This window comes from Acidimicrobiia bacterium, from assembly GCA_041393965.1.
Lineage (GTDB): Bacteria > Actinomycetota > Acidimicrobiia > Spongiisociales > UBA5794 > UBA5794.
Genome location: JAWKJB010000001.1, coordinates 1 through 227,816, shown reverse-complemented (window position 1 = coordinate 227,816; position 227,816 = coordinate 1). Strand labels below are relative to the sequence as shown.

General features: G+C 63.3%; 236 protein-coding genes, 5 tRNA genes and 2 pseudogenes (1 of these 243 running past the window's edge). 177 read left to right on the top strand and 66 right to left on the bottom strand.

Annotated elements, in window-relative coordinates; genetic code table 11:
* Positions 1–1,755 carry the 5' portion of an acyl-CoA dehydrogenase gene (locus R2823_01215; protein MEZ5174812.1) on the bottom strand. The gene continues 15 nt to the left of window position 1, outside the view, so 1,755 of the gene's 1,770 nt are visible here — the first part of the coding sequence; it begins with the start codon at positions 1,753–1,755; its stop codon lies beyond the left edge, outside the window.
* Between the two features lie 219 nt (positions 1,756–1,974).
* Between R2823_01215 and R2823_01210 the strand changes: the two genes are divergently transcribed.
* The gene (locus tag R2823_01210) at positions 1,975–2,385 is read left to right on the top strand and encodes a peptidylprolyl isomerase (protein MEZ5174811.1); all 411 of its coding nucleotides are present in this window, start codon (positions 1,975–1,977) and stop codon (positions 2,383–2,385) included.
* Positions 2,386–2,398: 13 nt separating this feature from the next.
* On the opposite strand, the gene R2823_01205 is transcribed toward R2823_01210, so the two are convergent.
* The 3 genes from R2823_01205 to R2823_01195 form a co-directional block, all read right to left on the bottom strand.
* Positions 2,399–4,192, bottom strand: coding sequence for an ABC transporter ATP-binding protein (locus tag R2823_01205; GenBank protein MEZ5174810.1), 1,794 nt, complete (start codon positions 4,190–4,192; stop codon positions 2,399–2,401).
* Positions 4,189–5,940: an ABC transporter ATP-binding protein gene (locus R2823_01200; protein MEZ5174809.1), complete on the bottom strand. Its 1,752-nt coding sequence runs from the start codon at positions 5,938–5,940 to the stop codon at positions 4,189–4,191. The genes R2823_01205 and R2823_01200 overlap by 4 nt, the downstream gene beginning before the upstream one ends.
* 230 nt (positions 5,941–6,170) lie before the next feature.
* On the bottom strand, positions 6,171–6,980 hold the full coding sequence (locus tag R2823_01195) for a type II CAAX endopeptidase family protein (protein MEZ5174808.1): 810 nt from the start codon (positions 6,978–6,980) through the stop codon (positions 6,171–6,173).
* A 139-nt stretch (positions 6,981–7,119) separates the two neighbouring features.
* Between R2823_01195 and R2823_01190 the strand changes: the two genes are divergently transcribed.
* Positions 7,120–7,698 (top strand): hypothetical protein, encoded by a 579-nt coding sequence (locus R2823_01190; GenBank protein MEZ5174807.1) that lies wholly within the window; start codon positions 7,120–7,122, stop codon positions 7,696–7,698.
* Here the strand turns inward: R2823_01190 and R2823_01185 are convergent.
* The 5 genes from R2823_01185 to R2823_01165 are packed head-to-tail and all read right to left on the bottom strand — an operon-like array spanning position 7,691 to position 12,133.
* On the bottom strand, positions 7,691–8,389 hold the full coding sequence (locus R2823_01185) for a hypothetical protein (GenBank protein MEZ5174806.1): 699 nt from the start codon (positions 8,387–8,389) through the stop codon (positions 7,691–7,693). The genes R2823_01190 and R2823_01185 overlap by 8 nt on opposite strands.
* A gap of 9 nt (positions 8,390–8,398) precedes the next feature.
* Complete coding sequence (locus R2823_01180) at positions 8,399–9,295, bottom strand: alpha/beta hydrolase (protein ID MEZ5174805.1); 897 nt, start codon at positions 9,293–9,295, stop codon at positions 8,399–8,401.
* Positions 9,288–10,967, bottom strand: coding sequence for an aminotransferase class V-fold PLP-dependent enzyme (locus tag R2823_01175; protein ID MEZ5174804.1), 1,680 nt, complete (start codon positions 10,965–10,967; stop codon positions 9,288–9,290). The genes R2823_01180 and R2823_01175 overlap by 8 nt, the downstream gene beginning before the upstream one ends.
* Before the next feature lie 49 nt (positions 10,968–11,016).
* The gene (locus tag R2823_01170; GenBank protein ID MEZ5174803.1) at positions 11,017–11,610 is read right to left on the bottom strand and encodes an MGMT family protein; all 594 of its coding nucleotides are present in this window, start codon (positions 11,608–11,610) and stop codon (positions 11,017–11,019) included.
* On the bottom strand, positions 11,600–12,133 hold the full coding sequence (locus R2823_01165) for an RNA polymerase sigma factor (protein ID MEZ5174802.1): 534 nt from the start codon (positions 12,131–12,133) through the stop codon (positions 11,600–11,602). The genes R2823_01170 and R2823_01165 overlap by 11 nt, the downstream gene beginning before the upstream one ends.
* Before the next feature lie 205 nt (positions 12,134–12,338).
* On the opposite strand from R2823_01165, the gene R2823_01160 reads away from it, so the two are divergent.
* The 3 genes from R2823_01160 to R2823_01150 are packed head-to-tail and all read left to right on the top strand — an operon-like array spanning position 12,339 to position 14,009.
* Positions 12,339–13,253 (top strand): EamA family transporter, encoded by a 915-nt coding sequence (locus R2823_01160; protein ID MEZ5174801.1) that lies wholly within the window; start codon positions 12,339–12,341, stop codon positions 13,251–13,253.
* 40 nt (positions 13,254–13,293) lie between these two features.
* Complete coding sequence (locus tag R2823_01155; protein ID MEZ5174800.1) at positions 13,294–13,455, top strand: hypothetical protein; 162 nt, start codon at positions 13,294–13,296, stop codon at positions 13,453–13,455.
* Positions 13,455–14,009: a hypothetical protein gene (locus R2823_01150; GenBank protein MEZ5174799.1), complete on the top strand. Its 555-nt coding sequence runs from the start codon at positions 13,455–13,457 to the stop codon at positions 14,007–14,009. Before R2823_01155 ends, R2823_01150 begins: the two co-directional genes overlap by 1 nt.
* Before the next feature lie 48 nt (positions 14,010–14,057).
* Here the strand turns inward: R2823_01150 and R2823_01145 are convergent, their stop codons facing one another.
* The 7 genes from R2823_01145 to R2823_01115 all read right to left on the bottom strand — a co-directional run bounded on the left by R2823_01145 (position 14,058) and on the right by R2823_01115 (position 23,587).
* A complete protein-coding gene (locus tag R2823_01145) occupies positions 14,058–15,752 on the bottom strand; it encodes a DUF389 domain-containing protein (protein MEZ5174798.1) in 1,695 nt (564 codons plus the stop codon).
* A 45-nt stretch (positions 15,753–15,797) separates the two neighbouring features.
* The gene (locus tag R2823_01140; protein ID MEZ5174797.1) at positions 15,798–16,046 is read right to left on the bottom strand and encodes a LapA family protein; all 249 of its coding nucleotides are present in this window, start codon (positions 16,044–16,046) and stop codon (positions 15,798–15,800) included.
* 52 nt (positions 16,047–16,098) lie between these two features.
* A complete protein-coding gene (locus R2823_01135) occupies positions 16,099–17,292 on the bottom strand; it encodes a peptidoglycan DD-metalloendopeptidase family protein (protein MEZ5174796.1) in 1,194 nt (397 codons plus the stop codon).
* A gap of 132 nt (positions 17,293–17,424) precedes the next feature.
* Positions 17,425–20,847 (bottom strand): vitamin B12-dependent ribonucleotide reductase, encoded by a 3,423-nt coding sequence (locus R2823_01130; GenBank protein MEZ5174795.1) that lies wholly within the window; start codon positions 20,845–20,847, stop codon positions 17,425–17,427.
* A 315-nt stretch (positions 20,848–21,162) separates the two neighbouring features.
* The gene (locus tag R2823_01125; protein ID MEZ5174794.1) at positions 21,163–22,563 is read right to left on the bottom strand and encodes an MFS transporter; all 1,401 of its coding nucleotides are present in this window, start codon (positions 22,561–22,563) and stop codon (positions 21,163–21,165) included.
* A gap of 164 nt (positions 22,564–22,727) precedes the next feature.
* Positions 22,728–23,024, bottom strand: coding sequence for a hypothetical protein (locus R2823_01120; protein ID MEZ5174793.1), 297 nt, complete (start codon positions 23,022–23,024; stop codon positions 22,728–22,730).
* Entirely contained in the window at positions 23,024–23,587 is a 564-nt protein-coding gene (locus R2823_01115) for a hypothetical protein (protein MEZ5174792.1), read from the bottom strand. The genes R2823_01120 and R2823_01115 overlap by 1 nt, the downstream gene beginning before the upstream one ends.
* An 85-nt stretch (positions 23,588–23,672) precedes the next feature.
* On the opposite strand from R2823_01115, the gene R2823_01110 reads away from it, so the two are divergent.
* From R2823_01110 to R2823_01100, 3 genes are all read left to right on the top strand, one after another.
* A complete protein-coding gene (locus R2823_01110; protein ID MEZ5174791.1) occupies positions 23,673–25,496 on the top strand; it encodes an AMP-binding protein in 1,824 nt (607 codons plus the stop codon).
* Positions 25,493–26,203 (top strand): type 1 glutamine amidotransferase, encoded by a 711-nt coding sequence (locus tag R2823_01105; GenBank protein MEZ5174790.1) that lies wholly within the window; start codon positions 25,493–25,495, stop codon positions 26,201–26,203. Before R2823_01110 ends, R2823_01105 begins: the two co-directional genes overlap by 4 nt.
* A 71-nt stretch (positions 26,204–26,274) precedes the next feature.
* Positions 26,275–27,171 carry a Clp1/GlmU family protein gene (locus R2823_01100; protein MEZ5174789.1) on the top strand — a complete coding sequence of 299 codons (897 nt, stop codon included), beginning with the start codon at positions 26,275–26,277 and terminating at the stop codon, positions 27,169–27,171.
* On the opposite strand, the gene R2823_01095 is transcribed toward R2823_01100, so the two are convergent.
* The 5 genes from R2823_01095 to R2823_01075 all read right to left on the bottom strand — a co-directional run bounded on the left by R2823_01095 (position 27,172) and on the right by R2823_01075 (position 31,758).
* Entirely contained in the window at positions 27,172–27,720 is a 549-nt protein-coding gene (locus R2823_01095) for a hypothetical protein (protein MEZ5174788.1), read from the bottom strand. It abuts the gene before it with no gap.
* A 394-nt stretch (positions 27,721–28,114) separates the two neighbouring features.
* A complete protein-coding gene (locus R2823_01090) occupies positions 28,115–29,362 on the bottom strand; it encodes a glycosyltransferase (GenBank protein MEZ5174787.1) in 1,248 nt (415 codons plus the stop codon).
* Positions 29,359–30,267, bottom strand: coding sequence for a GNAT family N-acetyltransferase (locus R2823_01085; GenBank protein ID MEZ5174786.1), 909 nt, complete (start codon positions 30,265–30,267; stop codon positions 29,359–29,361). Before R2823_01085 ends, R2823_01090 begins: the two co-directional genes overlap by 4 nt.
* A gap of 2 nt (positions 30,268–30,269) precedes the next feature.
* A complete protein-coding gene (locus tag R2823_01080; protein MEZ5174785.1) occupies positions 30,270–31,199 on the bottom strand; it encodes an asparaginase in 930 nt (309 codons plus the stop codon).
* A gap of 16 nt (positions 31,200–31,215) precedes the next feature.
* Positions 31,216–31,758 carry an aerial mycelium formation protein gene (locus R2823_01075; protein MEZ5174784.1) on the bottom strand — a complete coding sequence of 181 codons (543 nt, stop codon included), beginning with the start codon at positions 31,756–31,758 and terminating at the stop codon, positions 31,216–31,218.
* Positions 31,759–31,888: 130 nt separating this feature from the next.
* On the opposite strand from R2823_01075, the gene R2823_01070 reads away from it, so the two are divergent.
* Positions 31,889–33,532, top strand: a complete 1,644-nt coding sequence (locus tag R2823_01070; GenBank protein ID MEZ5174783.1) for an acyl-CoA dehydrogenase family protein — start codon at positions 31,889–31,891, stop codon at positions 33,530–33,532.
* A gap of 15 nt (positions 33,533–33,547) precedes the next feature.
* Here R2823_01070 and R2823_01065 read toward each other — a convergent pair whose 3' ends face one another.
* The 3 genes from R2823_01065 to ppk2 form a co-directional block, all read right to left on the bottom strand.
* The gene (locus R2823_01065) at positions 33,548–34,696 is read right to left on the bottom strand and encodes a peptidoglycan DD-metalloendopeptidase family protein (protein MEZ5174782.1); all 1,149 of its coding nucleotides are present in this window, start codon (positions 34,694–34,696) and stop codon (positions 33,548–33,550) included.
* A 136-nt stretch (positions 34,697–34,832) separates the two neighbouring features.
* Positions 34,833–35,822, bottom strand: coding sequence for a MoaD/ThiS family protein (locus R2823_01060; protein ID MEZ5174781.1), 990 nt, complete (start codon positions 35,820–35,822; stop codon positions 34,833–34,835).
* A gap of 161 nt (positions 35,823–35,983) precedes the next feature.
* Positions 35,984–36,787 carry a polyphosphate kinase 2 gene (gene ppk2 / locus R2823_01055; GenBank protein MEZ5174780.1) on the bottom strand — a complete coding sequence of 268 codons (804 nt, stop codon included), beginning with the start codon at positions 36,785–36,787 and terminating at the stop codon, positions 35,984–35,986.
* A 128-nt stretch (positions 36,788–36,915) separates the two neighbouring features.
* Here ppk2 and R2823_01050 point away from each other — a divergent pair, with 128 nt between their 5' ends.
* Both R2823_01050 and R2823_01045 read left to right on the top strand, forming a co-directional pair.
* A complete protein-coding gene (locus tag R2823_01050; GenBank protein MEZ5174779.1) occupies positions 36,916–37,764 on the top strand; it encodes an SAM-dependent chlorinase/fluorinase in 849 nt (282 codons plus the stop codon).
* 191 nt (positions 37,765–37,955) lie between these two features.
* Positions 37,956–38,213 carry a glutaredoxin family protein gene (locus R2823_01045; GenBank protein ID MEZ5174778.1) on the top strand — a complete coding sequence of 86 codons (258 nt, stop codon included), beginning with the start codon at positions 37,956–37,958 and terminating at the stop codon, positions 38,211–38,213.
* A gap of 44 nt (positions 38,214–38,257) precedes the next feature.
* Here the strand turns inward: R2823_01045 and R2823_01040 are convergent, their stop codons facing one another.
* The 3 genes from R2823_01040 to R2823_01030 all read right to left on the bottom strand — a co-directional run bounded on the left by R2823_01040 (position 38,258) and on the right by R2823_01030 (position 42,967).
* Positions 38,258–39,481, bottom strand: coding sequence for a geranylgeranyl reductase family protein (locus R2823_01040; protein MEZ5174777.1), 1,224 nt, complete (start codon positions 39,479–39,481; stop codon positions 38,258–38,260).
* Positions 39,482–39,561: 80 nt separating this feature from the next.
* Positions 39,562–41,058, bottom strand: coding sequence for a cytochrome c (locus R2823_01035; protein ID MEZ5174776.1), 1,497 nt, complete (start codon positions 41,056–41,058; stop codon positions 39,562–39,564).
* A 4-nt stretch (positions 41,059–41,062) separates the two neighbouring features.
* Positions 41,063–42,967, bottom strand: a complete 1,905-nt coding sequence (locus tag R2823_01030) for a cbb3-type cytochrome c oxidase subunit II (protein ID MEZ5174775.1) — start codon at positions 42,965–42,967, stop codon at positions 41,063–41,065.
* A gap of 205 nt (positions 42,968–43,172) precedes the next feature.
* Here R2823_01030 and R2823_01025 point away from each other — a divergent pair, with 205 nt between their 5' ends.
* The 7 genes from R2823_01025 (at position 43,173) to R2823_00995 (ending at position 48,922) form a co-directional block, all read left to right on the top strand.
* Positions 43,173–43,757, top strand: coding sequence for a hypothetical protein (locus R2823_01025; GenBank protein MEZ5174774.1), 585 nt, complete (start codon positions 43,173–43,175; stop codon positions 43,755–43,757).
* A complete protein-coding gene (locus R2823_01020) occupies positions 43,757–44,212 on the top strand; it encodes a 4Fe-4S dicluster domain-containing protein (protein ID MEZ5174773.1) in 456 nt (151 codons plus the stop codon). Before R2823_01025 ends, R2823_01020 begins: the two co-directional genes overlap by 1 nt.
* 145 nt (positions 44,213–44,357) lie before the next feature.
* On the top strand, positions 44,358–45,086 hold the full coding sequence (extP, locus tag R2823_01015; protein ID MEZ5174772.1) for a selenite/tellurite reduction operon b-type cytochrome ExtP: 729 nt from the start codon (positions 44,358–44,360) through the stop codon (positions 45,084–45,086).
* Positions 45,087–45,095: 9 nt separating this feature from the next.
* Positions 45,096–45,986: a menaquinol-cytochrome c reductase cytochrome b subunit gene (locus R2823_01010; protein ID MEZ5174771.1), complete on the top strand. Its 891-nt coding sequence runs from the start codon at positions 45,096–45,098 to the stop codon at positions 45,984–45,986.
* A complete protein-coding gene (locus tag R2823_01005) occupies positions 45,983–46,834 on the top strand; it encodes a Rieske 2Fe-2S domain-containing protein (protein ID MEZ5174770.1) in 852 nt (283 codons plus the stop codon). Before R2823_01010 ends, R2823_01005 begins: the two co-directional genes overlap by 4 nt.
* Positions 46,827–48,413, top strand: a complete 1,587-nt coding sequence (locus tag R2823_01000; protein MEZ5174769.1) for a c-type cytochrome — start codon at positions 46,827–46,829, stop codon at positions 48,411–48,413. Before R2823_01005 ends, R2823_01000 begins: the two co-directional genes overlap by 8 nt.
* Entirely contained in the window at positions 48,413–48,922 is a 510-nt protein-coding gene (locus tag R2823_00995) for a hypothetical protein (GenBank protein ID MEZ5174768.1), read from the top strand. Before R2823_01000 ends, R2823_00995 begins: the two co-directional genes overlap by 1 nt.
* Positions 48,923–48,939: 17 nt before the next feature.
* On the opposite strand, the gene R2823_00990 is transcribed toward R2823_00995, so the two are convergent.
* Positions 48,940–49,560, bottom strand: coding sequence for a redox-sensing transcriptional repressor Rex (locus R2823_00990; protein MEZ5174767.1), 621 nt, complete (start codon positions 49,558–49,560; stop codon positions 48,940–48,942).
* Positions 49,561–49,648: 88 nt separating this feature from the next.
* On the opposite strand from R2823_00990, the gene R2823_00985 reads away from it, so the two are divergent.
* The 15 genes and pseudogenes from R2823_00985 to R2823_00915 all read left to right on the top strand — a co-directional run bounded on the left by R2823_00985 (position 49,649) and on the right by R2823_00915 (position 65,571).
* Positions 49,649–50,071, top strand: a complete 423-nt coding sequence (locus R2823_00985) for an NADH-quinone oxidoreductase subunit A (GenBank protein MEZ5174766.1) — start codon at positions 49,649–49,651, stop codon at positions 50,069–50,071.
* Positions 50,071–50,532 (top strand): annotated as a pseudogene (locus R2823_00980) (NADH-quinone oxidoreductase subunit B family protein). Before R2823_00985 ends, R2823_00980 begins: the two are co-directional and overlap by 1 nt.
* Positions 50,533–50,555: 23 nt before the next feature.
* Positions 50,556–51,113, top strand: coding sequence for an NADH-quinone oxidoreductase subunit C (locus tag R2823_00975; protein ID MEZ5174765.1), 558 nt, complete (start codon positions 50,556–50,558; stop codon positions 51,111–51,113).
* A complete protein-coding gene (gene nuoD / locus R2823_00970; GenBank protein ID MEZ5174764.1) occupies positions 51,110–52,525 on the top strand; it encodes an NADH dehydrogenase (quinone) subunit D in 1,416 nt (471 codons plus the stop codon). The genes R2823_00975 and nuoD overlap by 4 nt, the downstream gene beginning before the upstream one ends.
* On the top strand, positions 52,522–53,166 hold the full coding sequence (locus tag R2823_00965; protein MEZ5174763.1) for an NAD(P)H-dependent oxidoreductase subunit E: 645 nt from the start codon (positions 52,522–52,524) through the stop codon (positions 53,164–53,166). Before nuoD ends, R2823_00965 begins: the two co-directional genes overlap by 4 nt.
* On the top strand, positions 53,163–54,455 hold the full coding sequence (nuoF, locus tag R2823_00960) for an NADH-quinone oxidoreductase subunit NuoF (protein ID MEZ5174762.1): 1,293 nt from the start codon (positions 53,163–53,165) through the stop codon (positions 54,453–54,455). Before R2823_00965 ends, nuoF begins: the two co-directional genes overlap by 4 nt.
* Positions 54,448–56,904: an NADH-quinone oxidoreductase subunit NuoG gene (nuoG, locus tag R2823_00955; protein ID MEZ5174761.1), complete on the top strand. Its 2,457-nt coding sequence runs from the start codon at positions 54,448–54,450 to the stop codon at positions 56,902–56,904. Before nuoF ends, nuoG begins: the two co-directional genes overlap by 8 nt.
* Positions 56,901–57,947 (top strand): NADH-quinone oxidoreductase subunit NuoH, encoded by a 1,047-nt coding sequence (nuoH, locus tag R2823_00950; GenBank protein MEZ5174760.1) that lies wholly within the window; start codon positions 56,901–56,903, stop codon positions 57,945–57,947. The genes nuoG and nuoH (R2823_00950) overlap by 4 nt, the downstream gene beginning before the upstream one ends.
* 10 nt (positions 57,948–57,957) lie before the next feature.
* Entirely contained in the window at positions 57,958–58,629 is a 672-nt protein-coding gene (gene nuoI / locus R2823_00945) for an NADH-quinone oxidoreductase subunit NuoI (GenBank protein ID MEZ5174759.1), read from the top strand.
* The gene (locus tag R2823_00940; GenBank protein MEZ5174758.1) at positions 58,622–59,152 is read left to right on the top strand and encodes an NADH-quinone oxidoreductase subunit J; all 531 of its coding nucleotides are present in this window, start codon (positions 58,622–58,624) and stop codon (positions 59,150–59,152) included. Before nuoI ends, R2823_00940 begins: the two co-directional genes overlap by 8 nt.
* A complete protein-coding gene (nuoK, locus tag R2823_00935; protein ID MEZ5174757.1) occupies positions 59,152–59,463 on the top strand; it encodes an NADH-quinone oxidoreductase subunit NuoK in 312 nt (103 codons plus the stop codon). Before R2823_00940 ends, nuoK (R2823_00935) begins: the two co-directional genes overlap by 1 nt.
* 4 nt (positions 59,464–59,467) lie before the next feature.
* Positions 59,468–61,339 (top strand): NADH-quinone oxidoreductase subunit L, encoded by a 1,872-nt coding sequence (nuoL, locus tag R2823_00930; protein ID MEZ5174756.1) that lies wholly within the window; start codon positions 59,468–59,470, stop codon positions 61,337–61,339.
* The gene (locus R2823_00925; GenBank protein MEZ5174755.1) at positions 61,339–62,880 is read left to right on the top strand and encodes an NADH-quinone oxidoreductase subunit M; all 1,542 of its coding nucleotides are present in this window, start codon (positions 61,339–61,341) and stop codon (positions 62,878–62,880) included. Before nuoL (R2823_00930) ends, R2823_00925 begins: the two co-directional genes overlap by 1 nt.
* Entirely contained in the window at positions 62,880–64,358 is a 1,479-nt protein-coding gene (locus R2823_00920; protein MEZ5174754.1) for an NADH-quinone oxidoreductase subunit N, read from the top strand. Before R2823_00925 ends, R2823_00920 begins: the two co-directional genes overlap by 1 nt.
* A 64-nt stretch (positions 64,359–64,422) precedes the next feature.
* Positions 64,423–65,571, top strand: a complete 1,149-nt coding sequence (locus tag R2823_00915; protein ID MEZ5174753.1) for a polymer-forming cytoskeletal protein — start codon at positions 64,423–64,425, stop codon at positions 65,569–65,571.
* 18 nt (positions 65,572–65,589) lie between these two features.
* Here R2823_00915 and R2823_00910 read toward each other — a convergent pair whose 3' ends face one another.
* The 4 genes from R2823_00910 to R2823_00895 form a co-directional block, all read right to left on the bottom strand.
* Positions 65,590–66,672, bottom strand: coding sequence for an ABC transporter ATP-binding protein (locus R2823_00910; protein ID MEZ5174752.1), 1,083 nt, complete (start codon positions 66,670–66,672; stop codon positions 65,590–65,592).
* Positions 66,669–68,321, bottom strand: coding sequence for an iron ABC transporter permease (locus tag R2823_00905; GenBank protein MEZ5174751.1), 1,653 nt, complete (start codon positions 68,319–68,321; stop codon positions 66,669–66,671). The genes R2823_00910 and R2823_00905 overlap by 4 nt, the downstream gene beginning before the upstream one ends.
* Positions 68,318–69,313: an extracellular solute-binding protein gene (locus tag R2823_00900; protein MEZ5174750.1), complete on the bottom strand. Its 996-nt coding sequence runs from the start codon at positions 69,311–69,313 to the stop codon at positions 68,318–68,320. Before R2823_00900 ends, R2823_00905 begins: the two co-directional genes overlap by 4 nt.
* 75 nt (positions 69,314–69,388) lie before the next feature.
* Positions 69,389–70,504, bottom strand: coding sequence for an alkaline phosphatase family protein (locus R2823_00895; GenBank protein MEZ5174749.1), 1,116 nt, complete (start codon positions 70,502–70,504; stop codon positions 69,389–69,391).
* Positions 70,505–70,544: 40 nt separating this feature from the next.
* Between R2823_00895 and R2823_00890 the strand changes: the two genes are divergently transcribed.
* The 20 genes and pseudogenes from R2823_00890 (at position 70,545) to R2823_00795 (ending at position 89,124) form a co-directional block, all read left to right on the top strand.
* The gene (locus R2823_00890; protein MEZ5174748.1) at positions 70,545–71,024 is read left to right on the top strand and encodes an NADH-quinone oxidoreductase subunit A; all 480 of its coding nucleotides are present in this window, start codon (positions 70,545–70,547) and stop codon (positions 71,022–71,024) included.
* A pseudogene (locus tag R2823_00885) lies at positions 71,015–71,485 on the top strand (NADH-quinone oxidoreductase subunit B family protein). The gene R2823_00890 and the pseudogene R2823_00885 overlap by 10 nt, the downstream one beginning before the upstream one ends.
* A 10-nt stretch (positions 71,486–71,495) precedes the next feature.
* Positions 71,496–72,149 (top strand): NADH-quinone oxidoreductase subunit C, encoded by a 654-nt coding sequence (locus tag R2823_00880; protein ID MEZ5174747.1) that lies wholly within the window; start codon positions 71,496–71,498, stop codon positions 72,147–72,149.
* Entirely contained in the window at positions 72,146–73,330 is a 1,185-nt protein-coding gene (locus R2823_00875; GenBank protein MEZ5174746.1) for an NADH-quinone oxidoreductase subunit D 1, read from the top strand. Before R2823_00880 ends, R2823_00875 begins: the two co-directional genes overlap by 4 nt.
* A complete protein-coding gene (gene nuoH, locus R2823_00870) occupies positions 73,327–74,337 on the top strand; it encodes an NADH-quinone oxidoreductase subunit NuoH (protein MEZ5174745.1) in 1,011 nt (336 codons plus the stop codon). The genes R2823_00875 and nuoH (R2823_00870) overlap by 4 nt, the downstream gene beginning before the upstream one ends.
* Positions 74,337–74,825, top strand: a complete 489-nt coding sequence (locus tag R2823_00865) for an NADH-quinone oxidoreductase subunit I (GenBank protein MEZ5174744.1) — start codon at positions 74,337–74,339, stop codon at positions 74,823–74,825. Before nuoH (R2823_00870) ends, R2823_00865 begins: the two co-directional genes overlap by 1 nt.
* Complete coding sequence (locus R2823_00860) at positions 74,822–75,358, top strand: NADH-quinone oxidoreductase subunit J (protein MEZ5174743.1); 537 nt, start codon at positions 74,822–74,824, stop codon at positions 75,356–75,358. The genes R2823_00865 and R2823_00860 overlap by 4 nt, the downstream gene beginning before the upstream one ends.
* Positions 75,355–75,660, top strand: a complete 306-nt coding sequence (gene nuoK, locus R2823_00855; protein MEZ5174742.1) for an NADH-quinone oxidoreductase subunit NuoK — start codon at positions 75,355–75,357, stop codon at positions 75,658–75,660. Before R2823_00860 ends, nuoK (R2823_00855) begins: the two co-directional genes overlap by 4 nt.
* Before the next feature lie 3 nt (positions 75,661–75,663).
* A complete protein-coding gene (gene nuoL / locus R2823_00850; GenBank protein ID MEZ5174741.1) occupies positions 75,664–77,757 on the top strand; it encodes an NADH-quinone oxidoreductase subunit L in 2,094 nt (697 codons plus the stop codon).
* A 13-nt stretch (positions 77,758–77,770) separates the two neighbouring features.
* The gene (locus tag R2823_00845) at positions 77,771–79,363 is read left to right on the top strand and encodes an NADH-quinone oxidoreductase subunit M (GenBank protein ID MEZ5174740.1); all 1,593 of its coding nucleotides are present in this window, start codon (positions 77,771–77,773) and stop codon (positions 79,361–79,363) included.
* A gap of 2 nt (positions 79,364–79,365) precedes the next feature.
* Positions 79,366–80,880, top strand: coding sequence for an NADH-quinone oxidoreductase subunit N (locus tag R2823_00840; GenBank protein MEZ5174739.1), 1,515 nt, complete (start codon positions 79,366–79,368; stop codon positions 80,878–80,880).
* 96 nt (positions 80,881–80,976) lie between these two features.
* Positions 80,977–81,849: a MoxR family ATPase gene (locus tag R2823_00835; GenBank protein MEZ5174738.1), complete on the top strand. Its 873-nt coding sequence runs from the start codon at positions 80,977–80,979 to the stop codon at positions 81,847–81,849.
* Positions 81,846–83,006 (top strand): VWA domain-containing protein, encoded by a 1,161-nt coding sequence (locus R2823_00830; GenBank protein MEZ5174737.1) that lies wholly within the window; start codon positions 81,846–81,848, stop codon positions 83,004–83,006. Before R2823_00835 ends, R2823_00830 begins: the two co-directional genes overlap by 4 nt.
* On the top strand, positions 83,003–83,311 hold the full coding sequence (locus R2823_00825; protein ID MEZ5174736.1) for an XdhC family protein: 309 nt from the start codon (positions 83,003–83,005) through the stop codon (positions 83,309–83,311). Before R2823_00830 ends, R2823_00825 begins: the two co-directional genes overlap by 4 nt.
* Positions 83,305–84,066, top strand: a complete 762-nt coding sequence (locus R2823_00820) for an XdhC family protein (GenBank protein MEZ5174735.1) — start codon at positions 83,305–83,307, stop codon at positions 84,064–84,066. Before R2823_00825 ends, R2823_00820 begins: the two co-directional genes overlap by 7 nt.
* Before the next feature lie 56 nt (positions 84,067–84,122).
* On the top strand, positions 84,123–84,689 hold the full coding sequence (locus tag R2823_00815; GenBank protein MEZ5174734.1) for an SRPBCC family protein: 567 nt from the start codon (positions 84,123–84,125) through the stop codon (positions 84,687–84,689).
* A gap of 97 nt (positions 84,690–84,786) precedes the next feature.
* Complete coding sequence (locus R2823_00810; GenBank protein ID MEZ5174733.1) at positions 84,787–85,287, top strand: (2Fe-2S)-binding protein; 501 nt, start codon at positions 84,787–84,789, stop codon at positions 85,285–85,287.
* Positions 85,284–87,659, top strand: coding sequence for a molybdopterin cofactor-binding domain-containing protein (locus R2823_00805; GenBank protein MEZ5174732.1), 2,376 nt, complete (start codon positions 85,284–85,286; stop codon positions 87,657–87,659). The genes R2823_00810 and R2823_00805 overlap by 4 nt, the downstream gene beginning before the upstream one ends.
* A 2-nt stretch (positions 87,660–87,661) precedes the next feature.
* Entirely contained in the window at positions 87,662–88,510 is an 849-nt protein-coding gene (locus R2823_00800; GenBank protein ID MEZ5174731.1) for a xanthine dehydrogenase family protein subunit M, read from the top strand.
* Entirely contained in the window at positions 88,507–89,124 is a 618-nt protein-coding gene (locus tag R2823_00795) for a nucleotidyltransferase family protein (GenBank protein MEZ5174730.1), read from the top strand. The genes R2823_00800 and R2823_00795 overlap by 4 nt, the downstream gene beginning before the upstream one ends.
* Positions 89,125–89,154: 30 nt before the next feature.
* On the opposite strand, the gene R2823_00790 is transcribed toward R2823_00795, so the two are convergent.
* Positions 89,155–89,631, bottom strand: coding sequence for a hypothetical protein (locus tag R2823_00790; protein MEZ5174729.1), 477 nt, complete (start codon positions 89,629–89,631; stop codon positions 89,155–89,157).
* Positions 89,632–89,654: 23 nt separating this feature from the next.
* Here R2823_00790 and R2823_00785 point away from each other — a divergent pair, with 23 nt between their 5' ends.
* The 4 genes from R2823_00785 (at position 89,655) to R2823_00770 (ending at position 91,985) form a co-directional block, all read left to right on the top strand.
* Positions 89,655–90,704 (top strand): SAM-dependent methyltransferase, encoded by a 1,050-nt coding sequence (locus R2823_00785; GenBank protein ID MEZ5174728.1) that lies wholly within the window; start codon positions 89,655–89,657, stop codon positions 90,702–90,704.
* Positions 90,705–90,787: 83 nt separating this feature from the next.
* The gene (locus tag R2823_00780) at positions 90,788–91,645 is read left to right on the top strand and encodes a zinc metalloprotease HtpX (GenBank protein MEZ5174727.1); all 858 of its coding nucleotides are present in this window, start codon (positions 90,788–90,790) and stop codon (positions 91,643–91,645) included.
* A gap of 102 nt (positions 91,646–91,747) precedes the next feature.
* Positions 91,748–91,829: transfer RNA gene (locus R2823_00775), tRNA-Tyr, on the top strand.
* An 81-nt stretch (positions 91,830–91,910) separates the two neighbouring features.
* A tRNA-Thr gene (locus R2823_00770) sits at positions 91,911–91,985 on the top strand.
* 201 nt (positions 91,986–92,186) lie between these two features.
* On the opposite strand, the gene R2823_00765 is transcribed toward R2823_00770, so the two are convergent.
* Entirely contained in the window at positions 92,187–92,768 is a 582-nt protein-coding gene (locus tag R2823_00765; protein ID MEZ5174726.1) for a YceI family protein, read from the bottom strand.
* A 95-nt stretch (positions 92,769–92,863) separates the two neighbouring features.
* Between R2823_00765 and R2823_00760 the strand changes: the two genes are divergently transcribed.
* From R2823_00760 to rpmG, 4 genes are all read left to right on the top strand, one after another.
* Complete coding sequence (locus tag R2823_00760; GenBank protein MEZ5174725.1) at positions 92,864–93,376, top strand: MarR family transcriptional regulator; 513 nt, start codon at positions 92,864–92,866, stop codon at positions 93,374–93,376.
* Positions 93,377–93,627: 251 nt separating this feature from the next.
* Positions 93,628–93,701 (top strand) — tRNA-Met (locus R2823_00755).
* Positions 93,702–93,740: 39 nt separating this feature from the next.
* Positions 93,741–94,931, top strand: a complete 1,191-nt coding sequence (tuf, locus tag R2823_00750) for an elongation factor Tu (GenBank protein ID MEZ5174724.1) — start codon at positions 93,741–93,743, stop codon at positions 94,929–94,931.
* Positions 94,932–94,996: 65 nt separating this feature from the next.
* A complete protein-coding gene (rpmG, locus tag R2823_00745; GenBank protein ID MEZ5174723.1) occupies positions 94,997–95,158 on the top strand; it encodes a 50S ribosomal protein L33 in 162 nt (53 codons plus the stop codon).
* Here the strand turns inward: rpmG and R2823_00740 are convergent.
* Positions 95,155–95,526 (bottom strand): hypothetical protein, encoded by a 372-nt coding sequence (locus R2823_00740; protein MEZ5174722.1) that lies wholly within the window; start codon positions 95,524–95,526, stop codon positions 95,155–95,157. The two genes, rpmG and R2823_00740, sit on opposite strands and share 4 nt — an antisense overlap.
* 176 nt (positions 95,527–95,702) lie before the next feature.
* Between R2823_00740 and R2823_00735 the strand changes: the two genes are divergently transcribed.
* The 16 genes from R2823_00735 to R2823_00660 all read left to right on the top strand — a co-directional run bounded on the left by R2823_00735 (position 95,703) and on the right by R2823_00660 (position 112,836).
* Positions 95,703–96,521: a MaoC/PaaZ C-terminal domain-containing protein gene (locus R2823_00735; protein MEZ5174721.1), complete on the top strand. Its 819-nt coding sequence runs from the start codon at positions 95,703–95,705 to the stop codon at positions 96,519–96,521.
* Between the two features lie 4 nt (positions 96,522–96,525).
* Positions 96,526–97,101 (top strand): RNA polymerase sigma factor, encoded by a 576-nt coding sequence (locus tag R2823_00730; GenBank protein ID MEZ5174720.1) that lies wholly within the window; start codon positions 96,526–96,528, stop codon positions 97,099–97,101.
* Entirely contained in the window at positions 97,098–97,436 is a 339-nt protein-coding gene (locus R2823_00725) for a hypothetical protein (protein ID MEZ5174719.1), read from the top strand. The genes R2823_00730 and R2823_00725 overlap by 4 nt, the downstream gene beginning before the upstream one ends.
* Positions 97,437–97,646: 210 nt before the next feature.
* Positions 97,647–98,471, top strand: coding sequence for a DUF559 domain-containing protein (locus tag R2823_00720; GenBank protein ID MEZ5174718.1), 825 nt, complete (start codon positions 97,647–97,649; stop codon positions 98,469–98,471).
* Positions 98,472–98,655: 184 nt separating this feature from the next.
* Positions 98,656–98,729: transfer RNA gene (locus R2823_00715), tRNA-Trp, on the top strand.
* A 24-nt stretch (positions 98,730–98,753) separates the two neighbouring features.
* On the top strand, positions 98,754–99,056 hold the full coding sequence (secE, locus tag R2823_00710) for a preprotein translocase subunit SecE (protein MEZ5174717.1): 303 nt from the start codon (positions 98,754–98,756) through the stop codon (positions 99,054–99,056).
* Positions 99,056–99,679 carry a transcription termination/antitermination protein NusG gene (gene nusG / locus R2823_00705; protein MEZ5174716.1) on the top strand — a complete coding sequence of 208 codons (624 nt, stop codon included), beginning with the start codon at positions 99,056–99,058 and terminating at the stop codon, positions 99,677–99,679. Before secE ends, nusG begins: the two co-directional genes overlap by 1 nt.
* A 16-nt stretch (positions 99,680–99,695) precedes the next feature.
* Positions 99,696–100,127 (top strand): 50S ribosomal protein L11, encoded by a 432-nt coding sequence (rplK, locus tag R2823_00700; GenBank protein MEZ5174715.1) that lies wholly within the window; start codon positions 99,696–99,698, stop codon positions 100,125–100,127.
* Between the two features lie 88 nt (positions 100,128–100,215).
* Positions 100,216–100,929, top strand: a complete 714-nt coding sequence (rplA, locus tag R2823_00695) for a 50S ribosomal protein L1 (GenBank protein MEZ5174714.1) — start codon at positions 100,216–100,218, stop codon at positions 100,927–100,929.
* Between the two features lie 756 nt (positions 100,930–101,685).
* Entirely contained in the window at positions 101,686–102,447 is a 762-nt protein-coding gene (gene rplJ / locus R2823_00690; GenBank protein MEZ5174713.1) for a 50S ribosomal protein L10, read from the top strand.
* Positions 102,448–102,452: 5 nt separating this feature from the next.
* Positions 102,453–102,836, top strand: coding sequence for a 50S ribosomal protein L7/L12 (gene rplL, locus R2823_00685; protein ID MEZ5174712.1), 384 nt, complete (start codon positions 102,453–102,455; stop codon positions 102,834–102,836).
* Between the two features lie 147 nt (positions 102,837–102,983).
* Positions 102,984–103,817, top strand: a complete 834-nt coding sequence (locus tag R2823_00680; protein ID MEZ5174711.1) for a class I SAM-dependent methyltransferase — start codon at positions 102,984–102,986, stop codon at positions 103,815–103,817.
* 226 nt (positions 103,818–104,043) lie between these two features.
* Positions 104,044–107,406 carry a DNA-directed RNA polymerase subunit beta gene (gene rpoB / locus R2823_00675; protein MEZ5174710.1) on the top strand — a complete coding sequence of 1,121 codons (3,363 nt, stop codon included), beginning with the start codon at positions 104,044–104,046 and terminating at the stop codon, positions 107,404–107,406.
* A gap of 53 nt (positions 107,407–107,459) precedes the next feature.
* Positions 107,460–111,386 carry a DNA-directed RNA polymerase subunit beta' gene (locus R2823_00670; GenBank protein ID MEZ5174709.1) on the top strand — a complete coding sequence of 1,309 codons (3,927 nt, stop codon included), beginning with the start codon at positions 107,460–107,462 and terminating at the stop codon, positions 111,384–111,386.
* Between the two features lie 254 nt (positions 111,387–111,640).
* Positions 111,641–112,063, top strand: a complete 423-nt coding sequence (locus tag R2823_00665) for a DoxX family protein (protein ID MEZ5174708.1) — start codon at positions 111,641–111,643, stop codon at positions 112,061–112,063.
* A gap of 47 nt (positions 112,064–112,110) precedes the next feature.
* Positions 112,111–112,836: a hypothetical protein gene (locus R2823_00660; protein ID MEZ5174707.1), complete on the top strand. Its 726-nt coding sequence runs from the start codon at positions 112,111–112,113 to the stop codon at positions 112,834–112,836.
* Between the two features lie 35 nt (positions 112,837–112,871).
* Here the strand turns inward: R2823_00660 and R2823_00655 are convergent, their stop codons facing one another.
* Positions 112,872–113,360 carry a hypothetical protein gene (locus tag R2823_00655; GenBank protein MEZ5174706.1) on the bottom strand — a complete coding sequence of 163 codons (489 nt, stop codon included), beginning with the start codon at positions 113,358–113,360 and terminating at the stop codon, positions 112,872–112,874.
* A 199-nt stretch (positions 113,361–113,559) separates the two neighbouring features.
* Between R2823_00655 and R2823_00650 the strand changes: the two genes are divergently transcribed.
* The 41 genes from R2823_00650 to truA all read left to right on the top strand — a co-directional run bounded on the left by R2823_00650 (position 113,560) and on the right by truA (position 139,124).
* Positions 113,560–114,798: a sensor histidine kinase gene (locus R2823_00650; protein ID MEZ5174705.1), complete on the top strand. Its 1,239-nt coding sequence runs from the start codon at positions 113,560–113,562 to the stop codon at positions 114,796–114,798.
* Positions 114,795–115,430, top strand: a complete 636-nt coding sequence (locus R2823_00645) for a response regulator transcription factor (protein MEZ5174704.1) — start codon at positions 114,795–114,797, stop codon at positions 115,428–115,430. Before R2823_00650 ends, R2823_00645 begins: the two co-directional genes overlap by 4 nt.
* Before the next feature lie 304 nt (positions 115,431–115,734).
* Positions 115,735–116,106 (top strand): 30S ribosomal protein S12, encoded by a 372-nt coding sequence (rpsL, locus tag R2823_00640; GenBank protein ID MEZ5174703.1) that lies wholly within the window; start codon positions 115,735–115,737, stop codon positions 116,104–116,106.
* A complete protein-coding gene (rpsG, locus tag R2823_00635) occupies positions 116,103–116,573 on the top strand; it encodes a 30S ribosomal protein S7 (GenBank protein MEZ5174702.1) in 471 nt (156 codons plus the stop codon). The genes rpsL and rpsG overlap by 4 nt, the downstream gene beginning before the upstream one ends.
* A 6-nt stretch (positions 116,574–116,579) precedes the next feature.
* The gene (fusA, locus tag R2823_00630) at positions 116,580–118,664 is read left to right on the top strand and encodes an elongation factor G (GenBank protein ID MEZ5174701.1); all 2,085 of its coding nucleotides are present in this window, start codon (positions 116,580–116,582) and stop codon (positions 118,662–118,664) included.
* Positions 118,665–118,674: 10 nt separating this feature from the next.
* Positions 118,675–119,865 (top strand): elongation factor Tu, encoded by a 1,191-nt coding sequence (tuf, locus tag R2823_00625; GenBank protein MEZ5174700.1) that lies wholly within the window; start codon positions 118,675–118,677, stop codon positions 119,863–119,865.
* A 68-nt stretch (positions 119,866–119,933) separates the two neighbouring features.
* Positions 119,934–120,245 (top strand): 30S ribosomal protein S10, encoded by a 312-nt coding sequence (gene rpsJ / locus R2823_00620; GenBank protein ID MEZ5174699.1) that lies wholly within the window; start codon positions 119,934–119,936, stop codon positions 120,243–120,245.
* Entirely contained in the window at positions 120,242–120,880 is a 639-nt protein-coding gene (gene rplC / locus R2823_00615) for a 50S ribosomal protein L3 (protein ID MEZ5174698.1), read from the top strand. The genes rpsJ and rplC overlap by 4 nt, the downstream gene beginning before the upstream one ends.
* Entirely contained in the window at positions 120,873–121,649 is a 777-nt protein-coding gene (gene rplD / locus R2823_00610; protein ID MEZ5174697.1) for a 50S ribosomal protein L4, read from the top strand. The genes rplC and rplD overlap by 8 nt, the downstream gene beginning before the upstream one ends.
* A complete protein-coding gene (gene rplW / locus R2823_00605; GenBank protein MEZ5174696.1) occupies positions 121,646–121,933 on the top strand; it encodes a 50S ribosomal protein L23 in 288 nt (95 codons plus the stop codon). Before rplD ends, rplW begins: the two co-directional genes overlap by 4 nt.
* A 2-nt stretch (positions 121,934–121,935) precedes the next feature.
* A complete protein-coding gene (gene rplB / locus R2823_00600; protein MEZ5174695.1) occupies positions 121,936–122,769 on the top strand; it encodes a 50S ribosomal protein L2 in 834 nt (277 codons plus the stop codon).
* Positions 122,770–122,772: 3 nt separating this feature from the next.
* Positions 122,773–123,051: a 30S ribosomal protein S19 gene (rpsS, locus tag R2823_00595; GenBank protein ID MEZ5174694.1), complete on the top strand. Its 279-nt coding sequence runs from the start codon at positions 122,773–122,775 to the stop codon at positions 123,049–123,051.
* Positions 123,048–123,395: a 50S ribosomal protein L22 gene (gene rplV, locus R2823_00590; protein ID MEZ5174693.1), complete on the top strand. Its 348-nt coding sequence runs from the start codon at positions 123,048–123,050 to the stop codon at positions 123,393–123,395. Before rpsS ends, rplV begins: the two co-directional genes overlap by 4 nt.
* On the top strand, positions 123,395–124,483 hold the full coding sequence (gene rpsC, locus R2823_00585; protein MEZ5174692.1) for a 30S ribosomal protein S3: 1,089 nt from the start codon (positions 123,395–123,397) through the stop codon (positions 124,481–124,483). Before rplV ends, rpsC begins: the two co-directional genes overlap by 1 nt.
* Positions 124,483–124,896, top strand: a complete 414-nt coding sequence (gene rplP, locus R2823_00580) for a 50S ribosomal protein L16 (protein ID MEZ5174691.1) — start codon at positions 124,483–124,485, stop codon at positions 124,894–124,896. The genes rpsC and rplP overlap by 1 nt, the downstream gene beginning before the upstream one ends.
* Complete coding sequence (rpmC, locus tag R2823_00575; GenBank protein MEZ5174690.1) at positions 124,893–125,111, top strand: 50S ribosomal protein L29; 219 nt, start codon at positions 124,893–124,895, stop codon at positions 125,109–125,111. Before rplP ends, rpmC begins: the two co-directional genes overlap by 4 nt.
* Entirely contained in the window at positions 125,112–125,366 is a 255-nt protein-coding gene (gene rpsQ / locus R2823_00570) for a 30S ribosomal protein S17 (GenBank protein ID MEZ5174689.1), read from the top strand.
* The gene (rplN, locus tag R2823_00565; protein ID MEZ5174688.1) at positions 125,363–125,731 is read left to right on the top strand and encodes a 50S ribosomal protein L14; all 369 of its coding nucleotides are present in this window, start codon (positions 125,363–125,365) and stop codon (positions 125,729–125,731) included. The genes rpsQ and rplN overlap by 4 nt, the downstream gene beginning before the upstream one ends.
* Positions 125,731–126,036, top strand: a complete 306-nt coding sequence (rplX, locus tag R2823_00560) for a 50S ribosomal protein L24 (GenBank protein ID MEZ5174687.1) — start codon at positions 125,731–125,733, stop codon at positions 126,034–126,036. Before rplN ends, rplX begins: the two co-directional genes overlap by 1 nt.
* Positions 126,036–126,593, top strand: a complete 558-nt coding sequence (rplE, locus tag R2823_00555; GenBank protein MEZ5174686.1) for a 50S ribosomal protein L5 — start codon at positions 126,036–126,038, stop codon at positions 126,591–126,593. The genes rplX and rplE overlap by 1 nt, the downstream gene beginning before the upstream one ends.
* Complete coding sequence (gene rpsN / locus R2823_00550) at positions 126,593–126,898, top strand: 30S ribosomal protein S14 (GenBank protein ID MEZ5174685.1); 306 nt, start codon at positions 126,593–126,595, stop codon at positions 126,896–126,898. The genes rplE and rpsN overlap by 1 nt, the downstream gene beginning before the upstream one ends.
* Positions 126,899–126,903: 5 nt before the next feature.
* A complete protein-coding gene (gene rpsH, locus R2823_00545; GenBank protein ID MEZ5174684.1) occupies positions 126,904–127,296 on the top strand; it encodes a 30S ribosomal protein S8 in 393 nt (130 codons plus the stop codon).
* Positions 127,297–127,299: 3 nt separating this feature from the next.
* Positions 127,300–127,842, top strand: a complete 543-nt coding sequence (gene rplF / locus R2823_00540) for a 50S ribosomal protein L6 (GenBank protein ID MEZ5174683.1) — start codon at positions 127,300–127,302, stop codon at positions 127,840–127,842.
* Positions 127,839–128,192 carry a 50S ribosomal protein L18 gene (gene rplR, locus R2823_00535; protein ID MEZ5174682.1) on the top strand — a complete coding sequence of 118 codons (354 nt, stop codon included), beginning with the start codon at positions 127,839–127,841 and terminating at the stop codon, positions 128,190–128,192. The genes rplF and rplR overlap by 4 nt, the downstream gene beginning before the upstream one ends.
* A gap of 9 nt (positions 128,193–128,201) precedes the next feature.
* Entirely contained in the window at positions 128,202–128,897 is a 696-nt protein-coding gene (gene rpsE, locus R2823_00530; protein MEZ5174681.1) for a 30S ribosomal protein S5, read from the top strand.
* Between the two features lie 2 nt (positions 128,898–128,899).
* A complete protein-coding gene (rpmD, locus tag R2823_00525; GenBank protein ID MEZ5174680.1) occupies positions 128,900–129,085 on the top strand; it encodes a 50S ribosomal protein L30 in 186 nt (61 codons plus the stop codon).
* Positions 129,082–129,522 carry a 50S ribosomal protein L15 gene (gene rplO / locus R2823_00520; GenBank protein ID MEZ5174679.1) on the top strand — a complete coding sequence of 147 codons (441 nt, stop codon included), beginning with the start codon at positions 129,082–129,084 and terminating at the stop codon, positions 129,520–129,522. The genes rpmD and rplO overlap by 4 nt, the downstream gene beginning before the upstream one ends.
* Before the next feature lie 30 nt (positions 129,523–129,552).
* On the top strand, positions 129,553–130,860 hold the full coding sequence (gene secY, locus R2823_00515; GenBank protein ID MEZ5174678.1) for a preprotein translocase subunit SecY: 1,308 nt from the start codon (positions 129,553–129,555) through the stop codon (positions 130,858–130,860).
* Complete coding sequence (locus tag R2823_00510) at positions 130,860–131,432, top strand: adenylate kinase (protein ID MEZ5174677.1); 573 nt, start codon at positions 130,860–130,862, stop codon at positions 131,430–131,432. Before secY ends, R2823_00510 begins: the two co-directional genes overlap by 1 nt.
* Positions 131,433–131,435: 3 nt before the next feature.
* The gene (gene map, locus R2823_00505; protein ID MEZ5174676.1) at positions 131,436–132,230 is read left to right on the top strand and encodes a type I methionyl aminopeptidase; all 795 of its coding nucleotides are present in this window, start codon (positions 131,436–131,438) and stop codon (positions 132,228–132,230) included.
* Between the two features lie 100 nt (positions 132,231–132,330).
* A complete protein-coding gene (locus R2823_00500) occupies positions 132,331–133,068 on the top strand; it encodes a hypothetical protein (protein ID MEZ5174675.1) in 738 nt (245 codons plus the stop codon).
* Positions 133,069–133,121: 53 nt separating this feature from the next.
* Positions 133,122–133,766 (top strand): hypothetical protein, encoded by a 645-nt coding sequence (locus R2823_00495; protein MEZ5174674.1) that lies wholly within the window; start codon positions 133,122–133,124, stop codon positions 133,764–133,766.
* Positions 133,767–133,991: 225 nt separating this feature from the next.
* Positions 133,992–134,498 carry a hypothetical protein gene (locus R2823_00490; GenBank protein ID MEZ5174673.1) on the top strand — a complete coding sequence of 169 codons (507 nt, stop codon included), beginning with the start codon at positions 133,992–133,994 and terminating at the stop codon, positions 134,496–134,498.
* A gap of 276 nt (positions 134,499–134,774) precedes the next feature.
* Positions 134,775–134,888, top strand: coding sequence for a 50S ribosomal protein L36 (gene rpmJ, locus R2823_00485; GenBank protein ID MEZ5174672.1), 114 nt, complete (start codon positions 134,775–134,777; stop codon positions 134,886–134,888).
* A gap of 6 nt (positions 134,889–134,894) precedes the next feature.
* The gene (rpsM, locus tag R2823_00480) at positions 134,895–135,272 is read left to right on the top strand and encodes a 30S ribosomal protein S13 (protein MEZ5174671.1); all 378 of its coding nucleotides are present in this window, start codon (positions 134,895–134,897) and stop codon (positions 135,270–135,272) included.
* Positions 135,272–135,733 carry a 30S ribosomal protein S11 gene (gene rpsK / locus R2823_00475; GenBank protein ID MEZ5174670.1) on the top strand — a complete coding sequence of 154 codons (462 nt, stop codon included), beginning with the start codon at positions 135,272–135,274 and terminating at the stop codon, positions 135,731–135,733. Before rpsM ends, rpsK begins: the two co-directional genes overlap by 1 nt.
* Positions 135,734–135,735: 2 nt before the next feature.
* A complete protein-coding gene (gene rpsD, locus R2823_00470) occupies positions 135,736–136,341 on the top strand; it encodes a 30S ribosomal protein S4 (GenBank protein MEZ5174669.1) in 606 nt (201 codons plus the stop codon).
* Positions 136,342–136,375: 34 nt separating this feature from the next.
* Positions 136,376–137,332, top strand: a complete 957-nt coding sequence (locus tag R2823_00465) for a DNA-directed RNA polymerase subunit alpha (protein MEZ5174668.1) — start codon at positions 136,376–136,378, stop codon at positions 137,330–137,332.
* Positions 137,332–137,682 carry a 50S ribosomal protein L17 gene (gene rplQ / locus R2823_00460; protein ID MEZ5174667.1) on the top strand — a complete coding sequence of 117 codons (351 nt, stop codon included), beginning with the start codon at positions 137,332–137,334 and terminating at the stop codon, positions 137,680–137,682. The genes R2823_00465 and rplQ overlap by 1 nt, the downstream gene beginning before the upstream one ends.
* 9 nt (positions 137,683–137,691) lie before the next feature.
* Entirely contained in the window at positions 137,692–138,306 is a 615-nt protein-coding gene (locus R2823_00455) for a YIP1 family protein (protein ID MEZ5174666.1), read from the top strand.
* 50 nt (positions 138,307–138,356) lie between these two features.
* Positions 138,357–139,124 (top strand): tRNA pseudouridine(38-40) synthase TruA, encoded by a 768-nt coding sequence (gene truA / locus R2823_00450; protein MEZ5174665.1) that lies wholly within the window; start codon positions 138,357–138,359, stop codon positions 139,122–139,124.
* Between the two features lie 57 nt (positions 139,125–139,181).
* Here truA and ilvA read toward each other — a convergent pair whose 3' ends face one another.
* Positions 139,182–140,375 (bottom strand): threonine ammonia-lyase, encoded by a 1,194-nt coding sequence (gene ilvA, locus R2823_00445; GenBank protein MEZ5174664.1) that lies wholly within the window; start codon positions 140,373–140,375, stop codon positions 139,182–139,184.
* A 107-nt stretch (positions 140,376–140,482) separates the two neighbouring features.
* On the opposite strand from ilvA, the gene rplM reads away from it, so the two are divergent.
* From rplM to groL, 16 genes are all read left to right on the top strand, one after another.
* The gene (gene rplM / locus R2823_00440) at positions 140,483–140,971 is read left to right on the top strand and encodes a 50S ribosomal protein L13 (GenBank protein ID MEZ5174663.1); all 489 of its coding nucleotides are present in this window, start codon (positions 140,483–140,485) and stop codon (positions 140,969–140,971) included.
* Positions 140,971–141,369 carry a 30S ribosomal protein S9 gene (gene rpsI / locus R2823_00435; GenBank protein MEZ5174662.1) on the top strand — a complete coding sequence of 133 codons (399 nt, stop codon included), beginning with the start codon at positions 140,971–140,973 and terminating at the stop codon, positions 141,367–141,369. The genes rplM and rpsI overlap by 1 nt, the downstream gene beginning before the upstream one ends.
* Positions 141,370–141,407: 38 nt before the next feature.
* A complete protein-coding gene (gene glmM / locus R2823_00430; protein ID MEZ5174661.1) occupies positions 141,408–142,730 on the top strand; it encodes a phosphoglucosamine mutase in 1,323 nt (440 codons plus the stop codon).
* A gap of 289 nt (positions 142,731–143,019) precedes the next feature.
* On the top strand, positions 143,020–144,843 hold the full coding sequence (glmS, locus tag R2823_00425) for a glutamine--fructose-6-phosphate transaminase (isomerizing) (protein ID MEZ5174660.1): 1,824 nt from the start codon (positions 143,020–143,022) through the stop codon (positions 144,841–144,843).
* A gap of 45 nt (positions 144,844–144,888) precedes the next feature.
* Positions 144,889–145,281 carry a holo-ACP synthase gene (gene acpS, locus R2823_00420; protein ID MEZ5174659.1) on the top strand — a complete coding sequence of 131 codons (393 nt, stop codon included), beginning with the start codon at positions 144,889–144,891 and terminating at the stop codon, positions 145,279–145,281.
* The gene (locus R2823_00415) at positions 145,278–146,699 is read left to right on the top strand and encodes an NAD(P)H-hydrate dehydratase (protein MEZ5174658.1); all 1,422 of its coding nucleotides are present in this window, start codon (positions 145,278–145,280) and stop codon (positions 146,697–146,699) included. Before acpS ends, R2823_00415 begins: the two co-directional genes overlap by 4 nt.
* A gap of 58 nt (positions 146,700–146,757) precedes the next feature.
* Entirely contained in the window at positions 146,758–147,879 is a 1,122-nt protein-coding gene (gene alr, locus R2823_00410) for an alanine racemase (protein MEZ5174657.1), read from the top strand.
* Positions 147,872–148,756: a P1 family peptidase gene (locus R2823_00405; GenBank protein MEZ5174656.1), complete on the top strand. Its 885-nt coding sequence runs from the start codon at positions 147,872–147,874 to the stop codon at positions 148,754–148,756. The genes alr and R2823_00405 overlap by 8 nt, the downstream gene beginning before the upstream one ends.
* Positions 148,753–149,430, top strand: a complete 678-nt coding sequence (locus R2823_00400; protein ID MEZ5174655.1) for a uracil-DNA glycosylase — start codon at positions 148,753–148,755, stop codon at positions 149,428–149,430. Before R2823_00405 ends, R2823_00400 begins: the two co-directional genes overlap by 4 nt.
* A gap of 5 nt (positions 149,431–149,435) precedes the next feature.
* Positions 149,436–149,882 (top strand): tRNA (adenosine(37)-N6)-threonylcarbamoyltransferase complex ATPase subunit type 1 TsaE, encoded by a 447-nt coding sequence (gene tsaE, locus R2823_00395; protein MEZ5174654.1) that lies wholly within the window; start codon positions 149,436–149,438, stop codon positions 149,880–149,882.
* Positions 149,879–150,589, top strand: coding sequence for a tRNA (adenosine(37)-N6)-threonylcarbamoyltransferase complex dimerization subunit type 1 TsaB (tsaB, locus tag R2823_00390; GenBank protein MEZ5174653.1), 711 nt, complete (start codon positions 149,879–149,881; stop codon positions 150,587–150,589). Before tsaE ends, tsaB begins: the two co-directional genes overlap by 4 nt.
* Positions 150,590–150,605: 16 nt before the next feature.
* Positions 150,606–151,085, top strand: coding sequence for a ribosomal protein S18-alanine N-acetyltransferase (gene rimI / locus R2823_00385; GenBank protein MEZ5174652.1), 480 nt, complete (start codon positions 150,606–150,608; stop codon positions 151,083–151,085).
* The gene (tsaD, locus tag R2823_00380; protein ID MEZ5174651.1) at positions 151,082–152,095 is read left to right on the top strand and encodes a tRNA (adenosine(37)-N6)-threonylcarbamoyltransferase complex transferase subunit TsaD; all 1,014 of its coding nucleotides are present in this window, start codon (positions 151,082–151,084) and stop codon (positions 152,093–152,095) included. The genes rimI and tsaD overlap by 4 nt, the downstream gene beginning before the upstream one ends.
* Positions 152,096–152,136: 41 nt before the next feature.
* On the top strand, positions 152,137–153,156 hold the full coding sequence (locus R2823_00375; protein MEZ5174650.1) for a M50 family metallopeptidase: 1,020 nt from the start codon (positions 152,137–152,139) through the stop codon (positions 153,154–153,156).
* Between the two features lie 111 nt (positions 153,157–153,267).
* Positions 153,268–153,555 (top strand): co-chaperone GroES, encoded by a 288-nt coding sequence (gene groES / locus R2823_00370; protein MEZ5174649.1) that lies wholly within the window; start codon positions 153,268–153,270, stop codon positions 153,553–153,555.
* Between the two features lie 9 nt (positions 153,556–153,564).
* A complete protein-coding gene (groL, locus tag R2823_00365; GenBank protein ID MEZ5174648.1) occupies positions 153,565–155,202 on the top strand; it encodes a chaperonin GroEL in 1,638 nt (545 codons plus the stop codon).
* Positions 155,203–155,296: 94 nt separating this feature from the next.
* On the opposite strand, the gene R2823_00360 is transcribed toward groL, so the two are convergent.
* On the bottom strand, positions 155,297–155,686 hold the full coding sequence (locus tag R2823_00360) for a DoxX family protein (protein ID MEZ5174647.1): 390 nt from the start codon (positions 155,684–155,686) through the stop codon (positions 155,297–155,299).
* A 93-nt stretch (positions 155,687–155,779) separates the two neighbouring features.
* Complete coding sequence (locus R2823_00355; GenBank protein MEZ5174646.1) at positions 155,780–156,379, bottom strand: GNAT family protein; 600 nt, start codon at positions 156,377–156,379, stop codon at positions 155,780–155,782.
* A 32-nt stretch (positions 156,380–156,411) separates the two neighbouring features.
* On the opposite strand from R2823_00355, the gene R2823_00350 reads away from it, so the two are divergent.
* Positions 156,412–156,960, top strand: coding sequence for a CoA pyrophosphatase (locus tag R2823_00350; protein ID MEZ5174645.1), 549 nt, complete (start codon positions 156,412–156,414; stop codon positions 156,958–156,960).
* Positions 156,961–158,361: a pyridoxal-dependent decarboxylase gene (locus R2823_00345; GenBank protein MEZ5174644.1), complete on the top strand. Its 1,401-nt coding sequence runs from the start codon at positions 156,961–156,963 to the stop codon at positions 158,359–158,361.
* A gap of 76 nt (positions 158,362–158,437) precedes the next feature.
* Here R2823_00345 and R2823_00340 read toward each other — a convergent pair whose 3' ends face one another.
* Positions 158,438–159,172: a hypothetical protein gene (locus R2823_00340; GenBank protein ID MEZ5174643.1), complete on the bottom strand. Its 735-nt coding sequence runs from the start codon at positions 159,170–159,172 to the stop codon at positions 158,438–158,440.
* Positions 159,173–159,262: 90 nt separating this feature from the next.
* Positions 159,263–160,834 (bottom strand): citramalate synthase, encoded by a 1,572-nt coding sequence (gene cimA, locus R2823_00335; GenBank protein ID MEZ5174642.1) that lies wholly within the window; start codon positions 160,832–160,834, stop codon positions 159,263–159,265.
* A 180-nt stretch (positions 160,835–161,014) separates the two neighbouring features.
* Between cimA and trpS the strand changes: the two genes are divergently transcribed.
* The 5 genes from trpS (at position 161,015) to pcrA (ending at position 169,696) form a co-directional block, all read left to right on the top strand.
* Positions 161,015–162,037, top strand: coding sequence for a tryptophan--tRNA ligase (trpS, locus tag R2823_00330; protein MEZ5174641.1), 1,023 nt, complete (start codon positions 161,015–161,017; stop codon positions 162,035–162,037).
* Positions 162,038–162,125: 88 nt separating this feature from the next.
* The gene (locus tag R2823_00325) at positions 162,126–163,283 is read left to right on the top strand and encodes a GuaB3 family IMP dehydrogenase-related protein (protein MEZ5174640.1); all 1,158 of its coding nucleotides are present in this window, start codon (positions 162,126–162,128) and stop codon (positions 163,281–163,283) included.
* A complete protein-coding gene (guaA, locus tag R2823_00320; protein MEZ5174639.1) occupies positions 163,283–164,842 on the top strand; it encodes a glutamine-hydrolyzing GMP synthase in 1,560 nt (519 codons plus the stop codon). Before R2823_00325 ends, guaA begins: the two co-directional genes overlap by 1 nt.
* A 119-nt stretch (positions 164,843–164,961) precedes the next feature.
* Positions 164,962–167,463 (top strand): response regulator, encoded by a 2,502-nt coding sequence (locus R2823_00315; protein ID MEZ5174638.1) that lies wholly within the window; start codon positions 164,962–164,964, stop codon positions 167,461–167,463.
* 49 nt (positions 167,464–167,512) lie between these two features.
* Positions 167,513–169,696, top strand: coding sequence for a DNA helicase PcrA (gene pcrA / locus R2823_00310; GenBank protein ID MEZ5174637.1), 2,184 nt, complete (start codon positions 167,513–167,515; stop codon positions 169,694–169,696).
* Between the two features lie 19 nt (positions 169,697–169,715).
* On the opposite strand, the gene R2823_00305 is transcribed toward pcrA, so the two are convergent.
* On the bottom strand, positions 169,716–170,474 hold the full coding sequence (locus R2823_00305; protein ID MEZ5174636.1) for an ABC transporter permease: 759 nt from the start codon (positions 170,472–170,474) through the stop codon (positions 169,716–169,718).
* 70 nt (positions 170,475–170,544) lie between these two features.
* Here R2823_00305 and R2823_00300 point away from each other — a divergent pair, with 70 nt between their 5' ends.
* The 9 genes from R2823_00300 (at position 170,545) to mdh (ending at position 179,169) form a co-directional block, all read left to right on the top strand.
* Complete coding sequence (locus tag R2823_00300) at positions 170,545–170,976, top strand: cobalamin B12-binding domain-containing protein (GenBank protein ID MEZ5174635.1); 432 nt, start codon at positions 170,545–170,547, stop codon at positions 170,974–170,976.
* Entirely contained in the window at positions 170,973–172,196 is a 1,224-nt protein-coding gene (gene sucC / locus R2823_00295; GenBank protein ID MEZ5174634.1) for an ADP-forming succinate--CoA ligase subunit beta, read from the top strand. Before R2823_00300 ends, sucC begins: the two co-directional genes overlap by 4 nt.
* Complete coding sequence (sucD, locus tag R2823_00290) at positions 172,193–173,116, top strand: succinate--CoA ligase subunit alpha (GenBank protein ID MEZ5174633.1); 924 nt, start codon at positions 172,193–172,195, stop codon at positions 173,114–173,116. Before sucC ends, sucD begins: the two co-directional genes overlap by 4 nt.
* 93 nt (positions 173,117–173,209) lie before the next feature.
* The gene (locus tag R2823_00285) at positions 173,210–173,935 is read left to right on the top strand and encodes a maleylpyruvate isomerase family mycothiol-dependent enzyme (protein MEZ5174632.1); all 726 of its coding nucleotides are present in this window, start codon (positions 173,210–173,212) and stop codon (positions 173,933–173,935) included.
* Between the two features lie 45 nt (positions 173,936–173,980).
* On the top strand, positions 173,981–174,616 hold the full coding sequence (gene purN, locus R2823_00280; GenBank protein MEZ5174631.1) for a phosphoribosylglycinamide formyltransferase: 636 nt from the start codon (positions 173,981–173,983) through the stop codon (positions 174,614–174,616).
* Positions 174,613–176,130 (top strand): bifunctional phosphoribosylaminoimidazolecarboxamide formyltransferase/IMP cyclohydrolase, encoded by a 1,518-nt coding sequence (gene purH, locus R2823_00275; GenBank protein ID MEZ5174630.1) that lies wholly within the window; start codon positions 174,613–174,615, stop codon positions 176,128–176,130. Before purN ends, purH begins: the two co-directional genes overlap by 4 nt.
* The gene (locus tag R2823_00270; GenBank protein MEZ5174629.1) at positions 176,127–177,014 is read left to right on the top strand and encodes a bifunctional 5,10-methylenetetrahydrofolate dehydrogenase/5,10-methenyltetrahydrofolate cyclohydrolase; all 888 of its coding nucleotides are present in this window, start codon (positions 176,127–176,129) and stop codon (positions 177,012–177,014) included. Before purH ends, R2823_00270 begins: the two co-directional genes overlap by 4 nt.
* Positions 177,007–178,209: an NADP-dependent isocitrate dehydrogenase gene (icd, locus tag R2823_00265; GenBank protein MEZ5174628.1), complete on the top strand. Its 1,203-nt coding sequence runs from the start codon at positions 177,007–177,009 to the stop codon at positions 178,207–178,209. The genes R2823_00270 and icd overlap by 8 nt, the downstream gene beginning before the upstream one ends.
* A 21-nt stretch (positions 178,210–178,230) precedes the next feature.
* Complete coding sequence (mdh, locus tag R2823_00260; GenBank protein ID MEZ5174627.1) at positions 178,231–179,169, top strand: malate dehydrogenase; 939 nt, start codon at positions 178,231–178,233, stop codon at positions 179,167–179,169.
* Between the two features lie 7 nt (positions 179,170–179,176).
* Here the strand turns inward: mdh and R2823_00255 are convergent, their stop codons facing one another.
* From R2823_00255 to R2823_00235, 5 genes are all read right to left on the bottom strand, one after another.
* Entirely contained in the window at positions 179,177–179,560 is a 384-nt protein-coding gene (locus tag R2823_00255; protein MEZ5174626.1) for an SCP2 sterol-binding domain-containing protein, read from the bottom strand.
* Positions 179,561–179,636: 76 nt separating this feature from the next.
* Positions 179,637–180,368: a DUF427 domain-containing protein gene (locus R2823_00250; GenBank protein MEZ5174625.1), complete on the bottom strand. Its 732-nt coding sequence runs from the start codon at positions 180,366–180,368 to the stop codon at positions 179,637–179,639.
* The gene (locus R2823_00245; protein MEZ5174624.1) at positions 180,365–181,126 is read right to left on the bottom strand and encodes a succinate dehydrogenase/fumarate reductase iron-sulfur subunit; all 762 of its coding nucleotides are present in this window, start codon (positions 181,124–181,126) and stop codon (positions 180,365–180,367) included. Before R2823_00245 ends, R2823_00250 begins: the two co-directional genes overlap by 4 nt.
* Positions 181,126–183,063: a fumarate reductase/succinate dehydrogenase flavoprotein subunit gene (locus R2823_00240; protein MEZ5174623.1), complete on the bottom strand. Its 1,938-nt coding sequence runs from the start codon at positions 183,061–183,063 to the stop codon at positions 181,126–181,128. The genes R2823_00245 and R2823_00240 overlap by 1 nt, the downstream gene beginning before the upstream one ends.
* Positions 183,064–183,068: 5 nt before the next feature.
* Positions 183,069–183,812 (bottom strand): succinate dehydrogenase cytochrome b subunit, encoded by a 744-nt coding sequence (locus R2823_00235; GenBank protein MEZ5174622.1) that lies wholly within the window; start codon positions 183,810–183,812, stop codon positions 183,069–183,071.
* 155 nt (positions 183,813–183,967) lie between these two features.
* Here R2823_00235 and R2823_00230 point away from each other — a divergent pair, with 155 nt between their 5' ends.
* The 6 genes from R2823_00230 to R2823_00205 all read left to right on the top strand — a co-directional run bounded on the left by R2823_00230 (position 183,968) and on the right by R2823_00205 (position 187,655).
* Positions 183,968–184,255: a WhiB family transcriptional regulator gene (locus tag R2823_00230; protein ID MEZ5174621.1), complete on the top strand. Its 288-nt coding sequence runs from the start codon at positions 183,968–183,970 to the stop codon at positions 184,253–184,255.
* Between the two features lie 55 nt (positions 184,256–184,310).
* The gene (locus R2823_00225) at positions 184,311–185,255 is read left to right on the top strand and encodes a hypothetical protein (GenBank protein ID MEZ5174620.1); all 945 of its coding nucleotides are present in this window, start codon (positions 184,311–184,313) and stop codon (positions 185,253–185,255) included.
* A 74-nt stretch (positions 185,256–185,329) separates the two neighbouring features.
* Positions 185,330–185,530 carry a twin-arginine translocase TatA/TatE family subunit gene (gene tatA / locus R2823_00220; GenBank protein ID MEZ5174619.1) on the top strand — a complete coding sequence of 67 codons (201 nt, stop codon included), beginning with the start codon at positions 185,330–185,332 and terminating at the stop codon, positions 185,528–185,530.
* A 60-nt stretch (positions 185,531–185,590) separates the two neighbouring features.
* Positions 185,591–186,097 carry a sigma-70 family RNA polymerase sigma factor gene (locus R2823_00215; protein ID MEZ5174618.1) on the top strand — a complete coding sequence of 169 codons (507 nt, stop codon included), beginning with the start codon at positions 185,591–185,593 and terminating at the stop codon, positions 186,095–186,097.
* Entirely contained in the window at positions 186,085–186,720 is a 636-nt protein-coding gene (locus R2823_00210) for a zf-HC2 domain-containing protein (protein ID MEZ5174617.1), read from the top strand. Before R2823_00215 ends, R2823_00210 begins: the two co-directional genes overlap by 13 nt.
* Positions 186,717–187,655 carry a hypothetical protein gene (locus R2823_00205; protein ID MEZ5174616.1) on the top strand — a complete coding sequence of 313 codons (939 nt, stop codon included), beginning with the start codon at positions 186,717–186,719 and terminating at the stop codon, positions 187,653–187,655. Before R2823_00210 ends, R2823_00205 begins: the two co-directional genes overlap by 4 nt.
* 2 nt (positions 187,656–187,657) lie before the next feature.
* Here R2823_00205 and R2823_00200 read toward each other — a convergent pair whose 3' ends face one another.
* From R2823_00200 to R2823_00180, 5 genes are read right to left on the bottom strand one after another with little or no spacing between them, the layout of a single operon-like run.
* Entirely contained in the window at positions 187,658–188,860 is a 1,203-nt protein-coding gene (locus R2823_00200) for an acyl-CoA dehydrogenase family protein (GenBank protein ID MEZ5174615.1), read from the bottom strand.
* Between the two features lie 41 nt (positions 188,861–188,901).
* Positions 188,902–189,570 carry a PhoU domain-containing protein gene (locus R2823_00195; GenBank protein ID MEZ5174614.1) on the bottom strand — a complete coding sequence of 223 codons (669 nt, stop codon included), beginning with the start codon at positions 189,568–189,570 and terminating at the stop codon, positions 188,902–188,904.
* A gap of 9 nt (positions 189,571–189,579) precedes the next feature.
* A complete protein-coding gene (locus R2823_00190) occupies positions 189,580–190,752 on the bottom strand; it encodes a Na/Pi symporter (GenBank protein MEZ5174613.1) in 1,173 nt (390 codons plus the stop codon).
* Positions 190,753–190,807: 55 nt separating this feature from the next.
* Complete coding sequence (locus R2823_00185) at positions 190,808–191,950, bottom strand: zinc-dependent metalloprotease (GenBank protein MEZ5174612.1); 1,143 nt, start codon at positions 191,948–191,950, stop codon at positions 190,808–190,810.
* A 10-nt stretch (positions 191,951–191,960) separates the two neighbouring features.
* Positions 191,961–193,331, bottom strand: coding sequence for a trypsin-like peptidase domain-containing protein (locus R2823_00180; protein ID MEZ5174611.1), 1,371 nt, complete (start codon positions 193,329–193,331; stop codon positions 191,961–191,963).
* Between the two features lie 11 nt (positions 193,332–193,342).
* Between R2823_00180 and R2823_00175 the strand changes: the two genes are divergently transcribed.
* Positions 193,343–193,801, top strand: a complete 459-nt coding sequence (locus R2823_00175; GenBank protein MEZ5174610.1) for a molybdenum cofactor biosynthesis protein MoaE — start codon at positions 193,343–193,345, stop codon at positions 193,799–193,801.
* 17 nt (positions 193,802–193,818) lie between these two features.
* On the opposite strand, the gene R2823_00170 is transcribed toward R2823_00175, so the two are convergent.
* The 5 genes from R2823_00170 to R2823_00150 all read right to left on the bottom strand — a co-directional run bounded on the left by R2823_00170 (position 193,819) and on the right by R2823_00150 (position 198,079).
* Entirely contained in the window at positions 193,819–194,427 is a 609-nt protein-coding gene (locus R2823_00170; GenBank protein ID MEZ5174609.1) for a HEAT repeat domain-containing protein, read from the bottom strand.
* Positions 194,428–194,431: 4 nt separating this feature from the next.
* A complete protein-coding gene (pcaF, locus tag R2823_00165; GenBank protein ID MEZ5174608.1) occupies positions 194,432–195,631 on the bottom strand; it encodes a 3-oxoadipyl-CoA thiolase in 1,200 nt (399 codons plus the stop codon).
* A gap of 39 nt (positions 195,632–195,670) precedes the next feature.
* Positions 195,671–196,558 carry a CBS domain-containing protein gene (locus tag R2823_00160; protein MEZ5174607.1) on the bottom strand — a complete coding sequence of 296 codons (888 nt, stop codon included), beginning with the start codon at positions 196,556–196,558 and terminating at the stop codon, positions 195,671–195,673.
* Positions 196,559–196,673: 115 nt separating this feature from the next.
* Positions 196,674–197,681 (bottom strand): DUF222 domain-containing protein, encoded by a 1,008-nt coding sequence (locus R2823_00155; GenBank protein ID MEZ5174606.1) that lies wholly within the window; start codon positions 197,679–197,681, stop codon positions 196,674–196,676.
* Entirely contained in the window at positions 197,636–198,079 is a 444-nt protein-coding gene (locus tag R2823_00150; protein ID MEZ5174605.1) for a hypothetical protein, read from the bottom strand. The genes R2823_00155 and R2823_00150 overlap by 46 nt, the downstream gene beginning before the upstream one ends.
* Before the next feature lie 168 nt (positions 198,080–198,247).
* Here R2823_00150 and R2823_00145 point away from each other — a divergent pair, with 168 nt between their 5' ends.
* The 14 genes from R2823_00145 to R2823_00080 all read left to right on the top strand — a co-directional run bounded on the left by R2823_00145 (position 198,248) and on the right by R2823_00080 (position 213,755).
* On the top strand, positions 198,248–198,793 hold the full coding sequence (locus R2823_00145; GenBank protein ID MEZ5174604.1) for a hypothetical protein: 546 nt from the start codon (positions 198,248–198,250) through the stop codon (positions 198,791–198,793).
* Between the two features lie 80 nt (positions 198,794–198,873).
* Positions 198,874–199,587: a hypothetical protein gene (locus R2823_00140; protein ID MEZ5174603.1), complete on the top strand. Its 714-nt coding sequence runs from the start codon at positions 198,874–198,876 to the stop codon at positions 199,585–199,587.
* Positions 199,588–199,822: 235 nt separating this feature from the next.
* On the top strand, positions 199,823–201,493 hold the full coding sequence (paaN, locus tag R2823_00135) for a phenylacetic acid degradation protein PaaN (GenBank protein ID MEZ5174602.1): 1,671 nt from the start codon (positions 199,823–199,825) through the stop codon (positions 201,491–201,493).
* Between the two features lie 83 nt (positions 201,494–201,576).
* Positions 201,577–203,448 (top strand): AMP-binding protein, encoded by a 1,872-nt coding sequence (locus R2823_00130; GenBank protein ID MEZ5174601.1) that lies wholly within the window; start codon positions 201,577–201,579, stop codon positions 203,446–203,448.
* A complete protein-coding gene (locus R2823_00125; GenBank protein MEZ5174600.1) occupies positions 203,448–204,425 on the top strand; it encodes a branched-chain amino acid ABC transporter permease in 978 nt (325 codons plus the stop codon). Before R2823_00130 ends, R2823_00125 begins: the two co-directional genes overlap by 1 nt.
* Positions 204,422–205,699 (top strand): branched-chain amino acid ABC transporter permease, encoded by a 1,278-nt coding sequence (locus tag R2823_00120; protein ID MEZ5174599.1) that lies wholly within the window; start codon positions 204,422–204,424, stop codon positions 205,697–205,699. The genes R2823_00125 and R2823_00120 overlap by 4 nt, the downstream gene beginning before the upstream one ends.
* Before the next feature lie 142 nt (positions 205,700–205,841).
* Positions 205,842–207,233, top strand: a complete 1,392-nt coding sequence (locus R2823_00115) for an ABC transporter substrate-binding protein (GenBank protein ID MEZ5174598.1) — start codon at positions 205,842–205,844, stop codon at positions 207,231–207,233.
* A gap of 92 nt (positions 207,234–207,325) precedes the next feature.
* Positions 207,326–208,117 (top strand): ABC transporter ATP-binding protein, encoded by a 792-nt coding sequence (locus R2823_00110; GenBank protein ID MEZ5174597.1) that lies wholly within the window; start codon positions 207,326–207,328, stop codon positions 208,115–208,117.
* Entirely contained in the window at positions 208,114–208,884 is a 771-nt protein-coding gene (locus R2823_00105; GenBank protein ID MEZ5174596.1) for an ABC transporter ATP-binding protein, read from the top strand. Before R2823_00110 ends, R2823_00105 begins: the two co-directional genes overlap by 4 nt.
* A gap of 66 nt (positions 208,885–208,950) precedes the next feature.
* Positions 208,951–209,484, top strand: a complete 534-nt coding sequence (locus tag R2823_00100) for an RNA polymerase sigma factor (GenBank protein MEZ5174595.1) — start codon at positions 208,951–208,953, stop codon at positions 209,482–209,484.
* Positions 209,481–210,317: a zf-HC2 domain-containing protein gene (locus R2823_00095; GenBank protein MEZ5174594.1), complete on the top strand. Its 837-nt coding sequence runs from the start codon at positions 209,481–209,483 to the stop codon at positions 210,315–210,317. The genes R2823_00100 and R2823_00095 overlap by 4 nt, the downstream gene beginning before the upstream one ends.
* Positions 210,314–211,015 carry a hypothetical protein gene (locus R2823_00090; protein MEZ5174593.1) on the top strand — a complete coding sequence of 234 codons (702 nt, stop codon included), beginning with the start codon at positions 210,314–210,316 and terminating at the stop codon, positions 211,013–211,015. The genes R2823_00095 and R2823_00090 overlap by 4 nt, the downstream gene beginning before the upstream one ends.
* Entirely contained in the window at positions 211,012–212,886 is a 1,875-nt protein-coding gene (locus tag R2823_00085; protein MEZ5174592.1) for a hypothetical protein, read from the top strand. Before R2823_00090 ends, R2823_00085 begins: the two co-directional genes overlap by 4 nt.
* Positions 212,887–212,903: 17 nt before the next feature.
* Positions 212,904–213,755, top strand: coding sequence for an ABC transporter ATP-binding protein (locus tag R2823_00080; GenBank protein ID MEZ5174591.1), 852 nt, complete (start codon positions 212,904–212,906; stop codon positions 213,753–213,755).
* Here R2823_00080 and R2823_00075 read toward each other — a convergent pair.
* The 4 genes from R2823_00075 to R2823_00060 form a co-directional block, all read right to left on the bottom strand.
* Entirely contained in the window at positions 213,752–214,147 is a 396-nt protein-coding gene (locus tag R2823_00075; GenBank protein MEZ5174590.1) for a hotdog fold thioesterase, read from the bottom strand. The genes R2823_00080 and R2823_00075 overlap by 4 nt on opposite strands.
* A gap of 68 nt (positions 214,148–214,215) precedes the next feature.
* Positions 214,216–214,950, bottom strand: coding sequence for a hypothetical protein (locus R2823_00070; GenBank protein MEZ5174589.1), 735 nt, complete (start codon positions 214,948–214,950; stop codon positions 214,216–214,218).
* Positions 214,947–215,396: a hypothetical protein gene (locus R2823_00065; GenBank protein ID MEZ5174588.1), complete on the bottom strand. Its 450-nt coding sequence runs from the start codon at positions 215,394–215,396 to the stop codon at positions 214,947–214,949. The genes R2823_00070 and R2823_00065 overlap by 4 nt, the downstream gene beginning before the upstream one ends.
* A 118-nt stretch (positions 215,397–215,514) precedes the next feature.
* Positions 215,515–216,114: a biotin transporter BioY gene (locus R2823_00060; protein ID MEZ5174587.1), complete on the bottom strand. Its 600-nt coding sequence runs from the start codon at positions 216,112–216,114 to the stop codon at positions 215,515–215,517.
* Between the two features lie 59 nt (positions 216,115–216,173).
* Here R2823_00060 and R2823_00055 point away from each other — a divergent pair, with 59 nt between their 5' ends.
* From R2823_00055 to R2823_00040, 4 genes are read left to right on the top strand one after another with little or no spacing between them, the layout of a single operon-like run.
* The gene (locus tag R2823_00055) at positions 216,174–216,728 is read left to right on the top strand and encodes a class E sortase (GenBank protein ID MEZ5174586.1); all 555 of its coding nucleotides are present in this window, start codon (positions 216,174–216,176) and stop codon (positions 216,726–216,728) included.
* Between the two features lie 36 nt (positions 216,729–216,764).
* Complete coding sequence (locus R2823_00050) at positions 216,765–217,856, top strand: PDZ domain-containing protein (protein ID MEZ5174585.1); 1,092 nt, start codon at positions 216,765–216,767, stop codon at positions 217,854–217,856.
* A gap of 42 nt (positions 217,857–217,898) precedes the next feature.
* A complete protein-coding gene (locus R2823_00045; protein ID MEZ5174584.1) occupies positions 217,899–219,605 on the top strand; it encodes a DivIVA domain-containing protein in 1,707 nt (568 codons plus the stop codon).
* 46 nt (positions 219,606–219,651) lie between these two features.
* Positions 219,652–222,573 carry a UPF0182 family protein gene (locus tag R2823_00040; GenBank protein MEZ5174583.1) on the top strand — a complete coding sequence of 974 codons (2,922 nt, stop codon included), beginning with the start codon at positions 219,652–219,654 and terminating at the stop codon, positions 222,571–222,573.
* On the opposite strand, the gene R2823_00035 is transcribed toward R2823_00040, so the two are convergent.
* Both R2823_00035 and R2823_00030 read right to left on the bottom strand, forming a co-directional pair.
* A complete protein-coding gene (locus tag R2823_00035) occupies positions 222,547–223,782 on the bottom strand; it encodes a sigma-70 family RNA polymerase sigma factor (GenBank protein MEZ5174582.1) in 1,236 nt (411 codons plus the stop codon). The genes R2823_00040 and R2823_00035 overlap by 27 nt on opposite strands.
* Positions 223,783–224,229, bottom strand: a complete 447-nt coding sequence (locus R2823_00030) for a YciI family protein (protein ID MEZ5174581.1) — start codon at positions 224,227–224,229, stop codon at positions 223,783–223,785. It lies immediately after the preceding gene.
* Between the two features lie 69 nt (positions 224,230–224,298).
* On the opposite strand from R2823_00030, the gene R2823_00025 reads away from it, so the two are divergent.
* Positions 224,299–224,709: a DUF4234 domain-containing protein gene (locus R2823_00025; GenBank protein ID MEZ5174580.1), complete on the top strand. Its 411-nt coding sequence runs from the start codon at positions 224,299–224,301 to the stop codon at positions 224,707–224,709.
* Between the two features lie 193 nt (positions 224,710–224,902).
* On the opposite strand, the gene R2823_00020 is transcribed toward R2823_00025, so the two are convergent.
* Complete coding sequence (locus R2823_00020) at positions 224,903–225,964, bottom strand: helix-turn-helix transcriptional regulator (GenBank protein MEZ5174579.1); 1,062 nt, start codon at positions 225,962–225,964, stop codon at positions 224,903–224,905.
* 121 nt (positions 225,965–226,085) lie between these two features.
* Between R2823_00020 and R2823_00015 the strand changes: the two genes are divergently transcribed.
* Positions 226,086–226,162 (top strand) — tRNA-Met (locus R2823_00015).
* Between the two features lie 158 nt (positions 226,163–226,320).
* On the opposite strand, the gene R2823_00010 is transcribed toward R2823_00015, so the two are convergent.
* Together R2823_00010 and R2823_00005 are read right to left on the bottom strand one after the other, a co-directional pair.
* On the bottom strand, positions 226,321–227,163 hold the full coding sequence (locus R2823_00010; protein MEZ5174578.1) for a hypothetical protein: 843 nt from the start codon (positions 227,161–227,163) through the stop codon (positions 226,321–226,323).
* The coding region (locus R2823_00005) for a hypothetical protein (GenBank protein ID MEZ5174577.1) at positions 227,160–227,816 on the bottom strand (657 nt) is incomplete at its 5' end. The genes R2823_00005 and R2823_00010, both read right to left, overlap by 4 nt.

Here is a 227,816-nt window from a genome sequence, read left to right as displayed (position 1 = left end):
GATGAGATCGTCGTCGATCGCAAACAGCAGGTCTTGCCCGGCGATGGCGGCCGCAGCAAGCGCATGGACCCTCCCCAACAGGTTCGTCGCATAGAAGCCCGCGGTCGACACCTTGGCAGCCATCCACGGATCTTCCGGCGCGTGTGGAGCTGCTGCGGCGGCTTCCTTGACGAGGTAGTAGCCGCCGCACAGCGTGCCGAACATCTCAAGATACGGGGTCGCGCCCGCGAGGCGATCGCCAGCGTCGTCGAGCCCGAGCATCGCGTCGGTTGTCTTACGCACCAGGGAGAGTGCATCAGCGAGGCGCTCGCGCATCTCGGCGAGCGATGGCAGGCTCGCAAGACGGTCATTGAGCGCCGCGATCTCGTCGAGGTAGCCGTGAACCACGGCACCGTTGTCGAGCGGCAGCTTGCGGGTGACCAGGTCGATCGCCTGGATGCCGTTCGTCCCCTCGTAGATCGGCGTGATGCGTGCGTCACGGTAGAACTGCGCAGCTCCGGACTCCTCGATGAAACCCATGCCGCCATGGACCTGGAGGCCGATCGAGGCGACCTCGACACCGCGGTCGGTGCACCATGCCTTCGCGATCGGTGTCAGGAGTGCGATGCGGTTCGCGGCGTCGGTCCGGTCTTGTTCCGACTCGGCATGCAACTTGCGATCTTCAGCTGCCGTTGCGTCGTACACGAGTGCCCGCATCGCTTCGGTGAGTGCCTTCATTGAAAGGAGCATCCGCCGCACATCGGCATGGGCGATGATCGGGCTCGGCTCCTGAGCACCCTCAATGGCTCCCTGCACACGATCCTTGGCGTACGCTGCTGCATGCTGATATGCCCTGTCGGCGATCGCGAGGCCTTCGAGCGCCACCTCAAGCCGGGCCTGGTTCATCATCGTGAACATATACCGCATACCTCGGTTCTCCTCACCGACGAGATAGCCGACCGCGTCGTTGAAGGAAAGGACACAGGTCGGTGAGGCATGGATGCCCAGCTTGTGCTCGATGGATACCGTTTCGACGGCATTGCGATCCCCGATGCTTCCGTCTGGATTCACGAGGAACTTGGGAACGATGAACATGGAGATGCCCCGTGTTCCCGCGGGGGCGTCGGGGGTCCTGGCGAGGACGAGGTGGACGATGTTGCCAGCGAGATCGTGGTCTCCCCATGTGATGAAGATCTTGGTGCCGTTGAGTCGCCATGTCCCGTCCCCGGCTGGCTCGGCTTTGGTGCGAAGCGCCCCGACATCGGATCCCGCCTCGGGCTCGGTGAGGACCATCGTTCCTGTCCAAGTGCAATCGATGAGGTTCTCGAGGTAGGTCGAACGCTGCGTGTCGGATCCGTGACGAGCGAGGAGTGAGATCGCGCTTCCTGTGAGCATCGGGGCAAGAGAGAACGCCGTGTTGGCCGCCGTCATCATCTCCGAAACGGCCGCACCCACGGCACGCGGGAAGCCGTGACCTCCGTATTCGACGGGCCCGGTGACCGCAGTCCAACCCGATTCGACGAGTTTGTCCCATACCGGCTTGAAAGCTCCGGGTGTCGTGACGGAACCGTTGTCGAATGTGGCTCCGGTCTCGTCCCCGATGCGGTTCGTCGGCGCGAACACCTCGCCGAAGAACCGTGCGGCCTCTTCCAGGAGGCTGTCGAGCATGTCAGGGTCGACATGGGAATAGGCGGGGAGGGCGGCAATGGAGTCGATGTCGACGATCGTGTCGAGCACGAACATCATGTCCCGTACGGGAGGGGAGTATTCGCTCATGGCCACATGATACCGCCGTGCCCCGATCGGCTACGAAGTGGCGGTTGCGCCGGAGTCCCCGGTTCTCATCACTTGTGCCACAGGTCAGTAGAGTCGCTCCTCCGGAAGGAGTCACCGATCGCCAGATACCCATTCGCATACCTCATCCCTGTTGCCCTCGTGGCGGCAGCATGTTCGGGTACGAGCTCGGGCGAGACCGATGCGTCAAGCCTCAGCGTCATGAACGGTGACACTGTGGAGGTTCACTATGTGCTGACGCTCACCGATGGGTCTTCAGTCGACTCCTCTCGCGAACGCAGTGTGCCGTTTTCGTTCACGGTCGGGTCCGGTGATGTGATACGCGGTTTCGACGCCGCCGTGATGGGACTCTCGGTCGGGGATGTGCGGACGGTCGAGATCCAGCCCGCCGATGCCTACGGGGAATGGGACGAGGATCGTGTGCTTGAGCTCCCCATCGCCGCGGGCCAGGAGGATGTCGCGGTCGGGGATGTGGTCTATCTGAACACCGGTCAACCGGTGACGGTTGTGGAGGTGAGCGACGAGACGGTCAAGGTCGACGCGAACCACGAACTCGCAGGCAAGACACTCGTCTTCGAGATCGAGGTGCTCGGTATCACGCGGCCCGGGTGATACCGGCGTGAGGTCAACGCCGTTCGTCACCCACCGCTGCTCCCTCCCAGATGGCCCGGAATGTCTCCGACGATTCCTTGAGCTCTGCGGCCGTTCCGGTGGCCGCCACACGCCCGTCTTCCATGACGAGCACCCGATCGGCTCGGCTCAGCGCCGCCTGGCGATGCGATACGACCAGCGTGGCGACTTCGGCTCGTGCGTCGAACAGCCGTTCCCACAGCTGCTGTTCCGTTTCGACATCGAGCGCGCTCGAGACATCGTCGAGAACGAGCAACTGCGGTTGCCTGATGAGCATCCTCGCGGTTGCCGCTCGTTGAAGCTGACCACCCGAGAGGCGAACGCCTCGCGGTCCGATCATCGTCTCGAGACCTTCCGGCATGAGGTCAATGTCGCGGGTGAGGGTGGCAATGAACACCGACTCGTCGACGACCTCATCGTCGATGGGATCACCGAGTACGAGGTTGTCACGAAGCGACATCGAGAACAGGCGGGGCACCTGGGGCGTGTAGGCAACCCGCGGCGGCGTCATGACCGCTGGCGGATCATCGAGGATCCGTCCGTTCCACGAAATCGTCCCCCCGGATGCGGGGAGAAGCCCGAGCAGGGTTCGGATCAGCGTCGTCTTTCCTGAACCGATCCGACCCGTTACAACGATGAACTCACCGGGGCCAACGGCGAGATCGACGCCCTCGATCCCGGCGCCACTGCCGTTGTAGTGATAGGTGAGACCCCGCACCTCAAGACCCTCGAAGGCCGGGGGAATCCCCTGACGGTCCGGGAGCGGAAGAGGCTGCCCGTCGAGATGGAGTTCGGTCGGCTCGAAGAGCCGCTGCCACGGCGCGCCACGCAGCGTGTCAGCCAAGCGGTCGAAGCTCACAGCGCCCTGCTTCGTCCTCGCGACGAACATGCCGGAGAAGTATGCCGCCTCCGTAACGAGTCCGAGCAGGAACACCAAGAGTGCGAAATCCCCGATGGAGATGCCCGCAGTTCCGCCACGCGCCAACCTCCCCGCCGCGAGAAGCAGGATCAGCCCGGTACCGATGTTCACCGTATTCCTGAACACGGCTTCGAGGACCGCAGTCAGCGTACGGTCCCGCACCATCATGGTCCTGCGCTCATCGTTGAGCAGCCGGAACCGTGCGAGCATGTTGGATTCGGCAGCCGCAACCTTCACGGCTTGTGTCGCCGCGAAGGTCTCACCGAGGAAGCCCGTGATCGCCTCAGTGGTCTCCCGGGCCCGGACTCGATAGCGCCGAACGATCGAACTGGTACGGTTTGAAACCACACCGACCGCGATCACCGGCACAAGGATCACCACGGTGATGACCGGATCGATCGTGAGAAGGATGAGGATCGAGAGTGCTGCTGCGATCCCCGACCCGACGATGTCGACGGAGAGATCGAACGGAAGGATGATGTGTTCCACATCATCACGGAACCGGCTCACGATCTCGCCTGGGGTGTCGTCAAGTGGTTCGGCGCCCGGCAGCTCGTAGATGCGTTCGAGCAGGTTCCGCCGGACGAGGGCCGAGCCCCGGAACAGCAACGATCCGTGATTGCGCATCCCGACGAGGATGAAGACCGAGCGCCCAACGGCGTAGCCGAGCGTCGCGAGGATGACGCCAGCGACCGTTCCGATCTCGATGTCGGGACCGAGCTCGTCGAAGAAGCGCGCCGTGATCAGCCCCACAAGGATGGGCATCGTCCAAATCGAGATCCACAGGAACTGCGCCCACGCGTACCTGAGCGGCTGCTGCCGGATGAGTGCCCACAGCGCCTTCCGATACGGTGGTGTGCGTCCGTTCACGCGAGGGCCTCCTCCATGCCGGTCGCGAGGAGTCGAGAGAACACCGAGTGCTCGTCGGCCATCAGGTGCTGGCGTTCCCCGGCCTCGATGACTTTCCCGTCGTCGAGGATCACGATGTCGTCGGCGCGGGTGATGGTCGACAACCGGTGCGCGATGATGATTGCCGTACGCCCCGTCAGCAGGTGATCCACTGCCCGTTCGAGGAGGGCCTCGGTGGCAGGATCGAGACGCGACGACGCCTCGTCGAGGACGACAAGGCCCGGATCCCGCAGGAAGACGCGGGTGAAGGCGAGAAGCTGCGCCTGGCCGGCCGAGAGGCCACCGCTTCCGCTTTCAAGCATCATGTCGAGACCGTTTGGCAACGATGCCAGCCACGGGTCGAGCTCGAGGCGTGTGAGGACCTCCATGAGCTCTTGATCGGAGACCGATCGGTCGAAGAAGGTCAGGTTGTCGCGTACCGATGCCCGGAACAGCTGCACATCCTGGGTCACCATCGCAACCCGCCTTCTGAGGATTGAAGGTTCGATGTCCCATGTCGGCTTCTGGTCGATTCGCACGACACCGTGTTGGGGTTCGTGCAGGCGAGTGACCAATCTCGCAACGGTCGACTTGCCCGAGCCGGTTCGTCCAAGGAGACCGACGACGCGCCCTTGCCGAATCGTGAAAGACACATCATCGAGCACGATCTCGTCCCCCGCCTCGTCGTCGTAGCGGAAGGTGACCGATTCGAAACGCACCTCGAGTGCTCCCGATGGCAAGCCGATCGACGCTCGCTGGACGAGCTTCGACCGGCGCGCGAAGAGGGCCTCGACGCGCGTGATGGAGGCTCCGGCCTTCTGGAGGTCGATGAGTTCCTCGCGGATCTGCTCGATGGGCTGGTGGGACATCTGGACATACTGGAATACCAGGTACACGGATCCGATGGTCAGTGTGCCGACACCCAACAGCCATGCGCCGAGCGCGTAGACGACCACGAGCGAGAAGAAGTAGAGCCCCATCGAGGTGATCCACATGATCGACCAGCCGGTCCAGCCGAGAACGACCTGGGGAAGCCATCGGCGTTGGATGGAATCAAACCGCCCGACCATGAACCCGGTTGCACCGTTTGCCTCGATGTCTTCGGTCCCGTCGACCTGCTCACCGACGAACCCGTACATCTCCGCGCTGGTTGCCCGAATGGCTCGCTGCCAAGGAACGGTGACGCCATGGAGCCGGATCATGCCGAGCATCGCAAGGACGGTGAACACGGTGATTGAGAGACCGACGATCCAGGACTCGACCCACAACAGCACAAGGATGCCACCGAGGAGTGCGGCATTGCCGACGACCTTGATCATCATCGACGAGAAGAAGTTCGAAAGGGCGGTGACATCCCCGTCGACTCGTTCGATGAGTTCTCCGGGACTCGATCCTTTGTGGAACCCCATGTCGAGATGCAGCAGGTGATCCATCAGGTCGCATCTCAGCTCGTTGGTTGCGGACCATCCGATCTGTTCGGCAAGGTAGGTCGCCCACACGATCAGGAGCTGGTGCACCACAGCGATCACCATGAACGCCACAGCGAGCGGAACGAGCGATCCGACGGCAGCGCCTGCGATCGCCTCGTCGATGAACCGCGCGATGAGCTGGGGGTTCACCAGCTGGAGCCCGATGGTGAGCAACAGCAGGATCCCAAGCGCGGCCGCGCGGCCGCGGTAGGGCCGCAGGTATCGGGCGAACAAGCGAAAGTAGGCGGTGATCGGGATCATGGGTTCCTCATGGATTCATCGAAGCGAGGCACGCGGCATGGAAGAGGTCCATGCGGGTGGGTGCAGATCGGTCGGCCGTTCAGCTGAAACGCGCGCGCCCGAAAGCTGGGGATGATGGAGTCGGCGAGATGAGCCTCGGCATCGATCCTCCTCGGGTCGCGTTGAGCAGTCCCTTCGGCACCGCGGCTTGGCAGGATCGCAAGTCGTGCTCGCGATGTCAAGCGCTTGTGCTACAGGGCATGGACGACGATCAGGGCGCCAAGCATGGCGACGGAGTTGGTGCCGATGTGGGCAAGGATCGACGCGAGGGTCGAGTTGGCGTACAGGCGCACGAACAGAAACCCGATCCCTGCGGCTGCCGTCCCGGCGATTGCGCCGGTGATGGCCACTGTCGATCCGATCCATCCGGTGAACAGTGCTCCGGCAGGATTGGAATCAATGGTGTCGAGGGTGGGCAGGATGTGCCAGAAGCCGAAGAGAACGGAAGTGATGATGCCCGCAACGAGCGGTGTGTGGCGACGAACCAGCATTCCGAACATGATGCCTCGGAAGAGGATTTCCTCGTATAGAGCGGTTGCGATCGGGATGCGCACCAGTGCCTGGAACAGGACATAGCCGACCGATGACTCAACGATCGTTTCGTCCATGAACAGCTCCCGGGTCGCAGGGATCGCGATCCCGACTGCGATCCCGATCGCGACGACTCCGATGATGAACCCGCCGGCGATCGCGCCGCGCCTGAGACGGTCCCGCCGCAGGCCGAGTGTTGTCCATGTGGTGCCAGCTCGACGCGAGATCACGAGTGCGATCCCGAGGATCCCTAGTTGGAACGGGATGTGCCACACGCGGTCGAGAATCTCGTTTGACACGATGTTGGCGTACAACGCAAGCCCATAGATGGCCGCGAGGTGGAAGATGTGCGCTCGGTGCGGCTCGGGGGGTTTGCGAAGCCACATCGACGGTCGCCACATCGCGTCCCAATCGGCGAGGGGCCACGACCATGCGAAGTGCTTCCCGGTCGCGGAGAGGTCCTTTGGCATGTTCGGGAGGGTACTTCGTGGGCGTCGCCGCTGGGCTTGACCCGACCGTAGCTGTCGGTCACTCGGCGGGACGGTCTCGACCAACCGAAGCACCTCGGTCCTTGCGGATTCGGTGCGTGCAGCGGGGTAGTCTGGCCGCATGTCGCTCCTGTATGCGTTCAAGCAGTCCGTGCTCGAGCTTGGCCGCGGGGAGGCCAAATCGAAGGCGAGGCCGCTGACGGTCGGCGACGAGACACTCGACCGTTCCGCCTCAGGGCTCGATCGGCGGGCAAGCGAACGCTCGGTGATGTTCTGGCTCCTCTCGGATCGAGCGATGTTTCTCGTCGTCGGATCCGATCCGGATGACTATGCGTTCAGGATCCCGTACGAGTCCATCGACGAGATGAGCCTCGACTACGACGACACGACGAGCTTCCTTCCGTGGTACATCCGGGTGTCGATCCTTCCCGAGGATTCGGGCACGATCACGTGCATCGAGGAGGGGACCATTCCGGGTCAGCCGCTCGCCGTTCCACCGCCGGTCGAGGTCACAGGCGAGGAGCGTCGTATGTTTGCTCGGGGCGAGATCGTCCCACTTGCGGGTTTCGTGGCGTGCCCGAAGCGGTTCCGGACGGCCTTGGCACGACGAATGGAATTGGCGGGACGCCCGCTGTCGATCACCGGAGACGAGCTGGCGGAACGCAGGTCACGCGCAACACGCCGCGACCGCGCTAGCTGATCGTTTCGTCGAGTTCGGCGGGGACAATATCGTCGCTGCCGCAGGCTCGGCACCGCAGGCCAAGCTCGGATGGCTCCGAACCCACGATGTGCCTCGTGCCCGTTAGGAGGTGCGTCCCGCAATCCCTGCAGAACTGCGCTGTACGGAAGTGGGTCGTCCCGCAGTTCGAGCATTCCTCCCAGTCGTCGGGGTTCGTACCCGCCGCTTGACTTGTCGACTCTTCGGGTTCGACCGGTCGCGGACGCCGGTCCGACCAGAAGTCGATTCCGATCTCGGCAGGTCCCACGCGCTCGGGCTGCTTGGGGGCGAAAGGAGGGTCTGGTGGCGTTGCGGGTGCAAGCGAACGCGCATGGCTGGTCTCGGCGTGAGCGACCCCCCATGCATCGAAGGAATACAGGGCAATGCCCTGGGTCTCTGCGACCGAGATCGCTCCGGGCGTGAACCCCGAAGCCGAGAAGATCGCGAGCTTCTTGTGCTCAACGGCGGTCCGCAAGATGGCAAGCACGGCGCGTTGGCCCGCTGGGGTCTGCGACCACCGGACCCGTGCAATCGTGTGCTCGGTCTCGAGCTGGACGGACCCATGCGCAGGCTCACTGATGTTGGTCGGGGGCTCCCCCTTGTGGTCGAACCACAAGAACGCGGCTTGGTAGGCCTCTTCGAGGCTGAGCTGATCCGTTGAAGCCTTCGCCATGGCCGCAGTCTATGTCCGGTCGTTCGGTCGCGCGAATGGAATCGAGTGATCCCAGTCCGCGAGGAGCGTCCGGAGGGCAGCGACGAAGGCAAGCGGCTGATCGAGCATCAGGTGGTGATGGGCCTCGGGGATCTCGATCACGGGGGAAACCCGCCCCATCAGGTCATACATGTATTCGGCGACATCGTGCGGGACGATCGTCGAATATGCACCCGTGAACAGGGCGATCCGGCACGCTGCCGTGCTGAGCTGGTCCCTCAGTGGCACAACATTCCCACGGAACAGCTTCGGGTCGAACTTCCATGTCCATCCCGCCGGGGTCTCGTGGAGCGAGTGCCGTGCAATGTGATCGACGATGAAGCGATTCTCACACGGCTGAGCCGGGATCAGACGGAAGTGCTCCAGCGCCTCGTCGAGCGTCTCGTACACGCCGGGCGAGCGGAAGGCGCGACCCGCGGCCGCCTCGTCTTCTTCGGGGGACGGTGCCCTGACCGGCGTGTCGACAATCACGGCGCCCGCCAGTGCGTCACCGTGTGCCGAGGCCACCTGGATCGTCACCATGCCTCCGAGGCTGTGACCAACCACCACGGGTGGCCCGGGGAACCCTGCATCGTCGGCGACGCCGAGGATCTCGGCAGCCCATGTCGGATGCCCGTAACGATCACGCCATCCGGAGTCGCCGTGTCCGGACAGGTCGAGAGCCACCGCATGCCAGTCGGTAGAGAAGAACGGGGCAATGAAGGACCACCACTCGGCATGGGCTGCACCACCGTGGACGAGGACGAGTCCCGGCTTGCCTTTCGTGCCCCACGACAGATAGCGGATACCGGCACCGTCAACAGGTACGGTGTGCGTCTCGGGGACGACGGCGACGGCATCGCGGAACCAGGAGGGTGTGTCAGCCACCGGTGCGCACCTCGTTCGGGAGGAGAAACCACCGAAGATCGTTGAACGATGCCGTTGCGTTCACATCGTCCTGAGCCGGCCCATCCCCCGGATTGAGTCCTTCGAGCAAGCTCCGGGCTTCGGCCAGATAGTCGCCGAGGCGTTCCTCGCCGATGATTTCGGGATCGATGTCGTATTCCATCCGACCGTTGGCATAGGAGACGCCGTCGAGCGACAAAGGCGTCTCTCCCTTGCCGTCCACATGTGTCCAGGTCGCCGAACCAGGATCGAACCGGTACCAGGGCAGAAGCTTCCACCCATGGGTCGCCACGAGGTTGACGGCGTCGATGATGAACTCGACGACTGTGTCGGAAAGGAAGTAGTTGAAGTTGACCCTGATCCAGCCCGGTTTGATCCCCTCACATCCGAGCGCGATCTCGTGGGAGAGATGACGGGACCGTTCGGTGTCGATGCCCAAGAGCGCGTGTCCGTATGGGCCCGCACAGGAGCAGCCACCCCGTGATTGGATCCCGAACAGGTCGTTGAGCAGCGAGACGACGAAGTTGTGGTGGAGATACTGCCCTTCGTGTCGCACGACGAACGAAACGATCGAGAGCCGATCAGCGGCAGCATTCCCGAGGATCTCGATGTTGGGGTTCTCCCTCCAGGCTGAGATCGCCCTTCCGATCAGGTCGTCTTCGATGGCGCGGATTCGCTCCGTGCCGACGGCTTCTTTGAGTTGGAAGACGAGCCCCGCGCGGATGGATTCGACGATCGCTGGGGTTCCACCCTCTTCGCGGTGTTCGATGTCGGTGAGGTACTCGTGCTCATTGGCGTTGACGAATCGAACGGTGCCCCCGCCCGGGAGGCCCGGCACGGCATTGGTGAACAGCGCCTTGCGTGCGATGAGCAACCCGGGGGTACCGGGCCCGCCGATCAGCTTGTGGGTGGAGATGAAGATGGCGTCCTTGTAGGCGTCAGGCTCGTCTTCCATGGTCATGTCGATCGACACATACGGCGCCGCGGCGGCGAAATCCCAAAACGAGAGTGCACCGTACCTGTGGAGCAACCGAGCAATGTTGGCGGTGTCAGAGATGATGCCGGTCACATTGGATGCTGCTGAGAACGATCCGATCCTGAGGGGGCGTTGCTGGTACCGGACGAGTTCGGCCTCGAGGTGCTCAAGATCGATGTGTCCGTCGCGATCCTCGCCGATCTTGACGACTTCGGCGACTGATTCGCGCCATGGGAGCTCGTTGGAATGATGTTCGAACGGCCCGATGAATACGACCGGCCGCTCGCGGTCGGGAATCTGATCCGAGAAGTGGTACCGAGCGTCGAGACGATCAGGGAGCGAGAGTCCGAGGACCCGGATCATCCGATCGATCGCTCCGGTACAACCGGAGCCAACGAAAAGAACCGCATGCTCATCGGTCGCGTGCACGCACCGCCTGATGATCTCGCGGGCATCCTCGCGGAATCGTGAGGTCTGGCGCCCCGTCCCCGACGATTCGGTATGGGTGTTCGCGTACAAGGGCAGCACCACTTCGGCGATGTAGCGTTCGATGAATGACAACGAACGCCCTGAGGCGGTGTAGTCCGCGTAGGTGACCCGGCGCGGTCCGAAAGGCCCGGGGACTGCATGGTCGGTTCCGATGACCGAGTCCCGGATCGTGTCGATGAGGTCTGTCACCGGGTCATCGTACCGGTGTCGGGCGTCGGGCCATCCAATGGCGGCAGGGTCAGTGCAGGAGTGCCCCTTCACGAATGAGCAGGTCGCGCTTGCGTTGCGCACCGAAGGCATAGCTCCCAACCGAGCCGTCGGCTCGCACGACCCGATGGCACGGTACGAGGAGCGGGATGGGGTTTCGAGCAAGTGCGGTCCCGACAGCTCGCGCCGCCGCTGGCTTGTCGATCCGCACGGCGATCCATTGGTACGGTTTCACCTCACCGGCCGGAATGGTCGAGCAGGCCGCAAGCACGCGCTGTTGGAAGGGCCGAACACCGGACAGGTCGATCGGGACATCGTTGGCATTGCCGGTGTCGAGTGCCTTGACGACCGCGTCGCCGAGGTCAGCTGGCAGAGCATCTCGCTCGAAGGCGGTCCGACGGTGCGACCTGCTGAAGTCCTCGAAGGACTTCGAAGCGAACACGGGCGACAGTGCCGTGACTCCACGGACGCTCCATGCGATCCACACGGGGCCGACGGGGCTGTCTGCGAGAGCTGCCTCATCGGCCGCACCGACGCCGACGACGGTCTCCGGAAAGAGCGCATCCGGGGGCACAGATCTCAGTGCTCGCAGCTCCTGTTCGAGGTCTCGTAGGTCATCGGGCAAGGTACACCTCCGTTTGCATCGTTGCGCGGAGCCGATCGAGGGCTCGCGAGATATCAGATTTGACGGTGCCGACCGGCCGTCCCGTGATCTCGGCAATCTCGGCGAGGGGCAGGTCGAGCACATAGCGCAAAACGATCGCCTCCCGTTGGCCCGAGTTGAGGGACGCGAGGCGCCGGTTCCATGCATCCGAGTCGAAGATCGCGGGCGATTGGTCGCCCGCGCCGTCGCTCTCGACGAGCTCGACCTCGATCATCTTTGCCCTTGCCCGATTCCGGCACAGGTTGAGGGCGATCGTCCACAGCCACGGCCGGAGTTGCAGGCTGCGGATCCGTCCTTCCTCATAGGACCGAAGCGCCCGGTACGCGCGAACGAAGGTGTCCTGGGCGACATCTTCTGCGTCTTCTGCTCGGTTGGTCAAGCGCCGTGCTCCCGAGTAGATGCCGCGTTGATGCTCCGCCACGAGCGCAGTGAAACCATTGTCGAAGTCATCGACGAGGGCACGCAGAATCAGGCGATCATCCATGGGCGGTGCGGCGCTCATACAAGGAAGAACCCGCGTCGGGTCCGAAAGGTTGCATCTGATGGGCCCGACCGGCTGTGTTCTCGCACGATGGTGATGTCACAGGCCGGCGAATACGGCAGGCTGCCGAGCGCATAGGGCGGCCGATGGTTACTCCTCGATCAGGGTATCGAGCCTACAACGGGGGCCCGCCGATAGCATCGCCGGAGTGTCAAGCTCGATCGGCGACTCACGCGGGTACAGGGGAGCGGTGCTCGCGCTCTCGGCTGCCGTCATGTTCGGCATCGCCGATGTCGTCGCGGGGGGTGTGTTCGACATGGTGTCTCCCGGTCGGGTCGCCCAGGTTCGTTCTGTGATTGCGGTAGTGGTACTTGCCCCGTTCGCGTGGCGTGCCGGCGTGCTGCGGCCGACCCGGGGGCTCTGGAAACTCGCGGTGCTCGGGGCGAACCTCGCCGCGGTGATGTTCGTGTTCTACCTTGCGATCGATCTTCTCGGCGTTGGTCCCGCCGCAACGATCCACTTCCTCGGGCCAACGCTTGTCCTTGTCTGGTTCGTTGTTGTTCGACGAACGAGGGTCCCGCCAATTGTCTGGTCGGCCGCGATCGTGTCGGTGCTCGGAGTCGGGTTCGTCACCGAAGCATGGTCTCTCGGGCCGTCTGACCTGCCGGGGGTGCTCGTGGGTCTGCTCGCCGCCTCGGCGTTCGCAAGCTATCTCCTTGTCGGTGAGTGGGTCTCCGGTCAGTTCGATCCACGGCATGTCAGTGTGTGGGGGTTCGCGTTCGCGTCGGTGTTGTGGGTGGTTGTTCTACCGGTGTGGGCATTTCCAACTGATCTTCCCGCGGCTGGTTGGCGTGATCTCCTCGTGATCGGGGTCGTCGGGACCGCGGTTCCGTTCCTGCTGGAATTCGGAGCGTTGCGAGTGCTCCGTTCGAGCATCGTTGGGGTGATAGCGACCGCGGAACCGGTCGTCGCCGCCGTGGGGGCTCAGATCATTCTCGGCCAGGACCTCACCACGATCCAGTGGATCGGCGTGATCCTCGTGGTCTTGGCCGTTGCGACGGTTCAGTTGGGGATCGCAAGGGGCTCGAGACGCGAGACCGCACGCCCACCCGGAGGGCCTTGAGGGGTGTTCTGAGCCATCGGATCTCTGGTACCTTCGGAGCGTGAAGCGCCCCACGACGATGATCGCCCCCGTCGGTGCACCGCATTGTGCCGCGTCGTTCGGTCTCCTGTCGGCACAGCGGAGAGCACCCGAGCAGCGCCTCGGGGCCGGAGGGTGCCGCACTGTCGGAGCGATGGAACGACTCTCGGGGGGCACCGCCTGATGGCTGTGGATCTCGCTTCCACCGTGACCTACCTCAAGGATCACGCCATGGAACATGGGTTCCATGTACACGATGAGCGGCATTTCGTCGAGACCTACACGCTGCGCCAGGCATGGGAGATCGATGTTCATCCCGCGCAGGCGTGTGCGGGGCCGCTCGATTTGCACATCTCCCTCGATGTCGAGCCTCGACTTCTCCTGAAATTCGAGGATTTGCTCGCCGAAGTTGAAGATGTTCCCGAAGACGCCGCGGGAGACTTCACGGTCATCTTCTACTTCAACTGGTCGCTGCCCCCGATGACCCGCCAACCAGACTTGATCATGCTCTCGGCCGAACTGGCAGGAATCGGCGGCATCGATCTTCCGATCGAGATCAACTCGGTGCAGTCCATGGGCGCTCTCGACGAGCGAACGGACAACCGCCTGTCGGTGATCGGCAAGGTGGAGCGGTCACTCGTCGATGTGATGTTCACACAGGACACGCTCTGTGATGTCCTCGACCGCGTGCACGATGTCAGCATGCACCTCGTCGAGAACATCGAGCAGTGGGAGTGAGGCGGCGAGGCCATCTCCGTCACCGGCGCATCGCCGGCCGCGCCCGACCTATGGTTCTGTGGGGTCCGACTCGGGCGTGAAGTCGATCTGTTCTTCGATCCAGCGCACGACGGCGCCCATCGAGCGCCCCACCCTGTCCGAGACGATTTCCGAGAGGCGGTCGGTTGGCGGGGGCACGACCCAGCCGATCAACTGAACGGTTACGACATCGCCGTTCACCTCGATTGCGTTGATGCGAAGCGGTGTTACCTCGTCACCGGGGAACTCCTCTGAGAGCCATTCGCTGACGGCCGCCGAAGCGTTCCTTGTGTCATTCGACGCCGTGAAGATCTTCCGCGCGGTGAGGGCAAGCGGGATCGAGATGAGGATGACGCCGAGCACGACAAGGGCGAAGCTTGTTCGAATACGATCGCGGCGGTAGTGGAGTCTGCTCCAAGAGCCGTAACCGACGATCAGGAACACAAGACCAGCCATCAGGATGATGGCGAACAGGTTGGTCAGGAACAGCAGGGATGCTCCAGCGGCCTGGTTGAGGTCCTCGGCGTGGAGGGTGATACCGATGACCGCTAGCGGCGGTACGAGGGCGATTGCCACGGCGACACCTGGCAACGCGTCCGAGGTCTCCGCTTTCGAGACGCCGTAGGCACCTGCGATACCTGCTGCGACGGCGATGGCGAGGTCGAGCAGGCTCGGTGCGGTTCGGGATACGACCTGGCTGTTCTCGACGACCTCTGCGAGGTTCGGGATGAGGGCACTGAGTGCCCACGCGAGCGCGACGGCACCGATGGCGCCACCGGCAACGACGGCACTTGAGTCCATGGCGGCACGGGAGCGCCCGTTGATCAACCCCGCCGAAACACCGAGGATCGGGGTCATCAACGGCGCGATGAGCATGGCGCCGATGACGACCGCGGTCGAGTCCACGGCGATACCGAATGTCGCGATGGTCGTCGCAAGCGCCATCAGGACGGCGAAGCGGGTGATGCGCTGCTTTGGGTCGATCCGACGAATGAACACGATGTCGTCGATGCGGTGGACATCCTCTTCCGGGAGGTCTCGACTCGACAAGATGTATGCGACGATGGCGTAGGTGTCCCCCGGGTCGATCGGAAGGTCGTCGGTCCGTCTCGACACGACATACCAGACACCCAGGACGGCGCGCACGATGAGGAGAAGGGCCCCTCCAATGACAGCGACCGGGACCGCGGCGGACGGAATCAACAGGACGAGGCCGCTCATTGCGATCAGAATGAGGCCCCGAACGAAAACCCACATGTTGGTGCCTCGCTGGTTGCGACGCCACAGACCCGACCAAGTGTCGATGACCCCGCGCAGCAGGATCACGGCTCCGAGAATGAGTCCGACGACTCGCCGCGTTTCATCTGGCCAGATCCAGATCGCTACGCCGGCACCGATGGCCACCGCGGGTTGGATGTATCGATCGAGCCGATCCCCATTGCGAACGCTGGAGACGGCCTCGATCGTCCCGAACAGGATCAGGAGGATCGCCACGATCTCCTCCAACCGCAAGGTGTTGTTGGGATCGAGGGCGATGGCGAAGACGATGACGACCCCGAGGAGCCCCGTGAAAAGGACCTTTCCGAGCCCTTTCGTGGTGTCGGACCGTGCGGCGGCGTCCGGTTCGGTTGGGGTCTCGGGAGTGGGTGGCGCTACGGGTTCGAGTTCACCGGTGATCTCCTCTGGGCCCGGCAGCGCATCGGCGGTGCGGTCGTTGTCTCCCACGGCCGCCATCCTATCGGCGGCCCGACCAGCCGCGCGGACGCGCTGCTACTTGTTGCGCTGGGAGCGGCGTCGGAGGGCAGGGATCGACCAGCCGAGGAGTGCTCCGAGGGCGCCGGAGATGAGGATCACCGCCCACATCGGCATCCGGGTGTCGAGCCACAGGAAGTTGACTTCGGTGGTGTGGTTGTTCGAGAAGATGAAGATGACGAGAACGAGGCCGATGATCCCAGAGATGATGAGGCCGATCGGCGGAGCAGTGCGCCCTGCGCCCTCCTGGTCTGGCCGATCGGTCACCTCATCCCCTCGTTCGCTAACCGGAGCCTAGACCAAACGAATCCCAGCTGTGTCAACACACCGCTCGGACGGTCGGGTAGGGATTCACCGCAGCTCCGCCACCGGGGTGGAGCTGGAAATGCAGATGGGGTGAGCCCGCATTCCCCGAGGATCCCATGTAGCCGATGACCTGGCCCTTGGTGACGCGCTGCCCGTCGACAAGTCCGTCGGGGTACCCCTGGAGGTGGGCGTAGTAGTAGCGGTACCCCGCGTCGTCGTAGAGGTACACGACGATACCCCCGAGGTTGACGACCTTCTTTTTGATGGATCCGTCCTGGACCGCGACGAGCGGATGGCCGTAGCCCGTCGACGAGTACATGTCGGTGCCCTTGTGTGTTCTGGTCCCGCCCGAGCGCGGATAGCCCCATGAGTTGATGAAGGTGGATCCTCCCTGGACGGGACAGACGAATCCCGGGATGGCATCGGGTGGGAGCCCTGCAGCGGCACCGTTGGCTGCGGTGTGGGCCGCGGCTGCCTGTTCGGCCTTGCGCTTGGCCTCGGCGATATCGAACTGGCGCTGTTCCTCACGGACTTCGTCGATCGCTTCGCGAACATCGGCGCTGGCGTCGGCATACGCGGCGTCGGCTTCGGCATACAAGACCTGGACCTCGCCAAGCTTCCTCTCGGCTTCGGCTTCGAGGACGAGCGCCTCCGCTTCCTGGTCGGAGAGGTTGATCTTGAGACGCTCGACCTCGCGGTTCACCGCGGCGAGCTGATCGAGGTCGGAAAGTCCCCGAACGGTTGCCTCGTCGAGGAGGATCTGCGAGATGAGAATGTCTTGGATCGACGCCAGCGAGAACGCCGTTTCGACTCCTCCGTTCCCACCATTGGTGTAGGTGTCGATGATGAGGGATTGCGCCCGGTTCTCGGCAGCCGCGGCCTCGGTTTCATGGAATCGGATCTGGCGTTCGAGTTTGTCGATGCGGACCGTGAGGTCTTCGCGCTGGGCGTTGATGTCGGTGAACTCGGCGATCGCGACATCGAGTGCATCCTTGGCGGTCTCCCAGCGTGCGAACGCCTCCGTCTTGCGCGCTTCGGCCCTGCGGAGCTCCGCCTCGGCCCGATCGACATCGGACTTGGTCTGAGCCGAAGCAGCGGCGGGGAGACCGAAGACGGCCATTGCGACGAGGACGGCGGCAACGAGCTTTCTTCGTAATGATTGCCCAGGAATGCTTTGCCTCCGCCCGAGTCCGGGTGCTTGGTGCATTCCCGAACCCTAGGCGCGGAATCCCTGTATGCGTGGACGATCCCGCCCCGCGAAGTCAACGGTATCCGATCGACTGTGCCTCACCGAGGCCGCGTCCGGGGTTGGGTACCCCGAGAACACCCCTGCCCGGCGTCAGCTACAGCCCTTCGAATCGCCGCAGTTGAGGCACCGGTAGCACGAGCCGTTCCGCACCGTGATGTGGCCACAGGTGTCGCACAACGGAGCGTCTCCCATCTTGTCGGCGAGCAGTGCCTGGACACCGGCTGTCTGGACGGCACCGGCCGCCATCGCCGCGGCATCGGCCGTCGTCGTCGCTGGCTGTCGAGCAAGCTGCGATCCGTTGGAGGTGCTGGGCACCTGATCGGAATCGGTGAACCGCGCTGCCCGCACCTGTGCATCGATGTCGGACTCCATGGCGGCATCGGTCAGGTCGAGCTGGAACCCGGCGTCGACCGCCATGCCCGAGGGCGGCTCCGGAAGCTCACCGGAGCGATCCGGTGGAACCTGCGCGAGTTCGTCGCGGTGGAGGTACTCGACACCCAACGCGCGGAAGACATAGTCGACGATCGAGTTGGCCATCTTGATGTTGGGGTGGCCCTCCACCATGCCCCGCGGCTCGAAGGTCTGGAAGGTGAAGGTGTCCACATACTCCTCGAGGGGCACGCCGTATTGGAGGCCCTTGCTGACGGCGATCGCGAAACAGCTGAGGATGCCCCGCAGCGTCGCGCCCTCCTTGGCGAGATCGACGAAAACCTCCCCGAGCGTGCCGTCCTCGTACTCGCCGGTCCGAAGGAACACTTTGTGGCCGCCCACTCTCGCCTCTTGCGTGAAACCCGATCTGCGGGCGGGGAGCAGGAACCTCGGGCGTGGCACCGAGTCATACGCCTGGGTGGGTGAAATGCCCGGTTGGAACAACCCAGCGAAGATGTCGACCTCACGGTCGATCGCGTCGGAGATCTCCGGTGGCTCGTCGTCACCGGTGCCCTCGTCCGAGGTTGCCGACAGCGGCTGGGAGGCCTTCGAACCGTCCCGGTACAGAGCCATCGCCTTGAGGCCGAGCTTCCACGACAGCTCGTACGACTCCTCGATGTCGTCGATGGTGGCTTCGTTCGGCATGTTGATGGTTTTGGAGATCGCACCGGTGATGAACGGTTGGGCCGCCGCCATCATCCGGATGTGGCCCTTGTGATGGATGAACCGCTCGCCATGTCTCCCGTTCCGGTTGGCGGTGTCGAAGATGACGAGATGCTCGTCCTTGAGCCCGGGCGCGCCCTCGATGGTCTGCCTCCCACAGACGATGTCGTTCGCCTCGCTGATCTCGTCTTGCGTGAAGCCGAGCGCCTTGAGCATGTTGAACCCGAGTCCGTTGTACTCGTCTGGCGTGAAACCGAGCCGGTGCATCGTGTCTTCACCGAGGGTCCATTGGTTGAAGGCGAACCCGAGCTCGAACACGCCGGGCAGGGTCTTTTCGATCTTCGCGATGTCGGTCTTGGAGAACCCGCGGGCGAGGAGCGTTCTCGTGTTGATGTGTGGAGAGGTCTCGAGGGTCATCGTGCCGACGACATAGTCGATGATGCTTGCGATCTCGGTGTCGGAGTACCCGAGCTTGGCGAGCGCCGGACGGATCGATTGGTTCGCGATCTTGAAGTAGCCCCCACCAGCGAGTTTCTTGAACTTGACCAACGCAAAGTCGGGTTCGACACCGGTCGTGTCGCAATCCATCAACAGGCCGATCGTGCCGGTTGGTGCGAGGACGGTCGTCTGCGCGTTCCGGTATCCGTGAACACGGCCCAGTTCGTACGCCGTGTCCCATGCGTCGTGGGCCATGTCGAGCATCGCCACAGGGCACAGCCGTTGGTCGATGCCGACCACGGTGTGGCTGATCCGGTCGTACTCGAACTGCTCGGCTCCATACGCGGCGCGTCGGTGGTTCTGGATCACCCTCGTCATCGCGGCGTCGTTCTCCTCGTACCGGGGGAAGGCACCAACGACGCTTGCCATTTCGGCCGACGCGGCATACGCGTAGCCGGTGAGGATTGCGGTCAGCGCACCCGCGATTGCCCTGCCCTGATCGGAGTCGTAGGCAATGCCCATCCGTATCAGGACGGAGCCGAGGTTGGCGTAGCCGAGGCCGAGGGTCCGATAGTCGTAGGAACCTCGTGCGATCTCTTTCGACGGGAAGTGGGCCATGGTGACGGAGATCTCGAGTACAACGGTCCACAGGCGGATTGCGTAGCGGTAGTCGTCGAGGCCGAACTCGCCCGACGCGTCGTCGTAGAACTTCCCGAGGTTCAACGACGCGAGGTTGCATGCGGTGTTGTCGAGGAACATGTACTCCGAGCAGGGATTCGACGCCCTGATCTCGCCGCCTGCGGGGGAGGTGTGCCACTCGTTGATGGTTGTGTGGAACTGAACCCCGGGGTCCGCCGATGCCCATGCGGCTTCTGCGATCTGACGCCACAGGTCCCTTGCTCTGACGGTACGCATTGTCTCGCCATCCGTGCGTCGGGTGAGGTGCCAGTCCCCGTCGTTGTTCACGGCCTCGAGGAAGTCGTTGGTCATCCGTATCGAGTTGTTCGAGTTCTGGCCCGACACGGTGGCGTATGCCTCGCCGTTGAAGTCCGCGGGATAGCCAGCAGCGATCAGTGCCTTGACCTTCTGCTCTTCGTTGGCCTTCCAAGCGACAAAGGTCTCGATATCCGGATGGTCGACATCGAGAATTACCATCTTCGCGGCGCGCCGCGTCGTTCCGCCGGACTTGATGGCGCCTGCCGCCCTGTCGCCGACCTTGAGGAACGACATCAGCCCGGACGACTTGCCACCACCCGAAAGCGGTTCGCCTTCGGCCCGCAGGCTTGAGAAGTTCGAGCCGGTGCCGGAACCGAACTTGAACAGCCGCGCCTCGCGCACCCACAGATCCATGATGCCACCGGGATTCACGAGATCATCTTCGACGGACTGGATGAAGCAGGCGTGCGGTGCGGGGCGGCTGTACGAATCCTTCGATGGTGTGATGGCATCGGTCTCGGGATCGACGAACCAGAAGCCCTGTTCGGGTCCCGTGATGCCGTAGCGATGATGCAGACCCGTGTTGAACCATTGGGGGGAGTTGGGCGCTGCCATCTGGTGCAGCAGCATGTATGCAAGTTCGTCCTCGAAGACCTGCGCGTCGTTGGGCGAGTCGAAATAGCCGTGTTCCTCACCCCACCAGCGCCAGGTGGCGGTGAGACGATCGACGACCTGGCGTGCCGACCGTTCGGGGCCGAGGACCGGATCACCGTTGTCGTCGAGAATGGCATTGCCGTCGTCGTCGACCTGGGGAACCCCCGCCTTACGGAAGTACTTCGACACCATGATGTCGGCGGCGACCTGCGACCATCCCGACGGAATCTCGGCACCCTTCATCTCGAACACAACCGATCCGTCGGGGTTGGTGATCCGGGAGTCTCGTTTGGACCATGTGACCGTGTCGTAGGGGCTGATGCCCTCGGTGGTGAAACGACGCTCGATCTTGAGGCCCTGTGCCATGGATTGTTGCTCCTCGACGGGGGTCACCCGAGGGGTGGCCCTTCTTCCTACTTTGTCCACAAACTTGTCCACACCCACAACATATGGTGTCCCGAAACCCGGGAGACCCCCAAGATGTTGGGTAGGGTTGCACGAGTGTAATTACAAAGTTGTTGGTCGTCAACTATGGTCCGCAGTGCGGGCGAAACGCCCACACGACGGGGGAAGTGTGGTAGTTGTACCGTCCCCGTCGACCCCATCGCAAGGTCATGCGCTTGGCAGTTTTCGCGTTTCGGTGATTGTTTCGCGAGAAGTCCCCTCCCGCATGGCGCGATGTCCCCCGCGGGGAGGAGAGGAGAACCCTCAGCCGCGCGCTCGGAGGGTTGCGCGCACCGCAGCGATGTCGTCTGGTGCGCTGTGGGCAGCCTTCCAATAGCACCACCCGGTCGGGAGGAAGAAGACCTGGAAGAGCGAAAGGCTGAGGGCGAGGTCGAGCGGAGGGGGGAGACTGCGTTGCAGTGTCTCGGCGGTCGCCGTCGTCAGGCCGGTGCCGATCCCGCGACCAACGCCGTTGACGAAGTTCCCGACACCGAACACGGTGCCGCGGTGCTCGGGCAGGTTCACATCTGAGATGAGGGCGAACCAGTTGGGGGAGTCGGCTGAGGTGAGCGCAAGGGCGACCAGGGCCGAAACGAAGGCGGCGGCGACCCACGGATTCGTGAACAGCTCGATGACCACCTCACCGATGGCTGTGCTCGTCGAAGCCCCGTCGGTGACATCGAGCCCGTTGAGCGGAATCCAGAAGAAGATGAGGAAGAACGGGACCGCTCCGAGGATCCCGATCGCCGAGACATAGGCTCGCCCGCCGAGGTTGCGACGCTGCCACCGGTCACCGATGTGGCCCGCGAGGATCGAGAACAACGCCCCTACGGTGAACATCGCCGCGAACAGCCCCCCGACGCGCTGGCCGGTTTCCGCGCTGTATCCCTGCGCGATGACCTTCTCCTGGTACAGCAGGGGCACCCAGATGAGTGACCCGTACGCGATCTGCGCCGTGAGGCCCTGGAGGACCAACCATCGGTTCGTCCTGATGCGGGCGACATCGCGAACCTGATCTGCCGAGATCGTGTGGTCGTAGGTCCCGCCCTGTGCGTGGAGGTGTTGGAGTTCCGGTTCACGGAAGCCGCGGGGTGGCTCGAACGAGAACAGGTACAGGGCGGCGAACACGAGGCCAGCGGCCGAGATCGCGAGGAACGGTGGCGTGTGGTCCCCTGCACCGGCCTGGCTCGCCAGCAGGCTGCCTGCGAGGGTTCCGATGCCCTGGGACAGGCCCCAGAAGGACATGGCGAGCCCGCGTCGCTTGGGGGCAACGAAGTCCGCGATCACCGAGAATCCCACCGACGCGATCGAGCCGAGTCCGATCCCAGCGACGGCCTGAAGACCGAACAGCGCGCCGAACGCCTCGGTAAGCCCTGAGCCTGCCATCGCCACGACCCAGATCAGGGTTCCCCACAAGAGGAGCCGCTTGCGCGTCCGAGAGTCCGCGAGGTATCCCCAACCGACCGCGGTGATCGCGGTGACGAAGATCTGTGTCGCCGTGAGCAACCCGATCGCTGCGGTCCCAACCCCGAATGTCTCCTCGAGTTCTGGCACCATCGACGGGATGAGGGCGATCGCTGCATTGTCGAGCGACGCCAGAACCACGAAGACCACGATCGTGTACCCGATGTGGAATCGCGAACCGCGCCAAACCGGTTCCGTCATCGCTCCCTGCTCACCGAACGCCCCGGTGGTTGGCGCTCCGCACCGGCGAATGACGGGCGCATCAGGACAACTCGTCGAGGCCGAAGAAGCCACGAGGTACGGTCGGCGGCGTCCTGAACGCGGCGTACCTCATGGGACGGGGCGCACGGCCAGCGTCGTGAGACCTATGAGCTCGGGGTGTCGTCGCCACCATCGGCGGGCGATGGCATCCCCGCTTCTGCGACCGGTTCGCGTTCCGCGCCCTGGTCGGCGGCGGTCATCGGCACCTCGTCACGGTCGGTGTCAGCTTTGCCGAACGGCGCCCATGCCGCCAACGCGATACCCAGTACGATGCCTGCGAGGGGCAGGATCCACATGAGCGGTGACGCGAGCTCGATCACTCCCCACAGCCACAGGGTTGGCCCGAGGAACAGACCGAACAGGAATCCGCATATCACACCGAGAACAGGTCTGCCCTTCATCACTTGCCCTTCTTCTTGATTCCGGCTGCGACCGTTCCGGCGCCGGCTGCAGCGGTGAGTCCGGTCGCTACGGCTGCCGCCGCTCCTGGACTGCCTTCGATCGTCGCGTTGAAGGCGACGGTGCACACCTGTCCGCGCTGGGTGTGTGTGGCAGTGACCTTGATCGGGCCCGTTCCTCGAGGGATCCAGCCCGGAACCTCGTAGGTGTAGGTCCCGGCCTTCTCGGTCAGCTTCGTCTCGCCGGGAGGATCGGGCCAGCTGACGATCGCGAAGCTCACACCCATGTCGAGTTCGAGGGACACCGATCCGGAGAATGCTTCCTCTTCGGGCGGTTCCGACAGGTGCGTTGAGCCCGTGTAGTCGACATCGCCCTCCGGCGGCACCTCGACAACCGTACTCAACGGTGTCGACTCGGTGACCGTGACCCCGTTCTCGAACGTGGCGCTTCCCGTGCACGGGCCCTGGATCACCTCGGCGCTCGCAGGGGCGGCAAGCACCCCCACCGTGAGCAACACGGTCCCCGCAAGAATGCCCATTGCCTGCCATCGTCTTCGTCCGTGCATCAGTTTCGCCTCCCGCGTTTCCCCCACACTACGCGATGGCGAACGCGACATGCGATCATTCCCCGCGGGAGTAGCCTCACTGTCGATGGGCAATCCCGCCGACGACGCACCGGTCTGCTGGCGACCGAACGCGGAGACCTCCCGACGCGCCCAACTCACCGGGCTCATGACCCAAGTCGGTGTCGACACCTTCGAGAATCTCCACCGATGGTCCGTCGAGGAGCCCGATGCCTTCTGGCAGGTTGCAATCGACGACCTCGATATCGAATTCGCCACATCTCCTGCGGCGATCCGCGGGTCGAGTGATGTGACGAACCCTGAGTGGTTTCCCGGCGCCGAGCTCAACATTGTCTCATCGTGCCTCGACCACGATGAGCGGGCCACGGCCGTCATCAGCGTCGAATCGGGCCGGATGCTGCGTGTGACGGTCGGGGAGCTGAGATCGCTCGTCGGCGAATTCGCCGCAGGGTTCTCCGCTGCGGGGTTCGAGCCGGGTGACCGCGTCGCCATAGCGATGCCGATGAACTTGCATGCGGTTGTTGCGTACCTCGGCATCGTTGCGGCGGGTGGCGTGGTCGTGTCGATCGCGGATTCCTTCGCCGCCGACGAGATCCGGATGCGGCTCGGCATCACCGATCCCGTCGCCATCGTGACCCAGGACGAGGCGCACCGTCTCGGGCGAACACTCCCCATGTACCGCAAGTGCGTCGACGCCGGTGGACCACCGGCGATCGTCGTGCCGACCGGGGCGTCGATCGACCTCCGGCCCGACGATTGCTTGTGGGACGACTTCGTCGTACGGAACGCGGCGTTCCAGTCGATCGCAATGGCTCCCGGCGCTCATACGAACATCTTGTTCTCGTCGGGGACCACCGGTGAGCCGAAGGCCATTCCGTGGACACACACCACTCCGATCAAGGCAGCCATGGACGGCCGGTACCACCACGACATCCACGCCGGGGATGTCGTCGCATGGCCAACGAACCTCGGTTGGATGATGGGTCCGTGGCTCATCTATGCCGCCCTCTTGAATCGAGCGGCGCTTGCGCTGTACGAGGATGCGCCGACCACGCGGGGGTTCGTCGAGTTCGTCGAGGCCGCAGGCGTCACAATGCTCGGCGTTGTTCCATCCATCGTCGCGTCGTGGCGTTCCAATGGCACCCTGGAACCGGGTGACTGGACCACGGTCCGGGTGTTGTCGTCGACGGGGGAAGCGTCGAGTCCGGACGATTACGCATGGCTCATGGCAACGGCCGGAGGCGTGCCCGTGATCGAGTACTGCGGAGGCACCGAGATCGGAGGTGGTTACCTCGCGGGCACCGTGTTGCACGACGCGGTCCCGTCACGGTTCACGACACCAGCACTCGGGTTGGATCTCGTGATCCTCGACGACGAAGGCCACCCGGCCGATGTCGGCGAGGTCTTCCTCGTTCCCCCGTCGATCGGCCTGTCGACCGAGCTGTTGAACCGGGACCATCGTCGCGAGTACTACGAACGAGTCCCAACGAGCGACCGGGTTCTGCGACGGCACGGGGATCAGATCCGCCGGTTCCCGGACGGGACGATGCAAGCCCTCGGGCGGGTCGATGACACGATGAACCTCGGCGGAATCAAAGTGTCGTCAGCAGAATTGGAGTCAGCCGTCGGTGATCTCCCCGGCGTCGAGGAGCTTGCCGCGATCGCAAGCCCACCACCGGGTGGCGGACCGGACCGCCTTGTCCTGTTCGTGGTGCCGGCGCAGGATGCCAGCATCGATCTCCCCCGACTCACCGCACAAATCCAAGGATCGATCCGCGCCCGACTCAATCCCCTGTTTCGCGTGCACGATGTCGTCCTCATCGAAGTGCTGCCCCGGACCGCGAGCCACAAAATCATGCGCCGTACGCTGCGGGAGGAATACACCAAATGAGAATCCTCGGACTCGTCAACGATCCGTTGGACCCGCCAGGGCGACTCGCTGATGTTGCCCGCGAGCACGGCCACGAGCTGATCCTCGTCGATCTTTGGGACGGGGCGGCGATCCCGGATCGGAACGCGTTCGACGCCGTTGTGGCCCTCGGCGGGGCGATGGGCGCCTACGAAACGGAGAAGTATCCGTATCTGGTCGATGAGAAGGAGTTTCTTGCCTCGGTCGTCCACGAGGGCGTCCCGACACTCGGAATCTGTCTCGGGAGTCAGATGCTCGCGGACGCCCTCGGGGGGAAGGCCTATCTCGCCGACCGGCCTGAGGTGAGCTTTGAACGGCTCATATTGCTCGTCGACGACGATCCGGTCGTCACCGCGCTCGGTTCGGGACGCGTCGCGCTCTTCCACCAGGACACATGGACCCTCCCTCCCGGGGCACGCCTCATGAGCGCAAACGAGTACAACCATGTGTTCCGATTCGGCTCTGCGCTCGGGGTGCAGCCTCATCCGGAGCTCACGATCGACGATCTGAACCTCTGGGTCGCCCAGCCGGTGACGACCGAGTTCATGGATCGGGCAGGAGCGGATCTTGAACTTGTTGCGACGATCACGGCCGCCGAATCTGAGATGGCTGCTGTGGCATCGAGGTTCTTCTCGGCATGGTTTGTCGAGGCTGAGGCACGGATAGCTGCGATGACATCCACAGCCTGACCAGCGACATCGCTGCGATGTCCAGCGAGACACCGGCCGTAGACTCGCCGCTGACGCCAGGAGGCCGGTTCGTGGACATCGCAGCCGAAACAACCGCACATGACGGGTTGCGCGTACGGATGCGGGAGCTCGTCGGTGTTGTCCTCGTGATCGGTGACGCAGACACCGGCAAGACAAGCCTTGCGAAGCTGATGATCCGCGAAGCGATCCAAGCTGGGCGGTCTGTCGCGTTCATCGACGCCGATGTCGCAGCCGCCACGGTGGGCCCCCCTGCCTGTGTCGGTCTCAAGTTCGTGTCGACCGTCGACGACCTCAGCGAGATGCATGTTCCGGACGCTCTGCGATTCGTCGGATCGATCGAACCGAACGGTGTCGTCCTCCCCGATGTGGTTGCGGTCGCTTCTCTTGTCGCGACCGCCCGCCAATCCGCGGAGCTCGTGATCGTCGATACATCCCGCGTGATCTCGGGCGTGGTCGGTCAAACACTCAAGTATCACCTCGCCGAAATCACCGAACCCAGTCTCGTCGTTGCCATCCAACGCGGCAGCGAACTCGATCCGGCCATCGGCATGCTGCGGCGCTTCTTGTCGGTGAGAATCGCTGAGGTGCCACCGCCTTCCGATGTCGTTCCCCTGTCGCCAACGGAACGGGTCCAGGCGCGAGCTTCAGCGTTCCACCGGGAATTGGGCGACGAGCCGCCGCGCTGGCGGGTGCAGACGACGGTGTTCGCACCGACGCTTCCCACAGGATTCGATGTCAGCAGACTCGATTCGATGCTGGTGGGGGTCCAGGACGAGCACGGGGCCTGCCTCGGTCTCGGTGTCCTCGAGCAGCGTGACGGGACCGTGCGCGTCGCGACGCGCCACGGTGATGCGATGCGGGGGCTGCGTCTCGGATCGATCCGAGTCGATCTCGGCACCTTCGCAACGACGAGGGTGCGCCTGCGTGAACTGATCTTCGGCGTCTGATCATCCGAGATCGGCGGGTTGAACCTGACGATCCGCGCTCATGACGGCGAAGCCGGCATCGAGGTCATGGACCGTGAAGATCCGTCGCCCCGGTTGAATTGCCCGTTTCACCTCGCCGACGGCAAGCCCCCGCGCGCGCCAGTTGAGGGCAACCGCATCGAGCGCTTCGGTCGTCGCGACCGCGATCCCGTACAGGGCGTCGTTGCGCACCGGCGCTTCGATGACCTCGAGCACTGGGCCTGCCCGGAAGAACGCCGCCGGTCGCTCCCGTACCTGCATCCTGAGCCGTGGCACGAGACCCGCCTCGGCAAGCGTTCCGATCGCAGATTCGAGCGACGGGACGAGGAGCACAACATGGTCGATGACCCACCGGTCGACGAAGACTCCCTCATGGTGTGGCCGAGCCGGCACGGCGAGGCGCGGTGGGGTCGGGTCCCAGGTCCATTTGGGGTCACCGGTTGTCAGCGTGATGCCGTTGAGGAGCGGTTCGGATGGCCATCCGAAGCCGTCCCACGGGATCGGAAGTTCGAGACCGGTGATCCGTGCCACCTCAGCAGCGTACCGTTTCGGAACGGAGCCTTGGCGTCGGTCGACGGGGCACCGATCACGGTCCGGAGGTTCAGGAAAGGCCCGACGAACCCCGACATCTTGCCCCGCACTTCCCCGAACGAGGTGTTGTTGCCTTGGCACATCGGGCCTTTCGCTTGGCAATGTACGAACAATCGAATCCCGAATCAACCCTCTCGCGACGCTGCCAAACGAAGCGAATTCCTCCCTGTTTCAGCCCAACTGCGGCTACCTCGTGCGTTGCACCTATTCAAATGGCGTGGTTCTCCACATATCCACCACTATCCACAGGTCGTTGTGCACAAGATCCTGTGTGAAAGTCTCCTGACGGAACTTTTCGCGTTGCCGCCGGATGATGCCGGGGCATCCGGAGTGATCAACCCAGTGGTTCATCGCCGCCGGTGATGCCGTCGTAGAGTTCGAGCAGCCGCTTGGCGGTTGCGTCCCATGAGAAGCGCTGGGAGAAGGCCACGGCACCCTCCGAGAGACGGCGCGCAAACTCGTTGTGCTCGAGGATGGCCCGCATGGCAGCGGCGAACGCATCAGGGTTCGGGCGATCCACGAGGAGCCCACTTTCGCACGATGCGACGATGTACTGGAGGCCACCGGCGTTGGCGGCGACGACTGGGGTGCCGCACGCCTGCGCCTCGGCTGCGACCAGCCCGAACGACTCGGAACGGGACGGGACGATGACGAGATTCGCCGCCCGGTAGTAGTCGGCGAGGACATCGTGGGGGACCGGAGCGACTCTGCTGATGCCGTCGAGGACTCCTTCCCTTGTTGCGATCTTTCGGCAGGCCGCGACCTCGGCAGCGCCATCGGGGCCACTTGCCCCACCGACGATGATCATGCGAGGCGTACCGATCGAGGGGTCGAGTGTTGCGCGGAGGCGAGCGTACGCGTCGACGGCGACCGCCGTTCCCTTGTGTGGCTGGATTCTCCCTGCGTACAGGACAATGGGTTCACGGCCGAGGTCGAGACGGTTGCGGGCCATCGATCGTGAGCTCGGCCGGAACACGGCATGGTCCACCCCCGGGGGGCTCACGCAGAGGCGTTCGGGGCTTGCCCCGTAATGCTCAAGCAGGTCCTCGAATTCGTACGGAGTCGAAGCAATGACACAGTCCGCGTTCGCGATGACCTCTTCCTCGGTCAACAGGCGGGTCACACTCGACGGCGACTCGCCCGGTCGTCGCACGCGGTCCTTGACCCTGCCGAGCGTGTGGAACGAATTGGCGAGCGGTATGCCGTACACATTCTTGACTCGCACGCCGGTGCGACCAGAAAGCCAGTAGTGGCTGTGGACGAGGTCGAACTTGGCGCCAGCGCCGTCGATCCAGTCGATGACGCCCGCGGCAAATGCGGGGACATGCGCCTTCATGTCGCCGAGCGTCATCGTGCCCACAGGGCCGGCATCGATGTGGACGACTCGATAGCGGTCTGTCACCTCGACGACGGTCGGGTTGATGACCGAGGTTCGGCGCGTGAAGGTGGTCACGCTGATGCCTCGCCCGGCCATCGTCCTCGCCAACTGGTCGAGGTACACATTCATGCCCCCCGAGTCGCCCGATCCGGGCTGGACGAGGGGTGACGAGTGCATGGCCACATAAGCAACATCGGTGATCACAGCAGCACACCCTCGACGGCATACAGGGGGCGACGACGCGCGCCATGCCGGTACTTGTAGGTCTCATCGCCCTTGAGGAAGTCGACGACCGCTGCCCCACGCTCGATCTGGTATTCGATCAGCGTCGTGAACAGCACGACACCGGGGGACGCCGACAACGCCTCACGGTCGAGCGCCGAGTTGTAGTAGAAGTAGCCGTCGTCAGTCTCCCAACCGAAGGCGCCCGCGCGAGGCCTTCCATCACATTCCAACAAGTGAATCGTGGCGTCGGCCTCCTTGAGGAGTGCCTTGAAGAAGGACACCATGCGGTTGGTCATGAAGCTGCCCTTGTCGCCGTCAGCGCTGCGGTGCATCGAGCAGAACGCCGGAAGCAGATCGGAGCGGCCCTCCACGATGGTCGCCTCGCCGAACGCTTCGTCGAATCGCCGCCGTTTGCGGCGCACCTCATGGCGTTCCTTCTTGCCGATGCTCGCGAGCCACTGATCGAACGAGTCCGGAAGGTCCAACACGGCCGTGGCCGCGTGCTCGCTGATGGTGTGGGTGGCACCGATGCGCTTGAGCGCCTCGGTGACCACCGATACGGCTTCAGCGGGAAGAGAATCAAAGCGGAAGGTTCGACCCGGGCGATCAGCCAAGAGCTCCGTGAACAGTTCGAGCGCCTCGTCTCCGACCGGTGCGTGATAGTCGGTGAGGTTCCCCTCACCGACGAAGGTGATGTGGCCTTCGGCGGCGGCGACGGCAACACCAGAGTCGCCGCTGGCCGCGAGATGGAGTTCGGCTTCGGCGCTGCTGCGATGCTCCCACGCCGCGCTGAGAAACCCCCGAAACGGAAACGGGCCCGTCAGCGGGGCCGCCGGTGTACCGGTGCGCGGAAACGAAGACCACGGGTCGTGCCAAGCCGGCATGGCTACTCTACCAACTCAAGGACGCCGACCGGTTTGCCAGCACCGAGAACCGGGGGCGCAAGAGGACGCGCGATGGCGTCGATCATGGCAGGTGTCAGCATGCCGAGCCGTTCGGCGACGCGGAGGGCGGCAGCAAGCGCGTTGGTGTCATCCCCGGATATTGATTTCGTAACGATCGCGACGCCGCCGCGTTCCATCGCGAGCAAGCCTTCAGCACCGCACTTGATGGTTCCTCCCCACATCGCCGCGACGCTGCCTTCGTCCATCGTGTTGTCCGAGACGAGCGAGCCGAAACGACCCATTGCCGATGCGATCGGTGCGGTTTCGGCGTCTGTCCCGAACCGGGAAAAAGCCGTTGCGAGACCGGTGATGGTCCCCCGTAGGGTCGGAGCCCCGCATCCGTCGACGCCGGTGGGTTCAGGATCGACCCCGGTGGCGTCGGCGACGACATCGACGATGAGCCGCTGAAGCGGGTGGTTCTCGGCGAGGTAGGTTCCGGTGTCCCAACCGGCGCGTGCGCAGGCCGCAAGCCATCCTGCATGCTTTCCCGAACAGGTGTGCAGAATGGGTCGCCGCTTCATATCCCCCGCTGCGATGCGCAACACATCGGCAGAACGCGCGCGGGGGCGCCCAGGTGTGCAACGCAGGCTCGATTCGGCCAGGCCCGCATCGTCGAGGATCCTCCTGACGATCGCGAGATGCACCGGATGACCGCCGTGGCTCGCACACGACACGGCGAGATGTTCTGCGGGAAGCTCGAGACCGGTTCTGCGCGCCGCCAATGCCTGAAAGGGCTTGATCGCTGATCGGTAGAAGATGGGCCGGTGGACATCCCCGGACGAGTACAGGACATCCCCTTCGCGGTTAATGGCAACGGCTTCGACTTCGTCAGATGATTCGGTGAGCCCTGACCGGACTCTTTCGAAACGCACGGTTAGCGGCTGACCACTAGTTCGCGGACAGCAGCTCGTCTGCGTCCGCGACCCCCTCGCGATAGCGGCGGGTCAGTTCCGCGGTGATCACATCGTGTGCGTCGTACACGGCGCGGCGCTGGTCGGATACCTCGCGTTCGGCCGCGCCGAGACCGTCGCGGATCTCCGTGAGTTCGCGATCATCGAGCGTCGGGAGTCGGGCGAGGAAGTCGTCGGCGAGGGCACGGTCGACTTCCCGGCGGCCCTCACCGGCAAACGGTGGCGTCGTGACGGTGAGCGCTCGATCGAGCGGGTTGGAAGTGTGCCCCGATGCCCCGTCGCGAAGGATGTCAGGGAGTGCCTCGATCAGTGAACGGGTCTCGGTGCCGGCACGCCGGCGGAGCTCGAAGTCGAGGAGATCCATTCGACCGTGCAGGATGCGCCGATAGTACGAGAACTCGGTGTCGAGGTCATCGAGCATTGCCCGACGCATCCTGATCTCGTCGAGCGGCACCCCGTCGAGCCCTTCGGTGAAGGTCGGATCCAGGACCTGGTCGATTCGTCTGCGATGCGGTTCCATTGCAACTCCTTGCAGCTCCCAAGTTAGCAACCATTGGTGGGCAGCCCGACCGGACCGTTCGGGCACAACGCCCGGTGCTGCCGCGGGGATGGCTCAATCCGACTCCGTCCGCACCGACTACGATCTGCGCATGAAGGGTCATGCCGTCGTGAATCAGCCGCCCCCGCTGATCGACTACAACCTCTTTCGAATCGATCCCATCCTTGAGGCCGCGGTCAAAGGCGAGGGAGCGGGTGCGTCGGTCGAGGCCCTCGATCGATTCGGAGCGAAGGTCGGGACGGCGGAGGTCATCGAGTGGGGAACCCTCGCGAACACCAACCCACCAGTCCTCCATACCCACGACCGGTACGGCAATCGCATCGACCAAGTCGAGTTCCACCCTGCATGGCATTCTCTCTTGGACCTCGCCGTGACGAACGGGCTCCACAGCCTGCCGTGGGAGGACGGTTCGGTCGATTTCGCCCACACGCAGCGGACGGCAATGATGTACCTGTCCTCACAGATCGAGGCAGGGCACTTCTGTCCCATCTCGATGACCACATCGGTCGTTCCGTCCCTTCGAGCCACGGACTCCGTCGCCGACACATGGCTTCCGAGGATCGCGACGCGTTCATACGATCCGCGGTTCCTTCCCTCCACCGACAAGCAGGGCATCCTGATGGGTATGGGCATGACCGAAAAGCAAGGAGGATCCGATGTTCGCTCCAACACCACCGAGGCGATTCCGGCGAAGACAGGCGGCCCAGGCGCCGAGTATCGCCTGACCGGGCATAAGTGGTTCACATCGGCACCGATGTGCGATGCCTTCTTGGTGCTCGCCCAAGCACCCGGGGGTCTGTCGTGCTTCCTCGTCCCCCGGTGGGCCCCTGACGGTTCGGTCAACGCGATCCGGTTGATGCGACTCAAGGACAAGGTCGGCAATCGATCAAACGCCTCGAGCGAGGTCGAATTCGAAGACACCTACGGGGAGCTTGTCGGCTACGAGGGGCGCGGCGTCGCCACGATCATCGAGATGGTCAACGGGACCAGGCTCGACTGCACCATGGCGGCCGCCGCGCTGATGCGTCAGAGCCTCACCCAGGCGGCGTGGCATGTGCGCTACCGGCATGCCTTCGGATCGGCGCTCATCGACAAGCCGCTGATGCAGAATGTGATTGCCGACCTTGAGGTCGAAACCGAGGTTGCCACGCTGATGATGACCAGGGTCGCCGGAGCCTTCGACCGTTCCGTGATGGACCCTCAGGAAGCTGCCTTCAAGCGCATTGCACTGCCGATCGCCAAGTATTGGGTGACGAAGCAGGCGACGCCTGTCGTGCGGGAAGCCATGGAATGCCTCGGCGGGAACGGGTATGTGGAGGAGTCCATGATGCCACGGCTGTTCCGGGAGTCTCCGCTCAATGCCATCTGGGAGGGATCCGGCAATGTCATTGCCCTCGATCTCCTGCGTGCGGCAACGCGGGAACCCGACTCCGTGAAGGCCTTCTTCGTCGAGCTCGAAACCTTCGACACAGCCGACGCAGATGTTCGCGCGGCTGTGGAGCGGGCCAAGGATGCCCTGTACAACGCCACCGATCCGGAGGCGGAGGCACGGATGATCGTCGAACACCTCGCAATGGCATGGGCGGGAGCCCTCATCGTCCGCCACGGCGACACTGACCTCCTCGATGCCTTCGCCTCGTCGCGGCTGCGTGGCCAACACGGGAGTCACTTCGGGACGCTGTCGCCTGACCTCGCTCTCGAATCGCTCGCGCAGAGGGCGGTACCGGAGTTCTGAGCCCCGCTGCAGCGCTCAGCAGACCGATCGCACGGTCGGATAGGGGTTCACCGCGACCCCGCCGGGTCGGATCTCGAAATGGAGGTGCGGTGATGTATACCGCGCGTTCCCCGAGTTCCCGAGGAATCCAACGACTGTGCCCTTGGACACCCGCTGTCCGGAAGAGATGTCGGTCGGGTGGCCCTCAAGATGTGTGTAGTAGTAGACCACGCCGTTGTCTGCATACAGGTGGGTCGACCGGCCACCGATCGAGTTCGACGAGAACTTGATCCTGCCGTCTGCGACCGCGAGGAGGGGAGTGTGTCGGGCGTTGAACATGTCGACCCCCTTGTGGGTGCGTCCACCCGATCGGCGGGCCCCCCAGGTGTCGGAGAACGATGCGCCTCCTTGGACCGGACAGATGAAGCCGGGCGTCGTCTCGGGCGGTGCTCCGCCTGCCTTCCCCGGACGGCTGGCCGCCGCTGCCGCCTGCTGGCGCTTCTTGCGGTCGTCCTCGATCTTCTTCTCCCTGATCTCGCGTTTGAGGTCGTCGATCGCTTCTCTCAGTGCTGCGTCGGCGCGGTCGAGAATCGCCTGCCGTTCCTCGTACAGATCGTTGATCTCGTCGACGAGCACGGCGGCTGCATCTTCGGCCACCTTGACCTCGGCGCGTTGGACTTCCATCTCGGCGGTGGACCTATCGACCTGGCGAGAGATCACATCGAGGTTGTTGAGCGTCTCGAGTTCGGTTTCCGCTGCACGGTCCATGAGCGCTTGGGAAGTCACCAGCTCCTGAATGCTCCCCGCTGAGAAGGCCGAACCGATCATGGTGACCTGACGGCCCCCCGTGTAAGCGTCGATGACGAGCTGACGAGCCGAGGTGGCGATACCCTCGGCTTCTCCCCGGTATCGCGTGACGGCTTCCTCCATCTTCCCGAGCCGGTACTGGAGGTCGAGGTGCTCGTGGTGGATCTTGTCGTACTCCCCAAGCGCCGCCTCGAGTCGCTCCGAGGCAGCGACATACTCCTTGTACGCAGCAGATTGGCGGGCCTCCGCCCGCGCCTTCGCCCGAGCTGCGGCATCGACATCGCCCTGGGTCTGTGCGGACGCGCCGATCGGAGCGATCGATATCAAAGCGATCGCCAGGAAGAGCGTGAGCATGCGCCGAACGCGAAAACGCGACATGAGACCACGAGGCTAGTGGCCTGTCACCCAATTGATGAAGGCGTCTCTCCCGCGACACGCGCTCCTCATTTGAGCGACCGACCACCACCGACCATCTCGCCTTTGGTGAACGGATCCGTCGGCGCGGGGAGCCCTCTCAGCCGAAGAACCAGATCGCCATCCAAAACAGCGGAGAGGCAAGGACCGCACCATCGAAGAGGGTGAGGGCGCCTGGCGCGTCCTCGGTGTGGACGATCGAGCCGGTTCGCAGGCTCGATCCGAGGGCCCGTCCGCCGATGACTCCCGCAGCCGCCGCAACGCCGCCGAGCAGACCCGCCGCGATGTCGAGTTCGTCGATGGCGAACCCCGCGATGAGGCCGCCGAGGAGGGCACCGAGGAGGGCACCGACATTCGGATCGACCGACTGGATCGTGTCGCCATATGCTCCAGCGAGGAACGAACCGACGAGCGCGAATGCGGTGACGAGCACGAACGCGAGGACGCCATACGACCCGATCAGCCTGATGAGCACAAGCCCCGCGGCGGCCGATGATGCGAGGATCGTCACGAGGGCGGTCGCAGCGGTCGTTCGGAAGTCGCGGTGGCGTTTGTCGAAGACCGGCCATGTGACGGCCACGATGAAAGCGAAGGCGGTTGCACCCGCGAAACCTTCGAACCCCCAGGCGTACGCGGCAGATCCGGCAGCGGTGGCACCGATCATCGGTGGATACACAACGAAGGCGTCGTTGGTCCGGGCCGCCGAATCGGACGCATCCCACACCCAAGCGAGGATGGCGCCAACAGCGACGAACACGAACCACTGCGGATCTGCCCAGGCGACGGCGAGCAGCGCCGCCATCAGGGCGATCGACAGAACCCCCGGGATGGCGACAACCGAAACGGCCGTGGTCGCACCGCCCGACACCGGCGGGATCAACGCGACCTCGTCGGCTTCCGCGATCGCCGCGGAGATCGAAGCCTGTTCACCGTTGACCCACACCCCGGCCGACTCGATACCCGATGCGAAGCGGCTGCCGAATCGATTGCATGCCTCGTCGAGCAGTTCGGCGACCGTCGAAGCCGGGATGTCGACGCTGTCGGTTCCGGCGGATTCACGCAGATTCGCAAAGAGGCGCAGTCTTGCCACGCCCCGGAGCGTAGCGCCGCACGGCACGGTGCGGGGTGCACACTCGGATCGGCCCGGTGAGCGACAGCCGAGGGTTGAGTCCGCAGCCCAGGGTTCAACCCTGGGCTGCCACCGGGCTTGAGCCGAGTGTGAGCCCGGAGAAGGGTCTTCGTGTCGAAGGATCAGTAGATCTCGGGGACGAAGGTCTGCTCTGTTATCGGCGGTCGGATGTAGCCGCCGTCTGGTTGACGCGGTGGGAGTTCCACGGCGCCGAGGATGCGATCCTCATACGGGATCAGCGAGAGCAGGTGGCTGATCACATTGAGCCTTGCACGCCGCTTGTCTTCGGAGTTGACCACATACCACGGTGCCTGCTTGATGTCGGTGTGTTCGAACATGGTGTCCTTCGCCTTCGAGAACTCCACCCATCGGGCCCTCGACTCGAGGTCCATTCCTGACAGCTTCCAACGCTTCGTCTTGTCGTCGATGCGTGCCCGGAACCGCCGTTCCTGTTCCTCGTCGCTCACCGAGAACCAGTACTTGATCAGGACGATCCCGCTTCGCACGAGCATCCGCTCGAATTCGGGACACGAACGAAGGAACTCCTTGTATTGCTGGGGCGTGCAGAACCCCATCACGGGTTCCACGAGGGCGCGGTTGTACCACGACCTGTCGAAGAGGACCATCTCGCCACCGGCGGGCAGGTAGGCAACATACCGCTGGAACCACCATTGGGACTTCTCGCGTTCGGTCGGCGTGCCGAGGGCTTCGACGCGACAGACCCGCGGGCTGAGCCGCTCGGTGATGCGCTTGATCGCACCACCCTTTCCCGCGGCATCCCGTCCTTCGAACACGACCACAACCCGGAGCTTCTCGTCCCTGATGTAGCTCTGGAGCTTGACGAGTTCGGTCTGGAGCCGTTCCAACTCGGACTCGTAGCGTTTCTTCTTCAGCTTCGGAGGCTTCGTCGACCGCTCAGGTTCCATCGACTCGAATATGCTGCTTCCGTTCCCCACCCTGTCCTCCAGTGCCGTGATCCACACTAACCGTCGACACGACGGTGTCCGGTCCCGCTGCCTGACCGAGCCATCCCCTCAGCGGTACGCTTGACGACATGGATCAGCCGATCTCGTTCCTCTCCGACTTCGGTCATCGCGACGAGTTCGTCGGCGTTGTTCACGGCGTCATCGCCCGCATTGCTCCGTCAACCAGGATCATCGACATCACGCACGGCATCGAACGGGGCGACATCCACGGCGGCGCGATGGCGTTGACCCGCGCCGTCCAGTACATGCCTGACGGCGTGTTCCTCGCGGTCGTCGATCCCGGCGTGGGGACCGAACGGCTCGCGATCGCGGCCAGGACACCGGTCGGCTACTTCGTTGGTCCGGACAACGGACTCCTCGCGCCAGCGGTTGCGATGGTGGGCGGCGCAGATCTCATCGTCTCGATCGAAGACGAGCGATATCGGTTGCCAAACGAGGGAGCGACCTTCCACGGCAGAGATGTCTTCGGCCCCGCGGCGGCCGTCCTCGCTTCTGGGCAGGCCGGGATCGAGGACCTCGGGCCCCGAGTCGATCCCGATGCAATCGTGCCCCTCTTGATTCCCCTCGCCGAATCCGCTGGCCGCGGCTCGATCAAGGGTGCCGTCCTGTGGGTCGACATCTACGGCAACGCTCAGTTCAACATCGGCCCCGCCGATCTGGAGGCGCTCGGGTTGTCCAAGGGGGACGATGTGCTCGTTTCCGTGTCGATGCGCGACTTTCGGATTACATGGGGTGAGTCGTACGCCTCGGTCGATGACGGAGAACCGGTGATCCACCTCGACTCGCACGGACAGATGGCCCTTGCCGTGCGCGGCGGAAGTGCGAGCGAGGACTTCGATCTCGCGGTCGGCGATCCGGTGGTCCTTGGCCGTCCGGACGGCGGGAACCGCATCAACCTCGAGGTGGTCCCGTCGTAGCGGTCGTCACGAGCACAGGAGGTCCCGCGGTTGATCCATCCCGTCGGAGTACCGCGGCGCTCAACAGGCTACGGTGAGAGACCGCCGGTCAGCAGCTTGACGATGAACGCCACGACGATGAAAGCCAGCAAGACAGCAACGGCGATCGAGGTGACCGGTCTCACGGCGGTGACGATAGTGATCGAACGAGAATGATCGGCATCCGGTTCCTCACCCGGAAGGCCTGTCCCCTGTGCGACGAGGCTCTCGCCGCGATCGGTCCCATCGCTGCGCGAGCCGGTGTCGAGATCGAATTGGTCGACATCGATCTCGACCTCGAGCTCCTCAATGTCTACAACGATCGGGTTCCGGTGATCGAACGCAGCGACGGCTCAGTCATTGCCGAAGGGATCGTTGATGTCGGGAGGGTCGAGGCGGCCATCGCCGACATGGTGGCAGCCGATGGGTGATCACGGTCTGATCGTTGATCATTGGTCGGCAACGAGCATCGGCATCATCGCCCGGTGTTGACGACGCGTTCGATCGCCCGGTAGATGTGTTCGGACATGTGTGCCTCGTCAGGGTCAAGCAGGTTGGCCATCACCTTGAGCGTCCATTCCATCAACGGTCGCGATCTGAGCCCCACCGTGGTGAGCGTTCTCATCACCGTCGGATTGCCGATGGCCCGCACAAAGACCCGTGCGACGCGGTGGTAGTCACCGTATTCCTCCTCGAGCTCCGACGCGTAGGCAACAAGCGAGCCCCCGGCCGCTGCCGATGCAATATGGCGGGCAGCCATCCGGCCCGTTTCGTACGCGTAGTCGATTCCCTCACCGTTGAAGGGATTGACGGCCCCTGCTGCGTCGCCAACGAGGACCCAATTGCGCCCCACCTTCGGACCGACCGACATGCTCATGGGCAGCTTCCCACCGATGGGCTTGGTGTGGTGGGTCGCCTCGTCCACCTTCCAATGCGGCGGCAACGCCTCGGCGTACGCCTCGAGGATGCGGCTCGTGTTGATGTCCTTCCATCCTTTGAAGGTGGACACGAGGCCGGCCCCGACATTGATCTCCCCGTCACCGAGCGGGAACACCCAGCCGTAGCCCGGCATGGATCGCCCCTTGCGGTCCCTGATGTCGAGCTGGCTCTCGATGAAGGCATCGTCGGAGTTGGGACTCTCGTAATAGGCGCGGACGGCCATTCCGTATGGATAGTCCTTCCGGCGGCTCGCCCCTGCTGCTCGTCCGAATCGGGAATTCGACCCATCGGCGACGACGACATAGTCGGGATGGACGACTCGCTTCGCGTCGTTGTTCACGAGCTCCACACCCGTGACGGTCCCGTGTTCGATGAGAGGCGTTGCCGTCGTGCCCTGTTCGATGAGCGCCCCCTGCTCGCGGGCTAGGGCGGCCACGGCCCCGTCGAGGTCTGCGCGACGCATCGTTGCGCCCCAATTGGGGAACACCGAATGCTCGGGCCACGCGAGTTCGATCTCGAGTGTTCCCGCATACGACCGAAGTCCGTCGATTCGGTGCAGGTCCAGCCCATCGAAGTCGAAGCCCATCGCGAGAAGCTGATGCACGGCGCGGGGCGTCAGCCCGTCGCCGCAGGCCTTCTCACGCGGGTACCGCTGCTTCTCGACCAGGTGGACATCGATACCGTCGCGGGCGAGCCAATAGGCGGCCGAGGCCCCGGCAGGACCCCCGCCAACGACGAGAACTATCGGTGATGAGGACACGCCGGGAGGCTACCCAGGTGTCAGATATCAGATGCCACATGCCAGATGTCTGTTATCTGTTATCTGGCATCTGAAATCTGTTATCCGACGGTCGTCGTGTCGGCGCCGCCCTCTCCACCGGTGAACCCGCAGTCCTCTTCGGCTGCGGTGAGGTCCTGGCCACCGAACTGCACGCGTTCGTACAGGACGACTTCGGCAATCTGGTCGGGGGTCAGGGTTGGGCCGAAGGCAGGCATCAGGCCGACGCCGCCGACGGGTTTGGAGGTTGCGCCGTAGGTCGGGTCGGGCCATCCGCTCGTGCCGAGCGTGACCCATTCGATCTGGGTCGAACACGAGCCCTCCGGGAACACCGTCAGGAGGTCGCCTCCGGTGAACGCAGGGCCTGCGCCACCGGACCCGTCTGCGGCGTGGCACGCCTGGCATTGGGCATACAACGCTGCGCCGTTCCCGAAGTAGTCGGTGGCTTCGGTTCCGTACGCGGATCCGTCGCAGTTCACCGCGGTCCCGGTCACCGGGTCGACAAGAAGCTGCGCGCCCGTCCCGCAATCGGGGCCGTTCGGGGACACAAGGATGTAGGCGACCGCCAGCAGCGGAATGATGACGAACGCCGCGGTGAGCCATCTCGGGTAGCCGCCCATCCTGGTGGGCACCTCAGGGGCTGCGTCGTCGGTGGCGGCTGCCTCGATGACCTCGACATCCTTCGTCTTGGTGACCCCGGGCTCCCCATCGCCCTGCGCCTCGGTCCTGTCCTCGGCGTCGATCGTCGTTTCATCGGCTTCGGCGGTCGTTGCAGCTGCATCTTCGGCAGGTGCTTCGACCACCTCGGTCGCTTCCGTTGCCGGAATCGCGCCTTCCACCTTGGCGGGATCCACACCTGCCCACTCCGCAAGAACCGCTGCGAGTGGTTCCCCGGTCTTTTTGGCGCGTGCTTCAGCGGAGCGCTTCGCAAGGGCCTCCGGCATACCCTTTGCGGCCGCAACCTTCTCAAGGATCTCGTCCATCCCGATCGTCGCGACCACGGTGGCCGCAACGGCAGGTGCGTCACTGCCCTCGTCGTCGGCTTCCTGGTTGTCGGCTTCCTCGTCGCCATGGGGAGTCTCCCCCGAGGGTTCCGGGGTTTCTGCGGGAACTCCGACGGCGACTGGCGAAGGTGATCCTGAGTCGGATTGCCGCAACTCGTCGAGGTCCACGGCCGCCCATCCGGCGAGGACCGATTCGAGCGAGGCGCCGGAGTGTTCGGCGCGTGCCTTGGCCGAACTCAAGATCAGTTTCGGAGGCATCCGCTTGGCTTCGGCAGCCAGCTTGACCAAATCATCCGTGGTGACATCGCCCTTCCCTGCATCAGCATTTGCAGCGGAAGCAGCATCGGTCGCAACTTCGGGGGTCGATTCGGTCTGGTCGCTGGCATCGTCGATCCCGTCATCGTCTGCAGCTTCGGGAAGCTCGACCCCTGCCCATTCGGCGAGCACCGCCTCGAGGGTCATGCCTTCCTTTTCGGCTCGTGCCTCGGCCGACCGGCGTACGAGGGAGGCCGGCATGCCCCTGATCTCGGCGACCTGGTTGAGCAGTTCCTCCATCGTCCTACCTCAGCGTCTCGATGTAGCTGATCAGCGCATTCATGTCTTCATCCGAAAGGTAGGAGTACGACGGCATCGTCGACCATGGCCGGGACACGCGTGGATCCGCGAGATGCGATCGCAGGAAACCGGCATTGAATTCGTCGGAGCTCGCGGTGTGCATCAGATCGGGACCGATTCTCGCAACGCCAAGCAGTGTTGGGCTCTCGTGCACATAGTCGCCTGCGATCGACACCGGTCCAAGACCGACATCGGTTCCAACCGGACGCACGGACTGGGTGTGGCACTCCGCGCATCCCTCGGAGATGTAGAGGTTGCGGCCGGCGAGCTCGACGGAACCGGCAGGGTAGTTCCGCGACTGGTCGCCGAGAATCGTGGAATCGGAGTTGTCGGGATCGACGGCAGGGAACATGCCGGTCATGAGCGCGGCCACGATCCATACCGCAGCGGCGCCCCATGCAAGGCGCTTGAACGATGGTGCCAGCACGGCGCCTTCGAACTCAAGGTCGTAGTCGAGGGCGCCGAATGCGGGCGGAAGGACCTCATCGGAAGCCTTGCGACCCCACACGACCGCGTAGAGCACCTGCGCGACCGTGAACAGGATGAGTGATCCGGCGGTGATCCACATGAAAGGTTCCACCGACACCGCGGTGATCTCCCACGCACTCCCGACATTCGCGAAAGACCCGCTCGCTGGCCCTGATGCCCATGAGAACCCTGCAACGACCCCACCGGCAAGAGTGCCGAAGACGACACCCGTGAGCCCGGCGACCGACCAGGAGAAATGCATCGGTGCACCGCTTCGGTTCCCTCCCCGCATGATCGAATGGGTTGCGAAGAGAGCGAAGGACCCAATCCCGAGGGTCACGAGGATCCTCCCTGCCTGCGTGGCGGAGGTCCAGTGGATGATCGCGCTCGTCGACCGGTAGGTGAGCAGGAAGTTCGTCACCGTGAACACCGCAAACGACACGAATGCGACGGTGGCGTACCGAAGAGAGGCCCGGTCGGCGATTCGCGAGACGGTCCCCTTGAGCATCAGGCCGAGATCGGTCGCGATGGCGAGAAGCGGTACAAACGACGCGATCGCGAAGCCGACACCGAGCGTCTCGTACCAGTCGGGGGCCCCGGAGAAGATGAGCTCGGTGGCACCCATCGAGCCCCAGACGATCGCCAACGACCAGAATCCGATGGCTCCAAGGGGTCTCGGCACGCTTGGATCGGTGCCGGTGAGGGTGGTCGCCGCGAAGTACATGAGTCCGACGCTTGCCGTGATGACGAACAATCCCGTGACGGTCGCGGACGCAAACGAGGTCTGGATGGCCCCGCCCATACCCGACATGGGAGGCACAAGGCTGACGGCTCCGGACAGAGCGAGCCACCACGCTGCCGCCGTCAGGTACCACCCGGTGGTTCCAAGCTTCGATCGTGCAGCCCCCGCGGTTGCCGACAGCGAGATGGCGGCAAGGACGAACCCGGCAACGGTGATACCGCGTGCCCACAGTGGGGCGTCGAAGCCAGCGATGCCAGATTGAAGACCGAAGATGATCCCGAAGCCGCCGGCAAGGGTGCCGACCACGATCAGGAGGAGCGAGGCCGTGGCAAGCGCTTTGCGGGCAACTTCGACACCGAACGATCGCGAAATGGCGAAGAACGATCCGCCGAGCAGGCCGGTGATGATCCAGCCGTCGAACAGCAACCACCGGCTCGCAGGTGCGAGGCGACCGATCGAGGTCTGGGCCCGTCCCGACAGCAGGTCGGGGAGCACACCTTGAACCGCCGCGACGCATGCAACGATCAGGCCCAGAACGAAGAACCCGGTGGCCGCTGCGAAGAACCTCGTGGCGATTGTGGAAGCGGCGGTTGTCGACCCCACCGGCTGGGGTTCGATCGTCGAGGTATCGGCGGTCACGCTTGGGGCTTCCTCCTGCGTACGGCGGCTCCCGGCCGTCTTCGGCCGTCGCAACTCTAGCCGTGGACCGGACCACACCTGTATTCCCGGAACGGGCCAGGATCCGGCGGGTTCACCAAGCGGAGAAGGGGTTGCGCGACGCCGGGGCGTGATGATGAGAGAACTCACAGGAGGCATACAATGAGGGGGTCACGAAGGAACACCGTTGAACGAACGCAAACGACTCGCCATCGGATACGCCGCGATCCTTGTCGGGATCATCATCACGATCGTGGCCTCCCTCGGTGTGCACATGTCAGAAGCCCCCGAGGTGGACGACTTCGGTCGTGAGCTGTATTCGTTCATGCCGAGGGGATGGGTTGTCGTCACCATGTTCCAACTCATCGCACTTGGGGGAGTCCTCATCGCGATGGGCGGCATCACCTACGGGTTCATCTACCGAAGGCCGATGACATGGGCAAGGGCGATGCTCGGCGGCCTGTTGTTCACGGCGCTCATGCTCATCCTGTTCGCTGTCATCCCCAACCAATTCCTCACGCTGACGCAATCCACCCTCGAATGGACGCCGCAGAAGAACTTCTTTACGATTCCGCCCATCCTTGTTCTCAACAACGATGTGTCCATCTCGTACGCCGCACTCAAGGACATGATCTCGGCTGGCTATGTGACGACGCTGACCATCGCCGTTCCCGTGATCATGTACCAGATGCAAGAGCGGGCGAAGCGCGCCGATGTGCCGAAACCGACCCCTGTTTCGGACTACGGTCGTCCGCTGAGGGGTGCCAGCTGATGGCGAAGGAAGCGTGGCTCGAGACACCCCCGATCAGGGACGACTACCAGCTTGCCCTCGTCGATACCGAGTACATGACCGCGGCGGTGAAGCCCAAGCAGTTCATCCACATCAACGAGTCCGAATGCATCCTGTGTGCTGGCTGCGTGGACATTTGCCCTTGGAAGTGCATCCACTTCCTCACGCCGGACATCGTCACCGAGACCTTTGGTGTGGACGATCCGAACGCCAAGGAAGAAAACGGCGCGTTGTTCATCATTGACGACACGGAATGTACCCGGTGCAAACTGTGCGTTGACCGGTGTCCCACCAATGTGATCACGATCGGCAAGTTCGGCGGCTCCCTTGCGGAGCAGTCCGAGGAGTTCGTGTCGGCTCCGTGGGAGTACGACACGGGTGATCGGGACACGAAGACCGGTGTCGCGTACGGCGTGCGGTGGGCTGGCCAGACCTGACCGTCCATCGAACCGGTACCGAACCGAGACGACCAACACAACACCAACAGCACCAACAGCGAATCAGACAGCGACGGATCGAAGAGGAGCACACCAAGTGGCAAACGGGAACGGGAAGGGCGGCCTCAAAGCCGCCGTGACGGGGATGGGCGACCATCTTCGCAATTCCCAGGTGTGGGAGTCGATCTTCCGTCCCGGTTCGCCCATGCGTTCGGACAACAGCGACACGCCACGCAACCGCGCCTATGTCGTGATGAACAATGTGCTGTATCACCTGCATCCCGTGAAGGTGAAGCGCCACGGTGTCAAGGTGTCCTATGTGCTCTGCCTCGGGGGACTGAGTTTCTTCTTGTTCATTGTGCTGACGATCACCGGCATCTTCTTGATGTTCTACTACCGGCCAACCTCGCCTGAGGCGTACTTCGATCTCCAGGCACTCGCCACCGATGTCGCGTTCGGGCAGCTGGTGCGCAACATGCACCGATGGGGTGCGCACCTGATGGTGCTCACGGTGTTCCTCCACATGACGAGGGTGTTCTATCACGGCGCCTACAAGCCACCGCGTGAGTTCAACTGGGTCGTTGGCATCATCCTGTTGTTGTTGACCCTGCTGCTGTCGTTCACCGGGTATCTGCTCCCATGGGATCAGCTCGCTTTGTGGGCTGTGACCGTCGGTTCGAACATGGCGGCATATGTGCCCGTGTTCGGGGCGCAAGTCTCGTTCACCCTGATCGGTGGCGTCCAGATCACCGCCGATACCCTGCTGCGGTGGTATGTCCTGCATGTCTTGTTCCTCCCGTTCATCATCACCATCTTCATGGCCGTCCACTTCTGGCGGGTCCGCAAGGATGGCGGCATCTCCGGACCCCTCTAAGGAGCACCTGTGGCAGAGCTACCAGAGCATCTTCTGAGGCGATCAGCCGAAGCACGGGCGAAGGCCGACGGTCGTCCCTTCGAGGTTGTTCTCGCAGAGATGAAGGGTGAACCGGCCCCCACCGGCGCCACCGCGCAGGCTGCTGCGCCGCAGGCCGCTGCAGCCGCTGCACCGGTCGCAGGTGGCCCGACTCGCGATCTCGACAGCGAGTCCGCCAAGTTCGGTGTTCCCAGACCCCTCCTTCAGCGTGCCATGTTTGCAAGGGCCAAAGCGGACGGAAGGCCCGTTCCGGCCATGGCAGGAGCCGTCGCCGCGGCCGCTCCCGCAACAGCCGCAGCAGCGCCAGCAGCTGGGGCCCCCGTCCGTCCCGCCGGCCCGCCACCCGGTGTCCGCACCCAGCGCCTCCTCACGGTCGTCAAGGCGGGTGCCATCCAGGGCACGACGCGAGAGCCTGCCGACAAGGTCAATGTGTGGCCACACCTTCTTGCGATCGAGTTCGTTGCGCTGCTCGCAATGCTCGCCCTCCTGACACTGATGTCGGCATTCATCGATGCGCCCCTGCTGGAGTTCGCCAACTTCAACTCACAGCCGAATCCGAGCAAGGCGCCGTGGTACTTCCTCGGCCTCCAGGAGCTCCTCGCCTACTTCGACCCCCAGGTCGCCGGTGTGATCATCCCGACCTTCGGCCTGGTCGGGCTCACCTTCATCCCGTACATCGACCGGAACCCGTCGGTGCGACCATCCGATCGCAAACTCGCGATCGCGATCTTCACGGTGTTCTTCATGGCATCCTCGATACTCACCATCTTCGGATCCTTCTTCAGGGGTCCGGGTTTCAACTTCACCTTCCCGTGGCGCGACGGCGTCTTCTTCGACGACCTCAAGACGATCCTCGAATGACAACGACGACTTTCATCCTCATCCTCATCGGCGCGGGGGTCGTTGCCCTCGCCGGCATCGTCGCGGTCGCGGTACGGCGCTCCGACGCTGAAGGGGCTGCCACCGCGGCAGAGCTCGATCGGAAGGCGATCCGAGCCGACAAGGAGCGGCGGGCGGCATTGGCGCGGGCCCGCGGCGGCGAACCGGAGGGTGACGGCGCTGTCGCGACGATGGTGGCCGCCCCGGCCGAGTTCGTGGACGACCCACCGAGGGAGGAGATCTCTGCAACGGACTACGGCATCACGAGACGCAAGTTCTTCAACAGGGCGCTCGGTGCTGTGTTCGGCTTGTTCATGTTGCAGTTCACCCTTGCAAGCCTCGCGTTCGTATGGCCAAAGCTGAAGGGTGGGTTCGGCACGCCGATCAACGCCGGGAAGGTGACGGACCTCAAGGCGGAGACCCTCGTCGCCGGCTCGATCGTCCCCAAGTTCATTCCCGCCGCCCAGGCGTGGATCGTCCCGTTCGACATGAGCAAGCTCCCGGGCTCGTCGTACGAATCGGTGCCGTTCGTCGTGGCAGGCGCCGAGTCCGACGGGGTCGGTCTCATGGCACTGTGGCAACGATGCGTGCACCTCGGGTGTCGTGTCCCGTCGTGTGAGTCATCACAGGGTTTCGAGTGCCCGTGCCACGGATCCAAGTACAACGGGCATGGCGAATATGCAGCAGGACCGGCACCGCGAAACCTCGACCGGTTCGGCGTCTCCGTCAACGACGCGGGCGAGCTGATCATCGAGACCGGCAACATCGTCCAGACCGCCCGGTCGAAGCACTACACGGTCGCCTACCCACAAGGACCGTTCTGTGTTTGATCTTGGCGCCATGGTTGGCCTCGTGATGGCGACCGCGAGCACGGAGCCCGTTTCGACCGGTGGCGTCGGAATGGGCGCCGTCGTGGTCACGATCGTGGTGGCGCTGCTCCTCGTATGGATGGGGTACCTCTTCGTCCACTCTCGGCAGAACCGGGCTTCGGCCAACGAAGCCGCCGCACCCAACCTGTCGCCGCATGTGTCGGACGATGAGCTCGAGAACGAGAAGCTGACCCATGTGCTTCGCGCCGCGCTGTTCCTCTCCGTTCTGCTCGCGATCACGATGCCCTGGTACGCCATCAACGAGCCGGATCGACAGGCGGCCGCAGCCGAGGCGATCGTCGAGGAAGATGTAGCCGCAGGAGCGCACTGGTACAGCGTCACCGGTTTCCAATGTGTCGACTGTCACGGGCCGAACGGCGGTGGTGGGGCCGTTGCTTTCACCGAGCCGCGCTCTGGTGTTCAAACGAGCTGGAAGGTGCCGTCACTCAACGATGTGTTCTACCGGTACACCGAGGACGAGGTGCGGCACTGGATCGTCTATGGCCGTGCCGGCACGCCGATGCCAGCAAACGGGCTCGACGGTGGCGGCGCCATGACCGTGCAGGAAGTCGACCAGGTGATCGCGTACCTCGAGACGATCCAGATCTCGCAACAGGAAGCGTTCGACCAGGCCCAAACCGCGACCGATCTTGCCCTCACCGCGATCAAAAGCGGTGCACAGGCAACCGGGGCCCTCATCGATGCACAGGAGGCAGAGATCGCCCTCGTGAACGACGCACCGAGGCAACTCGGGATTGTTGGTTCGTTCCCCGACGACATCAAGGACCTGTTCCAGGATCCCGAGACCTGCACCGAACAATCCGCGGCGATCGTCAACGCGCTGTGCTCCGATCCTGCGCCGGACGCCGATCGCGATGGCCTTGCGGATGCGGTCGAGGGTCCCCTTTCGGCCATGGCGACCGCAACCCTCCAGACCGTGGTCGGTGCATCAGGGGCCGAGCAGACGATCTATGCCTTCACCTTCGATCCGGCGAATCCGTTCACCAACGAGAACCCGAACGGATCCGAGCCGCTCCCCGATCTCGACGCGGCCGAAGAGCTGCTCTCGGCGATCGAAACCGAAGTACTCCTTCTCGATGTCACGGTCGAACGCCAAGAAGCGTTCCTTGCTGACCTCGACCGAGGCCTCGCGTTCCTCAACAACGCGGCCGCAATGAAGCTGTGGGAGGTCGACTACGAGGCGAAAGCGGCCGAGATGGGCGTGACGGTTGACGAAGCGATGACGGCGGCGGGCCTGTTCAATGCGTACTGTGCGAGATGCCACACCGGTGGCTACTCGGCGGGTTCCCCGTTCGAACAGGGTGCGGGCTCGGGGGCGTGGGGACCGTCGCTGCTCGCGGGTCGTGCCGTGATCCAGTTTCCCGACATGGCCGACCATGTCAAGTTCGTGATCGACGGTTCGACCGATTCGCAGCAGTACGGTGTCAACGGGCTCGGTTCCGGCCGCATGCCGGCGTTCGGGTTGGTGTTGTCCGAGTCCCAGATCGAGCTGATCGTCATGTATGAGAGGACGCTGTGATGGCGAGTCAGAATCAGACACCGAGCATTCGGTCCGACGAGTCGGGGCTCTCGTCACTCGAGCTGTTCGGCCTTGTTGCATTCATCCTGTCGCTCCTCGCGATGATCCCTTTCGTGCGGGAGTTCGCGATCTCGCTCATCGGCACCGTCTTCGGCCAAATGGACGAGGAGACCGGCCATGTCAACGACTTCTCGCTCGCGATGCGGGGCCTCGCGATCACGGTCGGGGCCGTGATCGTCTTCATCGGCTCGGGTTGGTTCGTGCTGTGGACCGATGTCGGGAAGCGGCTCGCGTTCCTGCTCACCGGAGCGGCGACCATGGGGTGGCTGACGATCAACGGCATCCTGTTCACCGTCTATGCACCGCGCGGGATTCGGCCCGCGAACCTCGAAGGCCTCAACGCGCTCCAGATGCGACTCCCGGCCATCGCGATGGCGCTCGGTTCGTTCGTCCTGTTCCTGATGTTCGCGATTGCTCTCACCCGCTACGAGGCAGACACCGAGAGCTGACCGGAACGGCCACCACCTCAGGGACGGTTGAGGTGGTACGCAAGGATGCCGAGCTCGGTTGACAGGTCAACGCGTCGCACCGCCACATCGTCGTGCGTCTTGAGTGTGGTCGGTGCGAGATTCAGGATCGACTTGATGCCGGCATCGATGAGCCGATCGGCAACCCCTTGGGCTGCCGCGGGCGGTGTCGCGATGATGCCGATCTTGATCTGCTTGTCTGCGACGATCGCTGCCAGCTCGTGGAGGGACTGAATCACGAGCCCATCGACCCGTTTGCCTATCTTGTCGTCGTCGATGTCGACGATGGCTTGGATCTCGAACCCCCAGTTTTCGAACCCCTTGTAGTTCGAGAGCGCGGTACCGAGATTGCCCGCGCCGATGATGATGACCGGGTGATCCCTCAGCATTCCGAGCGCCTTCCGGATCTGTGCCCGGAGTTCGTCGATGTCGTACCCGACACCGCGGGTGCCGTGGCTCCCGAGGTATGAGAGATCCTTGCGAACCTGGGCCGCGTTGACCCCCGCGACGGTCGCAAGACCCTCCGAGGAACAGGTCGAAACCGTCTCTGCCATGTCCGAGAGACATCGCAGATATCGGGGAAGCCGCGCCACCGTCGCGGACGGGATTCTGTCAGCCATGCGCGGAGGTTAGGCAGGTGTCTCTTCGACTCAGTATTCGCCCGCGATGATTTCGGGTCGACTCCGGGCCTCAGTATCCTCAGCCACCATGGAGCTCGCCGACTATCTCCCCATCGCGCTCATGACGGTTCTCGGTATCGGGTTCGCCGGCGTGTCGATGTTTGTCTCGTCGAGGCTTGCTCCGCGTAACCCAACACCCGAGAAGTTGGCACCGTACGAATGCGGCATTGTACCCCTCCAGGATCCGGTCGATCGGTTCCCGGTCAGGTTCTACCTCGTCGCGATGTTGTTCGTGATCTTCGATGTCGAGATCATCTTCCTGTTCGTGTGGGCCGTGCGCATGGAGCAGTTTGGCTGGGCTGGCATCGCGGCGGTCGTGTTGTTCATGCTGATGCTCATCGAAACCCTCGCGTATGTGTGGAAGCGCGGAGCGCTCGACTGGAACACGGCCCGCCGCGCTCGGTACCGTCGGGTTGTGGCGCCCGCCCCGAGCCTCGACGAGGCGGCCTGATGGCCGGCGTCTCGTCCGAACCCGGCTTCCTCCTCACCACGGTCGAAAAGGGTGTGAATTGGGCGCGAACGAACTCCATGTGGCCTGCCTCGTTCGGACTGGCCTGTTGCGCGATCGAGATGATGGGGACCGGAGCGGCGCACAACGACCTCGCGAGGTTCGGCATGGAGGTCTTCCGAGCCTCGCCGAGGCAAGCCGATCTGATGATCGTGGCGGGCCGTGTGAGCCAGAAGATGGCTCCCGTCTTGAGACAGGTGTACGACCAGATGGCCGAACCGAAGTGGGTCCTCTCGATGGGGGCATGCGCTTCGACGGGTGGCATGTTCAACAACTACGCACTCGTCCAGGGCGTTGACCAGGTGGTCCCCGTCGACATGTATGTGCCGGGATGTCCGCCGGGCCCCCAGTCGCTCATGCACGGCATCCTGTCCCTCCAACAGATGATCATGGACGGCGAGATCCGCAACTCAACGGGTGTGTTCTGATGGCAAGCGACGACGCCCTGACCGCGACCGAGACACCAACCCAACGCACGGGACTTTCGGACAACGAGCTCGTCGCGTCCGTGCTGGCTGCGCTCGACGACACCATCGGCATCACGGTTGTGGCGCAATCCTTCGCGTCGTCAGCATCGGTGTATCACCGGGTTTCGGTGCCGACCGACCGCTATGTCCCTTCCGTTGTGGCAGCAAAGGATCAGGGCTTCGACATGTTCATCGACCTGTACGCGGTGGACCACTTCACGGAAGCACCGCGGTACGAGGTCGGCGTGAATCTGCTGTCCATGGAAGCCAACCAGCGGATCATCATCTCGACCCGGGTCCCACACGATGACCCCACCGTGCCGACGATCACCGGCCTGTTCATCGGTGCGAACTTCTACGAACGCGAGGCCTTCGACCTCTTCGGGATCGACTTCCCCGGCCACCCCGACCTGACCCGCATCCTGCTCCCCGACGACTGGGAAGGTCATCCGCTCCGGAAGGACACCTCGGTCGGTGCCATCCCGGTCGAGTTCAAGGCCGGGAGCGTCGACCTGTGACCGATCGGACCGTGAACGACATGGCCGACGGGTCCGACACGACACAGGCGAAGCCGATGTCGGCTGCCGACCAACGGCGGGCCACCCACAGTGTGTGGGTCAGCGGAACCGAGGAGCGCTACCCGTTCGCCGCCGCTACCGACGAAGGGGCGCAGGAGATGCTGCCCGCAGCGGACGATCCCGGGGCACGCATGCAGGCCGGCATCGCTGTTGAGGACGACTATCTGTCGGAGCCGGAGACAGATGTTGCGGAGCGTCAGATCATCAACATGGGTCCGCAGCACCCATCGACCCACGGGGTGCTCCGCCTCCACCTCGAGCTCGAAGGCGAGACCGTTCGGCGGGTGAAACCGATCATCGGCTACCTCCACACCGGTATGGAGAAAACGGCAGAGACCCTCACCTACGCACAGGGTGCCACGAATGTCACCCGCATGGATTACCTGGCTCCCTTCCACAACGAGCTCGCGTACTCCCTCGCCGTCGAACAGCTGCTCGGGATCGATGTCCCACCGCGGGCGAGTGCCATCAGGGTGCTCATGACCGAGCTCAATCGGGTCTCGAGTCACCTGCTGTGGGCCGCCACCCAGGGCATGGACATCGGTGCGCTCTCGATGATGATCTATGGGTGGCGCGAACGCGAGGTCTGCCTCGATTTCTTCGAGAAGACCACAGGGCTTCGGATGAACCACAACTACATCCGGGTCGGTGGCGTCGCAGCCGACCTCCCTGACGGCTGGGAGGACGACATCTCGAGCCTGATCGGGATCGTTACAAGGGGCATCGGGGAATACCGCGAACTCCTCGATGAGAATCCGATCTTCCTCGACCGGACCCTCGGGGTCGGTGTCATCACGCCGGCCGAATGCAAGCAGTACGGCGTCACCGGCCCGATTGCCCGTGGCTCCGGGCTTGCGTGGGACCTCCGCAAAACGAACCCGTACTGCGGGATCGACGAGTACGAGTTCGATGTTCCGACCGGTCTCCATGGTGATGTCTACGACCGCTACATGGTCCGGATGGAAGAGATGATCCAGTCGCTGCGGATCGTGCAACAGGTCACCGAGACGATGCCAGGAGGCGACTACCGAAGTGAGGACCGGAAAGTCACCCCGCCGCCGAGGAAGCGAATCGACGAGTCGATGGAAGCGCTGATCCATCACTTCAAACTGTTCACGGAAGGCATCAGGGTTCCGAGTGGTGCTGCTTACCAGTCGGTCGAGGGGCCCCGTGGCGAGCTCGGGTGCTATCTCGTGTCGAAGGGCGGCGCTCGGCCGTGGCGCATGCACTGGCGTGCCCCGTCGTTCGCCGCGGTCCAGGCGCTTCCCGTGATGATGACCGACTCGCTGGTTGCCGATCTCGTCGCGTCGCTCGCGTCGGCTGATCCGGTCCTCGGAGATGTCGATCGATGACACCCCAGACGATCCGCACCATCATCGGCCACTGGTCCTCCGCCAACCGTGGTCGCGCGGAGGAGATCCTTGCGGGCTACCCCGAACGCCGTTCGGCGGTGATGCCGTTGCTGTACCTCGCGAGTCTCGAACACGATTACGCATCCGACGAGGCCATGAGGGAGGTTGCGGCCCTCGTCGGGATCACCCCGTCGCAGGTGCGGTCCGTGGCCTCGTTCTACACGATGTACAAGCGCGAGCCGGTGGGAACCTATCTCGTGTCGGTGTGCACATCGATCTCATGTCACCTCCTCGGGGGTGATGCGGTCCTGTCCTCGATCGCACAGGCAAGTGGAGTCGCACATGGGGAGACCTCCGATGACGGCGTGATCTCGGTCGAGCGCGTCGAATGCATCGGTGCTTGCGGTGGTGCACCTGCCATGCAGGTGAACTACGAGCTCGTCGAGGGCGTCACCCCGGACAAGGCCGCCGCCCTCGTAGCGTGGCTGCGCCAGACGACACCGTCGGTGGTTCTCGCCGACGAGATGCAGCAGCTCTTCGGTGGGCAGCGTTCCTTCGAGACAGGGCCCTCCGAGTCGACCGGCGCCATCGCGCCCGTCCCGGCATTCGGTCCGTACGGATCGACGGGAGAGGGCCGATGACGAAGATCCTGACAGCCCGCATGGAAGCCCACCCAACGGACAGCAACACGATCACCCGATACCTCGACACTGGCGGCTATGCGACGCTTCGCCGAGTTCTCGCTTCCTCAACACCCGAAGAGGTCATCGACCAGATCAAGACATCGAATATTCGTGGGCGCGGGGGTGCAGGCTTCCCCACAGGGATGAAATGGGGGTTCCTTGCGAACAGTGACCCGAAGTACCTCGTCGTCAACGGCGATGAGTCCGAACCGGGTACCTTCAAGGACCGCCAACTGCTGGAGCGTGACCCGCACCAACTCCTCGAGGGGATCGTCATCTCGTCGTTCGCGCTCGGCGTCAACCGCGCATTCGTGTACATCCGCGGCGAATACCCAAAACCGGCACGGCGTCTCCAACGGGCGATCGAGGAGGCGTACGAGGCCGGACTCCTCGGGGACAACATCGCTGGAAGCGACTTCTGTCTCGATGTGTCCATTCATCTCGGTGCGGGTGCCTACATCTGCGGGGAGGAAACGGCGTTGTTGAACAGCCTCGAGGGTCGTCGCGGTGAACCGAGGCTCAAGCCCCCCTTCCCGGCGGTGGAGGGTCTCTACCGCCGGCCGACGATCGTCAACAATGTCGAGTCGCTCTCCAATGTTCCTTGGATCATCGAACATGGGGGCGACGCCTACGCCGCGATCGGACCGGAGCGGTCGGCGGGAACCCGGCTGTTCTCCCTGTCCGGGCATGTGAACAGGCCCGGCAACTACGAGATCGTCATGGGGATCAGCTGGCGGGAGCTGATCTACGAGATCGGTGGCGGCATCAGGGACGGGAACGCGCTCAAGACCTGGATCCCCGGGGGTGCCTCGGCGCCATGGCTCGTTCCCGAACACCTCGATACGCTGATCACGATCGATGGAGTCCTCGAGTACGGAACCATGCTCGGTTCCGGGGCCGTGGTCGTCATGGACGAGACGACCGATGTCGTCGGGGCAGCCCACAGCATCGTGAGGTTCTTCGCCCACGAATCCTGTGGGCAGTGCACCCCGTGCCGGGAAGGCACCACATGGCTCCAGGACATCCTCGAGAGGATCATGGCGGGCCGTGGTCGCCAGAAGGACATCGAGCTCCTCCTCGATATCTCGGACAACATCTCACCCGGCCTCGCATGGCCGCCGGCCATGACCACGATCTGTCCGCTCGGACCATCGGCGACAGCTCCGATCACCTCGATCACGAAGTACTTCCTCGACGAGGTGAAGGGTCGCATCGCTGCGCAACCGCTGGAGGTCGTCGATGGCTGACCGCGCGGTTCCGGATCCCACGACCGTCACGATCACGATCAACGGTGTCGACCACATCGTCGACGCCGGACAGCGCTTGATCACGGCAGCCGAACGGGTCGGCAACTACATCCCCCGATTCTGTCACCACGAAAAGCTCGACCCGGTCGGCAAGTGCCGCATGTGTCTCGTGGAGGTGGAGGGACCCCGCGGGAAGCAGCTCGTGCCGTCATGCACGATGCTCGTCAGCGACGGCATGGTCGTCGACACGGAATCCGAAGTCGTCAAGAAAGCCCAAAACGGTGTGCTCGAGTTCCTCCTCATCAACCACCCCCTCGACTGTCCGGTGTGCGACAAGGGTGGCGAGTGCCCGCTCCAGGATCAGACGATGGCGTACGGGCCCGGCGAGAGTCGCTTCATCGAGGCGAAGCGGACCTTTGTCAAGCCGATCCCGATCTCTGATGTTGTTCTCCTCGACCGGGAACGGTGCGTCCTCTGTGACCGCTGCGTTCGTGTTGCAGACGACATCGCGGGAGATCCCCTCATCACTTTCAATGAGCGCGGGAATCAGGTGCAGATCCTCACCTTCCCCGATGAACCGTTCAAGTCCTATTTCTCCGGTAACACGGTGCAGGTATGCCCCGTTGGCGCCCTCACCTCGGTCGACTATCGGTTCAGGGCTCGGCCGTGGGATCTCGAGGTCGTGCCATCCGTATCGCTCAGGGACACGGTCCATTCGACGGTCGAGATCCACACAAGCCGGGGCAAGGTCGTGCGGGTGTACGGCGCCGACAACGACCATGTCAACGATGGTTGGCTCTCGGACAAGGATCGGTTCTCGTTCGGCTCGATGCATCACGAGGATCGGGTTCTTACCCCACTTCAGCGCACCGGCGACGGGCACACGCCCATCCCGTGGCCGCAGGCCATCGAGGCCGTCGCCACCAGGCTCGGTTCGGTGCTCGGTACCGAGGTCGGCGCCATCGGGGGAGCGAACGGGACCAACGAGGAGGCGTACCTGATCGGGAAATTCATGCGCTCAATCGTCGGTTCACCCCACCTCGATGCACAGGTCGGCGACGGATTCGAGCCACAGCTCGCGGCTGCGGTCACGCCGCGCGCCCGAATCGACGACCTCGATGCGGCCACGACGATCCTCGTGTGGGGGCCCGACCTCAAAGAGACTCATCCGGTTTTGTACCTGCGGGTCCGAAAGGCGGCGCGCAACGGTGCGAACCTCGTGGTCGCGAGCCCTGCCGGAACGGGGCTGGATGGCATCGCGACGCATGTCGTCAGGTACCGGGCCGGTTCCGGACAGGACGCGGTTCGCAAGCTCTCGGCCGGGGAAGGCGATCTCGCATCGGTGCGGGCAGAGCTCGACGCCGGAGGAGTTGTGACGCTCTTCGGGCGATCCTCGCTCTGTGAGGATCCTCGGCTTGCCGAGTCGGTTGCGGCCTTCGCACGAACGCTCGAGGGTCCCGGCCTCCTTCCGCTCCTCGGGAGGGCAAACACCTTCGGGGCCCTCGACATGGGGCTCGCACCAACACTGCTCCCCGGCCGGGTGTCGATCCGCGATGGCGAGCACGCCGCTGCCATGACGGACCAGTGGGGTCTCATGCCCGAAGGGCCGGGCCTCGACACGATGGGAATGCTGCGGGCGGTCGAGTCGGGTGATGTGAATGTCCTGCTGCTGTTCGGGTCCGACCCGGTGAGGGACTGCCCTGACCCCGACCTCGCACGGCGAGCTCTCGAGATGGCCGAGTTCGTCGTTGCATTCGACGCGTTCGTGACCGACTCGTCACGCCACGCAGACCTCATCCTCCCTGCGGCACTGTGGGGCGAGGTCGACGGCACCGTGACGAACCTCGAAGGCAGGGTTCAGGCCGTCAGGGCTGCGCTTCAACCGGATGGGCAGGCCCAGTCGGTCCTGTTTGCCCTCAAGGACATCGCCACGGCCATGGGTGCGGACCTCGCGGCGTACGATGTCGCATCGATCACGAAGGAGATCTCCGCCGTCGCGCCCGCCTACCGCGGCATCACCGCCGACCATCTCACCTTCGAGACCGACGGAACGGGCGTTGTGGTGCCGATGGAAGGAGCACCCCAACCGCTCGGCTACATCCCGACGGATGGTGCCGTGCCCGTTGTCACCGACCGATACACCCTCCACTTCGCTCCATCGTTGTACGACGACGGAGTGACGACGCGGCATTCGCCGTCGATCGCCGGTCTCGTCCCCGCCGTCGAGGCGCGCCTCCATCCATCGGACGCGTCGCTCCTCGCGGTGGCGAACGGTGCGACGGTCATGGTGGCTGGCGAGCGGGTGTTCCCGGTGCGAGTCGATCCGTCGGTAGCGAAGGGTTCCATCGTGTTGCCCTTCAACCAGGTGGCGACGAAGGGTCTTGCCGCGATGGCGGCTGTCTCCGTGAAGGCGATTCGTGACATCGACGGGAATGAGGGAATCGCATGAGCCCTCTCATCGAGGCTGTCGCCAAAGTCGTCGTTGCCTTCGTCTTCCTGTTGCTGACGGTGCTCGTCCTCGTCTGGGCAGAACGCAAATGGGTGAGCGACCTCCAGAACCGCATCGGGCCGAACCGGGCCGGGCCCTTCGGGGTGCTCCAGAGCCTCGCCGATGGGGTCAAGGCATTCTTCAAGGAATCAATCTCGCCGACCCGTGCCGAATACGGGATCTACATCGCGGCACCGATCGCGTCCCTCATCCCGGCACTGCTGATCTTCCTTGTCATCCCGATCGGTGCCCCCATCGAGATCGGCGGCACCACCTACACCCTCCAGGTGATGGACCTCAACATCGGGCTGCTGTATGTGCTCGCCCTGTCATCGGTCGCGGTGTACGCGGTGACGCTCGCGGGGTGGAGTTCCGGGTCGAAGTATCCACTCCTCGGTGCCGTGCGGGCATCAGCACAGATGATCTCATACGAGGCCGCGATGGGGCTTGCGCTCGTGCCGGTGGTGATGCTCGCCGGCTCGACCTCGATCGCCCAGATCGTCGCGGGGCAGCAGGGCACCTTCGGCGCGATCCTCCCTGCCTGGAATGTCGTCCTCGTCCCGTCATTCGTGATTTTTCTCATCGCAGGGTTTGCGGAGACGAATCGCGCGCCTTTCGACCTGGTCGAGGCCGAGTCCGAGATCGTCGGCGGTTACCACACCGAGTACTCGGGACTCCCGTTCGCCTTGTTCTTCCTTTCGGAATACATGAATGTGTTCAACATCTCCGCACTGACCGTGACCCTCTTCCTCGGTGGGTGGGGCGGGCCGGTGCCAGACGGTCTGCCGACGGTCATCCAGTGGGTTCTTCCTGTCGCCTACTTCCTTGTCAAGACATGGGCGCTGGTGTTCTTCTTCGTATGGGTGAGGGCAACCCTCCCACGCATGCGGTACGACCAGCTGATGTCGTTCGGCTGGAAGCGTCTCATTCCGGTCTCGCTCGCATGGATCATCCTGTGCGCGTTGGCGTTCGGCGTCAGGGATCTGGGGATGCCGTGGTCATGAGGAGGCATCGATGAGTTGGATCTCAGATTTGCTCGGGCCGTTCAAGGGGTTCGCGGTCACGCTCCGCCAGGCACGCAGGAAGCCCGTCACCCGCAAGTACCCGTCGGAGAAGCGCGTCAAGCCGACCCGTTTCCACGGAAGGCACGCACTGAACCGCTACCCCAACGGGATGGAGAAATGTATCGGCTGCGAGCTGTGCGCTGGCGTCTGCCCCGCCGACTGCATCTATGTCAGGGGTAGGGACAATCCGCCCGATGCGCCGGTCAGCCCGGGTGAGCGGTTCGGCTATGTCTACGAGATCAACATGTTGCGGTGCATCTTCTGCGCCATGTGTGTCGAGGCGTGCCCCACCGAAGCGATCACCATGACGCACCTCTTCGAGATGTCGGTCACGAACCGCGACGATGCCATCTACACCAAGGACGAGCTTCTGGTGCAACCGGACGGAACCCCGAACCATCCACAACCCGAGAGTCCTCTCATCGACCTGAACGAGCTTCGACTCGGCGATGGGTGGATGCGGGCCACTTCGCCGTCTGGCCGCGCCGAGTACCAAGGGGTCGTCGCGTGGACACCCTCGGCGAGGACCGGCGCCCTCCCTCCCGAAACCGGCCAGTCAAGACTGGAGAGAGCTTCCGGCACACCCGGCGACACCGATGACGGGGCGACCACCGATGGCTGAAGTCGTCGTCTTCGTCATCTTCGCCCTGGTCGCGCTCGCGGGTGCCACCACCATGGTGGCGGCCCGCCAGCCGGTCTACTCGGTGATCGGCCTTCTCGCGTCGATGTTCTCCCTCGCGGTGCTCTATGTGGTCCTCGACGCCCACTTCGTCGCCGCCGTCCAGGTGATCATCTATGCAGGAGCGGTCATGACCCTGTTCCTGTTCGTGATCATGCTCATCGGTGTCGACAAACCCGGGGCCTATGGCCCGCGGGTTCCCGCCCAGGGAGTCATCACTGCCGTGGTGTCCGTCGGGCTCTTCGCGGCGATCGTTCTCGCCGCGAGAAGTGCATGGGTCACCGGCTCCGCGCTGGTCGGCTCGTCAGACCTTTCAGGCACGATCGAGAACACCGCCGATGAGCTGTTCGGGACATGGACAATCGTGTTCCTCTCAACGGTGATGCTGCTCACGATCGCCGCCGTTGGCACGATCGCCCTTGCGTACTACGGGTCGGGCCCAGCGGACGAGGACGCGACGCTGTGATGGGTCTGGTCGTCACCACCTCGTGGTATCTCACGCTCGCCGCTGCTCTGTTCGCCATCGGCGCGGGGGGCGTCATCATCCGGCGCAACGCCCTCGTCATGTTCATGTCGATCGAGTTGATGCTCAACAGCGTGAACCTCACCTTTGTTGCCGTGTCGAAGGACCTCGGCCTCATCGAGGGCCAGGTCGCAGCCCTGTTCGTCATGGTGGTCGCTGCCGCCGAGGTCACCGTGGGGCTCGCGATCATCGTTGCCGTGTTCCGCAAACGGGCAAGTGCCAATGTCGATGAACTTGCCGAGATGAAGGGCTGAGGGAATGACCGATCTCATCTGGCTCGTCATCGCGATTCCCCTCGTGGGTGCGGTGGTCAACCTCCTCGCAGGCAGGCGAATCGGGGAGCCGGTCGCCGGATGGTTCGCCTTCGCGATGGTTGCCGTGCCGTTCGCAGTCGCGATCGGACCAACCGTCGGCTTCCTCACGGGCGATGCGCAGCCCGCCACCATCCACCTCTTTTCGTGGATTCCCGTCCTTGGCGTGGAAGCCGACCTGCTGTGGGATCCCCTGTCGTCGCTGCTCACCCTCATCGTGACGGGTGTCGGTGGGCTCATTCACCTGTACTCGATCTCGTACATGCACAACGATGAGCGCTTCCCCCGGTTCTTCTCCTACCTGAACTTGTTCATTGCATCCATGCTCGTGTTGGTTCTCGCCGCCAACTACGCCGTGATGTTCATCGGATGGGAACTGGTCGGCCTCTCGTCGTACCTGCTGATCTCGTTCTGGTTCACGAAACCAGCCGCTGCCGCCGCCGGCAAGAAAGCCTTTGTTGTCAACCGGATCGGCGACTGGGGATTCCTCGTCGCGATGATGCTCATCTTCGCCGCATTCGGCACCCTCGATTTCCACACGGTATTCACGGATGCGCCGGCTGTTCTCTCGGTGGGCATGGCAACGGCAATCACCCTGTGCCTGTTCATCGCAGCGGCGGGCAAGTCCGCTCAGATCCCGCTGTACATCTGGCTCCCCGATGCCATGGAGGGCCCGACACCCGTCTCGGCCCTGATCCACGCTGCGACGATGGTCACGGCTGGTGTCTTCATGATGGCGAGATCGGCGGTCCTGTTCGAAATGGCTCCGGTGACGGGCGCCGTGGTTGCCACGGTCGGTGTTCTCACCGCGCTCCTCGCGGCGGTGATTGCCGTCGCACAGAAGGACATCAAACGAGTCCTCGCGTATTCGACCATCAGTCAGCTCGGCTACATGGTCCTCGGCATCGGCGTTGGCGTCTACACCGCAGGCATCTTCCACCTGACAACCCATGCCTTCTTCAAAGCATTGCTCTTCCTCGGCGCCGGTTCCGTCATCCACGCAATGGCCGGCGAGCAGGACATGAACAAGATGGGCGGGCTCCGATCCAGGATGCCGATCACCTTCGTCACGATGGGTGCGGCGTGGCTCGCCATCACCGGTGTCTTCCCGCTGTCGGGGTTCTGGTCGAAGGACGAGATCCTCGCAGGTGTGTTTGCGCGAGGTGGCGCCTGGTACACCTTGTGGTTCATCGGTGTTGTCGGTGCCGCGCTCACCGCGTTCTACATGACGAGGCTCTTCGTGATGACCTTCATGGGCGAGGAGCGCTGGGACGACGGTGTCCACCCACACGAGAGCCCGTCGTTGATGACGATCCCGCTTGTCGTCCTTGGGGTGTTCACGGTGCTCTTCGGACTGGTCAACACACCGATCCGCTATGCCTTCGAGCACTTTCTCGAACCCTCCTTCCACGGTGTTGCCCATCCCGAACCGCTCGACACGACGCTGCTGTGGACGCTTGCGATCCTCACGCTTGTGGTCGCGCTCGCCGGTATCGCCGTTGCGTGGCGTCGCTACCGGGCAGCGTCGCTTCCGGCGGAAGATGGAGGATTCTGGCGGCATGCACTCGCCGGGTTCGGTGTCGATGACTTCTTCGGAAGGGTCATCGTGGCTCCGGGCAAGCAGGCATCCGAGCTTGCGGCCGAAGCCGATGCGTCGGTCATCGACGGGGCCGCGCACGGCATCGCGTCCGGGGTACGGATGATCGGTGACGCCCTCAAGCCGGTCCAAGGCGGCAAGGTCCGGGCCTATGCCGGGGTCCTCACCGCCGCTGCCGTGGTACTCATCGTCGTGATGGTGCTCGCAGGGGGAGGTCTGTGATGGATGTGCTCTCGATGCTCATCGCACTGCCCTTCTTCGGCGCCGTCGTCGTCGCGCTGATTCCGAAGCAGCGCCAGGAGGTCGTCCTCCCCGTTGCGTTCGGCGTCTCGCTCGCCCCTCTCGCCGTGGCCCTCTATCTCGTCGCCACCTACTCGATCTCGGAGGCAGGCTTCCAGTTCTCGGAATCGATCGTCCTTTCGGAACGGTTCGGCATCTCGTGGCTGGTCGCCATTGACGGGATCTCCGTGTTCATGGTGCTGCTGACGGCCATTCTGTTTCCGCTTTCCATCCTCGCGTCGCGTTCGATCACCGACCGCGTCAAGACCTACATGGCGCTCATGTTGATCCTCGAAGGCGCCGTTTTTGGCGTGTTTCTCGCGCTCGACCTCCTCGTGTTCTTCGCCTTCTTCGAGATCGTCCTCATCCCGATGTATCTCCTGATCGCGCTGTGGGGATCCGAGCGGCGGGCGTATGCGGCCTTGAAGTTCGTCGTCTTCACCGCGGTGGGTTCAGCGTTTCTTCTCGCCGGAATCATCGTGCTCGGCGTGCTCGGCGGCGACGCGATCGGCGCCTCGTCTTCCTTCGATTGGCGGGTGCTGCTCTCGCTGGACCTTCCCCGCAACACGCAGCTCTGGCTGTTCGTGGGGTTCGGACTTGCCTTCGCGATCAAGGTCCCGATGTTCCCGTTCCATACCTGGCTTCCGGATGCGCACACGGAGGCACCAACGGCAGGCTCGGTGATCCTCGCGGGCGTCCTGCTCAAGCTCGGCACCTACGGGTTGCTCCGATTCAACCTGACCCTCTTCCCAGATGCGGTCGTCGATCTCGCTCCTGTCATCGGCGTGCTCGGTGTCGTCGGAATCATCTACGGCGCTGCCGCGGCGATCGTCCAACCGGATTTCAAGAGGCTCGTTGCGTACTCATCGGTCAGCCATATGGGGTTCATCGTGCTCGGGCTCTTCGCGTTGACGAGTCAGTCGCTCCAGGGCTCGGTCTTTTTGATGATCAGCCACGGTCTCACGACCGGCGCGTTGTTCCTGTTGATCGGGATGATCTACGACCGAACGCACACTCGCGCCATCGCCGACTACGGCGGACTTGCCAAGGTGATGCCGATCTACGCGGGCATCTTCCTGTTCTCGGTGTTCGCGTCGGCCGGCCTCCCTGGGCTTTCGGGATTCATTGGGGAGTTCACGATCCTCATCGGCTCATATCTCACCCTTCCGGTGCTCGCGATCGCGGCCGGTGTCGGCGTGATTCTTGCCGCGGTCTACCTCCTGTGGATGTACGAACGGGTCTTCACCGGACCCGTCAGCAGCAATGTCCAAGCGCTGAAGGATCTCAACTTCCGCGAGGTCGCGATCATGGTGCCCCTCATCATCCTGATCATCGTGCTGGGGGTATTCCCGAAACCGGTGATGGACCGCATCCAGCCGTCCATCGAGCCGATCCTCGACCGGATCGAGTTCACAACCGACTTCGAGGTACCTGTCCATGGACGCATCGATGACATCGGTTTCCATGAAGGAGGTGGGGGCTGATGGAGCACGCATCCTTGCTTGCGGTCTCCTTCGAAGTCGTTCTCCTCGCAGGGGCGCTCGCGGTCCTTCTCGTCGCGGTGGTTGCGAACCGGGCACCTGCGGTATGGGGGCCCGTTGCCGGATTCGCGTTCCTGCTATCGGCGATCGCTGGCCTTTGGCAGTGGTTCGAGGTTGACTCCGGTAACGGCGGCCTGTTCTTCTCAAGCCAGCATCTCGACATCCTCCGATCCCCGATGGTCGTCCTCGACGGGTTCTCGGCCCTTGCAGCGATCGTGCTCGGCCTTGTCGGCTTTGTCGGGTTCCTCGGATCGTGGGATTTGCAGGCTCGTCTCGGGAAACGCGCCGCAGAGTTCTCAGTCCTGATGCTCCTCGGCGTTGCCGGACTCCACATGATGACCGCGACCCCGAACCTCGTCGTTGTTTTCATCGGGCTCGAGACGGCGTCGATCTCGTTCTATGTCCTCGCCGGGTTCACACGGAGCGTCCGCGGATCCGACGAGGCCGCCCTCAAGTACTTTCTCCTCGGATCGCTCGCCTCTGCACTCTTCCTCTACGGCGTGGCGCTCACCTTCGCAGCCACCGGATCGTTGACGATCTACGGTCAGAACAGCATCCGGAACTTCTTCTCGACCGAGATCGTCAGCAGTCCCGGAATCCTGCTCGCCGGTCTCGCGTTGATGCTCGTCGGGCTCCTGTTCAAAGTATCGGCAGCACCATTCCATCAGTGGGCACCCGATGTGTATGAAGGGGCGCCTGCGGGAGCCGTTGGGCTGATGGCGGCTGGAGTGAAGGTCGCGGGGTTGGCGGCGCTTGCCCGCATCTTCATCGGCGGCATGATCAGCCAGATTGACACCTGGGCCCCGCTTATTGCGGTCGTTGCAGGCATCTCGATGGTCGTCGGAACGGTGATGGCGCTGGTCCAAGATGACCTCAAGAGGATGCTCGCCTACTCCGGTGTTGCCCACGCGGGCTACCTGCTCACGACCCTCGTCGCGGGGCCCTTCGGTCTCGAAGCGATGTGGTTCTACCTCGCGACCTACTCGTTCATGATCGTCGGGGCGTTCGTCGTGGTGTCGGTTGTGGTCGGTCCCGGGGCCGGGTCGGCACCGATCGCTGCCTTGCGAGGACTCGCGAGGCGCAACACGGAGACCGCTTGGTTGATGACCGTGATGATGCTCGGGATGTCGGGGATGCCGTTTTTCGCTGGCTTCGTTGGGAAGGTCCTCGCGTTCACGGCGGCCAACGACGCTGGTTATCTGTGGCTCGTGATCATCGGAACCCTGACGACGGTGATCGGGCTGGTCTTCTACCTCAGGGTCGTGGCGGTCATGTTCACCGACAGCGACGAAGGGGCCCTCTCATTCGAGGTTTCGATGAATTCGCGGTTCGCGCTGATTCTTGCTTCGGCCGTCACCTTCGTGTTCGGTGTTGTACCGTGGCCCTTGCTCGATGTCGTCAGAAAAGCCATCCCGTTCTAGGAGCAGCATCGTACGGGGAGCTCCGTACCTGGGACTTGCCATCGCGGCCATCGTTGCCGCCGCGATGCCGATCCTTGGCGCACTCGTCACCACGAACATCTTCGTCGTCGCCGAAGACGACCCGGTCACCGAGGATGTCTATGTGACCTCGGTGCGAGGAATCGTCGATGGGGTGATCGATGGGGACCTCACGATCTTCACCGGGAATCTCACGATCAATGGAGAAGTCACCGGCAATGTCCAAGTGTTCTCCACCGGAACCGTGCGCATCTCTGACAACGCAAGAATCGGGGGGTCGTTGCGTGGTGCTGCGCTGAACATCACGATCAGCGGGCAGGTGGCATCCGATGTGTTCGCGTCAGGAGCCTCGGTGGTCATCGAGGAAGCCGGAGTCGTCGACCGCGATGTCATGGCATTCGGCGGTGTCGTGCGGGTCGAGGGATCCGTCGGGAGGGACCTGCGAGGACGGATGGTGCGCACAGTCGTTGATGGGACCGTTGCCGGCGATATCGATGTCGCGACCCAACGCTTCGAAGTCACCGACAACGCCGTCGTCGAAGGCGACATCTTGTACCGGTCGCCCGTCGGGGCATCCATCGGTGAAGCAGCCGCCGTGACGGGAACCATCACACGGCTGCCGTCCCAGAGCAACTTCATCTATGGCGTGATCATCACCGTGGCCAACATCGTCAGCTTCCTCGGATTCGTGCTCGCGGGGCTGATCGCTCTCGTCTTGCTGCGAAGCTCAGGAAGCCGGGCTACGGGAGCCGTCGTCACCCAACCCGTTCGGAGTTTCCTGTACGGCACAATCGCCGCCGTTGCGCTTCCGATCGCGATCGTCGTGTCGGCTGCCACGCTCGTCGGTCTCCCGGTTGCCCTGCTGCTGGTACTCGCCGCGGTCGCCGCGTTCATCGTTGGGCCGGTGCCGGCGGTCACCGCCCTCGGCAACCGCGTCCTGATCCGCAGGGGAGGCCTGCTCGGTGGTTTCCTCGTCGGGGCGGTCTTGTGGCGACTCGGGATCTGGCTCATTCCCGTATTTGGCGGGGTGCTGTACCTCATCGGGCTCGTGTTGGGCATCGGCGGATGGATCACCGGCTTCGTCGAAACGCGTAGGGGAGCCGAGCTGCCCCTTCGCCTGCTCCCCGCGACTATGACTGTCGACGACGGCATCCCCGACGACTGGGAGCCGCCCCTTGCCGGTCCGGCGTCTTGACCGTTGACCGTTGACGGTTCACCGCTGGCGGTGCGCGTCTCCGTCAGTCGTGTGCCCTTCTCGGCTCGCGGAGTCCTGGCTTGTGACCTCCGGATACACGGCAGCATCAAGTACCTCAAGGGTGACGGTGTCACCCGCATGGATGGCTTGGAGGGAGGACACGAGTGCTTCGATGGGTTCGTCGCCACCTATGTCGATCTCCACCCGCTGGTCATGGCCGTAGAACTCGGTATCTACCACCGCGAACCCGCCGGTGTCGGTTCGGACCGGCCGGAGCCATTCGGGTCGAATCATCACCGTCACCGCCGAACCGTCGGGCAGGTCGTATGGGATGGAACCGATCGAGGTCGCGATAGCGCCATCGGTCACCGTGCCGCGCATGATCACGGCGTCGCCGAGGAAACCCGCGACCCATCGACTGACCGGTTTGCGGTAGACCTCATCAGGCTTACCAATCTGGATGATTGCGCCGGAGCGCATCACGCCGACGATGTCCGCAATGGCGAGAGCCTCGGCCTGATCGTGCGTCACGAGGATGGCCGTCACTCCCGCAGACTTGATGATCTTCTTGATCTCTCTGCGCATGCGTTCGCGTTGGGGCGCATCGAGGTTGGAGAACGGTTCATCAAGCAGGACGACATCGGGGGCCGGTGCAAGCGCCCTCGCGAGGGCCACGCGCTGCTGCTCGCCTCCTGACAGCTCATGCGGATATCGAGGTCCGTAGCCCGCAAGGCCCACCAAATCGAGCACCTCACCGACGCGTTCGACGCGATCAGAACCCTGCACGCCGTAGCCGACATTCTCGGCGACCGAGATGTGAGGAAACAGCGCATATTCCTGGAACACCATGCCGACTCTTCGCTTCTCCGGTGGGATGTTCACCGAGGGGCCCAGTACCTCGATGTCCCTGATGCGCACCGTCCCAGCATCGGCATCCTGAAACCCCGCGATGACCCGCAGCGCCGTGGTCTTGCCGCAACCCGACGGGCCCACGAGCGTGACAAGTGCGCCGGGCTCCACATCGAGCGAGAAGCCGTCGAGCGCCCGCGTACTCCCGAAGGTCACCGTGACACCCGAGACCGAGATGAGTGCGTCGATCATCGCCTGGCAACCTCGCCAGCGTTGATCTCCCTGGGTCTGATCGATAGGTAGTAGACCGGGAGGATGGACATAGCGATGAGGATAAGTGCAGCCGTCGCTGCCCTGGTGTAGAGGAGTTCATCCGCTGCTGCCCACACCCTGACCGCGAGGGTTGAGAAGCCCGGGGGACTCAACAGCAGCGTGACCGGCAGTTCCTTGAGGGTTGTCACAAACACCAATGCACCGCCCGCGAGGAGGCCCTTGGCCATGAGTGGGACCGTGATGCGCATCAGCGTGGCGAAGGGCCCGTGCCCTAGCGACCTGGATGCGTCCTCCACCGCGGGGTCGATTTGGAGAAGTGAGGCTTTCGCGGCGCTTGTCGACTGGGCGATGAACATGCCCGCGTAGACCGCAACAAGCACAAACATGGTTTGGTAGATGGGCCGCAACCAGGTGATCGTAAAAGCGACCACGGCGATGGCGATCGTGATGTGCGGCAGTGAAAAGGTGACGAATACCGATCGTTCAAGGAGAATCGTGCGTCGTGAGGTGTACCGCACGGCGAGTACCACGATCGGAATCGTGAAGATCATCGCAACGACCGCGGCCAAGGTGCCGCCGGTCATTGATCCAGCCACAGCGTTCCACGGAATCGAGACATCGGTTCGGTTGGCGATCCCACGCACCACCCAAGTCGTGAGCACGCCGACCGGCACGATGGTACCGATGAACACGACGGTGCCCATGGCGCCTTCCGCAGCGAAACGACCGATGCCGCGCAGGTGGTGGCGCGTGGGAGGGCGGACCGGTGTGGATGCGTAGATCGTCCCCTTGCCCGCTGTGCGGCGCTCGGCCCAGATGATGACACCGGCGATGAGGATGAGCACGATCGACAGGACGATTGCCGGTGTGCGGTCGATACGCCCCGAGTATTGGGCATAGATGACTCTGGTGAAGGCATCAAATCGCATCAGCGACACGGCCCCGAAATCCGAAAGCGTGTAGAGCGCGACCAGAAGCGACCCGGCGCCCACGGCCGGCCGCAGCTGGGGGAGGGTCACGGTTCGAAACACCCGCCACGGTGACGCCCCGAGTCCGCGTGCTGCCTCTTCGAGGGCGGGGTCGAGCCGCACGATCGCCGCCGCGGTGATCAGGTACACATACGGGTAGGTGGCCAGCGTCAGGGCAAGCCAGGCACCGGGCAGGCCATTCAGGAGCGGAACCTCGACACCGACGAGCTGAGCGGCGAGGCCGCGGGGTCCCGATGATGAAATGAGGACCATCGCAAGGACATAGCTCGGGATCACCAGCGGGAGGGCGAATGCCACCCCAAGAACCCGCCGGAGACGAATGTCGGTGCGGGCCAGGAGCCAAGCGCCACCAACGCCCATGACGGACGCCGCGACGGTCACGAGCGCGGTGAGGACGAAGGATCGCCAGATGAGTTCCACCGTGCGAAACGACAACAGCGTGGTCCATGCCGAATCTGTCGCGTCGAAGACACGGAGGAACAGCGCAACGATCGCGAGGCTGATCGGCACCACGATGGCAATCGCACCAACCCACAGCCACCACGGCGGACGGCGCCCGGGGCTGGTGTCCCGACGCCGACCACGAATCCACGGTTCAGCGCCCGGATCGATATCGATCACGGTGCGCCCTGTCGTCACAGCAGCCCGGCCTCGGCCACCAGGTCGGTGGCGGTATCGAGCACTCCTGCAAGATCGGAGAGGTTGAGTTCCGGGGTTGGGATGCGGTCGATCGGCGGCAGTACCGCATTGGCCGGAATGCCGGGCACCAGCGGATACTCGAATGTCTCATCGGCAAAGTACCGCTGTGAAGACTCGTTGAGGAGCCATGCGACGAACCGACGAGCCGCATCCTTGTGGGTCGAGCTTGCGAGAATCCCGGCTCCGGCTGGCATCACGAGAGAACCGGCCGTGGGTTCTTCGAAGAAGTAGTTCACGCCGATCTCGTCGGGATTCTCGGCAAGGGCCCGCAACAGGTAGTAGTGGTTCACGAGCCCGGCCTGGATCTCGCCTGCGTTGACCGCTGCGACGATCGACGAGTTGTTCGGATAGGCAGGCGCGTCGTTCGCCGCCATGCCCTCGAGCCATGTGAGCGTCGCATCCCGGCCATCCACGAGGATTTTGGTCGCCACAAAGGCCAGGAACGAGCCGTTCGTCGGCGCGATTGCGACGCGTCCTGCCCAGCCGGGGTTAGCGAACGGGTCCTCGGTGGCCGGGAGATCCGCGTCGTTCAGCACCGTCGAGTCGTAGACGACAACTCTGGCCCTACCCGAGGTCCCCACCCACTGGCCGGCGTCGTCTGAGAACCGGTCAGGAACCCGACCGAGCAGGTCGTCGTCAAGGGTGTCGAACAATCCGGCCTCGGCGATGGTTCCAAGCGATGCCGGATCCTGGGCGAAGAACACATCAGCGGGTGATGCATCTCCTTCCTCAAGGATCGTGGCGGCAAGATCGGCGGAGCCCGCGTACTTCACCGTCACCTGGATACCCGTGGCATCAACGAAGGCATCAATAACGGGTTGGACCAGGTCCTCACTCCGCCCCGAATACAGCGTAAGGCTCGCATCGTCCGACGATGAACAAGCAGTCGCAAACAGCGCGGCAACCACCGCGCCGAGCAGGATCCGTTTCATGACTCTTCCCCATCCTTTGTTGAAGCTTATCAATTCACAAAGGTGAGGTTATAACCACTATGAGCATAGGGCAAATCAAGGGATCGCTTCCCGATGCTCGCGAAGCAACAGCGGGATCTCGATCTCGCACGGATGACATCCGCCGTGATAGCCGACGAGCCGACGGTTCGACGAGGGCATGAACACCGCAATCCCGTCCGGAAGGAACAACAAACCGTCGGGCGCCCTCTCCGCGAAGCGTGGATGCTCGGGACCGGGACCCCACCAGGCGGATTCGACCGCAAGTGGAACCCACCGTCCGTCGTAACGAGATGCAAGCACAGCGCCATCGCCGTGCACCATGATCACCCGCCCATCTTCGGACACGAAGCCAGTCCCGAGGTCGTCAGGGTCGATCATATGACGGGCTGCCTCGTCGATGTCGACATGTCCGTGGTCGGCGGTCCCGATGAGGCACACCTCGGGGTCCAGCCCCGACGCGAGCGCCGCCCACACCATGTTCGCCCGTTCCATCGCCTCGCCGTACAGGTCGGATGCTTGCCCGGCGACATGGGCGGCGAAGTCGACATCCGGGATGTACAGAAACACGACGCGCCCATCGGTCACCGCGAGGTCCATCGTTGCGGCAACCGCTTCGTCAGCGTTCCAGTACCCCTCGAATCTCGCTCCGCGATAGAGGGCGCGGGTCAGCGGGGTCGACGCGAAGTTGCCAGGCTGTACGACGATCGGCTCCACTCCCGCCGCACGGAGACGCTCCCAGAGGTTCGGGGAGGGAAGGAGACCCGCATGGTCGAGGCCGTCGATCGGTTCGCCGAACGGTGTGGTCATGTGGATCGTGTTGACAACCGAGCCGACCTCGGGCATCCACATCTTGTACGCGATGAGGCCGTGCTGGGAGGGTGGAAGACCCGTCGCGAGCGTTGCGAGGCTGACGGTCGTTGTTGCCGGAAAGGGGGCGTCGATGACTCCGGCGACCGAGGCAGCGAGATCCGTTGCACCGGGATGCCCGAGCTGGTGGCACCCGAGACCGTCGAAAAGCACGAGGACATGCGTTCGACCCGTGGGAATCCGCGCTGCGAGGTCCGGATCGAGCCGTGGGGCGATCGAGACGCCGGTGCACCGGTGCTCGATCTCGGCAACGAGGTTCACCAGTCCGCGGCCGTCGTAGCTCGGGATCGGGGGAACCTGCACGCCCGCGAAACTACCAGCCGCGGGACGCGACGGGTCTGTCGTGATTCGCGCAATTACGAATGCCGTCGCGGAGAGGCATAGAATCGCCACCCGTAAACGGGAAACCGAGCCTGTCTGCTGCGAAGGGTTGTACGGGGTGCTCAATCAGTACTACGGCGACTACATCACCGTCACGCTGTTTGTAGCGATCGGGGCGATCTTGGTCGGGGCAGCCGTCGGGGTCTCCAAGCTCATCGCTCCGCGACGGCCCGGCGGCTTCAAGGACATCGCATACGAGTCCGGCATCGAACCTGTCGGTGGGGGCTGGAATCAGAGCCACATCCGCTACTACATCTATGCCCTGTTGTTCCTGATCTTCGATGTCGAGGTCGTTTTCATCTTCCCGTGGGCGATTCAGCTCGATGTGTTCCAGGCGGCGGGCCGCGCCGTGTTCGCCATCGTGGAGATGTTCGCCTTCATCGCGATCCTTCTCATGGGACTCGTCTACGCGATCCGCAAGGGTGTTCTCAAATGGGAGTGATCGACCGGTTCAACATGCCGAAACCGGTGTCATGGCTGCTCAACTGGTCGCGCAGGTACTCGCTGTGGTACTTCCAGTTCGGCCTCGCCTGCTGCGCAATCGAGGTCATGGCTGCGTCGAGTCCCCGGTATGACTTCATGCGTTTCGGCATCGTTCCACTCCCGGCGTCGCCGCGGCAGTCGGACCTGATGGTGGTCGCGGGCACCGTCACGGACAAGATGGCCCCGGCGATCCGTCGCCTGTACGACCAGATGCCAGAGCCGAAGTATGTGATCTCGATGGGTTCGTGTGCCAACACCGGTGGGCCGTACTGGGACTCGTATTCGGTCACCAAAGGTGTCGACCAGGTGATGCCCGTCGATGTGTATGTCCCTGGCTGCCCACCACGGCCGGAAGCCCTGCTTGAGGGCATTGTGCTGCTCCAGGAACGCATCACGAAGGAGGACTTGCAACACAAGTGGAGTGGGGTCGATGAGCGACACGCCTGAGACCCCTGACGCTCCTGAGGAGCAGACCGACGGGCCCGAGACGGCGGGCACCGAGACCGATTCTCTCGAAGACTACGCGGCCGGCCTCGTCGACACACTCGGTGCCGTAGGGGCCACCGTTGAGTTCGGCACGGTTCGCATCCAGGTCGATCCCGGACGGTGGGTGGACACCATCAACGAAGCCCGCAAGGAGCTCGAGTTGTTCAGCTGGCTGTCTGCGATCGACTGGTCGAAGGAGGTCGAGGTCGGCGACAAGGTCGACGATGTCGATGCGCTCGAGGAACGCTTCGATGTGCTGTGCAGGCTGTCGTCCGTCACGAACGCCGACGGCGCGATCTTCGTTGCCTCGATCTCGAAGGAGTCCCCACGGATTGCCTCGCTCGCGCCGACCATCGCCGGAGCCGAATGGCACGAGCGCGAGACACACGAGATGTTCGGCATCGACTTCGACGGCAACACGAACCTGATTCCTCTGTACCTGCCGGATGATTTCATCGGGAACCCTCTCCTGAAGTCATACCCGCTGCTTTCGCGCGAGGTCAAGCCGTGGCCGGGCGATGTCGATGTCGAGCCGATGCCAGAGGTGCCCGAGGTGCCCGAGGACGCCCCCGCGAGCACCGATGGAGACGACGCATGACGAGTCGTGAGATGATCCATCGGTCCGAAGCAGCGGTCTCCGTTGAACTCAAGACCCCGGATATGACCCTCAACATCGGACCGCAGCATCCCTCGACCCATGGTGTGCTCCGCCTCGTCGCCGACATCGCCGGTGAACGGGTCCGCAGCGTCGAACCGGTGATCGGCTACATGCACCGTGGCTATGAGAAGCTGGCAGAGGTCCGCACCTACGCCCAGATCACGACGCTCGTCAATCGCATCGACTGGGTGTCCGGTTTCGCCAACGAGGTGCCGTTCATCGTTGGCGTGGAGCGGCTCATGGGCGTCGAGGCACCGCCGCGGGCGCAGTACATCCGCATGATCCTCACGGAGCTCGCGAGGATCGCGTCGCACCTCGTGTTCATGTCCTCGTATCCCCTCGAGCTCGGGGCCACCACACCGCTCATGTACGCCCTTCGTGAACGCGAGTACATCCTCGAGCTGATCGAGGAGGTCACCGGTGGGCGTTTCCATCCCAACTTCAACCGGGTGGGTGGGGTCAAGCCCGTCTATGGAGGCGGATCGAAGACGAAGAAGTGGGCGATGGACCTCCCGTCGGGCTTCCTTGAGCGCACCCGCGACGCCATGGACCGAATGGACCAGATCTGCAAGGAGATCGACCAGCTCGTCGTCGGGAACGAACTCATCAAGATGCGCACCGTCGATGTGGGGGTGATCCCCGTCGACAAGGCCCTTGAGTACGGGCTGACGGGCCCCAACCTTCGCGCCTCCGGCGTCGCATACGACCTGCGGAAGGTGGAGAACTACCTTCCCTACGACGAGGTGGACTTCGACATCGCAGTTCGCGACGGCGGTGACTGCTTCGATCGGTATGTGGTTCGTCTCGACGAGATCAGGCAATCGTCACGGATCATCCGTCAGGCGGTCGATCAGATCCCATCGGGTCCGCTCCAGGCGAAAGTGCCTCGGGTCCTGAAGGCTCCGAGGGGCCAGGTCTATTCGCGGGCGGAGAACCCGAAGGGGGAGTTCGGGTACCTCATCGTGTCCGAAGGGGGAAGGCTGCCCTATCGGGTCAAGATCCGGTCGTCGAGCTTCTCGAACCTCTCGATCCTGCCGTGGCTGCTCAAGGACCAGCTCGTTCCCGATCTCGTGGCGATCATGGGCTCGCTCGATTTCGTCCTCGGGGATGTCGACCGATGAACTTCTGGCTCGAGCTCATCATCAAGCTGGTTGCGATCCTCGGATTCGTCCTCACCGGTGCCCTCGTGGTGATCTACGCCGAGCTCAAGGCCGGTTCACACATGCAGTCGAGGATCGGCCCGTACTACGCCGGTGGAAGGTGGGGATGGGCACAGCCCCTTGCCGACGGTCTCAAGTTCCTCCAGAAGGAGGACCTCGCTCCCGCGGCGGCGGACCGTACCGTGTACGGCTATGCGCCCTATGTGGTGATGATGTCGACCATCGCGGTGTTCGTCGTGATCCCGTTCGGTCCCGACCTTGTCGGCCGGAATCTCGACCTCGGGGCCTACTACCTGCTGGCGATCTCGTCGCTTTCGGTGCTCGGGATCCTGATGGCGGGCTGGTCGTCGGCAAACAAGTACTCGCTCATCGGAGGACTCCGCGCAGCCGCTCAGCTGATCGCGTACGAATTGCCGCTCGTGCTGGCGGTCGCAGCCGTTGTCGTCCAGGCGGGAACCATGTCGCTCAACGGCATCGTCGAAGCGCAGGCTCAGACCTGGTTCACCATCGGGGGAATCGACATCTCGGCGCCATTCCTCATCAAGGGTCAGATCATCGGCTTTGTGATCTTCATGGTTGCATCCGTTGCCGAGCTGTCGCGGATCCCGTTCGACATGCCGATCGCCGAATCGGAACTGACGATGGGGTACCTCACGGAGTATTCCGGCATCCGGTTCACCATGTTCTTCCTCGGCGAATACGCCTCCATGATCGGTCTTTCGGCCATCGCGGCGACGCTGTACCTCGGTGGCTACTCGGTTCCCGGGATCTCGGGGAACATCGAGAACCTACTTGGCCCGGGCGTCATGATCGCCAAGATCGCCATCTTGGTATTCATCATCCTGTGGATACGGTGGACATGGCCCCGGCTACGCGAGGATCAACTCCAGACCATCGCCTGGCACTGGCTGATCCCGCTCGGCCTCGTGAACATTGCCATCGTCGCGATCCTCAAGGTGGCGTTCTGATGTCAAAGGCCGCCTCGACCAAGAAGATCTGGTTTCCGTTCCCCGGCCTGTTCGAAGGCATGTGGCTCACCCTCAAGACCATGCTGAAGCGGGCCCCGGTGACCATGTATCCACAGGAGAAGGAGGTCCCGGTCCCTCGTGCCCGCGGCGTCATTGCGCTCGATGTCGAAGCATGCACCGTATGCATGTTGTGCGCAAGGGAATGCCCGGACTGGTGCATCTACATCGAAGGGCACAAAGAGGAACAGCCGCCAGCGAAACCCGGCGGACGCCCGAGGGCGCGGGCCACCCTCGATCGCTTCGACATCGACTACTCGCTGTGCATGTACTGCGGTATCTGCGTCGAGGTTTGCCCATTTGACGCCCTGTTCTGGAGCCCTGAGTACGAGTATGCCGAAGAGGAGGTCCAGAGCCTCCTCCACAACAAGGACAAGCTGACCTACTGGCTGGGAACCGTTCCCGATCAGCCGAGTCTGGAGTCCTCATGACCGTGTCGTTGTCCGACTTCTTCAAGGAGTCGGCGAATTGGGCCTTCCTCGCGATTGCGATCCCCACACTGCTTGCCGGTTGGAGGACCGTGACTTCGAACAACATCGTGCGAGCGGTTCTCTATCTGGTGGTATCGCTCGGCGGGACGGCTGCATTGTTCTTCATGGTCGGCGCCGAGTTCGTCGGCTGGACCGTTGTTCTCGTATACATCGGAGCTGTGATCATCCTGTTCCTGATCGGGATCATGATCACGCGCGCGCCGCTCGGAACCGAGGCGGAGTTGAGCCATCCCGCGAGCGTAAAGGCACCCGCCGCGCTGCTCTCGACGGTGATGTTCGGCGTCGTGACATGGGCGATGATCGACGCCTTCGGCAACGATGCGATCGCCCCCTTCGACAAGACCTCGACCAACGACCTGTCGCTCCTCATCTTCGACCGGTTCGTCGTTCCGTTCGAAGTCCTGTCCTTCGTACTCCTCGCGGCGCTGATCGGCGGTATCGCCGTGGCTCGAAAAGACGAGCCGGTCCGATGACGATCATCCAGTTCCTCGTCGTCGCCGCTGCCCTGTTCTCTTTGGGCCTCTACGGTGTGATCACCCGCCGGAACGCGGTGCTCGTTCTCGCCTCCGTCGAGCTGATGCTTGCCGCGGTCAACATGAACCTCGTGGCCTTCGATGTCTTTCTCGCAGACACCTTGCATGCAGGGCAGGTGTTCTCCCTGTTCATCATCGCGCTCGCAGCCGCAGAGGTGGGAATCGGCATCGCGATCGTGCTCATGATCTTCCGGAACCGCCAGAGCGCGGATGTCGACGAGCTGAATCTGATGAAGGGATAGCGGATGATTCGACTCGCAACCTTCGCTCAGCAGATCGTCCTTGCGACCGAGGAGGTCACCCACACGGCCGAAGGCGGCCACACTGTCGATCCGGGAATCACAAGCGGTGTCCTTGTGGAATGGGCATGGCTGATCGTCGTCGTACCGCTCATCGCGGCGTTCGTGATCGCCTTCTTCGGCCGCAAGTCACCGCTCAAGGGGTGGGGTATCGCGTTCGGATCTGTCGCCTTCGTCGGCGTCTACGGAACCGTCCTGTTCATCGTCAACGCCACCGAGGGAATCGTGTACCAAGGAACCATCGAGGTCGCGCAGCTCGGTTCGTATGTCATCGAGTGGGGATGGATGGTCGACGGCTTGTCGATCATGATGTACTTCCTCGTCGGCGTGGTCGGCGCCCTCGTGTTCATGTACGCGAAGGGGTACATGCACGGTGACATCCGTTACACCTGGTTCTTCGTGTCGTTCTGTCTGTTCGCAGGAGGCATGCTCGTCCTCGTTTCGGCACCGAACCTCCTCCAGCTGATCGTTGGTTGGGAACTCGTCGGCGTCGCCTCCTACCTCCTGATCGGCCACTATTGGGAGGACTTCGCGAATGTCGATGCGGCCAACAAGGCCTTCATGGTCAACAAGGTGGCGGACGCGGCGCTGTTTCTCGGAGCCATCATCATGGCCGTGTCGGTCGGATCGTTCAGCTTCGAGCATGTCATCGATGTTGTCGTCCACGGCACCGAGGGCGCGTTGAGCCAATACGCCTTCTGGGCAGGCCTTCTGATCTTCATCGGGGCGATGGGCAAGTCGGCCCAGTTCCCGTTGCATGTGTGGCTTCCCGACGCCATGGCCGGTCCGACGCCGGTCTCGGCGCTCATGCATGCTGCAACGATGGTCACCGCCGGCGTGTACCTGCTCGGAAGGCTGTTCCCGTTCTACCTCGATGTGAGCGGGCTGTTCGCCGGCGATGTGCGCAACATCATCATCGTCATCGGCGGCTTGACGCTGTTCCTCACGGGTCTCATTGCCGTCGTCCAGGACGATATCAAAAAGGTGCTCGCGTACTCGACGGTTTCCCAGCTCGGGTACATGGTCGCCGCGATGGGCGCGGGGGCGTACACAGCTGGCCTCTTCCACCTGTTCACCCACGCCTTCTTCAAGGCACTGCTGTTCCTCGGGGCTGGCTCGGTGATCCACGCCGTGCACTCGAACAACATGTCCGACATGGGCGGCCTTCGCAAGAAGATGCCGGTCACCTTCTGGACCTTCATCATCGGGACCCTTGCGTTGGTCGGCGTGTTTCCCTTCGCAGGGTTCTTCTCCAAGGATGAGATCCTCGCATCCATGAAGTACGCAGGCGGCCACGGCCAGGGCATCGCGACCTTCATCTTCGTTCTCGGGATCGCAGGGGCGCTCGTCACCGCCTTCTACATGACGAGAGCGGTGGCATTGACCTTCTTCGGGACATACAAGGGTGAGGCACATCCGCACGAATCGCCGAGGTCCATGGCCTATCCGCTGATCGGGCTTGCTTTCTTCGCAGTCACTGCCGGGTGGGTCAACATCCCCGGCGTGTACACCGGATTCACGGACTGGCTGGCAACGCGCCTCCCGGCTGCCGACTATGACCTGCATCACGCCGAGTCATTCGACTGGCCCGTCATCCTTGCGTCGAGTGCCGCGATTCTGATCGCCCTCGCGCTCGGTTGGTGGATCTACGGAAGCGACGCCCGCACGCAGGTTGCGCGGGACCGGCTCCGCATTCCGCTCCTGTGGCCGCTGCTCGAGAACAAGTACTACATCGACGACCTGTACATGTCCGGCGTGGTGCGCCCAACGATGGGGCCTCTTGCCAACCTCATTCTGTGGGTGGACACGCACATCGTCGACGGTGTGGTCAACGGTGCCGGTATGGGCTCCCTTGGCCTTGCAAGAGGGGTCCAGACCATCGACATGAATGTGGTCGATGGTGTGTACAACGCGACCGGCGCCGGTACCGGAGCAACCGGAACAGTGCTTCGCAAATCATTCACGGGCCGCGTGCAGCAGTACGCGGCGTTCAGCTTTGTCGGCGTGATCGTGATCGCCGTCCTGTTCATCATTTTCTAGGAGGAGCGACGAGATGGATTGGTTCGAAAACGGTTGGGGTCTGAGCCTCATCGTGTTCCTGCCCGTCGTCGGCGCGGCAGCCACATTGGCGATACCGAAGGCACAGGAGTCCCTCATCAAGTGGACTGCCCTGCTCTTCTCATTGGCCACCCTTGTGCTCACCGTGCTACTGGCGGTGAGGTTCGACTACGGGGCATCTGACACCTATCAGTTCGGTACCGCGATCGACACGCCATGGATCGAGGCGATCAACGCCCACTTCCACATCGCCGTCGACGGTATCTCGCTGCCGCTGGTCGTCTTGAGCTCGGTCATCACGGTACTCGTGATCATCTACTCCTGGAACCACTGGCCGGAGCCGCACAACCCGAAGCTCCTCCTCGCGTTTGTGCTCATCCTCGCGACCGGCATGACCGGGACCTTCGTTGCCCTCGACCTCGTCCTGTTCTTCCTGTTCTTCGAGATCGTGCTGCTCCCGATGTATTTCATGATCGGGGTGTGGGGCGATCGCGAGATTCGCCGAGTGCCCGTCTTCGGATGGAAGTTGGAGATGCGGCTGTATGCATCGTTGAAGTTCTTCGTCTTCACCCTCTTCGGTTCGGCATTCATGCTCCTCGGGATCCTTGCGCTCTACTTCCGGTCGGCTGACACCCTCACCTACCGGAGCTTCTCGATCGTCGAACTCACCGAGATCGGAAGCATGGGGGCCTTCACGGGGACCTTTGCGTTCCTTGTGTTCCTCGGTCTGTTCCTCGGTTTCGCCGTCAAGGTTCCGATGTGGCCCGTGCACACCTGGCTGCCCGATGCCCATACGGCAGCACCGACCATCGGATCGGTGATCCTTGCCGCCATCCTCCTGAAGCTCGGTACCTACGGCTTCGTCCGCATCGCGTTGCCGATCCTTCCCAACGAAGCAGAGAACTGGGCATGGTTCATCGGACTCCTCGCCGTGATCGGCATCATCTACGGTTCTCTCGCGTGTCTCGCGCAGACCGATGTGAAACGCCTGATCGCCTATTCATCGGTTGGGCACATGGGGTTCGTGATGCTCGGTATCGCGACCCTCACCGATGTGGGAATCAACGCGGCAATCATCGGGATGGTCGCCCATGGGCTCATCACTGGGCTGTTGTTCTTCATCGCCGGCTCGATGGCCCACCGATACCACACAAGGGACATGGGGCGCCTCGGGGGTCAGATGGTGCTCATGCCGAAGATGGGCGTCTTGTTCGGGTTCGCGGCCATGGCGTCGCTTGGGCTCCCCGCCCTCGCCGGTTTCTGGGGCGAGTTCATGGCGCTGATGGCGTCGTTCGATCCGCTCGCGTCCCTCGACGCCGATTCCCTCTTCCGGGGATTCATGGTCATTGGCGCGATCGGGACCGTGCTCACGGCTGGCTACATGCTGTACATGCTGCGCAATGTCAACTTCGGTGAGCCGAGTGATGAGTGGCTCGGCAAGGAGTTCGGAGATGTCGACTCCTCCGAATGGCTCGCGTGGGCACCCCTTGTGATCGGAACGATCGCCATCGGCATCTTCCCCAAGATCGTGTTCGGCGCAACCAACGACGCGGTGATCGCTCTTGTCGAGAGGGCATTCGGAGGCTGACCGTGAACCCGATCGACTACCACGCGCTTGCACCCGAGCTGATCCTTGCCGTCACGGTGCTTGCGACGCTTGGCGTCGATCTGATCACGCGTCGGAAGTCCCTTGCCGCGATCACGGCCATGGTTGGCATGTTCGCTGCGCTGGTTCCCGTCTTGACTCTCGCGTTCTGTGAGAACCTTGAGTTTTGCACGGCGACAGGATCGGAGAGATCACTGTTCGGGGGATCGTTCGTTGTCGATGGGTACGCCCTTGTCCTCCAGGGCATCTTCATCTTCGCCGGGTTCGTCGTGCTGCTCCTGTCGGTCGGGTTTCTCGAGACCGATCGCTACTACGAGGGTGAGTACTACTTCTTGATTGTCTCTGCGGTCCTCGGTGCGGCTGCCATGGCCGCGTCGCGGGACTTCATCTCGATGATCGTCGCCCTTGAGATCGTCTCGGGTTCCGGGTTCCTGCTCGCCGGATGGCGCAAAGGCGACCCGAAGTCGAACGAGGCATCTCTCAAGTTTTTCATCATCGGGGTTCTCGCGCTCGCACTGATGCTCTTCGGCGTGTCGCTGCTGTATGGGGTGACCGGATCGCAGCAGTTCTCCGAGATCGCGGCAGCCGCCGATGGCGTCAAGGATTTGGCACTCTTCAACCTCGGTGTGATCTTCGTGTTGCTGGGTTTCGGTTTCAAGGTGTCAGCGGTTCCGTTCCACTTCTGGACGCCGGATGTCTACGAGGGTTCTCCGACGCCGGTGACGGCGTGGCTGTCGGTCGGGTCGAAAGGAGCGGGGTTCGTCGGTCTGCTCTCGGTCTGCTACCTCGCGCTTCCCTCCGTTGCGGATTTGTGGGGTCCGGTCCTGTGGGTGGTTGCGGCCCTCTCGATGACCATCGGGAATGTCGTCGCGATCAAACAGACCAATGTGATTCGGCTGCTCGGGTTCTCATCGATCGCTCAGGCGGGGTTCATGCTCGCTCCCTTCGGCGCCGCAGCGGCGGCCGGCGCCGATCTCGGACAGGCCTTCTCGGCAACCGTGACCTACCTCGCCATCTATGCCGTCATGAACCTCGGTGCGTTCGCCGTTGTGATCATCATCGGTTCAAGGGTCGGTTCGTACGAGCTCGACGAGTGGGGCGGCCTCAACCGGTACGCGCCGGGGCTCGCGTTGACGCTCGCCGTGATGTTCATGTCACTTGCTGGCATCCCTCCGCTTGCGGGGTGGTATGCGAAGTTCGCGATGTTCTCTGCCACGATCGGTGTCGGAGCCTGGTGGGGCTATTCGATCGCCATCGTTGCCGCCCTCAACTCGGTCGTTGCGCTGGTCTACTACCTCAAAGTTGTCAAGGGACCGTTCTTCGACCCGGTGTCAGACGCCGTGGACAGGGCGGGACACGAGCGTGCCGAGACGCCCGCCCCGATCGGTTTCGCCCTCGGCCTCACGACGATTGGTGTGTTCGTCCTCGGCGTGTTCCCTGGTCTTGCGGCCAACCTCGGCAACTTCTCGTCGGAGCTGTTGGAAGCCATCGGCCTGTAGGGGATGCGCCAACCCTGGGTTGAACCCGGGGCTGCCACCCGGATAGAGCCGAGTACCAGCCCAATGTTCGACCCAGATCGTCGGTAAGGTCGGTCCATGGCGTACCCCGATTCCGTCGAAGCGCTCGAAGCGGCTCTCCTGTCAAGGGCGTACATCCCTGACCGGGGGCTCACGGTCGCCACGCACCTTGCGATCCAGATGGGCCGCCCGCTCTTCGTCGAAGGTGAGCCGGGGGTCGGCAAGACGGAGATCGCCAAGGTGCTCGCATCGATCACCGGCGCCAAGCTGATCAGGCTCCAGTGCTACGAGGGACTCGATGCTTCGCATGCCATCTATGAGTGGGACTACGCCAAGCAGATGCTCGCGATCCGGATGCTCGAGGCCCGAGGTGATGACATCGAACCGACCGACATCATGAGCGACGAGTACCTTGTTGCGCGGCCGTTGCTCCAGGCGATCAGGCATTCCGCCGAGGGTGACCCGACAGTGCTCCTGATCGACGAGCTCGATCGTGCGGACGAAGAGTTCGAGGCGTACCTGCTTGAGATCCTCTCGGAGTTCCAGATCACCATCCCCGAGATCGGAACGATCAGGGCCGAGACACCCCCGATCGTGGTCATCACCTCGAACCGAACACGCGAGATCCATGACGCCGTCAAACGCCGCTGCGTCTACCACTGGATTGACTATCCGAGCGTCGAGCGCGAAATCGAGATCCTTCACGCGAGGGCTCCCGATCTTCCCGATGCGCTCGCCAAGGAACTGGCCGAAGCGATGGCCAAGCTCCGCGACCTCGATCTGTTCAAGCCTCCCGGCGTTGCCGAGACGATCGACTGGGCCAATGCGCTCTCTATTCTCGATGTCGACCGACTGAGTCCGGAGGCGGTGGACTCGACGCTCGGCGTGGTCGTGAAATACGAAGAGGACCTCGTCACGGTCCGAACCGCGGGCACCGAGCTGCTGGCATGACCGCCGGAGAGGTTGCAGCGGCGAACCTGGCCGCCTTCACGCGTGCCCTCCGCGAAGGCGGCTTCGCGGTGACGCCGACAACGACACGCGACCTCGTGGAGGCTGCCCGCATCATCGGGCTGCACTCGGGCGGGGATGTTCGAGCCGCATTCGCATCCCTCGTTGTGACCCGCAACGCCCAACAGGAACGCTTCAACGAGATCTTCGACCAGTTCTTCTCCGGTGGGATCGTGTACCTCCTCGAGGATGTGGTTGCGAGGGTCGGCTCGAAGCGTACGCAGACACGCTCACCGAGCCTCTCGATCACCGGCGATCCCACTGCCAGCGACACAGCGCAACTCGCCGAGATACCTGCGATCGTCGGGGGATCCCATACCGACCGCCTCGCCGATGTGGACTTCGCCGACCTCAGCGATGACGAAGCAGCTGCCGTCGCCAAGGTGCTGGAGGCAATGGTGTGGAGTCCTTCGAGCTACCGATCGCGGCGGTTCATGCCGACCCGTTCAGGAACCGTTCCCGACATGCGCCGGACCCTCCGCGAGGTCACGGGCCCGAGATCGGACATGATGCCCTTGTCGTTCATGCAGCGACGACCACGACAGCGCCGCCTTGTGGTGATCGCCGACATCTCAGGCTCCATGGAGCGATACTCCGAGATGCTGTTGTACTTCGTCCATGGTGCGCACCACCGGTTCGCTTCCGTTGAGTCGTTCGTGTTTGCGACGCGGCTGACCCGGATCACCCGCCAACTCCGACGACGAGACCCACGCGATGCCCTTGCTGACATATCCCATGTGGTGGACGACTGGTCCGGGGGAACCCGGATCGGCGAGGCCATCGGCGCATACAACCGGCATTGGGCCAAACGGATCGGTGGGCGCGGCCCAATCGTGCTCATCATCTCCGATGGTTGGGACACGGGGGACCCGGATCTTCTCTCGATCGAGATGCGGCGTCTCGCCCGGTCGGCGCATCGCGTCATCTGGCTCAACCCGCTCGCCGGCCACCACGGATTCACACCGGAGGCGAGGGGAATGACGGCCGCGTTCCCGTTCGTCGACGATTTGTTGGCAGGCGGCACCGCTCGTAACCTGATCGAGCTGGTGAACCTGTTGCAGTCCGACCGGACCAAGCGAAGGAGTGTCGAAGCCTCATGAAGGAGATCCTCGAAGTCAGAGACCGATGGCTCGGCGAGGGCAAGGAGGTCGCTGTCGCGACGGTGGTGTCGGTCAAGGGCTCCGCACCGAGAGGTGTCGGCGCCAAGATGCTGATCTCATCCGAAGGCGAGATGGAGGGATCGGTCAGCGGTGGGTGCGTCGAGAACGATGTACGCGAACACGCAGCCGGAGTGCTCGAATCCCACACGCCCCGGCTGGTGACCTACGGAATCGCAGACGACGACGCGTTCGAGGTCGGCCTCACCTGTGGGGGCACGATCGAGGTGTTCATCGCACCATGGTGAATGAGTCCGTCGAGGCCGTTGTAACGCTGAAGAATGCCGAGCGCCTCGGCGCCATACTCTCCGTGATCGAAGGCCCCGGCCTCGGCGACACCGTGGTTGTCGACCGCGAGCGTGGCGCCATGACCGGTGCGCTCCCGGCCTGGTGCAGCGACGCTGTGCTTGCCGATGCCAGCCAGCTCATGGACCGGGAGGAGAGCAGGGCTCTCGTGTACGGCGATCGGCGTATCTTCATCGATGTCGTGGCGCCTTCGCCGGTCATGCTGATCTTTGGCGCCGGGCATATCGCTCAGCCCCTGTCGCTGTTCGCTCGCGAACTTGGATTCCGGGTGATCGTCGCCGATGCGAGGGCAGCGTGGGCAACCCCGGAACGCTTCCCCCATGTCGACGATCTGATCGTTGCCTGGCCGGGCGAGGTCTTCGACAAGGTGGCGCCGGATCGGAGAACCTATGTGGTTCTCCTGAGCCACGACGCTCGATTCGAGATCCCCGTCTTTGATGCTGTGCATGGCATGCCGATCCGCTACCTGGGTGCCATGGGTTCGCGGCGCACGCACGGGCTTCGGCTCGAGCGACTCAAAGAGGCGGGTTGGACCGACGATGAGCTCGCCTCGATCCACGGGCCGATCGGTCTCGACTTGAAGGCCCAGACCCCGGCCGAGACCGCGATCTCCATTCTCGGGGAAATCATCCGGGTCCGTTACGGAGGCTCCGGAACCGCCGAACCGCTGCGAGGTACCGATGCTCCAATCCACTGATCCCCTACACATCCCAAATCTGGCATCCGGCATCTGGCATCTGAGATCTGAGAATCATGAAGATCACTGAGAGCTTCACGGTCCAACGCACCCTCGACCAGGTCTGGCCCATGTTCATGGATGTGCCGGCACTTGCACAGTGCCTCCCGGGGGCGGAGCTGACCTCGACGAACGACGATGGTTCCTACGGCGGGAAGGTGTCGGTCAAGCTCGGGCCGATCGCGGCGTCGTTCGAGGGGACCGCGACGGTTGAGTTCGACGAGGCGGCACACACCGCGAAGATCAGAGGCCGCGGGGTTGATCGATCGGGGGGGAGTCAGGGACAGGTCGTTGTCGATGTGACACTCGCCGAATCTGGTGTCGACAACACCGATGTGACGATCGACGCCAAGGTGACGCTCGCAGGCCCGATCGCACAGTTCGGGAGAACGGGTCTGGTCGGGGAGGTGTCGCGTCGACTCATCGACGAATTCTCCCAGTGTGTCCACGCGAAGCTCGACGCGTCGAGCGAGGAAGAGGCGTCGGCGGTGGCGGCTGGGGAGGTGCGGGGTATCTCGCTGTTCTTCGCCAGCTGGTGGGCCGCGTTCAAGTCGTGGCTGAAACGAATCGTGTCGAGGTCGTAGCTCGCGTGCAGCGTGGATTCGATTCGCGTAGTGTGATGGTGGAGCGGAGCATCGATCTCCGCGTGTGAGGGTCCTCGAACAAGCGGAGGTTCAGATCGTGGAAGTCAGCATCACCGTCAATGGGGCCCGGCACACTTCCGATGTCGAACCACGGCTCCTTCTCGTGCATTACCTGCGCGAGAAGCTGGGGCTGACGGGAACCCATGTCGGGTGCGACATCGGCTACTGCGGAGCGTGCACGGTCATTGTCGACGGCGACCCTGTGAAGTCGTGTTCGATGCTCACGGTCCAAGCCGACGGCTGTGAGGTCACGACGATTGAAGGTGTGGCGAGCGGCGACGACCTGCACCCTGTCCAGGAAGGATTCTGGGAGTGTCATGGCCTTCAATGCGGCTTCTGCACGCCCGGGATGATCATGAGTTCGGTTGCTCTCCTCGAATCCAACACCGATCCCACCGAGGCCGAGATCCGTGGCGCAATCGCAGGCAACCTGTGCCGGTGTACCGGCTACCACAACATCGTGCGATCGGTCGAATACGCAGGGGCGAAGATTCGTGGCGAGGATCCCAAAGGTGCGTCTTCGGAGGTGGCATCGTGAGTACGACCAGTGTCATGGGTGGGATCGTCCGCCGCAAGGAAGACCCGTCCCTCATCAAGGGGAAGGGCGTCTATGTCGACGATGTCAAGCGTGCAGGCGAGCTCGCTGTTGCCTTCGTGCGGAGTCCGTTCGCGGCCGCGACCATCAACAGCATCGATGTCGCCGCGGCCAAGAGCGCTCCGGGGGTCCGCGCCGTGTACACGGCCGACGATGTGCGCCATCTCGGACCGAACCCGGCCCAGGTCGCCGTCGGTACCCTCCGGCCCCTCCTCGCCGACGGCGTGGTGAAACATGTTGGCGAAGCCGTTGCGATGGTCGTCGCAGACGACCGCTATTTGGCACGGGACGCTGCCGACCTCGTGTTCGTCGACTATGAGCCAGGTGAGGCCGTCGTCGACCTGAAGGATGCATTCAACGACACCGTCAAGGTGCACGGTGACGCATCGAACACCCTCCTGACTTGGCACGGCCACGGATGGTGGGAGGGGGTCATCGAACTGCCGGATCCTTCGCCGGGGATCCAAGAGGCGAAGCAACGGGACGACACCGTCACCGTCAGCCTCGAGATGGTCAACCAACGACTCATCCCCACCGCGATCGAGCCCAGAGCGGTGCTCGCCGATTGGAACAGCGGTTACGGGTCGGTCGAGCTGTGGTCGTCGTCCCAGATCCCTCATGCCGTCGCCGGGGCCATCGGAACCACATTCGGCATTCCGTCGAACAAGGTTCGTGTCGTGGCCCCCGAAGTCGGTGGCGGTTTCGGGCTCAAGTTGAATGTGTACCCCGACGAGATCCTCGTCTGCTACGCATCCAAACAGCTCGGTCGGCCGGTGCGTTGGACCGAAACGCGCAGAGAGGCGGCCTTCTCGTCGATCCAGGGCCGCGGTTGGGTCGGGACGGCGACGATCACCGGTACAAGAGACGGGAAGATCCTCGGGTATGAGCTCGAGGCGATCTGCGACATGGGTGCGTACTCACACAACTTCACGGTGGCGATCCCGTTGCTCGGTCTGTTCGTTGCACCGGGCCAATACAACATCCCGACCGCCTATGCGCTTCACTGTGTCGTGACCAACACCCCGACCACCGACGCGTACCGGGGTGCGGGTCGGCCAGAGGCCGCGTATTACCTCGAGCGCATCATCGACCACTATGCCCGCGAGATCGGCATGGATCCTTCCGATGTGCGTAAGGCGAACTACTGGAAGCCTGAGGATTTTCCCGTCCAGACCGCGATCGGGCTCACCATGGACAGCGGCGACTACGCAACGAACCTCGACGCCCTCCTCGATCGGGTCGGCTATGAGGATCTGAAGGCAAAGCGGGATGCAGCTCGTGCCGACGGGAGGCTTCTTGGTCTCGGACTCAGCTCCTATGTCGAGGTCTGTGGCTTCGGGCCCTCGGCCCTTGCAGGGCTCGGGTTTTCATGGGCGGCCTACGGGCTACCGACCGCCTTCAGCGGATCGGGTGTCGTGCGTATCCAGCCCGATGGCACCTGCACGGTGACGATCGGGACCGGCCCGAGCGGTCAGGGACACGAAACGACATGGGCACAGATCGTTTCCGACGGACTCGGTATCGCGATGGACAACATCGAGGTGCAGCACGGCGATTCGCTCGATTCACCGATGGGTGTCGGGACTTTCGGGTCGCGGTCGATCGCCGTTGACGGAACAGCAACATACGAGGCGACGGCGCGGGTCAAGGAGAAGGCGGCGGCGATCGCCGGACACCTCCTCGAAGCGGCGTCGGAGGACATCCGGTTTGCTGACGGTGGCGCCCATGTGGCCGGATCCCCTGATAAGTCGGTGACCTGGGGACAGATCGCCGAGTCTGCATACCAGCCCCACACGCTTCCCGAAGGTGTTGAGGGCGGACTTGAGTCGTCCGTTGTGTTCAGCCCCCCGAACGCTACCTGGCCGTTCGGATCGCATCTCGCACTCGTTGAGGTCGACCCTGAAACCGGTGATGTCGACATCCTCGAGTACTGGGCGACCGACGACTGTGGGAATGTGATCAACCCGATGATCGTCGACGGTCAGGTCCACGGGGGTATCGCGCAGGGGATCGCGCAGGCACTGTTCGAGGAGGCCATCTACGACGACATGGGCAACCTGCTCACTGGCTCCCTCGGGAGCTATGCCCTGCCCGCAGCCTCGGATCTTCCGATGTTCTCTCTCGATCGAACGGTGACGCCGACGGATGTCAATCCGCTCGGTGTCAAAGGCATCGGGGAAGCCGGAACGATCGGTGCCGCCCAGACGATTGTGAACGCCGTCGTCGATGCTGTCGCCCATCTGGGGGTACGGCACATCGACATGCCGCTGCGACCCAAACGGGTGTGGCAGGCGATTCAGGACGCGAAGGAGTAGCGATGTTCCCACCAAGCTTTGACTACATGGCTCCGGCGTCCCTCGATGAGGCTGTTGCTGCACTGTCCGGAGCGGAGAACGCCAAGGTTCTCAGCGGCGGTATGAGCCTCATCCCGATGCTGAAGCTACGCATCGTCCGCCCCACAACGGTCATCGACATCTCGCGGATCCCCGGACTCGACCAGATCACCGATGAGGGTGATCACCTGTCAATCGGTGCGATGGTTCGACACGCCCAGACCGCTTCGAGCGAACTGGTCCAGCAACACGCCACCGCCCTCGCAGAGGCTGCTGGGTCGACAGCTGACCCGCAGGTGCGCAACCGCGGAACCACATGCGGCTCGCTCGCGCATGCCGATGTATCTGCGGACCAGCCAGCCGGAGCCCTTGCGCTCGATGCGACCATGCACGCAGCATCGGTGCGCGGAACCCGCGAGATCGCGGCCGCCGACTTCTTCGTCGACACGCTGACTTCCGCGTTGGAGCCTGACGAGATCCTTACCAAGATCACGATCCCGAAGGGTGGGTCGTCGGCGTATCGAAAGCTCGGCCGGCATGGGGGCAACACCGACTACCCGATTGCCGCTGCGGCGGCGTGGGTGCAGCGGAGCAACGGGACGGTGACCTCGGCCCGTGTCGCGGTGACAGGGGTGTCATCGAAGCCGTACCTCGCAACGGGCTGCTCCGATGTCCTTGCAGGTTCGGACGGGTCCGAAGATGCGATCGCTGCGGCGGCGTCCCACGCCACCGATGGGGTGCATGTCCTCGAGGATCTGTTCGCGTCGGTGGACTACCGCACGCATCTCGCCGGTGTGTATGTGCGGCGTGCGATCGAAGGTGCCCTCACATAGCCGAAGCCGACGCCGGACGATCGGCAACGGTCCGGTTCGCCGCGATCGTACTGGCTGCTGGCGAGTCGTCGCGTATGGGTGCGCCGAAGATGACCCTGCCGTTTCGTGGATCGACGATGGTCGAAGCCGTCGTCGCGGCAGCGTCCGCCTCGGGCGCCGAGCCGGTTGTGGTGGTGACCGGCTTCCACGGTGAGGAGGTGGCTTCAGCGGTGCGAGACCGCGCCGTCCTTGTCGACAACCCGGATCCAACGGCCGGGAATGCCTCATCGTTGCGGGTAGGCCTCGCGGTGCTCGACGATGTTGATGCCGCTGCGGTACTCCTGGGAGACATGCCCGGCGTCGATCCTGAAGTCGTCCGACTCCTCGCGACCCGGGTGATCGCCTCGGGAGCAACCGCGGGGATCGTTCACTACACCGACGGACCGGGACATCCGATTGTTCTCTCGTCGGCCTCGTTTCTCACGGCTGCGACGCTCGAGGGTCCACGCGCACTGTGGAGATTCATTGCCAGACTTGACGAGCGTGAGGTGCTTGAGCTCGGGGTGAACTCGGCAAGTCCGGTCGATGTGAACACCACGGCCGACTACCACACCCTGCTGGAGCGCGATCGGTGATTCGCGGTGCGCGGTGAGCTGCCGGGCCGTCTACGGATTCAGTCGGTCGCGGATGTCGGCGATCGCCGCGAGGGAGATCTCATGGTCAACGAGCGGGTAACGGTCCGAGACGAGCACTTCGGCCCCTGAGGGCAGGCGGGTGAGGTGACGGGCGCCTTTGATCATCTCGCCTACGAGCGGGCTACCGATCTCCCGCCATGGGGCGAGGTGGATGTGAAGATGATCGATGCCGTTTCCGAACACATAGACATACACGAGCTCCCCACCCGTTGCTTCCTTGATGGCCTTCGATGCCGCTGCGATGGTCGGCCCGAGCGTGGTTGCTTCGTCACCGTCGAGTTCCGTGATATCGGCGATGTGACGGCGCGGTTCGAGGTAGGAGAATCCGGCAACCTCCGTGTACTCGGCGGTGGTCAGCCGCCAAAGGGAGTCCGACCACACCTCGGTTCGCATCAGTGCTTCGTCCATTGCCGAACCGGCACAGAGGGCGCAATCGTCGGCTGTCATGGTGCGAACCTACACTTTCTTGGATGCTTTCGCAGATTCTCGAACACATCGAGGCCTCCGGGCCGATGCCCTTCGATGTGTTCATGGAGATGTGTCTCTACGACGAGAACCACGGCTTCTTCGCAGCAGGCCGAGGCGGGCCCGGTGCCACCGCGGACTTCGTGACGGCGCCCGAGATCAGTCCGCTGTTCGGTACCTTGGTTGGGGAGTGGGCGAAGGCCCGAATCCGAGACGATTGGATCGTCGTCGAGATCGGGGGCGGGACAGGTGCCCTCCTCGGCCCGATGCTCGGGGTCGTCGGCGGGATCGATACCTATGTCATCGAGCGGTCGAGGCCGGCGCGGGAAGGCATCATTGCTTCGATACCCGGTACGAAGGCCGTCCGGTCGATTGGGGAGATCGCTGCGAAGGGGGCGGTCGTCGTGATGAACGAGGTCCTCGACAACATTCCGGCTGCGATCGTTCGCCGGACGCCAGAGGGATGGATCGAGGTGGCCGTTGGTGCCGACGACGGGTCGCTCTGTCTCGTCGATCTTTCCGTTCGGCCGGAGGTCGCAAGTTGGGCCTCCGAACATATCGGCAGTGTTCCCGTGGGCACCGTTGCTTCGGTACAGCTTCGGGCATCCGACCTGGTCGCTCAAGTGTTCGAGGCGTTCGATGAGGTGGCGCTTGTCGTGTTCGACTACGGCGGCGTCGCTGATGAGCTCGCAGCCAGGCCCCCCGGAGAGGTTGTTCGTACCTATCGCCGCCAACGCACCGGTTTCGACTACCTGCGTCACCCCGGAGAGACCGACATCACGGTCGATGTCAACACCGATGCCGTGGCCTCGGTCGCTACCACGGCGGGAGCAGATGTCGAGTCGCAGCTCCAGAGCGACTTCCTCCGGTCACTCGGCGCGCAAGAGACCCTCGACCGTCTGAAACAGCAGGAGATTGCCTGCGCCAAGGCGGGTGATGTGATGGGTCAGCTGAAGGCTCGATCCGACGGACTCGCCCTCCGCGCGCTACTCGACCCAGCAGGTTTCGGGGGGTTCGCGGTCGTGACGGCCGAACGGATTTCCCGCGTGGATTGAGCTACGGACGGAATCCACCGTGGTTCGGTGCGAAGGTTCGAACCGACGGCGAGATATCAGGCACCGGTTGATACGCTGATTGCATGAACAACCTCAAGACGACGGCGCTCCTTGCGTTCCTCGGGGCGCTGTTCATCGGTGTCGGTTACCTGATCGGTGGCACCTCGGGCGGGATCATCGCCCTCGGTTTTGCGGTCGTCTTCAACTTTGCGATGTACTTCTTCTCCGACAAGATCGCACTCAAGTCGGCTCGTGCAACGCCGGTCGAGGCCCACGAGCTCCCCGATGTGTATCAGATCGTGTCATCCCTCGCGCAGCGCGAGAGGATGCCGATGCCGGACATCTACCTCATCGACTCGCCCCAACCGAACGCTTTCGCCACGGGGCGCAGCCCGCGGCACGCTGCCGTTGCCGTTACGACCGGCATCCTCGACATCTTGGATCATCGTGAACTCGAGGGAGTTCTCGGGCACGAGCTCGCGCATGTCAAGAACCGTGACATTCTCATCTCGACCATCGCAGCAACCATCGCCGCCGCGCTCACGCTCCTTGCAAGGATGGCGTTTTGGGGTGGCATGGGTCGGCGTCGGGACAACGGTGCGACCGCGATCGTCGGACTCGTTGCGATGATCCTCGCCCCGATCGCTGCTGCCCTGATCCAGATGGCGATCAGCCGTTCGCGGGAGTTCGAGGCGGACCACGACGGAGCCGAGTCGACCGGCTCGCCCCTTGCACTTGCGAGTGCGCTCGAAAAGATCAGTATGGGAACGGCCCGTCATCCGATGCAGGTCAACCCTGCCGTGTCCCAGCTGTTCATCGCCGATCCGCTCAAGGCATTCGGCTCGCGCGGTCCCGGCCGGATGTCGAAGATGTTCTCGACGCACCCTCCCATCGAGGAGCGCATCGCGCGCCTCCACCGCATGGCGTCGGGTATCCGCTGAGGTCCAGGAGTCGCCGTGAGCCAGGGGTGCGGACGCGGTTCGGGATCTGCCCAGATAACCGAAGAAGCGACACACAGTTCGAGGCAGTATCCTCGCCCCTGCGCTGGGATGCCCGAGCGGCCAAAGGGAGCAGACTGTAAATCTGCCGGCGAAGCCTTCGGAGGTTCAAATCCTCCTCCCAGCACGTAGGAAGTTCACCGTTCACCGTTTACAGTTCACAGTCGATCTGACTGTTAGCTGTGAACGGTAGACCGTGAACTCTCCGGCCTCCTTAGCTCAGTGGCAGAGCACCTCCATGGTAAGGAGGGGGTCCCGGGTTCAAATCCCGGAGGAGGCTCCATTGCTACTTCACGCGGTGCGTCTCGACTCGATGATCACCATGTACGAGCTGCAAGACGCGGTTCCGAGTGGCGCCCGATCTGGGTACTCATTGTGGGGTGGGTTGGTCGGAGCTGTGGGGATGGGTCGGGACCTCGCCGATGCATCGGGCAAGCGCGACGCAACGGGCGGGGTGACCCACCCCTTGCTACATCTCCGTTTGCTAGCTGCGTGACCGAGCAGCTTGCATCTCGATCTCGATGTTGATCTTCTTCGAGACGAGCACGCCGCCGGTTTCGAGGGCAACGTTCCAGCTCAGATCCCAGTCCTCTCGGTTGATTGTGGTGGTCGCCGAGAAGGCAGCCTTCTGGTTTCCCCACGGGTCGGTGGCAACACCGGCGAAGTCAAAGTCAAGGGTCACGGGCCTTGTGACACCCTTGATGGTGAGATCGCCTTCAAGGATCCAAGATGACCCGGCGGCACGCACTGCCGTTGATACGAACTTCATCTCGGGATGATTCTCGACATCGAAGAAGTCGGCGGACTTGAGATGAGCATCACGCTCATCGTCTCCGGTCGTGATCGACGCGGTGTCGATCGTGACCTCGACCACGGAATCGGTTGGGTCCTCTGCTACATCGACCGTGCCCGCAATGGAACCGAAACCGCCGCGGACTCTCGTGACCATCAAGTGGCGGGCCACGAATTCCGCTGAGGTATGGGAGCCATCGATATCCCACTTACCGACGGCAGGGACCGTGGCGCCATCGACCGTGCGGGTGGGATTCTGGGTTGTTGTTGACATTGCATCCTCCTGTAGTTGCTATCAGCAATGATTGCTATGTGCAACTATATCCTAGATGATTGCATTATGCAACCATATTCTCTAGGGTCATGAACATGACGACGGTGAAGATGAAGTCCACGCCCGCATCGGACGCGTGGAGAAGCGTGATGACAGCCTTCACGCGGGTGAACACCGTCCTTTCCCGCGAGATGAGCGATGAAATGGGCATATCCCTCGAGTGGTACTCCATCCTTCTGATTCTCGCCCAGTCCGATGAGGCGTCGATGCGGCCAAGCGATCTCGCAGATCAGATCGGGTTGAGCCGTAGCGCGACCACTCGGTTCATCGATCGACTCGAGTCCGATGGCCTCGTCGAACGTCGCTCTTGCGCCTCCGACCGCCGGGGAACCTTCGTTGCGCTCACACCCAGGGGCGCAGAAGTGTTCACAGAAGCAGGTCGTGTCCACCTCCGAGGGATTGAGGAACACGTCGGGTCACACCTCACCGGTGAGGAACTTGCCCGACTTGAGGTGCTACTCGGAAAACTCGCACGCCGGGTTGGCGGCAATGCGCTCTCGGCCCTCGTTCCAGCCCGCTCGACAGGCTCGAATCTCGGAGAAGGCTGACATCCCGCGCTTGATTCCCGTGTCGCCACCTCGCGATCCTTCGACGCAGTCCGACATCTGACATCTGACATCTGGCATCTGACATCTGGCATCTGGCATCTGACATCTGGCGTCTGGCATCTGGCATCTGACATCTGGCATCTGGCATCTGAAGTCTGACATCTGACTGGCATATACTCCCGTTCTGTCCCGGTGATGTCCGGGATGTGTCGGGCGGGTGCCTGACGATTCATCGCGAGAGCGGCGAATATGGCGGCGTAGCTCAGCTGGTGAGAGCGCGCGACTCATAATCGCGAGGTCGGCAGTTCAAGTCTGCCCGCCGCTACGCACACGACAGTACGGACCGGTTCGGGAGGACCTGACGATGGCGAAGCAGAAGTTTGAGCGGTCGAAGCCGCATGTGAATGTTGGGACGATGGGTCATATTGATCATGGGAAGACGACGTTGACGGCTGCGATTACGAAGGTGTTGGCTGAGTCTGGGTCTGGGTCGTCTGTGTTTACGGCGTTTGAGGATATTGATAAGGCGCCTGAGGAGCGTGAGCGGGGGATCACGATTGCGATTGCTCATGTGGAGTATGAGACGGAGAATCGGCATTATGCGCATGTGGATATGCCGGGGCATGCGGATTATGTCAAGAACATGATTACGGGTGCTGCGCAGGTGGATGGGGCGATTTTGGTGGTGTCTGCTGCTGATGGTCCGATGCCTCAGACGCGTGAGCATGTGTTGTTGGCTCGTCAGGTTGGGGTGCCTGCGTTGGTGGTGTTTATGAACAAGGTTGATCAGGTTGATGACGATGAGTTGTTGGATCTGGTGGAGCTTGAGGTTCGTGAGTTGTTGTCTGAGTATGAGTTTCCTGGTGATGAGGTGCCGGTGGTGCGGGGTTCTGCGTTGAAGGCGTTGGAGGGGGATGCGTCTGCTGCTGAGGCGATTGTTGAGTTGATGGCTGCGGTGGATTCGTATATTGAAGAGCCGGTTCGTGATACGGATAAGCCGTTTGCGATGCCGGTTGAGGATGTGTTTTCGATTACGGGTCGTGGCACGGTGGTGACGGGCCGGATTGAGTCTGGGACGCTCAAGGTGGGGGATCAGGTTGAGATTGTTGGGTTGCGTGATTCGCAGACCACGACGGTGACGGGGATTGAGATGTTCCGTAAGTTGTTAGATGAGGGTCGTGCTGGTGACAATGTGGGGTTGTTGTTGCGGGGTATTGGCAAAGATGATGTTGAGCGTGGTCAGGTGGTGGCGGCTCCTGGTTCGATTACGCCCCATACGGTGTTTGAGGCCAATGTGTATGTGTTGACCAAAGATGAGGGTGGGCGTCACAATCCGTTCTTTGATGGGTATCGGCCCCAGTTCTATTTCCGTACAACGGATGTGACGGGTGCGGTTGCGTTGCCGTCTGGGACTGAGATGGTGATGCCTGGTGATAACACTGAGATGACGGTCACATTGGGGAAACCGATCGCGATGGATGAAGGGTTACGGTTCGCGATTCGTGAAGGTGGCCGCACGGTTGGTGCAGGCCGAGTCACCAAAATCATTGAGTAGACAGTCAACAGTTCACAGTCAACAGTCAACAGTGAACCGTGAACATTCGAACGAAGTGAGAACCAATGGCCAGTGATAAGCGACCGCCGATCACGCTCGCCTGCGAGTCGTGTAAACGGCGCAACTATGTCACCACGAAGAACAAGACCAACACGAGGGACCGCCTCGAGTTGAAGAAGTTCTGCAAGTGGTGTCGTGAGCAAACTCCTCACAGAGAAACGCGTTAGCTCTCGCCGTTGATCGCGCTCACCAGGTTTCTCGGGTTCAACATTCCGTAGTCGAACACGAACTCGGATCCATCCTTCATCGTGACCACGGCCTGCTTCATGAGGCGCTTCTTCGTTATCCGGGCTCCTGCGATGTCCGATCGCGGGAGGGTGAACCCAAAGTCGGTTTCGGTGTCGTGGAAATAGGAGGCGTGGCCTCCGCTGGCCGCGAATGCCCCCAAGGTCGTACCGATTCCCTTGATGATCTCCGCGTTGCTTGAGTCGTACAGGCACTTGAAGATGAGGTCGGTCTCGGTGAGGGCGAGTTTCCCGGTGAAACGACCCCCGTCGTTCGGCAGGAAGTTGATCGTCCAAGTATTCGCCGCCATCGGTTCTCCTTGATCGATGTCTCACCCTACCAGCGGACACCTATCGGAGACCGTCCACTCCTTCGTGTCCTCGGTGACCAAACCCGCACGGGCCGAGAGCCAGGAATGGCGGCTGCCCACGAGGGCGCCGCAGCGGGCCTCACCGTGAACGGTCTGGAATCGCTACCGTGGCGGCGATGACGGACAACCCCACGCCAGCTGATCTCGTCGGTCACACGATCGGACCGGTCCAGGTCGCGGTGACCGCCGACGGGGTGGCTGCGTATGTGACCGCAACTTCTGGCGACCCGGCCGCGTGGGTCGACGAAGCCCCACCCGGATACGCCTCGGTGTTGCTGTTCGCCGTTGCGGACGGATTCCTCTACGACCCCCGGATCATCGCCTACACGGCAACGCTCATGCATGTCGACCAGTCGTTCGAGTACTCCACACCGATCCGGGCCGGAACGGACCAGGTCGTCACGGGAACCATCAGCAAGGTTCGCGAGCGCGGCGGTTCGTTCTTTGTGACCTTTGAGGCAACGGCCGAGTCGCGCGGCGAGGTAACGGTGCGATCCGTTTCGACCTTCCTCTTGTCCAATCGTGCAGCTGAGCGGCCACCCGACGAGCACACCGAGCCCGGTGTGTGGGAAGTGGCTCGCAACGAGCGGTCCGGGGAGGCGCTGCTGCGGTCGGCGAGCCGGAGCGATCTCGTCCGGTACGCAGCGGCGACGAGGGACTTCAATCCTCTTCACTGGGACCATGCGTCGGCAGTGTCGGCCGGGATGCCGGGCGTTGTTGTGCACGGGCTCCTGATGTTGGGCTGGATGGTCCAAGCGGCACTCACATACGGACGGATTCGGAGTGTGAAGGTCCGGTTCAAAAGCGCCCTGTTCCCAGCCGAGCAGGCGATGGTGCAGGCAACGGCCGATGGTGATACGGTGCGTTTGTTCTTGGATCGAGACGGGGAAACCCTGGTAACTGGAACGGCAACGGTGATGGCGGAAGAGGCGTAACGGGATGTATCGGGAACGGGTCGAACCCCTCGAACCGTACGATCTGGTCGATCGCGCTCGGCAGGGCGACCGGGATGCCTTTGGCGAGCTCGTGCGGCGCCACCAACACGAGGTGTACACATTGGCCGTGCGGCTGGTTCGAGACCGAGACCTCGCCGAGGATGTCGCGCAGGACGCCTTCGTGCGCGCATGGCGAGCGATACCAGGTTTCCGTGGCGATGCCAAGTTCACAACTTGGCTGCATCGCATCACCGTGAACACGGCATGGACCCACCGGACACGACGGAACCGGGTGCGGCTCGATCCGATCGATGAGCTGAACCGTGAGCCGGAATCGACGGTCATCGATCCGGCGCGGGCAGGTGTATCGGCAGCGATGGCACCACACATCGAACAGGCCCTCCTCGGACTCTCAGACGGTGTGCGCGCCGTGGTCGTGCTCAAGGATGTGTACGAGTGGACCCATGCCGAAATCGCGGCGCATCTCGACATTTCCGTCACCGCCGCGAAGGTCCGCCTGCACCGCGGCCGGAAGGATCTGCGAGCGGCCCTGCGTGGCTCGGTAGGAGCGGTGACATGAGCGTGCTGTGTTCCGCGGTGCACATGGCGATCGACACGATGGGGCCTTCTGCAGTGACCGGACCGCTCGCGTCCCACGCCGGTCGGTGTGGGGATTGCTCTGCGGAGATCGCCTCGGTCGTGGTCATTGGTCACGGGTTGGCCGGACTGCCACGAGATGCTCACCGGGCGCCGGAACGGCTGACGGATGCCGTGATGGACTCCCTCGGTCCCGTCGCTGTCCCGGATCTCGAAAGCCGCCTTTCGCTGCGGGTTCCGGTCGCCGCCGCCGTTGTTGCCACAGCCGCTGCGGGAACCGCAGTCATCATCCACCTCCGCAGAATCCGCGCAGCCTGATCCTTCTGCTGGCAACCCAGGGTTGTACCCCGGGCTCCTACACGGATATCGCCGAGTGGGAGCCCTCGGTTGGTCGAATGTGATGACGGGGGTCTGGACTTGGCATCTCCAATGACGGACGATGCCGAGGTGAGTGCCGACCGCCGCTTGAATCATCTCGCCTTTTCCCAAGGCGGGATTGTGACTCACGCTCAGGCGGCATCGAATGGCATGTCAGACGACCGCATCGCCGCCCGGATCGAGTCCGGCTCGTGGGATCGACTCGGTCGTGGAGTCTATCGCCTGTTGCCCGCCCGTGACGGTACCGATCTTGCCCGAGGAGCCGTTGCCGCCCTGAGGGGCGCGGTGGTGTCTCACATGACAGCCGCGGGATTACACGGAATCGGCGTCGCCAGTTCTCGAGCAGTGGTCACCGTGCACCCACGGACGACGCATATCTTTCCCGGGGTTCGGGTTGTCAGATCATCGGACTTGTTGTCTGAGCACTCAACCGTGATCGACGGGCTACCGGTCACGAAAGTCGCCCGTACCCTGGTCGACTTGGCCGCAGATCTGCAGCTGACGCAGCTGGAGCGCTTGGTAGATGACGCCATCGCCAGTGGGAAGACCACTGCCGCGGAACTCGCGGGAATGCACCGCCAAATCGGTCGACGAGGCAAGCCGGGAACGTCGCGCATGCGGCAGGTACTTGGTGGCGTATACACGGTAGACATCCCGCCCTCCGTCCTCGAAGCTCGGTTCCGTCGACTCGTCGACGGGGCACGAATCGATGATTACGAGGTTGAGTACCCTATACCCTGGTCACCAATGGAGCGGTTCGACTTCGCATTTCCGAGCCGTAAGTTGGCGATCGAGCTTGACGGATTCCAGTGGCACCGAAGCAAAAAGACGTTCGAGAACGACCGCCGGCGAGATCGTGACGCGGTGGTCAACGGTTGGAAGGTTATGAGGTTCACCTGGTCAGACATTTCCAATTCTCCCTCTTCGGTTGTCGAGACCGTTCGCACGGCGCTCCGACAGATCCCACCAGGCTGAACCCGGGGTTTCCACCCGGCTATACCCGACTGCCAGCCCGGGGTACGACCCGGGGCTGGAATTCGGTACGCCGGGTCGAGACCCAGGCACACGACTGTGACATCGTGCCGTCGTCAGGTTCTTGTGCGGTTTACACTTCGGAGTGGCAGCACATATACTTCCCCGCCGCGCCCCACGAGGCCGGAGGGGTGTAGCTCCAATTGGCAGAGCGCTGGTCTCCAAAACCAGATGTTGTGGGTTCGAGTCCCGCCACCCCTGCAAACAGGACATCGAGGAGTACGAGTGAATCGTGAAATGAGACGCCTTCAGGCGAAGGAGGAGGAGCGCGCGAAGAAGCGTCGCTCCGAAGGTCCGCGCCAGAAGAAGTCGAAGCAAGGCGAGAAGCTCAGCCTGATCCAGCGAACCACGAAGTACTTCCGCGAGGTCAGGCAGGAACTGAAGAAGGTGGCCTGGCCGTCTCGTGAGGAGCTCACGACCTACTCCGTCGTGGTGTTCGGCGTGACGACGATTCTGACATTGGTCGTCTTCGGCCTTGACTGGGGTTTCAATCGGGCGGTCATCAAAGTACTGGATGCGATCATCTGATGGCGGTTGAAGAAGTCCAAATTGACGAAGAAGTCGATGTCGAGGGTGCCGACGAGGCCGTCGAAAGGCCGCTGAGCCCCTACGACCTCCCGGGTGCCTGGTATGTGATCCATTCCTACTCGGGTTACGAGAACAAGGTCAAGGTGAACCTCGAAACCCGGGTCAAGTCGATGCACCTCGAGGACAAGGTGTTCGATGTCGTGATCCCGATGGAGGATGTCGTCGAATACAAGGCAGGCAAGAAAGTCACCGTGGAACGCAAGAAGTTCCCCGGCTATGTCCTCGTCCGCATGTACATGGATGACGATTCCTGGTACGCCGTTCGCAATACGCCGAATGTCACCGGGTTCGTTTCCGGCGCCAAGCCGACACCCCTGTCGCGCAAGGAAGTCGAACACATCCTTGGCGTCGCGAAGGAAGAGGGCGCAAAGAAGGCGAAGCCCACCTTCAAGCCGGCCTGGGAAGTCGGAGAGACCGTACGCGTGGTCGAGGGCCCATTCGCGGACTTCAACGGGGTCATCGAGGACATCAATGTCGACCAGTCCAAGGTCAGGGTCCTCGTCGACATCTTCGGGCGGGAAACCCCCGTCGAGCTGAACTTCGACCAGATCATCAAATACTGAGACAAGGAACTGATTCATGGGCCGCAAGAAACTGATGACGGTGCTCAAGCTCCAGATCCCGGCAGGCCAGGCAAGCCCGGCGCCACCGGTGGGTCCTGCGCTTGGCCAGCACGGCGTCAACATCATGGACTTCGTTCAGGCATACAACGCCGAAACTGCCTCCCAATCGGGCACCATCATTCCGGTCGAGATCTCCATCTACGAGGATCGCTCGTTCACCTTCATCACCAAGACGCCACCAGCAGCCGTGCTCCTGCGTCAGGCGGCGCGGGTCGAGAAGGGATCGGCGATCCCTCACAAGGAGAAGGTCGGATCGGTCACCAAGGCACAGGTGCGGGAGATCGCCGAGACGAAGATGCCTGATCTGAATGCGAACGACATCGACAACGCGATGCGCATCGTGGAGGGGACCGCCCGGTCGATGGGACTCACCGTGGTGGATGCCTAGCCGGAGGCGATGGCTGATCCACCGAGGAGCAATGTACACGACAGTGGGAGGGCCGCACGGCCCGTGACACCACGAAAGGAACAACACCATGCGTGTTTCAAGGAAGGCTGCCGAAGCGCAGCGGAGCTACGATCATGAGGCGGTGTACGCACCCGAGGACGCCCTCGGCCTCGTCAAGAGCCTTGCGTATGCGAAGTTCGACGAGTCGATCGATGTGGTGTTCCAGCTCGGCATCGATGCTCGACAGGCAGACCAGATCGTCCGCGGTACCGTGTCGCTTCCTCACGGCTCGGGCAAGGATGTTCGCGTTGCCGTCTTCGCCAATGAGCAAGCCAAAGAGGCAGAGGCAGCGGGAGCTGATCTCGTCGGCGGCGAGGATCTCGCCGAGCAGATCTCGAGCGGAGCGGTGGCCCTCGACTGGGATGTGACCGTTGCGGCCCCCGACATGATGCCCGTTGTCGGAAAGCTCGGTCAGGTCCTCGGCCCCCGCGGCCTGATGCCAAACCCGAAATCCGGAACCGTGACGACCGATGTCGCCAAGACCGTCGCCGAATTCAAAGCCGGACGCGTCGAATACCGAAACGACCGGTACGGCAATGTCCACATCCCGATCGGCAGGGTCTCGTTCGAGATCGACAAACTGGTCGACAACTTCCTCACCGTGGCCGACGAGATCAAGCGTGCCCGCCCAGCATCGTCCAAGGGCGTGTTCATGCGCAAGATCTCGCTCAGCTCGTCGATGGGTCCCGGCATCAAGGTCGACACAACGGCCGTCAACGATCTGCTCAAGACACGACGATAACCGTCACCGGGCCCTGAATCTCAGCGGGAAACAACACCATCCGCATCGGTCGAACCGTTCCGAGGGCCAGCATGGTCATGGTGCATTCGCGTCACGCGGCGAAACGGGTTGACATTCGTCGCTCGGACGGCGACCATGGGGTCACAGCGGGGATCGCTGGAGGAAGGACAACGAGAGACGATCCACCACCGTCTCGATCAGGTGGTACCGATACCGCAGCCCCATGCGACCGGACCCTACCCCGGTCGGTTGCGGACGAACGAGTAGATGGCATCCTGGCCCGCCGTCTGCACGATCCTCAACACACACCACCACTTCCTCCGGCGATCTCCCTCTCCAAGCGACGCATTTGCATCAGGTGGGAAGCGTCGACCGCAACCCGCGCACATCTGGATCAGACAACAGACAACAGACATCAGACATCTGGCATCTGGCATCTGGCATCTGGCATCAGACAACAGACAACAGACAACAGACATCTGGCATCTGGTATCTGGCATCTGGCATCTGGTATCTGACCTCTGGCATCTGACATCTGGTAGGTATCTGACATCTGGTAGGTATCTGGTATCTGGTAGTACACTGGCCGAAACCTCATACCGACCCGAGACCGTTGGCGCCCTAAGGGCGTAACCGTGGCGACACAGCCAGCGCAGGCCGATCCTCAGCGAGAGTCCTGTAACCGTGTGTCAGGACTCTGTTTCATTGTCGGGCCGGGATGGGGAACACGGAAGCCCGACTGAGGAGGACGACTCGATGCCGCGACCAGAGAAGGTTCAGGCAGTCGCCGACATCAAAGCGCGTATCGAAGGATCACAAGCTGTGTTCCTCGCCGAGTACGCGGGCCTTTCGGTCAAGGATCAGCAAACCCTACGGCGTGAGCTGCGTGCAAGTGGAGCCGAGTTCAGGGTCGTGAAGATGACCCTCGCCCGGCTCGCTGTAGCCGACTTGGACATTGAGGCCTTCGACGAGTTGCTGGTCGGCCCGACCGGACTCGCCTTCAGCGACGGGGATGCGGTGACGGCAGCCAAGGCGCTCAAGGACTTCGCCAAGGCCCACGATGTCTTCGTGATCAAGGGGGGTTTGCTCGGGAACGAGTTCGTGACGCCCGAGACGATCTCCACGCTCGCGGACATCGAGCCTCGCGATGTGCTCCTCGCGAAGCTTGCCGGCGCCATGAAGGCACCGATGGCGAACCTCGCCGGGCTTCTCGCTGCACTTCCACGAAACGCGGCATCGGTGTTCCAGCAGCTTCTCGCCCGGAAGGAGCAGGAAGCACCTGCGGTCGATGACGAGCCAGTTGGTCCGGCCGAGGATGAAACCCCGGTCGAGACATCGTCAAGTGGCGACGAGGTCGCCGAGGACCGAAGCGACGAGGTGCCCGAGATCGACGACACACAGACCGATGGCGACACCGAAGACGAAGAAGCCGAGACCGAAGTATCCATAGATGATGAGGCCGATGATGAAGCCGACACCGACGACGCTGCGCCATCTGCCGATGGCGAGGAGGAATAACCAACATGGCAAAGACCAAGACCGACGAGTTGCTCAGCACCTTCGAGGAGATGACAGTTCTCGAGCTGTCGGAGTTCCTCAAGGCGTTTGAGGAGAGGTTTGAGGTGACCGCCGCGGCCCCTGTGGCAGCCGCGGCCGTCGTGGCAGGCGGCGAAGAGGTTGCCGCCGAGGATGAGAAGGACGACTTCGATGTCGTCCTCACCAGCGCAGGCGACAAGAAGATCCAGGTGATCAAAGAGGTTCGGGGTCTCACCAGCCTCGGCCTCAAGGAGGCCAAGGCCCTTGTCGACGAGGCTCCCTCGAAGATCCTCGAGGGTGTGGACAAGGAAGCTGCCGACAAGGCGAAGGAAGCCCTCGAAGCCGCGGGTGCGACGATCGAGCTTCAGTAGCTGTCGACCTGACCGGGACGAACCAGCGCGCGAGAGGGGAGCGGCTCCGGCCGTTCCCCTTTCGCCGCGTCGGGGGGGATCCCGGATCGCAGCTGGCAACCGTGTCACCCCTGAAGCAGGGACGGGTCGGTCGGGTATTGTCCGGTGATGGACAAGCCGCCGTTCGATGCCGACATCCTGAGGTACTACTCGGAGTCGTTTGATGAGGACCAGCGGATTCGATCGGGAATCGGCGAGCTTGAGTTGATCCGCACGAGGGAGATCGTCAAACGGTACCTACCGGCCGAACCCTCGCGGGTTCTTGATGTCGGTGGAGCGTCGGGGGTGCATGCCGCATGGTTGCTCGATTGCGGCCACAGTGTTGATGTTATCGATCCGGTCCCGAGACATGTGCGCCAGGCGAACGACCGACTCTCGAGCCGCCGAGGGTTCAGCGGTCGGGTCGGAGACGGGCGTGCGCTCGAAGCGGAGGACTCTTCGTACGATGTGGTCTTGCTCCTTGGTCCGCTCTATCACCTTCCCGAACCTGACGACCGAGATCGGGTGTGGAGCGAAGCGGCTCGTGTCTGTCGAGCCGGAGGCGTTGTTGTTGCCTCGATCATCAGCCGGTTTGCCTCTCTCTTCAGTGGTCTCGCCGAGGACGCCATCTGGGACCCAGCGTTTCGCACGATGATGGAGCGGGACCTCGCCGACGGACAGCACCGTCCACCCGAGGGATCCGAGTACTTCACGACCGCCTACTTCCATCGACCCGATGAGGCCCGAACCGAGGCCCGCGCGGCAGGATTGGTGGTCGACGCTGTGCTAGGTGTCGAAGGCATCGCAGCATGGATTCCGCGCCTTCTTCGATCGTGGGACGACCCCGAGCGACGCCAAATCATCATCAACGCCGCTCGCGCAATCGAATCAGAACCGACCCTCCTCGGGCTCGGACCGCACATCCTCGTGGTCGCTCACAAGCCCGCCTCGATGGCTGACTGACAACGGTCAATCGTGAGATGTGAACCGTGGTGGACTCTTTCCTCCTTGACCGTCGGCGTCGCGTCGGGTATCCTGCAATTCACAGTTGAAGACGATTTCACGACTCTCCGATCGAAGAGCCGGCATAGCTGCGTGCTATGCCGATTTTGTGCTATCCTCTGCGATTCGCCCATAACACCGTTCCCAGCTTCGTCGCTGTCACGCCCTAGATGGAGGAGGACCCGCGTTGGCCCGTGCGCGTTCCACAAGGCTCTCGTTTGCAAAGATCCCCGAAGTCCAGGAGGTTCCCGATCTTCTCGGTATCCAGCGAGAGTCGTTCCAGGCCTTCCTCGACTCCGGGCTCAAGCAGATGTTCGAGGAAGTCTCCCCCATCGAGGACTTCACCGGCAACCTCGCCCTCGAACTGTCCGATCACCGATTCGATGAACCTCCCCTGACGATCGAAGAAGCCAAGGACCGCGACGCGAACTTTTCGCGACCCCTCTTCGTCACCGCCCGCTTCCTCAACAAGGAAACCGGGGAGATCAAGGAACAGCAGGTGTTCCTCGGTGACTTCCCGATGATGACCGACAACGGAACCTTCATCATCAACGGCACGGAGCGCGTCGTCGTCTCCCAACTCGTGCGCAGTCCCGGCGTCTATTTCGATCGTTCGACCGACAAGACCTCCGGACGCAACCTGTATGCCTCGAAGGTCATTCCGGGGCGTGGTGCCTGGCTCGAATTCGACATCGACAAGAAGGACACCATTGGTGTGCGCGTCGATCGCAAGCGTCGCCAGTTCGTCAGCACCTTCCTGCGCGCCCTGTCGATTGCCGAGACCGACGAAGAGATCATCGCGCTGCTCGGAGACTCAGAGTTGGTTCGCAACACGATCGAGAAGGACCCGACTTCGACTCGTGACGAGGCACTGCTCGACCTCTACCGCAAACTGCGGCCGGGTGAGCTCACCACGGTCGATTCGGCACGGTCGCTGATCAAGACCCTGTTCAGAACACCGAAACGATATGACTTGACCAGGGTCGGGCGTTACAAGCTGAACCAGAAACTCACCGGCGAGATCGGCACCGACATCCTCGAGAACTACTCATCCGAGGAACAGGGTCTGCTGACCGACAAGGACATGGTCAACACGATCAAGTACCTGATGGCCCTCCACCGCGGGGAAGACGGGTACCGAGTCGATGACATCGACAACTTCCAGAACCGCAGGATCCGCACCGTCGGTGAGCTGATCCAGAACCAGATCCGCGTCGGCCTCACCCGGCTCGAGCGCGTCGTGCGCGAACGCATGACGACCCAGGATCCAGAGTCGATCACCCCACAGACGCTCATCAACATCAGGCCCGTTGTTGCCTCCATCAAGGAGTTCTTCGGCACATCGCAGCTGAGCCAGTTCATGGATCAGCCGAATCCCCTTGCATCGATCACCCACCGGCGGCGCCTCTCTGCGCTTGGCCCCGGCGGGTTGAGCCGGGAGCGAGCGGGATTCGAGGTCCGCGATGTGCATCCTTCCCACTACGGGCGGATGTGTCCCATCGAGACGCCGGAAGGCCCGAATATCGGCCTCATCGGGTCCCTTGCCTCCTACGCCCGGGTCAACCGGTTCGGATTCATCGAGACACCGTACCGGCGCGTGATCGACGGGAAGGTCACCGACCAGGTTGACTACCTCACCGCTGCACTCGAAGAGGGCCATGTCATCGCCCAGGCCAATGCACCGTTGAATCCCGATGGGACCTTCGCGAACGATCGGGTCCTCGTACGCAAGACCGGCGGCGATGTCGACAATGTTCCGGGCGACCAGGTCGACTACATGGATGTCTCACCGAAACAGGTAGTTTCGATCGCAACGGCGCTGATCCCCTTCCTCGAGCACGACGACGCGAACCGGGCTCTCATGGGTTCGAACATGCAGCGTCAGGCCGTGCCACTCATCCGATCGGATGCTCCCCTTGTCGGGACAGGCATGGAGGAACGAGCCGCCAAGGACTCGGGCGAGGTGATCGTGACACCGGTCGATGGTGAGGTTGTCACCGTGACGGGTGACGAGATCGTCGTCAAGGAAGCCGGGACCAACACGAAGCACACCTTCACCCTCGAGAAGTTCGAGCGCTCGAATCAGGGAACCTGCATCAATCAGAAGCCGATCGTGTCCGAAGGCGACAAGGTCAAGGCGGGTGATCCCCTCGCAGACGGTGCCTCGACGGACGGTGGTGAACTCGCACTCGGACACAACCTGATGGTCGCGTTCATGCCGTGGGAGGGCCACAACTTCGAGGACGCCATCGTGATCTCCGAGCGACTCGTCAAAGAGGACATCTTGTCGTCGATCCACATCGAAGAGCACGAGATCGAAGCTCGCGACACCAAACTCGGTGCCGAGGAGATCACCCGCGACATCCCCAATGTTGCCGAGGAGGTCCTCATGGACCTTGACGACAGGGGCATCATCAGGATCGGCGCCGAGGTCGGACCGGGTGACTACCTCGTCGGAAAGGTCACGCCGAAAGGTGAGACGGAGCTCACTCCCGAGGAGCGGCTGCTGCGGGCGATCTTCGGCGAGAAGGCGCGCGAGGTCAGGGATGTCTCGCTCAAGGTCCCCCACGGAGAGTCCGGCAAGGCGATCGCCGTCAAGGAGTTCAGCCGTGAGGACGGCTACGACCTTCCGCCGGGGATGAACGAGCTCGTGCGGGTCTATGTGGCGAACCAACGAAAGATCTCCGCGGGTGACAAGCTCGCCGGTCGGCACGGAAACAAGGGTGTGATCGCCAAGATCCTCCCCGAGGAGGACATGCCGTTCTTCGAGGACGGGACCCCCGTCGACATCATCCTGTCACCGCTCGGAGTGCCGTCGCGGATGAACCTCGGTCAGGTCCTCGAGACACACCTCGGGTGGGCCGCCGCGACCGGGTGGGATTCATTCGACGATCTCGAAAGTCCCGCCGCAGCCGGTGCGGAGCCGTGGACGAGAGTCGCGACGCCCGTGTTCGACGGCGCACACGAGGACGAGGTTCTCAAGGTCATCGCCAACTCGAAGCCCAACCGTGACGGTGTCCGGTTGATCGACGCCGACGGCAAGGGGAAGCTCTTCGACGGGCGGACGGGCCTTCCGTACGACTCGCCGATCACCGTCGGGTACATGTACATCCTCAAGCTGGTCCACCTCGTTGACCACAAGATCCACGCGAGGTCGACGGGCCCCTACTCGATGATCACGCAACAGCCGCTCGGCGGGAAGGCGCAGTTCGGCGGGCAGCGGTTCGGCGAGATGGAGGTCTGGGCCCTTGAGGCCTACGGCGCCGCCTATGCGCTCCAGGAGCTGCTGACGATCAAGTCTGACGATGTCCGAGGGCGGGTCAAGGTCTATGAGGCGATCGTTCAGGGAGAGAACATCCCGGAGCCAGGGATCCCGGAGTCATTCAAGGTGCTCGTCAAGGAGATGCAGTCGCTGTGCCTCAATGTGGAGATGCTCTCCGCAGGCGAAGAGGTGGAACTCAAGGATCTCGAAGAGGATGTGTTCCGTACCGCCCAGTCGCTCGGCATCGACATTTCTCGACCGGAGCGACCCGACCTCGAGACCGTGTAGAGCCACGCGTTTGTTCCAATCCAAGATGTGAGATGTGAAGGCGGGAGCGCAAAGTGACACAGCTGTTTGATGAACTGAGAATCGGCCTCGCGTCGTCGGACCAGATTCGGTCATGGTCCTTCGGTGAGGTCAAGAAGCCCGAAACGATCAACTACCGGACGCTCAAGCCGGAAAAAGACGGGCTGTTCGACGAACGCATCTTCGGGCCCACGAGGGATTGGGAGTGCTACTGCGGCAAGTACAAGCGCGTCCGGTTCCGCGGGGTCGTGTGCGAGCGCTGCGGTGTCGAAGTGACACGGGCCAAGGTGCGGCGCGAACGGATGGGACACATCGAGTTGGCGGCCCCGGTCACCCACATCTGGTTCTTCAAGGGTGTCCCGAGTCGGCTCGGCTACCTCCTCGACATGTCGCCGAAAGACCTCGAGAAGGTCATCTACTTCGCTGCGTATCTCGTCACCCATGTCGACGACGACAAGCGCACCAAGGACCTGCCGGACCTCGAAGAAGCCGCCCGCCATGAACGGGTGCTCATCACCGAGGAGTTCGAGGAGTGGCGTGACGCTCGCTTGGAGCGCCTCGAAGGTGAACTCGCGCAGATGGAGGACGCCGGAGCAAAGGCAAACGAGATCAGTGCTCGTAAGAAGGAAGTGGAGCGGGAGATCAAGGACCGCGACGATCGGGCGCGCGTCGAAGTCGAGCTGCTCGACGATGCGTTCGACACCTTCAAGACGATGGCGCCGCGCGACCTGATCGATTCCGAACAGCTCTGGCGCGAGATCATCGACCGGTATGGTGACTACTACACGGGTGGGATGGGAGCCGAGTATGTCGGGGATCTCATCGCGCGGATGGATCTCCACGAAGAGGTCGCGAAGCTCCGCGAGGACCTCGATGCCAATTCCCAACAACGGCGCCAGCGGGCGATGAAGCGACTGAAGGTCCTCCAGCCGTTCGCAGACGGGAAGAACGATCCCGAAGGCATGATTCTCCACGCAATCCCTGTCATACCTCCGGACCTGCGCCCGATGGTGCAACTCGACGGCGGCCGGTTCGCGACATCGGACATGAACGACCTGTATCGACGGGTCATCAACCGCAACAACCGTCTCAAGCGACTTATGGATCTCGGTGCACCCGAGATCATCGTCAACAACGAGAAGCGGATGCTGCAAGAAGCCGTCGATGCCCTCTTCGACAACGGGCGTCGTGGTCGTGCTGTGACCGGGCCCGGTTCTCGCCCGCTCAAGTCGCTGTCCGACATGCTGAAGGGCAAACAGGGTCGGTTCCGCCAGAACCTGCTCGGGAAGCGAGTCGACTACTCGGGACGCTCAGTCATCGTCGTTGGGCCTGACCTTCGTCTCCACCAGTGTGGCCTTCCCAAGATCATGGCTCTCGAGTTGTTCAAGCCGTTCGTGATGAAGCGGCTTGTCGACCTCGACATCGCGCAGAACATCAAGGCGGCGAAGCGCATGGTTGAACGGCGGCGATACCAGGTCTGGGATGTCCTTGCTGATGTGATCCAAGAGCATCCGGTGCTGCTGAACCGCGCGCCGACGCTGCATCGACTCGGGATTCAGGCATTCGAGCCGGTCATCATCGAGGGAAAGGCCATCCAGCTCCATCCGCTCGTATGTGAAGCGTTCAATGCTGACTTCGACGGCGACCAGATGGCGGTCCATCTGCCCCTGTCGTCCGAAGCACAGGCTGAAGCCAGGATCCTGATGCTGTCGGCGAACAATGTGCTCCGTCCAGCCGACGGTCGACCGATCGTCACACCGTCACAGGACATGATCATCGGCATGTACTACCTGTCGGCGGTCGACGAGGACGCTACGGGCGCAGGCCGTGCGTTCGCTTCGGTCGACGAAGCGTTGATGGCCTATGAACTCGGAGATCTGTCACTGCATGCACCGATCAAGGTGCGGGTGGGATGGCTCGCAGGGGATGCTGAACTCCACGCCGAGCTCAAGCCCCTCCTCAAGCATCTCATCGATGATGAGCCCGTCGACGGGAACGCAATCGTCGAAACCACGCTTGGGCGCGCCCTCGTCAACGGGGCGTTCCCGAAGGGTTTCCCGTACCTCAACGCGGTCCTGCGCAAGGGGGACATCAGGACGATCGTCGAAGAGGTCATCCACACCTACGACAAGCCCGATGTGGCGAACACGCTCGACAACATCAAGGAACTCGGCTTCCACTACGCGACGCGGGCCGGATTGACGATCGGACTCCAAGATGTCAAGACGCCCCCGGAGAAGAAGGAGATCCTCGAAGAGTTCGAGGCTCGCGCGGCAAAGGTCGAGGGCCAGTTCCAAAAGGGCATCATCACCAACGATGAGCGACACTCGGCCCTGATCGAGATCTGGACCGAGGCGACGGACAAGGTCAAAGACGCCATGCAGGAGACGCTGCAGGCTGATCCGTTCAACCCGATGGACATGATGGTCAACTCGGGTGCACGGGGCAACATCATGCAGCTGCGTCAGATCGCAGGTATGCGAGGTCTCGTCGCCAATCCGAAGGGTGAGATCATCCCCCAGCCGATCAAGGCGAACTTCCGTGAGGGCCTCACCGTGCTCGAGTACTTCATTTCGACCCACGGAGCTCGCAAGGGACTCGCTGATACGGCGCTGCGCACCGCGGACTCCGGCTATCTGACCCGTCGTCTGGTCGATGTCAGCCAAGAGATCATCATCCACGACGAGGAGACCGACGATCCCGGTCTTGTGGTCACGGTCAAGGAGCCAGATGGCGCAGGCGGTGTGCGCGATGTGCGTCATCTGCGGGATCGGATCTTCGGAAGGGTTCTGGCTGAGGATGTCAAGGTCGCGCGCAAGCTCGCCGAACTCCCGGATGGGCGAAAGCTCCGGAAGGGCTTCATTCTCGATCGTGAAGCGGTCAACGGCCTTTCGGCGTTGAAGGATGTCACTACGATTCGGGTCCGCTCGCCGCTCACCGACGAGAGCCGACACGGGATCTCACAACTCTCATACGGCATCGACCTTGCGACTGGCTCCCTCGTTGAGCCAGCAACGGCGGTCGGGATCATGGCTGCGCAGTCGATCGGGGAGCCCGGGACGCAGTTGACGATGAGGACCTTCCACACCGGTGGTATCGCCGGCGAGGACATCACGCACGGTCTTCCCCGTGTCACGGAACTCTTCGAGGCCCGCACGCCGAAGGGCGTCGCGATTCTCTCTGAGATGGGGGGCGCCGTCCGCATCGACGAGGATCCCGAATCGGGGGACCGCTCGGTCGTGGTCGTGGACGGGGACGACGAGGTGTCGTATCCGCTTCCGGTACGAGCCAGACTTCGGGTTGCCCAGGGCGATGTCATCGAGCCGGGAACCCAGCTCACCGAAGGGCCGCTTGACCCGAAGGAGGTCCTCGAGATCCAGGGCGTGCGTGCGTGTCAGCGGTACCTCGTCGAGCAGGTGCAAGAGGTGTATCGCTCGCAAGGTGTTGACATCCACGACAAGCACATCGAGCTGATCGTGCGCCAGATGCTCCGTCGGGTACGGATCGTGAACCCGGGTGAAGGCCCGTGGTTGCCAGCCGAGCTCGTCGATGCCCAGGAGTTCCGCGACACGAATCGGGAGCTCGTCAAGGACGGACAGCAGCCAGCCGAGGGACGACCCGAGCTGATGGGTATCACGAAGGCATCCCTTGCGACCGATTCGTGGCTGTCGGCAGCTTCGTTCCAAGAGACGACGCGGGTTCTGACCGAGGCTTCGCTGAACGCCAAGTCGGACCGCATGCGCGGCCTCAAGGAGAATGTCATCATCGGGAAGCTGATTCCGGCAGGGACGGGTTCGTCGATCTATCAGGAGATCGAACCGATGATTCCCGGCGCTGCGGTTCCGCTCGCCGGTGACCTTCTCGGGGATTTCGACGGCACGGGGTCGAGCGACACGCTGCCAACGGATGCCGCGGAGTGGCTCGCCTCGATCGGAGGCGACACCGACTCATCCGACGACTGACCCGAACCGCATCGTCTCGCGAGAGTCCGGCGTCGGTCGTTGATGCCGTCGTCGTGAGGTCAGATGTCGGTTCACCGGGGCGGGTTGGAAGATGTGGTGATCTTGCTTCTCGGGTGGAACCTGCCTCGACGAGAGCGTCGCTCTGAGCCAGAGGTTCTCTGTCGGAACCCGGTTGTCCGATCTGACCCACGGTGCTGATCGCCGGCCGCCTCGATCGCTGGCGTGTATTGTTCGGTTCGGACAAGGAGGTACCCATGGAATGGCTGATTCTGGTGGGCCGAATCCTGTTCGGCTTGATCTTCGTCAGCTCCGCGATCGCTGGTCATCTCCTCCAACACAAGAACACCGCCGAATATGCACAGATGCGTGGTGTTGCAAGCGCATCGACGATGGTGTACCTGTCAGGGATCTGGATCCTTGCCGGTGGCCTTTCGGTCATTCTCGGTGTCTGGACGGATCTCGGTGCGCTTCTGATCGCACTGTGGTGTCTCACCGCGGCCTTCATGGTCCACCATTTCTGGACGGATGAAGGGATGGTCGCCCAGATCGAGATGACCAGCTTCATGAAGAACCTGTCGATCGCCGGTGCAGGGATCATGCTGTTCGTTCTCTTCGCCTGGATTGGCGACGCGATCGGACTCCAACTGATCGGACCGCTGTTCGACATCAACCTGTAGGAAGCTGCGGCGAGTCAGGTGCAGCGGGTGCCTGATATCTTGCGGTGATGCTTCGGTTCCGTCTGTTCGGCATCCCCATCGAGATCCACATCTCCTTCCTCATCATCGCGGTGCTCGGGCCGAGGAGTTCCGTTGCTGCGGTGAGCCTGTGGGTTGGTGCCGTGTTCATCGCAATCCTGCTCCACGAACTCGGCCACGGCCTCACGGCCAAGGCATTCGGGGCCCGCAAGGTGAGCATCACCCTGTACGGCCTTGGTGGGTTGACATCGTTCACCGAGGGCGAACAACCCATGAGCCATGGCAGATCGTTCACGATCTCGGCCATGGGGTCAGGTGTCGGGATCGTCGCGGGTCTCGCCATCATCGGCCTCGGAAGGCTTGGCATGTTCGACCGGTGGCCGGACGCGTCCATCGACTTCCTCGGCTATTTCGTGTTCGCGGCACTTGTTTGGGGCATCCTGAACTGGATCCCGATCATGCCGCTCGACGGCGGACACATGGTCCTCCATCTGATCGCGGTCTTCGACGAGCGACGGGCGCCGCTCATCGCGCAGATCGTTACCTGGACCGCGGTGGCGATCGCGGTGCCCGTGGCGATCGTGAACGGTTTCGTGTTCGCCGCGATCATCGTGGTGGTCTTCGCCTTCATGGGCTTGGGCGACTTCCTTCGAACGAACCACGAACCAAGGGCCCGGGACACGGCGGGGGGAGAGCCGCCTGGAGTGTCGCCTCCTCAAGAGCCACCGAAGGATCCCCCGACCTTCCCTATCTGAGAAGTCGGGGGATCCTCGGCGGCTACTGCCAGGGATCAGGTCTTGCTTGCCTCGGTCTCGACATGCCAGACCATTGTGATGTCGTCGTCGGTGACCTCAACGGTGGTCAGGGTCGAATCGGGATCCTTGCGTCCTTCCCGCTCGAGGCTCCTCGCAAGGCTCTCATTCCAGATCGCAACCATCCAACGCGGGACCTCGTTGCCGTTGTAGGTCGCGTCCGAGATATCGACCGCCAGATGTCCGTCCTCGACTCCGAGATCGGCCCGGAACTCGATCGTGGCGATCTCGCCTGTGAACTCGTCGGGTCCGGTCCCGGAAACCGTCACATAGCCGTCGAAGAACTCGACTTCGAGCTGCTCGACAGCCGGATCATCGACCATCGCGTCGAGCGCCGCCTGGAAACGCGCTTCTTCGATGTGCGATGTCACCGTCAGGGACCCATCCGGATTCGCTTCGACATCGATGCTGCACGCCGAAGCGATGACCGCGAGTCCTACCAGTGCCGCAACAAGTGCTTTCTTCATGATCCACCTCCATGTGTGGCGTCGTGTATGACTATTCGATCACCCCCTCGTCAACTCGAACAGTCACCGCTGTCACAAACCGGCTGTGACATCTGTCATGTCCGACATGACGGCAAACACTGTGGAACCGCGGCACACGACGGCACAATGCCCCCATGATGCTCACCCGAGTCACGCCAGCCACCCTCACAAACACCACATGACGACCACGATCGAACCGGGACTCCTGAATCTCTTCCGGTGGTATGTGGGCATTCGGCTCGGCTTCCTCGCAGTGGTCGTGATCGGCGTCAACTCAGATGATCCTCCTTCGCCCCCACAGTTCCCCGGCGTGGGGGTCGCCCTGTTCGGTGTCTTGCTCGTGTTCCTCTTGGTTCCCTGGTTCGCCAAAGCCACCGGCCGTTGGTTCCTTCCCATTGCGATCACGCTCGCCACCGTCGCGCCCCTCGGCGATGCGGCGCGAACGATCAGCGGGCGGCTTGCCGCGGGATCCTCACCGAACGATGCTCTCGCCGACTACTGGGTTCTCTTCTTCTTGCTGTTCGTCCCGTTCATCCTGATCGCATGGCAATACCGATACCGATGGGTGGTCGTGTTCGCGATCGCGGCATCCCTCGCTCAGCTGATGATGATCGCAAGCGTGTTCACGGCATACGAAGAACGACTGGTGGCATACAACCTCGACCTCGAGATCGTCGCCATCGTCGTCATCGGTCAAGGGTTCCTGTTCGCCTTCGTCGGGTTCTTCGTCACGAAACTGATGGCTCGACAGCGAGAAGCCACCGAAGAACTTCGGCTGCTCACCGCCACGACTGAACGCCTCGCCACCGAACGCGAACGCACGAGGCTTGCTCGCGAGATGCACGACACGCTCGCCCACACGCTGACCGGAACGGTTGTCCAGCTCGAGGCGGCCGAAGCACTGTGGGACACCGACGAGACGCGAGCCCGAGAGCATCTCGAGCGCGCCCTCGCGGACACGCGAAGCGGACTCGCCGAGGCTCGCAGGGCAATCGAGAACCTCCGTGCGTCACCAGTCGAGAACCTCGGACTCGGTGGCGCACTCGAGTGGCTTGCGCAGGACACAACCGCGAGATCGGGCATCACCACCACAGCATCCGTGACCGTTCGAGACACCTCCGTATCGCCAACGACCGAGCACACCGTCTATCGCATCGTTGAGGAAGCCGTTGCCAACGCGGTTCGCCACGCCGCGGCATCCCACATCGCGATCAGCGCCCACATCGGTGACGAGATCGCGGTGACCGTCACCGACGACGGGAGCGGCTTCGACCCGGGAGCCGTCCCCGCCGAGGGACACCACGGCCTCGTTGGCATGCTCGAGCGCGCGTCCCTTGCCGGGGGCGAACTCACGATCGACCGATCCGACAGCGGCGGTACGGCCGTGCGCTTCGTCGTAGCGAGCGGCGGACGATGATCAACATCTTGATCTGCGACGACCAGGAAGTCGTGCGGGAGGGTCTGCGCAGCATGCTCGACATCGTCCCGGACTTCGCGGTCGTCTCCGTCACGGCGAACGGCGCCGAAGCGGTCGCGCGGGTCACGAACGGAGACATCGACCTCGTGCTTATGGATCTCCACATGCCCATCATGAACGGTGTCCAGGCGATTCGCGAGATCCTCCGATTCGCACCCGAAACCCGCATCCTCGTCCTGACGACCTACGCGGATGAGAGTTGGGTCCTCGACGCTATCCGGGCCGGTGCTGCAGGCTATCTGCTCAAGGACACCCCGAGGCAGCGTCTCATCGACGCCATCCGGGGAACCATCGATGGTGAAACCCACCTTGATCCCGCCGTTGCAGGCGGGCTTCTCGTCCGTGTCGCCAACGGGTCGGACGACGCCACACAGGTCGCCTCGAACCTCACGGATCGCGAGCGTGAAGTCCTCGTCCTCATCGGCAAGGGCTTGTCGAACGCCGAGATCGCCGAGCGGCTCTTCCTGTCGGAAGGAACCGTCCGCAACTATGTCAGCATGGTGCTCGGCAAGCTCGGCGTCCACGACCGCACCCAGGCAGCCGTCCTCGCCGTCAAGCACGGTTTGGCCTAGGTGGTCCTCACCCAACTGATGAAGGCGTCTCACCGGCGACACGCGCTCCCCATGTGCGGGCGACGGACCACGAGCGAGACCCTGCTCACAGTGCGGTTTGCTCCGGCACGGCGTATACTGCGATCCAGGTTTTCCCGACCGAACCCGCCGGTACCCGGAGGCGCCCCGCGGCGCTGTTGTGCCGGAAGCGGTTCACACATGGGATCGGCTCTGCCGCCTCCGGCGACGGTGCCGATTTTCGTTCGTCAGAACTCCGATACCCGGGTTTTCGGGTCGGGGTGTGTCAACAAGAGAGACAAAGAGCGTGCCAACTGTGCAGCAACTGGTCCGACAGGGCCGGAAGCCGAAGACGAAGAAGATGCGAACCGTCGGCCTCGCCGGTTCACCTCAACGGCGCGGCGTGTGCACCCGCGTCTACACCGTGACCCCGAAGAAGCCGAACTCGGCCCTGCGGAAAGTCGCCCGTGTTCGCCTTTCGTCAGGGATGGAAGTCACCGCGTACATTCCTGGTGAAGGACACAACCTCCAGGAACACTCCATCGTCTTGGTCCGCGGCGGTCGTGTAAAGGACCTCCCCGGCGTGAGATACAAGGTCATTCGCGGGGCCCTCGACGCGGCAGGCGTCGACGGTCGCAAACAGGCGCGGTCCCGCTACGGCGCAAAGAAGGGCTCCTGATGCGTAGGGCACCCGCAGAGGTTCGCAAACTCGAACCGGATCCGATTTACCAGTCGGTTCTCGTCACCCAGATCATCAACAAGGTGCTGCTGAAGGGCAAGAAGGGTGCGGCACGCCGCATCGTCTACACGGCCATGGACACCGTCGAAAAGCGGACCGGATCCGATCCTCTGCCTGTCCTCAAGCGCGCAATCGACAACATCCGGCCCCAGATGGAGGTCAGGACGAGGCGGGTAGGAGGATCGTCCTACCAGGTTCCGGTCGAGGTTCGCGCCCGTCGTGCACAGACACTCTCCGTTCGCTGGCTCGTTGAGTTCGCTCGCAAGAGGCGGGAGAACGCGATGTCCGATCGGCTTGCCAATGAAATCCTCGATGCCGCCAATCGCACCGGTTTGGCCGTGAAGCGGCGCGAGGACATCCACAAGATGGCCGAGTCCAACAAGGCCTTTGCCCACTATCGCTGGTAACGAATCATGTCACGCACCATCCCACTCGAGACCATTCGCAACATCGGAATCATGGCCCACATCGACGCGGGCAAGACGACGACAACCGAGCGGATCCTCTTCTACACGGGACGCACCCACAAGATCGGGGAAGTACACGAGGGTGCGGCCGTCATGGACTGGATGGAGCAGGAACAAGAGCGCGGGATCACGATCACCTCGGCGGCGACAACCACCTCGTGGGCGGGCCACACCATCAACATCATCGACACGCCCGGCCATGTCGACTTCACCGTTGAAGTCGAGCGGTCACTTCGCGTGCTTGACGGTGCGGTTGCCGTCTTTGACGCCGTCTCCGGTGTCGAACCGCAGTCCGAGACCGTCTGGCGGCAAGCGGACAAGTACCGCGTCCCCCGGATCTGTTTCATCAACAAGATGGATCGTGTCGGTGCGGACTTCTTCGCTGCGACCCAATCGATCATCGACCGGCTTGGCGGCAACCCGGTCCCGATCCAGATCCCCATCGGCGCCGAGGCAGACTTCTTCGGAGTCATCGATCTCATCGAGATGCGAGCCATTGTCTGGGAGGACGAGCAGGGAACCGGTTTCAGCGTGGTTGACATCCCCGAGGAGCTCGTTGCCAAGGCGGAGGAATGGCGCACCAAGATGCTCGATGTCGTTGCCGCGGAGGATGAGAACCTCCTCGAGAAGTACCTCTCGGATGACGACCTGACCCCTGACGAGATCCGGTCGGTGGTTCGGATGGGGACCATCAACCGGGACTTCGTTCCGGTGATGCTCGGTACCGCGTTCAAGAACAAGGGAATCCAGCCATTGCTCGATGCCGTTGTTGCCTACCTTCCGTCACCGGCGGATCTGCCCCCGATGCGTGGGTTCAGCCCCGGCAACGAAGAGGACACCCGTGAGCGGAAGGCCCTCGACTCGGAACCCTTCTCGGCGCTTGCCTTCAAGATCATGTCGGATCCCTATGTCGGCAAGCTCACCTATCTCCGTGTGTACTCGGGGACGGCGGACAAGGGGGACGCGGTGCTCAACACCACGACGGGCAAGAAGGAGCGCTTCGGTCGCCTGTTGCGGATGCATGCAGCGAAGCAAGAGGACATCGACGAGGTCATGACCGGCGACATCGTCGCTGCGGTAGGGCTCAAGAACACCAAGACCGGCGACACCCTGTCGGCGACGAGCGACCCGATCCAGCTCGAGTCGATGTCGTTCCCGGATCCCGTCATCTCGGTCGCGATCGAACCGAAGACGAAGTCGGACCAGGACAAGCTCGGCACGGGTCTCGCGCGCCTCGCCGAGGAGGACCCGACCTTCAATGTCCACACCGACGAGGAAACCGGCCAGACCATCATCGAAGGCATGGGGGAGCTCCATCTCGAAGTGATCGTCGATCGCCTGTTCCGCGAGTTCAAGGTCGAGGCGAATGTCGGGCGTCCCCAGGTCGCCTACCGCGAGACCATCAAACGGCCGGTCAACAAGATCGATGCCAAGTTCAAGCGTCAGACCGGTGGCTCGGGTATGTACGGCCATGTCGTCATCGACCTTGAACCGCTCGAGCCGGGCGCAGGATTCGAGTTCGAGGATGCCGTCAAGGGCGGTAATGTGCCCCGCGAGTTCATCCCCGCCGTCGAAAAGGGCATGCGCGAAGCACTCCAGGGCGGGATCCTTGCCGGCTACCCCCTCGTGGATGTGCGGGCGAGGCTCATCGACGGATCGAGCCACAGCGTCGACTCCAACGAGATGGCGTTCAAGATCGCCGGATCGATGGCGATCCAGGATGCGGCGAAGGCTGCCGGCGTGAAGCTGCTCGAACCGATCATGTCGCTCGAAGTAGTGACGCCGGAGGACTACATGGGCGATGTCATCGGCGACATCTCCGCCCGCAGGGGAAAGGTCGAATCCATGGAGACCCGAGGCCCGTCACGGGTTGTCAATGCGCTCGTTCCGCTCGCCGAGATGTTCGGCTATGTGGGCGACCTGAGATCCCGCACGCAGGGCCGCGCGAATTACACGATGCAGTTCCACTCATATCAAGAAGTACCGACCCAAGCCGCACAAGAAATCGTGGCCAAAGTCAGAGGCGAATAGGAGAACCGACATGGCGAAGCAAAAGTTTGAGCGGTCGAAGCCGCATGTGAATGTTGGGACGATGGGTCATATTGATCATGGGAAGACGACGTTGACGGCTGCGATTACGAAGGTGTTGGCTGAGTCTGGGTCTGGGTCGTCTGTGTTTACGGCGTTTGAGGATATTGATAAGGCGCCTGAGGAGCGTGAGCGGGGGATCACGATTGCGATTGCTCATGTGGAGTATGAGACGGAGAATCGGCATTATGCGCATGTGGATATGCCGGGGCATGCGGATTATGTCAAGAACATGATTACGGGTGCTGCGCAGGTGGATGGGGCGATTTTGGTGGTGTCTGCTGCTGATGGTCCGATGCCTCAGACGCGTGAGCATGTGTTGTTGGCTCGTCAGGTTGGGGTGCCTGCGTTGGTGGTGTTTATGAACAAGGTTGATCAGGTTGATGACGATGAGTTGTTGGATCTGGTGGAGCTTGAGGTTCGTGAGTTGTTGTCTGAGTATGAGTTTCCTGGTGATGAGGTGCCGGTGGTGCGGGGTTCTGCGTTGAAGGCGTTGGAGGGGGATGCGTCTGCTGCTGAGGCGATTGTTGAGTTGATGGCTGCGGTGGATTCGTATATTGAAGAGCCGGTTCGTGATACGGATAAGCCGTTTGCGATGCCGGTTGAGGATGTGTTTTCGATTACGGGTCGTGGCACGGTGGTGACGGGCCGGATTGAGTCTGGGACGCTCAAGGTGGGGGATCAGGTTGAGATTGTTGGGTTGCGTGATTCGCAGACCACGACGGTGACGGGGATTGAGATGTTCCGTAAGTTGTTAGATGAGGGTCGTGCTGGTGACAATGTGGGGTTGTTGTTGCGTGGTATTGGCAAAGATGATGTTGAGCGTGGTCAGGTGGTGGCGGCTCCTGGTTCGATTACGCCCCATACGGTGTTTGAGGCCAATGTGTATGTGTTGACCAAAGATGAGGGTGGGCGTCACAATCCGTTCTTTGATGGGTATCGGCCCCAGTTTTATTTCCGTACAACGGATGTGACGGGTGCGGTTGCGTTGCCGTCTGGGACTGAGATGGTGATGCCTGGTGATAACACTGAGATGACGGTCACATTGGGGAAACCGATCGCGATGGATGAAGGGTTACGGTTCGCGATTCGTGAAGGTGGCCGCACGGTTGGTGCAGGCCGAGTCACCAAAATTATTGAGTAGACAGTCAACAGTTCACAGTCAACAGTCAACAGTGAACCGTGAACATTCGAACGAAGTGAGAACAAACAATGGCAGATGAGCATCGGATCCGTATCCGACTCAAGGCATACGACCACTCGGTCGTGGACGAGTCAGCGAAAAAGATCGCGGAGACGGTGACGCGCACCCAGGCGAAGATCAAGGGGCCGGTTCCACTCCCGACGCGTATCCATCGCTACACGGTGATCCGCGGGCCGCATGTCGACAAGACATCGAGGGAGCACTTCGAGATGCGGATCCACAAGCGCCTCATCGACATCCTCGAGCCGACCCCCAAGACGGTCGATTCGCTGATGCGTCTCGACCTGCCCGCCGGTGTGGAAGTCGAGATCAAGACATGAACGCGATCATCGGTGAGAAGCTGGGCATGACCCAGATCTTCGACGAGGAGAACCGCGCCGTTCCGGTCACCGCCATCAAGGCAGGGCCGGTCGTGGTGACCCAGATCAAGCGCGTCGACACCGATGGTTATGCCGCGATCCAGATCGCATTCAAGGAATTGGCGGTAGGGAAGACGAGTCGTGCCTCATCGGGCCACTTCGCCAAAGCTGGCGTTCCGCCACACCGTCACCTGGTTGAAGTTCGCGTCGATGCGGTCGAAGGCTACGAAGTCGGCCAGAAGATCACGATCGCCGATGTTCTCGAGGCAGGGCAGAAGGCTGATGTGACTGGCATCTCGAAGGGCAAGGGCTTCGCCGGCGTGATGAAGCGCCACAACTTCAAGGGTCAGGGAGCCGGCCACGGAACACACAAAGTCCACAGGGCACCCGGTTCGATCGGTGCGTGTGCAACTCCGGCGCGAGTCTTCAAGGGCAAGCGCCTTCCCGGACGCATGGGCGGCGATCAGGTCACCACGATGAACCTCGAAGTCATGCAGGTCGATCCCGAACGAAACCTCGTCCTGCTGAAGGGCTCGGTGCCGGGTCCAAAGGGTTCCATCATCGTGCTCCGAGAGGCGGTGAAGGCTCATGGCTGACAGATTCACCGCCGAGCTGTACGCCGCCGACGGCACCGAGAAGGGAACCGTCGACCTCAATCCGGATGTATTCGGGCTTGAGCCCAACACGGCCGTGATGCACCAAGTCGTGACCGCGCAGCTCGCTGCGCGGCGGGCAGGTACGCACTCCACCAAGACGCGGGCCGAGGTCCGCGGCGGTGGACGCAAGCCGTGGCGTCAGAAAGGGCTCGGTCGTGCTCGGCATGGATCCATCCGGTCCCCACAATGGGCGGGTGGCGGAGTTGCCCACGGCCCGAAGCCGCGCGACTACCGGCAACGAACACCGAAGAAGATGCGCCGCCTCGCCCTTCGAAGCGCGCTGTCGGTGCGTGCCGCAGCCGGACAAATCAAGGTTGTGGAGGACTTTGCAGCCTGGGACGAGCCGAAGACGAAGAAGGCGGTCGCCCTACTCGACGCAATGGGGGTTACGGGCAAGGTGCTCCTCATCGCCGAGGACCACGAACGGACCGCGATCAAGTCCTTCCGGAACCTCGATCAGGTCATCGCCCACAACCTCGGCCAAGCGAACACCTACGATGTGCTGTGGGCGGACACGATCGTGATGAGCCGCGGAACCCTGGAACTCGGGCAGGGCGCTCCTCGCGGCACCGAAGCCCACGCCGCGAATGCGGAAGACATCAGATCTCGGATTCCAGATTCCAGCCCGGAAGCGTATGAGTCCGTTTCCGAGGCGAAAGGTCATGACCCGTCGACCGTGAACAGCACCTTCGAAGGGGGTGCCGCATGAAGAACCCTCGCGATATCATCTTCGAGCCGGTCGTTTCGGAGAAGTCGTACGACCTCGTCTCCGACGCCAACAGCTACACATTCGTTGTCGATCGTCGCTCCAACAAGACCGAGATCAAGCAAGCAATCCAGAAGATCTTCGATGTCACGGTCGTGTCCGTGAACACGATGAATCGCCAAGGCAAGCGCAAACGAACGGGGTGGACCGTTGGCCAGCGCAAGCACACCAAGCGTGCCATCGTGACGCTCGCCGTTGGCGACTCGATCGATGTCTTCGAGGTGTAACGATGGGTGTCAAGAAACTCAAACCAACATCGCCGGGTCGCCGGTTCCAGACCGTGTCGGACTTCGACACGATCACGAAGAGCAAACCGGAAAAGTCGTTGCTCGCCCCCAAGAAGCGGTCATCGGGCCGGAACTCGTATGGCAGGATCACCTCGCGCCATCGAGGCGGGGCCCACAAGCGTCGCTACCGAATTGTGGACTTCCGTAGGAACAAGGACGGCGTTCCGGCAAAGGTTGCAGGGATCGAATACGACCCGAACCGGAACGCGCGGATCGCCTTGCTCCACTATGTCGACGGTGAGAAGCGGTACATCCTCGCGCCGGTCGGTATCAAGGTCGGTGACATGCTCGAGTCGGGTTCGGGCGCCGAGATCCGCCCAGGGAACGCGCTGCCGCTTCGCAACATCCCAACCGGTACGGTAGTCCACGGCGTCGAGATGCGTCCAGGTGGTGGAGCGAAGTTGGGCCGTTCTGCAGGGACGGCCATTCAGCTGATGTCCAAGGAGAGCGATGTGGCGCTGCTGCGTCTGCCATCGGGCGAGATGCGCCAGGTGCACCTCGACTGTCGAGCGACGATCGGGCAGGTCGGCAACACCGAAGCTGAACTCGTCAAGATCGGCAAAGCTGGTCGGAATCGTTGGAAGGGCAAGCGTCCCCAGACCCGCGGTGTCGCGATGAACCCCGTCGATCATCCGCTTGGCGGTGGCGAGGGACGCAGCTCCGGCGGCAGGCATCCGGTGAGCCCGTGGGGGAAACCGGAGCGCAAGACCCGCAAGAAGAACAAGGCAAGCGACAAGTACATCGTGCGTCGTCGCTCCCAGAAGGGGAAGAGGTAGGTCATGGCGAGAAGCCTGAAGAAGGGCCCGTTCGTCGACGAGCACCTCCTTGTGAAGATCGAGAAGGCCAACGCAAGCAAGGACAAGCGTGTGATCCGAACCTGGAGCAGGCGCTCGACGATCATCCCGGAAATGGTCGGTCACACGATCGCCGTGCACGACGGGCGTAAGCATGTTCCCGTGTACATCTCCGAGTCGATGGTCGGCCACAAGCTCGGGGAGTTCGCTCCGACCCGAACCTTCCGCGGCCACACCGTCGACAGATCGGTGACCCGACGATGAACGCACGCGCACAGGCCAAGTACATCCGGCAGTCGCCGTCGAAGGTGCGGCGCGTGCTCGACCTTGTCCGGGGTCTTCCGGTCCAGGAGGCCGACGCGGTCTTGCAGTTCACCAACCGCAAGGCGGCCGGGACCATCAAGAAGGTACTCGACTCGGCTGTCGCAAACGCCGAGCACAATTTCGCTCTCGACTCCCACGAGCTCTTCGTCGCAGAGGCATATGCCGATGAGGGGCCGACCTTGAAGCGATGGCGTCCCCGGGCACGCGGCCGCGCAACGCAGATCAAGAAGCGGACGAGCCATATCACCATCGTTGTTTCAGATCGTCACGAGGAGGACGCCTGATGGGACAAAAGACCCACCCGTACGGCCTTCGTCTCGGCATCGTCACCGACTGGAAGGCGCGCTGGTACAGCGACAAGGATTACGCCGCGCAGATCGCCGAGGATCACCGGATTCGCTCGTTCCTCAACACCGAACTCCAACGCGGTGCAATCTCGCGCATCGACATCGAGCGGATCGGGGACAAGAAGGTGCAGGTGGATGTCCACACCGGCCGGCCCGGCGTCGTGATCGGCCGTGGTGGTTCCGAGGCGGACCGCATGCGTGCAGGACTCGAGGATCTCTCGGGACGCACCGTCAAGTTCAATGTCATCGAAGTTCACAATCCCGAGCTCGATGCGACGCTGCTGGCTCGCAGTGTTGCCGATCAGCTTGAGGGACGGGTGTCGTTCCGAAGGGCGATGAAGCGAACCGTGTCGACCGCGCTCAAGGCGGGAGCCGAAGGCGTCCGGGTTCAAGCGTCCGGCCGTCTTGGCGGCGCCGACATGGGTCGGCGCGAGTGGTACCTCGAAGGGCGCGTCCCGTTGCACACGCTGCGGGCCGACATCGACTTCGGGCAGGCAACCGCCTCGACGACCGTCGGTGCGATCGGTGTGAAGGTGTGGGTGTACAAGGGCGATGTGATGAAACGCCAACGCACCCTCGGGAGGTCCGCAACCGGAGCTCCGGATGACGGTCGACGCAAGTCGATCAAGTCGCGAGCCGAACAGGCCGCTGGGGGCGGGCGTGAGAAACGGATCATCGAAGCCGGCGGTGGAAAGCGGGTTGTCGAGGCCGGAGGCGGCAAGAGCGGTCGCCGCCTCATCGAGGCCGGAGGCGGCAAGAAGCTGACCGCCGCGGACGCTGAAGCCGAGCTGGAAGAAGCAAGAGAGGCTGAGAGCAGTTCACCGTTAACGGAGAGCAGTTCACCGCCAACTGTGAACCGTGAACCGTCAACTGAAGACAGTTCACAGTTGACTGTTGACAGTTCACAGTTAACTGTTGACAGTGAACCGAAAACTGAAAACAGTGAACCGAAAACTGAAAACCGTGAACCGTCAACTGAAGCTGGCGAGCAAAGCGAGCCAGCTGAGCAAAGCGAGCCGTCCTGATGTTGATGCCGAAGCGAACCAAGTACCGCAAGGTCCAGAAGGGACGAATGCAGGGCAAGGCCAAGGGGGGAACCCGCGTGTCGTTCGGCGACTACGGACTCCAGGCCCAAGAGCGTGGCTGGATCACCTCCCGCCAGATCGAAGCTGCTCGTATCGCGATGACCCGCAAGATCAAGCGCGGAGGGAAGGTATGGATCACCATCTTCCCCGACAAGCCCATCACCGAGAAGCCCGCAGAGACACGCATGGGTTCCGGCAAGGGCAACCCCGAGTACTGGGTTGCGGTCGTGAAACCGGGCCGCGTGATGTTCGAGATGTCGGGTGTGGACGAAGAGCTTGCGCGAGAGGCGATGAGGCTCGCCGCACACAAGCTCCCGGTGAAGGCGAAGTTTGTCAGGCGGGAGGATCTATGAAGGCTCTCGAACTGCGCAAGCTGAACTACCAGGAGCTGAACACGAAACTCGACGAGGCGAAAGAGGAGCTGTTCAACCTCCGCTTCCAGCTCGTGACGAATCAGCTCGACAACACCGCTCGCCTCAGCGAGGTCAAGCGTGAGGTTGCGCGCATCGCGACCGTGATGCGTGAACAGGAGATCGCCGAGTGGCGAGCCCAACAGGAGGAAGCGTAGATGGAACGCGCACACCGCAAGGTTCGCGTCGGAATCGTCGTTTCCGACGCGAGGGACAAGACTGTCACCGTCGAGGTACGGGATGCCAAGCGGCACGCCCGCTACGGCAAGACCGTGCCTGTCCGCAAGAAGTACCACGCACATGACGAGGCCAATGACGCCCACATCGGGGACACCGTGCGCATCGTTGAGACACGCCCCCTGTCGAAGTCGAAGCGGTGGCGGGTCGCTGAGATCGTGGAGCGGGCACGATGATCCAACAAGAGACCCGACTCAAGGTTGCCGACAACTCGGGAGCCCGAGAGGTGCTGTGCATCCGCGTGCTCGGAGGGTCCGGTCGACGCTATGCCTCGGTCGGTGATGTCATCGTCGCAACGGTCAAGGATGCGAACCCCGGTGGTGGCGTCCGCAAGGGCGAAGTCGTCAAGGCCGTGGTGGTCCGTACCGCCAAAGAGAACCGTCGCGACGACGGTTCCTACATCCGTTTCGACGAGAACGCCTGTGTGATCATCAACGATCAGCAGCAGCCTCGCGGAACCCGCATCTTCGGCCCCGTTGCCCGCGAGCTTCGCGACAAGAAGTTTATGCGGATCGTCTCGCTCGCCCCGGAGGTGCTGTGATGAAACTCCGAAGCGGTGACACGGTGATGGTGATCGCGGGCAAGGACGCGGGAACCGAGTCGAAGATCGCAAAGGTATTCCCCAAGCAAAACCGCATCATCGTCGAGGGTGTCGCGACAGCGAAGCGCCATCAGCGTGCGACAGGAGAGCTCAACACCGGAGGCATCATCGACAAGGACATGCCGATCGATGCGTCGAATGTGATGATCGTATGCCCCGAGTGTGGGCCGACGAAGATCGGTGCCCGCATCGACGACAGTGGAGAGAAGTTCCGTGTGTGCCGCAAGTGTGGGGGTGATCTCTGATGGCGCCGCGGCTCAAGGAGCAGTACGAATCGACCATCAAAGGGCAGCTCAAGGAGCAGCTCGCGGTCGACAATGTGATGCAGGTACCTCGGCTTTCCAAGATCGTCGTCAACATGGGGGCAGGCGACGCCGCTGCCGACGCGAAGCTCATCGATGGCGTTGTGGACGATCTGCGTGTCATCACCGGCCAGCAACCGAGGGTGAACCGGGCCCGCAAGTCGGTCTCGAACTTCAAGGTGCGGGAGGGCCAGGCGATCGGCGCCCATGTCACCCTTCGCGGTGATCGTATGTGGGAGTTTCTCGATAGGCTTGTGGCTCTCGCGATCCCACGGATCCGCGACTTCCGTGGTTTGAGCCCGAAGGGCTTCGACGGGAGGGGGAACTACAGCTTCGGGGTGACCGAGCAGCTGATCTTCCCCGAGATCGACTACGACAAAGTTCAAAAGGTCCGCGGCATGGACATCACCCTGGTGACCACCGCGGAGACCGACGCAGCCGGACGGGCGCTCCTTGATGCGTTCGGGTTCCCGTTCCGCAGACAGCAGGTAGGTGCCTGATGGCGAAGACATCCAAGATCGCGAAGAACCGCAAGCGTGCCGAGACGATCGACCGGTATGCAAAGCGCCGCGCTGAGCTGATCAAGATTGCCAAGGACCCCGACGCGTCCTACGAGGAGAAGCGGGAGGCCTACGCCCAGATCGCGAAGATGCCGCGTGATGCCAGCGCGACGAGGTACCGGAACCGGTGCGCTGTCTCGGGTCGACCGCGGGGCTACTTCCGCAAGTTCGGCCTTTCACGCATTGCGCTGCGCAACATGGCTCACCGTGGCGAGCTCCCCGGCATCCGAAAGGCGTCGTGGTAGCGATGGTGACCGACCCCATCTCCGACATGCTGACGAGGATTCGCAACGCGAACACGGCGTTGCACCCGTCGACCGTGATGCCGTCGTCCAAGATCAAAGAAGAGATCGCCCGAATCCTCTCCGAGGAGGGCTTCATCGATTCGTGGAGCACCCGGGAGGCAACGGTCGGGCAGGAGCTCGTCGTCACCCTCCGTTACGACCGCGACCGCCGACGCGTCCTCAAGGGCATTCAGCGTGTTTCACGGCCAGGGCATCGGGTCTACCGGGGGGCAAGCGACATTGACCGTGTGCGTGGTGGGATCGGGGTGTCCATCGTGTCGACCTCCACGGGCGTCATGACCGACCGGGAGGCCCGCCAGCGCAATGTCGGTGGCGAGATCCTCTGCAAGGTGTGGTGACCCATGAGTCGTGTCGGCAAGAACCCCATCAACCTGCCAGAAGGAGTTGCGGTCGCCGTGACTGACGGTGGCGTTGAGGTGAAGGGTCCGAAGGGATCCCTCACCCAGTCGATCAGCGGCACATTGACCGTCGAAGTCGACGACGGCGTGGTGTCGGTCGATCGCACAAACGACGAGCGAACCACGCGTGCGCTTCACGGATTGACTCGGGCGCTGTTGAACAACATGGTCATTGGTGTCTCAGATGGCTACTCCAAGGAACTCACCGCTGTGGGTGTCGGTTACCGGGCAGCGCTCAAGGGTACCCAGCTCGAACTCCAGGTCGGGTTCTCCCATCCGGTGGTTATCGATGCGCCAGACGGCATTGTCTTCGAGGTACCGGAGCCGACGCGAATCGTCGTGAACGGAATCGACAAGCAGCTCGTCGGGCAGGTCGCTGCGGACATCCGAGCCGTCAGACCTCCAGAACCGTACAAGGGCAAGGGCATCCGATACGCCAACGAGAGCGTTCGACGCAAGGCAGGGAAGGCGGGTGTCACCGGATGAGAGGCACACGCACAGGAGCTCGACGGCGGCGCCATTTCCGGGTCCGCAAGTCGGTGCACGGAACACACGACCGTCCAAGGCTTGCCGTGTTTCGGTCCAATAAGCACATCTACGCACAGCTCATCGACGACGATGCAGCTCACACGCTTGCTGCCGCATCGACCCGTGAATCGGCGGTCACCGCAGCGAGTCTCACCGTTGATGCCGCTGCCGAGGTGGGTACGCTCATCGGGGCCCGCGCCAAGGACAGCGGCATCACCAAGGTGGTGTTCGATCGTGGTGGCTACAAGTACCACGGTCGGATACGGGCACTTGCCGATGCAGCACGCGAAGCCGGACTCGAGTTTTAGGAACGATCGATGACATCAGACAAACCAGCGCGCGTCCCCAGGACGAAGAGCGGAGCACCACGGCCTTCCGGTGGGCGCCCCGCGGGTCGACCAGCCAAGGCCAAGCAGGAAGGCCGCGACCAGGACACCAAGAAGCGCGGTCGTCGGGACGATCGGCGTCCACGCGAACGCGAGCAATCCGACCTCGACGAGCGCGTGATCGCCATCAACCGTGTTGCCAAGGTCGTCAAGGGCGGCCGCCGATTCTCGTTCACGGCCCTCGTCGCCGTCGGCAACGGCAAGGGCAGGGTTGGGATCGGATACGGCAAGGCCAAGGAAGTCCCCGCTGCGATCCAAAAGGCGTTCGAGCTCGCCCGCAAGGAGATGTTCGATGTCCCGATGGCGGGTACGACGATCATTCACGAGATCGTCGGGGTCCAGGGTGCAAGCCGGGTTCTGCTCAAGCCGGCGGCACCCGGTACCGGGGTCATTGCCGGCGGTGCGGTCCGTCAGATCATCGAGGCTGCCGGGATCGAGAACATTCTCGGGAAATCGCTCGGATCGCCGACACACATCAATGTGGCGCGAGCAACCGTCGACGCGCTGAAGCGTCAGCAGCGGCCGGACAAGGTTGCAAAGGCGCGCGGCAAACGGGCTGAGGAGATCTTCCCGCCAGCGCTACTCGCTGCGTACAACTCGTCCGAGTTGATGCGGACACAGGTGTAGCGATGGCGAAGACTCTGCGGATCACGCTGCGACGGAGCCTCATCGGCGAGAAGCCGAAGACGCGGGCGACCGTCGAGAGCCTCGGCCTGCGCAAGATCAACGCGACCGTGGAGCGACCGGACAACGAGTCGGTCCGCGGGATGGTGCATGCCGCAAAGCACCTGCTCGACATCGAGGAGATCGGATGAAGCTGCATCACCTACGCCCAGCCGAAGGCTCGAAGAAACGGAAGATCCGTGTTGGACGCGGTGAGTCCGGCCGTCGCGGCAAGACAGCCGGTCGCGGCACGAAGGGCCTCAAGGCGCGAGGCAGCGTCCGGCAGGGTTTCGAGGGTGGGCAGACGCCACTCCAGCGGAGAATCCCGAAATTCAAGGGGTTCAAGAACCCGAACCGCGAGGAGTTCACGGTCATCAATGTGGAGCGGCTTGCCGGTTTCGACGCCGGTTCGGTCGTGACCCCCCAAGACATGCGCGATGCGGGACTCGTCAAGCAACGAGGCAAGATCAAGGTCCTCGGCCAGGGTGACCTCGATGTGTCGCTCACGGTCAAGGCGCACGCCTTTTCCGCAGGCGCGTCCGACAAGATCCAGTCGGCTGGCGGGTCGATCGAAGTCATCGACTCGTGACCGTCCCACGCTGAGAACCACGGAACGGCCATGCTCACCGCCTTCAGAAACGCCTTCAGGATCCGGGACCTCCGGAACAAGATCCTCTTCACCCTGTTCATCTTTGCGATCTACCGGCTCGGTGCCCAGATCCCGGTCCCTGGCGTCGATCTCGATGCGGTACGCAGCTTCGCAGACCAGGCAGAGCAATCCGGTTTCGTTGGTCTGTTGAACCTGTTCTCGGGTGGGGCGCTGACGCAGCTGTCCATCTTCGCGCTCGGCATCATGCCGTACATCACCGCGTCGATCATCATGCAGCTCCTCGCCGTGGTGATCCCGCGCCTGCAAGCACTCCAGGAAGAGGGAGAGTCGGGGAGGAAGGTCATCACCCAATGGACCCGATACCTGACCGTCATTCTCGCGCTGTTGCAGTCAACCGGCTTTGCGTACCTGTTCCACTCGGGCCAGTTCACCAACGGCGTCGACCTTATCCCGAACTTCACACCGCGCAATGTGATCATCGTCGTGATCACCATGACCGCCGGTACCGCCCTGCTCATGTGGATGGGTGAGCTGATCACCCAACGCGGCATCGGCAACGGGATGTCACTGCTCATCTTCGTGTCCATCATCAGCCAGATCCCGAGCCAGCTCGCGATCCTGAACACCAATTCGCAGACCTACCAGTTCGTGACGATCGCCGCGATGATGGTCGCTCTCACCATCGGCATCATCTTCATCGAGCAAGGCCAGCGCCGAATACCCGTGCAGTTCTCGCGCCGGGTGCGGGGCCGGAAGGTGATGGGTGGCCAGTCGACCTACATCCCGCTCAAGGTCAACATGGCAGGTGTCATCCCCGTCATCTTCGCGACCTCGATCATGTACTTCCCTGCGCTCATCGCATCGGCTCTTCCCTCGGCCGGGTGGGGGGCTGCGGTCCGTGACTGGATCAACGACAACATGCTCTCCTCGAGCGGCGGCGGGTTCTCACCGTCCCTGTGGTACATCGGTGTGCTCGCGCTTCTCGTGGTGTTCTTCACCTACTTCTATACGGCGATCCAGTTCGATCCGGAGCGCCAGGCAGACATGATTCAGCGCCAAGGCGGCTTTATCCCGGGCATCAGGCCTGGGCGGGCAACGGTCAACTACCTGTCGCATGTCCTGAGCCGGATCACCCTTCCGGGCGCCATGTATCTCGCGGTGGTCACGGTGCTCCCGTCGCTCTTCGGCTGGTACTGGAATGTGCCGGTCGGCCTTTCGGGTGTGTCGATCATCATCGTGGCTGGCGTTGCTCTCGAAACCACCAAGCAGATCGAGAGCCAGCTCACGATGCGCAACTACGAAGGGTTCCTGTCCTAGTGGCCGACAAGCGCGTCGGGCGAAGGATTCTGTTTCTCGGACCACCGGGGGCAGGCAAGGGCACCCAGGCAGACATGCTCGCAAGGACACTCGGCGTCCCCCACATCTCAACCGGGGCCATGCTCAGGGACGCGATTGCGGCAGGCTCCGATCTCGGGAAACAGGTCGAGGCCGTGGTGGCGTCCGGTGCCCTCGTCTCGGATGATCTCGTTCTCGCGCTCGTCGAGGAGCGGCTGGGTCGCGACGACGCGGCATGCGGCTACCTCCTCGACGGCTATCCACGCAACCTGACACAGGCGAACGCTCTTGCTGGGTCGATCGGCAAGGGAGCCATCGAGGTGGCCCTGCTCCTCGAGGTCGATACGGAGGAGCTGGTCGCAAGGCTCGTCAAGCGTGCAGCGGACGAGGGGCGGGCGGATGACACGGAGGAAGTGATTCGTCACCGGCTCGAGGTCTACGAGTCCGAGACGCTTCCGCTCATCGAGCATTACGGCGAGGCCGTGATTCGTGTCAATGGGCTCGGCGCGATCGACGAGATCTTCGCCCGCATCGCCCTCGCTCTCGCTCGGTAGGCCATGAACGGCACACGACTGATCACACGCAAGTCGGACGCCGATTTCGACAAGATGCTGGTGGCGGGCCGATGCGTTGCGGCCATCCACGCCGCGACGCGCGACGCAATAGCCCCTGGCGTCACAACGCGGGAACTCGACATGATCGCACGCGAGGTGCTTCGCGCCTGGGATTGCCAGCCGTCGTTCCTCGGCTACGGAGGGCCCGCCAACCCGTTTCCCGGTGTGATCTGCACCTCGCCGAACGAAGTGATCGTGCACGGCATCCCGGGGGACCGGACGCTGCGCGAGGGTGATGTCATCTCGATCGACGCCGGAGCCATCCACGAGGGATGGCATGGGGATGCCGCATATACGGTGGCGGTTGGCGAGGTGAGCGACGAGGTACGGAACCTGTTGGAGGTCACCGAAGAGGCGCTTTGGGCTGGACTCCGCCAAGCGGTCCATGGGAATCGGCTCGGCGACATCGGCGCCGCCGTCGAGGGCGTTGCGCGACCACACGGTCTCGGCGTTGTGCGCGACTATGTCGGCCATGGCATCGGAAGGCAGATGCATGAGGCCCCGTCGGTTCCGAACTACGGGCAGCAGGGGAAGGGACTCCGACTCAAGACCGGCATGGCCTTGGCACTTGAGCCGATGTTCAACCTCGGCACTGATGCATCGGTCGTTCTCGACGACGAATGGACGGTCGTGACCGCAGACGGTCGCTGGTCGGCCCATTTCGAGCACACCGTCCTGCTCACCGAGAAGGGTTCCATCGTCTCGACCCTCCCGGATCCGGCACCGGTGGCCGACTGAGGAAGTCCGCCGAGACGCGAACGGTTCGGGTGGAGCCTCAAGGAAACCGCCGCACCGGCCGACATCGTCTACTGTTGGGACACGCACCGCTGGAGGGAACATGCGGAAGTACCTGTTGTTTGTCTTGGCGCTCGCTTTGGTCGGCGCCGCATGCTCCGATGACGAAGTCGCAGACACGACGGTGCCTGTGACGCTCACCTCCACATCGTCGACTTCGACCACGACGATGGCGGCCACGACCACCACTGCGGCCACGACCACAACGACGACCACCGTGGCTACGACCACAACCGTGTCGGCAACGACGACCACCGTGGCAGGTGCGGTTGTTCGACTCACCGACGAAGGGATCTACGCCGGGGACCAGTGGATCTACTTCGGGTACGACGACGACGACACCGTGACCCACATCAATGGCGTGCTCGGTCCTCCAACGAAGGACACCGGCTGGATCGATGCATGGGGCGACTACGGCGTATGTCATCCACCGAAGATGCGTGCGGTCGAATGGGGTTCGCTCGTGACCCTGTACACCAATGGCGACACGGACTTCTGGACGGGCGGTGTCGAGCACTTCTACAGCTACTACTACACGGATGTCGCGAACCCACCGGATCTTCGGACACCCGAGAACATCGGGATCGGGTCGACGCTCGCGAATCTCAAGGCGGCGTATGATCCGACGAAGATCGTCATCGACGAGGCGTTCTTCGATCCCGGTACCGGGTTCTGGTCATACGACCTCACCGACTGGACGGGACTGTGGGGATACGCGACGGGGCAGGCCGACGCCGACACCATCACCTCGATCAACGGGGGACGAGGGTGTGGGGAGTAGGAAACGGTTCCTGACCGCTATCGTGTGAAAGCTCATCATCAGGAGGGATCCCCATGCGGAAGCTGATCATCATCGCCGTGCTTGCCGTGGTCGTCGCGGCGTGCAGCTCGGACGGATCCGACGCAACCACCACGACCACCACGGGCGGCGGAGGCTCAGGAACGACCACCACGGCTCCCGCGCCGGGCTCCACCGCTCCTGCTTCCACCACAACGACCAGCAAGCCGCCAGCAGCGCCTGCAGGGCTCGCCGAGTGCGTCATCGGGACATGGGAGCTCGACAGCCAGCACTTCTTCGACCAGATCGCAGCGGAAATGGACGAGGAGGACGGCGAGTTCACCTACCTCGGAGGCGCCTACCAGATCACGGCACAGCCCGACGGCACCTTCATCGACAAGCGGATCGACTGGCAGTTCGGGGTGTCCACTGACTTCGGCGACATGGAGCTGACCATCAACCACACCCAAATGGGGACATACACGGTCGATGACGGCACGATGTCAACGACCATCCCGGGGGGCCAGGGACCACCGGATGTCGCGCTCACGCTTGACGGTGAGCCGTTCGAGATCCCGGGCGGAATCACCCCGTTCGAATCACCGGATGCGTCGTTCGACACCGCGACACCCGATTGCGGTGACGACACGATGACCGTCAGCTTCGACGGCTACACATCCATCTGGACCCGCGTCGGGTAGGCCACAGCACCGGCCGCACGCGCGTACCCAGGGTTCCCGTTCAACGAAAAGGTCAACTCTGGCCCATAGAACGATGCAGCCACGACAGCGTCGTGCGCATCGAAGGCGGTTGCCGGAGCCGTTGCCAAGACGGTGACCGCATCAGGTGCACCGTTGTGCTTGAATTCTCATCATCAGGCCGGTGGGCCGGTTGGGTCACGGTAGGGATCTCGTGAGAGGGGAACCATGAAACGAGCAAGCTATTTGGTGGTGGTACTTGCCATCATCGGATTCGGGTGTTCTTCGGCGAACGACACGATTGCCGAACAGATTGCCGAGAACGTGGACGGCGTCAACAATGTCGACATTGACTCGGACTCGGGCCAGATCAGTGTCGAGACGGACGAAGGTTCCGTCACGATCGGAGGCGGCAGTGTCCCTGACGACCTGTTCGTCCCCCTTCCCGATGGCTACGATGTCCAAGCGGTTGTCGAGACCGATTCTGGCAGCAGCGTCAGTGTCGCGTACGATCAGGGTCGGTACGACGAGCTCGTCACCTACTTCCAGAATTGGACGAGCGCTGACTCGGCCGAGTGGGAACACGGCTCGATCAGCATGGATCAGGGAGGCTCGAACTTCCGGTCCGACAGCTGGTACACGAGCGATCGGGGCATCAATCTCTCCGATTGCATGACGGCAGCCGCGACCGATGGAAAGCCGAACGCTGCCTGCGTCCTCGTCACCACCGACTAGCCTCGCGAACAGCCTCGTTTGCGCCGTGCGGCGTGGCGATACGATTCGTCGCGGTCTACACTTGCGCCAACAGCTCGCATGAGCTGTGATTTGTTGTGAACAAGCGACGTCGTTGAGATCGGCGACCGTCGAGCCTCCACACCCCTCCCACGGGTTGCGCTCGGCCGTCGCTGGAGTAGATGTCAGTCACAGGGAACCGCTTGTCGGGTCCCGTGTGGGTGGCGCCCGCTCAGCTTCAAAGGGCGATGTCCGGAACCGAGACCACACAGGACCAACATGAAAGTCAGAGCGTCGGCGAAGAAGATGTGCGACAACTGTCGCGTCATCCGCAGACACGGGCGCGTGTGGGTCATCTGTCAGAACCCGCGGCACAAGCAGCGTCAGGGGTAAGCAGGCATGGCACGAATCGGCGGAGTCGATCTTCCAAGGGATAAGCGCATCGAGGTCGGGCTCACCTATGTCTACGGCATCGGGATCTCGAGCTCACGCACAACGCTCGGAGCGCTCGACATCGACATGGACACCAAGGTCAGGGACCTCTCGGATGCCGAAGTACTCAAGATCAGACAGTTCATCGAAGCGAACTACAAGATCGAGGGTGACCTCCGACGCGAGGTTGCCCAAAACATCAAGCGCAAGATCGAGATCGGCTGCTATCAGGGGCTGCGTCATCGTCGTGGGCTCCCGGTTCGCGGCCAGCGAACCCACACCAACGCCAGAACCCGCAAGGGCAAGCGCGTCGCCATCGCAGGGAAGAAGAAGGTGACGAAGTAATGACGACGGAATCACCAGAGCAGGCCGCGCCGGTGACGCCGGCGTCACCACCACCGGACGAGGAGGCAGCCGAGGCGGCCGTTCCCCAGCAGCGCCGCCGTCGGGGGAAGCGGACGATCACGCATGGTCAGGTGCACATCAAGGCCAGCTTCAACAACACGATCTTGACCATCACCGACCAGGACGGCAAGGTCGCCGCCTGGACCTCGGGTGGTTCGGTGGGCTTCAAGGGTTCACGCAAGTCGACACCGTACGCGGCACAGGTCGCCGCCGAGCAGGCGGCTCGCAAGGCTGGCGAGATGGGCGTCCGGAAGCTCGATGTCATCGTCAGAGGCTCGGGTTCCGGTCGTGAGACAGCCATCCGCACCCTTCAGAACATGGGAATCGAGATCACCGGAATCAAGGATGTGACGCCGGTTCCCCACAACGGCTGCCGCCCCAAGAAGCGGAAGGGTCGCTGACGATGGCTCGCTATACCGGCCCTCGCACCAAGGTCAGCCGTAGAGCACGCCAACTGCTCGACGAGAACAAGGCAAAATACTACGACCGTCGCCCGTACCCGCCAGGCCAGCATGGCCGTGGGCGCATCCGTGAGTCCCAGTACCAGATCCAGCTTCGAGAGAAGCAGAAGCTCAAGTTCATGTACGGCGTGCTCGAGAAGCAGTTCCGCAGGTACTACCGCAACGCAGCAAGCAAGAGCGGCATCACTGGCACGAACCTGCTGGCGATCCTCGAGACCCGCCTCGACAATGTCGTGTACCGCGCCGGATTCGCGAGCACGAGGCCCCAGGCTCGCCAGCTCGTGAACCACGGTCACTTCCTCGTCAATGGCCGAAAGGTCGACATCCCCTCCTATGAGGTCCGTGCAGGCGATGTGGTCACGGTCAAGGAACGCTCACGCGAGGTGCTCCCGATCCAGCACGCCATCGACACGGTTGGTCGAACGGTCCCCGAGTGGCTGGCAGCGGACGGCAAGGGTCGGACAATCACCGTTGATGCGATACCAAGCCGGGAACAGATCGACACCGACATCAAGGAACAACTCATCGTCGAGCTCTACTCCAAGTAGCGCACCACGGCGAGCAGCGAACACAGGAGCGATCGTGCTGATCACCCAACGCCCCACAATCGAAGAAGAGCCCGTCAACGAGGAACGATCGAAGTTCGTCGTCGGACCACTCGAGCCCGGCTTCGGGTACACGCTCGGGAACACGATGCGTCGCACCCTCCTTGCCAGGATCCCGGGCGCGGCCATCACCTCAGTTCGGATCGACGGCGTCCAGCACGAGTTCTCAACCGTTGAAGGCGTTGTCGAAGATGTGGTCGACTTCATTCTGAACCTCAAGCAGGTCGTGCTGCGCATCGAAACGGACGAGCCCGTCACGCTGTACCTCTCCGCGAAGGGCAAGGGGGAGGTCACCGCCGGGGACATCAACGCCCCAGCGGGTGTCGAGGTCATCAACAGCGACCTGCACCTCGCCGAGCTCTCATCGAGTGGCAAGCTCGAGGTCGAGATGACCGCAGAGCGTGGCGTCGGGTACCGATCCGCAGATCGCAACAAGAAGAGCGAGGCCATCGGTGTGATCCCGATCGATTCGATCTTCTCGCCGGTGCGCAAGGTCGCCTACCGGGTTGAGAACACCCAGGTGGGGCAGCGCACCGACTTCGACAAGCTGATCCTCGACATCGAGACCGATAGCTCAATCACCCCAGCCGAGGCCATCTCGTCGGCGGGAGGAACCCTCAAGAACCTCTTCGAGCTCTTCGCCGAGATGGAAGAGTACGACGCGCTCATCCCCGACGAGCTCACACCGTCGGAGGTGTCGGGTCACGAACACCTCGATCTTCCAATCGAGGCACTTGATCTCTCCGAGCGGCCCCGCAACTGCCTCCGACGCGCCCAGATCCAGACCGTCGGCGAGTTGATCGAGAAGACGGAAGAGGATCTGCTCAACATCACGAACTTCGGCATGAAGAGCCTCGAAGAGGTCGTCGCAAAGCTCGACGAGCTCGGTTTCGGACTCAAGAACTACGCCGATGCGGACACGAGCGTCGTCTGATGCCTCGGCCGAAAAAGGGGCCTCGTCTCGGGGCCAGTCCGTCGCACCAACGCAAGATCCTTGCGAACCTCACGGTGTCGCTGATCGAGCATGAAGAGGTCACGACCACCCATGCCAAGGCAAGGGCGCTTCGCCCCTACGCAGAGAAGGTGATCACGAGGGCGGGACGGGGAGATCTTCATGCCCGCCGAACGATCCTCAAGCGGATCGAGAACAACGACGCGGTCACGAAGCTCTTCGATGATGTGGCTCCTCGGTATGTGGACCGGCCCGGTGGCTATCTCAGGATCACCAAGCTCGGCCCCAGAAGGGGTGACGGTGCCGAAATGGCGAAGGTGGAGCTGATCTGAGCAACACCCGTGACGCCACGCGTCACGGCGATGCCGGGTCACAGCCACCGCGGCGGTACCCTCCCGTCGACCGCACACCAAGGGACGACACTCGTGGGCGTCGTGTTTCACCGCCTCTTCCAAACGATCAAGCTCGAACGCGATGCGTTTGTGTGGATGGATTTCAACGATCGAGCGACCGGCGACGCCGCCATTCTCGTCGGAATCACCCAGGTCCTCCTCGTCATCGGGACCGGAACGAGCCTCGGCCGTCTTGTCGCGCACCCGTTCGACATCGTCTCCCTCCTCATCTCGGCAGCGATCTTCTGGCTCCTGTACGCGGCCGCGACCTACGCGATCGTGAGGTTCCTCCTCGACGGCCACGGTTCGTTCCCGCTCTATCTTCGGATCGCTGGCTTCGCCTATCCCACCCTGCTGCTGCTCGTCTTTTCCAACCTGCTGTTCAGCTACGACCAGTTCATCCTGATCCTCGTGGTGGGCGCCGCTTGGTTCGTTCTGATCATGGCGAGAGGTGTGTCGTACGCGTCCGACTTCCCCACATCGAAGGCCCTTGTCGCGTCAGTCGGGGGATACATCGCTGTCCTCATCGTGCAACAGGTCGCCGTGGGCCTGAGGGTCTTCTAGTGGCCGAACGCTCAACGAGAACCTTCACCGAATGGGGTACTGAGCTGTAGATGCCGACCTACCGGATGGATCTGGCCTACGACGGATCATCATTCCACGGCTATGCCGCGCAACCGAACCTCCGAACAGTGCAAGGGGAACTCGAGACGGCGCTCGCACCCCACACCGCTGGCGCTGCGACCCAGGTCGCCGGGAGAACCGACAAGGGGGTGCATGCAACCGCGCAGGTCGTTTCGTTCGTATCGCGCGACATCAACACGGCGTATGTCGTCGAATCCCTCAACAGGCAGCTCGCACCCGAGATCGCCGTCCACCGCCTTATCCAAGTGGACAACGGTTTCGATGCTCGCCGAAGCGCAACCGGCCGTGCGTACCGCTACCGGATCCTCAACTCCCCGATCCATGACCCGTTGCTCGCCAGAACAACATGGCATGTGAAGGAGCCGCTTGATGTTCAGCTCATGAACAAAGCCGCGAGGTACTTCGTCGGTGAACACGACTTCGCTGCTTTCTGTCGCCGCTACAGGGATCGATCCATGGTGCGAAGGCTCGACTGGGCAGTGTGGAGGCGCACCAACGACCTTATCGATCTTTCGATCGGTGCGGCCGCCTTCTGCCACCAGATGGTCCGATCCATCGCAGCGCTTTGTGTTGCGGTGGGCCACGGTTCGATCGACCCGTCGACGATGCCCGAGATCCTCGAATCCGGCGATCGCAGTCTCACCCCCGGCGTGGCCCCTGCGCATGGGTTGACCCTCGTCGCCGTGTCGTATCACCCCGACCCGCTCCCACGCCCGTCCTGGGCGACCTGGGCCTAGTCCAGCCCCATGTGAGCAACCGACCACGATCGGATGTCGGGCAGGGTCTCCAAGGGCCTACTCGATCATGTCGTCGTCGAGTGCTGACAGGATTGCTTCGAAGTGTTCCTTGGAGCGCGTCTCGATCGACAGCTTGATCCTCACGGTCCCGAACGCAAGCCCGGTCCCTTCACGGTGGTGCTCGACGGAAAGGACATTGCCACCGAGATCCCCGACCTTCGTGAGCACCCCGGCGAGGTGTCCGGGACGATCGGGCACGGTGATCGCAAACGAGGCGTACCTCCCCCGGGTCTCCAGTCCGTGCCGGATCACCGAATCGAGAAGGAGCAGGTCGATGTTGCCGCCGGAGAGCACGATCACGGTCCTGCCGGTACCCGTGACGACACCGTTGAGGACGGCTGCGACCCCTGCCGCACCCGACGGCTCCACGAGGTATTTCGCTCGTTCGAGGAGCAGGGCGACGGACTCAGTGATCTGGTGGTCGGGCACGGTGACGAGGTCATCCACATGTTCTTCGATGATCTCGAAACAGGTTTGCGACGGGCGTGACACGGCAATGCCGTCAGCGATCGTCGGCTCTGCCTGGATCGGCACCGCGGCTCCGGTGGTCCGCGCCTCGAGGTAGGTCGGAACGGCCTTGGCATGCACCCCGACGATCCGCACATCGGGACGCCTGGTCTTGACGGCGAGCGCGACCCCCGAGATCAGGCCGCCACCACCGACCGGGAGCACCACTGTTTCGACATCGGGGACCTGTTGGAGAATCTCGAGACCGAGGGTTCCCTGGCCAGCGATGATGTGTGGATCGTCATAGGGATGGATCAACACCGCGCCGTGCTCTCGTGCGAATGCAACACCGAGGTCCGTCGCCTCCGCGAGGTCGGAACCGCCCAGTTCGACCGTCGCGCCGTAGGCAACCGTCGCAGCGACCTTCGGAATGGCGGCGCTCTCGGGCATGAAGACGGTCGCCGCGATCCCGAGTTCGCGGGCAGCAAGGGCTACCCCTTGGGCGTGATTCCCCGCGGACGCTGCGACCACACCGGCCCGCTTACGGCGTTCGGGAAGCAGCGAGATGGCGTTCATGGCCCCCCGGATCTTGAATGATCCGGTTCGCTGCAGGTTTTCGGCCTTCAGGAGGACCTCACATCCGGTGAGTCGGGAGAAGGAAACCGAAGGAAGTGTTGGGGTTTCCAACACCACCGACCGGATCCGTGCATCCGCGGCTTGGACATCGTCGAGTGTGACCGGCATCCCGAACACAGTAGACGGAATCGATGGCGCCATGATCCCGCCGACGGTTGCCGTTTGTGCTGTATGAGCGGTACCATCCGGGCGTCCCCGCGCGGGACGGCTCCCTGATGCCAGTTCGAGGACTGCTGTTCGTGAAAGCCAAGCTGCACAAGACCTATTCGCCAACACAGAGCGACCTCGCGCGCTCGTGGTATGTCGTCGATGCGACCGGCGTTCCCCTCGGCCGTCTCGCTTCCGAGGTCGCCCAGATCCTCCGCGGCAAGCACAAACCGACCTATGCGCCACATCTCGACGGCGGTGACCATGTGATCATCGTGAACGCCGCGAAGGTCCACGCCTCGGGGAACAAGGAGACCGAGAAGGTCTATTACCGGCACTCGGGCTACCCGGGTGGGTTACGGGCAGAGACCTTCTCCCAGGTCCGCCGTGACCACCCCGAGCGTCTCGTCGAGTCCGCCGTTCGTGGCATGCTGCCGAAGAACCGACTTGGTCGGCAGATGTTCCGCAAGCTCAAGGTCTATCCGGGCCCTGAGCACCCCCACGCGGCCCAGCAGCCGGAACCGATGACCCTCACCCACCGAAAGGCTGACTCCTGATGGCCAACCCGAAGCCACTCACCCAAACGACCGGTCGCCGCAAGAGCTCCGTGGCACGGGTACGCCTCTACGACGGAACCGGCGAGTACCACATCAACGGCCGCACCCTTGACGACTACTTCAGCGATCCCGCTCTCCGTCGCCGTGTCCACGAGGCGTTCAAGGTCACCGACCTCGAAGGTCGGTACGATGTCCACGCGAGCCTCCACGGCGGTGGCTTCACCGGGCAGAGCGATGCGCTGCGGCTCGGAATCGCGCGAAGCCTCATCGTGATCGACCCCGACCTCCGCCCACCCCTCAAGCGTGAGGGCATGCTGAGGCGTGACGCCCGACGCGTGGAGCGGAAGAAGTACGGCTTGCGCAAAGCTCGCCGAGCGCCGCAGTTCACCAAGCGGTAGATTGCCCTCGGGTCCGGCACCCGGAGGAGTCGGTCTGGATGGATCATGCAACCCAACGCCTGTTCGGAACCGACGGTGTTCGAGGCGTCGCCAACACGGAGCTGACGGCTGACCTCGCGCTCGATCTGGCGAGGGCAGCGGGGGCGATGATCGATGGTCCGGTTGTGATCGGACGGGACACCCGACGATCGGGAGCGATGCTCGCCTCGAGCGTGGCCTCCGGGTTCAACTCGGTCGGTATCGACACCGTCGACCTCGGGATCATCCCGGTCGGTGGCGTTTCACGGCTCACCCGCGACATCGGAGCCTCGCTCGGTGTCATGGTTTCTGCGTCACACAATCCAGCGGCCGACAACGGCATCAAGTTCTTCGGGAGAGACGGCGCCAAGCTGTCGGATGCCGATGAGGCGACGATCGAAGCGAACTTCTTCGCCGGTGTCCCGACAACCCGCCCACTCGGAGCATCGGTCGGTCTCCAGACGAGGATCGACGACGCCGTCGAACGGTACATCGATCGTATCGCTCGAACCGCCCAGTACTCCATGAAGGGCCTCGAATTCGTGCTCGACTGCGCCAATGGTGCCGCATTCGCCGCGGCCCCTGCCCTCGTCGACCGGGTCGGTGCCACAGCGACGGTCATTGCTGATGTCCCTGACGGCATGAACATCAACGACGGAGTCGGCGCGACCCATCCCGAAGCCGTCGCTTCGATCGCGCGTGGCAAGGTGGCGTTCGCGTTCGACGGAGACGCCGACCGGCTCATCGCCGTTGACGAGGATGGTGAGGTCTGTGACGGCGATGTCATCATGGCGATCTTCGCCAAGTGGCAGCACGACCGGGGCAAGCTCACACGCAACAAAGTTGTTGCGACGGTGATGTCCAACCTTGGCTTCCACAAAGCCATGGAGCGCCTCGGCATCGAGGTGGTCGTCACCCCGGTTGGGGACCGCCATGTCGTTGAGGAGATGCGCAGAACGAAGGCGATCGTCGGGGGAGAACAGTCCGGTCACATTCTTCTTGAGGATCGGTCGACCGGTGACGGGCTCCGTACGGCGCTCCGACTCATGGAGGTCCTCGCGGCAACCGGCAAGCCGCTCACCGAGTTGCGCACGGTGATGACCGTTCTTCCGCAGGTGTTGGTGAATGTCCCTGTGGATTCCAAGGACGGCTTCGAAGGAGATGCCGAGGTGCGGAATGCGATCCGCGAAGCCAAGCGCGCCCTCGGGCCGCGGGGAAGGATCGTCGTGAGGCCGTCAGGTACCGAGCCGTTGATCCGCGTCATGGTCGAGGCTCCCACGGCGGGGGAGGCGCAGACCGTCGCCGATTCCGTCGCCGACTCGGTGCGGTCCAACTTCGCATGACGATGCGATTAGGCGTGGCGCAATTCGCCTTCTGCCCTATGCTCGCGGCGACAACCTGACGCGGGGATACCCAACCATTCAGCGCCAGCCCTCGGTGAGAACCCGAGGCGACGAGGTAGAGGGAGTATCGAAGTGTTCGGCGGATGCCCTCTCGGCCCTTCACGGTCGTGACGGTTCGGATCAAAAACGGTGGGTGACCGCCGTGACAGAACCCGAATCGAAGTGAGCGGACCACCACCGTGGTCCCGACGCCGTATCTCCCGTCACCGACGAAAGGAGATCGCGCGCGATGTGCGGGATCATGGGATATGTCGGTCAGCGACAGGCTGCTCCGATACTCGTTGACGGTCTCAGGCGTCTCGAGTACCGCGGATACGACTCGGCGGGTATTGCTGTCACGAACGGCGCCATCGCCGTGCGCAAGGCGCAGGGCAAGATCGTCAACCTCGAGGCGCTTCTCGACTCGGCGCCGCTGTCGGGATCGATCGGTATCGGGCACACTCGATGGGCGACGCACGGTGTCCCGACCGATGCCAACGCGCACCCCCACACCGATCCGTCTGGGGAGTTCGTTGTGGTCCACAACGGAATCATCGAGAACTTCCAGACGCTCAAGAACGATCTCGTTGCCACCGGTGCCCGATTCGAGAGCGACACCGACTCGGAAGTGCTCGCCCATCTCGTGGCGAGGGCGTACGACGGCGACCTTGCCGAGGCCGTCCGCAGGGCCGTCGCTCTCGCGGAAGGGGCATACGCGATGGTTGCCATGTCAAGGCGCGAGCCGAGGAAGATCGTCGCGGTCCGGAAGATCAGTCCGCTCGTCGTCGGGCTCGGGGACGGCGAGACCTTTCTGGCATCCGACATTCCCGCAGTGCTGCACCACACGAGGGATTTCCTGATCGTCGAAGATGACGAGCTTGTGGTCGTGACCGAACACGGTGCAACCGTCGAGACAATCGACGGTGAGCGGATCGATCGTGAAGTGATCCACATCGATTGGGACGCCGAGCAGGCCGAAAAGGGCGGCTTTGAGCATTTCATGTTGAAGGAGATCCACGAGCAGCCCGCCGTGATCACCGAGACCCTCGCAGGGCGCCTTGCTCAGGACGGTTCGGTGTGGCTTGAGGATGTCGGCTTCGACGATGAGTTCGCGGCGTCGATCGACCGCGTGTGGATCACGGCATGCGGGACGGCGTTCCATGCCGGTCTCATTGGCCAGGAGGTCTTCAGGAGGGTCCTTCGGCTGCCTGCCAATGTGGAGTACGCCCATGAGCTCCGATATGCGGACCCGATCATCGGACCGAACGAGCTGACCGTTGCGATCTCGCAATCGGGGGAGACGGCCGACACGCTCGCCGCGGCACGACTCGCGGTCGATTCGGGTTCTCGCCTGTTGTCGATCACCAATGTCGTCGGTTCAACGCTGTCGCGCTATGCCGACGACATCCTGTACACCCGTGCGGGGCCGGAGATCTCGGTTGCGTCCACCAAGGCGTATCTCGCCATGCTGATCGCGCAGTACCTCCTCGCGCTCAGGCTCGGTGCGGCACGGGGAACGGTCGATCGCCAGCTCGCCGAACGGGTCGCGCACGGCCTGCATCTGCTCCCCGGAGTCATCGAGGAGGTGCTCGCACGGGAGGACCAGGCGGTGACGGCTGCTGAGTCCATGGTGGAAGCCGACGATGTCTACTTCATCGGAAGAGGTCTCGACTACGCCGTGGCGATGGAGGGGTCGCTCAAGCTCAAGGAGATCTCGTATCTCCATTCCGAGGCGATGCCAGCTGGGGAGCTCAAACACGGGACCCTCGCGCTCATCACCGAAGGAGTTCCGGTCGTGGTCATCCTGACGCAGCGATCGGTCTACAACAAGGTGATCTCCGCGGTGCAAGAGGTGAAGGCCCGCGGGGGTCGCATCATCGCCGTGGCGTACGACACCGACACGGAGATCGCATCACATGCCGATGCGGTCCTGCGGATCCCCGAGATGGAGGACCTGCTGGCCCCCGTTGCAGCGGTGGTACCTCTCCAGCTGCTCGCATACCATGTCGCGAGGATGCGTGGGCACGACATCGATCAGCCCCGCAACCTCGCCAAAAGCGTCACGGTGGAGTGACCAAACCCTGGGTACGCGGGAACCGTCGGTCGCTACGATCGCGGCATGGAGATCGTTGGCCTCGGTGTGGATTTGGCGGAGGTGTCGCGCGTACGGCGGTTGCTTGCTCGCGATGCCGACCGGTTCCGGCGCCGGTGCTTCACCGATGGGGAATGGCAGTACGCCCACCGCTTCCGCGATCCATCCGAGCGTCTCGCCGCGAGGTTCGCTGGCAAGGAGGCGGTGATGAAGTCGATGTTCACCGGATGGCGGAGGATTCCGTGGACGGATGTCGAGATCACCGGTGGCGGACCTCCCCGCGTGGAGGTGCATGGCAAGGCGGCCCTTCGTGCGGACATGCTCGGCGTGCGAGACTTCAAGATCACGATCACCCACACCGCTGGGACCGCACTCGTGTTCGTCGTCGCCGTGGGTGACCACAGGGAAACGCAACCATGAGACCGGTCCTGTCGGTCGCCGAGATGCGGAGCGTCGACGCTGCGGCCTCCCTCGATGTCGACCGTCTCATGGATCGGGCAGGGTTCGCCGTGGCTTTCGCCGCCCACGATCTCGGTGCGGGCTACGGGGCTCGGGTGGATGTGTTGTGCGGCAAGGGGAACAACGGAGGAGACGGCTATGTGGCTGCGACCCATCTCGCACGACGCGGCGCGGCGGTCACTGTTCACGCATTCGGCGAACCGGCTGAAGGGACACCGGTCCATCGGGCACGCGAGCGCGCACTCCGATCAGGCGTTGCCGTCGGCTCACAGGCGACACCACCGCGAACCGATGTCGTCATCGACGCCGTTGTCGGCACGGGATTCCAGGGTGACCTTCAGCCTGAGCTCGCCCCATGGGCCGGCTTCGACGCACCGGTCGTTGCCGTTGACATCCCATCCGGTCTCGATGGCGACTCCGGCAGCGCGTCCGGCGTCGTGTTCTCCGCCGATATCACCGTCACATTCCACTCCCTCAAGCCTGGGCATCTCCTCGGCAGGGGACCGGACCTGTGCGGTGAGGTGCGGGTGGTCGACATCGGCCTGTCAGGAGGCAAACCCACGATGGTCCACATGGAGGATCACGATGTCGTCGTCCCCTACCGGCCCCGGACCGCCCACAAATGGTCCGCTGGCGCGGTCGCGACCATGGGAGGGATGCCCGGTCTCACGGGCGCTGCCCTGCTCACGGCGCGCAGTGCCCTCGCCGCAGGCGCAGGAGTGTCGAATCTCATCGCGACGCCCGCCACGGCAACGACCTATGCAACCCAGGCTCCCGACATTCCGATATTGGTCATCGACGAGGTCACGACTCCCTCGGATGCAGCGACTCTCCTTGAACGCCTTGGACGATTCGACGCTCTCGTCGTTGGTCCGGGGCTCGAGCCCGCATCCCGTTCTTTCGTCGAGGCACTCGTCGCCACATTCGATGGGCCGCTCATCCTTGATGCAGGTGCACTCAACGCGTTGGAGGACCCAGAACCGATTCGTCAACGGGACGGTGCCACGATCCTCACGCCCCACGCCGGCGAGTTCCAGCGGCTCGCCGGCGAGCCGCCGAGTGTCGAATCCGTCCGCCGACTTGCCGACACCACCGGGGCGATCGTCGTAGCGAAGGGCAGTCCGACGCTCGTGGCACACGGCCGCGTGATCGTCGACGATGCTGGCGGACCGGAACTCGCAACCATCGGATCGGGGGATGTGCTCGCGGGCATGATCGCAGCGTTCGCAGCCACCTCGCGAAACCTCGAGTCCGCCGTGGTGTCAGCCGTTCACCTCCATGGTGTGGCGGGATCGATCGCGCGGGACCTCGGGACCGTGACCGCAACGGAGCTGCTCGCTGCCGTTGGGCCGACGGTAGGGGCCTTCACAACGGCGTGACGCAGTCGTTCCATGTCGGCCGTTGGACTACCGTTGTCATTCCCGGTTCCGGAGATGTATGCGTCCGTCGTGGATCGAGATCGATCTCGATGCGATCGAGCACAACGCTCGTGAGATCGCATCGCGCATAGCCCCCGCCTCGCTGTGTGCGGTCATCAAGGCAGACGCATACGGTCACGGTGATGTCCCCGTCGCTGAAGCTGTGACACGGGGAGGTGCCCGGATGCTCGCCGTCGCGCTTGTCGAAGAGGGCGTCCGGCTCCGTGAGGCCGACATCGATCAGCCGATCCTCGTGCTCTCGGAGCCGCTGATGGCAGACACTGCCGAGATCGTCACGCACGGGCTCACGCCCACGGCGTACCGGATGGAGTTCGTGGAACGCCTCGCATCGGAAGCCGATGCGCTCGGAATCACCCCGTACCCACTCCATGTGAAGCTCGACACGGGCATGCACAGGGTCGGTGCTCGGAAGGCTGAAGCCATTGCACTTGCGCGGGCGGTGCATGCAGATCACCGACTCGAGCTCACCGGTGTTTTCACGCATTTCGCGGTTTCGGACGAAGACCCCGACTTCACCATCACCCAAAACGCGGCACTCACCGATTTTGTTGCGGTGTTGGCAGACGAAGGCATCGAGCCGAAACTCGTCCATGCCGCAAACACCGCTGCCGCGCTCGACTTCCCTGAGACCCACCACGACATGTGCCGTGTCGGTCTCGGCCTGTACGGCATGCGACCAACGCCGGGGTCGGGGCGAGGTGTTGATCTCCGCCCCGCCATGCGGGTCGTCAGCCATGTCGCGTATCTCCTCGATCTCGACGCCGGCGAGCGGCCTTCGTATGGAAGGATCAGGGCGCTCCCGGAGGCGGGTCGGGTCGCTACGGTCCCGATCGGCTACGCGGATGGCGTACCGAGACAACTCTCGGCGCCGGGATCTGTGCTCATCGGCGGCAACCGGTACCGGCACGCCGGGAATGTCACGATGGACATGATCATCGTCGATGTCGGAAGCGACCCGATCGAGCGGGGAGACGAGGTCGTTCTCCTCGGCGCCCAGGGAGGCGACGCAATCCTAGCCGAGGAGTGGGCCGACCTCCTCGGCGTTATCAACTACGAAGTGATCTGCTCTTTCGGACCGAGGCTCCCGAGACGGTACCTCGGTGGGACCCACCGTGGATAACCGCACGATCACGGCCATACCCGGTGTTCGGGTCGGCCACCACACGATGACCGAGGCGTCGACGGGGGTCACCGTGGTGACCTTTCCCACACCGAATGTCGGGGTCGTCGATGTGCGAGGAGGCGGTCCCGGAACGCGGGAGATCGGTGTGCTGGGTGACGCCACCAAGCCGATTCCGATCGACGCGATCGTGCTCTCGGGCGGTTCGGCCTTCGGGTTGGCGGCAGCAGACGGCGTCGTCGAGGATCTCGCAGCTCTCGGACGCGGCGTCCCGACCCCAGCCGGCCCGGTTCCGATCGTGCCCTCGGCGATCATCTTCGACCTCATGATCGGCGATCCCACCGTCCGTCCCGGCGCGCCCGAGGGCGCTGCAGCGTTTCGTGCCCGAACCGACGCACCGGTTGCAATGGGCTCCGTCGGCGCCGGTACCGGCGCGACGATCAACAAGTGGGATGGCACTGACGGCATCGTCAAAGGCGGTGTCGGCTCGTTCGCCATCGGCGTCGACCGATGCGCCGTCGGTGCCCTCGCCGTCGTCAACGCCGTTGGTGGGCTGGTCGACGGAGCACTCTACGATCGAGGCAACCCTGAAGCGGGCCTTGCACCGCGCCTGTCGTTCGGCGCCGCGCAGAACACCACACTTGTCGTCGTGGCGACGGATGCGGGGATCATCGATCGCAACGAGTTGCGGCGTGTCGCCATCCGAGCTCACGACGCCCTCGGTGCGACAATCGTCCCGGCTCACACTCGCTACGACGGCGACACGGTGTTCGTCGTATCGGCTGGCCTCGACCGAGGGGTGGATGTCGACGCGGTCGCCGAGGCAGCGTTTCGGTGCGTCGCCGAATCGATCCGACTTGCGGTGGAGCACGCATGACGCTCGACTACTCCCACATCGCCACCCTCGACGAGCTCTCCTCGATCGCGGCAAACTGCACGGATTGCCCGCTGTCCGCAACAAGAACCAATGTCGTGTTTGCTGCCGGCCGTGGCGATGCCGATGTGATGGTCGTGGGTGAGGGACCGGGCCAGCAGGAGGACGAACAGGGGGAACCGTTCGTCGGGCGTTCAGGTCAGCTCCTCACCGACCTGCTCGCCGAGGCCGACATCGCACGCGACGATGTCTACATCGCCAATGTCGTCAAATGCAGACCTCCACACAACCGGGACCCGAAACCCGAGGAGATCGATGCCTGCAAACCGTATCTGCGTCGCCAGATCGAGCTGGTCGATCCGAAGGTCGTCATCACCCTCGGAAACTTCTCCTCGAAGCTCCTGATGCCGACGACGGTGGGCATCACGCAGCTGCGCGGGAGCTTCTATCCATGGTGGGGCAGGTATCTCGTCCCGACCTTCCATCCCGCCGCCGCTCTGCGCGGAGGACGGTCGGTCACCGACAACATCCGCTCCGACATCGCGATCGTGCGGGCACTCCTCGACGGTAAGCTCGGGAACCAACCGGACCGCGACCGTTCACACGAGCCGGACCGCCCCCGTTCCCGAGATCGTTCCCGAGATGAGCAGCTCGGGCTGTTCGGAGCCACACCCTGATGCCCATGTCCGTCATCACCTCACGCCCGGACGAGACGATGGCCCTCGGTCGCAAGCTCGCCCCGCTCCTCACGGCAGGCGATGTTGTGGTTCTATCGGGCCGGTTGGGATGTGGCAAGACACTGTTCGTTGCAGGGATTGCCGAGGGTCTCGGGATCACGAAACCGGTCACGAGCCCGACTTTTCTGATCGCACGGACCTACGACGAGGGTTTCCTTCCGATGATCCATGTCGATGTGTACCGGCTTGGTTCGATCAGCGAATTCGAGGATCTCGCCCTCGTCGATCGCGGCTATCGAGGCGTGATCGTGATCGAGTGGGGAGAGGCTGTTGCTGAGGTCCTTCCGTCGAGCAGACTCACGGTTGCGTTCGAAATGGAAGGCGACCAGCGGACGATCTCGTTCGTTCCTGCGGGGACCTGGTGTGATCGTGATCTGGGAGTTCTGGCATGAGGATCCTTGCGATTGAATCCGCGACCCCTGCATCGTCGGTAGCGATCGGCGAGGGTGCCGATCTTCGCGGTCAGGCGGTCAATGTCGATTCGAGGGGCCATGTCGGGTTCCTGCTGCCTGCGATCGATTTCTGCCTTTCGCAGGCGGGGTGGACCCCTTCCGACATCGACCTCGTTGCAGTCGATGTCGGTCCCGGGCCGTATACGGGGCTCAGGGCCGGGGTTGCGACAGCACAGGCGTTCGCGGCGGCGGTCGGGGCGCAGATGGCTCCGGTGTCGTCACTGACGGCGATCTCGCTTCGTGCTGCGACCGGACATCGGCGCATCTGGCCCGTCGTCGACATGCGCCGCGGCCAGGTTGCGGTGGCACCGTACCGGCCGCTGCCAGGCGGTGTGGCTCCCGACGGGGAGCCCGAGGTGGTGGATCCAGAGGACTTCAAGGCGATCCTCGAGTCCGAAGCGGGGGATTCGCTCGTCGTCGGCGACTGGCAAGTGCTTCCCGACCAGACATGGACCGGACTTCATCGGGTCAGGAGAGGTCGACCACGGTACCCGTCAGCAGAGACCCTCCTTGAGATCGCTGACCTGTACCAGCAGCGCGACAACCTGCGGTCTGCCGCCGACATCCGACCCGTGTACATGCGCGAACCCGATGTCGAGATCAACTGGCAGGCCTTTCGGTCCGAGGGTGCGTGGCCCGATGCCTGAGTTCACGATCCGTACGATGAGCAGAGCGGACATTCCGGCCGTCGCGAGTCTCGAAGCCGAGATCTACCCGACGCCGTGGGCGCCACGCGTCTTTTTCGACGAACTCGCGCTCGACAACCGCAGCTATGTCGTCGTCGAGGGACCGCCGGGTATCGTCGGATACGGGGGCTTGTTGATCGTCGAGGAGGACGCCCATGTCACCACGGTTGCCGTCGCGCCCGAGCACCGCGGATCCCGCCTCGGTGTGCGCTTGATGCTTGCGCTCGTCGACGAGGCACTGGGGCGCGGGGCTCGACACCTGACGCTTGAGGTCAGGGTCTCGAATCGGTCGGCCCAGGGCCTGTATGAGCGCTTCGGGTTCAATCCCGTCGGGCGCCGGAAGAACTACTACGCCGACGAAGATGCCCTTGTCATGTGGGCGACGGACATCGACACGCCCGAATATGGTGACCTGATCGGGGACCTTCGCGCCGAGCTGGGTGGAGGCTCAGCATGAGCGGCCCTCTCGTGTTGGGGATCGAGACGAGCTGTGACGAGACGGGGGTAGCCGTACTCGAAGGTCGTTCCATCCGCAGCAGCGTGCTCGCGAGCCAGGTCGATGAGCACGCGCGTTTCGGCGGTGTCGTGCCCGAAGTCGCCGCTCGGGCACATGTGGAGGCGATCCGGCCCCTCGTCCATCAGGCGCTGACCCGTGCCGGTGTCCACCCCGAGCAGCTCGACGCCGTGTCCGCCACGAGGGGTCCCGGCCTTGTCGGGGCTCTGTCGGTCGGATACGCGTACGGCAAGTCCCTCGCCTACTCCCTCGGTGTGCCCTTGTTCGGTATCGATCACATGGAGGGCCATCTGTTCGCCCCGAGACTGTCGTTCGAGGGCTACCAGCCACCCGCGGTCGTGCTGCTCGCGAGCGGCGGGCACAGCCAGATCGTCCATGTCAGGGCATGGGGTGACTACGAGATCATGGGGGGCACCATCGATGACGCGGCGGGCGAGGCGTTTGACAAGCTTGCACGGTTCATTGGGCTCGGCTTCCCCGGCGGCCCCGCAATCGATGTCGATTCCAGCGACGGTGATCCCGACGCGATCGACTTCCCACGGGCACTCAGCGACCGCCCGTTCGACTTTTCCTTCTCGGGTCTCAAGACCGCCGTGATCACCTATCTCGAGAAGGCGAAAGATCGGGGTGAGTTACCCCCGCGTCCCGATGTGTCGGCGTCGATCCAAGAGGCGATCGTCGATGTGCTCGTCGACAAGACCTTCAATGCCGTTGAGGCAGCCGGTGTCGAGACGATCGGGGCAGGCGGTGGCGTCCTCGCAAACCGGAGACTGCGCGAAAAACTCGCCGCTGAAGCCGATCGCCGTGGTGTTGGACTGTTCGTGCCCGACGCTCACCTGTGTACCGACAACGGCGCGATGATCGCGTGCATCGGGGTGGATCGGATCGCGGACGGAGCCGAGCCCGACTCGTTCGACCTCGATGTCGACCCCGGGCTCGGGCTCGGCACATGAACGGAGGGGTCCTCCTTGGGAGTGTGAGGGGGATCCGCATCGTGGCGGACCCATCGGCCTCGGTCTTCGCCCTGTTGTTCGGTTCTGCGGTCCTTATGGACCTGATCGGACGCGACCTGACTCCTTCGAATGAACGGGCCCTCGTGCTTGCCGTCCTCGCTGCCGTCCTGATGGTCGTTTCGGTGCTGGTCCACGAACTTGCCCATGCCTTCATGGCCTTCAGGAACGGCCTTCGCGTGCTGCGCATCAGGCTGATGATGTACGGCGGATACTCGGTGATCGAAGGGATACCACTCCCCATGACCGAGTTCCGAATCGCCGCGGCCGGCCCTCTCACATCGATCGGCCTCGGGTTCCTTTTCTGGCTCATTCATTTCATCGAACCGTCCGGAGGCATCGGTGCGGTCGCCCGCGCGCTCGCGCTCGGCAACCTCGCCATCGGGGTCTTCAACCTGTTTCCCGGCTTTCCCCTCGACGGAGGCCGGGTCCTACGCGGGCTCCTGTCGGCACGCGGTGTCGACGCCGTTGTGGCGACGAGAACAGTCGCCCAGATCGGGCGATACACCGGCTGGGGAGTTGTGGCCGTGGGCCTGATCTTGATCGTCCTTCGTGAACCCTTCGGCCTGTTCTGGGTCATCGCGGGCTGGTTCCTCGCCGCCACGGCGTGGCAGGCGGGTCGACGCGAGGAGATGGCCGCCGCCTACGCAGGGCAAACGGCGGGTTCGGTGATGCGCCCCGTTGCGGCCGCGGTACCCGGATCGATGAAGATATCGACGATGGTTGAGGAGTTCGGAATGGGCGCCGCAATGCGATCTGAACCCGTCGAGATCGATGGGCGCGTCGTTGGCATCATCGGATTCGAGGAGATCGATGCTGCCTCGCCGGCCCAGTGGGTCTCGACATCGGTCGCGCGGCTGATGACGAAGATCGGCCCGGACGATGTCGTCGCCAAGGACGAGCCGCTCCAAACCATCGTCTTGCACCGAATCGGTCAGAGGCGCCGACTCATTGTCACCGACGGCGGCACGGTGGTCGGCATCATCGACTCGCTCGGAACCTGAGCTGACGGGGCGCAGATTCACGGCAAGCTCGGTTAGCAGTCAGATCCGGAGACTGCTATTCTTGGCACTCGTAAGCACCGACTGCTAACTCGAGGCGAAGGAGAGAGTCGGATGAAACTGGCACCTTTGGGCGACCGCATCGTGGTCAAGCCCCAGGACGAAGCAGAGGTCACCACATCGGGTGGTCTCGTCATCCCTGACACGGCAAAGGAGAAGCCCCAACTGGGTGAAGTTCTCGCCGTTGGACCGGGGGAATTCAAGGACGGAGAACGCGTTCCCGTCGATGTGAAGGTTGGCGATGTCGTCTTCTACTCGAAGTATGGCGGCACCGAAGTCAAGCACGACGGCCAGGACCTGCTGATCCTGTCAAGCCGCGATGTGCTCGCGATTCTGGGCTAGGAGGTCACGATGGCAGCCAAAGAGATCCATTTCAACGATGAGGCCCGCAGGGGTCTCCAAAAGGGAGTCGACACGCTCGCGGACACCGTCAGGGTGACCCTCGGCCCCAAGGGCCGTAATGTTGTACTCGAGAAGAAGTGGGGTTCTCCCACGATCACAAACGATGGTGTCACCATCGCAAAGGAGATCGAACTCGAGGACCCGTTCGAGAACATGGGCGCGCAGCTCGCGAAGGAAGTCGCGAACAAGACCAACGATGTGGCGGGTGACGGAACCACAACGGCAACGGTGCTCGCCCAGACGATGGTGACGGACGGCTTGCGCCTCGTCGCGGCCGGAGCGAATCCGATGGAGATGCGCCGCGGCATCGAAGAGGCCGTGAACGCGGTGGTCGAATCGATCGCGAACCTGTCCACGAAGGTGAGCTCGGACGATCGTGACGACATCGCGTATGTCGCTGCGAACTCGGCCGCCGATGACACGATCGGTGAGAACATCGCGGATGCCATGCGGAAGGTCGGCAACGAAGGTGTCATCACCGTCGAGGACAGCCAGACCTTCGGCGTCGATCTTGAGTTCACCGAGGGGATGCAGTTCGACAAGGGCTACATCTCGCCGTACTTCATCACGGACGCAGATCGCCAAGAGGCGGTGCTCGAGGATCCATACATCCTCGTCGCGAACCAGAAGGTCGGCTCGGTGCAGGACCTTGTCCCCGTTCTTGAGAAGGTGATGCAGACCGGCAAGCCGGTCCTCCTGATCGCTGAAGATGTCGAAGGGGAGGCGCTCGCCACCCTCGTCGTCAACAAGATCCGCGGCACCTTCAACTCGGTCGCCGTCAAGGCCCCTGGGTTCGGGGAGCGTCGCAAGGCGCAGCTCCAGGACATCGCCATCCTCACGGGTGCAACGGTCATCTCCGAAGAGGTCGGGCTCAAGCTCGACGGCACCACGCTCGACATGCTGGGGACGGCCCGCAAGGTCGTCGTCACCAAGGACAACACGACCATTGTGGAAGGTGCAGGCTCAAGCACCGATGTGGCGGCTCGTGTCAAGCAGATCCGTCAGGAGATCGAGAACTCGGACTCCGACTGGGATCGGGAGAAGCTCGCCGAGCGTCTCGCGAAGCTCAGCGGCGGTGTTGCTGTCATCAAGGTCGGTGCCGCAACCGAGGTCGAGCTCAAGGAGAAGAAGCATCGCATCGAGGACGCCATTCAGGCGACGCGTGCCGCTGTCGAAGAGGGCATCGTCCCCGGTGGCGGTGTTGCGCTGCTCCGCAGCCAGGCGGCCGTGGACAAGCTGCGCGGCAAGTCCGACGACTGGAAGGCGGGCCGTCAGATCGTGCGGCGTGCACTCGAATCGCCGATCCGCCAGATCGCGGTCAACGCGGGCTACGAGGGCGGCGTTGTCGTGAACAAGGTGCAAAACGAGTACTCCGGCAATGTGGGCTTCAACGCCCAGACCGGCGAGTACGAGGATCTCCTCAAGTCCGGCATCATCGATCCGGCGAAGGTGACCCGTTCGACCCTCCAGAACGCCGCATCGATTGCGGCGCTGGTGATCACGACCGAGGCGCTCGTCGCAGAGAAGAAGGAGGATGCCCCTCCGATGCCGGGCGGCCATGACCACGGCGGAGGGATGGACTTCTAGTCCCTCCGACCGAGAAGTGACAAGGGAGGCCCGAAAGGGCCTCCCTTGTTTTCGTTCGTGGCCGTCCCCAGCTGGTCACCCTCCGCTCTTGCCCTCAGCTCTTGGCGGTGATCGGGGCGACTCTCGTGCGACCGTAGACGATGATGCCAAGCAGGACGGCGATGAGCACATTCTGGGCGATCGAGGTTGGTTCGGAGCGGGTTGCGTGCCACACCATTGCGCCAACCATGACGGTGATGAGGCCGAGCGCCGCGTACACGGTCAACTCGGGTCGGATGCGGGTCACGCTCGGGAGGATCAACCCGAGACCCCCGAGGATTTCGACGACGCCGACGATCGCGTGCATCGTGTCGCTGAGCTCGTACATCCATTCCATCGGTCCTGGCAGCCCGTCCGGCACCACAAAGTGGATGATGCCGACGAAGACGAAGTAGATGCCGAGTCCGATCTGGAGCACCCACAGTGCCGTGTTCTTCCAACTCATGAATCATCTCCCTTGGAGTCCACGAGATGGAATGTAGCGGATGCAAGGGGACCCACGATGCGCCGGAATTCGCCGGTGTGCCACCGAGGAGAGCTAGAGGTAGGTCTCTTCGGCTCCGCGTGCGGAGGGTCGGTGTGCCCATTCGTTGTGGAGCAGGGACCAGCTGGAGTGATCCACCCATGTGGGGCCGATCTTGACCTCGTCACGCAGGATGCCCTCGTAGGTGAACCCGAGCTTGGCCGCCATTCGCTCCGATGCGGCGTTGCCAACGGCGATGCGAAGGACCAGTTTGTGCATGCCGAGTTCCTCGAACCCGACGCCGAGTGCCACCGCGGCCGCCTCGGTACCGTACCCGCGGCCGGTCTCACCGGACCGGATCCAATAACCGATCTCGCCGGTGCGGTTCTGATGCGAGGTCGGCCAGATCGAGACATTGCCGAGGTGTCGATCCAGGTCCGGCATCGCCCTGATCGCGAAGTCGAATGCCCGCCCCTCTGCCCACGAGGCGACCGATTCCCTGATGAAACGCTGGGCGAAGCCCCGGTCATAACCGTGGATCCACGGGAGCCATGGCTGGAGCTCGGTGCGTGATGCCTCCACGGCTTCGTGGAAGGAACTTGCGTCCCGCCTGCGGAACGGCCGAAGCATGAGGCGCTTCGTGTATCGGGGGTTGCTGTCGACCTTGTTCGCCATCGCGGAAAGCCTATCGGGATATGCTCCGCTCAATGGATAAGTGGTCGTCGTTTCGGAACCTGAACGCGGTTGTCGATCCACCCGGATCGGAGGCGGCAGTGCTCGTTGCGCTATATGCCGATGCCAACGACGACATCCGCATCGTTCTGACGAAGCGTCCAGACGACATGCCGACCCATCCCGGGGATGTCGTGTTTCCCGGCGGACATCGAGAAGGTGGTGAGGAACCGATCTCGACGGCCACGAGAGAGGCGTGGGAGGAGATCGGTCTACCACCGGAGAACATTATCGAGGTATTCGGCGGACTCGACCCGGTCACGACGAGGGATCGTGACAAGCCGATCGTCCCGGTCGTGGTGCGGATCGAGCGTCCCACCGACTTCGTTGTTGATCCCAAAGAGGTCGATGTCGTCATCGAACCGACGATTGCCGAGCTCCTCGACGAGGACTCGTGGACGATCAGGCCGTGGTTCGGCTACCCGCTGTGGTTCTACGAATTCGACGAGGGCATCCTTTGGGGCGCGACCGCCTTCATGGTGAGAAACCTCCTCGAAGTGGTGCGCTCGAACGGGGAGGGCTGAATGGGGCCCGACCACATGACCTGGGAGGAGTTCCGCCGTCACGGGCACGAAGCGATTGATTGGGTTGCCGACTATCTCGAGACGGTCGGTGAACGCCCCGTGTTCTCGACGGTCGAACCCGGGGCCGTGGCCCGATCGATTCCCGACACGCCACCTCGGGAGGGCGAACCGTTCGAGGCGCTCCTCGCAGATCTCGACGACATCGTGGTTCCTGGCATCACACACTGGCAGTCACCGAACTGGTTCGCCTACTTCCCGGCGAACACTTCGCCACCGTCGGTTCTCGCTGAGGTGGTGACATCGGGCCTTGGCGTGCAGGGCATGTTGTGGTCCACTTCCCCTGCGGCGACCGAGATCGAATCGAAGGTGCTCGACTGGCTCATCGACATGATGGGCCTCCCCGATGCGTGGCGGTCGGATGGGCCCGGTGGGGGAGTGATCCAGATGAGTGCATCGGATTCGACCCACACGGCACTTGTCGTTGCCCGACACCGCAACCGGGAACGCGCCAGCGCGCAGAACATGGTTGTGTATGCATCGACGCAGGCGCACTCGTCGGTGGTCAAGGGATGCACGGTTGCCGGGATCGGTCATGCTCGCGGTGTTGCCGTCGATGAGCATTGGGCCGTTCGGTCCGATGCCCTCAGCGCAGCGATCGACGAGGACCTCGAAGCCGGGCTGCTTCCCATCGCTGTCGTTTCCTCGGTCGGGACGACCGCAACGACGGCGGTCGATCCGATCGCCCGCATCGCAGCGATCGCACAGGCCAACGCACTGTGGCACCATGTCGATGCCGCCTATGCGGGGACGGCGATGGTGTGCGACGAGTTCCGGCACCACATCGCAGGAGTCGACAAGGTGGACAGCTACACCTTCAATCCGCACAAGTGGATGATGGTGAACTTCGACTGCAATGTGCTGTGGGTCGCCGATCGGGCCCCGTTGATCGACACACTTTCGATCCTGCCTCCCTACCTCCGCAATGCCGCGACGGAATCAGGCGCGGTGATCGACTATCGGGACTGGCATGTGCCCCTTGGACGCCGTTTCCGGGCACTGAAGCTGTGGTGGGTGCTTCGCAGCTATGGGGTGGAGGGAATCCAACAGTTGGTAAGGAACCATGTCGCTTTGGCAGACGCGCTTGCCGCGAGGATCGTTGGAGACGACCGTTTCGACCTGTTCGCACCGCACCCGTTCGGCCTCGTGTGCTTCACCCATCGGGACGGGAACGCGGCGACTTCCGATCTCGCAGCCGCGCTCAACGCCTCGGGCAGGGTGGCGGTGACGCCATCTGAGCTCGACGGTACCACCTTCATCCGAGTCTCGGTCGGCCAGACATGGACCGCTCATGAGCACATCGATGCGCTGTGGGATCTCATCGACGAGCTGGCGAACCCGTAGCGCTCCCAAAGAGTTCGATCGAACAACAGGAAAGGGGCCCGGGAAGGGCCCCTCTCCTGGTCGCGGACCTGGTCTGCTAGACGGTTGCGTCCTGCGGAACCCAGGCCTCGGGGACGGTCGCCGGGACGACATCGTCCTTGCCGCGGGCGACCCAGATCATGCCGAGCCCGATGAACCCGAAGGTCAAACCGAGTCCGAACAGCAGGGCGGTCACGCCGAGGCCGAGCTGGAGCGTGGATGCCGTGACGGTCCCAACGCCGAGCTCACCGTAGAGCGCATGTGCGGTTCCTGACCATGCTTGGCTGCGAGCCGGTCCCTCGAGCGGGTGGCTGCGATCGAAGTCGGTCCAGTAGCCGCCGAGACCCGCCGCAACGCGTTCTGGGGTCCCAACTTCGTGGATGACAACCTCATAGCTGCCAGCCGGGAAGGTTTCGCCGTTGTATTCGACGGTCTCGTCGAGCACCACTGTCTGGGTGCCATGCAAGGTGTGATAGCCGATTGTGGCCATCTGGTACATGTACTCGGTCGCGGTGTTGACGAGCGGGTCGTTCGGGTCGAAGTCCGCCTCGCGAACCGGGTAGTTCCAGTCCTCGACGAGGACCTTCATGATCGCTTCGGCGCCCTCGGTGGAACCCCGATCGATGAGTTGGCCATCGTCGTTGTATGACAGCGTCACATTCTGCGCTTCGCTGAACGCCTGGAGCGAGTCGTATCCCGCTTGCACCTGCATGTAGGCGTAACCGCCCCCAAACAGGAACAGGACTCCGATGACCGCAACGATGATCCCGAGTGTGCGGAGTCGAGTGAGCATTTCCGTTCCCTTCTCTCGTGGAATCAGTTGTGAACTAATTCACAATCGCTTGTGATTCCTTTCACAAACTACCACAGGAAGGGTGTTGGTTCAAGTCCTTTCGCGATGTCGAAGCAAGCCGACGATGAGCCCGTCCGATACGGCGGTCCATGATGCGTCGATGATGTTCTGGTGCACCCCGACGCTGCCCCATGTGGATTCCGCATCGGTGTGCTCGGTGAGAACCCGGACCCTTGCGCTCGTGCCGTCGGAGCTGTCGAGGTCCCGAACCCGATAATCCGTGAGCTTGATCTCATCGACATGCGGGTATCGCTCAACGAGCCCGGCGCGCAGGGCTCGGTCGAGTGCTGACACGGGCCCATCCCCTTCGCGGGTCGATACGATCCGCTCACCGTCCACCACGAGCTTGACGGTTGCCTCCGCGACGACCTCGCCGTCTCGATGCTCGACGAAGACGCGGTACGACTCGAGCGTGTAGAAGTCCTGATCCCATCCGGCCGCTTCGCGGGCGACGAGCTCGAACGAGCCGTCTGCGGCCTCGTAGGTGTACCCGAAGTGTTCGCGCTCCTTGATGCGGTCGATGACCCGTTGCGCCGTTGCGCCGTCGAGGTCGAGCCCGCTCTCGCGCGCCTTTGCGACGACGGTGGACCGACCGGCAAGCTCCGACACGACCATCCGCGTGGCGTTCCCGACGCGGGTCGGGGAGAGGTGCTCGTATGCGTCCGGCCTTCGTGCCATCGCCGATGTGTGAAGTCCTGCCTTGTGGGTGAACGCCGACGCGCCGACATACGGCAGGTGGGGATCGAGCGTGAGGTTGATGACATCGGCAATGTGGTGGGAGACGCCCGTGAGCCTCTCGAGGCGATCGGAAGGGACCGTTTCGTAGCCCATCTTGAGGCTCAGGTTTGGGATGACTGAGCACAGGTCGGCATTGCCGGTGCGTTCCCCGTAGCCGTTGATGCAGCCCTGGACCTGGCGCACACCGGTCGCAACGGCGGTAAGCGAGTTGCCGACGGCGAGGCCGGAGTCGTTGTGGAAATGGCAGCCAAAGGTACCGTCCGGGATGGCGTCGGTGACCTGACCGATGATCCGGCCGACCTCGTCGCTGAGGAATCCGCCGTTCGTGTCGCACATGACAAGCCGCGTCGCCCCGGCGTCGTGGGCTGCTCTGAGGACCGCGACGGCGAATCCGGGATTTGCCCGATAGCCATCGAAGAAGTGCTCCGCGTCGAAGAACACATCACGGCCATGCGACCGGCAGAATGCGACCGTGTCCGCAACCATCGCGATGGCTTCGTCGAGGCTCGTGCGGAGCGCGTGCTCGACATGGTAGTCCCATGCCTTTCCGACGAGGCACACCGCTGATGTATCAGCGGCAAGGAGGTTGGCGACCTGTTCGTCGTCTTGCACCGCGACGCCAGCGTGCCGGGTCGATCCGAAAGCCACCAGGGTGGCATGGCTCATCGTGAGCTCGGTCTTCGCCCGCTCGAAGAACTCGTCTTCCTTTGGGTTCGCTCCGGGCCACCCCCCTTCCACATAGGCGACACCGAGGTCGTCGAGAAGCGCGCAGATCCGGAGCTTGTCAGTCGGGGTCAGCGAGATGCCCTCCTGCTGGATTCCGTCTCGCAGGGTCGTGTCGTAGATCTCAACGGATCGGGTCATGGTGTTCTCCAACGAAAGAACCCCCCGGGATCGGAGGGCTCGTCAGCGCACACGCCGTCGACGCGTGCGCCTACATAATGATTGTCGTGGTCGCTTGCCTGGTCATGAGGACGCGAGTATGGACGGTTTCGGTCGCAAGGTCAATACGGCGGCTGCCACGGTGCGTCTATCCTCGACATCTTGCGAAGGCAGGGCAAGGAGCACCTCGTGAACGATGGGTCGAAACAGCGGATCTTTTCGGGTGTTCAGCCGACCGGAGAGCCACACCTCGGCAACTACCTTGGAGCGTTTCGGCATTGGGCCCGACTCCAGGACCATTACGACGCGGTGTATTGCATCGTCGATCTCCACGCCATGACCGTCGACTACGACCCGGCCGAGCTCGAACGGGCACGGGTGGACATGGCACGGGTCCTGCTCGCGCTCGGCATCGACCCCGATCGTTCGCTGCTTTACACCCAGAGCCAGGTCGGCGCGCATGCCGAGTTGGCGTGGATCCTCGGCACGCTGATGCCGATGGGTGTCCTCAACCGTATGACCCAGTACAAGGACAAGACGGCAGCAGGTCACGCCTCAAATCTCGGCCTGTACTCGTATCCGGTGCTGATGGCCGCAGACATCCTGCTGTACCGAGCCAACCTCGTCCCCGTCGGGGACGATCAGCGACAGCACCTCGAGACCACGCGGGATCTTGCTCAGCGCTTCAACAACCGATTCGGGGAGCTCTTTCCGATCCCGGACCCGTACATCCCTGACACCTCGGCGCGGGTGATGTCCCTCACGGACCCAACGGCGAAGATGTCCAAGTCGGATAGCCAGCCGAAGGCATCGATCTCGGTCCTCGACGATCCATCCGTGATCGCCAAACGCATCAAGGGGGCCGTCACCGACAGCGACCCCGAGGTGCGCTACGACACCGAAGACAAGCCCGGCATCTCGAACCTGCTCGAAATCATGGCTGCATGCACCGACCGGACGATCGACGATCTCGTCGACGAATACGGCGCAGGCGGCTACGGGCGCTTCAAGGAGGCCGTCGCCGGCGCCGTCGTCGCCGAACTGGCACCAATCAAGGCCGCGTACAACGCCCTCACGGTCGCAGATGTCCGCGAAGTGCTCCACACCTCGGGCGAACGGGCCCGCGAACTCGCCGTTCCGTACCAGCGCGAAGTCCGCGCCGCCGTCGGGCTCAGGGAGTACTGAGAGACATCTCGGGGCGCCGAAGCGTCAACTGGCAACCGACGGAGAACGGGTAGCCTGCGGGTGCTGGCACCAACCGGAGGTTGTTTCCGTGGAAGTCGAGATCGGTATTGCAAAGTCGGGCCGCCGCGCCTGGGGATTCGACGACATCGCGATCGTTCCATCCCGACGGACCCGTGACCCTGAAGATGTCGACCTGTCATGGGAGCTCGACGCGTTCACCTTCCGGCTTCCGATGATGGCGTCGGGCATGGACTCGGCAGTGACGCCTGCGACTGCTATCGAGATCGGAAGGCTCGGCGGTCTTGGCTGCCTGAACCTCGAAGGCCTCTGGGCCCGCTACGAGGACCCGATCCCCGTCTATGACGAGATCGCCGAACTCTCGAAGGAGAAGGCGACCCGGCGGATGCAGGAGCTGTACGCGGAACCGGTCAAACCCGAACTGATCACCCAGCGTGTCGCCGAGGTCAAAGCTGCCGGAGTCACGACCTGCGGGAGCCTTACGCCACAGAATGTCGCACGCTACATCGACCACGCCAAGCGTGGTGGCCTCGATGTGCTCGTCATCCAGGGAACCGTTGTGTCCGCGGAGCATGTGAGCTCGCGAAGCGAGCCACTCGACCTGTTCGCCTTCATCCGAGAGGTCGACATGCCGGTCATCGTCGGTGGCTGTGCATCGTACTCGGGCGCACTCCACCTGATGCGAACGGGAGCGATCGGTGTGCTCGTCGGCGTCGGTCCCGGTGCTGCCTGTACGACAAGGGGCGTCCTCGGGATCGGCGTCCCTCAAGCCACGGCGATTGCCGATGCCGCAGGCGCCCGTACCTCGTACCTCGAAGAAACCGGCCGATATGTGCATGTGATCGCTGACGGGGGCATGCGAACCGGGGGCGATGTGGCCAAAGCGATCGCCTGCGGCGCCGACGCCGTCATGCTCGGTTCCCCGATCGCTGCCAGTGCCGAGTCGCCGTCGGGCGGATACCACTGGGGCATGGCCACTTTCCATCCCACCCTCCCAAGGGGATCACGGGTCGAGACGGGGATTCTCGGCACCCTCGAGGAGATCCTCGTTGGTCCCGCCCACGACAACGACGGTCGCCGAAATCTCTTTGGCGGCCTTCGCGGTTCGATGGCCACGACCGGCTATGCGTCGGTCAAGGAGTTCCAGAGGGCCGAGGTGATGGTCGCTCCGGCTCTCCAGACGGAGGGGAAGGCGCTCCAACGCTCCCAGGGTGTGGGGATGGGTTGATGGCGGCCACCGGCCATGCGTCGACCGGTGACTTCGACCGCGTCCTCGTCGTCGACTTCGGTGCCCAATACGCACAGCTGATCGCTCGCAGGGTGCGCGAGGCACAGGTCTTTTCCGAGATCGTTCCGAGGGAGATCACGGCGACCGAGGTCAGGGAGATGGCGCCGGTCGGGATCATCTTGTCCGGTGGGCCGGCATCGGTACATGCCGAGGACGCCTACGGCATCGATACGGACATCTTCAACCTCGGGATCCCTGTGCTTGGCATCTGCTACGGCCATCAGCTCATGGCAGCGTCCCTCGGCGGAACCGTTGCGTCGACGGGCACTTCCGAGTTCGGCCCTGCGACGCTCACCGTCGTCGATCACGGGGAGCTCTTCGAAGGGCTCCCGGGACGACAGACCGTCTGGATGAGCCACAACGATGCCGTTACGGTCGCGCCGGACGGTTTTGGGACCACGGCATCCACACCGGGCGCTGCCGTCGCGGCGATGGAGGACCGGGACCGGCTCCTGTACGGCGTGCAGTTCCACCCAGAGGTCGTCCACAGTGAGCATGGGCAGCCGATTCTTGAGCGCTTCCTCTCCGAGGCATGCAGGGCACGCCGGACCTGGACGAACGCAAGCATCATCGACCAGAGTGTTGAGGCCATCCGCGCCGCCGTCGGTGACGGGATCGCGATCTGCGGACTCTCCGGTGGTGTGGATTCATCGGTGGCGGCAGCCCTCGTCCAGCGGGCGATCGGTGATCAGCTTGTGTGCGTGTTCGTCGATCACGGCCTCATGCGCAAGGACGAAGGTGCCCAGGTCGAGTCGACCTTCCGTGACCACTTCCAGATGAACCTCATCCATGTCAAGGCGCAGGACCGGTTCTTCGATGCGCTTGCAGGGGTGACGGACCCTGAGGAGAAGCGCAAGATCATCGGGGAGACCTTCATTCGGGTCTTCGAGGAGGTCGCGGCCGGGATCGAGGGCGCCGACCACCTCGTTCAAGGGACGCTGTATCCCGATGTCATCGAATCGGGCACGAAGGACGCTGCCAAGATCAAGAGCCACCACAATGTGGGTGGCCTTCCCGACGAGATGCACTTCGACCTGATCGAGCCACTGCGAGACCTTTTCAAGGACGAGGTGCGCAGCGTCGGAGAGGAGCTCGGCCTTCCCGACGAAATCGTGTGGCGCCAACCGTTCCCGGGGCCGGGGCTCGCGGTCCGGATCATCGGTGACATCACACCCGAGCGGGTCGAGATCCTCAAGGCCGCTGATGCCATTGTGGTCGACGAGATCAGGTCTGCGGGCCTCTATCGGGAGATCTGGCAGTCCTTCGGCGTCCTGCCAGCCATCAGGAGCGTCGGTGTTCAAGGTGACGGCCGCACCTATGCCTACCCGCTGATCGTGAGGGCGGTCACCTCCGATGACGCCATGACCGCTGATTGGGCGAGGCTCCCGTACGACCTCCTCGCCCGCATCTCGTCGCGGGTGATCAACGAGGTTCCCGGTATCAACCGGGTTGCGTACGACATCTCGAGCAAACCGCCGTCGACGATCGAATGGGAGTGAGGGCGGCCGTTCCTGACGGTCGATCACCGCTGGACTTCACGCTTCCGTTTCCATAAAGCCCGGCGTGTAGCCATCCGATAGAGCACAGGTAGAACCGATGCGGCAACGCAGGGACTTTCATGGCTGTGCAGAACGACCCCGATCTCGACACGCTGTTCCGTGAGGAGCTGACCGAACGATCAGCCTCCCTCGCGGACGGCGCCGCGGCGATCATCGCCGGGACCGTCGATCATGATCTCGCTGCCACGATGGTGAGGGAAGGGCACACCATCAAGGGAACCGGAAGGGTCATGGGTCACGAAGCCATCGCACGCGGTGGTGAGGTCTGCGAGGTGGTGTGGCGATGGATCCAGCACGATGAGCTGCAGCCAACCGCCATGCTCGGAAGGGCACTGTCATACCTCGGGGACGCGCTGCCCGCTGCACTCGACGGACCGAGCGATGAGATCTCAGGAGCGATCGACGCGATCCGAACCCTCGTCGCGGATCCGGCCCGTCTCGCTGAGCTGCCTGAGCCCGTCGACGATGTCCGAGTCGAGCTGCGCCCTGCCCCCGCATCGGCTCCCGAGCCGACGCTCAAGGCGGTTGAGCCTCCCGACGAGCTTCCGCACGATGTGGGACCGGCCGTCGAGGCGATCGCGCCCGATCCCGTCCCGGAGCCCGTCCCACAGCCTGACCCGGAGCCTGACCCGGAGCCTGTTCGCGAAACCCGCGTGGTGACCCAGGAACCCACGACACGGGCGCCATCGGATGAGATCGTCATTGACACCTACGCGGTGCCGACCGGCCCGCTCGTGTTCGAGCCCGGTCCTGACGGGCGCCTCGACGCGTCGACCATCACCCTTGACCTCATCAAGTCTGCCTTCGAAGGCGGATCGGGCCCCTCGGCGGCTCCGACGCATCGCCCACAGCCCGATGCGTCGGCCGCCGGGGTCGGTCCCGGCAGCGAGTTCATCGACATCTCCATCGGTGAGATCGAAGGCTCGGTCCTCGACGCCGAGTACGGTCCGGCGTTCGGCCTCGGTGGCCTTGCTGGCGTGGTCGAGACATGGGCGGCAGAGGAATCCGTTCCGGTCAACGCGGGTCGCCTCTTCCGCCTGATCAACGATGTCGCGGCGCTCCGGATGGACATGCAGTCGTTGTCAACCTTCGCCGGTCAGGTCCTTCGCTCAGCCGAGGCACGATCCATCCCTTCTGCGGAGGCAGCCCTCGAATCGATCGAGACGGTTCGGCGTGAAGCGGTTGAGTTGCAGGAGCGAGCCCTCGGCCTTACGGCAGTGTCACTGAGTGCGCTGACCTCGACGCTTCCGCAACTGATGAAGTACATCTCGAAGAAGTGTGACAAGGTCGTCGACCTCGTCGTCGAAGGAGACGAGGCCGTCGTCGACCGCCAGATGATTGATCGCATCGGAGAGGTCATCCGCCAGCTTGTGATCAACGCCGTGGTCCACGGCATCGAGACACCCGCCGATCGTGTCAAGGCAGGCAAGGCAGAAACGGGCAAGGTCTCGGTGCGGATCGCGACCGACGAGCAGCATGTGACGATCGAAGTCGCAGACGACGGTGGTGGGATCGACTGGACCGCCGTTCGCGAAACGGCACTCGGACGGGGAATCCTCAAAGGCGACCCGTCGAACGAGGACCTTCGCACGGCGCTGTTCTCGGAGAACTTCTCAACCAATCCGCGGTCCTCGGAGTTCACCGCCGACGGCGACGGCCTCTCGAGGATCTCCCAGATCGTGGAGGAGGTGTATGGCTCGCTGACGATGTCGACATCGCCAGAGGGTGTCGTCTTCACGATCACGATGCCCGCCCACCGAGCGTTGCAGCGTGCATTGCTCTTCCACGCAGGGGAACGCTCGTGGGGACTCCCGGAGTCGACGATCCTCGCCCAGTTCGAGGTCGGCGAAGTCGACATCGAAGTATCCGAGCGAGGATCGATGATCAGATACGACAAGGAATCGATCCCATACGCATCGTTCGCGACCGCAGCTGGCCTCGAGATCGAGGGGATGCCTGCCTCGATCCTCGTGATCCAGAGCCCGGTCGGGCCTATGGCGCTGTCCGTCGACAGCATCCAAGGCGTGTACGAAGTGGCGACGAAGGACCTCGGACCATTGCTGTCGGGGGCCACGGTCGTAACCGGTGTCGCCCTTCTGGGCGGAGATGACACCGTGCTCCTCGTCGACGCGGGGCGTCTCGCGTCGAATCTGCGAAACGATGACACTCCTCGCGGTCCGGTGAGTACCGTGCTCGTCGTCGACGACAGTCAGGGTGTGCGTCAGGTCGTGTCAGGTGTCCTCGCCTCCCACGGGTTTGCGACTCTGTCGGCGGGGAGCGTCGCCGAAGCCCTCGGCGTCCTCGCCGAAAGCCGGGTCGATGGCCTCGTCGTTGACTTCTCGATGCCGCGAGCCGACGGTGTAGCGCTGATCCACCTCGTCCGGCAGCGGTACGGCGAGATCCCGATCATCATGCTGTCGGGTGTTGCCTCCGATGAGGACCGCGACCGTGCCGAGCGTGCGGGGGCCAACGCGTTCTTCGACAAGTCGGACTTCGCGCGCGGCGCGCTCGTCGAGACCCTCAGTGAGCTGATCCGGGAAAAGGCAGACGCCGGGGCATAGGCGGGAGCACCCCAGCAGGCAAAGGCTGGCTCTCTCGTACACTCGGCGGGTGACCGAATCTCCGCTGTTTGCCGATCTGAACCCGACCCAGCGCGAGGCTGTGGCAGCCACGGAGGGCCCCGTCCTCGTGATCGCGGGGGCAGGGTCCGGCAAGACGAGGGTGTTGACGGTTCGGATCGCTCATCTCATCCGCGATCTCGGCGTTTCCCCGTACGACATCCTCGCGATCACCTTCACGAACAAGGCCGCTGGCGAGATGAAGGAGCGGGTTGCTGACCTCGTTGGAGCCATCGCGCGCAACATGTGGGTGTCGACCTTCCACTCGGCGTGTGTACGCATCCTGCGCCAGGACATCCACCGGTTCGGTTACCGATCGTCGTTCTCGATCTACGACGAGGCAGACTCGGTTCGGCTGATCACGATGTGCATCAAGGATCTCGATCTCGACAGCAAGCGGTTCCCTCCGCGCCAGATCAAGGCGGCGATCTCGAAGGCCAAGAACGAGCTCATCGACCACGAGACCTTCGCACGGGAAAACGCCGGCTACTTCCACGAGAAGGTTGCTGACATCTACCGCCTCTACCAGCAGCGCCTGGTCGAGGCTTCCGCAGTCGACTTCGACGACATCCTCAAGCTGACGGTCGAGTTGCTCCAGGCCTTTCCCGATGCCCTCGAACGGTGGCAGACCAAGTTCCGTTACATCCTCGTGGATGAGTACCAGGACACGAATCACGCCCAGTATGTCTTGGTGAAGATGCTTGCCGCGAAGCACCGGAATGTGTGCGTGGTTGGGGACTCGGACCAGTCCATCTACGCCTTCCGCGGGGCCGACATGCGCAACATCATGGCTTTCGAGAAGGACTACCCCGACGCCCGCCTCGTCGTCCTCGAACAGAACTATCGCTCGACGCAGACCATCCTCGACGCGGCGAATGCCGTGATTGTCAACAACACGACCCGCCAACCGAAGAAGCTGTGGACCGACACCGGCGCCGGTGACCCGATCGTCGTGTTCGAGGCACAGGACGAACACGAAGAGGCCGCCTTCGTCGCTGAGGAGATTGCCCGTCTCGGGGATCTCGGTGTGGGGCTGAGCGACATTGCCGTGTTCTACCGGACGAATGCTCAGTCTCGCGTCATCGAGGAGCTGTTCGTCCGCTTCGGTGTCCACTATCAGGTGATCGGTGGTCTCAAGTACTACGACCGCAAGGAGGTCAAGGATGCCCTTGCGTACCTCAGGGCCGTGGTCAACCCCGACGATGAGGTCGCCCTCAAGCGGATTGTCAATGTTCCGAAGCGCAGTATCGGTGACACTTCGATTGCGCATCTCGACCGGTTCGCGCAGCGCGAGGGCATTTCGTTCATGGATGCACTCCGACGGGTTTCCGACAACGAGCAGCTCACCGACCGTGCCGTGCGTTCGATCCGGGGCTTCGTGTCGCTGATGGACGGGTTGGCGGAACGGGCGGTGCTCGGGCCGAGCGCGGCGGTGGAAGCGGTGCTGACCGACACCGGATACCTCGATTCGATCAGGGAGGAACGAACGATCGAGGCGATGGGGCGCGAGGAGAACCTCAAGGAGCTGCTCACCGCCGCAGCCGAATTCGAGGAAGCCGGACCCGCGTCGGTCGGTCCCGGCGACTGGGCGGCACTCGACGGTACCGGGAAGCTTGAGATGTTCCTCGAGGCGATCAGCCTCGTCGCGGACGCCGATGCCGAAATCGACTCGTCAACGGTCACGCTCATGACGCTGCACAACGCGAAGGGTCTCGAGTTCCCAACCGTCTTCCTGACCGGCCTCGAGGACGGGGTGTTCCCGCACATGCGGTCCCTCGGTGATCCGCGCGAGCTCGAGGAGGAACGCCGGCTCTGCTATGTCGGGATCACGAGGGCCGAACGGCGGCTCTATCTCACCCGCGCGTGGAGCAGGCATGTGTGGGGGGCGAACAACTTCAACGGTCCCAGCCGTTTCCTCGCCGAGATCCCTGAACATCTGACCCGTTCCGCGAAGCGGACCCGGCGGTCATCGACGATGGAGTCGCGGAAACCGACCGCGACGGTGACCGATGCCGATATCGAGGCAGGCGACCGGGTGCGTCACTCCCACTGGGGGGAAGGGATCGTTCGGGACATCGTTGGCGCAGGGGACAGGGCAGAAGCCGTCGTCGTCTTCGATGGGCCCGGCATGAAGCGGCTCCTTCTCGCATGGGCACCCCTCGAAAAGGTCGGCTGAGGTTGTTCGAGGTCGCGTGTCACGCAACGAGCCGCTGATCGGGGGTGAAGAACGCTCGTGCCGTCATCACGGCGATCACCGCGCACGATACGGCGACCGTACCAAGGACGAGCAGCATGACGACGAGCTGGATCACGACGGCGTCGATCGGGTCCACCCCTGCGATCAGGAGCCCAGCCATTGCACCGGGGAGCGCGACGAGCCCAACTGCCTTCGTTCGTTCGATGTGAGGAAGCAGGGCAACCCGGGCTGCCTCGCGGACAACGAACCGGGCCGCCTGTCGTGCGTCGAGCCCGAGTGCGAGGAGCCCCTCGACCCGCGCTGCGTCGTCGACGAGCCGGACTCGAACCTGGTCCGCGGCAACGACCGTTCCGGTCAGAGCGTTCCCGATCGTGATCCCGGCAACGACGATGACCTGGATCGGCTCGAACGGCAAGACATTGAAGCCGAACACCACAATCAGGGACAGCGCAGTCGCCGAACCGATCGCGATGACACCGGCGCCGAACACCGACCACGAACCGGCCCGCCGCGCCGTGACCCCTCCCGCGATCGCCACCATCGCGACAACCCATATGCCAGCGAGCACGGCCTCCCAGCGAGTACCGAGGATGAACACGAGCAGGTAGCCGACGACACCGAGCTGGACAGCAGCTCGAATCGACGCCCAGACGATCGACCGTTCGATCCCGAGGCGCAACACGAGCGAGATCACCACCGCGACCGCGATCAGGGTGAGCGACGCTCCAAGGACAAGGACCGAATCGAGACCGTCCATGGGTCGATGCTAGAGCCGGGCGACTGGCACGGCAGAAGGTGGGCCATGCAGGGCAACTACCATCGAGCAGATGCCGATCAGGATCCTCATCGCGAAGCCGGGGCTCGACGGTCATGATCGCGGTGCGAAGGTCGTTGCCCGCGCGCTGCGTGACGCCGGATACGAGGTGATCTACACAGGGCTGCACCAGACTCCTGCCACGATCGCCACGATTGCGGTCCAGGAGGATGTCGACGGTGTCGGCCTCTCCGCGCTGTCGGGAGCGCACACAACCCTGTTCCCGAGCGTCGTTACCGAATTGGAGCGCCGCGGTGCCGCCGATGTGATCGTGTTCGGTGGCGGCATCATCCCCGATGCCGACATCCCAGGGCTCGAAGCTGCGGGCATCGCGAAGATCTTCGGGCCGGGAACATCGCTCGACACGATCCAATCTTGGGTGAGGGCGACCTTTCCCGACGACTCGACGCGACCGGACACCGACACCATCGAGGAGAATCCGTGAAGATCCATGAGTATCAGGCAAAGGAGTTGATGCGCGGAGCGGGCATCCCGGTTCCTGAGGGCATCATGGTGACCGACCCCGACGAAGCGGGGCGCGCAGCAGCCTCGCTTGTCTCACAGACCGGGAATCCGGTGGTTGTCGTCAAGTCCCAGATTCATGCGGGCGGCAGGGGGAAGGGACGGTTCAAGGAACACCCGGAGCTCGGTGGGGTCACAGTCGTGCTCGACGGTATCGACGGGAGCACCGACGACACCACGGCACGGGTCGAAGAGCTCGCGTCGCAGATGCTCGGATCGACCCTCGTCACGGTCCAGACCGGGCCGGAGGGCAAGACCGTCAACCGCCTCTACATCGAGCAGGGTGTCGACATCGCGTCGGAGCTGTACTTGTCGGTGCTCCTCGACCGGTCGACGAGCCGGCTGATCGTGATGGCCTCAACGGAGGGGGGAACCGAGATCGAGGTGGTGGCCGCACAAACCCCCGACAAGATCCTCAGAGAGGAGATCGATCCGGCATTCGGGCTGCTCGATTTCCAGGCGGCGCACATCGCTGCAGGCCTTGGCCTCACGGGGCAGGCGGCGAGCAACGGCGCGTCGTTCCTCAAGACGCTGACAAGGCTTGCCGTCGACCTCGACACGGACCTCGTGGAGATCAACCCGCTCGTGGTCACCGGTGACGGCACCGTCATGGCCCTCGACGGCAAGATGTCGTTCGAGCCGAATGCGTTGTATCGCCATCCGGACATCGTCGACCTTCGCGACCCGACCGAGGAGGATTCCGCAGAGGCGCGTGCGAAGGAGTTCGGTCTCAGCTTCATCAAGCTTGACGGATCCATCGGCTGCATGGTCAACGGTGCCGGCCTCGCGATGGCAACGATGGACATCATCAAGTTCGTTGGTGGGGAACCTGCCAACTTCCTCGATGTCGGCGGAGGCGCCGACAAGGACCAGATAGCTGCTGCCTTCAAGATCATCACCGCCGACCCCAATGTGAAGGGGATCTTCGTCAACATTTTCGGAGGCATCATGCGGTGTGACACCATCGCGGAAGGAGTCGTCGCCGCTGTCGAGGAGGTCGGACTCGAAGTGCCGCTCGTGGTCAGGCTGGAAGGGACGAATGTCGATCTCGGGAAGCGCATCATCGACGATTCGGGACTCAATGTGGTCAGCGCCGAAGACATGAAGGACGGGGCGGTCAAGATCGTGGAGCTTGCGAAATGAGTGTGCTCGTCGACATCGAAACGAAGGTGCTTGTCCAGGGCCTCGGCAAGACGGGACGATTCCATACCGATAAGGCCATCGCTTACGGGACCAACATGGTCGGCGCGGTGCATCCTTCGCGTGCGAACCAAAGTGAGCGTTTCACCGGGGAAACGGACCACTCCGGTGTGCAGGGCAGGCCGGACGCCTACGATGTCGAGCTTCCGATCTTCGGTTCGGTGCGAGATGCCGTCGCCGACACGGGAGCGAACGCGACGGTTGTGTATGTTCCGCCACCGTTCGCGGCGGACGCGATCATGGAGGCGGCAGCGGCGGGAATCCCACTCATCATCTGTGTGACAGAGGGGATCCCGGTGATGGACATGGTGATGGCGAAGCGCTACCTCGAGGACAAGGATGTACGCCTCGTCGGACCGAACTGCCCCGGTGTCATCACCCCGCAGGAGTGCAAGATCGGCATCATGCCCGGCTACATCCACACGCCGGGCAGGATCGGCGTCGTTTCGAGGTCGGGGACGCTCACCTACGAGGCGGTCCATCAGCTGACGCTCAACGGGCTCGGCCAGACGACGGCGATCGGGATCGGTGGGGATCCGGTGAACGGGACGAACTTCGTCGATTGCCTCGAGCTGTTCAACGAGGACCCTGCCACCGAGGGCGTGATCATGATCGGTGAGATCGGCGGCACCGCAGAGGAGGAAGCAGCGGCGTGGATCAGCGTCAACATGACCAAGCCGGTCGCCGGTTTCATCGCGGGAACATCGGCCCCTCCGGGCAAACGCATGGGCCATGCCGGTGCCATCATCTCGGGAGGCAAGGGAACGGCGGAAGCCAAGATCGAAGCCCTCAACGCCGCAGGCGTCACCGTGGCCGCCACCCCGACCGACATGGGCGCCGCGATGCTCAGGGCGATGGGGTAGCCGCGTACCCAGGGTTCGCGTTCAACGAAAAGGTCAACTACAGCCCACAGAACGGTCCCTACGCAAGAGGGGCACGGGGTGAAAGGGGCTTGCGTGCACACGGAGCAGTATCGAGTTGGCCAGCAGCGGGTCGCGAGCTTGGTCGTCGGCAAGGATCCTGACCGGATCGTTCCGGCCTGTCCCGCGTGGACGGCGAGCGATGTCGTGCGGCACCTCGCGGGCGTGACGGCAGATGTGGCGGCTCTCAGGTTTGAATGCTTCGGGTCCGACGGCTGGACCGAGACGCATGTCGCGTCGCGGCGACACCTGACGGTCGATGAGGTCATCGCCGAATGGGAAGCATCGATCGACGACGCCGTAGCAGTTCTCGACAGCATCGAGACCCTCGATCTCCCCGAGCGCATCCCTTCTGTGGTCGGGTTGATCTCGCCGAGCGTCCTGCCCGCGATGGCTCTGAGCGACCTGGTTCATCACGAGTTCGACATCCGCAACGCCTACGGCGACACCACGGGACGAGACATCGTTGAGGTTCATGCCAACGCGGCAGGCCACGCTCGAACGCTCCGTCGAGTCTTCCCCCTGTACGGCCTGCCAACGCTTCGCATCGAGTCGACCGATGGCGGCGACACATGGGATATCGGGCGTGACGAGCCGGTGGCAACGGTACGCGCCACCTCGTTCGAGCTGATGCGAGGAATCGGTGGTCGCCGCACCCGAGCCGAGATGCTCGCGTGGCCCTGGACGGGGGACGGTGAGAAGTTCGTCGATGCCATGGTGCTTCCCCACCTTGGGATGCCGAGTACGAGCCTCGGTGAATAGTCCGGGAGAACCGCACCACACGCCCGCGACCTACACTGCAGCGCGATGCCACCCAAGCTCCCCATCGCGGTCCTGATCTCAGGGAGTGGGACGAATCTCCAGGCGCTCATCGATGCACGGACCGATCCGGGGTTCCCATGCGACATCGTGGCCGTCGTCTCCGATCGACCCGATATTCCCGGCCTCGCGAGGGCGACGAGGGCAGGGATTCCAACCACGGTGATCGACTGGGCCGATCATCAGGACCGGGCAAGCTTCACCGATGCGATCATCGAGGTATCCGAACGCGCGGGTGCAGCGGCACTCGTGCTTGCGGGGTTCATGCGGATCCTCGCTCCGCAAGCGATCGCCCGGTTCCCGAACTCGATTCTCAACACCCACCCCTCGTTGCTCCCACGGTTCCCTGGTACCCGCGCCATCGAAGAAGCCCTCGAAGCAGGTGTCACCGAATCCGGAGTGACCGTGCACTTCGTCGACGAATTGGTCGATCATGGCCCGATCATCGCCCAGCGCAGTGTCCCGGTGCACGATGAAGACACGGTCGAAACCCTCAGGCAACGAATCCAGGGCGTTGAGCACAGGCTCTACCCGGAGGTCGTAGCCGCTTTCGGCCGCGGGGAGATCACCGTCGATGGGTTGGAGGTGGTGTGGTCGACGAACGAACCGGTTGGGCCCCGATGAGCAGGATCGGGATCAAACGAGCACTCATTTCGGTGTCGGACAAGACCGATCTCGTCCCGTTCGCGGCCGGACTCGTGGAGCACGGCGTCGAGATCGTGTCGTCGGGAGGGACCGCGAGCCACCTCGAGGAGGCGGGTGTGCGCGTCACCCGTGTGCGAGATGTCACGAATGCCGAAGAGATGCTCGGTGGGCGGGTCAAGACCCTTCATCCGAGCATCCACGGCGGCATCCTCGCCGACCTCGGACTTCCCGACCACCGATCGGATCTCGATGCGTTCGACATTGCGCCGTTCGAGCTCGTGGTGGTCAATCTCTATCCTTTCGAAGCGACGGTCGCAACGGGCGCCGACTACGCGACGGTGATCGAGAACATCGACATTGGTGGGCCGACCCTCATCCGTGCCGCGGCGAAGAACCACGCGTGGGTCGCCGTGGTCGTATCGCCCGACCAGTACGGCGAGATGACCGACGCGGTCGCCGCTGGCGGGACAACCGCAGCGCTCAGGGCCGATCTCGCTCGGGCGGCGTTCTACCACACGGCGCGTTACGACGCAGCGATCGTCAACTGGTTCGAGCGTGAGGATCAAGAGCGGATCGTGCTGCCTCTCCAGCGGCACCAGGCCCTCCGCTACGGGGAGAATCCCCAGCAGGAAGCGGCGCTCTATGCGCTCGAAGGGTCGCCGGGGTGGTGGACGAAAGCCGACCAACTCCAGGGGAAGGGCATGTCGTTCAACAACTTCGCGGACGCCGATGCCGCGTGGCGACTCGTCAACGACCTTCCCGCGAACTCCGTCGCCATCCTCAAACATATGAATGCCTGCGGTGCTGCGACCGCAGGCACCGTCGAAGCGGCCTTCACCAAGGCGTGGGAGTGTGATCCGGTGTCTGCGTTCGGCGGCGTCATCGCGACCAATGCCGGACTCGATGCTGCAACCGCAGAGGCGATCACCGCCTATTTCGTGGAGATCATCATCGCGCCGTCGATCACCCCAGACGCTCGGCAGGTCCTCGCAAGCAAGACCAACCTGCGGGTGCTCACCGCATCTTCGCCGTCGAACACTGATCTGGACCTCCGATCGATCGATGGTGGCTTCCTGATCCAGCAGCGCGATGTCCTTGCATCGAGGCCAGACGCGTGGGAGTCGAAGGCCCGTGAGCCAACGGCAGGCGAGCTCGAAGATCTTGCCTTTGCGTGGACGGTGTGTGCCCACACGAAATCGAATGCGATCGTCCTCGTCAAGGACGGAGCGACGGTCGGCGTTGGTGCAGGAGACCAGTCCCGTGTCGGTGCTGCTGAGCGAGCGCTCGCTCGCGCGGGGGACCGGGCCAAGGGTGCGGTGTGTGCCTCCGATGCGTTCTTCCCGTTCCGCGACGGTCCCGATCTGTTGGCGAGAGCGGGGATCACGGCGATCGTAGAACCAGGCGGTTCGATCCGTGACGCAGAGGTGGTGGAGTCCGCTGTCGAGCACGATGTAGCGTTGTTGTTCACCGGGGAAAGGCACTTCAGGCATTGAGCGCGCGCATTCTCTCCGGCAAGGTGGTCGCCGACAAGGTCAAGGCGCGGGTGCGTGCAGATGTGGCTGCTCTTCGCGACCGTGGGATCGAGGTCGGGCTTGCGACGGTGCTGGTTGGCGACGATCCGGCATCGCACACCTATGTGCGGTACAAGCACAAGGACGCAGCATCGGTCGGAATGACCTCGGTCGACATCGAGCTTCCCGCAGACGCGACACAGGAGCTGGTGTTCGCCGAAATCGATCACCTCAACGAACGCCCCGATGTCAGCGGCATGATCGTCCAGCTGCCCCTTCCGGACCACCTCGATGGTGAGGCGGCCGTCGAACGGGTCCTGCCTTCCAAAGACGCTGACGGCCTTCACCCGTTCAACCTCGGCCGCCTTCTGCTCGACCGACCGGGACCACTCCCCGCCACGCCTTCTGGCGTAATGACCATGCTCGACCACTACGGGATCGATGTCGCCGGGATGACCGCAGTGGTGGTTGGACGGTCCTTCCTCGTCGGTCGACCGATGGCGCTCATGCTCGGTGCCAAGGGGGTCGATGCCACGGTGATCCAGGCCCATTCACGGACACCTGATCTCGCCGCGGTGTGCCGGTCTGCCGACCTGTTGATCACCGCGGTCGGGCGTCCCGGCATGTTCGACGCCAGCTTCATCAAGCCAGGGGCGGTCGTCATCGATGTCGGTACGACCAGAACCGATGATGGACTCGTCGGCGATCTAGCATTCGACGAGGTGGTGGAGATCGCGGGGGCAATCACACCGGTACCCGGCGGTGTCGGCCCCATGACGCGGGCATCGCTCCTCACCAACACGGTTGCCCTCGCCGGTACGAGTGCACGAACGAAGGCCCACGACATGGAGAGGACCGATGGCTGAAGCCATAACGAAGAACGAAACGGGGCTGAAGGTCCCGGACCGGCCGATCATCCCCTTCATCGAGGGCGACGGAATCGGGCCCGACATCTGGGCAGCGGCGCAGCATGTATTCGACGCTGCCGTCGCCAAGGCGTATGCCGGGTCGCGTGAAATCGCTTGGACCGAGGTCCTTGCCGGCGAGAAGGCGTTCAACGAGACCAACGAGTGGCTGCCGGAGGCCACCGTCGACTCTTTCCGGGAACACCTCGTCGGCATCAAGGGTCCGCTGACGACACCCGTCGGGGGTGGCATCAGGAGCCTCAATGTGGCGCTTCGGCAAATCCTCGACCTCTATGTCTGTTTGCGTCCGGTGCGCTGGTACCGCGGTGTCCCCTCGCCGGTCAAACATCCGGAAGATGTCGACATGGTGATCTTCCGTGAGAACACCGAGGATGTCTACGCAGGAAAGGAACTCGAGGCAGGAACCGATGGGGCCGCGAAGCTGCTGTCGTTCCTCGACGAAGAGTTCGGATGGGACATCCGCAAGGACTCTGGTCTCGGCCTCAAGCCGATTTCCGAGACGGGAAGCAAGCGGCTCGTCGCAGCCGCGATCCGGTATGCGCTTGATCAGGATCGCGACTCGGTGACGCTCGTCCACAAGGGCAACATCATGAAGTTCACCGAGGGGGCATTTCGCGAATGGGGCTACGAGGTTGTGCGCGACCAGTTCAGCGATGTCGCTGTCGCGTGGGAGGACTGCGACGGGAAACCGGGCAACCGACTGCTCGTCAAAGATGTCATCGCGGATGCGTTCCTCCAGCAGATCCTCACACGGCCCGCCGAATACGATGTGATCGCCACGATGAACCTCAACGGGGACTACATGTCCGACGCGCTCGCTGCCCAGGTCGGTGGTATCGGGATCGCTCCTGGCGGAAACATCAACTACTACTCCGGCATCGCCATCTTCGAAGCGACGCACGGCACGGCACCCAAGTACACGGGGATGGACAAGGTCAACCCCGGATCGGTGATCCTGTCAGGCGAGATGATGTTCCGCTATCTCGGATGGAACGAGGCGGCGGACCTCATCGTGAAGGGCATGGAGGGGGCCATCAGCGACAAGATCGTCACCTACGACTTCGCGAGGCTCATGGACGGTGCCACGGAGGTCAGGACGAGCGAGTTCGGCAATGCAGTCGTTGAGAGAATGTAGGACGGACGACCGAAGGGAGTCATTGTGAGCAAGGTCACGGTTGTTGGGGCAGGCAAGTACGGATCAACCACGGTTCAACGGATCGCCGAGTGGGACATCGTCGACGAGGTCGTCATGACCGACATCGTCGAGGGGTTGCCCCAGGGACTTGCCCTCGACATGAACCAGTCGCGACCGGTGCTCGGCTATCGCACGAGGGTCGTCGGGACCAACGATTACTCCGACACCGCGAACTCCGATGTCGTGGTCATCACCGCGGGCCTCCCGCGCAAGCCCGGCATGTCCCGCATGGACCTCCTCGAGGTCAACGCCAAGATCGTCAAGTCGGTCACGGAGGAGATCGTCCGGTATTCGCCCGACGCCGTGATCATCGTTGTGACGAACCCCCTCGATCAGATGACCACACTCACCGCCGAGGTGTCAGGGTTCCCGAAGAACCGGGTCCTCGGACAGGCCGGAATGCTCGACAGCGCCCGTTTCGCCCACTTCATCAGCGAAGCATCCGGTGCCGACATTCTCGATGTGACCGCGGTGACCCTGGGTTCGCACGGCGAGACGATGGTTCCGGTCCCGTCCATGTGCTCGATCGGCGACACCCCGCTCACGGAGGCACTCGACACCGAGACGGTTGCCGACCTCGTCGAACGAACCCGCAACGGAGGCGCCGAGATCGTCGCCTTCCTCAAGACCGGTTCGGCGTATTACGCACCGTCGGCGGCCGCGGCCTCGATGGTCAGGGCGGTCATCGAGGATCAGGGTGCCGAGATGCCGGTCTGCGCGTGGATGGAGGGCCAGTACGGGATCTCCGATGTGTATCTCGGGGTGCTGGCACGACTCGGGCGGAACGGCGTCGAGGAGGTCGTCGAGGCCGAACTGTCAGCGAGCGAGCAAGCCGGACTCGAGCAGGCGGCTGTTGCCGTTGCGGAAAAGGTCGCTGATCTCGCAGAGATCGACCTGTAGCAATCGTTCAGTACTCGACATCGAGGCCGGAGAGGACCCGTGCGTACTCGCCGATCACATTCTGATGCATCATGATCTTGGCCATGTTGCCCCCGACCTTGATCTTGCCGGTCATGAACGCCATCTGGACATTCAGCTCGCCTTTCGAGATCGCTTTCGATGTCTCGTAGTCGCTCGCGACCGTCACATCGGCGGCGTCGTTCGTGCCCTTCGCCGTGTCGACAACGCCGTCCTTGATGGACAGGTAGTACGACACATCGCCGTCGGGAGCTCCCGAGACATCGAACTGGGCGACGAGGTCCACACCCACGATCGCATCCCGGAAGTTGGTATCAGCGGTGAGTGCCTGCTTCGCGGCGGTGAAATGCTCGTCGGAGAGGAAGGTGACCACAGGTGTTCCTTTCGGTGCGTGTCTGATCTCGCAGGGTACCGTGGCCGCTCGGCGAGATGGCCCCAACCGGATTCGGTCAACCGAACTGCGTCGTTGGGCGCTCCGCGCGGACTGCGTCGATGGTGATGTCCACCTTCTCGTTGTAGAAGGCGACGAACCCTGCGATCTCCTGGGCTTCTCGCAGCGGCGTGTCGTAGCCCCATGCGAGGTCCTCGTGGCTCGTGTCGTTGACCTCGATCGTCCAGTATCTGGCGTGACCCTTGTACGGGCAGCTCGTGACGGTGTCGCTGGCCCGCAGGTACTCGAAACGGACATCGGTCTTCGGGAGGTAGTACCGGGCGGGGAGGCCCGTCTCGAACAGGATCCTTGGATGGTCGGATTCGGCGACGACGACACCATCCACCTCGACCGAGATGTGGCGAGAACTTTGGAGGATGTCGAGGCGCGTGTACGGATCGCGGGCGTGGACGATGACCTCTTCGTCTTCTTCGAACCAGGCATCCATTGCCTTCCACACCAACGACACAGAGCCGGTCAGCTCGTCGGTCTTGGCGTCGTTCCAGACCCGGGCGGCGCGTGGCACGACATGGTCGCCGACGGCGATGTCGAACAGGTTGGCGGTGCCGCGGCTGGCTGACTGTTTCGTTTCCCCCGAATCCGTCATGAGGTCCATGCGAACATCGCTCTGCGGGAAGTAGTAGGTCGGGAAGTACGGGATCTCCCAGACCATCAGCACATCCGTCGAATCGGCGATCGTGACGCCGCGGATCTGGGTTCGGATGCGCTTCTGTGTGGGCTCGATCTTCACGATTGGCTTGTCTTGGCCATGTTCTTGAACTGCGCCTTCACATAGTCGCGGTTCATCCATGCGATGAAGTCGATCGAGATGTTCTTCGGGCACGCCGCCTCGCATTCGCCGTGGTTCGTGCACGACCCGAAATACTCCTCCATCGTCTCGACCATCGCAACGGCCCGCGTCCAGCGTTCCGGCTGACCCTGGGGAAGTAGGTTGAGGTGTTGCATCTTGGCCGCCGTGAACAGGTTCGCTGCACTGTTGGGGCACGCAGCGACACACGCGGCGCAGCCGATGCATGCCGCGGCGTCCATTGCGGTCTCTGCCGCTTCCTTGGTGACGGGAATGATGTTCGCGTCCGGTGCTGCCCCCGTGTTGATCGAGATGTACCCGCCCGCCTCGATGATGCGGTCGAACGGTGAGCGGTCCACGATCAGGTCCTTGACGACGGGAAGTGACGCGGCACGCCACGGTTCGATGGTGATGGAGGCACCGTCCCGGAACTTCCGCATGTGGAGCTGGCAGGTCGCTGTACCCGTCTGCGGGCCGTGCGGTTCACCATCGATCATCACGCCGCACATGCCGCAGATACCTTCGCGGCAGTCATGGTCGAAGGCGATCGGTTCGTCACCTCGGTCGTTGAGGTGCTCGTTGACCTGGTCGAGCATCTCGAGGAACGAGGCGTCGGGGCTCACATCGTTTGCCTCGTACACCTTGAATTCGCCTGGCTCGTCCTTGGCTGCCTGACGCCACACGCGCAAAGTGAGATCCATTACTTGTAGCTCCTCTGCGTCAGTGGCACATACTCGAATTCGAGCGGCTCGGCATGGCGAACAGGGTCGGAGTCGGGACCCTTCCATTCCCATGAGGAGACGAACGCGTAGTTCTCGTCGTCGCGCTGTGCCTCCCCGTCCGGCGTCTGATGCTCGACTCGGAAGTGGCCCCCACAGGACTCCTCACGGTCGAGGGCATCGCGACACATCAGTTCCGCCAACTCGAGGAAATCCGCGACCCGCCCCGCACGCTCGAGGGATTGGTTCAGGTTGTCGGATGTTCCGAGCACGCGGAGATCGGACCAGAACTCGTCCCGAATGGCTCTGATCTCACCGATCGCTTTCTCAAGTCCTTCCCGTGAGCGGGCGAGCCCGCAGTGTTCGATCATGACCTTCCCGAGTTCCCTGTGGAAGTGGTCAACGGATCGCGTGCCACCGATGGCGAGGAAACGCTCGCTGCGTTCGCTAACAGCTCGTTCGGCTTCGATGAAGACTTCGTCGTCGGTGGCGACCGGGTCGGTGTTGAGGTAGTCGGACAGGTACTGCCCGATCGTGTAGGGGAGAACGAAGTAGCCGTCGGCGAGTCCCTGCATCAGAGCAGATGCGCCGAGCCGGTTTGCACCGTGGTCTGAGAAGTTCGCTTCGCCGATCGCGTACAACCCGGGTACCGTCGTCATGAGGTTGTAGTCGACCCACAAGCCGCCCATCGTGTAGTGCGGTGCCGGGTAGATGCGCATCGGGACCTCATACGGGTCCTCGTCGGTGATGCGCTCGTACATCTCGAACAGGTTCCCGTAGCGTTCCTCGATCCGGTGCTTCCCGAGCCGTTCGATTGCCGATCGGAAATCGAGATAGACCCCGTTGCGTAGCGGACCGACACCTCGGTTGGCGTCGATCATCCGCATTGCCGCCCTCGACGCCACATCGCGGGGTACGAGGTTCCCGAAGGCGGGATACTGACGCTCGAGGTAGTAGTCGCGTTCGTCCGGTGGGATGTCATTCGGGGCGCGGTCATCGTCGGGGTTCAGCGGTACCCAGATGCGCCCGTCATTTCTGAGGGATTCGGACATGAGGGTGAGCTTCGACTGGAATTCGTCCGATGCCGGGATGCAGGTCGGGTGGATCTGCGTGTAGCACGGATTCGCGAAGTAGGCCCCCTTTCGGTGTGCCCGCCACACCGCGGTGGCGTTGCACGCCATGGCGTTCGTCGACAGGAAGAAGACATTCGAGTATCCACCGGTTGCGAGCACGACTGCGTGTGCGCTGTGCGACGAGATCTCACCTGAGACGAGATCGCGGACGACGACCCCGGCGGCGTGTCCGTCCTTCGTGACGACTTCGAGCATCTCTGTGCGCGTGTGCAACTCGACGGTTCCTGCCTTGACCTGTCTCGAGAGCGCCTGATAGGCCCCGAGAAGGAGCTGCTGACCGGTCTGCCCCCTCGCGTAGAAGGTTCTCGACACCTGCGCCCCGCCGAAGGAGCGGTTGTCGAGAAGCCCGCCGTATTCGCGGGCGAACGGAACGCCCTGGGCCGTCGCCTGGTCGATGATCTCGTTCGAGACCTGGGCGAGCCGGTACACATTCGACTCCCGTGCCCGGTAGTCGCCGCCTTTGACGGTGTCGTAGAAGAGGCGGTAGATGGAGTCACCGTCGTTCGGATAGTTCTTCGCGGCGTTGATGCCGCCCTGGGCGGCGATCGAGTGGGCACGGCGAGCGGAGTCGTGGTAGGTGAACGCCTGCACGCGGTAGCCGAGCTCACCGAAAGTTGCCGCAGCAGAAGCGCCCGCGAGGCCGGTACCGATCACGATGATCTTGTATTTGCGCTTGTTGGCAGGGTTGACGAGCTTGGTTGCAAACCGGTGGGTGTCCCAGCGGTCCTCGATCGGTCCTGACGGTTCTCCTGATGAGAGCATGGTGGGATCGTTGTCCATGTTCATCCTTCCTACGAGACCCAGCCGGCAAGGATGGCGACCGGCATCGAGAGATTGCCGACGAGGATTACGGCGGCGAACACCCATGCGAAGGCGCGGCGGAACGAGTCGTATCGCGGATTCACCGTCCCGAGACTCTGGAAGAGGCTCCACGCGCCGTGGTAGATGTGGAAGGCGAGCGCGATGTTGGCAACCATGTAGAGGACTGCGACGGGCCAACGCGACAGGCTCGCGACCATGTTGTTGTAGACATCACCATGGTGGAAATCGGGGTTCGCGATGCCGAAGGTGAGATCTGCGAGGTGGTACAGGACGAAGAGCGCGATGATGACACCGCCGAATCGCATCGTGCGGGACGCGTAGTTGGATGCGGCCCACTGCCTCGAGGCGCGGTATCTCGTGGCTCCGGTCGCCTCGCGGTTGCGCTTGGTCAGCACAACGGCGGCCCAGATGTGGAGGACGAACACGGCTGCGAGCCCGATCCTGAGAAGTGTCAGGAGGAAGCCCTGGGGGAGGAGATGCCCTCCGAGGTGCCACAACGCCTCGGAGTACAGATCGATGTAGTACTCACCGGCCTCGTTGGTTCCGGTGAAGATCTTGAGGTTCCCGAACAGGTGCGCCGCGACATATCCGAGAAGGCCGATACCGGTGATGGCCATGATCCACTTGAGACCGATGGACGATGAGAAGAACCCTCCGAGCCAATGCTGCCACCGTGTGCGTTCCTTGACGGGAGGTCGTTTCGTGGTGGTCACTACCGGGTGTCCCTGTCGATCGGCGTTGCTGTTCCCAGAATATCGCGATGGTGGAAGCTCACCGCAGTCCCGGGTGCGCAGTTGACAACAAGACGCTTCGTTGGTTGAATCGAACCAAATCACATTATTGTAATTACATCGATGTAGGGAGCAGAGTGTTCGGAGATCTCATCGAGGCGTTGCAGTCCGAGGGCCTCGACATGTCTTGGCAGGATTTCGCGAACTGTCGCGGGGCCGATCCGGACCTGTTCTTCCCCGAGCGGGGAGCCTCCACCCGAACCGCAAAAGGCATCTGCCGCGAGTGCTCGGTGATGGCAGAGTGTCTCGAGTTCGCGATCGTGTCGTCCGAGAAGTTCGGGATCTGGGGGGCGATGTCGGAGCGCGAACGGCGCAAGATTCGGCGGGAACGCCAGATCGCGGCTCGTCGTCGCGAGGCGAGCTGAAGGCACGGGTGCCCCGACGGGTACAATCGGGCCAGATTCATCAAAGGAGCTGTCCTTGGGCATCTTGATCTTCGTCATCGTCGTCTTCGTGCTCATCGCCCTCGTTGGCATTGCCGTCCAGGCATACCGGTCGTCGGGGACCGCAAGGGATGCCCGCGACTCCCGTGAGCCGCCCGAGTCCGATCCGACGGTCGGTCAGCTCGCCATCGGTCCGCACCTCGCCGCCTTCCATGTGCGAGGGGAGACGGCTTCAACCGTCTTCGATGTCCCACTCGGCGACTCCGAGGCGGGCGAACATCTGATCGAGCTCTTGTCCCACGCGGCGGTGGAGCATGTCCGCGCCAAGTCGGCGGCCGGTCTCCCACTCGACGGCGTGCATCGAATCGAGGTGTCGGCGATGCGTGGCGACGAGCCTGAGGTGATCGCGACGGTCGAGCTTCCGGAACCGGGGAAGCTCCCGAACCTCACCGTTCGGGCAGCGTCAACGCGTGACCTGATCGCAGCCCTCAACGAGGTCGTTGCCGATACTTCGGTCACGAGCCAGCCAACGCCGCGCGGCTCGCTCGAATCCGTTGCTGAGCTTGTGCGATTGACCGGCCCCTCCGAGGCGCTTCTTCGTACGGCCGGTGTGGATCCGTCATCGATGTCGCTCGACGAGCTCACGGTTGGTTTGTTGCGCGCCGGTGGCTACGCCGTGACCGACTTGAAGCGACCGATGATCTCGGCGCCGACCGCAACGGTGTATCACGCCACCAAGCCGGGGGAGCGGCTTGCGGTGGTGGTCTTTCCGCACGACGACAGCGAGTATCCCGAGGTTCACGACCGGGTTTTCAGCGAAGTTGCGGCGATCGCGGGACAGTCCGATGTCCACCGGGCATTGCTTGTGTCTGACAAGTTCAGCCCGTATTCGATGTACGAGCGTGAGCGGCGCGACAAGCGGCTCGTGTTCGTCACCCGCGAGCGCCTCCAGGGATTCGTCGACTCCTTCGGGCTCGGCTGACGGGCGACCTACCGGCGTTCCCAAGGGCGGGACTTGCCGGCGTCGTGGCTACACTCGTGGTGAAAGGAGCCAGCATGTTCGGTTTCATCAAGAACATCGGGGGCCCGGAGCTCATCGTGATCCTCGTCGTGGTGCTGCTGCTCTTCGGTGCTGCCAAGCTCCCGCAGCTCGCGCGATCGATCGGCGCCTCCGCCAAGGAGTTCCGCAAGGGCCTTGAGGAAGGCGTCGACGAATCGGCAGAAGACCAAGAGAACCAAGAGGACTCCTCGGTCTGATACGCGCATCGCGCGGAACTCTGCTGCCCTGTTCGGCGTTGTGTCTGTGAGATGGGGACCATGGCTGACAACTTGTTGACGTGGGAAGATGTTGCACATCGGTACGGTCGCAAGATCTACACATTTGCGTATCGACTCACCGGCAATCCGGACGATGCTGCCGACCTCGTGCAAGAGGTGCTGCTTCGAGTCCGGAAGGGCCTCGCGTCCTACACCCCCGGTTCTTTCGACGGTTGGCTGTGGCGCATCACCCGCAACGCCTTCCTCGACGGTGTCCGCAAGAAGAAGCGTCGGCCGACCCAACCCCTCCCGGAGGGTGACTTCTCAGCACTCGGCGCAAGCCCGTCGCCCGATGAGGTGCTCGCGTCGGTTCGACTGTCCGACGATGTCCAGAGTGCTCTCCTCAAACTGCCGTTCGAGTTTCGTGAAGCTGTGGTGCTGTGCGATGTGGTCGGATTGACCTACGACGAGATCGCAGAGGCAACCGATGTCCCCGTCGGTACGGTTCGTTCACGGATCCATCGGGGCCGCTCAACACTGAGGGGGTTGCTGACATGGCCGGTGTGAGCCCGATGGAGCGACACCCGATCGATGATCATCTCTCGCTGCTGCTGTCCTGCTACCTCGACGGGGAACTGTCCCCCGGTGAACTCGACGAGGTTGTTGCTGCCCTCGAATCCGACCTCGACGCCATTGCGGAGTTTCGCGCGCTCCAGGCCGCCCGCCGCACGGTGCGCACGATGCCGGCCCTCAATGTTCCCCTCGAACTGCTTCCCGGCAGCCATCTCGGCGAGCAACTCTCGGCGTACCTCGACGGGGAGCTCGTGACGACCGAGATGCCAGCGGTGGTGGCCCACCTCGACGGTTGCACCGACTGCCGAAGGGAGCTCGCTGACCTCGATCGCTCGCGCACTGCGGTTCGCGCCCTCCCGGGCGTGGAGCCGCCAGCGTTCCTCGCCATCGACCCCCAGAATCCGGATGCGCGGGCGGGGCGACACAAGCGGCGATGGCTGCGCGCCGCCGTCGCGGTAGCGGCCGGAGTGGCCGCGGTATCACTCGCCTTCGCCGTGACCCCACTCGGGGACGGCACCGACCCGGGCAGGGTCTCAATCGTCGATCTCGAGTCCCGCCATTCCGCGAGGGCATCAACGGGATTCGTTTCGACGGGCCTTCAGATCGGAACCCCGTGACCGCGCTGCGCCGCATCGCGATCGTGGGAGGCACCGCACTCGTCGTGGTCGGCCTCGTGGCTGCGGCGGCCGTCGCAGACGAGCTCGGCGATTACCTCGAACGCGTCCAGGACTCGACCTACACGGCGAACCGGTTGACCGTGTCGGTGTGGGGTGACGAGACCCAGGTGTCGTCGGCGTTCGTGGAACACGCACCGGGTTCTGAGATGGTGCGGGTCGATTCGAGTTGGACGATGGCAGGCAACGGCAGGTCCGTGGTTGTGGACGACGAGCCGGAGGGTGTCGCTTTCGTCACCCACGCCGATCCGATCACAACGGATCGCTACACCATCGGTTCGGTGGCCGAGGCGCAGCACATGCGACGGGACTGCACGGTTGTTCAGGTCCTTGAGGACGGCGTCGTGCGGGCCAACTTCCTCATCGATTCGCGCACGGGGGCTCCTCTCATCACCGAGACCTACACGGATGGCGGGGAGGTGTTCCGGCGTTCGAGCCTCCAGAACTTCCGTGCATACCGCACCTACGCAGCGCCGATGGACCCCAACGATGTCGAGTACGAGGTCGTGATGCCGGGCGATTCGGAGCTGCTGCCTGCAACGGTCGCCGGCTATGTCCTCGTTGAGGCCTTTCCTGCCCCGGGGGGCGCAGAGCAAGGCTTCTACAGCGACGGTCTGTTCACCTTCTCCCTGTTCGTGCTCGGGCACGAAACCGAGGTCTCGGGTTTCGAGAACGCCTCCGTGTTCTCCACCGCCACCGGCAGGTACGACCTTGCCGCGACGGCATCTGATGTGAGGGTGCACTGGACCGACCAGCGCCATGATTTCGTGATCGTGGGAGATCTCCCGCCCGATCATCTCGCTGAGGTCCTCGCCGAGCTGCCGCTACCTCGCGATCGTTCCGTGCTTGCCCGCTTGTGGAGCAAGCTCTTCGGCTGAGGTCAGTCTCTGCCGATCTCCCTCCGGGACACGACCATCTTGTGCACTTCATCCGGCCCGTCCGCAAGCCGAAGGGTGCGCATGTTCGCCCACATGGCAGCGAGCGGCGTGTCGTCGGTGACACCCTTCCCGCCGAACACCTGGATCGCCTTGTCGATGACCCACAGGGCCGTGTTCGGCGCAACGACCTTGATGGCGGAAACATCGGTCCTCGCGGCCCGGTTGCCGTGCGTGTCGATGAGCCAGGCTGCTCGCATGACAAGGAGGCGAGCCTGATCGATCCGCAGGCGGGATTCGGCCACCCAGTCCCTGACCACGCCCTGGTCGATGATTCGCATCCCGAAGGCTTCGCGGGACTTACCCCGTTCGATCATCATCTCGAGCGCCCGTTCTGCCTGACCGATCGCACGCATGCAGTGATGGATCCGACCGGGACCGAGCCGTGCCTGTGCGATCATGTATCCCTGTCCCGGGCCCGCGATGAGGTTCGACGCCGGCACCCGAACCTGGTCGTAGTCGACCTCGGCGTGGCCCCCACGGTGGCGATAGCCGTAGACGGGGACATCGCGCACGACGCGAACGCCATCTGCATCGGAGGGGACGAGGATCATGGAGTAGCGCTGCTTGGGTGGCGCGTCGGGCTCGGTGATCCCCATGAAGATGGTCACCTTCGAGTCGCGGGATGCCGCCCCCGATGAGAACCACTTGCGGCCGTTGACGATGTAGTCGTTGCCATCGGGCGTCACGGTGGCTTCCAAGTTGCGTGGATCCGAGGACGCAACGGCCGGCTCGGTCATCCCGAAGTTGGACCGAATCTCGCCTGCGAGCAGCGGCACCAGCCAGCGTTCCTTCTGTTCGGGAGTTCCGAACAGGTGCAGCACCTCCATGTTGCCGGTGTCGGGTGCCGCACAGTTGGTCGCCTCGGGGGCGAGTTCGATGGACCGTCCCATGATCTCGGCGAGGGGCGCATATTCGGTGTTGGTGAGCCCGGCACCGTATTCGTCGTCGGGAAGGAACAGGTTCCACAGGCCGCGGCTGCGGGCTTCGGCCTTGAGTGCAGCCATTTCGGGCGGCGCCTCGGTCGGGTCATCGCCCCAGGCCCGTCGCTCATGGATGGCTGCCTCCGCCGGGTAGATGTGTTCTTCCATGAACGCCGTGAGGCGTTGCTGATAGTCGAGCGATCGGTCTGAGTGTGAGAAGTCCATGGGGCGACTCTACTCACCGCTCGGTTCGGTTGATCATCCGCTCAGATGCGGTCCTCGGGGGCCTCGTCGTACGAGTCGAGACGGTCGAGGGGCTGCACAAGTGAAGTGAGCACATTCATGACATGGGCGGTTGTTCGTTTCAGGAAGCGGAAGTAGAGCGCCCTTGCGACTGCGTGCGATGCGGGGCCGTCAGAGTTGTAGGCCTCCTTCACGCGGGCGTCGTATTCGCTGAGGAAGCCATCGGCCTTCCCGATGAGGTGTTGGGCCTGTTCGGTGTCCTTATGCGCGAACACTTCGGCAGCGTCGAGAATGAGCTGCGCCACCGCGTCGCGGTAGTGCTCGAGTTCGTCGCGATCTTCTACCACATCGAAGTTCGCCCCGTACTTGACGAGATCGTAGATGTTCTTGGCATAGTCCCCGACGCGCTCCGCGTCCTTCACGATCGACGCGTATTGGAGCACGACCGGCAGGTTCGCATTGTTGACGGCCGCGTGCACCATCAGGTGCCTCCGGACCTCACGCTGCGCTTCGTTGATCTCGTGGTCGGTTCGCCGGACCTCGCGTTTCGTGGCCTTGGATTTGCCGCCACCGAACAGGGCGTTGCAGGCGGTGACGAACACATCGTGGCCGTCCTCGAGCATCCCGACGAGTGTGTCTTGGATGAAGTCGAGTCCCGACTGTTTGTGTCCTTTGAAGAATTCCAGAACCATATAGGCCCCCTATCTCAGTACCAAAATACCCACGACGGGTATGACAAGGAAGGCAATGATCGTGTAGACGACCGCTATCCATTTGCGTTTGACGGCGACATTGGCGAGGCGTTCAGCGAGGATGACCGGTAGGTGGCGGAGCCGTCGAATCGGGTACAGCATCACGATACCGAACACATTGAACAGGAGGTGTACGAGGGCGATGGACATGGCGTCGACCGAATCGGCGGCAAGAGCCGCAAGCAGCGCGGTGATGGTGGTCCCGACATTTGCCCCGAGCGTGATCGGGTAGGCGTTCCGAACGAGCAGCATCCCCGAAGCAACCAGCGGGACGATGATCGAGGTGGTGATGCTTGAGGACTGGACCGCGACGGTCACGAGGACGCCGACGGCCATACCGACCAGCCCTGACTTCTCAAGGGCGGCATTGACCGACCGCTCGATCCGGTTTGCGATGAGCGTGCGCATGTTCTTGGTGATGTAGGTGAGGGTCACGAAGATGATGATGATGCCGATGACGATGACGGCCACGGCAAGGCTGGTTCCTGAATCGAAGATCGGCTTGAGCGCCTCGGCGATGCGGGTCGCGCCCCACTTGACGATTCCTTTGATGGGTGAGTCGAAGGTCGCGTCGGCTCCACCGGGAAGCAGTTCGGCGAGCCATGTCGCCGTCGATGCGAGGAATCCGGTGAGGAGCTCGAGGGGAAGCAGGACGGCGACCGCGATGACATTGAAGAAGTCGTGCATCGTGGCAGCGGTGAACGCCCGTCGGAACTCCTCGGTGCGCCTTGCATGAGCGAGAGCCACGATCGTGGCGGTGACGGTCGTTCCGATGTTGGCGCCCATGATCATCGGAACTGCGGTGTCGATCGGGAGCTGGCCGGCACCGACGAGGGCGACGATCGTTGCGGTCGTCACGGATGATGATTGAACGAGCACGGTGGCGAGGATGCCGACGAACAGGGCCGCGAACGGGTTCGTGATGCCCTCGAAGAGGTTCCCCGCGGAGTCCTCCCCGAGTCCCTTGATGCCGGTTTCGAGGAGCTTGACCCCGACGAGGAAGAGGTACAGCAGTCCGACGACGAGGGCAGCGCGGAGCCATGGCGGGATCCCTCGTGCGGGAGGAGCGACGATCGGTGATTCGGTGCGGTCGATCGGCTCGGGTGGGTTGGCGTCGGTCATCGCGCGTCAGTGATCGATCTGTTCGATGAGGATTCGACGCGATGATAGGGGTGTGTCAGTCCTCGCCGAGGGCTGTCTCGTCGAGGAGGACTCGTGCGTTCCACCCGATTGGGTCGGTGAACTCGTCGAGGGTGGGTAGGTTGGCTGGTTCATCCCAGACGCGGTCGAGGGCGTCTGCTCCCCAGCGTGCCGTGACCTGATCACAGAAGATCGAGGCGTCTTTGGCGCGCCACCGTTCGATGGCGAGGCCCGCGAAGTCCTGGAGGAACTGTTCAGCCTTGTTCGGTTCGGTGCGGCGACGGTTGAAGGCCTCCTCGATCCGTTCGATGCCCGGGAGCAGCTCGGCTCCTGCGAGCCGGACCACACGGTCTGCGTACCCTTCGATGAACGCTGTGAATGCTTGGATGTCGGCGAGCCGGGCGGGATCCGATGTGGCCTTGAGGAGCCCGGTTGCGTCCTCGTCGGCTTCGAACATCCGCTGCATTTCGGCGGGATCGTTCATCGCGGTGAGTTTGCCCATGAGGTCCGAAAGGTCGAATTCGACGGTGTCGTAGAATGCTTCGACGAGTGTGACGAAGCGGCCCCGGATCCACTCGACGGCCATGATCCGGTGGAAAGCGACCTCGTGGAGGGCGCCCCAGAGTCGCACCTGGCGGTGGTCGACCCCATGGTCGATGGCGAAGTCGTCGAGGTTCGGGACGATGACATATGGGCGATCGTGGTCCATTGCCGGGATGCCGGTATCGAACTGACCGAGGGCACGGTGCGCCATGAACCCGACCATCGTCCCGGCTTGCACCCCGAGCAGTGCGGGCCCGAGCGGGGCGAGCATCGCACTCATGGAACCCATCGGTCCGAGCCCTGGGATCCCCTCGACGCCACCGAGGTCGCCGATGGCACTGAGCTTGTCACTGAGCGGCTCGACGAGGACCCTGAACGACTGCTGGTTCTCGGCTGCCCAGGTTGCACGGTCGGCGGGGTTCAGCTCGCCCGTGGCAGGCGAGGGGAGTGCCGTGACGGACGAGATCCGGACCTCCGCCACATGGGCGAGTTCCTGGTATTCCTCAGCGACGGATGGGTCGATCGGCTGGATGGGTCCAGCGAGGCTCTTGGTCACCTCGCGTGCAAGGTTCCAGTTCACGGGCCCTGACGACTGGAGCAGCTTGAAGAGCTGTTCAAAGATGCCCTCGTCGTCCACGCTGGACCTCCTAGCCCCTGAATTCGGGCGGTCGTGTACCCATCACGACATCGAACGTGAGCGTATCATCGCCACGCTTGACCGTGAAGGCCGCGGTTTCTCCGACCCGGTAGAGGCGCACCGCGCTGATCAGTTGCGGTTGGGAGTTGATGGTCTCGTCGTCGATCTGGATGATGATGTCGCCGACCATCATTCCGGCGTCCCCCGCCGCGGAATCCTCGCCTTCGATCGACTCGATGATCGCTCCGTCCGGGATCACCGCCCCGTCGTCTGCGATATCGAAGTAGGTCTGGATCTGGACACCGATGAACGGGTGGACGACATCGCCGGTCTCGATGATTTCGGAGGTGATTCGGTCGACGATGTCGACGGGGATGGCGTAGCCGATCCCTTCGGGCCCAGCGGTCGAGACGCCGATGGCGCTTGTGATACCGATGAGCTTGCCCTCAGCGTCGACGAGCGCTCCGCCCGATGACCCGCTGTTGATCGCGGCGTCGGTCTGGATCATGCCGAAGAGCGTTGTCTCGTCTGCGAAGTCGACCCTGCGGTCGAACGCGGAAATGATCCCGACGGTGATCGAGGATCCACCTTGCTGGCCGAGCGGGTTGCCGACCGCGACGGCGGGATCGCCGATCGCGAGTCCGTCGAGGGTTCCGTATTCGATCGGTTCGAGGCCCGTCGCGTCGATCTTGAGGACGGCGAGGTCCGTCAGTTCGTCGCTCCCGACGAGGGTCGCGTCGTAGGTTCGGCCATCTTCGAAGGTGACGGTGTACGAGTCCCCGCCGCTGATGACATGGTGGTTGGTGATCAGGTAGCCGTCGGACGATCGGACGACACCCGATCCGGATCCGGTCGGGATGCGTTCGTCAGGGGCAAGGTCGCTCCCGGCCTCCGAGAAGACATTGACGGTCACGACCGAGGGCAGCACCTTCTGGGCGACCGCGGTCGGGTTGACCGCCGATCCGATCTCGTTGGTGATCTCGGTGATCGGTCGGTTGACGACGCTTGTCGGTGTTGTGGTCGCGGCGGGGGCAGCGGGTTCGTTGTCGAACATCCCGGTGGTTGCGAACACACCGACGGTGAGGACCGATCCGAGGATCGCGGCCGCGAAGGCGCCGAGGATGAGCGGAACGGATGATCGGCGTGGGGGTGCTGGCTGGATACGGGCCGACACCGGTGTGATCGGTACCGTCGGCGGCGCTGGGGGAGGTGGTGGCGGCAGGGGACCACCTAAGGTCTCGGTCGTTGCGGGTTCTGCCGGTCGGGCGAAGGTGTCGGTGTCATCCATACCTTGTTGAACGCTCGGAGCGTCGTCGCCGTTCCGTTCCGGGATGAGAGGATCGTGAGATTCGGCGTCGACCCCGGGGGTATCGTTGTCCATGTGATGAGTGTATGAATCGGTCCGGTCTAGCTTCCCACGAGGCCATCCTCGTCGATGTGACTCCTGACCCGATCGACGCGGCGAGCATCCTCGAGTTTGTCACTGACCCTGCATCGGGGGCAACGGTCCTTTTCGCTGGCACGGTGCGTGACCATTCCCATGGCAGGGAGGGCGTGACCCACCTTCAGTACGAGGCGTACGACGAGGTGGTGGTGGACAAGATGCGCGAGATCGTCGAGTTGGCGGTCCACCGCTGGCCCGTCATCCGGATCGCCGCGGTCCACCGAACGGGCTCCCTCACCGTTGGGGAGCCTGCCGTGATGGTGGCGGTGTCGACCGCGCACCGCGCCGACGCGTTTCCGGCCGGTCAGTTCGTCATCGACGAACTCAAACGGAGCGTGCCGATCTGGAAGAAAGAGCACTGGCCGGGTGGCGCCGAATGGGTCCGTGAGGACATCGAGCATTCCTGATCACGGGTCATCGCGGGTCAGGGTTGCGTCTCGCGGGGCATCGCTGAGATCTGCCTCCCGACGACCATTTCGGCGGCTTCGCGGACCGATGGGTTGCGGTCGAGCGCTGCACGCCTCAGGGCGGGTTCGATGCGCGGGTCGTCGAAGACCGTGACGGCTGCGATCGCCCTCCGGCGCACCTGTGGCGGTGCTTCCTTGATGAGGCCGAGGAGCGTCTCGAGACCCGAGGGGTCGCCGATCGCGCCGATGGCTGCGGTTGCCGCCTCCCGCACCAGGCGGTCGTCGTCTGCGGTCGCGGCAGTTTGGAGCCATGGCAGCGTCGTGCGGTCTCCGAGCTGACCGTATGCCGTAGCGACAGCTTCTCGAACCGACGCCTCGGTGTCGCGCCCAAGGTCGGCGAGGATGGGGATCGCCGTGTGATCACCGTGTCCGAGTTGATCGGCTGTGGCTGTTCTGACCGGCGGATCGGGGTCCTTGGCGAGCGCGTGGAGTGTGTCGAGGTGGGTGGACACATCCGACGGCGCCAACGACGAAACAGCCATGCGCCGAAGGGTGGCGTTGTCGTGTCTGAGAAACGCCGCAGGGTTGTCGGTCAGGGCGGTGAGGTCGTCCCGACTCGGTTCCAATCGGCTAGGGCCGTTCGATCAGCATCGAGATGCCTTGCCCGACGCCTATACACATTGTTGCGAGGGCGTAGCGTCCGTTGCGTCGCTGGAGTTCCCGTGCGGCAGTGGTGACGAGGCGGGCGCCGGTCATGCCGAGCGGGTGGCCGAGTGCGATTGCCCCACCGTTCGGGTTGACATGTTCGGCGTCGTCGGGGATCCCGAGTTGTCGTAGACATGCGAGGCCTTGGGCTGCGAACGCTTCGTTCAGTTCGATGTTGGTGATGTCGGCGAGCGCGATGCCGGTACGGTCGAGGAGCTTGTTGGTGGCGGGGACCGGCCCGATGCCCATGATTCGGGGTGGGACGCCTGCGGTCGCCATTGACATGATGCGTGCCAGCGGGGTCAGCCCGTATTCATCGACGATGGGTTCGGATGCGATCACCGCCGCGGCCGCGCCGTCGTTGATGCCGGAGGCGTTTCCCGCGGTGACGGTTCCGCCCTCGAAGATGGGTCGGAGCGCTGCGAGCTTGTCGAGGGTGGTTCCGGGCCTCGGGTGTTCGTCGGTGTCGACGGTGATGGGGTCTCCGCGGCGCTGCTTGACCGACACGGCGGTGATTTCTTCTGCGAGGATGCCGTCCTTGATGGCGATCTCGGCCCGTGCCTGGCTGCGGTAGGCGAATGCATCCTGATCGGCACGGCTGATGTCGAATTCCTTGGCGACATTCTCGGCCGTTCCGGGCATTTCGTCCACGCCGAACCGCTCGCGCATCCTCGGGTTGACGAATCGCCACCCGATGGTGGTGTCGTGGATGTCGTTCGCCCTGTCGAAGGCCGTTGTCGCCTTGGCGAGGACCTTCGGTGCGCGGCTCATGGATTCGACGCCTCCAGCGATGAGGAGGTCGGCCTCGTTGGTCTTGATGGCGCGTGCTGCGAGACCGATGGCTTCCATGCCTGAACCGCACAGCCGGTTGATCGTTGCTCCGGGGACGGTGACGGGCATTCCTGCGAGGAGGGCGGCCATCCGGGCGACATTGCGGTTGTCCTCACCCGCCTGGTTTGCTGCACCGAAGTAGATGTCGTCGTAGCGGTCCGGAGGGATCTCGACGCGTTCGACCACATCGCGGATCACCTGCGAGGCGAGGTCGTCGGGCCGGACGGCCGACAAGGCGCCCCCGAATCGTCCAATCGGGGTTCGGATGGTGTCGATGATGAATGCTTCGGGCATGTGTGTCTCCCGAATCAGCCTACCGGGCTGTGGTGGCGTTCACGGCAGGCGCACAACGCCGATCAGCGTGTGGTTGTCGTCAATGATCGGTATCGGAGCGCCATCGAGGAACTCGGCGAGTTCGGATGCCGCTGAGAGGGGCTCGGTTGCGTTGACGGCGATCGGCGGCTCCATCAAGTCGCCTACCGTGCGATGGTTGCCGGATCGCGAGAGTGTGGATTGCCGGACGATGCCGATCAGGCGGCCCTCATCGGTGACCGGTACCACGGGGTTGGCGATGATCCGGCTGGCATCGGTGATCGTGAGGTCGGGTCCGACGGCGACCGCGGCCGGATCCTCGGCCTTGTGGAAGCACTTTGTCTCCTGTGAGCGGACCAGGACGGCGCCCCCTGGCGCGCCGACGACCAGACGGTGCCCGGGACCGTACAGCTGGCGTTGGAACCATGATCCGCCGGGCGCTCCGATGACGAGCAGCGAGGTGGGTGTGAGGATGTCCACGATCGCGGTTGCGCTGTCTGCCGGGATCGGCTTCTGGGTGATCTTGCCCCTGTGTGGTTCGGCGAGTTGGGCGAGCCGTGCGACGGCCGAAGTCTCGTCCTCACGCGTGTGGTACGCGGTAGCGACTGTGACCGGGACCGAGAGGACTTCACCGAGCCGGGCTGCAACGGTGACGGCGAGCGGGGAATGCGGTCCGTCCGCTACCGCGGCAGTTATCTGGTCGACACGATGAAGATCCACTTCGTGGGGGACGATGGTCGAGACCAGGTCGAAGCTGGTGAGTTTGCGACAGACCAGATACTCGATTCGTTCCTTGATGCACACGGCCCGGAGGTCACCGTCAACTGCGATGGGCGGTCCGTCACTGAGAGCTGTGGCCAAGTCGAGGCAACCGGCGCCGCGGGTCCATGCGACATGTCGAGAGAACATGGATCCAACTCCTTGGGTCCGTACCGAGCATATCGACTATCCATGACTGGAGGGGGCGGGACCATCTGGCATGTGGTTGGTCGGCACATGGTGGTTGCCTCATGGTGGGCTGGAGCTATGGGTCCGGGTCGGTCATGACCGGATGGCCCGATGGGGTCACCCATCGGATGCGTCCGTCATCGAGAGGTTGGTATGACCATCCAGATTGCTTGACGACATTGTGAAACCGGCACAGGGGCGCGCTGTTGTCGATTTCCGTCGGACCGTATTGGGCAAACTCGACGATGTGGTCCACATCTGAGATGGTGGCTGGCACTCGGCAGCCGGGGAAGACGCAGGTGGGGCGGAGTACTTGGACGATGCTTCGTTCTCGTTTGGACAGTGACCGCCTCCGCTTGGCCCCCCTCGGCGGGGAGTCGTCAGTCGAGCCGTTGATGGAGTCGTGGGGCCTTGCCTTGCCCGAGGGTTCGGCGATCCCGACGGCGACTGGTCTTCCGGTCTCGTTCTTGACGAGGAAGCGGTGTTCAGACTCGGGATACTGGGCCGCCGTTTGACGGGCGATGTCGGCGACAAGTGGACCGTATCCGCCGAGATCTCCGGGATTGTTGTTGAGTTCGACGAGCGTGTCGAGATCCACGCGGATGTCGATGACCCCTCGCCCAATCGTCTCTTCGCTCGTTCCGTTGAGGAGATCGAGGAACACATCGGCTCGCAGCTGGTCCATGGTCCGGGTGTCGTTGTTGCGACGAAGTGATCGGGCGAGAGCGTCGATGCGCCTGGTTGCGGATGCAACGAGGTCCGGTGGCAGGTCCTTCGCTGGGAGGTCGGCGGTCCCGTCGAGCGTCGGCGTCATGGTCAGGCGGCGGTGTGAGAGCGCGGCCTCGTAGCGGTCGAGGGCGTCTTCGGGGTCGGCGGTGATGCATAGCTTGCGGATACGGGCGGATAGTTGTCCGGTGGTGAGGCGAGGTGCGTCGTCGATGATCTCGTCGATGATGCGCCGCGCCCTTTCGTCGGAGAGGTGCATCGTTGCATTCGCCATTGCTTGTGCCCGCCGTTCGTCGATTCGTCCAGCGAGCATCAGGTCATACACCGTGGGAAGACGGTGGCGAAGGTCGAGGGCCAAGGCGACCTTGCGGCTGCGGCGATGCGAGTGAGCTGGAGGGTGACACCGACCTCGGCTCCGGCATCGACGGTCGCGCCGTGCACGGTGGTGTGGTGACGGTTGCGCACGCTCGTGTCGATGAACTCCGCGATATCGGCGAGCACTTGTGCGGTCCAGTGGTTGACCATTCGCCGCTTGGCCTGGATGATCGTGATCTGGTCGTACTCGGACAGGGTTGAGGCATCGATTCCTGCGAGCAGGTTCGCGAGTCGACGGCCCGGCTCTGCGTCTTCGATCGCGGTGGGGATGGGAGTACACCCCCAATCGGTTGGGCCGTATTCGAGGGCTTCGTGGTCCGGTTCCTCCTCCGGAGGGTCGTCGGGCCCATCCCAGATGTGGTGTTCCTGCATGTTCAGCATGGTTCCAACGTATCAGCGGCGTGTGACAGATTCGCCCCATTCCGGCCCGGAATCGTCAGGTTTCGCGGCGGGAATCGAAGGAATCCGGAGCGGACCGAACCGAGGTCGGGAAATGATCCGCTAGGAGGGTCTTGTCCGATCGTTGTCATTCCGTATCTTGGAAGGGACATGTCGTTCCGGGTCAGATTCGTGCTGGTCGCCGCCGTTGCGGTCCTGGCCTCCTGCACGGCCGAACCCATCGGCACAACGATCACCAGCACCACCATCGCAGCGACCACCTCATCCATCAATCCCGGATCAGTTGTGGTGACCACCACGACCATGGCGCCGACGACAACCGTGGCGGACCGTATCGCCGAGATCACGGCCATCTTCGAAGACCTCGAGCGCCGCCGGCTTCAGGCGATACTCGACCAGGATGAGGACGCCTTTCGGGCGGTGCATTCGAACCAGCAGTATCTGGAAGAGAGCCTCGTGGTCCTGGATCTTGTCAAGGTCATCGATGTCGAAGCCGTCGAGGTTTCTATCGACGACATTCTCCTTGACAGCGACCAATGTCTTGCGGTTCTCGCGACGGTTGATCTGAGCGCCGCAACCGCTGGCGGGGGAGCCACCACAACGGAGTATGTGCTCGAGTTCGGGCCCGAAGGTTGGGGGTTCAGCTGGGTTGGAGAGGGGTGGCGATGCGACGGACCGCATCCATTGTCGCTTTAGGGCTCACCCTCTTCGTTGCTCTGAGTCCGACCGGAGGTACGGCTAGTGATACCTGTTGGTTCGACGCTGCCAGAGGCCGCGTGGTTTGCCACGAGACGGGTGGTGGCGGGTCATCGTCGACCTCGACGACGCACTACGGCGACGGGTTGCGGTATCTCTACACGACGACGCGGGCCCCAGTTGGTGACTGCTACTACTGGTCGGCTACACCGGGTGGCATCGACTCGGCGTTCGGTCGGAACGACTCGGCGATCATCGCGATCACGACCACCCTCCCGATGTGTCCGCCTCGCCCGTCGGTCGACCCGTGGACCGTCGCCTGGGAGGTGTTTCGCTCGTGGGACCTCGATCCCCCTACCCCGTCGCTCCAACCCGCCGCCGCGGGTATCACCGGCCTCCCCACCTACCTCTCCACCCCGGTACCGGACCGCATCGAGCACTCGGAGCGTCTGCCCGACGGGCGAACCCTCCGAGTCAGGGCCGATGTTCGGCAGCTGTCCATCGCCTGGGGCGACGGCACCACCCTCGCCTACCTACCGTCGACCGCCCTGCCGTATCCCGAGGGTGCGGTCACCCACACCTACCTCCTCAAGACCTGTTCGGCGCACTACCGAGCCAACCATCCGTCGGGTGGCCTGTGTCATCCAACCCTGGACCGCTACCCGATCACTGCCACCTTCACCTGGGAGGGCTCCTACAGCACGGGCGGATCCTGGCGCACCCTTGGCACCCTCGAGCAATCCGTCACCGTTTCGTACGATGTCGACGAAGCCCGCGGCGTCCCAATCCCCTAACCCGTTTCCCCTGCCCGATCACGCGTACCCAGGGTTCCCGTTCAACACAAGTGTTCTCACCCACCCACAGAACCCACCCGTAGCGAACGGCCCGAGAACCCCCCGTTCTGTGGGCCAGAGTTGACCTTTTAGTTGAACGGGAACCCTGGGTACGCGTGAACGCCACATCGTGTACCACCCCCGATCTCGTGCGCAGGGATCGGTATCGTGGAGGCCACCCTCCGAAAGGACCGCTGTGCCAGCCACCGATGTGAGCCACACCGACACTCTCCACCGCGCCCTCAGAGCCATCGACGAACGCACCTACTGGAGCGCCTTCCCTGAACATCCGAAGGCGTACGGCGACGACGCACCGGCCGCGGGCGAAGCCGAGTTCAACGCCCTGCTCGGGACCGCCTTCGAAACCGGACAGGCACACGACGGGTTCGTTTCGGTCGACGAGGTGTCCCCGTATGGGCTCGCACTCGGGATCTCGTACCCCGCCACAACCGTTGACCGCGTCATCGCGGATGCAACCACCGCACTGGATTCGTGGCGCCGCACCACCCCTGACGAACGCGCCGAGGTGTGTCTCGAGATCCTCGATCGCCTCTCGGATGCGAACTTCACGATGGCCCACGCCGTCATGCACACGACCGGCCAGAGCTTCCTGATGGCATTCCAGGCGGGTGGACCGCACGCGCTCGATCGTGCGCTCGAAGCGATCGCCTACGCCTACCGCGAGCAGGCTCGCCTCCCCGCCTCTCTCAGGTGGGAGAAGCCGAGGGGATCGCATCGCCCGCTCGTGATCGACAAGGAGTGGATCATCAAGCCGAGGGGCGTCGCGGTGACGATCGGGGTGTCGACTTTTCCGACATGGAACGGATATCCCGGCATCTTTGCGAGTCTCGTCACGGGCAATCCGGTGATCATCAAGCCTCATCAGGCAACGATCCTGCCGCTTGCCCTCCTCGTCCGCGCGGCGCGCACGGTCCTCGAAGAGAAGGGCCTTGACCCGAACATCGTCCAGATGATCGTCGACGAGCAGGGTAAACTCGTCGCGACCGACCTCGTGATGCGTCCCGAGGTCGGCATCGTGGACTACACGGGCGGTTCGGCCTTCGGCGACTGGCTCGAGGCCAATGTCCACCACGCCGAGGTGTACACGGAAAAGGCGGGTGTGAACTCCGTCATCGTCGACTCGGCAGACGACCTCAGAGGCGTATTCCGGAACCTGAGCGTGTCGATGACGATGTACTCGGGGCAGATGTGCACCACACCCCAGAACCTCTTCGTCCCCGCCGAAGGTGTCCCAACCAAAGACGGTGTGGTCTCCTACGACGAGGTCGTCGAAGGGTTCGTCGCGGCCATCGACGGCCTCCTCGGTGACGAGGCACGGGCCGCAGGCATGCTCGGCGCGATCAAGGGGACCGCAACCCTCGAACGCATCGCAGCCGCGGAAGCCGCAGGAACGGTCCTTGCCACCTCACGGCGGGTGGCGAACCCGGATTTCCCTGACGCAACTGTGCGCACCCCTACGATCGTTGCCGTCGAGGGGTCCGACCGCGACACCTACATGAGTGAGATGTTCGGGCCGATCATCTTCGTCGTCAGGACCGCATCGCGGGACGAAAGCATCGAGCTCGCGACCGAGGCGGCGAAGAAGGCCGGCGCCATCACCTGGCTTGCGTATGCGACGGATCCCGAAGCGATCGATGCGATCATCGACGCGGCGGTGGATGCAGGCGTCTCGGTCGCTTTCAACCTCACCGGGGGCCTGTTCGTCAACCAGTCCGCTGCCTATTCCGACTTCCATGTCACAGGGGCGAACGCTGCCGGAAACGCCTCACTCACCGATCCAGCCTTTGTCACGGGCCGATTTCGGGTGATCGGCGTTCGCACGGAGCCACACCCAGATAATTCCTAAGTCAGAAACTGGGATTCATCGTGCATCCGGGATAACTTTCGATTATGTTCCTCATGTCCAAACCACCGGTGGAGGTGTGAGACATGACCACGACACTCGAACAAGCGGGTGCCCCTGACCTCAGCGACGCCTTTCCGACCGTCGCCTGGCGGGTCCGGGACTGGGCGATGCGTACCCCGGACCGCATCGCGATGCGGGACAAGGACTTCGGCATCTGGCAGGAACGCACCTCGGCACAGGTGTGGGACGAGGTCCTCACCGCGGCCCACGGACTGCTCGCCCTCGGTGTCGAACAAGGCGATGTCACCTCGATCCACTCGGAGGACCGCCCCGAATGGATCATCTTCGACTTCGCAACGGCTGCCATCGGGGCCGTCAGCACCGGCCTGTATCCGACGAATCCGATGGCCGAGACCCGGTACCTCGTGAACGACGCAGGATCGAAGGTCCACTTCGCTGAGGACCAGGAACAGGTCGACAAGATCGTCGACGCCGGCCCTGACGCCTTCCCGACCGTGGAGCGGATCATCTATGTCGAACCACGCGGCGTGCGCACCATGGCCGACGGACGCCTCATGTTCTGGGACGACTTCATGGCGCTCGGCACCGACCACAGGGAGGCGCATCCCGGTGCGGTCGAGCGGCTCATGGAACAGGCACAGCCCGACGACCTTCTCACGCTCATCTACACCTCGGGGACGACGGGACCGCCGAAGGGCGTGATGTTGACCCACCGCAACATCGAGACCGCGGTCCACCATGTCCTGAATGATCCCGGCCGGTTTGCGGGTGCGGGGGAGAACACCAGCGACGAGAAGCTGACCTACCTCCCGCTGTGCCATGTGGCCGAGCGTCTCTTCTCGACCTGGTCGATGGCCCACAACGGCCCGGTTCTGAACTTCGCCGAGTCGATCGAGACCGTGCAGGTGAACCTGCGGGAGGTGCAGCCGACCATCTTCTTCGCGGTCCCCCGCATCTGGGAGCGCATCCACGCAGGGGTGCTGATCAGGCTCCAGGATGCCACCATCCTCAAGCGTCTCGTCAGCAGCTTCGGCCTGAAGCTCGCGTCCTACATCGGGAGCAGCAGGGTCGCCAACAACGGTGACTTCACCTTCGGGTCGCGGCTTGCCTATTGGATCGGGAACCCGCTCTTCTTCCGGTCCCTTCGCGAACGCATCGGCCTGCGTCACTGCCGCTATGCGTCGTCGGGCGCGGCTCCGATCGCCCCCGAAGTGCTCGAGTTCTTCATGGGCCTCGGGATCCCGGTGTACGAGCTGTACGGCATGACGGAGAACACGGCGTTGGCGACCACGAACCTCCATGGCCGGGTGAAGGTCGGCACCGTCGGTGAGCCATATGAAGGTACGGGCTTCCGCATCGATGAGGAAACGGGCGAGATCCAGACCAAGAGCGACGCCTCGTTCGTCGGGTACTGGAACAAGCCGGAAGCAACGAAGGAGACTTTCACCGACGACGGCTGGCTCAAGACCGGTGATGTCGGCATGTGGGTCGACGGAACCCATGTCAAGATCGTCGACCGCATCAAGCACATCATCATCACCTCCGGCGGCAAGAACATCTCGCCTTCCGAGATCGAGAACAGCCTCAAGACTTCGCCGTTCATCAAAGAGGCGATGGTGATCGGCGATGGCCGCAAGTATGTGACCGCCCTGATCGGCATCGAATACGATGTCGTAGGCGACTGGGCGCTCCGGCAACAGATCCCTTACACGACCTATCGGGACCTCGCTGAGAAGCCAGAGGTCATTGAGTTGATCCAGGGCGTTGTCGACAAGACCAACGCCAAGTTTGCACGGGTCGAGCAAATCAAGAAGTTCCGGATGATCCCCAAGGAGCTCGACCACGAGGACGGCGAGTTGACGGCCACCCAGAAGCTCAAGCGCAGCGCCATGGAAGACATGTTTGGCGACCTTGTGGAGTCGATGTACTCGTGATGACAATCGGGGTGATCGCACAAGCTGCGACCCAGGGCGGCTTCGATAAGTTCGTCAACGCCCTTGGGTCCGGCATCGCACTCGGAGCGATCTACGCGCTCCTTGCACTCGGCTTCGTGATCATCTTCAAGGCAACGCAGGTCGTCAACTTCGCCCACGGCGCCATTGCGGCGCTCGGCGCCTATCTCGTGTCCTATTTCGCCGTGACCGTGAACATCCCCGGTCGGTGGGTGACCGGGTTCCCGCACTGGCTCCAATGGACACTCTCCGCGCTGGTCGCCGTGCTCCTGACGGCCGTGATCGGCATGGTCATCGAACGCATCACCATCAGACCCATGATCGGGGAGCCGCTCTTCGCCGTGGCCATGATCACCCTCGGTCTCGATCTCATCATCAGGACCATCACCAACGACTTCCTGAACAACACGACGGCGGGGCTCGGTGATCCGTGGGGGATCTCGGTCATCGAGCTCGGGCCGCTGAGGATCGGTGAGGCCGAGATCGCAACGATCATCGTGACCTTCGTCGTTGTCGTGCTCCTTGCGCTCTTCTTCCGGTCCCGGACGGGGGTCGCGGTCCGTGCCACCGCGTTCGACCAGGAAGCGGCAATGGCGCAAGGGATCTCCGTTGGAAGGGTCTTCGCGATCGCGTGGGCGATCGGTGCCGCCCTCGCCGCCCTCGGCGGGATTTTCGCTTCGGTTGGAGCAAGGGGAGGAGCCGGTGTTGGGCCCTTTACGGCCCTGATCGCATTCCGGGCGTTCCCTGCGGTGATCATCGGCGGACTCGACTCGGTCGTTGGCGCGGTCGTGGGCGGTCTGATCGTCGGGGTTGCTGAGGTGTTTGCCGGAACCTACCTCACTTCCATTTCATGGCTCGGGACGGGATTCTCCGGGATCGTTCCGTGGCTTGCGATGATGCTCGTGCTGGTGGTCAGGCCGTACGGGCTGTTCGGGACCGAGGAGATCCGACGCGTATGAGAGGCAGACCGAACCTCTATACCCGGTATCAGACCGAGATGGGGCTGTTCCCGACGACGACCAAGCGTGTTTCGGTCGCGCTGCTTGCGATCATTGCGGTGCTTGCGCCGCTGGCTGCACTTCCGTTTTTCGGCTATGTCGGGGATTCGTCGTGGCTCATCGTGATCAATCGGGCGCTTGTCTTTGCGGTCGGCGCCCTCGGAATCAACCTCCTCACCGGTGTCGCAGGGCAGGTTTCCCTCGGACATGCGTTCTTCATGGCGGTCGGGGCCTACACGGCGGTGGTCCTCGGCGGGGAGTCGGGCCGTCTCGTATGGGGACTCGGGCTCCCGATCTGGATCTGGCTTCCCATGGCAGGGATCGTGGCGGCCCTCGTTGGCGTCTTCGTCGCGCCCACCGCGGTGCGTGTCCGTGGCCTCTACTTGGCGTTCGTGACACTCGGGCTCGTCTTCATCGGGCTGTACCTGTGGCGAAACCTCACGAAGATTGCCGGTCAGTCGGGCACGGGCCGCCCGTGGCCCGAACTTGAGTTCTCCCTGTGGCGGAACATGGACCCACTCATCTCGTTCACCTCCGACGGACCCTTGTGGTGGTTCCTGCGACCGATCAACCTGCTGCCGTGGGTCCACATCGAGGAGATGTCGGGCGAAGCCAAGACCTTCTTCTTTCTCATGGCGGCTGTCGTGGTGTTCGCGTTGTTCGCCAAGAACCTCTCACGGACCCGTATCGGGCGCTCGTGGGCGGCGATCAGGGACCGCGACATCGCCGCGGAGGTCATGGGTGTCGCCGACGCGAAGGCCAAGACGCAGGCGTTCGGCATCTCATCGTTCTACGCGGGTATTGCGGGGGCGCTCTTCGGGTCCGTCGTCGGGCGGATCATTCCCGAGAGCTGGGATATCTTCTTGTCGGTCGAGTTCATCGCCATCATCCTCATCGGCGGTGCGGGGACGGTCGCTGGGACCATGCTTGGAACTTTCTTCGTTGTGCTGTCCCCCCGGATCGTCGAGAACGCGACGGGTTTCCTTGCGACCCAAGCCCAGGAGGGCGGACCGCTGTCGTGGCTCGGGGCCCTCATTGTGCGGTCAAGCCCGGACGACCTCATCGGGATCGTGTCGTATCCTGATGCCGCCGGTCCGGGACTCAGCGTCCCCCAGCTCAACATCGTCCTGTTCGGTGTCCTCATCGTGGTCTTCCTGATCGCCGAGCCGCTCGGCCTGTACGGAATCTGGATCAGGATCCGAAACTACTGGAAGGGGTGGCCATTCACCTACTGACGACTCTTCCGTTTTTCTCCTCTCCGGTGGCGTGTGCGCGCCCTCGGGCGGGGAAACCGACAAGCAAACAAACATCGATCTTCCCTTGCGGCGTGTGCGCGCCGGGGGGAACCGACAAGCAAATAAGAAGGAGACAACCCATATGAGAAAGCGATACAGCTGGCTCATCGTCGTCTTCGTGCTCGCACTTGTGGCTGCTGCCTGCAGCTCCGACAGCGATGACACGACGACGACGGCACCGCCAGCGGCAACCACAACAACAGCGGGAGGCGGCGACACGACGACGACGACCTCAGAACCGCCCGCCGAGATGGTGGGTGGCCGTGGAATCGACCTTGAGAACAAGACCATCACGATCGGGCTGCTGTCCGACCTGACGGGCGCGTTCGCGGGTCTGACAACCGACATCACCGATGCGCAGGTCGTCTACTGGGACAACCTCAACGCCGCTGGCGGTATCGACGGATGGACGGTCAATGTTGAGGTGAAGGACACCAACTACAATGTCGAGCAGCATCTCGAGAAACTCGAGGAGCTTCGCGACGAGGTTGCGATGATCACCCTGTCGACGGGTTCACCGACGACGGTCGCCTCACTCCCGATCCTCATCGAGGACCAAATCCCGCTGATTCCGCTGAGCTGGTATTCCGGTTGGGCCATCCCGGCGTTCGACTCCGATGTCACGCTCGAGCAGAACACGAACTACTGCATCGAGTCGATGAACCTCGTTGCGTTCGCAGCCGAGATGGGTGCCGAGAAGATCGCCCTCGCCGGATTCCCCGGTGACTACGGCGGAGACGCCGCAGCGGGTGTCCGGCTGGGTGTTGACTACTACGGCCTCGAACTCGTCTACGACGGCGAGGCTGCGGTCATTCCGGGACAGGACCAGACCGAGGTCATCCAGGCCATCGTCGGCTCCGGTGCGGACTGGACGATCCTGACCACCAACCCCGGTACGGGTGCCGAGATCGTCGCTGGCGCCGTGGGTGCGGGTTACACCGGCATGTTCACGGGTTCAGGCCCGACCTACAATGCTGCGCTGCTCGACTCGCCGGCTGCGCCGATCTTCGACACGGTGTACTACCAGTCGGCGTACAACGTCGGTTGGGGATTCGATGCCCCTGGCAACGACGAGATGATGGCCGCGATGCGCGACGCGTATCCGGATCGTCGCCCGAGCGACGCCTTCATCATCGGCTGGAATGAGGCGAAGGTCGCCCATCAGGTGCTCGCAGACGCGATCGCCAACATGGACCTGAGCCCCGAAGGCATTCTCACGGCGATGAACTCGCTCGAGGATGTTGACTTCGGTGGTTCGCAGCCGAACCAGTCCTGGAAGGGAGAGCCGAACGACTATGTGCTGCGTAGTCTCGCGATCTTCAATCCGGACCTTGCGACCTACACGGCCGCAGGCGGTGCTGCCCAGACGCTGAGCCAAGACGACGCCACGACCGGATCGTTGCTGGAGAAGGACTTCTTCATCTCCGACGCCGCCCGTGACTTCGACTTCACGGCTCCGTGCTGGGAGGCGTAGCAATCGACTAGGGACAGTGGGGGTGCGGCCGAGCCGCACCCCCACATTCCCGCCTACGCAAAGACTGTCAACTGTGAACGGTGAACTGATACATGCTTGAGATCAGCAACCTTGAGGTCGTGTACAACGATGTCGTTCTGGTCCTTCGAGGGCTCTCCCTCGAAGTGCGAGAAGGGCAGATCGTTGCGCTCCTCGGCGCCAACGGTGCAGGGAAGACAACGACCCTCCGAGCTCTCACCGGACTCCTCGATGTCCACGAGGGCGACATCACGAAGGGAACGATCTTCTACAACGGCACCGAGATCCAGCACAAGGACGCGTCGGCGATCGTCAAGGCGGGGATCTCCCAGGTGATGGAGGGAAGGCGCGTCTTTGCGGAGATGACCGTCGAGGACAACCTCCGGACCGGGGCGACGACGAACCGCAACGCGGAGAGTGTCAAAGAGAACCACGACATGGTGATGGAGATGTTCCCGGTGCTCGCCGCCCGGAGGAAGGACACCGCAGGGTATCTTTCCGGTGGTGAGCAGCAGATGCTCGCGATCGGGCGCGCCCTGATGGCGAACCCTTCGCTGCTCATCCTCGATGAACCGTCGCTCGGGCTCGCACCCCTCCTCGTGGCCCAGATCCGCGATGTGATCGTCGACATCAACCAGAACGGGACCTCCGTGCTGCTGATCGAACAGAACGCCAACATGGCGCTGTCGATCGCCGACTACGGGTACATCATGGAACACGGGAAGGTCGTGATGGACGGCGACGCCGACAAGCTCCTTGCCGATGAGGATGTCCAGGAGTTCTACCTCGGGCTCCACTCAGAGGGGGACCGCCGCTCCTTCAAGGAAGTGAAGCACTACAAGCGCCGGAAGCGGTGGCTGTCATGACCACCCCACTCGTCGAGTTCGATGCCGTAGGGCTCACATTCAAGGGTGTGCAGGCGCTCAACGAAGTGTCCTTCACCATGGACGCAGACGAGCTCTTCGCCGTCATCGGCCCGAACGGGGCAGGGAAGACCTCGACCTTCAACTGTCTCAACGGTGTCTACAAACCCCAGGTCGGTGACATCCGTTGGAAAGGAGAGTCGATCCTCGGCATGCGCCCCGACCGTGTCGCCGATCTCGGGATCGCCCGCACCTTTCAGAACATCGAACTGTTCGCGCACATGACGGTCTTGGAGAACATCACCTTGGGGCGTCATGTCCGGACCGATGTCGGATGGATCGCCGGAGCCGTGTGGTGGGGCAGAGCAAAGCGCGAGGAGATGGACAACCGGGCCAAGGTGGAGGACATCATCGACTTGCTCGAGATCGAAGCGTGGAGGGCCCATCCCGTCGGCCTGCTGCCATACGGGATCCAAAAGCGCGTCGAGCTCGGCAGAGCACTCGCCATGGAGCCCGAGCTGCTGCTCCTCGATGAGCCTGTCGCAGGCATGAACCTCGAAGAGACCGAGGACATGGCGCGGTTCATCCTCGACATTCGCGAAGAGCTCGGTATCGCCATGATCCTCGTCGAGCACGACATGGGCCTCGTCATGGACATCGCGGACCGGGTGCTCGTCCTCGACTTCGGTCAGGTGATCGGCCAAGGAACCCCACACGAGGTGCAGACCGACCCTGCGGTGATCAAGGCCTACCTCGGCGAGGAACTCTGAGCACAGGAGCCGCTTTCCGAACAAGTTCGGGTTCTGTGAACCGTTCCTACGCTTGGCTGCGACAGTATGGGTGTGGATCAATCCGACTCTGAGTTGCTCACGGCGATCGCCGACGGTGACCGCGACGCCCTGCGCGTCCTGTACGAGCGGCATGCCGGGTGGCTCGTTGTGCGCCTCTCTCACCGGTGTGGGGATCCTGACATGGTGAATGAGGCGGTTCAGGACACATTCTTGGCCGTGTGGCGTCGGCCGCGGTCGTACCGGGGTGACGGGGAGACGGCCGCGTGGTTGTGGGGGATCGCAATCCGTAGGCTTCTGGATCGTATTCGGCGCCGATCTCGGTGGGAGACGGTGGCGGAGTGGATCAAACCTGGAGCGGTGGTGTCAGCCGAGGATGAGGTCTTGGTTGGCGTGGAGTACAGCGACGCTGGTACGGCCCTTGATCGCCTGTCGCCCGAGTTGAAGATCGTGATGCAAGCGACCGTGCTCGATGGTTTGACGGTGCGCGAGACAGCTCAGCTACTGGGCATTCCGGCGGGCACGGTGAAGACGCGGATGATGCGGGCCCGCCATCAGTTGCGCGAGGACTTGGCGACATGACCTGGCACCCAACCACCGACGCTCTTGATGCGTATATGCACGGTACGGCTTCTGTCCCACAGGTGTGGTCGGTTGAGGCCCATGTGATGTCGTGTGAACGGTGTCGCCACTCGGCTGGTGCGCGACTCGGCGATGCAAGTCGTCTCGACGGAATCTGGGACGGGGTGGTCGACCGTATCGACGCTCCGAGACCACGCATGTTCGAGCGTCTGTTGCTGTCGGTGGGGGTGCCTGGGCATCTTGCGCGGCTGCTGGGGGCGACACCCGCGTTGACGATGCCGTGGCTGCTCACGGTGCTCGCTGTCTTGGGTTTCGGTGTTGGTATGGCGTGGGCGTCGTCGGGAGGTACGCCAGCGGAGGCTCGCGCAGGCTTGTTTGTGTTCTTGGTGTTGGCGCCGCTGGTTCCACTCGCGGGTGTGGCCGCGGCGTACGGCCCGATGATCGATCCTGCGCACGAGATTGCAACTGCCTCGCCGTTCCATGGTTTCCGACTGTTGCTGGTTCGCACGGTCGCCGTTGTGGTCACCTCCTTCGCTATGGCATTGCCGGCGGCGCTGCTGCTGCCGAACGCGGGATGGATGGTGGCTGCATGGATTCTTCCGGGTCTCGCCCTTGCGTCCGTGGCCCTTGCAGGGAGCACCTTCGTCACGCCGGTGGCTGCTGTCGTGTTTCCGTCGGCCATCTGGTTCTTGGGTGTCACTGCTTTGGAGATCGGACCTCCGACGCTTGTCGTGTTCGGTTGGGCGGGACAGCTGGTCTTCGCTGTTGTCTTGGCGATGGCCACTGCGACTCTCCTGATGCGGAGAGGAGCATTTGAGGTTGGGCAACATTGACAAGCACACTTCGCACATTCCCGTGGGTTCTCTTTCGGTCGCTGCGGTTGATTCCGTGGTGGTATCTCGGGCTGGGGTTGGCTGCGGCCTTCGCGCTTGCTACCACCCGTCGCAACCCATATCCGGACGATCTCGTGTTCGGACTGCGGGTCGGCGCTGTGGCGCTCGCGACGAGCACCGCCTTCGTGTTTGACGACCCGGCAGGGAACATCATGGATGGCAAGCCGGTCCCGCTGTCACTCCAGCGTGCGGCGCGACTCTTCGTTGCCCTCCCCGTGGTTGCGGCGAGCTGGTGGCTGCTGGTGACTTGGATGGAGGCGGGGCTGGGGCCACAGAATGAGCGGGCTATCGCGGCCTTGCCGAAGTGGGCCTTGACGCTCGAGCTCGTCACCCTGGTCGGTGTCGTGTGGGCGGTCGCCACTCTGGTCATGCTTACCGGCCGGGACGCCGGTGGCACCGTGGCCGCGCTCTCGCTGCTCACCGTCGTTGTCCTTTTGGTGTTGCTGCCGGAACGGTGGTCTGTGTTTCCGTCGCTGGCGGTCGCTCCGGAGCCGGGCTGGGAGGCGTGGGTCGATGGACATCGCCGCTGGGCGGGCATCGCTGTCATCGCCTGGGCCGCGGTAGCGCTGGGCGTGGTCGGATCGACCCGGCGCCAACCGACCGTGGCCCGACTGCCGATTCCCGGGAGGACCCGGTGACCGCCACGACCCTTCCTCGGAGCCACCCTGCAAACGAGCCGGTGATCCCGACCCGGGTGTGGCGCTCACTGGCGCGTCGTGAGGCGGGCTTCACATTGCGACATCCACTCATCTGGGTAGGGGTCCTTGCCAGCCTGTATCTCCTGTGGTCGTTCAATCGTGGCGAGCTACCGCACCTCGGTGGCTACTCGACCTATGTTGGGCTTGGATTGGCTCCACTCGCCGGGGCAGCATTGCTCGTCGCCCACCTTCAGGCATCGCGGGGGTACCGCAACGGCACCCTGGAGATCGAGGACCCGGCCCCGGCGCAGCAGCGAGCCCGAACCGTCGGTCACCTGCTCGGCTCGCTCGCCGTCGTGCCGGTTGCCGCGGTGATCGTCACCGCCTACATGGTGTACCTGTATTGGCTCGGTGGAACCGGCCAGCCGGAGATTGGAGAACTGCTCGTCGGACCGATGGTGGTCGGCCTCGCCGCCGTAGTTGGGACCGCAGCCGGCACCTGGTTCCCCAACCGGTTCAGTGGCTTTATCGGGCTCGGCGTCCTCGCCGCTGTCCAGATCGCACTCCAGGATGCGCCGAGCACGATGCATTGGTTTGCGTGGTGGCACACCGTGTTGTGGTACGGCGGCTTCGATCTGTGGATCCGACCCACATGGGCACATGTCGCCTACCTCCTCGGTGCAACGACAGTGATCGGCGCCGCTGCCGCGTTACGCCACGGCGTACGGGTCACGCCGATCGTGGTCGCAGCTGGCGGGGTCGCACTATTGGTTGTCAGCGGCGCGACCCAGGCGCAACTGCCCAGCGACATTCAGGTGGATCAACGGTTCGACCTGATCGCCAACCCAGCATCGAATTGGGTCACAGCCGAGCGCAGCGGGGTCACATACAACATCCACCCGAGCTACGAACGCTGGGTCGACTGGTGGGAGTCCGTGATTTCGGACACTCTTGCCCCGATCCCCGCTGCGGATCGTCCCGTTCTTGCGGTCGAGCAGTGGCACCATCCCTACCCCTCCCAGATCATCGACGAATTCGGCTGGGACCACCCCAAGGGTCAGGCTATCATCGAAAGGGGGAATCGCCCCTTTTTCGAGTCGGTCCCCGCCGATCCGTGGCCTATTCGAGTCGGTGACAAGCTGTACCTGGCTCAAGGAGCGGCGTTGGTGCTGGCCGTAGCCCAACGCGCGGTCGGTTTGCCTCTGGTTCCGGTCGAGATGGAAGGCCCTCTCTACACCGAAGAGCAAATCGCCGGGTTCAACGACGAACCTACGGACCCCACTCGGTTTGTCAGCTGGCCCGGAAGGGAGCGAGGGTTCCCTCGGCCCGTCATGGGTGATCGTATCCCGCTCGAGGTGGGATGCGATGCCGAAGGGCAAGCCCGCGAGGTCGTCGCTGCATGGCTCGCCGCCCAAGCGGACCCGCGCCTTGCAGATCGCTACCGCGACATCAGGCTCCACGGTGTCAGCAGCGACGCCATCTTCGAGTATTCCGAAGACGGTGAGACAGTCATCTCCGTTGTCAATTGGGGTCAACTTGGATGGATGCAGCACGGCGGCTTCGGCGGTGGGAACGGAGCGTCTGCCATCAATGGATCACCGACAGCGACGGATCTTGCAGCGCAACTTCTCGAACATCCCCACGCAACGGTGGCGTCCGATATCGCCACAAATTGGAACGAATGGACAAAACCGACAACACCCATCCAAACGATCGTCGACCACTTCAACCTCGAACCGCCACCGACCCCTGAGCAATGGATCGAACGCGGCGACCGTGACCCAGCCGACTTCACCGTCTCCATCGCGGCATACCCGCGTTTGGTCTTCGATGAGCTCCTCGGCGACCAGCCTTACCCGATCTGCAAATGACAACCGAAGGAAACACAGTGACTGAGACGACCTGCCAGTTCACCAACCTGGTGAAGCACTTCGGCTCTATCAACGCGCTCGATGGTGTTGACGCTTCGGTCGGCAACGGCATCACCGGCCTTCTCGGTCCGAACGGCGCCGGCAAGACCACCCTGCTGCGCATCGCCGCAACCGTCCTCGCTCCCGATGCTGGAACGGTCACCCTTCTCGGGAGCGACCCGGCCAACCCACGCCAGCGTGTTGAGATCCGGCGCCGGCTCGGCTACTTGCCCCAGGAGCCAGGCTTCCACCGCAACTTCACCGTGTTCGAGTTCATCGACTATGTGGCGATCTTGAAGGAACTCACCGACCGCAGGATCCGACACGACGAGGTGCGACGCGTCATCGACATCGTCGAACTCGGTTCGAAGGCTCACAAGAAGATCCGCACCTTGTCAGGAGGAATGCGGCGGCGCGTCGCCCTCGCCCAATCCCTGATCGGGAACCCCGACCTGCTGATTCTCGACGAACCCACCGCCGGACTCGACCCCGAACAACGGCTCCGCTTCCGCGACATGATCTCACGCCTCGCCGAGGACCGCACCGTTGTGCTCTCCAGCCACCAGACCGACGATATCGCAGCGCTGTGCAGCATCGTCCTCGTCATGCACCGGGGCCGCGTCCTGTTCCGAGGCACGCCACACGAACTCACCGAGACCGCAGCCGGACAGGTCTGGATTTCCGACCAGCGCGACCCGACGGTCTCGGTTGCGTGGCGGACCGGTGAAGGCCACTACAGACACATCGGTGGCACACCGACGGGCGCCACGACGATCGCCCCAACGATCGAAGATGGCTATCTCCTTCTCGTCGGGGACTCGGGAATTTAGCGCTTGATGAAGACGGTTCCGGTGAAGACGCCGACGGTGCGACCGTCGTTCGTGACAGCGACACGGTAGGTGGCGAGAGACCGGCTCCGGGCCACCTCGGTCGCGGTGGCTGTCAAGGTGTCCCCCACGCCGGTGCCGCCCGTGATGGCGAGGTGGGTGTCGATGGCGACGGCGTCTTCCGGGTACGCGTTCGACGCGAGCGAGAATGCACAATCCGCGAGGGAGAACACGACACCCCCATGGGTGCCCCCGAGGAAGTTGACCTGATCGTCTCGCACTGTCACCGATACGGCAACGGTCGCATCGGTGACCTCTCCGAGGCGAAAACCCTGGGTTTCGGCATAGGGGTCTGCCGCGAGTGCCTTGGTGATCCTTGCCGTTCGTTCCTCCATCGGCGCCCACGATACAAGCGCGACGGGAGGCGGGCGCGCGACCCGCCTCCAGTGGTGATCGAACCCGTTCAGCCGATCGCGTCTGCGATGGCGTCCCGTGCCTTGCCGAGCGCCCTGATCGCGTCGTGGAGATCCTCGCGGCCCTGGCGCAGGGCGGCCCGACCGTTGGTGAGGAGCGTCTTGGCCGGCTCCTCCCAGTCGGCGGCGGTCAGGCCGACCACCTTGTCTGCCACCGGGACCGCACCGCGGATGACAGCGGTGATCTCGTCACGGGCGACGCCGAGCCAGTGCCGAGCCTCAGTCATGTCATACCCTGCTTGCTCGGCTCGTTCGATGGCGGCGAGCACGACCGCCGCGGCGTCCGAGAGACGGTCGGCTGCGTCAGCCATGTGATCAGAGACCAGCACCTCGTGTGACTTGGGGATGATCACGAGGTACACTCGATAGTCCGTCGCGATCAGCGGCACCAACTCCCTGAGCTCTTCATGGCTCGTTGCCGCAGCGATCTCCCGGCCGAGTTCGGTGAGACCTTCGGCTGCACGGGCGTAATGCTTGGTGAGCTGTGCGGCGTGGCCATCGGTGACATGGTCGTCGGTCCTCACCCGCACACCGAGACGGTCGAGGGCCTCAAGGCGTCGGTGAATCGCCTCGGCGGCCCGACGCTTGATGGCGTCGACCGGATGGACGCGCTGTTCTGCGGTCGTGTCGCTCGTCTGCGGGTCGGCTTCCTGCGCCACTGCGATCTGTGGCAACAGCGCGATCACGGCGAGCACCGCAAGGGTCACAATGATTCGTCGTCTCATGATTCGATATCTCCTTCGTCATTGTTGAGGCTCTGGTCGAGTTCACCCAGTGCCCCGTCGAGCTCTCCCAACAGGCCATCGAGACCGGCGAGCAGGTCGTCGATACTGCCGAGGTCGTCGGCGAGGTCGGCTGTGCCCGTCGCCTTCTCGCCGGTCTCTTCTATGGACTCCGTGTCGTCTGCGGTGGTGGATGTGTCGTCGCCAGAAGCCGGGCCGGTACCGCCGTGGGGGTCCGAATCCTCGGGCTGGTTGGCCGGTTCAGGCGCCGTGATCTCTGACGGAGCGTCACCCTGATCCGCCGCAGCACGGTCGTCTTCGAATGGTTGATCGGCGATTGTCGTCGTTAAGCCCGGTAGGGCTGGTGTGCCGGTGCGCTCGATCGGTGTCGTCGAGCACGCGGCAACGAGACAGGCTGTCGCCGCCACGGTTGCCATCGCTCTCACCATGAGCCTCCTTTCTCACCCCATGAGCATCACCCGCAGGGATGGAGGCACGATCACGCCGAGATGAGAACGACCTGAGAACCGCGTGAAGAAAGGGTCAGAGCGGGTCGTCTGTGTGGTGTCAGGCGTCGAGATGGGTCCGGTCGACCATCTTCCACGCTGCAGGGAGGAGGAGCCCTGCGAGGACGACCTTGATGAGGTCACCGATCACGAACGGTGTGAACCCGGCGGCGAGGGCGGCGCTGATCGTGTCGATGCTTGGAACGCTCGCCATCAGCCACGGGACACCGAAGAGGTAGATGACCGCATTCCCGGCAAGGAACGCCGGGATGGCGCTCGGGACCGTGCGATCCTGGCCCCGTTCGGCGAGGGCGCCAACGACCCACGCGGCGACGATGAAGCCGATCAGGTAGCCGCCGGTGGCACCGGTCGCAGCGTCCCATCCACCGCTCGCCTCGGTGTAGAACGGGAGCCCGACCGCTCCGAGCACCCAGTAGATCGTCTGCGAGCCTGCCCCCATCCAGGAACCGAGCGCCGCGCCCGACAGCAACACCGCGAAGGTGGATCCCGTGATGGGAACCGGCGAACCGGGAACCGGAATACGGATCTGGGCGGCGACGGCGGTGAGCAGCGCGAAGCCGACCATCAGCGTGATCGTCCACACAAGGGATCTCGGCACCACGACCTTTGCAATTGTTCGGGTCGGATAGGTGGTCTGCATGGGTGCCTCCGGAGGGATTTGTGGTGCAGTTGTACGCTGTTGCTGCCGATTGGACAGGGATGGGACTTACACGACACTCTATTCGTTTCACGCTCGCTGCCGTCCTCGTGGTTGCCCTCGCCGGGCCAGCGGCGGCAGCACCGAGCCGCGCCGGCCTCGAACCCGGATCGGCGCGGCAGCCATCGACGCACCGATCCCAATCGGCCGGCTGGGTCTTCAGCAATCTGCGGATCCCGGCGATCGGTGTCGATGAGGCGGTGCGGGCGGGTGTGTCGCTCGAGGTGCTCGATCGCGGCGTCGGCCACTGGGCGGGGACCGCACGACCCGGCGAGGCAGGCAATGTGGTCCTTGCAGGCCATCGGTCGATCCATTCGCGTCCGTTCGCCAACCTCGACGCTCTCGACCCCGGGGATCTCGTCTATGTCACCGATGAGGCCGGTGCCGAGGTGATCTACCGGGTGCGGGAGACCTTCATCGTTGATCCGACCGATCTGTGGATCACCTACGACCATGCAACACCAACCTTGACGATGTTCGCGTGCCACCCGAAGGGTTCAGCAGCGCAGCGGATCGTGGTGGTCGCCGATCTCGTGTCGCGTCAACGGATCGGGTAGTGGTGCGCTAGCGTCGAGCGCAAGTAACCTCGCCCCATGGACTCCGCAAGTGGGGCCGTCGGGCCGCACGATCCGACCTCTCCCGTTCCCGCGTCACTCCAGCCCCCGGACCGGTATCCGAAGTGGCCGTTCTGGCTCGCGGGCGCCCTCATCGTGGTTGGTATCGCGATCGCTGCGCTGTGGGTCATTCGGGTGCCGTACTACACGCTGAGCCCGGGACCGGTGTACGACACCTCGGACTTCGTGAGTGTGCCCGATGGTGCCGTTTCTGACACCGGGGAGCTGTTCTTCCTCACGGTTTCGCTCAAGGAGGCGAATGTCATCGAGTGGGTCGCGGCTCACTTCGACGACCGTGTCGAGATTGCGAAGCGGGAGAACTACCGGCCGCCGGGAGTGTCGGAGGAGCAGTTGCGACGCGAGAGCCTCGCGCTGATGACCCAGTCGAAACAGGACGCGATCTATGTGGCGCTCACCAAGCTCGGCTACGAGGTGACGCTGGTGGGTACCGGGGCGATCGTGATCGAAACCGTTCCCGGCTCCGCGGCCGATGGCGTGCTTCAACCCGATGATGTCATCGTCGAGATGGACAACCGGATCATCGCGTTCCGTTCGGATGTTCTCGCTGCCCTCGAACCGAAACAGGTCGGTGATCCGGTGGTCGTGACGGTGGAACGGCCCGACGCGAACTCCGAGGAGGTCGAGGTAGACGAATTCGAGCTGGTTCTCGGGCCCCACACGGAAGACCCGGCCAAACCGATGATGGGCGTGCTGCTCGACAACAACGAGCCGATCGTGCACTTTCCCGTGGATGTGACGATCGATAGCCAGAACATCGGCGGTCCGTCCGCCGGTCTGATGTTCACGCTTCAGATCATCGACCAGCTGACACCCGAGTCCCTGACACATGGCATGCGCATTGCAGGCACCGGAACCATCCACATCGATGAGACGGTCGGCGAGATTGGCGGCATCGAACAGAAGGTGCATGGCGCCATCGACGCTGGCGCGGTTGCGGTCCTCGTGCCCGCAGGGAACTACGACGCCGCTGTTGCGGCGGCGCAGGGGCAGATCGAAGTGGTGAAGGTCGCCACCGTCGATGACGCCCTTGCGTTCCTCGCGACGCTCTGACAATCCACGACCGCGGGCGCGCCAGCCGGTAGCCTCGGAACCATGGCCGAAGAGATGAGCGCGGGCCAGGCGCCGCCGCGCCGGTTCGATGTTGTGCGCCGCGGCTACGACCGCGCCCAGGTCGATGAACACCTGAACGACCTTGCAGCACTTGTCGACGAGTTGCGGGCCGCTGCGGCTGAGGCGGAGGCCTCGACACTCGCGATCGGTATCGACGATCCGGAGGCGCTTGCACAGGAGCTCCGCCGAGTCGGGGAGGAAGTTGCGTCGATCCTCGAAGCGGCGCGCGCCGCCGCGGAGGGGCTGCGGACCCGTGCCACGACCGACGCCGACAATTGGCGCATGGCCGCTGAGCAGGAATCGGCGTCGATGCTCGACGGTGCCGATGAGCAGTCAAAGGCGCTGCGCGGCTCGGCATGGAAGGAGGGAACGGCGCTGCTCGCAGCGGCCGCGGCCGAAGCGAAAGCCATCCTCGACGCTGCCCAACAAGATGCGCTGTTCATGCGCGCCGAGGCGGAACGGGACGCGCTGCGACTCACCTCCGATGCGCGGCGCGACAAAGACGATGTGCTGCGCACGGCGAGGCTCGAAGCTGAGTCGGTGCTCGCCGAGGCGAGGGCCGAAAGCGACGGGCTGCTCGCCTCGGCCCATCGGCAGGCAGAGGCCGCGCAGGAACGCGCACGAGCGCTCGAGGATCGCCGATCCGAGCTTCTCAAAGAGCTCGAAGCCACGCGGGCGTCCATCGCGAACCTTGAGGAGGAGATCGACTCCCGCCGCCAGGAGCTCGAAGCGCCTCCCGAAGAGCCCGAGCCCGATCCCGATCTGTCGCATCACGACATGGATGTGGGGTCGGTCAAGATCGTGTCACCATCCAAGGCAGTCACGCTGCGGCCGGTCGACACCGACGAGCTCGTTGCCGAGATCGAAGCCCTTCGCTCGTCCGGTGGCGCAGCGACCCCGAAACAGCCCGTGGAGACGGTTGCCGTGATCAGCCCGCCCGAGCCGCAAGCCGTCCCACCCGCCGACACGGCACCGGAGGCCACAGCGCCGGAAGTTGCCGCACCGGTCGACGCCGACCAGCCCGAACCTGCTCCCGCGCCGGAAGTCACGGCGCCAGTCGACACCGACGAGCCCGAGCCAGCTCCGGCGCCCGCGTCGACACTCCTCGCTTCGGACGGGCCGGTGAAGGATGAGATCGGGTCGCTGTTCGCACAGTTGCGGACGGTGGAACACAACGGTTCCATGCCGAGTCAACCGTCCCTCTTGGATGCGGTGCCCGCAACAGAGACGCCAGAGCGCCGTGCGGCAGAACCCACCGAGCAGCGAGCGACCACAGCGCCTCAGGTGTCTGCTCTGGAAGATCAGCCCGAGGACGATATCGAGGCGGCCCGCGATGAGCAGGGAGAGCCGAACGAATCGCTCGCGGGGCGCAACGCCGCGCTTCGGTCGATCAAGAAACTGCTCGTCGAGCTCCAGAACGAGACCCTTGAAGCCCTTCGCGGTGACGACACCTGGGTCCCGCCGGACGGTTTCGCTGATCGTTTCGGAGCGCCGTTCGTCGAGCTGCGGCAGGACACGGGGCAAGCTGCGGCGAGCGCTTTCGCATCGGATCTCGAGGATTCGGTGACTTCGGCGATCGAACATGCGCGGGCAGCAGGCAAGGGGAGCCGTGCGGTGGCATCCCAGGCGAGCAAGGTCTTCCGCCTGTGGCGGAGCGATGAGGCCGAACGACGGGTCGGAGCTCTGTGATCCGGAGCTGGATGATCATCCTTGGCGATCCCATAGACTGCCAGGCGTGATCAACCGAGAACCCATTGCGTACCGTCAGAGCTCTGGCTGGCGCCGCCTGATCTTCATCGTGCTCGGTTTCGCCTTCGTCCTCCTGCTTGGCGGACGCTGGATCGCAACGCTGTGGACCGACTATCTGTGGTATTCGGACCTTGATGCCGGTGGTGTATGGGCCACCTTGACCTTCACCAAGATCTGGCTCGTCCTCGGTGCTTCCCTGTTCGCCATTGGGATGTTCTGGGTGAACCTGTGGGTGGTTGACCGTGTATCGCCACAGACCGACATCACGCCCGGCACCCCCGACGAGGAGCTCCTCGAACGGTACCGGGACTGGGTCGGGCCGAGAACTGCTCTGGTTCGCACGGCGTTCGCGGTGGTGTTCGGCGTGCTGATCGGGCTCGGGGCGGCGGCATGGTGGCAGGACTGGCTGTTTTGGCGCAACGGTGTGTCGTGGGGGCTCGTTGACCCGATCTACGGCAACGACCTGTCGCGATACATCTTCGGCCTCCCGCTGTATCGAGATGTCTTCGGATGGCTGTTCCAGCTCCTGGTTGTGACAACCCTCGTGGTGGTCGCAGCGCACTATCTCAACGGCGGCATCAAGATCGGGACCCCCGGCGAGCGAACCTCGGGCGGTGTCAAGGCCCACATCTCGATCATGCTCGCCCTCATCGCCCTTCTCAAGGCGGTCGGGTACCTGTTCGACAAGTGGGAACTGCTGTATTCGAGCCGCGGTCAGGTGTTCGGGGCGTCGTACACGGATGTGAATGCGCAGATCCCTGCACTGAACCTCCTGATCTTCATCTCGATCGTGTCGGCGGTGATCCTCCTGGTCAATGTCTGGTTCCGCGGCTGGTCGCTGCCGATCATCGCGTTCGGGATCTGGCTCGTGACCTCGATCGGTGTCGGTGGCATCTACCCGGCCATGGTGCAACGGTTCTCGGTCGAGCCGAACGAGATCGGACGCGAAACTGAGTTCGTCCAACACAACCTCGACTTCACACGCCTCGCCTTCGGCCTTGATGATGTAGAGGCGATCGAGTTCGCCGCAGCGACGGACCTCACCGCGAAGGACATCGAGGCGAACCGTTCGACGATCGACAACATCCGGCTGTGGGACCCGGGAGTGCTCGGCCAGACCTACCCGGAGCTTCAGAACATCAAGACCTATTACGACTTCTTCGACATCGATGTCGACCGTTACATGGTCAACGGTGAATTGACCCAGGTGATGATCTCGGCGAGGGGGCTGTCGGAGAGCCAGATCCCCGGGAGTGGCTGGGTGAACGAGCGGCTCGTGTACACGCACGGTCTCGGAGTCGTGCTGAGCCCTGCGAACAATGTGACCGATGACGGAAAACCGGACTTCCTCGTCCAGGACATCCCGCCGATCAACAATTCGGGTTCCGAGAACCTCAATGTGACCCAGCCTCGGATCTACTTCTCGGATGATTCGGAGGAGGACTTCCTGATCGCAGGGTCGAAGGAAGGCGAGGTCGACATCCCGAAGGGATCTGGGGATGAAGCCGGAGCCGAGACGAACTCATACGGCGGCGCCGGCGGTGTTCCGCTCGGTGGGTTCTTGCAGCGAACGGCGTGGGCCCTGCGGTTCGCGGACCTCAACACCCTCATATCGGGCCAGGTCGACGCTGACAGCAAGGTGATGATCGCCCGCAACATCAAGACGCGCATCAAGCGTCTCGCTCCGTTCCTCTATGTCGACAACGATCCGTACATGGTCGTCCATGACGGAAGGCTCGTGTGGATGATGGATCTGTACACGGCGTCGGATCGTTTTCCGTACTCGGAGCAGGCCCTCACGACCCGCCTCAACATCGGGGCCGACCTGCCTCGTTCGGTCAACTACATCCGCAACTCGGTCAAGGCCGTGATCGATGCCTACGACGGCACCGTTGACATGTATGTGATCGATCCCGACGATCCGATCATCCGGGCGAACCAGAAGATCTTCCCGGACCTGTTCAGGCCGATCGACGAGTTCCCCGCAGGTCTTGTGCCGCATCTGCGCTATCCCGAGGACCTGTTCCGCATCCAGACCGATGTGTACACCCTGTACCACATGACCGACCCCGTCGAGCTGTTCAAGGTTGAGGACCCGTGGCAGATCGCACGGGACCCGTCGAATTCGCCCTATCCGGATCTGCGCGGCTTGTTCCAGACGGACCCGATGCTGCCGTATTACCTGTTGATGAAGCTGCCGGAAGAAGACCAGCTGTCGTTTCTCCTGATGCAGCCGTTCACCCCTGCGGACCGCCCGAACATGTCGGCGTTCATGGTCGCCAAGAGCGGTCCGCTCGACGAGTACGGCACCATCGTCGAGTATTCGATGCCGGTGGATCGCCAGATCGACGGTCCGGGCCAGGTCGGGGACTTCATCGAGCAGGACCCGATCGTGTCGTCGGAGTTCACGCTGCTCGGCCAGGTGGGTTCGGATGTGATCAAGGGGAACATGCTTGTGGTCCCGATCGAGGACTCGTTGCTGTATGTCCAACCCATCTACCTCGCCGCGGATACGGCGACCGGTGGCATCCCGCAGTTCAAGCGGGTCGTTGCGTCGTATAACTCCCAGATCGAGATTGCCGAAACACTCGACGATGTGTTGGTGAAGCTCTTTGGTGAAGGCATCGGCGGACAGCCCGACGGGGGCACCGATGGTGGAACCGACGGCGGGACCGATGGCGGGACCGACGGTGGCACGGTGGAGGAGCGGGTGGCCGAGCTGGTTGCCCTTGCCGAGGCCGCCCTCAGGGAAGCCAACGCGGCGCTTCGCGCCGGCGACCTCGCCGAGTACCAGGCGAAGGTCGACGAAGCGAGGGGCTACATCGAGGAAGCCAACCGGATCATCGCTGCAGCGGCCGGGGCGGCTTCCGGTACGGCCGCGTCACTGACGACCATCGGCTCTTCGTAGCTCCCCGAGGCGCACCATCAGGAACTGCCGCTCCGCATCGGCATCCGTGACCGCGATCGCCGCTTCGTATGCCTCGATCGCCTCTCCGATTCGGGATTCGTCTTCGAGCAGCCCTGCGCGTGCAGCATGCAGGTACGGATATCCGGCGAGACCGTCGATGTCGTGGATCATCCGCAGCGCTGCGGTGCGGTCCCCGGCCATGGCAACCGCAACAGCGTGGTTGAGACGCACCACCTTCGAGTCGGTGTACCGTTCGAGGGTGCGATACAGGGCCGCGATCTGTGTCCAGTCGGTGTCCCCGGCCGTCGGAGCCGTCGCGTGGATCGCGGCGATCGCTGCCTGAACCTGATACGGGCCAGGCGCACCCATCGCCACGGCGGTGTCAAGCCGGCGGGTGGCCGTGTTGATCCGTGGCATGTCCCAACGGGTGCGGTCCTGGGCGGCGAGCAACACGGGGGTGCCGTGAGCGTCGACGCGGGTCGCAGATCGTGCATCGTGGAAGTCCATCAGGGACCGCAAACCCATGATTTCCGGCTCGTTCGGCAAGAGGTTGTCCACGATGGCGGCAAGCCGAATGGCTTCGGTGGTCAGCGAGGCGCGAATGTGGGTGTCGCCACGAGATGCCGCGTAGCCTTCGTTGAAGATGAGGTAGATCACAGCGAGTACCGCCGGGAGGCGGTCGGGGAGATCCGCATCACTCGGTACCCGGTACGGGATGCCGGCGTCGGCGATCTTGCGTTTGACCCTGACCAGTCGCTGTGCCATCGCTGTTTCGCTGACGAGGAAAGCCCGTGCGATCTCAGATGTCGTGAGCCCACCGACGGTGCGAAGCGTGAGAGCGACGCTCGCGTCTCGGGCGATCGCAGGGTGGCAGCAGGTGAAGATGAGGCGTAGCCGGTCGTCTTCGATCGTCCCGACCGGTGTTTCATCGTCGATGTCGGTCATCGTGTGTCCGAGGGTCTCGTATTTGGTTGCGAGGTTCTTCGCCCTGCGGATCCGGTCGATGGCTTTCCTTCGCGCGGTGGTGGTGAGCCATGCTGCGGGGTTGTCCGGAATCGTGTCGGTCCAGGCGCCAAGCGCGGCGATGCATGCGTCCTGGAGGGCATCTTCTGCGAGCTGGATGTCTCCGATGTGTCGGATGAGGCCGGCGAGTACGAGGCCGTGTTCGCTGCGGAACACGGCCTCGATGGCTTCGTCGGCTTCCGGCATCTATTCGGAGAAGTCCCAGACGGGTCGCAGTTCGACGGTGCCCGTCTCGACCGCGGGGATACGCGACGCGATCTTGATGGCATGGTCGAGATCGTCGGCTTCGATCAGGTAGAAGCCCCCGAGGTGCTCTTTGGTTTCGGCAAAGGGACCGTCGGTGATCTGGAGTTCGCCGCCACGAATCCGGATGCTTGTCGCCATGTCGACACCGTAGAGGGCTTCTCCGCCCTTGTTGACACCCTCGGCACTGATCTGTTCGGTGAGCTCGACATACCGTTGGAAGATCGCTGCGCCTTCGGGTGATTCGGGGTCGGGTGCCTTGGTCGGATCGTCGTAGATGAGTGCTGCGTATTGCACGGTGGTGTCCTCCTGTGCCTCACGGTCCCGATTCCGGGCTGTCGCGATGTCGACGATCGGGACGGGTGCGAATCGACATGGTTTGCCCCGCAAGTCTTGCAGGTGGCGACGGGGACCAATACGGTCAAGTTGCGGGCGGTTCTCGTGGGCTATGGTGGGAACATGACTGAACCAACAGCACCGTCCGGCGGAAGCTCTGCGCCGGACCGGCCCCTCGGACGGGGTCGCTCGAAGGGCTTGACCATCTTGGTGACCATTGTGACCTTTGGCATCTGGGCGCTTGTGTGGTCGTACAAGAACGGTGAGGAGCTCAAGGCGTATCGCAAGGACGGCATCGGTGGTGTGCTGTATCTGGTGCTGACCTTCGTGTTTGCTCCCGTGACGATGTTCCTCATGGCCGACGAGGTCGGGAAGCTCTACACCGATGACGGTGAAGCCGCGCCGATCACCGCCTTGTGGGGGCTGTGGGTGCTGCTGCCGATCGTCGGCCCGTTCGTGTGGTACATCCACATCCAGAACTGCATCAACGAGTATTGGGAATCCAAAGGCGCCCCGCCGGCATCCGGCCTCTGACGGGACCCGCAACCGGGCACTGACCGTCCCGGGCATCGCGTTCCGGCCCCGAGCGATGTGACCGCTGACAGAGGTGACCGCTGCGGATCTGGGTTGGCCGGTTGTCCGATGCCGATCAGGTCGGTGAGCCTGTGCGGTCGTCTCGTCATTGTCGCTTGCGGTCCCGTAGGTCGCGATGCGCAGATGTACGCGCCTACCAGCCCCTGATGCTCGCGATCGCACTTGCGCGGTCCGTGACCTCGAGGGCTCGGTAGATGCGTTCGAGGTGCTTGCGCACGGTGCCTTCGGCGATACCCATCCTTCCGGCGATCACCGCGTTGGTGCCTCCTTCGGCGAGTTGGAGCGCAACTTGGACCTGTCTTGGGGAGAGTCCTGCTTCGGTGAGTCGGCGCTTGCTTGCGTCGACATGGGTTTCGACGATTACGACATGTGGCGCAATCGGCCCGGGTACATGCCACCCCGCGACGCCCTGTGCGTCTTCCGACAACCTGGTGGGTGAGGAACGAACGGCGGGTTGGGACGGGTGGTACCTGCCGACGCCGGTCCGGTAGGAGCTTCGGAGCGGTTCTGGTAGCGGCTCACCTTCGCGGAGGGCAACGCCGGTCGTGTGTTCGGAATCGTCAGCATTGTCGGTGACAGCTCGGACGACTCCCGTGTGGTCAGCGAGGGCACCGGTCCAGCCCCGCGTTCGGAGTGCCTTGTGTGCGAGCGACAGTTCGTCGCGGAGCTGGATGGAGCGGTAGGCGTGTCCGAGGTGCGGTCGGAGCGCGTTCATGATGGCCCGATCGCGCTCGGTGAATCCTTCGAGACCGGTATTGACCGCGAAGCCGACCACGATACCGGGCGGTGCCGGCAAGGTGACGGCCAGCTGACTGTCGACGCCGATATGCCCGAACATCTTGCGGTGTAGGTCTGTGGCGTGGATCTCTTCGAGGGTCATTAAGTCGGACCACATCATTGCTCGGGTGTCACCCGTTTCTTCGAAGTGGCGGACGAGCGGATTCTGGAGCATGTACTTCTGGAATACCGGGACGAACTGTTCGAGCAGGTTGCCGGGGTTCGGCAGTGCCGCCCACCTGACCCGGTTCGCCGCCGGGTTCATCTCGTTGTAGGAGGCGTCGATACAGGGGATGAGGTCCAGCAGCCCCGTCATGGCGACGGTTGCGTAGTCGTCGACCGTGGCCGCCTCGCCAACCGCTTCGACGAGCGCAAGGACCGCGGACGCGTCATCCTTGCTGAGCGGGACCATGTCCATCGGTCAATACTGCCAGATTCGTGCACCGAAGATGACCCGATCGCTGTGCGCTATCGAAGCCCCGAGCGACAGCGCACGCTCAACGCTATGCCACCTCGCTTCGTATACTCCGAGCCAACGACGCGGGGTGGAGCAGTCTGGTAGCTCATCGGGCTCATAACCCGAAGGTCGCGGGTTCAAATCCCGCCCCCGCTACCACCGAAAAACCCAGGCGGTGCCTGGGTTTTTCGCTTGTCTAGGCTTCCTGCCAACCTACTCCGCGAGGGCTCCATCGCGCGTCCATCGCGCGGGACGGTCAATTGGAACGGTCAATTGGAACCGATCCGAGGCCCCCGATAGATCCCCGCCTACCGCTCTCAGCAGCGATCAGGCATCGCCAAATTGGCGGCGAGCGAGAGTCCCACCATCTCGACCTGATCGACGATGGCCGTCCACGCCTCGCTCCGCGCAGCCAACGAACGAGCAACCTTCGCGCCAGACGGTGCCTGCCTGCTCGCCGGATTGATGATCCCCGGCAATTCGATCGCAGGTCGCCCGAATCGCTCTCGTGGGTCGGTGACGTCCATACAGGGCACGAAACTGAACATCCCATCAACGGGACGGGCCGGGGTGGCACCCTTGAACAGGGTTCGGGAAGCGCTCGCGGTGTCATCGTTGACCAGAGAGTCGACAGTGCACAATTGGAAGATCGGGTCGACGTTCACGCCGATGTCGACGGGTGTGAAATCGCCGAGGACCTCTCCGACGACGAAGAGGGTGTCGAGCAAGAACCTCTCGTGTGATGAGCTCCCAAAGAGGATGATCGAACCGACGTCGAGACGCTGAAGAGCGGACGGCGTGCGCCGTGGTCGGGGGTTGAGCTGTTTGCAGTTGCTGTAGAGGAAGGCCTCGCCGAAGACCCATGGATCGGTGTTCTGGCGCCGACCCGGAGGTGGCTCAGCTACGCAAGGTCGATGCAGGACCCTTGGCAGGTCGCGAGCCTTGGGCCATCGTCGCACTACGGACGAGGGTGGCTCCCACTCGCCCCAGAACACAACCTCGGTGTTCTCGCTGTAGCCATCGCTGTCGAGGAGCATGCCAGGCGAGACCATGAACTTCCGTCGATGGCTCGCGGCTGTGTTCCAGGGCATCCAGTCACCCTCCGGAATGTGCTCCGCACCGGGATGTGGGAACTGAACGATGGCGGGCACGCGAGTCATGGCAACGTCATCGACGTGGACGCGGGCCTTGCCGTCCGCAGGTACGCGTACCAGCCAATCGGGGACGGTTTTGCCGGATCAAAGACGACCTTGTTGATACGGCCCCGGCGGTTAGCCACCACGTGCAGTTCGACTGCCCCTTCGAATTGCCGGACATGGTCGAGGAACGCACTGACGGCTGATCGGCGAGTGTCGGCGTTGAGGTCCATGAGACCGAGCGGGGTCTCGACGCTGATCCACGGGGCCCGGGGGAACCGAGAGACGTCGCCGATTGTCTGGTCGCTGCTCTTCGCGAGCCACGTGGCTAGCAGCGAGATCAGCTCGGTTCCGGTCCTGGCATGGGCGCCACGAGGGAGACTTGTATCCGTCCCGACAGTGGAATTCCGGCGATGGTTCCGTTTTTTTCTGGTGACAGTCCTCACGATGCCGGCGATGTCGTCGGCGTGACGCATCGCTCCCGGTTGGCTCTGAAGGTTGCAGGACCATCCGACGAAGAGGGGGCTACTCGTATCGCCAACACAGACTGTCGCTGTGGGGGGTCCGGTCAGGCGAGCGAGATCGTGCCACTTGGTGAGGCCTGCCCGGCTGACCCACCGGAGGGCCGTTCGCCCGTTGACAACCACGACCTTGTAGTGCTCGGCTCGCAACTGCTG

What these genes read in the sequence shown, in the direction of transcription:
- R2823_01210 (MEZ5174811.1), top strand. Translation starts at nt 1,975, where the DNA reads ATGAACGGTGACACTGTGGAGGTTCACTATGTGCTGACGCTCACCGAT.
- R2823_01200 (MEZ5174809.1), bottom strand. Translation starts at nt 5,940, where the DNA reads ATGATCCCGATCACCGCCTACTTTCGCTTGTTCGCCCGATACCTGCGG.
- R2823_01195 (MEZ5174808.1), bottom strand. Translation starts at nt 6,980, where the DNA reads ATGCCAAAGGACCTCTCCGCGACCGGGAAGCACTTCGCATGGTCGTGG.
- R2823_01190 (MEZ5174807.1), top strand. Translation starts at nt 7,120, where the DNA reads ATGTCGCTCCTGTATGCGTTCAAGCAGTCCGTGCTCGAGCTTGGCCGC.
- R2823_01185 (MEZ5174806.1), bottom strand. Translation starts at nt 8,389, where the DNA reads ATGGCGAAGGCTTCAACGGATCAGCTCAGCCTCGAAGAGGCCTACCAA.
- R2823_01165 (MEZ5174802.1), bottom strand. Translation starts at nt 12,133, where the DNA reads ATGGATGATCGCCTGATTCTGCGTGCCCTCGTCGATGACTTCGACAAT.
- R2823_01150 (MEZ5174799.1), top strand. Translation starts at nt 13,455, where the DNA reads ATGGCTGTGGATCTCGCTTCCACCGTGACCTACCTCAAGGATCACGCC.
- R2823_01135 (MEZ5174796.1), bottom strand. Translation starts at nt 17,292, where the DNA reads ATGCACCAAGCACCCGGACTCGGGCGGAGGCAAAGCATTCCTGGGCAA.
- R2823_01125 (MEZ5174794.1), bottom strand. Translation starts at nt 22,563, where the DNA reads ATGACGGAACCGGTTTGGCGCGGTTCGCGATTCCACATCGGGTACACG.
- R2823_01120 (MEZ5174793.1), bottom strand. Translation starts at nt 23,024, where the DNA reads ATGAAGGGCAGACCTGTTCTCGGTGTGATATGCGGATTCCTGTTCGGT.
- R2823_01115 (MEZ5174792.1), bottom strand. Translation starts at nt 23,587, where the DNA reads ATGCACGGACGAAGACGATGGCAGGCAATGGGCATTCTTGCGGGGACC.
- R2823_01110 (MEZ5174791.1), top strand. Translation starts at nt 23,673, where the DNA reads ATGGGCAATCCCGCCGACGACGCACCGGTCTGCTGGCGACCGAACGCG.
- R2823_01105 (MEZ5174790.1), top strand. Translation starts at nt 25,493, where the DNA reads ATGAGAATCCTCGGACTCGTCAACGATCCGTTGGACCCGCCAGGGCGA.
- R2823_01085 (MEZ5174786.1), bottom strand. Translation starts at nt 30,267, where the DNA reads ATGCCGGCTTGGCACGACCCGTGGTCTTCGTTTCCGCGCACCGGTACA.
- R2823_01075 (MEZ5174784.1), bottom strand. Translation starts at nt 31,758, where the DNA reads ATGGAACCGCATCGCAGACGAATCGACCAGGTCCTGGATCCGACCTTC.
- R2823_01070 (MEZ5174783.1), top strand. Translation starts at nt 31,889, where the DNA reads ATGAAGGGTCATGCCGTCGTGAATCAGCCGCCCCCGCTGATCGACTAC.
- R2823_01065 (MEZ5174782.1), bottom strand. Translation starts at nt 34,696, where the DNA reads ATGTCGCGTTTTCGCGTTCGGCGCATGCTCACGCTCTTCCTGGCGATC.
- ppk2 (MEZ5174780.1), bottom strand. Translation starts at nt 36,787, where the DNA reads ATGGAACCTGAGCGGTCGACGAAGCCTCCGAAGCTGAAGAAGAAACGC.
- R2823_01050 (MEZ5174779.1), top strand. Translation starts at nt 36,916, where the DNA reads ATGGATCAGCCGATCTCGTTCCTCTCCGACTTCGGTCATCGCGACGAG.
- R2823_01045 (MEZ5174778.1), top strand. Translation starts at nt 37,956, where the DNA reads ATGATCGGCATCCGGTTCCTCACCCGGAAGGCCTGTCCCCTGTGCGAC.
- R2823_01035 (MEZ5174776.1), bottom strand. Translation starts at nt 41,058, where the DNA reads ATGGAGGAACTGCTCAACCAGGTCGCCGAGATCAGGGGCATGCCGGCC.
- R2823_01020 (MEZ5174773.1), top strand. Translation starts at nt 43,757, where the DNA reads ATGGCGAAGGAAGCGTGGCTCGAGACACCCCCGATCAGGGACGACTAC.
- extP (MEZ5174772.1), top strand. Translation starts at nt 44,358, where the DNA reads ATGGGCGACCATCTTCGCAATTCCCAGGTGTGGGAGTCGATCTTCCGT.
- R2823_01005 (MEZ5174770.1), top strand. Translation starts at nt 45,983, where the DNA reads ATGACAACGACGACTTTCATCCTCATCCTCATCGGCGCGGGGGTCGTT.
- R2823_00995 (MEZ5174768.1), top strand. Translation starts at nt 48,413, where the DNA reads ATGGCGAGTCAGAATCAGACACCGAGCATTCGGTCCGACGAGTCGGGG.
- R2823_00990 (MEZ5174767.1), bottom strand. Translation starts at nt 49,560, where the DNA reads ATGGCTGACAGAATCCCGTCCGCGACGGTGGCGCGGCTTCCCCGATAT.
- R2823_00985 (MEZ5174766.1), top strand. Translation starts at nt 49,649, where the DNA reads ATGGAGCTCGCCGACTATCTCCCCATCGCGCTCATGACGGTTCTCGGT.
- R2823_00975 (MEZ5174765.1), top strand. Translation starts at nt 50,556, where the DNA reads ATGGCAAGCGACGACGCCCTGACCGCGACCGAGACACCAACCCAACGC.
- R2823_00965 (MEZ5174763.1), top strand. Translation starts at nt 52,522, where the DNA reads ATGACACCCCAGACGATCCGCACCATCATCGGCCACTGGTCCTCCGCC.
- nuoF (MEZ5174762.1), top strand. Translation starts at nt 53,163, where the DNA reads ATGACGAAGATCCTGACAGCCCGCATGGAAGCCCACCCAACGGACAGC.
- nuoG (MEZ5174761.1), top strand. Translation starts at nt 54,448, where the DNA reads ATGGCTGACCGCGCGGTTCCGGATCCCACGACCGTCACGATCACGATC.
- nuoH (MEZ5174760.1), top strand. Translation starts at nt 56,901, where the DNA reads ATGAGCCCTCTCATCGAGGCTGTCGCCAAAGTCGTCGTTGCCTTCGTC.
- nuoI (MEZ5174759.1), top strand. Translation starts at nt 57,958, where the DNA reads ATGAGTTGGATCTCAGATTTGCTCGGGCCGTTCAAGGGGTTCGCGGTC.
- R2823_00940 (MEZ5174758.1), top strand. Translation starts at nt 58,622, where the DNA reads ATGGCTGAAGTCGTCGTCTTCGTCATCTTCGCCCTGGTCGCGCTCGCG.
- nuoK (MEZ5174757.1), top strand. Translation starts at nt 59,152, where the DNA reads ATGGGTCTGGTCGTCACCACCTCGTGGTATCTCACGCTCGCCGCTGCT.
- nuoL (MEZ5174756.1), top strand. Translation starts at nt 59,468, where the DNA reads ATGACCGATCTCATCTGGCTCGTCATCGCGATTCCCCTCGTGGGTGCG.
- R2823_00925 (MEZ5174755.1), top strand. Translation starts at nt 61,339, where the DNA reads ATGGATGTGCTCTCGATGCTCATCGCACTGCCCTTCTTCGGCGCCGTC.
- R2823_00920 (MEZ5174754.1), top strand. Translation starts at nt 62,880, where the DNA reads ATGGAGCACGCATCCTTGCTTGCGGTCTCCTTCGAAGTCGTTCTCCTC.
- R2823_00915 (MEZ5174753.1), top strand. Translation starts at nt 64,423, where the DNA reads ATGCCGATCCTTGGCGCACTCGTCACCACGAACATCTTCGTCGTCGCC.
- R2823_00910 (MEZ5174752.1), bottom strand. Translation starts at nt 66,672, where the DNA reads ATGATCGACGCACTCATCTCGGTCTCGGGTGTCACGGTGACCTTCGGG.
- R2823_00900 (MEZ5174750.1), bottom strand. Translation starts at nt 69,313, where the DNA reads ATGAAACGGATCCTGCTCGGCGCGGTGGTTGCCGCGCTGTTTGCGACT.
- R2823_00880 (MEZ5174747.1), top strand. Translation starts at nt 71,496, where the DNA reads ATGAGCGACACGCCTGAGACCCCTGACGCTCCTGAGGAGCAGACCGAC.
- R2823_00875 (MEZ5174746.1), top strand. Translation starts at nt 72,146, where the DNA reads ATGACGAGTCGTGAGATGATCCATCGGTCCGAAGCAGCGGTCTCCGTT.
- nuoH (MEZ5174745.1), top strand. Translation starts at nt 73,327, where the DNA reads ATGAACTTCTGGCTCGAGCTCATCATCAAGCTGGTTGCGATCCTCGGA.
- R2823_00865 (MEZ5174744.1), top strand. Translation starts at nt 74,337, where the DNA reads ATGTCAAAGGCCGCCTCGACCAAGAAGATCTGGTTTCCGTTCCCCGGC.
- R2823_00860 (MEZ5174743.1), top strand. Translation starts at nt 74,822, where the DNA reads ATGACCGTGTCGTTGTCCGACTTCTTCAAGGAGTCGGCGAATTGGGCC.
- nuoK (MEZ5174742.1), top strand. Translation starts at nt 75,355, where the DNA reads ATGACGATCATCCAGTTCCTCGTCGTCGCCGCTGCCCTGTTCTCTTTG.
- nuoL (MEZ5174741.1), top strand. Translation starts at nt 75,664, where the DNA reads ATGATTCGACTCGCAACCTTCGCTCAGCAGATCGTCCTTGCGACCGAG.
- R2823_00845 (MEZ5174740.1), top strand. Translation starts at nt 77,771, where the DNA reads ATGGATTGGTTCGAAAACGGTTGGGGTCTGAGCCTCATCGTGTTCCTG.
- R2823_00835 (MEZ5174738.1), top strand. Translation starts at nt 80,977, where the DNA reads ATGGCGTACCCCGATTCCGTCGAAGCGCTCGAAGCGGCTCTCCTGTCA.
- R2823_00830 (MEZ5174737.1), top strand. Translation starts at nt 81,846, where the DNA reads ATGACCGCCGGAGAGGTTGCAGCGGCGAACCTGGCCGCCTTCACGCGT.
- R2823_00825 (MEZ5174736.1), top strand. Translation starts at nt 83,003, where the DNA reads ATGAAGGAGATCCTCGAAGTCAGAGACCGATGGCTCGGCGAGGGCAAG.
- R2823_00820 (MEZ5174735.1), top strand. Translation starts at nt 83,305, where the DNA reads ATGGTGAATGAGTCCGTCGAGGCCGTTGTAACGCTGAAGAATGCCGAG.
- R2823_00815 (MEZ5174734.1), top strand. Translation starts at nt 84,123, where the DNA reads ATGAAGATCACTGAGAGCTTCACGGTCCAACGCACCCTCGACCAGGTC.
- R2823_00800 (MEZ5174731.1), top strand. Translation starts at nt 87,662, where the DNA reads ATGTTCCCACCAAGCTTTGACTACATGGCTCCGGCGTCCCTCGATGAG.
- R2823_00790 (MEZ5174729.1), bottom strand. Translation starts at nt 89,631, where the DNA reads ATGACAGCCGACGATTGCGCCCTCTGTGCCGGTTCGGCAATGGACGAA.
- R2823_00785 (MEZ5174728.1), top strand. Translation starts at nt 89,655, where the DNA reads ATGCTTTCGCAGATTCTCGAACACATCGAGGCCTCCGGGCCGATGCCC.
- R2823_00780 (MEZ5174727.1), top strand. Translation starts at nt 90,788, where the DNA reads ATGAACAACCTCAAGACGACGGCGCTCCTTGCGTTCCTCGGGGCGCTG.
- R2823_00765 (MEZ5174726.1), bottom strand. Translation starts at nt 92,768, where the DNA reads ATGTCAACAACAACCCAGAATCCCACCCGCACGGTCGATGGCGCCACG.
- R2823_00760 (MEZ5174725.1), top strand. Translation starts at nt 92,864, where the DNA reads ATGACGACGGTGAAGATGAAGTCCACGCCCGCATCGGACGCGTGGAGA.
- tuf (MEZ5174724.1), top strand. Translation starts at nt 93,741, where the DNA reads ATGGCGAAGCAGAAGTTTGAGCGGTCGAAGCCGCATGTGAATGTTGGG.
- rpmG (MEZ5174723.1), top strand. Translation starts at nt 94,997, where the DNA reads ATGGCCAGTGATAAGCGACCGCCGATCACGCTCGCCTGCGAGTCGTGT.
- R2823_00740 (MEZ5174722.1), bottom strand. Translation starts at nt 95,526, where the DNA reads ATGGCGGCGAATACTTGGACGATCAACTTCCTGCCGAACGACGGGGGT.
- R2823_00735 (MEZ5174721.1), top strand. Translation starts at nt 95,703, where the DNA reads ATGACGGACAACCCCACGCCAGCTGATCTCGTCGGTCACACGATCGGA.
- R2823_00730 (MEZ5174720.1), top strand. Translation starts at nt 96,526, where the DNA reads ATGTATCGGGAACGGGTCGAACCCCTCGAACCGTACGATCTGGTCGAT.
- R2823_00725 (MEZ5174719.1), top strand. Translation starts at nt 97,098, where the DNA reads ATGAGCGTGCTGTGTTCCGCGGTGCACATGGCGATCGACACGATGGGG.
- R2823_00720 (MEZ5174718.1), top strand. Translation starts at nt 97,647, where the DNA reads ATGTCAGACGACCGCATCGCCGCCCGGATCGAGTCCGGCTCGTGGGAT.
- nusG (MEZ5174716.1), top strand. Translation starts at nt 99,056, where the DNA reads ATGGCGGTTGAAGAAGTCCAAATTGACGAAGAAGTCGATGTCGAGGGT.
- rplK (MEZ5174715.1), top strand. Translation starts at nt 99,696, where the DNA reads ATGGGCCGCAAGAAACTGATGACGGTGCTCAAGCTCCAGATCCCGGCA.
- rplA (MEZ5174714.1), top strand. Translation starts at nt 100,216, where the DNA reads ATGCGTGTTTCAAGGAAGGCTGCCGAAGCGCAGCGGAGCTACGATCAT.
- rplJ (MEZ5174713.1), top strand. Translation starts at nt 101,686, where the DNA reads ATGCCGCGACCAGAGAAGGTTCAGGCAGTCGCCGACATCAAAGCGCGT.
- rplL (MEZ5174712.1), top strand. Translation starts at nt 102,453, where the DNA reads ATGGCAAAGACCAAGACCGACGAGTTGCTCAGCACCTTCGAGGAGATG.
- R2823_00680 (MEZ5174711.1), top strand. Translation starts at nt 102,984, where the DNA reads ATGGACAAGCCGCCGTTCGATGCCGACATCCTGAGGTACTACTCGGAG.
- R2823_00665 (MEZ5174708.1), top strand. Translation starts at nt 111,641, where the DNA reads ATGGAATGGCTGATTCTGGTGGGCCGAATCCTGTTCGGCTTGATCTTC.
- R2823_00660 (MEZ5174707.1), top strand. Translation starts at nt 112,111, where the DNA reads ATGCTTCGGTTCCGTCTGTTCGGCATCCCCATCGAGATCCACATCTCC.
- R2823_00655 (MEZ5174706.1), bottom strand. Translation starts at nt 113,360, where the DNA reads ATGAAGAAAGCACTTGTTGCGGCACTGGTAGGACTCGCGGTCATCGCT.
- R2823_00650 (MEZ5174705.1), top strand. Translation starts at nt 113,560, where the DNA reads ATGACGACCACGATCGAACCGGGACTCCTGAATCTCTTCCGGTGGTAT.
- R2823_00645 (MEZ5174704.1), top strand. Translation starts at nt 114,795, where the DNA reads ATGATCAACATCTTGATCTGCGACGACCAGGAAGTCGTGCGGGAGGGT.
- fusA (MEZ5174701.1), top strand. Translation starts at nt 116,580, where the DNA reads ATGTCACGCACCATCCCACTCGAGACCATTCGCAACATCGGAATCATG.
- tuf (MEZ5174700.1), top strand. Translation starts at nt 118,675, where the DNA reads ATGGCGAAGCAAAAGTTTGAGCGGTCGAAGCCGCATGTGAATGTTGGG.
- rpsJ (MEZ5174699.1), top strand. Translation starts at nt 119,934, where the DNA reads ATGGCAGATGAGCATCGGATCCGTATCCGACTCAAGGCATACGACCAC.
- rplC (MEZ5174698.1), top strand. Translation starts at nt 120,242, where the DNA reads ATGAACGCGATCATCGGTGAGAAGCTGGGCATGACCCAGATCTTCGAC.
- rplD (MEZ5174697.1), top strand. Translation starts at nt 120,873, where the DNA reads ATGGCTGACAGATTCACCGCCGAGCTGTACGCCGCCGACGGCACCGAG.
- rplW (MEZ5174696.1), top strand. Translation starts at nt 121,646, where the DNA reads ATGAAGAACCCTCGCGATATCATCTTCGAGCCGGTCGTTTCGGAGAAG.
- rplB (MEZ5174695.1), top strand. Translation starts at nt 121,936, where the DNA reads ATGGGTGTCAAGAAACTCAAACCAACATCGCCGGGTCGCCGGTTCCAG.
- rpsS (MEZ5174694.1), top strand. Translation starts at nt 122,773, where the DNA reads ATGGCGAGAAGCCTGAAGAAGGGCCCGTTCGTCGACGAGCACCTCCTT.
- rplV (MEZ5174693.1), top strand. Translation starts at nt 123,048, where the DNA reads ATGAACGCACGCGCACAGGCCAAGTACATCCGGCAGTCGCCGTCGAAG.
- rpsC (MEZ5174692.1), top strand. Translation starts at nt 123,395, where the DNA reads ATGGGACAAAAGACCCACCCGTACGGCCTTCGTCTCGGCATCGTCACC.
- rplP (MEZ5174691.1), top strand. Translation starts at nt 124,483, where the DNA reads ATGTTGATGCCGAAGCGAACCAAGTACCGCAAGGTCCAGAAGGGACGA.
- rpmC (MEZ5174690.1), top strand. Translation starts at nt 124,893, where the DNA reads ATGAAGGCTCTCGAACTGCGCAAGCTGAACTACCAGGAGCTGAACACG.
- rpsQ (MEZ5174689.1), top strand. Translation starts at nt 125,112, where the DNA reads ATGGAACGCGCACACCGCAAGGTTCGCGTCGGAATCGTCGTTTCCGAC.
- rplN (MEZ5174688.1), top strand. Translation starts at nt 125,363, where the DNA reads ATGATCCAACAAGAGACCCGACTCAAGGTTGCCGACAACTCGGGAGCC.
- rplX (MEZ5174687.1), top strand. Translation starts at nt 125,731, where the DNA reads ATGAAACTCCGAAGCGGTGACACGGTGATGGTGATCGCGGGCAAGGAC.
- rplE (MEZ5174686.1), top strand. Translation starts at nt 126,036, where the DNA reads ATGGCGCCGCGGCTCAAGGAGCAGTACGAATCGACCATCAAAGGGCAG.
- rpsN (MEZ5174685.1), top strand. Translation starts at nt 126,593, where the DNA reads ATGGCGAAGACATCCAAGATCGCGAAGAACCGCAAGCGTGCCGAGACG.
- rplF (MEZ5174683.1), top strand. Translation starts at nt 127,300, where the DNA reads ATGAGTCGTGTCGGCAAGAACCCCATCAACCTGCCAGAAGGAGTTGCG.
- rplR (MEZ5174682.1), top strand. Translation starts at nt 127,839, where the DNA reads ATGAGAGGCACACGCACAGGAGCTCGACGGCGGCGCCATTTCCGGGTC.
- rpsE (MEZ5174681.1), top strand. Translation starts at nt 128,202, where the DNA reads ATGACATCAGACAAACCAGCGCGCGTCCCCAGGACGAAGAGCGGAGCA.
- rpmD (MEZ5174680.1), top strand. Translation starts at nt 128,900, where the DNA reads ATGGCGAAGACTCTGCGGATCACGCTGCGACGGAGCCTCATCGGCGAG.
- rplO (MEZ5174679.1), top strand. Translation starts at nt 129,082, where the DNA reads ATGAAGCTGCATCACCTACGCCCAGCCGAAGGCTCGAAGAAACGGAAG.
- secY (MEZ5174678.1), top strand. Translation starts at nt 129,553, where the DNA reads ATGCTCACCGCCTTCAGAAACGCCTTCAGGATCCGGGACCTCCGGAAC.
- map (MEZ5174676.1), top strand. Translation starts at nt 131,436, where the DNA reads ATGAACGGCACACGACTGATCACACGCAAGTCGGACGCCGATTTCGAC.
- R2823_00500 (MEZ5174675.1), top strand. Translation starts at nt 132,331, where the DNA reads ATGCGGAAGTACCTGTTGTTTGTCTTGGCGCTCGCTTTGGTCGGCGCC.
- R2823_00495 (MEZ5174674.1), top strand. Translation starts at nt 133,122, where the DNA reads ATGCGGAAGCTGATCATCATCGCCGTGCTTGCCGTGGTCGTCGCGGCG.
- R2823_00490 (MEZ5174673.1), top strand. Translation starts at nt 133,992, where the DNA reads ATGAAACGAGCAAGCTATTTGGTGGTGGTACTTGCCATCATCGGATTC.
- rpmJ (MEZ5174672.1), top strand. Translation starts at nt 134,775, where the DNA reads ATGAAAGTCAGAGCGTCGGCGAAGAAGATGTGCGACAACTGTCGCGTC.
- rpsM (MEZ5174671.1), top strand. Translation starts at nt 134,895, where the DNA reads ATGGCACGAATCGGCGGAGTCGATCTTCCAAGGGATAAGCGCATCGAG.
- rpsK (MEZ5174670.1), top strand. Translation starts at nt 135,272, where the DNA reads ATGACGACGGAATCACCAGAGCAGGCCGCGCCGGTGACGCCGGCGTCA.
- rpsD (MEZ5174669.1), top strand. Translation starts at nt 135,736, where the DNA reads ATGGCTCGCTATACCGGCCCTCGCACCAAGGTCAGCCGTAGAGCACGC.
- rplQ (MEZ5174667.1), top strand. Translation starts at nt 137,332, where the DNA reads ATGCCTCGGCCGAAAAAGGGGCCTCGTCTCGGGGCCAGTCCGTCGCAC.
- truA (MEZ5174665.1), top strand. Translation starts at nt 138,357, where the DNA reads ATGCCGACCTACCGGATGGATCTGGCCTACGACGGATCATCATTCCAC.
- ilvA (MEZ5174664.1), bottom strand. Translation starts at nt 140,375, where the DNA reads ATGCCGGTCACACTCGACGATGTCCAAGCCGCGGATGCACGGATCCGG.
- rplM (MEZ5174663.1), top strand. Translation starts at nt 140,483, where the DNA reads ATGCCAGTTCGAGGACTGCTGTTCGTGAAAGCCAAGCTGCACAAGACC.
- rpsI (MEZ5174662.1), top strand. Translation starts at nt 140,971, where the DNA reads ATGGCCAACCCGAAGCCACTCACCCAAACGACCGGTCGCCGCAAGAGC.
- glmM (MEZ5174661.1), top strand. Translation starts at nt 141,408, where the DNA reads ATGGATCATGCAACCCAACGCCTGTTCGGAACCGACGGTGTTCGAGGC.
- glmS (MEZ5174660.1), top strand. Translation starts at nt 143,020, where the DNA reads ATGTGCGGGATCATGGGATATGTCGGTCAGCGACAGGCTGCTCCGATA.
- acpS (MEZ5174659.1), top strand. Translation starts at nt 144,889, where the DNA reads ATGGAGATCGTTGGCCTCGGTGTGGATTTGGCGGAGGTGTCGCGCGTA.
- R2823_00415 (MEZ5174658.1), top strand. Translation starts at nt 145,278, where the DNA reads ATGAGACCGGTCCTGTCGGTCGCCGAGATGCGGAGCGTCGACGCTGCG.
- alr (MEZ5174657.1), top strand. Translation starts at nt 146,758, where the DNA reads ATGCGTCCGTCGTGGATCGAGATCGATCTCGATGCGATCGAGCACAAC.
- R2823_00400 (MEZ5174655.1), top strand. Translation starts at nt 148,753, where the DNA reads ATGACGCTCGACTACTCCCACATCGCCACCCTCGACGAGCTCTCCTCG.
- tsaE (MEZ5174654.1), top strand. Translation starts at nt 149,436, where the DNA reads ATGTCCGTCATCACCTCACGCCCGGACGAGACGATGGCCCTCGGTCGC.
- tsaB (MEZ5174653.1), top strand. Translation starts at nt 149,879, where the DNA reads ATGAGGATCCTTGCGATTGAATCCGCGACCCCTGCATCGTCGGTAGCG.
- rimI (MEZ5174652.1), top strand. Translation starts at nt 150,606, where the DNA reads ATGAGCAGAGCGGACATTCCGGCCGTCGCGAGTCTCGAAGCCGAGATC.
- tsaD (MEZ5174651.1), top strand. Translation starts at nt 151,082, where the DNA reads ATGAGCGGCCCTCTCGTGTTGGGGATCGAGACGAGCTGTGACGAGACG.
- groES (MEZ5174649.1), top strand. Translation starts at nt 153,268, where the DNA reads ATGAAACTGGCACCTTTGGGCGACCGCATCGTGGTCAAGCCCCAGGAC.
- groL (MEZ5174648.1), top strand. Translation starts at nt 153,565, where the DNA reads ATGGCAGCCAAAGAGATCCATTTCAACGATGAGGCCCGCAGGGGTCTC.
- R2823_00360 (MEZ5174647.1), bottom strand. Translation starts at nt 155,686, where the DNA reads ATGAGTTGGAAGAACACGGCACTGTGGGTGCTCCAGATCGGACTCGGC.
- R2823_00355 (MEZ5174646.1), bottom strand. Translation starts at nt 156,379, where the DNA reads ATGGCGAACAAGGTCGACAGCAACCCCCGATACACGAAGCGCCTCATG.
- R2823_00350 (MEZ5174645.1), top strand. Translation starts at nt 156,412, where the DNA reads ATGGATAAGTGGTCGTCGTTTCGGAACCTGAACGCGGTTGTCGATCCA.
- R2823_00345 (MEZ5174644.1), top strand. Translation starts at nt 156,961, where the DNA reads ATGGGGCCCGACCACATGACCTGGGAGGAGTTCCGCCGTCACGGGCAC.
- R2823_00340 (MEZ5174643.1), bottom strand. Translation starts at nt 159,172, where the DNA reads ATGCTCACTCGACTCCGCACACTCGGGATCATCGTTGCGGTCATCGGA.
- cimA (MEZ5174642.1), bottom strand. Translation starts at nt 160,834, where the DNA reads ATGACCCGATCCGTTGAGATCTACGACACGACCCTGCGAGACGGAATC.
- guaA (MEZ5174639.1), top strand. Translation starts at nt 163,283, where the DNA reads ATGGCGGCCACCGGCCATGCGTCGACCGGTGACTTCGACCGCGTCCTC.
- R2823_00315 (MEZ5174638.1), top strand. Translation starts at nt 164,962, where the DNA reads ATGGCTGTGCAGAACGACCCCGATCTCGACACGCTGTTCCGTGAGGAG.
- R2823_00305 (MEZ5174636.1), bottom strand. Translation starts at nt 170,474, where the DNA reads ATGGACGGTCTCGATTCGGTCCTTGTCCTTGGAGCGTCGCTCACCCTG.
- R2823_00300 (MEZ5174635.1), top strand. Translation starts at nt 170,545, where the DNA reads ATGCCGATCAGGATCCTCATCGCGAAGCCGGGGCTCGACGGTCATGAT.
- sucD (MEZ5174633.1), top strand. Translation starts at nt 172,193, where the DNA reads ATGAGTGTGCTCGTCGACATCGAAACGAAGGTGCTTGTCCAGGGCCTC.
- purN (MEZ5174631.1), top strand. Translation starts at nt 173,981, where the DNA reads ATGCCACCCAAGCTCCCCATCGCGGTCCTGATCTCAGGGAGTGGGACG.
- purH (MEZ5174630.1), top strand. Translation starts at nt 174,613, where the DNA reads ATGAGCAGGATCGGGATCAAACGAGCACTCATTTCGGTGTCGGACAAG.
- icd (MEZ5174628.1), top strand. Translation starts at nt 177,007, where the DNA reads ATGGCTGAAGCCATAACGAAGAACGAAACGGGGCTGAAGGTCCCGGAC.
- R2823_00245 (MEZ5174624.1), bottom strand. Translation starts at nt 181,126, where the DNA reads ATGGATCTCACTTTGCGCGTGTGGCGTCAGGCAGCCAAGGACGAGCCA.
- R2823_00240 (MEZ5174623.1), bottom strand. Translation starts at nt 183,063, where the DNA reads ATGAACATGGACAACGATCCCACCATGCTCTCATCAGGAGAACCGTCA.
- tatA (MEZ5174619.1), top strand. Translation starts at nt 185,330, where the DNA reads ATGTTCGGTTTCATCAAGAACATCGGGGGCCCGGAGCTCATCGTGATC.
- R2823_00215 (MEZ5174618.1), top strand. Translation starts at nt 185,591, where the DNA reads ATGGCTGACAACTTGTTGACGTGGGAAGATGTTGCACATCGGTACGGT.
- R2823_00210 (MEZ5174617.1), top strand. Translation starts at nt 186,085, where the DNA reads ATGGCCGGTGTGAGCCCGATGGAGCGACACCCGATCGATGATCATCTC.
- R2823_00200 (MEZ5174615.1), bottom strand. Translation starts at nt 188,860, where the DNA reads ATGGACTTCTCACACTCAGACCGATCGCTCGACTATCAGCAACGCCTC.
- R2823_00195 (MEZ5174614.1), bottom strand. Translation starts at nt 189,570, where the DNA reads ATGGTTCTGGAATTCTTCAAAGGACACAAACAGTCGGGACTCGACTTC.
- R2823_00190 (MEZ5174613.1), bottom strand. Translation starts at nt 190,752, where the DNA reads ATGACCGACGCCAACCCACCCGAGCCGATCGACCGCACCGAATCACCG.
- R2823_00180 (MEZ5174611.1), bottom strand. Translation starts at nt 193,331, where the DNA reads ATGGACAACGATACCCCCGGGGTCGACGCCGAATCTCACGATCCTCTC.
- R2823_00175 (MEZ5174610.1), top strand. Translation starts at nt 193,343, where the DNA reads ATGAATCGGTCCGGTCTAGCTTCCCACGAGGCCATCCTCGTCGATGTG.
- pcaF (MEZ5174608.1), bottom strand. Translation starts at nt 195,631, where the DNA reads ATGCCCGAAGCATTCATCATCGACACCATCCGAACCCCGATTGGACGA.
- R2823_00160 (MEZ5174607.1), bottom strand. Translation starts at nt 196,558, where the DNA reads ATGTTCTCTCGACATGTCGCATGGACCCGCGGCGCCGGTTGCCTCGAC.
- R2823_00150 (MEZ5174605.1), bottom strand. Translation starts at nt 198,079, where the DNA reads ATGCTGAACATGCAGGAACACCACATCTGGGATGGGCCCGACGACCCT.
- R2823_00145 (MEZ5174604.1), top strand. Translation starts at nt 198,248, where the DNA reads ATGTCGTTCCGGGTCAGATTCGTGCTGGTCGCCGCCGTTGCGGTCCTG.
- R2823_00130 (MEZ5174601.1), top strand. Translation starts at nt 201,577, where the DNA reads ATGACCACGACACTCGAACAAGCGGGTGCCCCTGACCTCAGCGACGCC.
- R2823_00125 (MEZ5174600.1), top strand. Translation starts at nt 203,448, where the DNA reads ATGACAATCGGGGTGATCGCACAAGCTGCGACCCAGGGCGGCTTCGAT.
- R2823_00120 (MEZ5174599.1), top strand. Translation starts at nt 204,422, where the DNA reads ATGAGAGGCAGACCGAACCTCTATACCCGGTATCAGACCGAGATGGGG.
- R2823_00115 (MEZ5174598.1), top strand. Translation starts at nt 205,842, where the DNA reads ATGAGAAAGCGATACAGCTGGCTCATCGTCGTCTTCGTGCTCGCACTT.
- R2823_00110 (MEZ5174597.1), top strand. Translation starts at nt 207,326, where the DNA reads ATGCTTGAGATCAGCAACCTTGAGGTCGTGTACAACGATGTCGTTCTG.
- R2823_00105 (MEZ5174596.1), top strand. Translation starts at nt 208,114, where the DNA reads ATGACCACCCCACTCGTCGAGTTCGATGCCGTAGGGCTCACATTCAAG.
- R2823_00100 (MEZ5174595.1), top strand. Translation starts at nt 208,951, where the DNA reads ATGGGTGTGGATCAATCCGACTCTGAGTTGCTCACGGCGATCGCCGAC.
- R2823_00095 (MEZ5174594.1), top strand. Translation starts at nt 209,481, where the DNA reads ATGACCTGGCACCCAACCACCGACGCTCTTGATGCGTATATGCACGGT.
- R2823_00075 (MEZ5174590.1), bottom strand. Translation starts at nt 214,147, where the DNA reads ATGGAGGAACGAACGGCAAGGATCACCAAGGCACTCGCGGCAGACCCC.
- R2823_00070 (MEZ5174589.1), bottom strand. Translation starts at nt 214,950, where the DNA reads ATGAGACGACGAATCATTGTGACCCTTGCGGTGCTCGCCGTGATCGCG.
- R2823_00065 (MEZ5174588.1), bottom strand. Translation starts at nt 215,396, where the DNA reads ATGGTGAGAGCGATGGCAACCGTGGCGGCGACAGCCTGTCTCGTTGCC.
- R2823_00060 (MEZ5174587.1), bottom strand. Translation starts at nt 216,114, where the DNA reads ATGCAGACCACCTATCCGACCCGAACAATTGCAAAGGTCGTGGTGCCG.
- R2823_00055 (MEZ5174586.1), top strand. Translation starts at nt 216,174, where the DNA reads ATGGGACTTACACGACACTCTATTCGTTTCACGCTCGCTGCCGTCCTC.
- R2823_00050 (MEZ5174585.1), top strand. Translation starts at nt 216,765, where the DNA reads ATGGACTCCGCAAGTGGGGCCGTCGGGCCGCACGATCCGACCTCTCCC.
- R2823_00045 (MEZ5174584.1), top strand. Translation starts at nt 217,899, where the DNA reads ATGGCCGAAGAGATGAGCGCGGGCCAGGCGCCGCCGCGCCGGTTCGAT.
- R2823_00035 (MEZ5174582.1), bottom strand. Translation starts at nt 223,782, where the DNA reads ATGCCGGAAGCCGACGAAGCCATCGAGGCCGTGTTCCGCAGCGAACAC.
- R2823_00025 (MEZ5174580.1), top strand. Translation starts at nt 224,299, where the DNA reads ATGACTGAACCAACAGCACCGTCCGGCGGAAGCTCTGCGCCGGACCGG.
- R2823_00020 (MEZ5174579.1), bottom strand. Translation starts at nt 225,964, where the DNA reads ATGGACATGGTCCCGCTCAGCAAGGATGACGCGTCCGCGGTCCTTGCG.
- R2823_00010 (MEZ5174578.1), bottom strand. Translation starts at nt 227,163, where the DNA reads ATGACTCGCGTGCCCGCCATCGTTCAGTTCCCACATCCCGGTGCGGAG.